This window comes from Saccharothrix sp. NRRL B-16348 (genome assembly GCF_001280085.1).
Taxonomy (GTDB): domain Bacteria; phylum Actinomycetota; class Actinomycetes; order Mycobacteriales; family Pseudonocardiaceae; genus Actinosynnema.
This window is the reverse complement of record NZ_LGED01000217.1, coordinates 1-207,994: the sequence shown is the minus strand read 5'-3', so window position 1 is coordinate 207,994 and position 207,994 is coordinate 1. Positions and strand designations below refer to the sequence as shown.

182 protein-coding genes, 3 tRNA genes and 3 pseudogenes are annotated in these 207,994 nt (G+C 72.7%); 92 read left to right on the top strand and 96 right to left on the bottom strand.

Going from position 1 to position 207,994, the window contains the following annotated elements:
* The first annotated feature begins 58 nt into the window (after positions 1-58).
* The gene (locus ADK67_RS29985; RefSeq protein ID WP_157620932.1) at positions 59-2,236 is read left to right on the top strand and encodes a transglutaminase domain-containing protein; all 2,178 of its coding nucleotides are present in this window, start codon (positions 59-61) and stop codon (positions 2,234-2,236) included.
* Positions 2,237-2,258: 22 nt separating this feature from the next.
* Here the strand turns inward: ADK67_RS29985 and ADK67_RS29980 are convergent, their stop codons facing one another.
* Positions 2,259-3,875, bottom strand: coding sequence for a serine/threonine-protein kinase (locus ADK67_RS29980; RefSeq protein WP_157620931.1), 1,617 nt, complete (start codon positions 3,873-3,875; stop codon positions 2,259-2,261).
* 139 nt (positions 3,876-4,014) lie between these two features.
* On the opposite strand from ADK67_RS29980, the gene ADK67_RS29975 reads away from it, so the two are divergent.
* Both ADK67_RS29975 and ADK67_RS29970 read left to right on the top strand, forming a co-directional pair.
* The gene (locus tag ADK67_RS29975) at positions 4,015-4,872 is read left to right on the top strand and encodes a universal stress protein (RefSeq protein WP_053719872.1); all 858 of its coding nucleotides are present in this window, start codon (positions 4,015-4,017) and stop codon (positions 4,870-4,872) included.
* Positions 4,873-4,979: 107 nt separating this feature from the next.
* Positions 4,980-6,218 (top strand): MFS transporter, encoded by a 1,239-nt coding sequence (locus ADK67_RS29970; RefSeq protein ID WP_053719871.1) that lies wholly within the window; start codon positions 4,980-4,982, stop codon positions 6,216-6,218.
* A gap of 29 nt (positions 6,219-6,247) precedes the next feature.
* On the opposite strand, the gene ADK67_RS29965 is transcribed toward ADK67_RS29970, so the two are convergent.
* Positions 6,248-7,333 carry a LacI family DNA-binding transcriptional regulator gene (locus tag ADK67_RS29965; RefSeq protein ID WP_053719870.1) on the bottom strand — a complete coding sequence of 362 codons (1,086 nt, stop codon included), beginning with the start codon at positions 7,331-7,333 and terminating at the stop codon, positions 6,248-6,250.
* Between the two features lie 275 nt (positions 7,334-7,608).
* Here ADK67_RS29965 and ADK67_RS29960 point away from each other — a divergent pair, with 275 nt between their 5' ends.
* Positions 7,609-10,335, top strand: a complete 2,727-nt coding sequence (locus tag ADK67_RS29960) for an exo-rhamnogalacturonan lyase family protein (RefSeq protein WP_231648415.1) — start codon at positions 7,609-7,611, stop codon at positions 10,333-10,335.
* 58 nt (positions 10,336-10,393) lie between these two features.
* Here the strand turns inward: ADK67_RS29960 and ADK67_RS29955 are convergent, their stop codons facing one another.
* The 3 genes from ADK67_RS29955 to ADK67_RS29945 are packed head-to-tail and all read right to left on the bottom strand — an operon-like array spanning position 10,394 to position 14,018.
* On the bottom strand, positions 10,394-12,037 hold the full coding sequence (locus tag ADK67_RS29955) for an extracellular solute-binding protein (RefSeq protein ID WP_053719868.1): 1,644 nt from the start codon (positions 12,035-12,037) through the stop codon (positions 10,394-10,396).
* A 56-nt stretch (positions 12,038-12,093) separates the two neighbouring features.
* Positions 12,094-12,981 carry a carbohydrate ABC transporter permease gene (locus tag ADK67_RS29950; protein WP_053719867.1) on the bottom strand — a complete coding sequence of 296 codons (888 nt, stop codon included), beginning with the start codon at positions 12,979-12,981 and terminating at the stop codon, positions 12,094-12,096.
* A complete protein-coding gene (locus ADK67_RS29945; RefSeq protein WP_231648414.1) occupies positions 12,978-14,018 on the bottom strand; it encodes an ABC transporter permease in 1,041 nt (346 codons plus the stop codon). The genes ADK67_RS29950 and ADK67_RS29945 overlap by 4 nt, the downstream gene beginning before the upstream one ends.
* Positions 14,019-14,212: 194 nt before the next feature.
* Between ADK67_RS29945 and ADK67_RS29940 the strand changes: the two genes are divergently transcribed.
* The 3 genes from ADK67_RS29940 to ADK67_RS29930 are packed head-to-tail and all read left to right on the top strand — an operon-like array spanning position 14,213 to position 17,936.
* On the top strand, positions 14,213-15,226 hold the full coding sequence (locus tag ADK67_RS29940; RefSeq protein ID WP_197289676.1) for a hydroxyacid dehydrogenase: 1,014 nt from the start codon (positions 14,213-14,215) through the stop codon (positions 15,224-15,226).
* 59 nt (positions 15,227-15,285) lie between these two features.
* A complete protein-coding gene (locus ADK67_RS29935) occupies positions 15,286-17,145 on the top strand; it encodes a DUF2264 domain-containing protein (RefSeq protein ID WP_053719865.1) in 1,860 nt (619 codons plus the stop codon).
* Complete coding sequence (locus ADK67_RS29930; protein WP_053719864.1) at positions 17,142-17,936, top strand: sugar phosphate isomerase/epimerase family protein; 795 nt, start codon at positions 17,142-17,144, stop codon at positions 17,934-17,936. The genes ADK67_RS29935 and ADK67_RS29930 overlap by 4 nt, the downstream gene beginning before the upstream one ends.
* 32 nt (positions 17,937-17,968) lie before the next feature.
* On the opposite strand, the gene ADK67_RS29925 is transcribed toward ADK67_RS29930, so the two are convergent.
* Positions 17,969-19,114, bottom strand: coding sequence for a glycerate kinase (locus ADK67_RS29925; protein WP_053719863.1), 1,146 nt, complete (start codon positions 19,112-19,114; stop codon positions 17,969-17,971).
* 153 nt (positions 19,115-19,267) lie between these two features.
* On the opposite strand from ADK67_RS29925, the gene ADK67_RS29920 reads away from it, so the two are divergent.
* Genes ADK67_RS29920 through ADK67_RS29905 form a run of 4 tightly spaced genes read left to right on the top strand, consistent with a single transcriptional unit; the run spans position 19,268 to position 23,149 of the window.
* On the top strand, positions 19,268-20,371 hold the full coding sequence (locus ADK67_RS29920) for a Gfo/Idh/MocA family protein (RefSeq protein WP_053719896.1): 1,104 nt from the start codon (positions 19,268-19,270) through the stop codon (positions 20,369-20,371).
* Positions 20,368-21,279: a PmoA family protein gene (locus ADK67_RS29915; RefSeq protein WP_053719862.1), complete on the top strand. Its 912-nt coding sequence runs from the start codon at positions 20,368-20,370 to the stop codon at positions 21,277-21,279. Before ADK67_RS29920 ends, ADK67_RS29915 begins: the two co-directional genes overlap by 4 nt.
* Positions 21,276-22,049 carry a cupin domain-containing protein gene (locus tag ADK67_RS29910; protein ID WP_063797762.1) on the top strand — a complete coding sequence of 258 codons (774 nt, stop codon included), beginning with the start codon at positions 21,276-21,278 and terminating at the stop codon, positions 22,047-22,049. Before ADK67_RS29915 ends, ADK67_RS29910 begins: the two co-directional genes overlap by 4 nt.
* Positions 22,046-23,149 carry a Gfo/Idh/MocA family protein gene (locus ADK67_RS29905; RefSeq protein ID WP_053719861.1) on the top strand — a complete coding sequence of 368 codons (1,104 nt, stop codon included), beginning with the start codon at positions 22,046-22,048 and terminating at the stop codon, positions 23,147-23,149. The genes ADK67_RS29910 and ADK67_RS29905 overlap by 4 nt, the downstream gene beginning before the upstream one ends.
* A gap of 3 nt (positions 23,150-23,152) precedes the next feature.
* Here the strand turns inward: ADK67_RS29905 and ADK67_RS29900 are convergent, their stop codons facing one another.
* The 3 genes from ADK67_RS29900 to ADK67_RS29885 all read right to left on the bottom strand — a co-directional run bounded on the left by ADK67_RS29900 (position 23,153) and on the right by ADK67_RS29885 (position 27,436).
* Positions 23,153-23,851, bottom strand: a complete 699-nt coding sequence (locus tag ADK67_RS29900) for a DUF5995 family protein (protein ID WP_053719860.1) — start codon at positions 23,849-23,851, stop codon at positions 23,153-23,155.
* A 180-nt stretch (positions 23,852-24,031) separates the two neighbouring features.
* Entirely contained in the window at positions 24,032-26,041 is a 2,010-nt protein-coding gene (locus tag ADK67_RS29895) for a hypothetical protein (RefSeq protein WP_053719859.1), read from the bottom strand.
* A gap of 300 nt (positions 26,042-26,341) precedes the next feature.
* A complete protein-coding gene (locus tag ADK67_RS29885) occupies positions 26,342-27,436 on the bottom strand; it encodes a WXG100 family type VII secretion target (protein ID WP_053719857.1) in 1,095 nt (364 codons plus the stop codon).
* Between the two features lie 218 nt (positions 27,437-27,654).
* Here ADK67_RS29885 and ADK67_RS29880 point away from each other — a divergent pair, with 218 nt between their 5' ends.
* A complete protein-coding gene (locus ADK67_RS29880) occupies positions 27,655-28,026 on the top strand; it encodes a helix-turn-helix domain-containing protein (RefSeq protein ID WP_053719856.1) in 372 nt (123 codons plus the stop codon).
* A 10-nt stretch (positions 28,027-28,036) separates the two neighbouring features.
* On the opposite strand, the gene ADK67_RS29875 is transcribed toward ADK67_RS29880, so the two are convergent.
* The 3 genes from ADK67_RS29875 to ADK67_RS29865 form a co-directional block, all read right to left on the bottom strand.
* Positions 28,037-28,627, bottom strand: a complete 591-nt coding sequence (locus ADK67_RS29875) for a ClpP family protease (RefSeq protein ID WP_053719855.1) — start codon at positions 28,625-28,627, stop codon at positions 28,037-28,039.
* The gene (locus ADK67_RS29870) at positions 28,624-29,250 is read right to left on the bottom strand and encodes a ClpP family protease (protein WP_053719895.1); all 627 of its coding nucleotides are present in this window, start codon (positions 29,248-29,250) and stop codon (positions 28,624-28,626) included. The genes ADK67_RS29875 and ADK67_RS29870 overlap by 4 nt, the downstream gene beginning before the upstream one ends.
* A gap of 80 nt (positions 29,251-29,330) precedes the next feature.
* Positions 29,331-29,864: an SUKH-4 family immunity protein gene (locus ADK67_RS29865; protein ID WP_197289675.1), complete on the bottom strand. Its 534-nt coding sequence runs from the start codon at positions 29,862-29,864 to the stop codon at positions 29,331-29,333.
* Between the two features lie 191 nt (positions 29,865-30,055).
* Here ADK67_RS29865 and ADK67_RS29860 point away from each other — a divergent pair, with 191 nt between their 5' ends.
* Positions 30,056-31,012: a DUF1152 domain-containing protein gene (locus ADK67_RS29860; RefSeq protein WP_053719853.1), complete on the top strand. Its 957-nt coding sequence runs from the start codon at positions 30,056-30,058 to the stop codon at positions 31,010-31,012.
* A gap of 30 nt (positions 31,013-31,042) precedes the next feature.
* Here ADK67_RS29860 and ADK67_RS29855 read toward each other — a convergent pair whose 3' ends face one another.
* Positions 31,043-31,459, bottom strand: coding sequence for a universal stress protein (locus ADK67_RS29855; protein ID WP_053719852.1), 417 nt, complete (start codon positions 31,457-31,459; stop codon positions 31,043-31,045).
* A 250-nt stretch (positions 31,460-31,709) separates the two neighbouring features.
* On the opposite strand from ADK67_RS29855, the gene ADK67_RS29850 reads away from it, so the two are divergent.
* The 7 genes and pseudogenes from ADK67_RS29850 (at position 31,710) to ADK67_RS29820 (ending at position 37,830) form a co-directional block, all read left to right on the top strand.
* Complete coding sequence (locus ADK67_RS29850; protein WP_053719851.1) at positions 31,710-32,432, top strand: response regulator transcription factor; 723 nt, start codon at positions 31,710-31,712, stop codon at positions 32,430-32,432.
* The gene (locus ADK67_RS29845; protein ID WP_053719850.1) at positions 32,429-33,697 is read left to right on the top strand and encodes a HAMP domain-containing sensor histidine kinase; all 1,269 of its coding nucleotides are present in this window, start codon (positions 32,429-32,431) and stop codon (positions 33,695-33,697) included. The genes ADK67_RS29850 and ADK67_RS29845 overlap by 4 nt, the downstream gene beginning before the upstream one ends.
* A gap of 101 nt (positions 33,698-33,798) precedes the next feature.
* Entirely contained in the window at positions 33,799-34,380 is a 582-nt protein-coding gene (locus tag ADK67_RS29840) for a carbonic anhydrase (RefSeq protein WP_053719849.1), read from the top strand.
* Between the two features lie 27 nt (positions 34,381-34,407).
* Positions 34,408-35,937 carry a SulP family inorganic anion transporter gene (locus tag ADK67_RS29835; protein WP_053719848.1) on the top strand — a complete coding sequence of 510 codons (1,530 nt, stop codon included), beginning with the start codon at positions 34,408-34,410 and terminating at the stop codon, positions 35,935-35,937.
* Between the two features lie 37 nt (positions 35,938-35,974).
* Positions 35,975-36,367, top strand: a pseudogene (locus ADK67_RS29830) (helix-turn-helix domain-containing protein); the annotation flags it as partial.
* Positions 36,368-36,475: 108 nt separating this feature from the next.
* Positions 36,476-37,075 (top strand): RNA polymerase sigma factor, encoded by a 600-nt coding sequence (locus ADK67_RS29825; RefSeq protein ID WP_053719894.1) that lies wholly within the window; start codon positions 36,476-36,478, stop codon positions 37,073-37,075.
* On the top strand, positions 37,072-37,830 hold the full coding sequence (locus ADK67_RS29820) for a hypothetical protein (RefSeq protein WP_053719847.1): 759 nt from the start codon (positions 37,072-37,074) through the stop codon (positions 37,828-37,830). Before ADK67_RS29825 ends, ADK67_RS29820 begins: the two co-directional genes overlap by 4 nt.
* 163 nt (positions 37,831-37,993) lie before the next feature.
* On the opposite strand, the gene ADK67_RS51355 is transcribed toward ADK67_RS29820, so the two are convergent.
* Together ADK67_RS51355 and ADK67_RS29815 are read right to left on the bottom strand one after the other, a co-directional pair.
* Positions 37,994-38,137 (bottom strand): hypothetical protein, encoded by a 144-nt coding sequence (locus ADK67_RS51355; protein ID WP_157620930.1) that lies wholly within the window; start codon positions 38,135-38,137, stop codon positions 37,994-37,996.
* Positions 38,138-38,325: 188 nt separating this feature from the next.
* Positions 38,326-39,186, bottom strand: a complete 861-nt coding sequence (locus ADK67_RS29815) for a LacI family DNA-binding transcriptional regulator (protein WP_197289674.1) — start codon at positions 39,184-39,186, stop codon at positions 38,326-38,328.
* 208 nt (positions 39,187-39,394) lie between these two features.
* On the opposite strand from ADK67_RS29815, the gene ADK67_RS29810 reads away from it, so the two are divergent.
* Complete coding sequence (locus ADK67_RS29810; protein ID WP_157620929.1) at positions 39,395-39,670, top strand: hypothetical protein; 276 nt, start codon at positions 39,395-39,397, stop codon at positions 39,668-39,670.
* Positions 39,671-39,809: 139 nt separating this feature from the next.
* Here the strand turns inward: ADK67_RS29810 and ADK67_RS29805 are convergent, their stop codons facing one another.
* Positions 39,810-41,309, bottom strand: coding sequence for an IMP dehydrogenase (locus tag ADK67_RS29805; protein WP_053719844.1), 1,500 nt, complete (start codon positions 41,307-41,309; stop codon positions 39,810-39,812).
* Positions 41,310-41,541: 232 nt separating this feature from the next.
* Here ADK67_RS29805 and ADK67_RS29800 point away from each other — a divergent pair, with 232 nt between their 5' ends.
* The gene (locus ADK67_RS29800; RefSeq protein ID WP_053719843.1) at positions 41,542-42,414 is read left to right on the top strand and encodes a hypothetical protein; all 873 of its coding nucleotides are present in this window, start codon (positions 41,542-41,544) and stop codon (positions 42,412-42,414) included.
* Between the two features lie 45 nt (positions 42,415-42,459).
* Here the strand turns inward: ADK67_RS29800 and ADK67_RS29795 are convergent, their stop codons facing one another.
* The 4 genes from ADK67_RS29795 to ADK67_RS29780 all read right to left on the bottom strand — a co-directional run bounded on the left by ADK67_RS29795 (position 42,460) and on the right by ADK67_RS29780 (position 45,814).
* The gene (locus ADK67_RS29795) at positions 42,460-43,569 is read right to left on the bottom strand and encodes a glycoside hydrolase family 53 protein (RefSeq protein WP_053719842.1); all 1,110 of its coding nucleotides are present in this window, start codon (positions 43,567-43,569) and stop codon (positions 42,460-42,462) included.
* Between the two features lie 163 nt (positions 43,570-43,732).
* Positions 43,733-44,080: a nuclear transport factor 2 family protein gene (locus tag ADK67_RS29790; RefSeq protein WP_053719841.1), complete on the bottom strand. Its 348-nt coding sequence runs from the start codon at positions 44,078-44,080 to the stop codon at positions 43,733-43,735.
* A gap of 1 nt (position 44,081) precedes the next feature.
* On the bottom strand, positions 44,082-44,792 hold the full coding sequence (locus ADK67_RS29785; protein WP_053719840.1) for an SDR family NAD(P)-dependent oxidoreductase: 711 nt from the start codon (positions 44,790-44,792) through the stop codon (positions 44,082-44,084).
* A gap of 98 nt (positions 44,793-44,890) precedes the next feature.
* Complete coding sequence (locus ADK67_RS29780; protein ID WP_053719839.1) at positions 44,891-45,814, bottom strand: LysR family transcriptional regulator; 924 nt, start codon at positions 45,812-45,814, stop codon at positions 44,891-44,893.
* A gap of 104 nt (positions 45,815-45,918) precedes the next feature.
* Between ADK67_RS29780 and ADK67_RS29775 the strand changes: the two genes are divergently transcribed.
* The 3 genes from ADK67_RS29775 to ADK67_RS29765 are packed head-to-tail and all read left to right on the top strand — an operon-like array spanning position 45,919 to position 47,553.
* The gene (locus ADK67_RS29775; protein WP_053719838.1) at positions 45,919-46,317 is read left to right on the top strand and encodes a hypothetical protein; all 399 of its coding nucleotides are present in this window, start codon (positions 45,919-45,921) and stop codon (positions 46,315-46,317) included.
* A gap of 39 nt (positions 46,318-46,356) precedes the next feature.
* The gene (locus tag ADK67_RS29770) at positions 46,357-47,193 is read left to right on the top strand and encodes a helix-turn-helix domain-containing protein (protein ID WP_053719837.1); all 837 of its coding nucleotides are present in this window, start codon (positions 46,357-46,359) and stop codon (positions 47,191-47,193) included.
* 48 nt (positions 47,194-47,241) lie between these two features.
* A complete protein-coding gene (locus ADK67_RS29765; protein ID WP_053719836.1) occupies positions 47,242-47,553 on the top strand; it encodes an antibiotic biosynthesis monooxygenase family protein in 312 nt (103 codons plus the stop codon).
* 6 nt (positions 47,554-47,559) lie between these two features.
* Here ADK67_RS29765 and ADK67_RS29760 read toward each other — a convergent pair whose 3' ends face one another.
* The 4 genes from ADK67_RS29760 to ADK67_RS29745 form a co-directional block, all read right to left on the bottom strand.
* Positions 47,560-48,231 (bottom strand): potassium channel family protein, encoded by a 672-nt coding sequence (locus ADK67_RS29760; protein ID WP_053719835.1) that lies wholly within the window; start codon positions 48,229-48,231, stop codon positions 47,560-47,562.
* Positions 48,224-49,666: a TrkH family potassium uptake protein gene (locus ADK67_RS29755; RefSeq protein ID WP_082404003.1), complete on the bottom strand. Its 1,443-nt coding sequence runs from the start codon at positions 49,664-49,666 to the stop codon at positions 48,224-48,226. The genes ADK67_RS29760 and ADK67_RS29755 overlap by 8 nt, the downstream gene beginning before the upstream one ends.
* Before the next feature lie 127 nt (positions 49,667-49,793).
* Positions 49,794-50,426 (bottom strand): choice-of-anchor M domain-containing protein, encoded by a 633-nt coding sequence (locus ADK67_RS29750; RefSeq protein WP_053719834.1) that lies wholly within the window; start codon positions 50,424-50,426, stop codon positions 49,794-49,796.
* Positions 50,423-51,073 (bottom strand): choice-of-anchor M domain-containing protein, encoded by a 651-nt coding sequence (locus tag ADK67_RS29745; protein ID WP_053719833.1) that lies wholly within the window; start codon positions 51,071-51,073, stop codon positions 50,423-50,425. The genes ADK67_RS29750 and ADK67_RS29745 overlap by 4 nt, the downstream gene beginning before the upstream one ends.
* Positions 51,074-51,265: 192 nt before the next feature.
* On the opposite strand from ADK67_RS29745, the gene ADK67_RS29740 reads away from it, so the two are divergent.
* From ADK67_RS29740 to ADK67_RS29710, 7 genes are read left to right on the top strand one after another with little or no spacing between them, the layout of a single operon-like run.
* Positions 51,266-52,792, top strand: coding sequence for an anchored repeat ABC transporter, substrate-binding protein (locus tag ADK67_RS29740; RefSeq protein WP_053719832.1), 1,527 nt, complete (start codon positions 51,266-51,268; stop codon positions 52,790-52,792).
* Positions 52,780-53,598 carry a TIGR03773 family transporter-associated surface protein gene (locus ADK67_RS29735; protein ID WP_053719831.1) on the top strand — a complete coding sequence of 273 codons (819 nt, stop codon included), beginning with the start codon at positions 52,780-52,782 and terminating at the stop codon, positions 53,596-53,598. Before ADK67_RS29740 ends, ADK67_RS29735 begins: the two co-directional genes overlap by 13 nt.
* A complete protein-coding gene (locus ADK67_RS29730) occupies positions 53,595-54,347 on the top strand; it encodes an anchored repeat-type ABC transporter ATP-binding subunit (RefSeq protein ID WP_053719830.1) in 753 nt (250 codons plus the stop codon). Before ADK67_RS29735 ends, ADK67_RS29730 begins: the two co-directional genes overlap by 4 nt.
* Positions 54,344-55,234, top strand: coding sequence for an anchored repeat-type ABC transporter permease subunit (locus ADK67_RS29725; protein WP_053719829.1), 891 nt, complete (start codon positions 54,344-54,346; stop codon positions 55,232-55,234). Before ADK67_RS29730 ends, ADK67_RS29725 begins: the two co-directional genes overlap by 4 nt.
* Positions 55,231-56,550 carry a choice-of-anchor M domain-containing protein gene (locus tag ADK67_RS29720; protein WP_053719828.1) on the top strand — a complete coding sequence of 440 codons (1,320 nt, stop codon included), beginning with the start codon at positions 55,231-55,233 and terminating at the stop codon, positions 56,548-56,550. Before ADK67_RS29725 ends, ADK67_RS29720 begins: the two co-directional genes overlap by 4 nt.
* Positions 56,547-58,154 (top strand): choice-of-anchor M domain-containing protein, encoded by a 1,608-nt coding sequence (locus ADK67_RS29715; protein ID WP_053719827.1) that lies wholly within the window; start codon positions 56,547-56,549, stop codon positions 58,152-58,154. The genes ADK67_RS29720 and ADK67_RS29715 overlap by 4 nt, the downstream gene beginning before the upstream one ends.
* The gene (locus ADK67_RS29710; protein ID WP_063797761.1) at positions 58,147-58,956 is read left to right on the top strand and encodes a class I SAM-dependent methyltransferase; all 810 of its coding nucleotides are present in this window, start codon (positions 58,147-58,149) and stop codon (positions 58,954-58,956) included. The genes ADK67_RS29715 and ADK67_RS29710 overlap by 8 nt, the downstream gene beginning before the upstream one ends.
* Before the next feature lie 50 nt (positions 58,957-59,006).
* On the opposite strand, the gene ADK67_RS29705 is transcribed toward ADK67_RS29710, so the two are convergent.
* From ADK67_RS29705 to ADK67_RS29685, 5 genes are read right to left on the bottom strand one after another with little or no spacing between them, the layout of a single operon-like run.
* Positions 59,007-60,650 carry an ABC transporter ATP-binding protein gene (locus ADK67_RS29705; RefSeq protein WP_053719825.1) on the bottom strand — a complete coding sequence of 548 codons (1,644 nt, stop codon included), beginning with the start codon at positions 60,648-60,650 and terminating at the stop codon, positions 59,007-59,009.
* Positions 60,647-62,299 carry an ABC transporter ATP-binding protein/permease gene (locus ADK67_RS29700; RefSeq protein WP_053719824.1) on the bottom strand — a complete coding sequence of 551 codons (1,653 nt, stop codon included), beginning with the start codon at positions 62,297-62,299 and terminating at the stop codon, positions 60,647-60,649. The genes ADK67_RS29705 and ADK67_RS29700 overlap by 4 nt, the downstream gene beginning before the upstream one ends.
* Complete coding sequence (locus ADK67_RS29695) at positions 62,296-63,294, bottom strand: ABC transporter substrate-binding protein (protein WP_053719823.1); 999 nt, start codon at positions 63,292-63,294, stop codon at positions 62,296-62,298. Before ADK67_RS29695 ends, ADK67_RS29700 begins: the two co-directional genes overlap by 4 nt.
* Positions 63,287-64,099, bottom strand: coding sequence for an ABC transporter ATP-binding protein (locus ADK67_RS29690; protein WP_053719822.1), 813 nt, complete (start codon positions 64,097-64,099; stop codon positions 63,287-63,289). The genes ADK67_RS29695 and ADK67_RS29690 overlap by 8 nt, the downstream gene beginning before the upstream one ends.
* Positions 64,096-65,208: a FecCD family ABC transporter permease gene (locus ADK67_RS29685; protein ID WP_082404019.1), complete on the bottom strand. Its 1,113-nt coding sequence runs from the start codon at positions 65,206-65,208 to the stop codon at positions 64,096-64,098. The genes ADK67_RS29690 and ADK67_RS29685 overlap by 4 nt, the downstream gene beginning before the upstream one ends.
* Positions 65,209-65,345: 137 nt before the next feature.
* Between ADK67_RS29685 and ADK67_RS29680 the strand changes: the two genes are divergently transcribed.
* Complete coding sequence (locus ADK67_RS29680) at positions 65,346-66,662, top strand: MFS transporter (RefSeq protein ID WP_442974203.1); 1,317 nt, start codon at positions 65,346-65,348, stop codon at positions 66,660-66,662.
* 58 nt (positions 66,663-66,720) lie between these two features.
* A complete protein-coding gene (locus ADK67_RS29675) occupies positions 66,721-67,392 on the top strand; it encodes a GntR family transcriptional regulator (protein ID WP_053719821.1) in 672 nt (223 codons plus the stop codon).
* 4 nt (positions 67,393-67,396) lie between these two features.
* On the opposite strand, the gene ADK67_RS29670 is transcribed toward ADK67_RS29675, so the two are convergent.
* A complete protein-coding gene (locus ADK67_RS29670; protein ID WP_053719820.1) occupies positions 67,397-68,020 on the bottom strand; it encodes a hypothetical protein in 624 nt (207 codons plus the stop codon).
* Positions 68,021-68,139: 119 nt separating this feature from the next.
* On the opposite strand from ADK67_RS29670, the gene ADK67_RS29665 reads away from it, so the two are divergent.
* A complete protein-coding gene (locus ADK67_RS29665; RefSeq protein WP_053719819.1) occupies positions 68,140-69,339 on the top strand; it encodes a cytochrome P450 family protein in 1,200 nt (399 codons plus the stop codon).
* Here ADK67_RS29665 and ADK67_RS29660 read toward each other — a convergent pair.
* Positions 69,326-70,426 carry a serine hydrolase domain-containing protein gene (locus tag ADK67_RS29660; RefSeq protein WP_053719818.1) on the bottom strand — a complete coding sequence of 367 codons (1,101 nt, stop codon included), beginning with the start codon at positions 70,424-70,426 and terminating at the stop codon, positions 69,326-69,328. The two genes, ADK67_RS29665 and ADK67_RS29660, sit on opposite strands and share 14 nt — an antisense overlap.
* Positions 70,427-70,565: 139 nt before the next feature.
* Between ADK67_RS29660 and ADK67_RS29655 the strand changes: the two genes are divergently transcribed.
* Positions 70,566-72,263, top strand: a complete 1,698-nt coding sequence (locus ADK67_RS29655) for a cholesterol oxidase substrate-binding domain-containing protein (protein WP_053719817.1) — start codon at positions 70,566-70,568, stop codon at positions 72,261-72,263.
* Between the two features lie 56 nt (positions 72,264-72,319).
* Positions 72,320-72,436, top strand: a tRNA-OTHER gene (locus ADK67_RS51350).
* Positions 72,437-72,480: 44 nt separating this feature from the next.
* Here ADK67_RS51350 and ADK67_RS29650 read toward each other — a convergent pair.
* The 4 genes from ADK67_RS29650 to ADK67_RS29635 all read right to left on the bottom strand — a co-directional run bounded on the left by ADK67_RS29650 (position 72,481) and on the right by ADK67_RS29635 (position 76,457).
* Positions 72,481-72,792 carry a hypothetical protein gene (locus ADK67_RS29650; protein WP_053719816.1) on the bottom strand — a complete coding sequence of 104 codons (312 nt, stop codon included), beginning with the start codon at positions 72,790-72,792 and terminating at the stop codon, positions 72,481-72,483.
* Positions 72,793-72,889: 97 nt separating this feature from the next.
* On the bottom strand, positions 72,890-74,971 hold the full coding sequence (locus ADK67_RS29645; protein ID WP_053719815.1) for a xanthine dehydrogenase family protein molybdopterin-binding subunit: 2,082 nt from the start codon (positions 74,969-74,971) through the stop codon (positions 72,890-72,892).
* Positions 74,968-75,957: an FAD binding domain-containing protein gene (locus ADK67_RS29640; RefSeq protein ID WP_053719814.1), complete on the bottom strand. Its 990-nt coding sequence runs from the start codon at positions 75,955-75,957 to the stop codon at positions 74,968-74,970. Before ADK67_RS29640 ends, ADK67_RS29645 begins: the two co-directional genes overlap by 4 nt.
* Positions 75,954-76,457: a 2Fe-2S iron-sulfur cluster-binding protein gene (locus ADK67_RS29635; protein WP_053719813.1), complete on the bottom strand. Its 504-nt coding sequence runs from the start codon at positions 76,455-76,457 to the stop codon at positions 75,954-75,956. Before ADK67_RS29635 ends, ADK67_RS29640 begins: the two co-directional genes overlap by 4 nt.
* Before the next feature lie 262 nt (positions 76,458-76,719).
* Between ADK67_RS29635 and ADK67_RS29630 the strand changes: the two genes are divergently transcribed.
* The gene (locus ADK67_RS29630) at positions 76,720-79,122 is read left to right on the top strand and encodes a glycoside hydrolase family 95 protein (RefSeq protein WP_082403998.1); all 2,403 of its coding nucleotides are present in this window, start codon (positions 76,720-76,722) and stop codon (positions 79,120-79,122) included.
* Positions 79,123-79,126: 4 nt separating this feature from the next.
* Here the strand turns inward: ADK67_RS29630 and ADK67_RS29625 are convergent, their stop codons facing one another.
* From ADK67_RS29625 to ADK67_RS29600, 6 genes are all read right to left on the bottom strand, one after another.
* Positions 79,127-79,699: a DinB family protein gene (locus ADK67_RS29625; protein ID WP_053719812.1), complete on the bottom strand. Its 573-nt coding sequence runs from the start codon at positions 79,697-79,699 to the stop codon at positions 79,127-79,129.
* Positions 79,700-79,798: 99 nt separating this feature from the next.
* Positions 79,799-80,209, bottom strand: a complete 411-nt coding sequence (locus ADK67_RS29620) for an Imm10 family immunity protein (protein WP_053719811.1) — start codon at positions 80,207-80,209, stop codon at positions 79,799-79,801.
* A 67-nt stretch (positions 80,210-80,276) separates the two neighbouring features.
* The gene (locus tag ADK67_RS29615; protein WP_053719810.1) at positions 80,277-81,695 is read right to left on the bottom strand and encodes a DHA2 family efflux MFS transporter permease subunit; all 1,419 of its coding nucleotides are present in this window, start codon (positions 81,693-81,695) and stop codon (positions 80,277-80,279) included.
* Positions 81,696-81,790: 95 nt separating this feature from the next.
* Positions 81,791-83,017, bottom strand: a complete 1,227-nt coding sequence (locus tag ADK67_RS29610) for a cytochrome P450 (RefSeq protein ID WP_053719809.1) — start codon at positions 83,015-83,017, stop codon at positions 81,791-81,793.
* 93 nt (positions 83,018-83,110) lie between these two features.
* Complete coding sequence (locus ADK67_RS29605) at positions 83,111-83,434, bottom strand: hypothetical protein (RefSeq protein WP_157620927.1); 324 nt, start codon at positions 83,432-83,434, stop codon at positions 83,111-83,113.
* Positions 83,435-83,626: 192 nt separating this feature from the next.
* A complete protein-coding gene (locus ADK67_RS29600) occupies positions 83,627-85,744 on the bottom strand; it encodes a cellulase family glycosylhydrolase (protein ID WP_269436043.1) in 2,118 nt (705 codons plus the stop codon).
* Positions 85,745-86,112: 368 nt separating this feature from the next.
* Here ADK67_RS29600 and ADK67_RS29595 point away from each other — a divergent pair, with 368 nt between their 5' ends.
* Positions 86,113-87,159 carry an ABC transporter substrate-binding protein gene (locus tag ADK67_RS29595; protein WP_053719806.1) on the top strand — a complete coding sequence of 349 codons (1,047 nt, stop codon included), beginning with the start codon at positions 86,113-86,115 and terminating at the stop codon, positions 87,157-87,159.
* Here ADK67_RS29595 and ADK67_RS29590 read toward each other — a convergent pair.
* The gene (locus tag ADK67_RS29590) at positions 87,156-87,635 is read right to left on the bottom strand and encodes an allene oxide cyclase barrel-like domain-containing protein (RefSeq protein WP_053719805.1); all 480 of its coding nucleotides are present in this window, start codon (positions 87,633-87,635) and stop codon (positions 87,156-87,158) included. The genes ADK67_RS29595 and ADK67_RS29590 overlap by 4 nt on opposite strands.
* A gap of 230 nt (positions 87,636-87,865) precedes the next feature.
* Between ADK67_RS29590 and ADK67_RS29585 the strand changes: the two genes are divergently transcribed.
* The 3 genes from ADK67_RS29585 (at position 87,866) to ADK67_RS29575 (ending at position 91,241) form a co-directional block, all read left to right on the top strand.
* Complete coding sequence (locus ADK67_RS29585; RefSeq protein ID WP_053719804.1) at positions 87,866-88,585, top strand: SDR family NAD(P)-dependent oxidoreductase; 720 nt, start codon at positions 87,866-87,868, stop codon at positions 88,583-88,585.
* Positions 88,586-89,239: 654 nt separating this feature from the next.
* Complete coding sequence (locus tag ADK67_RS29580; RefSeq protein WP_053719803.1) at positions 89,240-89,815, top strand: TIGR00730 family Rossman fold protein; 576 nt, start codon at positions 89,240-89,242, stop codon at positions 89,813-89,815.
* 76 nt (positions 89,816-89,891) lie between these two features.
* Positions 89,892-91,241, top strand: a complete 1,350-nt coding sequence (locus tag ADK67_RS29575) for a serine hydrolase domain-containing protein (RefSeq protein ID WP_053719802.1) — start codon at positions 89,892-89,894, stop codon at positions 91,239-91,241.
* 92 nt (positions 91,242-91,333) lie between these two features.
* Here the strand turns inward: ADK67_RS29575 and ADK67_RS29570 are convergent, their stop codons facing one another.
* Complete coding sequence (locus tag ADK67_RS29570) at positions 91,334-92,143, bottom strand: DUF3152 domain-containing protein (RefSeq protein WP_053719801.1); 810 nt, start codon at positions 92,141-92,143, stop codon at positions 91,334-91,336.
* A gap of 79 nt (positions 92,144-92,222) precedes the next feature.
* On the opposite strand from ADK67_RS29570, the gene ADK67_RS29565 reads away from it, so the two are divergent.
* Positions 92,223-92,888, top strand: a complete 666-nt coding sequence (locus ADK67_RS29565; protein ID WP_053719889.1) for a response regulator transcription factor — start codon at positions 92,223-92,225, stop codon at positions 92,886-92,888.
* A complete protein-coding gene (locus tag ADK67_RS29560) occupies positions 92,885-94,624 on the top strand; it encodes a sensor histidine kinase (protein ID WP_053719800.1) in 1,740 nt (579 codons plus the stop codon). Before ADK67_RS29565 ends, ADK67_RS29560 begins: the two co-directional genes overlap by 4 nt.
* 3 nt (positions 94,625-94,627) lie before the next feature.
* Here ADK67_RS29560 and ADK67_RS29555 read toward each other — a convergent pair whose 3' ends face one another.
* On the bottom strand, positions 94,628-95,284 hold the full coding sequence (locus ADK67_RS29555; protein WP_053719799.1) for a pentapeptide repeat-containing protein: 657 nt from the start codon (positions 95,282-95,284) through the stop codon (positions 94,628-94,630).
* 289 nt (positions 95,285-95,573) lie between these two features.
* Here ADK67_RS29555 and ADK67_RS29550 point away from each other — a divergent pair.
* The 3 genes from ADK67_RS29550 (at position 95,574) to ADK67_RS29540 (ending at position 96,242) form a co-directional block, all read left to right on the top strand.
* Positions 95,574-95,647: transfer RNA gene (locus ADK67_RS29550), tRNA-Leu, on the top strand.
* A 4-nt stretch (positions 95,648-95,651) separates the two neighbouring features.
* Positions 95,652-95,727: transfer RNA gene (locus ADK67_RS29545), tRNA-Leu, on the top strand.
* Between the two features lie 83 nt (positions 95,728-95,810).
* A complete protein-coding gene (locus ADK67_RS29540) occupies positions 95,811-96,242 on the top strand; it encodes a PPOX class F420-dependent oxidoreductase (protein ID WP_053719798.1) in 432 nt (143 codons plus the stop codon).
* A 59-nt stretch (positions 96,243-96,301) separates the two neighbouring features.
* Here the strand turns inward: ADK67_RS29540 and ADK67_RS29535 are convergent, their stop codons facing one another.
* Genes ADK67_RS29535 through ADK67_RS29525 form a run of 3 tightly spaced genes read right to left on the bottom strand, consistent with a single transcriptional unit; the run spans position 96,302 to position 101,245 of the window.
* Positions 96,302-96,889 (bottom strand): nitroreductase family protein, encoded by a 588-nt coding sequence (locus ADK67_RS29535; protein WP_053719797.1) that lies wholly within the window; start codon positions 96,887-96,889, stop codon positions 96,302-96,304.
* 25 nt (positions 96,890-96,914) lie between these two features.
* On the bottom strand, positions 96,915-99,584 hold the full coding sequence (locus ADK67_RS29530; RefSeq protein ID WP_053719796.1) for a poly(A) polymerase: 2,670 nt from the start codon (positions 99,582-99,584) through the stop codon (positions 96,915-96,917).
* A complete protein-coding gene (locus ADK67_RS29525; protein ID WP_053719795.1) occupies positions 99,584-101,245 on the bottom strand; it encodes an RNA ligase family protein in 1,662 nt (553 codons plus the stop codon). Before ADK67_RS29525 ends, ADK67_RS29530 begins: the two co-directional genes overlap by 1 nt.
* Before the next feature lie 189 nt (positions 101,246-101,434).
* On the opposite strand from ADK67_RS29525, the gene htpG reads away from it, so the two are divergent.
* Entirely contained in the window at positions 101,435-103,255 is a 1,821-nt protein-coding gene (gene htpG / locus ADK67_RS29520; protein WP_053719888.1) for a molecular chaperone HtpG, read from the top strand.
* 49 nt (positions 103,256-103,304) lie between these two features.
* On the opposite strand, the gene ADK67_RS29515 is transcribed toward htpG, so the two are convergent.
* Positions 103,305-104,192 (bottom strand): alpha/beta fold hydrolase, encoded by an 888-nt coding sequence (locus ADK67_RS29515; RefSeq protein ID WP_053719794.1) that lies wholly within the window; start codon positions 104,190-104,192, stop codon positions 103,305-103,307.
* 93 nt (positions 104,193-104,285) lie between these two features.
* Here ADK67_RS29515 and ADK67_RS29510 point away from each other — a divergent pair, with 93 nt between their 5' ends.
* The 6 genes from ADK67_RS29510 (at position 104,286) to ADK67_RS29485 (ending at position 110,425) form a co-directional block, all read left to right on the top strand.
* Complete coding sequence (locus tag ADK67_RS29510) at positions 104,286-105,143, top strand: helix-turn-helix transcriptional regulator (protein WP_053719793.1); 858 nt, start codon at positions 104,286-104,288, stop codon at positions 105,141-105,143.
* 165 nt (positions 105,144-105,308) lie between these two features.
* On the top strand, positions 105,309-106,220 hold the full coding sequence (locus ADK67_RS29505; protein WP_053719792.1) for an SDR family oxidoreductase: 912 nt from the start codon (positions 105,309-105,311) through the stop codon (positions 106,218-106,220).
* Between the two features lies 1 nt (position 106,221).
* Positions 106,222-107,115 carry an amidohydrolase family protein gene (locus ADK67_RS29500; protein WP_053719791.1) on the top strand — a complete coding sequence of 298 codons (894 nt, stop codon included), beginning with the start codon at positions 106,222-106,224 and terminating at the stop codon, positions 107,113-107,115.
* Complete coding sequence (locus ADK67_RS29495; RefSeq protein WP_053719790.1) at positions 107,112-107,570, top strand: MaoC family dehydratase; 459 nt, start codon at positions 107,112-107,114, stop codon at positions 107,568-107,570. The genes ADK67_RS29500 and ADK67_RS29495 overlap by 4 nt, the downstream gene beginning before the upstream one ends.
* Positions 107,571-107,580: 10 nt before the next feature.
* On the top strand, positions 107,581-108,885 hold the full coding sequence (locus tag ADK67_RS29490; RefSeq protein ID WP_053719789.1) for an MFS transporter: 1,305 nt from the start codon (positions 107,581-107,583) through the stop codon (positions 108,883-108,885).
* A gap of 13 nt (positions 108,886-108,898) precedes the next feature.
* On the top strand, positions 108,899-110,425 hold the full coding sequence (locus ADK67_RS29485) for an acyl-CoA synthetase (protein WP_053719788.1): 1,527 nt from the start codon (positions 108,899-108,901) through the stop codon (positions 110,423-110,425).
* 242 nt (positions 110,426-110,667) lie between these two features.
* On the opposite strand, the gene ADK67_RS29480 is transcribed toward ADK67_RS29485, so the two are convergent.
* Positions 110,668-111,450, bottom strand: a complete 783-nt coding sequence (locus ADK67_RS29480; RefSeq protein WP_053719787.1) for an IclR family transcriptional regulator — start codon at positions 111,448-111,450, stop codon at positions 110,668-110,670.
* A gap of 124 nt (positions 111,451-111,574) precedes the next feature.
* Between ADK67_RS29480 and ADK67_RS29475 the strand changes: the two genes are divergently transcribed.
* The 3 genes from ADK67_RS29475 to ADK67_RS55440 all read left to right on the top strand — a co-directional run bounded on the left by ADK67_RS29475 (position 111,575) and on the right by ADK67_RS55440 (position 114,767).
* Positions 111,575-112,744 carry a 4-hydroxybenzoate 3-monooxygenase gene (locus ADK67_RS29475; protein ID WP_053719786.1) on the top strand — a complete coding sequence of 390 codons (1,170 nt, stop codon included), beginning with the start codon at positions 111,575-111,577 and terminating at the stop codon, positions 112,742-112,744.
* A gap of 599 nt (positions 112,745-113,343) precedes the next feature.
* A complete protein-coding gene (locus tag ADK67_RS29470) occupies positions 113,344-114,372 on the top strand; it encodes an endo-1,4-beta-xylanase (protein WP_442974202.1) in 1,029 nt (342 codons plus the stop codon).
* Entirely contained in the window at positions 114,273-114,767 is a 495-nt protein-coding gene (locus ADK67_RS55440) for a cellulose binding domain-containing protein (protein ID WP_442974201.1), read from the top strand. The genes ADK67_RS29470 and ADK67_RS55440 overlap by 100 nt, the downstream gene beginning before the upstream one ends.
* Positions 114,768-114,892: 125 nt before the next feature.
* On the opposite strand, the gene ADK67_RS29465 is transcribed toward ADK67_RS55440, so the two are convergent.
* Positions 114,893-115,312, bottom strand: coding sequence for a hypothetical protein (locus ADK67_RS29465; RefSeq protein WP_053719785.1), 420 nt, complete (start codon positions 115,310-115,312; stop codon positions 114,893-114,895).
* 88 nt (positions 115,313-115,400) lie between these two features.
* Here ADK67_RS29465 and ADK67_RS29460 point away from each other — a divergent pair, with 88 nt between their 5' ends.
* The 4 genes from ADK67_RS29460 to ADK67_RS29445 all read left to right on the top strand — a co-directional run bounded on the left by ADK67_RS29460 (position 115,401) and on the right by ADK67_RS29445 (position 118,828).
* On the top strand, positions 115,401-115,733 hold the full coding sequence (locus tag ADK67_RS29460) for a PadR family transcriptional regulator (RefSeq protein ID WP_053719784.1): 333 nt from the start codon (positions 115,401-115,403) through the stop codon (positions 115,731-115,733).
* The gene (locus ADK67_RS51345; protein ID WP_053719783.1) at positions 115,730-116,386 is read left to right on the top strand and encodes a permease prefix domain 1-containing protein; all 657 of its coding nucleotides are present in this window, start codon (positions 115,730-115,732) and stop codon (positions 116,384-116,386) included. Before ADK67_RS29460 ends, ADK67_RS51345 begins: the two co-directional genes overlap by 4 nt.
* 173 nt (positions 116,387-116,559) lie before the next feature.
* Positions 116,560-117,966, top strand: coding sequence for a cellulase family glycosylhydrolase (locus tag ADK67_RS29450; protein ID WP_053719782.1), 1,407 nt, complete (start codon positions 116,560-116,562; stop codon positions 117,964-117,966).
* A gap of 157 nt (positions 117,967-118,123) precedes the next feature.
* A complete protein-coding gene (locus ADK67_RS29445; protein ID WP_053719781.1) occupies positions 118,124-118,828 on the top strand; it encodes a hypothetical protein in 705 nt (234 codons plus the stop codon).
* An 82-nt stretch (positions 118,829-118,910) separates the two neighbouring features.
* Here ADK67_RS29445 and ADK67_RS29440 read toward each other — a convergent pair whose 3' ends face one another.
* Positions 118,911-119,213 carry a SelT/SelW/SelH family protein gene (locus tag ADK67_RS29440; RefSeq protein ID WP_053719780.1) on the bottom strand — a complete coding sequence of 101 codons (303 nt, stop codon included), beginning with the start codon at positions 119,211-119,213 and terminating at the stop codon, positions 118,911-118,913.
* 746 nt (positions 119,214-119,959) lie between these two features.
* Between ADK67_RS29440 and ADK67_RS29435 the strand changes: the two genes are divergently transcribed.
* Genes ADK67_RS29435 through ADK67_RS52830 form a run of 5 tightly spaced genes read left to right on the top strand, consistent with a single transcriptional unit; the run spans position 119,960 to position 124,644 of the window.
* The gene (locus ADK67_RS29435; protein WP_197289672.1) at positions 119,960-120,493 is read left to right on the top strand and encodes a carbohydrate ABC transporter permease; all 534 of its coding nucleotides are present in this window, start codon (positions 119,960-119,962) and stop codon (positions 120,491-120,493) included.
* Entirely contained in the window at positions 120,486-121,334 is an 849-nt protein-coding gene (locus ADK67_RS29430; RefSeq protein ID WP_053719779.1) for a carbohydrate ABC transporter permease, read from the top strand. The genes ADK67_RS29435 and ADK67_RS29430 overlap by 8 nt, the downstream gene beginning before the upstream one ends.
* A gap of 10 nt (positions 121,335-121,344) precedes the next feature.
* Positions 121,345-122,619: an ABC transporter substrate-binding protein gene (locus tag ADK67_RS29425; protein ID WP_053719778.1), complete on the top strand. Its 1,275-nt coding sequence runs from the start codon at positions 121,345-121,347 to the stop codon at positions 122,617-122,619.
* A complete protein-coding gene (locus ADK67_RS52835) occupies positions 122,619-123,917 on the top strand; it encodes a hypothetical protein (protein ID WP_197289671.1) in 1,299 nt (432 codons plus the stop codon). The genes ADK67_RS29425 and ADK67_RS52835 overlap by 1 nt, the downstream gene beginning before the upstream one ends.
* Entirely contained in the window at positions 123,862-124,644 is a 783-nt protein-coding gene (locus ADK67_RS52830) for a hypothetical protein (RefSeq protein WP_197289670.1), read from the top strand. The genes ADK67_RS52835 and ADK67_RS52830 overlap by 56 nt, the downstream gene beginning before the upstream one ends.
* 140 nt (positions 124,645-124,784) lie before the next feature.
* On the opposite strand, the gene ADK67_RS51340 is transcribed toward ADK67_RS52830, so the two are convergent.
* Together ADK67_RS51340 and ADK67_RS29410 are read right to left on the bottom strand one after the other, a co-directional pair.
* Entirely contained in the window at positions 124,785-125,114 is a 330-nt protein-coding gene (locus ADK67_RS51340; RefSeq protein WP_053719777.1) for a hypothetical protein, read from the bottom strand.
* Positions 125,115-125,170: 56 nt separating this feature from the next.
* Entirely contained in the window at positions 125,171-128,047 is a 2,877-nt protein-coding gene (locus tag ADK67_RS29410; RefSeq protein ID WP_082403989.1) for an AAA family ATPase, read from the bottom strand.
* Here ADK67_RS29410 and ADK67_RS29405 point away from each other — a divergent pair.
* Positions 128,046-128,645, top strand: coding sequence for a phosphoribosylanthranilate isomerase (locus ADK67_RS29405; protein ID WP_053719775.1), 600 nt, complete (start codon positions 128,046-128,048; stop codon positions 128,643-128,645). The genes ADK67_RS29410 and ADK67_RS29405 overlap by 2 nt on opposite strands.
* A gap of 96 nt (positions 128,646-128,741) precedes the next feature.
* Positions 128,742-129,641 carry a homocysteine S-methyltransferase gene (gene mmuM, locus ADK67_RS29400; RefSeq protein WP_231648413.1) on the top strand — a complete coding sequence of 300 codons (900 nt, stop codon included), beginning with the start codon at positions 128,742-128,744 and terminating at the stop codon, positions 129,639-129,641.
* 3 nt (positions 129,642-129,644) lie between these two features.
* Here the strand turns inward: mmuM and ADK67_RS29395 are convergent, their stop codons facing one another.
* Positions 129,645-130,388 carry an SDR family oxidoreductase gene (locus ADK67_RS29395; RefSeq protein WP_053719773.1) on the bottom strand — a complete coding sequence of 248 codons (744 nt, stop codon included), beginning with the start codon at positions 130,386-130,388 and terminating at the stop codon, positions 129,645-129,647.
* Positions 130,389-130,573: 185 nt separating this feature from the next.
* Between ADK67_RS29395 and ADK67_RS29390 the strand changes: the two genes are divergently transcribed.
* The 3 genes from ADK67_RS29390 to ADK67_RS29380 all read left to right on the top strand — a co-directional run bounded on the left by ADK67_RS29390 (position 130,574) and on the right by ADK67_RS29380 (position 134,278).
* Positions 130,574-132,061 (top strand): beta-xylosidase, encoded by a 1,488-nt coding sequence (locus tag ADK67_RS29390; protein ID WP_053719772.1) that lies wholly within the window; start codon positions 130,574-130,576, stop codon positions 132,059-132,061.
* A 93-nt stretch (positions 132,062-132,154) separates the two neighbouring features.
* Positions 132,155-133,522, top strand: coding sequence for a hypothetical protein (locus ADK67_RS29385; protein WP_053719771.1), 1,368 nt, complete (start codon positions 132,155-132,157; stop codon positions 133,520-133,522).
* A gap of 72 nt (positions 133,523-133,594) precedes the next feature.
* On the top strand, positions 133,595-134,278 hold the full coding sequence (locus ADK67_RS29380) for a TetR family transcriptional regulator (RefSeq protein WP_082403987.1): 684 nt from the start codon (positions 133,595-133,597) through the stop codon (positions 134,276-134,278).
* Positions 134,279-134,318: 40 nt separating this feature from the next.
* On the opposite strand, the gene ADK67_RS29375 is transcribed toward ADK67_RS29380, so the two are convergent.
* The gene (locus ADK67_RS29375; protein ID WP_197289669.1) at positions 134,319-135,272 is read right to left on the bottom strand and encodes an alpha/beta fold hydrolase; all 954 of its coding nucleotides are present in this window, start codon (positions 135,270-135,272) and stop codon (positions 134,319-134,321) included.
* Positions 135,273-135,699: 427 nt separating this feature from the next.
* Here ADK67_RS29375 and ADK67_RS29370 point away from each other — a divergent pair, with 427 nt between their 5' ends.
* On the top strand, positions 135,700-137,082 hold the full coding sequence (locus tag ADK67_RS29370; RefSeq protein WP_053719770.1) for an MFS transporter: 1,383 nt from the start codon (positions 135,700-135,702) through the stop codon (positions 137,080-137,082).
* Between the two features lie 160 nt (positions 137,083-137,242).
* Entirely contained in the window at positions 137,243-137,968 is a 726-nt protein-coding gene (locus ADK67_RS29365) for an SDR family NAD(P)-dependent oxidoreductase (RefSeq protein WP_053719769.1), read from the top strand.
* 3 nt (positions 137,969-137,971) lie between these two features.
* On the opposite strand, the gene ADK67_RS29360 is transcribed toward ADK67_RS29365, so the two are convergent.
* Positions 137,972-139,219 carry a glycosyltransferase 87 family protein gene (locus ADK67_RS29360; RefSeq protein WP_053719768.1) on the bottom strand — a complete coding sequence of 416 codons (1,248 nt, stop codon included), beginning with the start codon at positions 139,217-139,219 and terminating at the stop codon, positions 137,972-137,974.
* Positions 139,220-139,479: 260 nt separating this feature from the next.
* On the opposite strand from ADK67_RS29360, the gene ADK67_RS29355 reads away from it, so the two are divergent.
* Genes ADK67_RS29355 through ADK67_RS29345 form a run of 3 tightly spaced genes read left to right on the top strand, consistent with a single transcriptional unit; the run spans position 139,480 to position 142,107 of the window.
* On the top strand, positions 139,480-140,694 hold the full coding sequence (locus ADK67_RS29355; RefSeq protein WP_053719767.1) for a cytochrome P450: 1,215 nt from the start codon (positions 139,480-139,482) through the stop codon (positions 140,692-140,694).
* 28 nt (positions 140,695-140,722) lie between these two features.
* On the top strand, positions 140,723-140,923 hold the full coding sequence (locus ADK67_RS29350; protein ID WP_053719766.1) for a ferredoxin: 201 nt from the start codon (positions 140,723-140,725) through the stop codon (positions 140,921-140,923).
* A complete protein-coding gene (locus ADK67_RS29345) occupies positions 140,920-142,107 on the top strand; it encodes an NAD(P)/FAD-dependent oxidoreductase (RefSeq protein ID WP_053719765.1) in 1,188 nt (395 codons plus the stop codon). The genes ADK67_RS29350 and ADK67_RS29345 overlap by 4 nt, the downstream gene beginning before the upstream one ends.
* Positions 142,108-142,213: 106 nt before the next feature.
* On the opposite strand, the gene ADK67_RS29340 is transcribed toward ADK67_RS29345, so the two are convergent.
* The 4 genes from ADK67_RS29340 to ADK67_RS29325 all read right to left on the bottom strand — a co-directional run bounded on the left by ADK67_RS29340 (position 142,214) and on the right by ADK67_RS29325 (position 146,194).
* Positions 142,214-142,846 carry a hypothetical protein gene (locus ADK67_RS29340; protein WP_053719764.1) on the bottom strand — a complete coding sequence of 211 codons (633 nt, stop codon included), beginning with the start codon at positions 142,844-142,846 and terminating at the stop codon, positions 142,214-142,216.
* A 246-nt stretch (positions 142,847-143,092) separates the two neighbouring features.
* Entirely contained in the window at positions 143,093-143,971 is an 879-nt protein-coding gene (locus tag ADK67_RS29335) for an alpha/beta hydrolase (RefSeq protein ID WP_053719763.1), read from the bottom strand.
* A gap of 330 nt (positions 143,972-144,301) precedes the next feature.
* Positions 144,302-144,877: a DUF6630 family protein gene (locus ADK67_RS29330; protein WP_063797760.1), complete on the bottom strand. Its 576-nt coding sequence runs from the start codon at positions 144,875-144,877 to the stop codon at positions 144,302-144,304.
* Positions 144,878-145,012: 135 nt separating this feature from the next.
* Positions 145,013-146,194: an SGNH/GDSL hydrolase family protein gene (locus ADK67_RS29325; protein WP_053719762.1), complete on the bottom strand. Its 1,182-nt coding sequence runs from the start codon at positions 146,192-146,194 to the stop codon at positions 145,013-145,015.
* A gap of 397 nt (positions 146,195-146,591) precedes the next feature.
* Between ADK67_RS29325 and ADK67_RS29320 the strand changes: the two genes are divergently transcribed.
* Entirely contained in the window at positions 146,592-147,755 is a 1,164-nt protein-coding gene (locus ADK67_RS29320) for a histidine phosphatase family protein (protein ID WP_197289668.1), read from the top strand.
* Positions 147,756-147,879: 124 nt separating this feature from the next.
* Here the strand turns inward: ADK67_RS29320 and ADK67_RS29315 are convergent, their stop codons facing one another.
* Entirely contained in the window at positions 147,880-148,395 is a 516-nt protein-coding gene (locus ADK67_RS29315; protein ID WP_157620925.1) for a hypothetical protein, read from the bottom strand.
* A 137-nt stretch (positions 148,396-148,532) separates the two neighbouring features.
* Here ADK67_RS29315 and ADK67_RS29310 point away from each other — a divergent pair, with 137 nt between their 5' ends.
* On the top strand, positions 148,533-149,366 hold the full coding sequence (locus ADK67_RS29310) for a peptidoglycan DD-metalloendopeptidase family protein (RefSeq protein ID WP_053719759.1): 834 nt from the start codon (positions 148,533-148,535) through the stop codon (positions 149,364-149,366).
* A 4-nt stretch (positions 149,367-149,370) separates the two neighbouring features.
* On the opposite strand, the gene ADK67_RS29305 is transcribed toward ADK67_RS29310, so the two are convergent.
* The gene (locus ADK67_RS29305; RefSeq protein WP_053719758.1) at positions 149,371-150,222 is read right to left on the bottom strand and encodes a LysR family transcriptional regulator; all 852 of its coding nucleotides are present in this window, start codon (positions 150,220-150,222) and stop codon (positions 149,371-149,373) included.
* An 85-nt stretch (positions 150,223-150,307) separates the two neighbouring features.
* Here ADK67_RS29305 and ADK67_RS29300 point away from each other — a divergent pair, with 85 nt between their 5' ends.
* A complete protein-coding gene (locus ADK67_RS29300; RefSeq protein ID WP_053719757.1) occupies positions 150,308-150,742 on the top strand; it encodes a cupin domain-containing protein in 435 nt (144 codons plus the stop codon).
* A gap of 39 nt (positions 150,743-150,781) precedes the next feature.
* Here ADK67_RS29300 and ADK67_RS29295 read toward each other — a convergent pair whose 3' ends face one another.
* The 10 genes and pseudogenes from ADK67_RS29295 to ADK67_RS53985 all read right to left on the bottom strand — a co-directional run.
* Positions 150,782-151,591 (bottom strand): NPP1 family protein, encoded by an 810-nt coding sequence (locus tag ADK67_RS29295; protein ID WP_231648412.1) that lies wholly within the window; start codon positions 151,589-151,591, stop codon positions 150,782-150,784.
* Positions 151,592-151,776: 185 nt separating this feature from the next.
* On the bottom strand, positions 151,777-152,271 hold the full coding sequence (locus ADK67_RS29290; RefSeq protein ID WP_157620923.1) for a hypothetical protein: 495 nt from the start codon (positions 152,269-152,271) through the stop codon (positions 151,777-151,779).
* A gap of 206 nt (positions 152,272-152,477) precedes the next feature.
* A complete protein-coding gene (locus ADK67_RS29285; RefSeq protein WP_231648411.1) occupies positions 152,478-153,935 on the bottom strand; it encodes a sensor histidine kinase in 1,458 nt (485 codons plus the stop codon).
* Positions 153,932-154,621 (bottom strand): response regulator transcription factor, encoded by a 690-nt coding sequence (locus ADK67_RS29280; protein ID WP_053719883.1) that lies wholly within the window; start codon positions 154,619-154,621, stop codon positions 153,932-153,934. The genes ADK67_RS29285 and ADK67_RS29280 overlap by 4 nt, the downstream gene beginning before the upstream one ends.
* Complete coding sequence (locus tag ADK67_RS52825; protein ID WP_231648410.1) at positions 154,618-155,817, bottom strand: streptophobe family protein; 1,200 nt, start codon at positions 155,815-155,817, stop codon at positions 154,618-154,620. Before ADK67_RS52825 ends, ADK67_RS29280 begins: the two co-directional genes overlap by 4 nt.
* Positions 155,817-156,611 (bottom strand): ABC transporter permease subunit, encoded by a 795-nt coding sequence (locus ADK67_RS29270; RefSeq protein ID WP_231648409.1) that lies wholly within the window; start codon positions 156,609-156,611, stop codon positions 155,817-155,819. The genes ADK67_RS52825 and ADK67_RS29270 overlap by 1 nt, the downstream gene beginning before the upstream one ends.
* Positions 156,608-157,516, bottom strand: coding sequence for an ABC transporter ATP-binding protein (locus ADK67_RS29265; protein ID WP_053719880.1), 909 nt, complete (start codon positions 157,514-157,516; stop codon positions 156,608-156,610). Before ADK67_RS29265 ends, ADK67_RS29270 begins: the two co-directional genes overlap by 4 nt.
* A gap of 172 nt (positions 157,517-157,688) precedes the next feature.
* Positions 157,689-159,524, bottom strand: coding sequence for an asparagine synthase (glutamine-hydrolyzing) (asnB, locus tag ADK67_RS29260; RefSeq protein ID WP_053719755.1), 1,836 nt, complete (start codon positions 159,522-159,524; stop codon positions 157,689-157,691).
* Between the two features lie 411 nt (positions 159,525-159,935).
* Positions 159,936-161,198: a cellulose binding domain-containing protein gene (locus tag ADK67_RS53990; protein ID WP_063797758.1), complete on the bottom strand. Its 1,263-nt coding sequence runs from the start codon at positions 161,196-161,198 to the stop codon at positions 159,936-159,938.
* 550 nt (positions 161,199-161,748) lie between these two features.
* Positions 161,749-162,903: pseudogene (locus tag ADK67_RS53985) on the bottom strand (glycosyl hydrolase 115 family protein); the annotation flags it as partial.
* Between ADK67_RS53985 and ADK67_RS52815 the strand changes: the two are divergent.
* Positions 162,851-163,216, top strand: a complete 366-nt coding sequence (locus ADK67_RS52815; protein ID WP_063797757.1) for a hypothetical protein — start codon at positions 162,851-162,853, stop codon at positions 163,214-163,216. The pseudogene ADK67_RS53985 and the gene ADK67_RS52815 sit on opposite strands and share 53 nt — an antisense overlap.
* A 109-nt stretch (positions 163,217-163,325) precedes the next feature.
* Here ADK67_RS52815 and ADK67_RS29250 read toward each other — a convergent pair whose 3' ends face one another.
* Positions 163,326-164,594, bottom strand: coding sequence for a glycoside hydrolase (locus ADK67_RS29250; protein ID WP_053719754.1), 1,269 nt, complete (start codon positions 164,592-164,594; stop codon positions 163,326-163,328).
* A 189-nt stretch (positions 164,595-164,783) separates the two neighbouring features.
* The gene (locus ADK67_RS29245) at positions 164,784-166,052 is read right to left on the bottom strand and encodes a LacI family DNA-binding transcriptional regulator (RefSeq protein ID WP_082403985.1); all 1,269 of its coding nucleotides are present in this window, start codon (positions 166,050-166,052) and stop codon (positions 164,784-164,786) included.
* A gap of 188 nt (positions 166,053-166,240) precedes the next feature.
* Here ADK67_RS29245 and ADK67_RS51330 point away from each other — a divergent pair, with 188 nt between their 5' ends.
* The 4 genes from ADK67_RS51330 (at position 166,241) to ADK67_RS52810 (ending at position 170,367) form a co-directional block, all read left to right on the top strand.
* Positions 166,241-167,560 (top strand): tachylectin-related carbohydrate-binding protein, encoded by a 1,320-nt coding sequence (locus tag ADK67_RS51330; protein ID WP_157620922.1) that lies wholly within the window; start codon positions 166,241-166,243, stop codon positions 167,558-167,560.
* Between the two features lie 56 nt (positions 167,561-167,616).
* The gene (locus tag ADK67_RS48320) at positions 167,617-168,846 is read left to right on the top strand and encodes a M23 family metallopeptidase (protein WP_231648408.1); all 1,230 of its coding nucleotides are present in this window, start codon (positions 167,617-167,619) and stop codon (positions 168,844-168,846) included.
* Between the two features lie 64 nt (positions 168,847-168,910).
* A complete protein-coding gene (locus tag ADK67_RS29230) occupies positions 168,911-169,882 on the top strand; it encodes a magnesium transporter CorA family protein (protein WP_231648407.1) in 972 nt (323 codons plus the stop codon).
* A gap of 41 nt (positions 169,883-169,923) precedes the next feature.
* Complete coding sequence (locus ADK67_RS52810) at positions 169,924-170,367, top strand: DUF4342 domain-containing protein (protein WP_063797756.1); 444 nt, start codon at positions 169,924-169,926, stop codon at positions 170,365-170,367.
* A 120-nt stretch (positions 170,368-170,487) separates the two neighbouring features.
* On the opposite strand, the gene ADK67_RS29220 is transcribed toward ADK67_RS52810, so the two are convergent.
* The 5 genes and pseudogenes from ADK67_RS29220 to ADK67_RS29200 all read right to left on the bottom strand — a co-directional run bounded on the left by ADK67_RS29220 (position 170,488) and on the right by ADK67_RS29200 (position 173,737).
* Complete coding sequence (locus ADK67_RS29220) at positions 170,488-171,333, bottom strand: hypothetical protein (protein ID WP_053719753.1); 846 nt, start codon at positions 171,331-171,333, stop codon at positions 170,488-170,490.
* 133 nt (positions 171,334-171,466) lie between these two features.
* A complete protein-coding gene (locus tag ADK67_RS29215; protein WP_053719752.1) occupies positions 171,467-172,228 on the bottom strand; it encodes a DUF899 domain-containing protein in 762 nt (253 codons plus the stop codon).
* Positions 172,229-172,350: 122 nt separating this feature from the next.
* A pseudogene (locus ADK67_RS29210) lies at positions 172,351-172,674 on the bottom strand (metalloregulator ArsR/SmtB family transcription factor); the annotation flags it as partial.
* Between the two features lie 5 nt (positions 172,675-172,679).
* Positions 172,680-173,111 (bottom strand): SRPBCC domain-containing protein, encoded by a 432-nt coding sequence (locus tag ADK67_RS29205; RefSeq protein WP_053719751.1) that lies wholly within the window; start codon positions 173,109-173,111, stop codon positions 172,680-172,682.
* A gap of 107 nt (positions 173,112-173,218) precedes the next feature.
* A complete protein-coding gene (locus ADK67_RS29200) occupies positions 173,219-173,737 on the bottom strand; it encodes a hypothetical protein (protein WP_053719750.1) in 519 nt (172 codons plus the stop codon).
* A gap of 199 nt (positions 173,738-173,936) precedes the next feature.
* On the opposite strand from ADK67_RS29200, the gene ADK67_RS29195 reads away from it, so the two are divergent.
* On the top strand, positions 173,937-174,956 hold the full coding sequence (locus ADK67_RS29195; RefSeq protein WP_053719749.1) for an ATP-grasp domain-containing protein: 1,020 nt from the start codon (positions 173,937-173,939) through the stop codon (positions 174,954-174,956).
* Here ADK67_RS29195 and ADK67_RS29190 read toward each other — a convergent pair.
* The 7 genes from ADK67_RS29190 to ADK67_RS51320 form a co-directional block, all read right to left on the bottom strand.
* Positions 174,926-176,461, bottom strand: coding sequence for a thiopeptide-type bacteriocin biosynthesis protein (locus ADK67_RS29190; RefSeq protein WP_053719748.1), 1,536 nt, complete (start codon positions 176,459-176,461; stop codon positions 174,926-174,928). The two genes, ADK67_RS29195 and ADK67_RS29190, sit on opposite strands and share 31 nt — an antisense overlap.
* Positions 176,458-177,567 (bottom strand): hypothetical protein, encoded by a 1,110-nt coding sequence (locus tag ADK67_RS29185; protein WP_053719747.1) that lies wholly within the window; start codon positions 177,565-177,567, stop codon positions 176,458-176,460. The genes ADK67_RS29190 and ADK67_RS29185 overlap by 4 nt, the downstream gene beginning before the upstream one ends.
* Entirely contained in the window at positions 177,564-179,234 is a 1,671-nt protein-coding gene (locus tag ADK67_RS29180) for a TOMM precursor leader peptide-binding protein (RefSeq protein ID WP_053719746.1), read from the bottom strand. The genes ADK67_RS29185 and ADK67_RS29180 overlap by 4 nt, the downstream gene beginning before the upstream one ends.
* Positions 179,234-180,835 (bottom strand): hypothetical protein, encoded by a 1,602-nt coding sequence (locus ADK67_RS29175; RefSeq protein WP_053719745.1) that lies wholly within the window; start codon positions 180,833-180,835, stop codon positions 179,234-179,236. The genes ADK67_RS29180 and ADK67_RS29175 overlap by 1 nt, the downstream gene beginning before the upstream one ends.
* Positions 180,832-181,908, bottom strand: coding sequence for a lantibiotic dehydratase C-terminal domain-containing protein (locus tag ADK67_RS29170; protein ID WP_053719744.1), 1,077 nt, complete (start codon positions 181,906-181,908; stop codon positions 180,832-180,834). The genes ADK67_RS29175 and ADK67_RS29170 overlap by 4 nt, the downstream gene beginning before the upstream one ends.
* Positions 181,905-184,319 (bottom strand): lantibiotic dehydratase, encoded by a 2,415-nt coding sequence (locus ADK67_RS29165; RefSeq protein ID WP_053719743.1) that lies wholly within the window; start codon positions 184,317-184,319, stop codon positions 181,905-181,907. Before ADK67_RS29165 ends, ADK67_RS29170 begins: the two co-directional genes overlap by 4 nt.
* 70 nt (positions 184,320-184,389) lie before the next feature.
* Positions 184,390-184,560 (bottom strand): thiazolylpeptide-type bacteriocin, encoded by a 171-nt coding sequence (locus ADK67_RS51320; RefSeq protein WP_157620921.1) that lies wholly within the window; start codon positions 184,558-184,560, stop codon positions 184,390-184,392.
* 411 nt (positions 184,561-184,971) lie between these two features.
* Here ADK67_RS51320 and ADK67_RS29160 point away from each other — a divergent pair, with 411 nt between their 5' ends.
* On the top strand, positions 184,972-185,664 hold the full coding sequence (locus ADK67_RS29160; protein WP_053719742.1) for an AfsR/SARP family transcriptional regulator: 693 nt from the start codon (positions 184,972-184,974) through the stop codon (positions 185,662-185,664).
* 73 nt (positions 185,665-185,737) lie between these two features.
* Here ADK67_RS29160 and ADK67_RS29155 read toward each other — a convergent pair whose 3' ends face one another.
* Positions 185,738-186,904, bottom strand: a complete 1,167-nt coding sequence (locus ADK67_RS29155; protein ID WP_231648406.1) for an ROK family transcriptional regulator — start codon at positions 186,902-186,904, stop codon at positions 185,738-185,740.
* A gap of 246 nt (positions 186,905-187,150) precedes the next feature.
* On the opposite strand from ADK67_RS29155, the gene ADK67_RS29150 reads away from it, so the two are divergent.
* Positions 187,151-188,482, top strand: coding sequence for a cellulase family glycosylhydrolase (locus ADK67_RS29150; RefSeq protein ID WP_053719741.1), 1,332 nt, complete (start codon positions 187,151-187,153; stop codon positions 188,480-188,482).
* Positions 188,483-188,530: 48 nt separating this feature from the next.
* Here the strand turns inward: ADK67_RS29150 and ADK67_RS29145 are convergent, their stop codons facing one another.
* Positions 188,531-189,364, bottom strand: coding sequence for an NYN domain-containing protein (locus ADK67_RS29145; protein ID WP_231648405.1), 834 nt, complete (start codon positions 189,362-189,364; stop codon positions 188,531-188,533).
* Between the two features lie 108 nt (positions 189,365-189,472).
* Here ADK67_RS29145 and ADK67_RS29140 point away from each other — a divergent pair, with 108 nt between their 5' ends.
* Together ADK67_RS29140 and ADK67_RS29135 are read left to right on the top strand one after the other, a co-directional pair.
* The gene (locus ADK67_RS29140; protein ID WP_053719739.1) at positions 189,473-189,907 is read left to right on the top strand and encodes a VOC family protein; all 435 of its coding nucleotides are present in this window, start codon (positions 189,473-189,475) and stop codon (positions 189,905-189,907) included.
* A 127-nt stretch (positions 189,908-190,034) separates the two neighbouring features.
* Entirely contained in the window at positions 190,035-190,430 is a 396-nt protein-coding gene (locus tag ADK67_RS29135) for a hypothetical protein (RefSeq protein ID WP_053719738.1), read from the top strand.
* Between the two features lie 57 nt (positions 190,431-190,487).
* Here ADK67_RS29135 and ADK67_RS29130 read toward each other — a convergent pair whose 3' ends face one another.
* Entirely contained in the window at positions 190,488-191,333 is an 846-nt protein-coding gene (locus ADK67_RS29130; RefSeq protein WP_053719737.1) for a DMT family transporter, read from the bottom strand.
* A gap of 114 nt (positions 191,334-191,447) precedes the next feature.
* Between ADK67_RS29130 and ADK67_RS29125 the strand changes: the two genes are divergently transcribed.
* Together ADK67_RS29125 and ADK67_RS29120 are read left to right on the top strand one after the other, a co-directional pair.
* Positions 191,448-192,338, top strand: coding sequence for a S1 family peptidase (locus ADK67_RS29125; RefSeq protein ID WP_082403975.1), 891 nt, complete (start codon positions 191,448-191,450; stop codon positions 192,336-192,338).
* A 104-nt stretch (positions 192,339-192,442) separates the two neighbouring features.
* Positions 192,443-194,692 (top strand): WD40/YVTN/BNR-like repeat-containing protein, encoded by a 2,250-nt coding sequence (locus ADK67_RS29120; RefSeq protein WP_053719735.1) that lies wholly within the window; start codon positions 192,443-192,445, stop codon positions 194,690-194,692.
* Between the two features lie 59 nt (positions 194,693-194,751).
* Here ADK67_RS29120 and ADK67_RS29115 read toward each other — a convergent pair whose 3' ends face one another.
* A complete protein-coding gene (locus tag ADK67_RS29115) occupies positions 194,752-195,813 on the bottom strand; it encodes a cellulose binding domain-containing protein (RefSeq protein ID WP_053719734.1) in 1,062 nt (353 codons plus the stop codon).
* 30 nt (positions 195,814-195,843) lie between these two features.
* Between ADK67_RS29115 and ADK67_RS51315 the strand changes: the two genes are divergently transcribed.
* A complete protein-coding gene (locus ADK67_RS51315; RefSeq protein ID WP_157620920.1) occupies positions 195,844-196,152 on the top strand; it encodes a hypothetical protein in 309 nt (102 codons plus the stop codon).
* A gap of 54 nt (positions 196,153-196,206) precedes the next feature.
* On the opposite strand, the gene ADK67_RS49475 is transcribed toward ADK67_RS51315, so the two are convergent.
* The 6 genes from ADK67_RS49475 to ADK67_RS29085 form a co-directional block, all read right to left on the bottom strand.
* On the bottom strand, positions 196,207-196,848 hold the full coding sequence (locus tag ADK67_RS49475; protein ID WP_053719733.1) for an SDR family NAD(P)-dependent oxidoreductase: 642 nt from the start codon (positions 196,846-196,848) through the stop codon (positions 196,207-196,209).
* Complete coding sequence (locus ADK67_RS52805) at positions 196,845-197,246, bottom strand: DUF6114 domain-containing protein (protein ID WP_053719732.1); 402 nt, start codon at positions 197,244-197,246, stop codon at positions 196,845-196,847. The genes ADK67_RS49475 and ADK67_RS52805 overlap by 4 nt, the downstream gene beginning before the upstream one ends.
* Complete coding sequence (locus ADK67_RS29100) at positions 197,243-197,827, bottom strand: DUF6230 family protein (RefSeq protein WP_157620918.1); 585 nt, start codon at positions 197,825-197,827, stop codon at positions 197,243-197,245. Before ADK67_RS29100 ends, ADK67_RS52805 begins: the two co-directional genes overlap by 4 nt.
* Before the next feature lie 119 nt (positions 197,828-197,946).
* On the bottom strand, positions 197,947-198,918 hold the full coding sequence (locus ADK67_RS29095) for an SDR family NAD(P)-dependent oxidoreductase (RefSeq protein WP_063797755.1): 972 nt from the start codon (positions 198,916-198,918) through the stop codon (positions 197,947-197,949).
* A complete protein-coding gene (locus ADK67_RS29090; protein WP_053719730.1) occupies positions 198,915-200,192 on the bottom strand; it encodes a cytochrome P450 in 1,278 nt (425 codons plus the stop codon). Before ADK67_RS29090 ends, ADK67_RS29095 begins: the two co-directional genes overlap by 4 nt.
* A complete protein-coding gene (locus ADK67_RS29085; protein WP_197289667.1) occupies positions 200,189-207,424 on the bottom strand; it encodes a type I polyketide synthase in 7,236 nt (2,411 codons plus the stop codon). The genes ADK67_RS29090 and ADK67_RS29085 overlap by 4 nt, the downstream gene beginning before the upstream one ends.
* Between the last annotated feature and the right edge of the window lie 570 nt (positions 207,425-207,994).

Genomic DNA, 207,994 nt, shown 5'->3' with positions numbered 1-207,994 from the left:
TGCCCGAGGTGTGGGTGTGAGTGGCCAGGGTGTGGGTGGGCGAGGTGTGGGTGCCCGCGTGGGCAGTGCGAGGGTGGGCAGTGCGCGGCTGAGCAGTGCCCGAGTGGCGTGGGCGGCGCTGCTGGTCGTGGTGGCCGCGCTGCACCTCGGCTCGGGGTGGCAGGGGTACACGGCTTCGCTGGTGTTCGCGGGCGCGGCGGTGGTGGCGTTCGCGTGCCTGCCGTTGTTGCGGTGGCAGCGGATGCCTGCCGGGCTGGTGGCGTTCTCGCTGGTGGCGCTGGCGCTGGTCGGCGGGTACTGGGTGGCGCGGGGCACGGCGATCGACGCCACCGACCCGCTGTCCGTGCTGCTGGACCTGGTGCCGCGGCTGCTGACCGCCGCACGCCCCGCGCCCGCCACGCCCGAGCTGGTGGCGCCGGGCGCGTTGCTGGTGTTCGGGGTGTCGTTGGTCGTGGTGCTGGCGGTGGCGGGGCGTGGGCGGTCGTTGTTGGCGCCCGTGGTGGGGGCGGCGGTGCTCTACACGTGCACGGCGTTGCTGACCGCGGGGCGGGCCGATCGGCACGGGGTGATCGCGGTGGGGTTGATCGCGCTCGTGGCGCTCGGCTGGCTGCTGGTGGACCGGTTGGAGGCCGGTGGTCGGGTGCTGCTCGGGTTGCCCGCCGTGCCGTTGGCGGTGGTCGCGGCGTTGGCGGTGGTGCTGCCGTCGGGTGACGCGTTCGAGCCGCGCGAGTTGGTGGAGCCGCCGGTGGCCGACCTCGGTGTGGCGAGCCCGTTGCCGCAGTTGGCGTCGTGGGCGAACCTGGGCGACACGGAGCTGTTCCGCGTGCGCGGGCCGGAGCGGGCGGTGCGGTTGGTGGCGTTGTCGGACTACTCGGGCGCGGCGTGGCGGGCGGCGTCGTTGTACGGGCCCATCGGCGCCGTGGCGGAGCCCGACCTGCCGCCGGGTGCGCGGGTGGACGAGGCCGAGGTGGAGATCACGGTCGGAGAGTTGGGTGGTCGTTGGTTGCCGACGGTGGGGCGGCCCACGGCGGTGACGTTGGACGGTGCGATGGTCGACCCCGACTCGGGTTCGTTGGTGCTGCGGCACGAGTTGACGCCCGGCTTGTCGTACCGGGTGCGGGGTGTCGTGGACGTGCCGGACGACACGGACCTGCTGGACGCCACCGTGCCGACGAACGCGGGCCGGTACCTGGAGCTGCCGGGGCTGCCGTACTCGTTGGCGGAGTACGCGCGGCAGATCGTGCAGAACGCGCGGTCGCCGTACGAGCAGGCCGTGGCCATCGAGCAGGTGGTGAAGCAGGGGCGCACGCCGGACGCGCAGGCGCCGGTCGGGTCGTCGTACGCGCGGCTGGAGCGGTTCCTGTTCGGCAATCCCGGTGAGCCCGGTGCGAACGCGGGCACGGCGGAGCAGTTCGCTTCGGCGTTCGCGGTGCTGGGGCGGGCGGTCGGGTTGCCGACCCGGGTGGTCGTCGGCTTCCAGCCCGCCGACGGTGGGGAGAGGGTAGTGCGCGGCAGTGACGCGACCGCGTGGCCCGAGGTGTACTTCGCCGGGTGGGGTTGGGTGCCGTTCGACCCGGTGTCGGGCGTGTCGTCGGGCGGTTCGAGCGCCGCGCAGAAGCGCGAGGTGCTGGATCGGTTGGCGTCGGTCACGGCCACGCCGACCAGCACGCCGCTGTCCGCCCCTCCACCGTTGGTGACGCCGTCGAGCGCTGTCGCGGCACCGGAGTCGGCCGGGTCGCGGAGGTGGATCGGGTACGTGGTGCTCGGCGGGGTGCCGGTGTTGATCCTGCTGGTGCTCGGGTTGGCCCGGCTGGTGCGGCGCAGACGCCTGCGTGCGGCCGGTGCGATCGGCGCGTGGGCTTATGTGCTGGACGGTTTGCTGCTGGCGGGTCGGACACCACCGGTCGACCGGACCGCGCCGGACACGGCGGCGGAGTTGGGGTCGGCGGCTGCGGTGGAGTTGGCCCGGCTGGCGGAGTACGAGGCCTTCGCGCCGAAGCCTGCGACGGTACGACCGCCGAGCCCGGTCCACGCGCCGTCGAGAGCGGCCTACTCGCCGCCGATCTCTGCCCAAGCACAGTCGAGGCCGGTCCACGCACAGCCAAGCGTGGGTCGGCACGACGGGACGTCGGCGTGGCGGTTGGCGCGGCAGGTGAGGGTCGGGATGCGGCAGGGGGTTCGTTGGTACCGCAGGATGTTCTGGGCGGTCGACCCGCGGCCCTTGTGGCGGCGCTAGCCGTCATGCACCGCGCAGCGCGCTAGCCGTTGCGCACGGCGCACGTGCGGGCTGACGCGCCGCGTTGCGTGGCCGGGTCGTCGAGACCGATCGCGAGCACCTGGAAGCAGTACTGCGGCGCCTTCGGCTCCAAGTCCTCCAGCACGTGTGACGTCGCACCGGCCGCCACCGTCACCAACGGCCGCGCGGACGGGCCCGTCACGTCGACCACGACGAACTGGGCGTTGCCCTCGCTCGGATCCGTCCAGAACAGCTCGATCCGGTCACCGTCGTCCTCCAGCCGCTTGAGCACCGGCGTGAACCGCGGATCGCCGCCCTCGGGCAGGCTGGCGGTCGTGGTGGTGGTCGCCAGAGACGTTGTGGTAGTCGTCGTCACCGTGGACGGCGGCGACGCGACCTGCTCCGACCGGCCCGGCAGGTTCAGCGCCACCCCGACGACCACGCCGACGAACACCGCGCTCACCCCGGCCAGCTTCCACGACCGACGTGGCCGGGACGGCGGCGGCTCCGGCGGCTCCGGCAGCTCCACCAACGGCGGCGGGGGCGGTGGCACGGGTGGGCGGGGCTCGGTGTTGTGCCGGACGGTCAGGTCGGCCAAGTCCTCGGTCCACGTCTTCACCGGCTCGGGTGTGACGGCGGCGACCGGTTCCGCCGCCTCGGTCACCGGCTTGGGGCCGAAGTCTGGCAGCTCGGTCGGGCCGTCCGGGTAGCGCTCCGGCACCTCGTGCCGCACCGTCGCCGTGTGATCCGGGTCCACTGTGGACTGGGGCGTCCACGTCGGCACCGCGGCCAGCGCCGCGCGCACGGCCGCCGCGTCCGGGAACCGCTCCTCCCGCGCCTTGCGCAGGCACCGCAGGATGATCGCCATCAGCTCGACCGGCACGTCCGGCCGCAGCAGCGACCTCGGCTGCGCCTCGCGCACCCGCCCGAGGTAGGCGAGCATGGTGTCCTCGCCGGGGTTGTCCGACGTGAACGGCGGCTGGCCGTCGAGCAGCGTGAACAGCGTGGAACCCAACGACCACACGTCGTCGGCCGCGGCGGGTGGTTGGCCGGCCACCATCTGCGGCGCGGCGTGCCGGTAGCTGACCAGCTGCAACGACGCCGTGTGCGCCGCGTCCGCGCCACGCGCGATGCCGAAGTCGGCCAGCACGTACGACGTGGGCAGCACCAGGATGTTCTGCGGCTTCACGTCCCGGTGCAGGATGCCTTGGCCGTGCGCGAACGACAGCGCGTCGGCCACCGCGATCCCGGCCGCGACGACCTCATGCACCGGCAGCGGCCCGCGCTGCTGCAGCCGGTCGTGCAGCGACCCGAGGTCGTAGTACTCCATCACGATGCACGGCCGCCCGCCGGTCACGCCGGTGTCCAGCACGGTCACGATGTGCGGGTGCTGGCGGCCGAGCCGGACGGTGATCTCCAGCTCGCGGTGGAACCGGCTGATCGTGTCCGGGTCGGTCACGTCCAGCACCTTCACCGCGACGTCACGGCCCAGCCCGTCCTGCGTGGCCCGGTACACCGTGCCCTCGCCGCCGTGCGCGACGAGCCGGAAGTCGCTGTAGCCGGGCAGGGCGACGGCCGGCGCCGCGCCGCCCGAACCGGCCGGGGGCGCCCAGGCCATCAGGTCGTCGGCGGGATCCACGGCGCCGATCGTATCCGTCGGGCACGACACCGGAAGACGTCCGGCGAACGGGGGTGCGGTACCGCTGTCGAAGTGCGGCCGGCTGCCCGGCGTCGGATGGTGTGGGTGTCGCTGACGTCGGCAGTGGAGGGAACCTGTGATGACTGGCCCGATCGTGGTCGGAGTGGACGGCTCGGAGTCGGCGCTGACGGCCGTCCGGTGGGCGGCGGAGGAAGCCGCACGGCACCGCGTGCCGCTCGAGCTGGTGCACGCCTACCTGCTGCCCAGGCGCGGCTACCCGGAGATGGTGTTGACGGCGCACGACGTGCGGGAGGCGTTCGAGGAGCAGGGCAGGCAGTGGCTGGAGGCGGCGGCCGCGAGCGTGCGCGACCTCGTGCCGGAGGTGGAGACGTCGGTGGTGGTCGACCAGCCCGCCGGCGCGATGATCACCGCTTCGCAGGGCGCCCGGCTCGTCGTGCTCGGCTCCCGGGGGTTGGGCGGGTTCCTCGGGATGGTCGTCGGGTCGGTGGCGGTGTCGGTCGCCGCGCACGGCCGGAGCCCGGTGGTCGTCGTCCGCGGCCCGTACCCGGCGACCGGCCCGGTCGTGCTCGGCGTGGACGGTTCCCCGGCGGGTGAGGCGGCGATCGGGTTCGCGTTCGAGGAGGCGTCGGCGCGGGACGCGACGCTCACCGCGCTGCTCGCGTGGACGCCGCTGCTCGCGGGCACCCCCTACGCCGACAAGGTGCGCGTCGACTGGGACGAGATGGAGGAACAGCAGCGGCAGTCGCTGGCCCAACGCCTGGCCGGGTGGCAGGAGAAGTTCCCGGACGTGGCGGTCGACCGGCGGGTGGTGCGCGAGCGTTCGACGAAAGCCCTGCTCGACGCGTCCCGTGACGCGCAGTTGCTGGTCGTCGGCAGCCGCGGTCGCGGTGGCTTCGCGGGCATGCTCCTCGGCTCCACCAGCCAGGCGCTGGTCCACCACGCGCCGTGCCCGCTGGCCGTCGTCCGGGCGGACTGACCCACCGCCTGACCCACCGCGCCCGCCGGCCGAGGTGATCTTCGGGCATGATCGGCACCGCGAGGTGATCGCCTCGGTCCGTACCGGCGACGCGGCGGGGGAGCGGAATGGTCGCAGTGCTCGGTGGTCTGCGGGGTAACCGGGACCTGGCGGTGCTGGTGGGCGGGTCCGGGGTGGCCGGCCTCGGCGCGCAGCTCACGCTGATCGGGTTCACCACCGAGCTGGCCGGGTCCGGCGCGTTCGCCGTGGCCGGGCTGTTCCTGGCGGTCGCGTTCGGCGCGGTCCTCGGCGCGCCGCTCGCCGGCTGGGCGGTCGACCGGTTCCCGCACCGGCTGCTGCTCGCCGTGGCGGTGTTCGCGCAGGTGTTGCTGCTGGTGGCGCTGCTGTTCGGGTATGCGCGGCTGCCCGTCCTGTACGGCCTGGTCGCGTTGCTCGGCGTGTGCGGCGGGGTCGCGCGGACGTGCGCGTCCGCCCTGATCCCGGTCGCCACCGGCGAGGACGGCGCGGCACGGGGCCTCGCGGCGTTGTCGTCGGCGAGGAACACCGGGTCCGTGGCCGGCATCGTGCTCGGCGGCGTGATCGCGGTCGGGCCGGGCGTCGAGTGGGCCGTGATGCTCGACGCGGTGTCGGCGTTCGCGCACCTCGCGCTGGTCGTGGTGTGGCTGCGGGCGGACCGCGACCCGAGGCAGGACGACGGCGGCGCGGCCACGCCGGGCGGCCAGTGGAGCGGCTGGGTGCTGCTGCGCAGCGACCGGCTGCTGCTGGGACGCGTCGTCGCGCATGCCGTGGTCGGCGTGGCCGTGGCGATCGCGCTGGTCAACCAGGTGTTCCTGGTCTTCGGCCCGATCGGCGGCAACGCGTTCACCTACAGCGCCATGCTCGCGTGCTGGACCGCGGGCCTGCTGCTCGGCGCGAACCTGACCCGCCGCGTCACCACCACACGCGCGCTGGTCGCCGCCTTCGCCGCCGCGAACCTGGTGCTGGCGTTGGCGCTGGCCGCACCCGCCCAGCTGCCGCACCTCGTGGTCAACGCGGTCGCTTGGCTGGTCGCCGGCGCGTGCGGCGCGGTGCAGAACGTGACGCTGAACGGCCTGGTGCAGGCACGGACGTCGGACGCGGTCCGGGGACGCGTCCTCGCCACCGTCGGCGCGATCACCGCCTGCTCGGGAGCGGTCGGCATCCTGGTGGCGGGCGCGGTCGTCGGCACGGTCGGCCCGCTGTCGGCGTTGACCGCGGCGTCGGGGTTCGCCCTGGTGGCCGCGTTGATGGCGGTGCTGGCGGTGCTCCGCGGAGACCACCTGCGCGCCTCCGTCGTCGCACCGGACCTCGACCGCGCGTCGGCCTGACGGACCGTCAGGGCAGGCACGACCGCCGGTTACGGTCGGGAGCCGGAGCGCACGACGGGGCGCACCGAGTCGCGCACGACGATGTGGGTGCCGAGCATGACCCGCTCGGGCGTGCCCGACTTGTCCCGCGCGCGTTGGAGGGCCATGCGCACCGCGGTGCGGCCCAGCTCCTCGTGCGGCACGTGGACGGTGGTGAGGCCGATGTCGGCCGCGGGCGGCAGGTCGTCGAAGCCCACCATGGAGATGTCCTCGGGGATGCGCAGGCCGTGCTCGCGCAACGCCTGGCGGGCGCCCGCGGCGATGAGGTCGTTGCCGGCGAAGACGGCGGTGAAGTCGGGTGGTCCGGCGGCGAGCCGCTCGCTGATCATCCGGTAGCCCTCGTGCCGCTCCATGCTGCCCTCGACCTCCAGCCCGGGGTCGTGGTCGACGTGGTGGTCGGCCAGGGCCTTGCGGTAGCCGGCGATGCGGCTCTCGGGGGTCGTGTAGTTGTCGCGCCTGCCCAGGAACAGGATGCGCTGGTGGCCCGCGGACAGCAGGTGGCTGGTGATGGCGTAGGCGCCGCCGGTGTTGTCGTACTCCACGACGAGGGCGGGCACGTCGGGCCCGAGCGGCGGGCGTCCGCACAGGACCAGTTGGGAGCCGGCGAGCGCCAGCGCGCGGGCGTACTCGGCCATGCGCGCGCGGTACGCCTCGTCCGCGACGACGTTGCCGACGAGGATCACGCACTCGGCGTGCTCCTCGCGCATGAGCTGGACCGTGGCGAGCTCGCGCTCGGGGTCGCTGCCGGTGGTGCCGACGATGCAGAGCTTGCCCTCGATCGCGGCCTGGGTCTGCACGCCTTGCGCGACGTGCGCGTAGTGCGGCGACACGACGGAGTTGACGATGATGGCGACGCTGCGGCTGCTCGCGCCCGCCAGCCCGCGCGCGTTGGCGTTGGCCACGTAGTCCAGCTCGCGCACCGCCCGCAGGACCCTGGTGCGCGTGGCGGGCGCGCCGGGGTAGGTGCCCGACAGGATCCGGGAGACGGTCGCGACGGACACCCCGGCGTGCGCGGCTACGTCACGGATCGTCGTCGGCCGCGGTCCTTCGTTGTCGGACGCCGCTCGCCGAACCATCCCGCCTCCGTCTGACGTCGTGCAACTCGCTGGTAAAACGCTTGCACGCGATGCTTCCGGCGGACTGTCCCGCTGTCAAATCGCATTCCGCCCGGAGCCGGCGCGGTCGTGGCGCCGTGCGGCGGTCCGTGGCGAGTCCTGCCTGTAACCGCATACCGGTCATCGCGGCTCTCTTGACAGGTATCGCAGCTCATGCTGGCATTACGACGCTGTAAACGTTTTCACTGCTCTCACCTTGCCCGGAGCCAACCCGCCCGAGTGGAGCACCCATGGCGATGATCTCCCGACGTAACCTCATCCTCAGCGCGGCCGCGGTCGGCGCCGCCGCGCAGGTCGGCCGCGCCGCGCCTGCCCACGCCGATCCCGTCGTCGGCCCGCGGCCCGAGACCGCGAGCGGCGCGCTGGACGACGGTGTGCCGCTCAGGTGGCTGGAAGGCGGCACGCCGCGGCAACTGGCCGCCGGGTCCACTTGGGGAGTGCCGTGGCCGAAAGGCACCGTGCCCAAGGGGCAGGCGTTCGCGTTGCGCACCACCGCGGGGCAAGAGGTGCCCGTGCAGACGTGGGCCACCGCGTACTGGCCGGACGGTTCGCTGAAGTGGACCGCGCACGCCATCGGCACGGAGGCGCCGCCCGCCGAGGCGTACGTGCTCACCGGTGGCACGCCCGCGGCACCCGCGGCGGCCGTGACCGTCAAGGACGGCCGCAACGAGGTCGAGGTGAGCACCGGCGTCATCCGGTGCGTGATCCCCAAGAAGGGCGACCACCTGGTCCGCACCCTGGCCAGGGGCGACCGCGAGATCGCCCGCGACGGCCGGTTGGTGTGCCTGCGGCAGGACGAGCCGGGCGGCGACGAGGGCGGCACGGCGAAGCCGGAGAAGTTCACCGGCCGCACGGAGAAGGTGACGGTCGAGCAGTCCGGTCCGGTCCGCGCCGTGGTCCGGATCGACGGTGGGCACCGGCACGGCAACCGGACGTGGCTGCCGTTCACCGTGCGCCTGTACTTCTACGCCGGCAGCGACGGCGTCCGCGCCGTGCACAGCTTCGTGTACGACGGCGACGAGAAGAAGGACTTCGTCCGCGGCCTGGGGATCCGGTTCGAGGTGCCGATGCGCGACGAGCCGCACAACCGGCACGTGCGCTTCGCCGGACCCGGTGGCGGCGTGCTGTCCGAGGCGGTGCGCGGCATCACCGGACTGCGCCGCGACCCCGGCGCGACGGTCCGCCGGGCACAGGTCGCCGGGCAGGCCACCCCGCCGGTGGCCACGTGGGACACCAGGGTCGGCTCCCGCCTGCACCTGATCCCGACCTTCGGCGACTACTCGTTGCGCCAGCCCACCGCCGACGGGTTCCAGCTCCGCAAGCGCACCAAGCCGGGCCACGGCTGGATCCCGGTCGACGCCGCCGGCCGGGCGGGCGGTCTCGGCTACGTCGGCGGACCCGGCGGCGGTTTCGCGTTCGGGATGCGCAACTTCTGGCAGCTGCACCCCACGCAGCTCGACATCCGCGGCGCGGCCGGCGAGACGGCCGAGGTCACCGTGTGGCTGTGGTCGCCCGACGCCGAGCCGATGGACCTGCGCTTCTACCACGACGGCATGGGCCAGGACACCTACCCGGAGCAGCTCGAAGGCCTGGAGATCACCTACGAGGACTACGAGCCGGGCTTCGGCACCCCCTACGGGATCGCGCGCACGACCGAGCTGGTGTTCTGGGCGCTGGGGTCGACGCCTGCCGCGGAGCGGATCGCCGAGCTGACCGACGCGGTGCGGACGCCGCCGCTGATCGTCGCGCCGCCCGCCCACCTGCACGCCGCCGGGGTGTTCGGCGACTGGTCGCCGGTCGACCGCTCGACCCCGGCGAAGGCGCGCGTCGAAGACCGGCTGGACCTCCTGTTCGAGTACCACAGCGGACAGGTCGAGCAGCGGTCCTGGTACGGCTTCTGGGACTACGGCGACATCATGCACAGCTACGACCCGGACCGGCACGTGTGGCGCTACGACGTCGGCGGCTACGCGTGGGACAACTCCGAGCTGTCCACCGACCTGTGGCTCTGGTACCACTACCTGCGCACCGGCCGGGCCGAGGCGTTCCGGTTCGCCGAGGCGATGACGCGGCACACCGGCGAGGTCGACGTCTACCACCTCGGGAAGTGGCGCGACCTCGGCACGCGGCACGGCGTGCAGCACTGGGCCGACAGCGCCAAGCAGGCCCGCATCAGCAACGCCGGCTACCGGCGCTTCCTCTACTTCCTCACCGCCGACGAGCGCACCGGCGACCTCATGCGCGACCTCGTGGACGCCGACCGGACGTTCCTGGCCCTCGACCCCATCCGCAAGATCCGCACGGGGCCGTACGAGCCCGATCCGCACGCCCTCGGCGTCAGCACCGGCACGGACTGGAGCGGTCTGGCGCTCGCCTGGTTGACCGAGTGGGAGCGCGGCGGCGACCCGATCGCCCGCGAGAAGCTGGTCAACGGGATGCGCAGCATCGCCGCGATGCCCAACGGGTTCGCGCGCGGCAGCGGCCTGTACGACCTGGACAACGGCACGTTCAAACCGACGGAGCCCGCGGTCAGCGTCGGCTCGCTCGGGTCCGTGTTCGGCCTGGTCGAGCTGTGCAGCGAGCTCATCTCCCTGACGGGTGACGAGGCGTTCACCCGGGCGTGGCTGCAGTACTGCCGCCTCTACAACGGCACCGCCGCCGAGCAGCAGGCGGAGACGGGGCAGTCGTGGGGCAGCCTGAACCTGCGCCAGGCACACTCCCGGCTCACCGCCTACGCCGCCGCCAAGCTCGGTGACGCGAAGCTCGCCGACCGGGCGTGGGCGGAGTTCGAGACGGGCCACGCGGGCTACCCCAAGAACCACGACTTCGGGTCCAGGCGGGTCGACGGTCCGCAGGTGCTCAAGCCGGTCGACGAGGCGAACCTCAGCACCAACGCCTCCGCGCAGTACGGCCTGGCCGCCATCCAGTGCCTCGCCCTGGTGGGTGACCGACTGCCCGCTTGACCGAAGAAGACTCCAGCCCCGACCGGCGCTGTCCGGTCGGGGCTGGAGCGTCAGCGCGTCACTGGTTCGCGGCGTGCTCCTTGGCCAGCTCCTCGGCGACCTGGTCGCCGCCCGCCTGCCGCCACTGCGCCACGACGTCCTTCCAGGCCGACGGCGGCTTGCGGCCGAACGTGATCGCCGCGATGCCGTCCCCGATGATCTGGCCGAGCTGGGCGCCCTTGCTCGCCTCGGTCGCCGAGCGGAGCCCGGTGGCGGGGTTGCGCACGCTGCGGGGCAGCGAGGCCTTCTGCCAGTCGTGGACCGCCTTGGCCGTGTCCGGGTAGCCGGGCAGGTAGAGGACCGCGGGCGCGGTGCCGATGTACTTGGTCGGCAGCAGCGAGTTGTTCTCCTGGTTGTACAGGTCGGTCGTCTTGATGCCGTCGGCGTCCTTCGTGAAGTGCTCGCCCTCCACGCCGTAGTTGGCCAGCTCGTACTCGGCGGAGCCGAACGGCGCGCTGAGGTAGTCGACCACGCGCAGCAGCAGCTTGATCCGCGCGGACTCGGCCTTCTTGAACGTGACGTAGCCGAAGATGCCCGGGCCTTGCCAGGGCGTGGCCTGTGCGCCGTACGGGCGGCCGAGGTCGAGGGCGAACCGGCCGTTGATCTTCTTCATGGTGGACAGGCTCACCGAGCCGAAGCCGTCGTTCATCGAGGCGACCGTGCCGTTGTGGAAGTAGCTCTGCATGTCGGTGGAGCTGACGGTGAGGCTGTCGGGGTAGTGCGTGCCCGCCTCGACCAGCTTGCGCATGACCTCCAGCGCCTGCTCGAACTGCGGCGTGGCCGTGGCCGGCGTGAACGCGCCGCCGTCCGCCGACCACGTGTTGGGCGCGCCGAGCGAGCCGGCGTGGTAGGTGATGCCGCCCAGGCCGCCGAACAGCGCCTTGAACCAGCCGACGCCCCACTTGCGGTCGCCGGTGAGCTGCTTCATGGCGTCGAGGTACTGCTCGGTCGTCCAGTCCTCGGGGATGCCCGCCGCGTCCATCGCCGACCGGTTGACGAACAGGCTGTTGGCCGGCATCGGGCGTTCCAGCGGGATGCCGTGCAGCTTGCCGCCGATGCGGCCCATGCCCTTCCAGGCGTAGGTGGGGATGTTGGCCAGGTTCGGGAACTCCTTGACCGCGTCGCCGCCGACGAACTCCGACAGGTCGGCGCACCGGGCCTGGACGAACTCGGCCGCGTGCGGCAGCGCCAGGTTCGAGAACATGATCAGGTCCGGCAGGTCGTCGCCCGACGCCATCAGCGTGGCCATCTTCTGCCCGTACTCGGGGTCGGGCACGACGATGACCTTCAGGTTGACGCCCAACGCCTGGTTGACCGCCTGCCAGTACCGGTTCTCGCCGACCGGCTTGGGCGGCGCGCCGTACGACACGACCATCACCGTGACGTCGGACCCGTCGCCGACGGGGTTGTCCACCGACCGCACGACCTTCTCGGGGTACTTCAGGAAGAGCGGCTGCACGCCGGAGTCGTCACCGGGGGCGTCCGGGGTCGGACCGGCGAACGGCACGTACGTCGGCCACGGGGCCAGGTCCTTGCCCGCGTTGGAGACGCCGCCCCCCGACGAGCCGCCGCCGCACGCCGTGAGGAAGGACGGTGCGGCGAGGCCGAGCGCGCCGACGCCCGCCAGCCGGAGCAGGGAACGGCGGTCGATGCGGTGGTCCATGACGAGGTTCCTCTCCCGGCGTGAAGCCGAAAGGAGTGGTTGCGGTGGAGGGGGGTTCAGGCCTTCAAGGCACCGGTGACGACACCCTTGACGAAGTAGCGCTGCAGGAACGGGTACACGCACACGATGGGCAGCGTCGCCAGCATCACGACGGCCATCTGCACGGATTGCGGCGACGTGGCCGCCAGCTCACCCGACGTCTCGGCGAGGGACGCCCCGCCGGTGACGTACTGGCGCAGGACGGTGCCGATCGGCCACTTGGCCTGGTCGTTGAAGTAGATGATCGCCTCGAAGAAGCGGTTCCAGTACGCGACCGCGTAGAACAGGCCGACGACGGCGATGACGGCCTTGGACAGCGGCAGCACGACCTGGCGCAGGATGCCCAGCTCGCTCGCGCCGTCGATGCGCGCGGCGTCGATCAGCTCCGACGGGATCGACTGGAAGAAGCCGCGCATCACGACCAGGTTGAACACGTTGACCAGGAACGGCAGGATCAGCGCGGCGTAGGAGTCGAACAGCCCGGCGCCCTGCACCACCAGGAACAGCGGCACCATGCCCGGCGGGAACAGGAACGTGAACAGCACCAGCAGCAGCAGCGGTTTGCCGCCGTACACCTGAGGCCTGCTCAACGTGTAGGCCAGGCCGATCGTGCAGACCAGGCTCAGCGCCGTGCCGACGATCGTGATGCCAGCGCTGACCAGCAGCGCGCGGCTGATGATCCCGCCCTGGAGGATCTCGGTGTAGGAGGCGAACGAGAACTCGTCCGGCCAGACCACCCAGCCGCCGTTGGCGATCACGTTCTGCGGGCTGGCCAGGCTCGTCGCCAGGACCGTCCACAGGGGGAAGACCACCAGCGCGACCACCACGGTCAGCGCCACGGCCTTGGCGGCGCGCACCGCGGGCGTGGGCCTGCCCATCCAGGCCGGGGCGTTCGTCCTGCTCATGCCTTGTAGACCCCCTGTTCGCCCAGCCGGTGGGCCACCTTGTTCGCCGCGTAGATCAGCGCCACGCCGATCACGCCCTTGAACAGCCCGACCGCCGCGGCGTAGCCGAAGTCGCCGCCCGCGAAGCCGGTGAAGTACACGAACGTCTCCAGCACCTCGCCGGTCTCCGGACCGACGGACTGGCGCTGCAGGAAGAACTGCTCGAACCCGATCGACAGGAACTCGCCCAGCCGCAGCACCAGCAGGAGCACGATCACCGGCCGGATCGCGGGCAGCGTCACGTGCCACAGCCGCCGCCACCAGCCCGCGCCGTCCAGCGCCGCGGCCTCGTACTGCTGCTCGTCCACTTGGGACAGCGCGGCCAGGAAGATGATCGTGGCCCAGCCGCACTCCTTCCACACCAGCTGCGCGATCACCAGCGGCCCGTACGCGTCGGGGTTGCCGATGATCGACACGCCGCCCACGCCCAGGTCCGACAGCCAGCCGTTCACCACGCCCGCGCCGCCGAGCATCTGCTGGAACAGCGCGACCACGATCACCCACGACAGGAAGTGCGGCAGGTACACCACGCTCTGCACGAACCGCCGCACGGTGTCGCCGACGACGCTGTTGAGCAGCAGCGCCAGCGCCAGCGGCGCGGGGAAGAAGAACACCAGCTGCAGCGCGGCGATGACCAGCGTGTTCTTCACCGCGTTCCAGAACAGCGGGTCCGTGAACATGCGCTCGAAGTGCGCCAGGCCCACCCACTCGCTGCCCGAGATGCCCAGGAACGGCACGTAGTCCTGGAACGCCAGCACGTTCCCGAACAGCGCGCCGTAGTGGAAGAACAGGAAGTACGCCAGACCGGGCGCCGCGAAGAGCAACAGCGCCCGGTCGGCCCTGATGCGGCGCAGGTGGCCGAGGCGCGGCCGACCGCCCTCCGGTCGGGCGCGTGCCGTCCCGGTCGGGGGACTGGCGCCACCGGTGCCGCCGCGGACCCGCGTCATGCTCACGTCGAACGCCTCTCTCGCGGTGCCGAGCCGAAACAGAATGTTCACGAACATAAAACGGTTACACCCGTACGTCAACGCCTTGTCTGTCCGGTGTGCCAAGGTGTATCCGCCTGTAGTCGCTCTTGGTCGGGCCGACCTGCGGGCATTGTGGCCGGCCGGCCTGGTGCGTAGAGTGACGTGTGGATGCAAACGTTTACATGGATCGGCCGCTGCCCGGCCCACTGATAGGAGCCCACTCCGTGTCACGGCGACCTGTCGCGGTCTTCGCCCTCGCCCCCTGGGCCCTCGCCGACGTCTTCCCGCCCGACCTCGTCACCCGGCTGCGGCAGCTGGTCGACCTCGACCCGGCGACGACGTTCACCTCGTTCGACGGGCCGGTCGCCGCCGCGGCCCTGGCGGAAGCGGACATCCTGATCACGGGGTGGGGCTGCCCGCGCATCGACGCCGGTGTGCTGGCCGCCGCGCCGGGGCTGCGTGCCGTCGTGCACGCCGCCGGCACGGTGAAGGCCTCCGTCGACCCCGTCGTGTTCGAACGCGGCGTGGTCGTCTCCTCCTCGGCCGAGGCCAACGCCGTCCCGGTGGCCGACTACACGATGGCCATGCTGGTGCTGGGCACCAAGCGGGCGTTCGGCCGCGCCCGGCGGTACGCGACCGCCGTCGAGGGCGCGCCCCGGGACTGGCTGCCCGGCGACGGCACCGGGCTGCACGACTGCACCGTCGGGGTCATCGGCGCGTCCCGGATCGGCCGCCTCGTGCTGCGGCGGCTGCGGGCGTTCGACGTCGAGGTCCTGCTCCACGACCCGCACGTGACCCGCGCGGAAGCCACGGGCCTCGGCGCGGAGCCGGTGGGGGTGGACGACCTCTGCCGGCGCAGCGACGTCGTCACGGTGCACGCGCCCGCCCTGCCCGAGACCCGGCACATGCTCGACGGCCGCCGGCTGGACCTCCTGCCCGAGGGCGCGCTCGTCATCAACACCGCGCGCGGGTCGCTGATCGACACCGAGGCGCTGACCAGGGCGTGCGCCACCGGGCGGATCTCGGCGATCCTCGACGTGACCGAACCGGAGCCGCTGCCGCCGGGGCACCCGCTGTTCGCCCTGCCCAACGTGCTGATCACCCCGCACCTGGCCGGCGCGCAGGGTCGTGAGCTGCGGCGCATCGGCGAGTTCGCGGTCGCCGAGGTCGGCCGGTTCGTCAAGGGCACGCCGCTGCTCGGGCGGGTGGAGCCCGAGCGCCTCCCGTACATCGCGTGACCGGGCCCGGTCCCGGACAGGATGCACCGTGACACAGTGAGCGGAAGGAGCGGAATCGCGTGAACCCCGTGGCCGACCTGGCGGAAGACCGACGGCTCAGCCCGCGCACCGGGTACGCCCGGGCGCACTGGGAGACCGCCGCCGACGCGTTGCTGGGCGCCGCGTGGCGGTGGGCGAGCCCCGGCGGCGCCCGGCTGGACCTGCCCGGACCGGCGTCGGGCAGCGGCGCGCGCAGCGACGGGTTGGAGGGGTTCGCCCGGACGATGCTCGCCGCCGCGTACCGGGTCGCGGGCGCGGGCGGCGACGACCCGCACGGTTGGCTCGCCCGGTACGCCGACGGCCTGGCCGCGGGCACCCGGACGCCGGGCGCGGACGACGCCGAGTCGTGGCCGGTGATCCGCGACCACCACGTGCAGGGCCAGCCCATGGTCGAGGCGGCGTCGGTCGCGCTCGCCCTGCGGGTGAGCAGGCCGTGGCTGTGGGACCGGCTGGACGACGCCGTGCGCGACCGCGTCGAAGCCTGGCTGCGCGACGCCCTGCACGCCCTGCCCGCACCGAACAACTGGTACCTGTTCCCGTACTCGGTGGCCGGGTTCCTGGACTCGGTGGGCCGGGGCGACGCCGACACCGCCCGCGCCCGGCAGCGCGCCCTGGACCTGCTGGAGGCGTGGTACCAGGGGCAGGGCTGGTACTCCGACGGCGACGGCCGGGCGTTCGACCACTACAACGGCTGGGCGCTGCACCTGTACCCGGTGCTCGACGCGCACCTGGCGGGCACGACCACCCCGCACGGCGAACGGCTGCGCGAACACCTCACCGGGTTCTCGCTGCTGTTCGGCGGGGACGGCGCGCCCATCCACCACGGCAGGTCGCTGACCTACCGGTTCGCCGCCGGCGCGGCCGTCGCCCTCGGCGCGGTCACCGGCCACACGCCGCTCGCGCCGGGCGTGTCACGGCGGCTGCTCAGCGGCTGCCTGCGCTACTTCCTCGACCGCGGCGCGGTGGACGACCGCGGCCTGCTCAGCCTCGGCTGGCACGGCCCGCACGCCGCGGTCGTGCAGCACTACTCCGGGCCGGCGTCGCCGTACTGGGCGTCGAAGGCGTTCGTGTGCCTGCTCGCCGGACCCGACGACCCGCTGTGGACCGAGGTCGAGCGGGACGCGCCCGTCGAGGAGCGCGACCACGTGCTCGGGCTGTCCGCGCCGGGCTTCCTCGTGCAGACCACGGCCGCCGACGGCATCGCCCGCCTGCACAACCACGGCAGCGACCACCTGCGGCCGCACCTGGCGGAGACCGCCGACGGCGACGACCCGCACTACGGCCGGTTCGCGTACTCGACCCGCACCGGCCCGACGTCCGCGGGCAACCCGGCCGACAACCACCTCGCCGTCCTGCACCGGGGGCTGCGCGGCGTCCGTCGCCGCATCCACCCGCTCGGCGCGGGCCACGGCGACGGCTGGGGCTGGGCCGCGTCGTGGCACCGGCCCGTGTTCCCCGGTGGCTCGCCGCTGCTGCCCGCGTTGCGCGTGGAGAGCGTCGTGGTCGCCCGCGGACCGCACGAGCTGCGGGTGCACCGCGTGGTCGGCGCGCCGCCGGGTGCCGGGGTGGAGCTGACCGGCTGGGCCGCGGGGCCGGACCTGTCGTCGGTGCTGCGCCCGCTGCACGGCTGGGAGTCGGCCGACGAGGTGGCCGCGCCGGGCGGCACCGCGTTCACCCCGTCGGCGCGCGTGCCGAGGCTGCGCGGGGCCGGCGCCGGGACTTCGGTCCACGTCGCGCTGGCGGTGCTCACCGATGGGCCGGTGGACCTGTCGGAGGTGGCGTCGGTGGTGGCCGCCGGTGTCGATGTGGTCGAGGTGCGGTGGTCGGACGGCCCGGTGACCAGGGTGTCGTTCGCGCCGTTGGAGGTGGTGCACGGGTGAGCGGGTGGCGGTTCGCGGTGAGCACGCTCGGCGCGCCCGGCGTGCCGGTGTCGGAGAGCGCGCGGGTGGCGGCCGAGCACGGCTGCCAGGGCCTGGAGGTCCGCGTGCACCCCGACGAGGAGGTCCACCTCGGGATGTCGCCCGTGCGGGTGGCGGAGGCGCGCGACCGGATCGCCGACGCCGGGTTGGAGGTCGCCTGCCTCGCGGGTTACCCGAAGGTGTGCCGGTCGGGGCCGGACGGACCGGTGGTCGACGAGCTGCGCGCCCTGGTGGAGCTGGCGGTGCTGCTCGGCGCGCCCTCGGTGCGGGTGTTCCCCGGTGGTGACCGGTCCGGTGACGACGGTCGGGCGTCGGACCGCATCGCCGCCGTGCTGCCCGACCTGCGCTCCGCCGGTGTCCGGCTGCTGGTGGAGACCCACGACTCCCACCCGACCGGTGAGGCGGCGCGGCGGCTGGTCGCGCCGTTCGGCGAGCCTGAGCGGGTGGCGGTGCTGTGGGACGCGGTGCACCCGTGGCGTGCGGGCGAGCCACCGGAACGCACCCGTGACGTGCTGGGGGAGTACCTCGGGTACTTCCAGGTCAAGGACGTGGCCGCCGACTCGCCGACCCCGGTCCCGCCGGGTGCGGGAGCCGTGCCGCTGGGGGAGTGCGGGCGGCTGTTGGGTGACTGGTCGGGGTGGGTGTCGCTGGAGTGGGAACGCGCCTGGTACCCCGACCTCGCCCCGCTGCCCGTGCCACTGCGTGCGGCGGCCGACTGGTACACCCGGTGGCGACCGGTCGAGCGGCGGTGATGCGCGGGGTGGTGGCCGAGGGTCGGCGGGCTTCACCCTGACGGCCGGTCGGCGGGGAACGCGGTGGCGATGCGTTCGCCCAGGCGTTCCAGCAGCGGTTCGGCGTGGGTCAGGCAGGTGGACACGTCGGGCTCCAGGTCGGTCAGCGCGAACGCGTCGGCGAACCCCGCGGCGGCCAGTTCGGCGTGGTCCAGGGCACAGCTCCCGGCGGCGGCGACGGCGGTCGCGCCCGCGCCCCGTGCCGCCGAGGCGACCCCGACCGGGGCTTTGCCGCGCAACGTCTGGTGGTCCAGCCTGCCCTCGCCGGTGACGACCAGCCGGGCACCGGGCAACCGGTTCGCCAAGCCGGTGAGCTCCAGCACCAGGTCGATACCGGGGCGCATCCGGGCACCAAGTGCCAGCAGGGCGAATCCCGACCCACCTGCGGCCCCCGCGCCCGGCACGGCGGCGGCAGCGACGTCCAGCAGGTCCGCCCAGCGGGCCAGGTCGGCGTCCAGGGAGGCGACCAGCGCGGCGTCCGCGCCCTTCTGCGGCCCGTACACCGCCGCCGCACCGTGCGGGCCGAGCAGCGGGTTGTCCACGTCGCTCGCCACCACCAGCTCCACCTCGCCCAGCCGGGGGTGCAGTCCCGCCCGGTCGACCGCGCGCACGGCACGCAGCGGCGAGGTCGTGGCGTCGAGGACGACCCCGTCCGCGTCGAGCAGGCGTGCGCCGAGACCGGCCAGCAGGCCAGTGCCGCCGTCGGTGGTGGCGCTGCCGCCCAGGCCGACCACGACCGTGGCGCAGCCCGCGTCCAACGCCGCCGCGATCACCGTCCCGACCCCGAACGTGGACGCCGCCGCCGCGCGGTCCGGGGTCGGCGGCACGTCCGCGACCAGGCCCAGGCCGGAGGTCTCGGCCAGTTCCACGACCGCGACCCCGTCACGGACCGCGTAACGCGCCACGACCGGACGGCCCAGCGGATCGGTCGCGCTCACCGGCACGGCGGTGAAACCGGCCGCGAGCAGGGCGTCGAGCGTCCCCTCGCCGCCATCGGCCACCGGGTACTCGTGCACGACCGCGCCGTGGCGGCGCATTCCCCGCGCGACGGCGGCCGTGGCCCGGCGTGCGGACAGCGAGCCCTTGAACGAGTCCAGTGCCACGACGACGTGGCCCGGCTGCGGCGGAAGTGTGGTCACCAGGGCATGGAAAGCGCTTTCCGATGGCGTGTCAAGCACCTCGGCCAGTCTTGACTGGAGATGACGCCGCCCTGAATACTCGACGGAAAGCGCTTTCCGGAGGGAGTTCGGGTGGACGAGGTCGTCATCGCGCTCAACGGCGTGACCGGCAGGATGGGGTACCGCCAGCACCTGGTCCGGTCCATCCTGGCGATCCGCGACCAGGGCGGGCTCGCGCTGCCGGACGGGCGGCGCGTGCAGGTCGAGCCCGTGCTGGTCGGTCGCAACGAGGGCAAGCTCCGGGACATCGCCGAGCGGCACGACGTGAAGCGGTGGAGCACCGACCTGGCCGCCGTGCTCGCCGACGACGAGGTGTCGGTCTACTTCGACGCCCAGCTGACCTCCGCCCGCGAGAGCGCGCTGGTCGCGGCGATCGACGCGGGCAAGCACGTCTACACCGAGAAGCCCGCCGCCACCACCGTGGAAGGCGCCCTCGCGCTGGCCCGCCGGGCGCGTGAGGCCGGGGTGACGGTCGGCGTCGTGCACGACAAGCTCTACCTGCCCGGCCTGCTGAAGCTGCGCCGCCTCGTCGAGTCCGGGTTCTTCGGGCGGGTGCTGTCGGTGCGCGGCGAGTTCGGCTACTGGGTGTTCGAGGGCGACCTGCAGCCCGCGCAGCGGCCGAGCTGGAACTACCGCGCCGAGGACGGCGGCGGCATCGCGGTGGACATGCTCTGCCACTGGAACTACGTGCTGGAGAACCTGTTCGGCCGGGTCCGGGCGGTGTCCGCCCGCGCGGTCACGCACGTGCCGCGGCGCTGGGACGAGTCCGGCGAGCCCTACGACGCCACCGCCGACGACGCGACCTACGCGACGTTCGAGCTGGACGGCGGCGTGATCGCGCACATCAACTCCTCGTGGTGCGTGCGCGTGCACCGTGACGAGCTGGTGGAGTTCCAGGTCGACGGCACCGAGGGCAGCGCGGTCGCGGGCCTGCGCCGCTGCGTCGCGCAGCACCGGGCGTCCACCCCCAAGCCGGTGTGGAACCCCGACCTGGCGGTCGCCGAGGACTTCCGCGCCGGGTGGTCCGAGGTGCCCGACAACGCCGAGTTCGACAACGGCTTCAAGGTCCAGTGGGAGGAGTTCCTGCGCGACGTGCTCGCGGGCCGCCCGCACGCGCACGACCTGCTGTCGGGCGCGCGGGGCATCAACCTCGCGCAGCTCGGCCTGGCCTCGTCCGAGCAGCGCCGCTGGGTCGACGTGCCGGAGCTGTCGCTGTGAGCGCCCTGGCCGTGCGGCACGACATCGGGTCCGCGCTGACGGTCCGCGCCGGTGACGTCGACCTCGCGCGTTACGTCTACGTGCCCGACACGCCGCTGTTGGAGTCGCCCAAGCCGTTCCTGCACCCGATCCGCACGCGGTCCGGGCGGGTGGTGAGCCTCTTCCGGCCGCACGACCACGTGTGGCACAAGGGCATCGCGTGGTCGTTGCCGAACGTCGGCGACGAGAACTTCTGGGGCGGCCCGACCTACGTCCACGGGCGGTCCTACGTGCAGTTGGACAACAACGGCACCCAGGCGCACCGGCGGCTGGTCGACGTCGGCGTGGAGGCGGAGACGGCGTACTTCACCCACGAGTTGGACTGGATCACCGAGTCCGGCGACACCGTGATCACGGAGCGTCGGACGATCGGCGCGGCCCTGCTGTCCGACGCGGCGTGGGCGTTGACGTTCGACACGACGATGACGAACACCTCCGGCCGGGAGATCGCGTTCGGCTCGCCGACCACGCGTGGTCGGGAGAACGCCGGGTACGGGGGCCTGTTCTGGCGCGGGCCGCGCTCGTTCACGGGCGGGACCGTCGTCACGCCCGACGGGCCGGGCGGCGACGAGGTGCGCGGCCGGCGTGCGGAGTGGATGGCCTTCGCGGGCCGGCACGACGGCGACGACGAGCAGTCGCTGGTGCTGATGGTCGACCACGAGGCCAACCCGCACCACCCGCCGCAGTGGTTCGCCCGGTCGGAGAACTTCGCGTGCCTGAACCCGGCGCCGTTCTTCAGCGAGGAACTCGTCGTCGCGGACGGGGAGACCGTGCGGTTCCGCTACGGCACCGGGATCGCCGACGGCGGCGCCGACGACGCCGCGGCACTGGCGGACTCGGTGCGCGGTGTGTTGGGTGAGTCGGTGTGAGCACGTTTCCCGGCGGGACGTCGTTGTCGTTCCTGGACGTCTACGACGACGCGGCGCCCGATGGTGTGGTGGGCGGCAGCCCGCACGTGCACCTGGCGTCGACCGAGTGCTACGTGGTCGTGGGCGGCACGGGCGAGCTGCACGCGGTGACCCTCGACGGCTGCCGCGAGATCCCGCTCGCCGCAGGTTCGGTGGTGTGGTTCACCCCCGGCACGATCCACCGCGCCGTCAACCACGGTGGTCTGCGGGTGGTCGTCGTGATGGGCAACGCGGGGCTGCCCGAGGCGGGTGACGCGGTGATGACGTTCCCGCCCGAGGTCGTCGCCGATCCGGACCGCTACCGGGCCGCCGCGACCTTGCCGGCCCGGGCGACGGAGGCTGACCGCGCCGCCGACGCCCGCCGACGCCGTGACCTGGCGGTGGAGGGCTTCACGCGGATCCGGGACGCGCTCCGGGACGGGGACCGGGGTCCGCTGCGCGAGTTCTACGCCGCCGCCGCGGCCTTGGTCCAGGGGCGGGCCGGCGCTTGGGCGGGGATCGTGCGCGACGGCCCGCTCGACCAGGCCGAGGCCACGCTCGCGATGGCGGGGGACGTGTCCCTGGGCGTGGCCCCGCACCTGGAACGGGCGGCGGTGTTCGAGGCGGGCGAGCCGGAGCGGGTGTTCGGCATGTGCGGACGTCTGCGCCCGGTCGACGTGGGCGCCGCCGTGTCGTGCGTCGCCGGAGCAGTCCCACCCGGAACCCCAGCGGACGAGGAGCATCTTTCGTGACCAGTGGCAGCTACACCTGCGCGATCGTCGGCACGGGCGCGATCGCCACCGCCCACGCCGAGGCGATCAGGCACCTCGACGGGCGGGCGCGGCTCGTCGGGGCGGTCGACCTCCTGCCCGACCGGGCCGCCGCGTTCGCCGCGACCTGGGACGTGCCCGCGTACCCGACCCTGGCCGACCTGCTCGACGCCCAACGACCCGACCTGGTGCACGTGTGCACGCCGCCGGGGACGCACCTGTCGCTGGCGCTGGAGTGCCTGGAGGCGGGCGCGGTGCCCGTGGTCGAGAAGCCGCCGGTGCTGTCGCTGGCCGGGCTCGACCGGCTGCGCGCGGCCGAGGCGGCGGCCGGCGTGCCGATGGCCACCGTGTTCCAGCACCGGTTCGGGTCCGGGGCGGTGCGGTTGCGGCGGCTGGTGGCGGAGGGCGCGCTGGGCCGGCCGCTGGTGGCGTCGGCGGACACGCTGTGGTTCCGCGACGACGACTACTTCGCCGTCCCGTGGCGGGGCAAGTGGGAGGTGGAGGGCGGCGGGCCGACCATGGGGCACGGCATCCACCAGTTCGACCTGCTGCTGTCGATCCTGGGCCAGTGGAGCAGCGTCACCGCGATCGCCGCGCGCCAGGCCCGGCCGACCGACACCGAGGACGTGTCCGCCGCGCTCGTGCGGTTCGACTCCGGCGCGGTGGCCACCGTGGTCAACTCGCTGGTGTCGCCACGCCAGACCAGCCGGCTGCGCTTCGACTTCGAGCGAGCCACCGTCGACCTGGAACACCTCTACGGGTACGACGACGCGAACTGGACGTTCACAGCCGCGCCCACCGCGCCCGACGCCGGCTCGGCGTGGGACAGCGGGCCGGCCGACACGCCGAGCGGCCACACCGCCCAGCTCGCCGCCGTGCTCGACGCCCTCGACACGGGCGGGACACCACCGGTGTCCACCGCCGACACCAGGGTGACCATGGAGTTCGTCGCCGCCGTCTACGCGTCGGCGTTCACCGGGCGCACCGTCGGCCAGGGCGAGATCACCGAGGGCCACCCGTTCTACGAGAGCATGGCCGGGACCGGCGCGCCCTGGCTGAGCACGGCGGGCGCGGACTTGTGACGGCTATGCCGGTGGCGGCACGACGGGGGTGAGCAGGCCCTCGCCGGCCACCGCCACTTCCGCGGCGAGCGTGGCCAGGGTGGTGTTGTAGAGCGGGGCGAGGTTGCGCTCGTCCCACAGGGTCAGGGCGGCGCCCCAGGAGACGTCCCGGCCGCGGGCGATGCTGAAACCGGACAGGACGTGCTTGAGCTGCTCCGCCTCGGCCGTGGGCAGCTTCAGCAGCTCGGGCTCGTACTCGGCGCGGACCTCGGCCTCCACCTTGGCCAGCAGCTCGTTGACCCGCAGGTAGTCGGCGTGCACCGGCTTGGTCCGGGGTGTGGTGCGGCGTTCCGCGCAGGTGGCGTTGACGGCCAGCGCCAGGTCGTGGTTGATGTGGGCGTTCATGCCCGCCAGCGCGAACTGGACGGGCCAGACGGTGCGGTTGTCCCGTGCGTCGAACAGCGGCTTCCACGGCACCGGCGCCGTCTTCGCGTCGACCGCCTTGAAGTACAGCCCGGCGAACAGCACGTCCATCCGCTCCAGGAACGCCGGGTCCTCGAAGAAGCCGTCGACGATGTTCTGACCGACCAGTTCCGTGACGCGCAGGTACATGCGGTTGAAGCAGGCCACGCCGTCGTGCGGGTCCAACGCCCGGTCGATCTCCCGCATCCGTTCGATGACCTGCTCGACCGAGGCCGGCACCTGCACGGGCGTGTGTGTCATCTCCCGATCGTCGCACCGGCCCGTCGCGCCACCAATGTCCACAACGGAGTTCAGCCCTTCACGACCGTTGAGTCACTCACTTCAGCGACCGCGGCCACGCAGTGCATCGGGTGGACGTTCGGAGAAGCGGGCGCGGGATGGGGGTGCTCCCGCGCCCGCGGGATCAGGAGGTCTGCGGGATCAGGCGGTCTTCGGGTGGATCTGGGTCTCCTTGCCGGTGAGGGCGTCGATCGCGAAGACCCGTTCGACCCTCGGATTGGCTTGGAGCGTCGGGAAGTCCGTCAGCTCCACCGGGTCGCCCTCGGCGCGGTTGGGGCCGACGAGGACGAAGACGTCGCCGTTGGCGCTGCGCGCCGGGCTGGCCGCGACGGTGTCCGACACCTGCCGCTCCGACTGCTCGTGCGGTCCGGTCGGCTCGGTGCGGCTGTCCAGGTTGGTCATGAACTCGGCGAGGTCCATGAGGGAGTGCCGCTGACCCTCGGCGTCGATGGTGTCGCCCGCCCAGAAGAAGGAACCTTCGCCCTTGGTGGCGATGATGTCGCGGATCTTCTCCTGCCAGCGCTCGCCCTCCTCCGCCGGGAGGTCGCGCAGGTCGAGGCAGGGCTTGTCGTCCACCGAGGTGATGGGGAACCCGTGCTGGTCGCGCTCGGTCCGGCCGTCGTCCTCGCCACCGTCACCCGCGCCGCCTCCACCGCCGCCGTGCTCGCCGCCTTCGCGGTCACGGCCTTCGCGGTCGCTGGCCTCGCGGTCACGACCCTCACGGTCGCGGGTCTCGCGATCGCCACCCTTGTGGTCGCCGTCTTCGCGGTCGCGGCCGGGGCGTTCGTTGTCGGGTAGGGGCGGCGCGGTGGGCTTGGACGCGTCGTCGCTCGGCGAGCCACCAGACGTGCCCGTGCCGGCGGGCGTGCCGAGGTCCGGGATCGTCGGCTGCTTGAACAGGTCTTTCGGCACTTCCGGGATGGAAGGCATCGGCGGAGGGGTCATGCCGCCGGACGGCGTCGTCGCGCTCGGAGTCGACGGCGAGGACCCACCGGCCGAACCGCCGCCTGTGCCACTGCCCGTGCTTCCGCCGATGCCGCTGCCCGTGCCGAGGTCCGGGATGGTGGGCTGCTTGAACAGGTCTTTCGGGACCTCCGGGATGGGAGGCGTCGGCGGCGGTGTGGTGTTCGCGGAGGGGGTGGTGCCGCCGGCCGGGGTCTTCGTGCCGGACGCCGACTCGCCGCCGGTCGTGGGCGTGGTCTTGAGGGCGTCCGCGAGGCTCGCCCCGCCACCGCCACCGCCACCGGAGCCGGTGGGGACGGGCGGCGGGTCGGGGATCTCGGGGAAGTCGGGAATCGGCGCGGGAGTCGGTGTCGTGGCCTGCGGTGCCGGGGTGGATGTCCGGGCGGCGGCGGCCTTGGTCTCCTCCGCCGAGCCGCCACCGCCACCGGAGCCGCTTGGCGTGCCTGCCGGGGCCGGCGGCATCGTCGGGGATCCGCCGGACGGTGCCGGAATGCCCGGCATCGGGGGCATCTGACCGGTGGGAATCCCGCCCGGCTGGCCGGTCGGCGCGCCACCGCCCTGGCCCGAGGGGCCACCGGCTTGACCTGAGGGGACACCGGCCTGGCCCGCGGACGCGTCCGGGCCGGTGTAGTTGGAGGCTTGCGTGGTGCCGTTGGCGCCGGGGATGTCCTGCGTCGGCGTGACCGGCGGCTGGGAGGGGTTGCCTCCGCCTCCGCCACCGCCGGTGGAACCGCCCGGGATGTCCTGTGTCGGGGTGACCGGCGGACCCTGGGTCGTCGGGGTGCCGTTGGGGCCGCCCGCCGGTGCGCCCTGAGGCGCGTCGGCGATCGCGGCGGGGTCGACCATGGCGAACTGCTCGACGCTGGCGCGGTCGGCTTCCAGGTGCGTCTGCGCGGTGGCCTTCAGCCCGTCGCCGACGAGTCCCAACGTCGAGGCGGCCTTGCCCGCCAGCTCGACCGACCTGCGGGTCGAGGCGTTGAACGCCTCCGCGGCGAACGTGCCGGCGGTGCCGAACGCGTTGCCCGCCAGGGTCTGGCCGGACAGCGCCGACGAGACCTCCTGGTAGCCGGTGCGCAGGTCGTCGGCCTGGTGCTGGAGCGTGTCCATCGCGGACTCGTCCATCGTGAAGCCGGAGCCGCCGCCGGGAGGGGGCGTGCTGATCGTGGTGGGTGTCAGGTTGGTGACCATGGCGTTGCCTCCGCGGAACGCAGGGAGTGGCAGGACGGGGGAGCTTCTCGACCGGGCGATCAGGGACCGCCCGCGCCTACTCGGTCTCCTCGACCCTGCGGACCGTCGACTCGCGGAGGGGCGCCTCCGCATAGGTCGCTCGCACCACCGATTCGGCCTGCACGTGGGTAGCTCGCATCACCGGTTGTTCTTGGACGACGTGCGCCTGGAGTGGTTCGGTCGCGCGTACGGCGCGCATCATCGGTTCGGCCTGGACGGCGTGCTGCGCCTGGAGTGGCTCCGTTGCGCGGACCGCACGCATCATCGGTTCGGCTGCGACGGCGTGCTGTGCTTGGAGTGGTTCGCACGCATCATCGGTTCGGCTGCGACGGCGTGCTGTGCTTGGAGTGGTTCGGTTGCGCGGACGGCGCGCATCATCGGTTCCGCTTGGACGGCGTGCTGTGCCTGGACCGTCTCCTCCATCCGCGCGTAGCGGACCGGCTCGTCGGGCAGCCGGCCGGTGAGCCGCTCGGCCGCCACGAAGCCCGTGGGCCGCAGCGCTTCCGACTCCTCGGCGGCCACCAAGCGGCCCCGCTCCGTGGGGCGCAACGCCTGTGCGGTCGGTTGCCCCGCGACCTCGCCCTCGCGCAGAATCCGCTTGGACGCCATGCGGGCCGTCGCGGTGGCCGTCTCCCCGCCCGCCGCGGCCTCGAACCGCTCCCAGCCCCGGCCGACCTCGTCGGAGATGTCGTCGAGCTGCTTGACCCGGTCGACCTGGCGGGTCAGCGCCGCGTTGAGGTCGTCCATCTTGGCCGCGATGCTCGTGCCGAGCTGGGTCGCGCTGTCCACCACGGAGCCCAGGAACATCGCGATGGACGCGCCGAACGTGATCGGGGCGAACACGTAGGCGGTGATCGCGCCCGGCACCAGCGAGTCGGAGTACTGGCCGAGGGTGTGCAGCAACGCCTCGCGCAGCGCCTGCACCATCGCGCCGCTGTTCTCGATGACGACGCCCTTCACGGCCACCGCGCCGGCCAGCGAGTCCAACTCCTCACCGAGGGTGTCCATGCTGGTCTGGTAGGCCTCCTGCGCGCTGCCGGTCCACCCCTGCGGCTTGGCCAGCGTGTCGCGCTGCGTCGCGGCCAGCTCGCGCATCCGCTCGGCGGTGGAGCGGATCGCGTCCACGGTGGCCTGCACGCTCTGCGGGTCGCCCTCCAGCTGGTCGATCGGCTCACGCAGGAACGTCACGTAGTCGACCGCCCAACCCGCCACGCCCTGCAGGCTCGCGAACGGGTCGGCGGGGAACTGGCCACCGGTCGGCCTGCCCACCACGGAGGCGGGCTCGGCCTCCGCCTCCTTGCCGATCGCCTCGATCCGCTGGTCGACGTCGGCCCTGCCTGCGGTTCGCCTGAGCATGGTACGCGTGGGGGCCACCGCGGCGGTGCCTGTTGTCATGAGCCGGACCTTCCTCGAAACGCTGGGGTTCGAGCCGTGACGGATCTTCGGGGGTGACTCCGGCAGTCAAGTGACGGCCGCCAACGTCGCGCCAACGTTGTGCTAACGATCAACGCCCGCCGTGTCCGCCGGGAGCGGAACCGCTGCCCTGAGCGCCGGACCTGCGTCACGATGGCGTCATGGCGGACATCCTCCCTTTCCACCAGAAGCGCACGCCGGATCGCGAACCGGAACCGCTGTGGCGTGACGTGCTCGGCCGGAGCCTGCGGGCGGCACGGGAGGAGCGGGGCAGCCGCCTCGTCGACATCGCGGAGCGGGCGGGCATCTCGCCCCAGTACCTCTCGGAGATCGAACGCGGCCGCAAGGAGCCCTCCAGCGAGATGATCGCCGCCGTCACCGGGGCGCTCGGCGTCGACCTGGTCGACCTGCTCGCCGACATCGCGGGCGACGTCCGCCGTCGCCGCGGCACGAGCCCGGTGGTCGGGCAGCGCCGCGGCACGGGCCCCGCGGTCGGGCGACGCCCGGCAGGACCCGTGCTCATGGCCGCCTGAGACCGCGTGCTCAGGCCCGGTGCTCGAGGACCCGGTCCGCGAGCCCGTAGGCGACGGCGTCCGCCGCGTCGAACACCCGGTCGCGGTCGGTGTCGTGCCGCAGTTCCGCGACCTCGCGGCCGGTGTGCAGCGAGAGGATCGCTTCGAGCTGCGCGCGCACCCGCACCACCTCGTCGGCCTGCAGGATGAGGTCCGGGATGGCGCCGCGGCCCTGCGCGGCGGGCTGGTGCAGCACCACCCTGGTGTGGGGCAGCACGAAGCGGTGCCCGGCGGCGCCCGCGGCCAGCAGCACCGCGCCGGTCGCGACGGCCTGGCCGACGCACGTCGTCGACACCGGCGCCTTGATGTAGCGGATGGTGTCGTACAGCGCGAGCATCGCGGACGGGTCGCCGCCCTCGTTGTTGATGTACAGGTTGATCTCGCGGTCCGGGTTGTCCGCTTCCAGGTACAGCAACTGGGCGATCAGCGCGTTGGCCACGCCGGAGTCGATCGCGGTGCCGAGGTAGACGATCCGCTCGGACAGCAGGTGCGAGTAGACGTCCATGATCCGCTCGCCGCCCAGGCCGCGGGTGATGACGTTGGGGATGGTGTACGTGCTCATGCGCGGATCCCTGCCCTCGAACCGAGCCCCAGCTCGTGCGTGCGGACGGGCACGACCTGGTCGAGGCGCTCGACGACCTGGTCGATGAAGCCGTAGTCGAGCGCCTGCGCGGTGGTGAACCAGCGGTCGTGCAGGGAGTCGGTGAAGATCCGGTCGATCGGCTGGCCGGTGTCCTCGGCGATGAGCCCGAGCACGGTGTCGCGGGTGTGCCGCAGGTCGTCCGCCTGCACCTGCACCTCGACGGCCGATCCGCCGATCCCCGCCGAGCCCTGGTGCATCAGGATGCGGGCGTGGGGGAGGGCGAAGCGCTTGCCCGGCGTGCCCGCGGAGAGCAGGAACTGCCCCGCGCTGCACGCCAGTCCCAACGCGAGCGTGGCCACGTCGCACGGCACGAGCCGCATCACGTCGCGGATCGCGAGCATCGCCGGCACCGAGCCGCCCGGCGAGTGGATCCACAGCGCGATGTCCTTCACGGGGTCGTCCGCGGCGAGGGAGAGGAGCTGGGTGGCCAGCACCGTCCCGTTGTCGTCGTCGAGCGGACCGTCGAGGACCAGCACGCGTTGGCTGAAGAACCGGTCCCGGAGTCGGTGGTCGAACAAGGGTTGCCTGCTGTTGTCGGTCATGCTCCCGACCATGCCGACGTGGCGGTGCGGTCCGCCGGGTTCGCTGCTGTGGGCAGATCAGCCCTCGGCAGTCGGCGACGTCAGTACAGCCACCGGTCCAGGGTCGCCGGCCAGAAGTGCGTGCGGTGATCGCCGACGTCGCCGTGCGCGGGCGGGTCGAGGTGGGTGATCCGGTCCGCCAGGGCGGCCAGCTCGGCGAGTGCCAGTTCCTCCATCGCCTCGTCCTCGTCCCAGTGCCGGATCGCCGTCGAACCGGCCAGCCAGGCGCCGACCAGGTGGAGCGAGCACAGCCAGTGGTCGATCGAGGAGTTGACCAGCCTCGTGCCGTCCGCCTCGGTCAGCTCCAGCACCCGCCCGGTGTCCGGTTCGGCGGCGTAGGTCGAGCCCGACGCGTGTCCCGCGAGGCGGTACAGAGCCGGTTCCGCCCTGAACGACACGACGTCGACGACGTCTTCGAGCAACGGCACGCCGGACGAGACCAGCGTCGCCTTCTGCGGTGCGGGGAGTCGCCAGGCGGCCACCTCCGACTCGGCGGCGCGAACGACCCGTCCCGCTCCGGCCCAGGCTTCGAGCGCGGTGAAGTCCGGCGGAGTCGGAAGATCACTTGCGGTCACGCCCGCCGAGGCTAGCCCAAGCCCGGCGCGGCCTTGCCCGATGACTACCGGACTTGTGGACTCGCGGTGGCGCGGGATCACGGCGCTTGAGGACTCGCCCGGCACGTGCGAAGTCACCGGGGCTTGCGGACTTGCCTTGGCCGTGCGGAATTCACCCCCGGCCCGCGGGGTGCCCTGCCTATGATCACCGGGTGTTCTCCTTGGCCGAGCCCCCGCTGTTCAGCCGGTTGAAGTCCGCGTCGAGCGTGCTGGTCGCGGGTGCGGGCGGTGGGTTCGACGTGTACGCGGGGCTGCCGTTGGCGTTCTCGTTGCGCGCATTGGGTAAGCGGGTGCACCTGGCGAACCTCTCGTTCAGCCAGTTGGACCAGCTCGACCTCGAGGACTGGGTGGCGCCCGACGTGGCGGCGGTCCGGCCGGGCAGCGCGGGCAGCGACGACTACTTCCCCGAGCGCACCCTGGCCCGGTGGCTGGCCGGGCACGACCTGACGTCGGTCGTGCACGCCTTCCCGCGCACCGGGGTGCGGCCGTTGACGGCGGCCTACCGGACGTTGGTCGAACGGTTGGGCGTGGACGCGGTCGTGCTGGTCGACGGCGGCACGGACATCCTGATGCGCGGTGACGAGTCCGGCCTCGGCACGCCCGAGGAGGACATGACCAGCCTCGCCGCGGTCGCCGCGCTCGACGGCGTGGAGCGACTGGTGGTGTGCCTGGGTTTCGGCATCGACTCCTACCACGGTGTGTGCCACGCGCACGTGCTGGAGAACCTGGCCGCGCTGGACCGGGCCGGCGGTTACCTGGGCGCGCTGTCCATCCCGTCCGCGTCCGACGAGGCGCGGGCTTACCTGGACGCCGTCGCGCACGCCCAAGCCGCCACCCCGCTGCGGCCGAGCATCGTGAACGGGCAGATCGCGGCGGCGTTGCGCGGCGAGTTCGGCGACGTGCAGGTCACCACGCGCACCGCGGGCAGCGAGCTGTTCGTCAACCCGTTGATGGGCGTGTACTTCGCGGTCGACCTGCCCACGCTCGCCGCGTCCGTCGGCTACCCGGCCCGGATCCGGGACACCACGACCATGCTCGACGTGGCACTGGTGATCGAAGAGCACCGCGAAGAGGTCACGCGCCGGGCGCGGCGCACGTTCCCGCACTGAGGCCGCCGGCACGCCCCGAGGACCGCGCGGTCAGGCCGCTTGCTCCGTGCCGACCGGCACCACGACGACCGGGCACGTCGCGTGCTCCAGGCAGTGTCTGATCACCGACCCGAGGATCGTCATCCCTCCCCGGACGTACCCGTGGCGGCCGAGCACCAGGCTATCGGCTTCCTCGGCGAGTTCCACGAGCGTCGGGCCGGGTTCGCCGTCCAGCACCGACTGCTCGACGCGCACGCTCGGGATCGGCCCCATCCGCGTGACGGTGTCGTCCATCCGACGCAGCCGGACGGTGTGGAAGAGGTCCGTGCCGCCCGTGGGCGTGCGAATGCCGCACACCGACACCGCGACCACCACCCCGCCTTCCCGCGCGTGACGTACCGCCCACCTCAGAGCCGCGGCGCCGGCCGCCGAGTTGTCCAAGCCGACGACGATCCGACTGGCCTCCATCACGCCTCCTCGCAAACGATGCCTTTGCCCGAATAGTCGGACCGCGACTTGTTTGTCGTCAACCCATTACCGGCGATTTTTAAGGTTGTTTTAATAGAAAGAACAATCGGCGGAGGAACCCGAACGGAGCCAGTGCCGGCCAGGTCGTTCGACGGGTGTTCGACGGTGGTTTGCCCGATTCCGGTGTTTCCCGGCACGATGGGGCGCCGCATCGTGCCGCCGCCCCCGGAGCGAAGAGACGGAGAGGCCGATGAATTCGCGTCACGGCAGGTCGACGTTCGGATCCGCACCCTCGGCGCTGGTGGTGGAGGACGATCCGGACCTGTCGACCAGGCTGGTCCAGGCGCTGCGCGGTGCGGGCTACCGACCGCAGGGCGTGTTCACCGCGCTGGAAGCCCTGCGGGTCGTCGCCCACGACGAACCCGACATCGTGCTGCTCGACCTCGGCCTGCCCGACGTCGACGGCGCGGACGCCCTGCGCATGATGCGCGGCGCGAGCAACGTGCCCGTCGTGATCGCGACCGCGCGCCGTGACGAGCTGCGCGTGGTGCAGTTGCTCAACGCCGGTGCGGACGACTACCTGGTCAAGCCGTTCTCGGTGCCGCTGCTGGTCGCCCGGATGGGCGCGGTGCTGCGGCGCGTGCGCGGATCGGGCGACCCCGGGCCGCGCGTCGTCTCCGTCGGGGCGCTGCGGATCGACCTCGGGCTGCGGCAGGTGCACGTCGACGGCAGACCGGTGGCGCTCAACCGCAAGGAGTTCGACGTCCTGAAGTACCTGGCCGAGCACCGCGACCGGGTGGTGCCGCGCGCGGAACTGGTCGCCGCCGTGTGGGGCCGGGACCACTCCGGCCGCGAGCAGAGCGTCGACGTCCACGTGTCGTGGCTGCGGCGCAAGCTCGGCGAGAGCGCCGCCGCCCCGCGCCACCTGGTGACCGTGCGCGGCGTCGGGTTCCGCCTGGTCGACCACGCATGAGACGGTCCCTGGTGCTCGTGGCGCTGGCGTGCGCGTCCGCCATCCTGGTCGCGGTCCTCGTGCCGCTGGCCGTCGTCACGCGGGAGGTCGCACGCCGCACGGCTCTCGCCGACGCCGAGCGTTCCGTGACGGCCGTGGTCGGCGTCATCGCGAGCGCCGACGGGCGGAGCGCCCTGGCACGGGGGTTGGCCGAGGTCGTCGCGGTCTCCGGGCACGCGGTGTCGGTGCACACGCCCGACGGGCCGGTGGGTTTCCCGCAGGCGCGCCCACCGCAGGCCGACGCCGCGCGGAACGGGCCGCTCGTGGAACCCGCGGCGGACGGCGTCGTGCTGCTCCGACCGGTGCGGCTGGGCGAGGAGACGTTCGTGGCGGAGGTGTTCCTGCCCGACGAACGGCTGGAGCGCGGTGTGGGCCGGGCGTGGGCCGTGCTGGCCGCGGTCGTCGTCATCATGGTCACGGGTGCGGTGGTGATGGTGGACCGGCTCGCGGTCGGGCTCGTCGGCTCGGTGCGGCGCCTCGCGACCGCGGCACACCGCTTCGGGCAGGGTGACCTGGTGGAGCGCATCGAACCGACCGGCCCTCCGGAGCTGGTCGACGTCGCGCTCACGTTCAACCGCATGGCCCAGCGCATCACCGCGCTGCTCGCCGCCGAGCGGTCCCGTGCCGCGGACCTGTCGCACCGGCTCCGCACTCCGCTGACGGCGTTGCGGATCGACGCGGAGAAGCTCCGCGGCCCCGACGCCGACCGGGTGCTGCGCGCGGCCCGCCACCTCGACGCGGAACTCGACCGGATGATCCGCGACGCCTCCCGCCCCGCCGCACCCGCGGCCGACGGCACGTCGTGCGACCTCGTGGCCGTGGTCGTCGAACGGACCGCGTTCTGGGCGCCGTTGGCGGAGGACGAGGAACGGCGGTGCTCGGTCCACTGCCCGGCCGACCCGGTGCCGGTGCCGGTGCCGGCCGAGCGCGAGGACGTCGCCGCCGTGGTGGACCTCCTCATCGGCAACGTGTTCCGGCACACCCCGCCGGGCACGGCGTTCAAGGTGACCGTGCACGCGGACGGGCACCGGGTGACGCTCGTCGTGGACGACGCGGGGCCGGGCTTCCCCGACCCGTCGGCCGCGGCACGGCCGTCGAGCGGCTCCACCGGGCTGGGCCTGGACATCGCGCGGCGGGTCGTCGAGGCCACCGGGGGAGTGCTGCGCCTGCGCCGGTCGCCGCTGGGCGGCGCCCAGGTCGTGCTGGCGTTCGCCCGCGCGTCTTAAAACGACCGTAAAACGGCCCGATATCCGCCTTCTCCGTATTCCCGCGGTCACGGTCGGCGGCCATCGTCGGAATCACCCTCCCGACGAAAGGCGGCGCAGACGTGATCGACATCGACGTCACCACGTTCCAACGCACCTGGGGTGGTCGCCTCGCGGCGTTCGCCCAGGGTCAGTGGCCCACCGTGCTGTTCGTGTCCTGTTCGGACTCGCGGGTGGTGCCGAACCTCATCACCGGCGCCGGACCCGGCGAGCTGTTCGAGTACCGCACCGCGGGCAACGTCATCGCCCCTTACACGACGGACCAACCGTGTTCGGCGAGCGCGACCGTCGAGTACGCGGTGGAGGTGCTGGGCGTGCGCGACATCGTCGTCTGCGGCCACTCCTACTGCGGTGCGGTGGGCGCGGCCGTGCGCGGCGACGACCTCACACTCGTCCCCGCCGTGCGCCAGTGGTTGCACGGCAACGTCATCGGTCGGGACTCGGTGTCGGACGAGGAAGCGAACGACCCGGCGTTGACCGGCGCGGTGACCCGCCACCTGGCCACCCAGTTGGCGAACCTGAACGCCTACCCGGAGGTGAGCCGCCGAGTCGCGGACGGGCGCCTCCGCGTGCACGGGTGGTTCTACGAGGTGGACACGGGCGAGGTCAGGCAGCTGCGCGATGGCTCCCTGGTCCAGCTCTGAACCGCCACCACGTCCCGGAGACCCACCATGGCCCTCAAGATTCCCGTCGAACCGTCCAAACCCCAGCCGGCCGACCTCGTAGGGCGCTACCGGTCGGACGTGCTGGCCTCGCTCGTCGTGTTCCTCGTCGCCCTGCCGCTGTGCATCGGCATCGCGGTGGCCTCCGGGGTCGCCCCCGAGGCCGCGATCATCACCGCCATCGTCGGCGGGCTCGTGACCGGCGTGATGCCGGGCAGCTCGCTCCAGGTCAGCGGACCGGCGGCCGGGCTCGCGGTGCTCGTGTTCGACGCCGTGCAGACCCACGGGACCGCGACCCTCGGCATGATCGTGCTCGGCTCGGGCGTGCTGCAGATCCTCATGGGACTGGCCCGGGTCGGGAAGTGGTTCCAGGCCATGGCGTCGTCGGTGGTCGCGGGGATGCTGGCGGGCATCGGCCTGCTGATCCTCCTCGGCCAGGCCTACGTGCTCGCCGACCGCCAGGCGCCGGGCGACGCGGTGCACAACCTCATCGGCCTTCCCGCGCTGCTGCAAGGGGTCTCCGGCGATCCGGCCGCACGCGGCGCGTTGCTGCTCGGGGTCTGCGGGCTGGTCGTGATCGCGTTCTGGGGACGCGCGCCGAAGGCGCTGCGCGTGGTGCCGGGCCCGCTCGCCGCGGTGCTGGTGGTGGCGGCGCTGGCCGCGATCTTCCACGCCGACGTGCGCATGCTCTCCGTCGGCGCACTGCTCGACGCGGTGCACCTGCCGACCGCCGAGTCGGCCGGCGCGTTGACCTCGCCCGCCGTGCTCGGCACCGCGCTGGTCTTCGCGTTGATCGGGTCGGCGGAGGGCCTGTTCGGCGCGACGGCCGTCGACCGCATGCACAGCGGCCCGAAGACCCAGTACAACAAGGAACTCATCGCCCAGGGCACGGGCAACGTCGTCTCCGGCTTCCTCGGCGGGATCCCGCTCACCGCCGTGGTCGTGCGCAGCGCGGCCAACGTCCACGCGGGCGCGCGCACCAAGCTGTCCCGGGTGCTGCACGGCGTGTGGATCCTGGCGTTCGCCGTGCTCGCGCCCGGTGTACTGCGACTGGTGCCGGTCACGGTGCTCGCGGCGATCCTGGTGTTCAGCGGCTGGAAGCTGATCGACCCGCGCCAGGTGCCGCGGCTGTGGCGGCACGACCGGGGCGAGGCCGCGGTGCTGATCGTCACGACGTGCGCGATCCTCGCCACGGACCTGTTGGAAGGCGTGGTCATCGGCCTGGTCGCGGCGCTGTTCAAGCTGGCGTGGCAGCTGTCGCGGCTGACCGCGGCCCGCCGGGTCGGGCCCGGTGGCGGTGTCGAGCTGGTGTTCGGCGGCAGCGCGACGTTCCTGACCGTGCCGAAGCTCCAGACCGCGCTCGACGGCGTGCGCGGCGACGTGGTCCACCTGGACCTGACCTCCCTGGCCCACCTCGACCGGACCTGCCACGGCGTGGTGGACGACTGGGCACGGCAGCGTGGGAAGGAGGGTGCGAAGGTCACGACCGCACTGCCGCCGGGAGCACGTGAGCACCTGCGAGGCGATGGCGCTCATTGAGCCATTTTCATCGTGATGTCGCAGGTCACGGCGCAGGCTGGACGGCTGGGCCGACCACACCCGCGTTCGCTTGGGCGACCTGATCCGCGCCGAGCGCGTGCGACGTCGGTCCCGGTGGCGGCGGCTGGAGCCCGGCCGCCAGGCGTTGCTCGTGCTCGCGCACCTGCGCAACGGCGACACCCGCGCCCGCCTTGCCGTCGGGTTCGGCATCTCCTGCAGCACCGCCTGGCGCTACGTCCGTGAAGCGGTGGACCTGCTCGCCGCCCTGGCCGACGACCTCCACGCCGCCGGTTAACGCGCCGCCCGCCTCGCCTACGCGATCCTGGACGGCACCCCGGTCCCGATCGACCGGGTCGCCGACCAGAAGCCGTACTACTCCGGCAAGCACCATCGCCACCGCGTCAACGTGCCCCCGCCCGCTGAACCGTCATCGGTTGCGGCGGCAGCGGTAGGTCTCACGTCGCCCGAGCGGTCGGGGGACACGGTTCGGTGCTGGATGATGCAACGCCGGGTGCGGGATCGGTCACCTCATCATGTGATGACAAGTTCGAGACGAGGTCGGGGGGCGGTGCCGGTGACCGACGCGGACGGCCGTTCCGATGCCGAGTTGTGGATACTCGCGGCGGCCGGTGACCGGGACGCGTTCGGGGCGCTGTTCGAACGGCATGTCGCTGCCGTGTGGAACCACGCCTACCGGTTGACGGCGTCCTGGGCGAAGGCCGAGGACCTCACGTCCAGCACCTTCCTGCTGGCCTGGCGCAAATGTCCGGAGCTGCGCCTGGTGCGCGACAGCGCACTGCCGTGGCTGTTCGCGGTGGCCGGGAACCTGGCCAGGACCGAGTTCCGCAGCTCGACGCGGTTCCTGCGGGCCGTGCGGCGGCTGCCCGGTGACGGTGCCGAGGCCGATCACGCGGACGCGGTGGCGAGCCGGGTCGACGACGGTCGCCGAATGCCCCGGCTGCTCGACGCCGTCCGTGAACTGCCGAAGGCTGAACGGCAGGCGGTGGAGTTGTGCCTGCTCGGCGAGTTGTCCACGACCGACGCCGCGGCGCTGCTCGGGGTCGCCGAGCCGAGTGTCCGGTCCCGCCTTTCCCGCGCCCGATCGCGGCTGCGCACGTTGTTGGAGGAGACATCATGAACGACCTCGACCTGCCACCTCGTGCTCCGCTTCCCGTCGAGGTCCGGGACCGGATCCGCACCACGGTGGTTGCCGGGATGGCCGAGTCACCGCGGCCCAGTCGGAACCGGTGGTACGTGCCACTGGCGGCCGCGGCCGGCGTCGTCGCACTGGCCGTCGCCGCGGTGGTCGTGGTGACCCCGACCGGGGACGACCGGGCCGCCACACCGCCGCCGAGCGCAACGCCCTCCGACATCGACAAGTTCGTCGACGGCTGCGTCGCGCACGCCAACCGCGCATACCCCGCGGGTGAGCAGCCCTGGACAGCCGCGGCCTTCGCCGCGGAAGGCGGGGTGGGCGCGTTGACGATTCGCAACCAGGACCAGTCCGTGGTGTGCGAGGGCGTCCCCGGCCCGAACGGTGCCCTGAAAGTGGGACCTCTGATCCGCATGGGTCAGATCGAGCCATCGGACGTGCCAGACCTGTGGCTGATTCCCTTCTCGAACACTGGCATGCAGCCGCCCGTCTACCCGCTGATCCTCGGCGGGGTGGTGTCCGGACAAGCGAGCGGCATGACCCTGACCCTCAGCGACGGGAGCTCCGTCGAGGCTGATGTCACGGACGAGACCGCGATGGCCCTGGTTCGGTGGAACCGCCACTCCACGACGGAATTGTGGGAGAAGGGGTCGTCGAACGAGGTGATGAAGGAGCTGATCGTCTCCGTCCGGGTCGTCGACGCGGACGGCGTCGTGCTCTACGAGGGTCCGCCCGCCTAGATCAGCACCAGTGGAACCCGGACCCGGCTCACGTTCGGGTTCGGGTTCCTACTGTGCGGACGTACAGCGCGGCGGCCAACGCTCCGCACACCTCGCGCGGACCAGCGCGCCCTCCTTCTCCCCGCCGAAGGCGTAGACACGAAAGTCAAGTTGCTCAACCCTTTCATCGTGGTTGGCGGCGGGTCTCGCGGCCGGGCTCCGGTCGACGCCACCGGGACCGACGTCGCACGCGCTCGGCGCGGATCAGGTCGCCCAGGCGGACGCGGGTGTGGTCGGACAGCGGAATCGCGACAGGGTAGGACAGCACGGCGAGGCTCCCTGTCGGGGCATCGGATCTTGGTCGACTGCTGTCTTACCCGGAGCCTCGCCCTTCCCGTACCCAGCCGTCCAGCCTGCGCCATGACCTGCGACATCACGATGAAATGGCTCAATGAGCGCCGCTCACCCGGCAACCCGCGGGGCGCGCCTGGACACGGTGCGCCCCGCGGGCGCGCGTCAGGCCGGTCGGCGGGCCGGTGCGGTGGTGCCCCGGGACTCCAGGTGCGGCACGACCAGGCGGTCGCGGGTGTGGCCGCTCAGCACGGCCGCGGCGGCGGCGCGGCCCAGGGTGGCCGGTGGCGCCGACACCGCGGTCACTGGGCGGGACCGCGGGATGCCCAGGGCGATCACCGAGACGTCGTGCGGCACGCGCAGGCCGCGCCGGTCCAGGTCGGCCAGCGCGACGTCCAGCGCCGCGCCGTCGGCCGCCACCACCGCGGTGGGCCGTTCCCCGCTTTCGAAGGCCCGCGCCAGGTCCGACGGCTCGGCGCACGGGTGCACGACCCCGCCACGCCTGCCCAGCACCTCGGTGACGGTGCGGTGGAAGTCGTCCGGCGGCGTGCGGTGGACGAGGGCCACGGTGCGGTGCCCCAGGTTCGCCAGGTGTCGCGCGCAGCCCGCGCCCGCCGCGACCCGGTCCACGTCCACGCGGCACAGGTGCGGCGTCCCGTCCCCCGGCCCGACCCGGACCACCGGGACGTCGCCGGCCGGCGACGGCGCGGGGGAGACCGCCACCACCGCGCCCACGTGCCGCGGCCTAGTCCCGAGGCAGATCAGCACGTCCGTGCCGCGCTCCCGGCCGATCGCCATGACGCCCGCCAGGAACCCGCCCGCCCAGGTCTCGTCCAGGCCCGCAGGCAGCGCCACCCCCAGCACGCGGGTGCGCCGCAGCCGGCCCGCCCGGTAGCCCAGCGCCTCCATGCTCCGCTCGACCCGTGCCCGCGTGGGCTCGGAGATCGGCCGCTTGCCGCTGAGCGCGTAGGAGACGGTGCTGACGGCCACCCCGGCGTGCCTGGCGACGTCGACGAGCGTGACCACGACGGCCCTCCTCGATCCCGGGCCGTCCCGGTTCACGATGGTGAACAAAAGCTGCCGGCCTGACAATTCCTCGAATGGAGGCGTCGCCTCACGACATTAGCCCAAGTGGTCCGGCCGGCCCAACTACGGTGCGAATTCGATCAGGCCACTGCTACGGTGTGAAGTCCGGTGCGCCACGGGAATTCTCAGGTGGGAGGTGACCGCGTCGATGCGGTTCGTCTGGCTCTGGGCCGTCGTCACGTGCCTGGCCGTCACCGTGTCCCTGGCCGGTCTGTCGTCCCTGGTCGAAGCGGAGTCCGGTACCGCCCCGCTGGTCACGGTCGGCACCGCGGAAAACCCGCCGACCAGCGCGACGAGCAGCGCGACGACCACCGCGCCGACGCCGGTGACGACTGCTCCGATCGCCGATCCGCCGCCGGATCCTCCGCCGCTTCCCCGCGGCGGCGGCCGGGCCGGCGGAGGTGATGACGATGACGACGACTGAGCCTCGTCGAATCCGGGCGCGACCGCCCCGCCGGCAAATGTGACTGTTATTCGCGCGGCGCGGGCGGGCGTCCGGGAGGGTGAATATTTCTGATTTCAACCACTATTCCGGACGCCCGCCCTTGGCTCCCGCCGTCGACTCAGCCCAGGGTGGTGTCGGCGTTGTCGCGCACGGCGACCGCGGCGGCGTTCTCCTGGTAGCTCTGCTCCGACACCAGCGTCACGCGCGCGGTGGACTGGAAGACCGGGATGGTCGCCGCGCCGCAGGACGCCATCGTGGCCTTGATCTTGGCCACGGTCAGCGCGAGGGCATCGCCGAGGTCGCCCACGTACGGCACGTAGCCGTCGACGCCCTCCTCGAAGTGCAGCTTGTCCTCGCCCTGGTCGTAGCGCTGCCAGTTGCGGGCCCGGCTGGAGCCCTCGCCCCAGTACTCCTTGAACACCGACCCGCCGATGCGCACCTTCTTGCCCGGCGACTGGTCGAACCGCGCGAAGTAGCGGCCCATCATCACGAAGTCCGCGCCCATCGCCAGGGCCAGGGCCATGTGGTAGTCGTGCAGCAGACCGCCGTCGGAGCAGATCGGCACGTACTCGCCGGTGCGCCGCGCGTAGGCGTCACGTGCCTCGGCGACGTCCATGACCGCGCTGGCCTGGCCGCGGCCGATGCCCTTCTGGTCGCGGGTGATGCAGATCGAGCCGCCGCCGATGCCCACCTTGACGAAGTCCGCGCCCGCGTCGGCCAGGAACCGGAACGCCTCGCCGTCCACGACGTTGCCGCCGCCGATCGGCACCTCCGGGAACTCGCGCTTGACCCACCGCAGCGCCTCGGCCTGCCAGTCGCTGTAACCGTCCGACGAGTCCAGGCACAGCACGTCCACGCCGGCGGCGACCAGCGCGGGCACGCGGTCGCGGTAGTCGTGCGTGTTCACGCCCGCGCCGACCCGGAACCGCTTGGCCGCGTCCACCACCGCGCCGGGGAACTGCTTGTGGTCGGCGTAGTCCGAGCGGAACACCAGGTGCTGCAGGTGCCCCGCGCCGTCCACGACCGGCAGGCAGTCGATGCGCTCCTCCCACAGCAGCGTGTTGGCCTCGGAGAGGGTGATGCCCTCCTTGCCGCAGGTGAGGGCGTCCGCGGTGCGCATCCGGTCGGCGACCGGGAGGTCGAGGTCGTGCCGGTCGGAGTGGAAGTCGCGGGACGTGACCAGACCCACGAACCGGCCGTGCGGCGTGCCGTCCTCGGTGACGGCCGCGGTCTTGTGGCCGGTGGCCTCCATCAGGCCGGCGAGGTGCCGGAGCGGGTCGGTCGGGCGGACCGTCGTGTCGCTGACCACGAAGCCCGCCTTGAAGTTCTTCACGAACCGCACCGCGTCCGCCTGGTGCTCGACGGACTGGTTGTGGTGCAGGAAGCTCAAGCCACCCGATCGGGCCAGGGCCACCGCCAACCGCGGCGAGCTGACCGCCTGCATGATCGCCGACGTGAACGGCACGGACAGCCGGATCGTCGACGATCCGCCGACGGCGTGCCGCACGAGGGGTGTGCCGAGGTCGACCTTCGCCGGTGTGCACTCCGCGGTGGTTCGGTTGGGCAGCAACAAGAACTCGTTGAACGTCCGCGACACTCCGGGCACGATCTCGACCACGGGCAGGCTCTCCGAATCGTTGTGCCGGGAATCCCCGGCTCCACCATGTGGTCGCAGCCTCCCACACCGTGACGGGCACGCCGTGTCGCGACAGCGCCGTCGGCCGCCTATGCTGGGCGGATCCCGCCGCGCCGTACCCGCCTGTCGTGCCGCGTGCACCACCACCCGCGACCCGGACCGGCCCTCTCGTTCCCCTCACGGGGTACGCACCACTACCGAGGATCGAAAACACGTGACATTGCCCTACGGGTCCGACGACGACCACGCCGCCGACCGCTTCGTCAACAACGCGCTGCGCAGCCGTGACGACGAGACCTGGCGACTCCTGGCCTCCGACGCCTACGTCGAGCAGACCGACCGGGTGCTGCGGGCGATGCTCGACCGGATCGCGGCGACGCGCGTGCACCGCACGGCCGAGCGCGCCACCGCGCGGGCGCGGGCGCTCGACGGGGAGATCAGCCAGGCCGAGTACCAGCGTGACGCGGCCGAGGACGCCAACCGCGCCACGAAGACCGCCCACTTCGAGACGTTGGTGCGCGAGCACCACCGGCTGATCGCGGCCGCGGCGCGGCGGCTGCGCGGCGACGACGTCCGCGACGAGCTGACGGACCTCGTGCTCGCCCTGGGTTCGGCCGTCGACGCGCACCGGGCGGCCGTGCTCGCCGGCGGTGCCGAGCCGACCGCCGCCGACCGGGCGCTGTGGGCACGGCTGGCCGCGCTCGACGTGCCGGGCACGTCGGACGGCGAGGGGCGCACGTCGGTCGAGGAGCTGGTCCAGCGGCACTCGACGCGGCAGGACGACTTCGGGCGCGTGCTGGCCGGGATCATCCTGGACGTGGCGGGCGACGAGCCGTCGGTGCCGCGCGCCGCGCTGCTGACCGCGTGGAAGAGGGAGGTCGCGCCGATGCTGGCGGTCGAGCAGAAGACCGAGTTCGCGGCCAAGGGCAAGGGCTCGCTGGTGACCGAGAAGCTCCGCAAGACGATGGGCCACCTGGAGCGCAAGGGCCTGGTCAAGCGCTCCGGCACGCCGGACGAGCAGCGGCTCGACGTGCTCGACCGGCGTGGCCTGGAGGAACTGGCGGACGGGACCGCCGACCCGGAGTGATCGGGCCGGGGGACCGCCGGTGCGACGGTCCCCCGACCGGTCAGGTCACGGGGTCCAGCGGATCCCGGGGTTGAGCCGACCGCTCCAGTCGAAGGTCGCCATGTTGTCCCAGCCGTTGCCGCTGCCGTTGATGTCGGCCGGGTCCCAGCCGTTGCCGGGCACCGCGTACCAGGTGGGCTCCCAGTAGAAGACGCCGATGGCGCCCGCGTTGCGCGCGGTGTTCTGGACGTGGGTGAAGTTCTTCGCCTGGCCCGCCCACGTCAGCGGGTAGTCCGTGCAGCCGGACGTGATGGAGTTGCCGGTGCCGTCGGCGTTGCCGGTGGTGAAGGGATAGGCCGTCTCCGCGAGCACCACGTCCTTGCCGTAGCGGGACCGCACGTCGGAGATGACGTTGTAGAGGTTGGCGAGCGTGCCGTGCCACATGCAGTAGTACGACAGCGCCGTGATGTCCCACGCCACGCCCTTGGCCCTGATGCCGTCGTAGAACCAGCGGGCGTGGTCGAGGCTGTCGGCGTTCGCCGTGTGGATCATGACCTTGGTGCCGCTGTTGCACGCCTTCGTGGCGTTGTAGCCGGCCTTCAGCAGCAGGCTGAGGTTGGTGAAGTCGTTGTTGACGACCTTGCCCTCGTTCCAGAGCATGCCGACGTTGATCTCGTTGCCGATCTGCACGCTGTCCGGCGTGGTGCCCTGGGACTTGAGGCTGGTGCACACGTCGTGGGTGTAGTTGTAGACGTCGGTCTGCAACTGGCCGATGCCGTGCCCCGACCAGGCGGCCGGCTTGTACTGCTTGCCGGGGTCGGCCCACGTGTCGGAGTAGTGGAAGTCGACCAGCAGCTTGAGGCCCTTGGCCTTGACGGTCTTGGCGTAGGCCAGCACCTTCGCCTTGTTGTTGTAGCCGCTGCGCGGGTTGTTCCAGACGCGCAGGCGGACGTAGTTGACGCCCGCGCCCTTGAGGATGTCGAGCGGATCCCGCGCGACGCCGGCCGCGTCGTAGTACTTCGCGCCGAGGTCCAGGGCGCGTTGCGCGGTCGAGACGTCGGCTCCGAGCATGCTCAGCGACCCTGCCGCGGAGACGGCCGGGGTGAGCGTGGCCAGCGGGAGCACGGCGGTCGCCAGAGCGAGGGCGGCCTTGGCCGCCCGGGTGGGTCCGGACATCCGATCTCCTTTGATCGAGGGTGCGGTGCGGCGGCGGGCTGTGCACGTGCACAACATGAAAGCGCAGATCGGTGACCAGCTCAAGCCTTCTCGAATCTGTCCGGCTGGGAACGTGCACAGCGCACGGCCCGCTCGCGTGGGCGGGCGGGCCGTGCCGGTTGCCTCAGGCGGGCTTGGCCACCTGGTAGTGGGTGATCAGACCGTTCCGCACGACCACGCCGAGGTGCACCCGCAGCGTGGGCCGGTCGACGAACGAGAAGTCCACTTCGAGGTAGCCGAGCACCAGGTCGTCGGCGAGGTCGCGGGTCTCGAGGACCCGGTACTCCGCCGTCAGCCCGAGCGGCTGGGAGGCGTAGTACTCGGCCACCGCCGCGCGGCCGACGCCGTACGGGCGCAGACCTTGGAAGATCGCGTCCTCGGTGAAGTTCGCGGCCACGCGTTCGGGCTCGTGCGCGTCCACGGCGTCCTTCCACCGGTCCATGACGTCCCGCAGGACTTCGTCGGCGGTCATGTCAGTGTCCCGCGCTCTGGCCGCCGTCGACGTGCAGCACCTCGCCGGTGACGAAACCGGCCTGTTCCAGGAAGGTGATCGCGTCGACGACCTCGTCGATCTCGCCGAGGCGGCCGACGGGGTGCAGCGCGGCGAGGAAGTCGTGCGTCTCCGGCGCGTGCATGGGCGTGCGGATGACGCCGAGCGCGACGGCGTTGACCCGGATGCCCCTGGTCGCGTACTCGATCGCGAGCGACTTGGTGACGGCGGTCAGACCGCCCTTGGTCAGCGCCGCCAGCGCCGCCGGCACCCGGGACAGCGCGTGGTCGACCAGGCTGGTGGACAGGTTGACCACGTGGCCGGCCGTGCCCTGCGCCAGCATCGCCGCCACCGCGCTGCGGGTGATCTCGAAGAACCCCCGCAGGTTGGTGCCCGCGACGGTGGCGAAGTCCTCGTCGGTGTAGTCGGTGAACGGCTTGGCGACGAACACGCCCGCGTTGTTCACCAGCGTGTCGACCCGGCCGAACCGCGCCAGTGCCTCCTCGACGACGCGGGCGCCGTCGCCCGGCTGCGACAGGTCGGCTCGCACGGTCAGCACCTCGGGGTCGTCCGACGGGTCGATCGACCGGGATGTCGCCACGACGGCGTGGCCGAGCTTGCGGTAGGCGGGCACGAGGGCCGCGCCGATGCCCTGGGACGCGCCGGTGATGATCGCGACGTGCTGCGTGTTCATGTCGGAGACCCGCTTTCAGGAGTGGGGTGGACCTGCTCCCTGATCGTGCGCGCGGGCGGTTTTCCTTGCCACGACTTGTTTTCTCCCTCGTGAGAGGCTCAGCCTCCCAGCGCCCGGTGCGGGTCGTCCGCGGGCAGCCACACGCCTTCCCGGTGCAGGCCGAGGTCGCCCACGTCACGCGTGACCGCCTCGGCGACGGCCGTCACGGCGGCGCGGACTTCGTCGTCGCGGTGGACGAGCGACCACGTCCACATCACCTCCGGCGCGATCACCGGCCGGTGGACCAGGTCCGGCGGCAGCGGCGTGGTCTGGCCCTTGGGCGAGTTGAGCACCGGAGTGGTGCACGCCCGCACGTGGTCGAAGAACGCCGGACCCGTGATCGCGCCGTTGTGGATGCGCACCACGCGGGCGCCGGTGTCCCGGGCGAACTCCTCGGCGAACTCGTTCCAGGACGACCACGACGTGACGTCGTCGTCCACGAGCACCGCGATGTCCGCGGCCCGCACCGGACCGCTGTCCGAGCCGGTCGACACGGCGTAGAGCCGGTCCGCGCCGAGCAGCCGCGCGGTCAGCCCGTGGCGGGCGAGGTCGGCGGTCCGCACCCAGCACACGGCCAGGTCGAGGCTGCCGTCGGCGACCCGCGCCGCCTGCGCGTGCGACGGCACGACCCACGTGTCCACGTAGAGCTGCGCGACCCCGGCCGTGCGCGCGCCCAGGTCCGGTGGCAGCCAGTTGACGTAGCCGAGGCGCACCGGCTCGGCGCCGGACAGCTGCCGCGCCCGGCGACGCAGCTCGTCGGCCCGGTCGAGCAGCGCACGTGCCTCGGGGAGCAGCGCGGCGCCGGTCGCGGTGAGCGCGACCGTACGGCGGTCACGGGCGAACAGGGGCACGCCCAGGTCGCGTTCGAGCGCCTTGATCTGCTGCGACAGCGACGGTCCCGCGATCAGCAACCGGGCCGCCGCGCGGCCGAAGTGCAGTTCCTCGGCGACCGCGACGAAGTACCGGAGCTGCCGTAGTTCCACGAGACCGCATCCTAGGAGCCGGACGGCTCGCACGAGAGCCGGCGCGCTCCGGAACCGTCGCGTTCCGGACCGCTCGGGGGATCGGGTGTGGGTAGGGTCCGGCCATGGTGCCGGTACTGCTCGTGGTGGGCGCGTTGGGGATGCCGGTGACCGGGCTGCTCGTCCGGCCGGACGTGCGCGGGGCGCGGCACGGCAACGAGATGTTCGTCGAGCTCGGCCGGTTCGGCTGGTACGGCTACCTGGTGCTGTCCGTCGTCGCGCTGGCGGTCGGGCTGGTCGGCGTCCGGTCCGGCACGCCACGCGGACGCGGGCTCGGCGTCGGTGCGACCACCGCCCTGCTGACCCTCACCGTCGTGTTCGGGACGATCCACGTGTTCGTCGTCGCGAACGGCATGTTCCACGGCCACGGCAAACCGTGGGCCACCGTGGTGGCCGCGCTCGCCGGGCTGGCCGCCGTGACCGCGCTGGGCTTCGCCCGGGTGCGCCTGCGGCGTGCCGGCTGAGCCCGCACGCGGCGGGCGAACCCGCCTACGCTCGGCGGTATGGCGCGCACGACACGGCGGCTGGCCGCGGGGAGCGGCTTCGCCGTCGACGACCTGCTGATCCTCGAACGCACCCCGGCGTGGTCGTCGCCGGAGGCGGTGCCCGACCTCCGGTTGGTCTTCGTGCGGCGCGGGACGTTCCGGGTGCGGTCGCCGGGCTGGGAAGGACTCGTGGACCCGCTCGTGGCCTACGTCCGGCCTTCCGGCGTGGAGCAGCGCATCGCCCACCGGCCCGACACCGAGGACGCGTGCACGGTGATCAGCCTCGACGGGCCGCCGGCCGCCGACGTGCTGCCGGCCGCGCCGTCGACCGGGCCGCTGGCCACGAGCCCGGCGGTCGACCTCGCGCACCGCACGCTGCTCGCCCGTGCCCGGCACGGCGCCGACGAGTTCGAACTGGCCGACCGCGTGCTGACCCTGGCGGATGGGCTGCTCGCGCACCGGGAACACCCTCGCGGCGGGTCCCCGGCACACCGGCGGCTGGCCGACGCGGCCCGCGAACGGCTGACCGCCGACCCGGCCGGGCCGACGTTCGGTGTCCTCGCCGCCGAACTGGGTGTGTCCCGCCCGCACCTGTCCCGCGTGTTCCGCGCCGTCACGGGCACGAGCCTCACCGCGTTCCGCACCAGGGTCCGGGTGCGCGCCGCGCTGGACGCCATCGACTCGGGCCAGGCGAACCTGGCCCACCTGGCCGCCGAACTCGGCTTCGCCGACCACGCCCACCTCACCCGCACCCTGCGCGCCGAGCTGGGCAGCCCGCCCAGCCGCGTCCGCGCCGTCCTGCGCGGCGGTGATCACCCACGTTCAAGCCCGCCGGGCGGATCGCGCGCAGTCTGACGTCGGCCCGACGACCCGTCGGTCCGACGACCAGGAGGAGATGACCGCGTGATCGCCCGACTCTGGAGCGCCCGGACGGCACACCGCCACAACGCCGACACCTACCAGGACCTGTTCCCCGTCGACGCCCTGGCGGCGGTGCCCGGTTTCCGCGGCGCCTACCTCCTGCGGCGCGACCACGACACCGGCGTCGAGTTCGTCGCCCTCACGCTGTTCGAGTCCCTGGCCGCGGTCCGCGGCTTCGCGGGCGACGCCTACCGCACGGCCAACGTCTCACCGGCCGCCCGCGAGGTGCTGGACGACGTGGACGCCCACGTCCGCCACTTCACCGTCGTCCTCGCACCGGACGGCACGCGCTGACGCCGGTCAGGTGAGGTCGGCGAACGTCTCCACCTGGTTCGTGCGGCCGGCGACGATGAGGATGTCGCCGTCCTGGACGACGGTGTCGGCGGTGGCGTAGGTGAAGTCGTGGCCGGGTCGTTTGATCGCGACCACGGTGACGCCGTGGTGGGTGCGCAGCCTGCTCTGCCCCAGCGGGACGCCGATGGCCTGGGCGGGCGCGGCGGTCTTCACCATCGCGTAGTCGTCCTCGAACTCGATGTAGTCCAGCATCCGGCCGGTGACGAGGTGGGCGACGCGTTCGCCCATGTCGTGCTCGGGCAGGACGACGTGGTGTGCGCCGACGCGGTGGAGGATGCGGCCGTGCTGGCGGCTGGTGGCCTTGGCCCAGATGTGGGGTACGGCGAAGTCGACCAGCAGCGCGGTGGTGAGGATGCTGGCCTCCAGGTCGGTGCCGATGGCCACGACGGCGCGCCGGAAGTCGGGCACGCCGAGCTGCCGCAACGCGGTCTCGTCGGTGGTGTCGGCGACGGCGGTGTGGGTGAGGTCGTCGGCGTAGCGCTGCACGATCGCGGGTCGGGAGTCGATGCCCAGCACCTGCGAGCCGTGCGCGACCAGTTCGCGCGCGAGCGAGCCGCCGAAGCGGCCCAGGCCGATGACGACGACGCGTCCGGTGCGGGGTGAGCTGTCGCTAGCCAACGATGGGTCGCTCCTCCGGTAGTTCGTAGCGGCGGGCGCGTTCGCGCAGGGCGAGCGCCGCGGCGAGGGTGATCGGGCCGAGCCGTCCGATGAACATCAGGACTGCCAGCAGCACCTGTCCCGCGGGTGGGATGGCGGCGGTGATGCCGGTGGACATGCCGACCGTGCCGAACGCGGAGATGGTCTCGAACAGCACCGCGTCCAGCGGGAAACCGGTGATCAGCAGCAGGGCGAACGTCGAGGCGGCGACCGCGCCCACGCCGAGCAGCGCCACCGTGAGGGCCTGGCGCTGCACCTCGGCGGACAGCCGCCTGCCCAGCACGTGCACGCTGGGCTCGCCGCGGATCTCCGCCGCGATGACGAACGCCAGCAGCGCGAACGTGGTCACCTTGATCCCGCCCGCGGTGCCCGCGCTGCCGCCGCCGATGAACATCAGGAAATCCGTGACCAGCAACGACGCCGGTGTCAGCTGCGCGACGTCGAGCGAGTTGAACCCGGCCGTGCGCGGGTTGACCCCGTGGAACGCGCCGACGAGCAGCTTGCCGGGCACCCCGAGCGGACCGAGCGTGGCCGGGTTGGACCACTCGATCGCGGTGATCGCGACGACGCCGAACACCAGCAGGGCGGCATAGGTCATCAACGTGACGCGGGCGTGCAGGGTCCAGCGGCGCAGCCTGCCCCGCAGCCGGCGGCCCAGCTCGAACAGCACCGGGAACCCCAGGCCGCCGGTGATGATCGCCAGCATCACCGGCACCGTGATCCACGGGTCGGTGGCGTACGGGGTCATGCTCGTCGCGTAGAGGGCGAAGCCCGCGTTGTTGAACGCCGAGACGCCGTGGAAAACCCCTTCGTACACCGCACGTCCCCACGACAGGTCGTAGCCGGTGGCGAACCGCAGGGTCAGCACGATCGCGGTCACCGCCTCGGCCGCGAGGCTGATCGCGATGACCCGCCGCACGACGCCGCGGACCTCGCCCAACCCGCCCGCCTTGGTCTCCGCCTGCGCGGTCAGCTGCAGCCGCAACCCCATCCGGCGGGCCACCAGCATCCCGAGCAGCGTGGCCAGCGTCATGATGCCGAGCCCGCCGGCCTGGATCAGGCCGAGCAGCACCACCTCGCCGAACGGCGACCAGTGCGTCGCGGTGTCCACCACCACCAGGCCGGTCACGCACACCGCCGAGGTCGCGGTGAACAACGCGGTCACCACACCCGCCGACGCGCCCGACTCGGTGGCCGCGGGCAGCGTCAGCAGCACCGTGCCCAGCAGCACGGCCGCGCCGAACCCGAGCACCACCGACCGCGCCGGGTGACCCAGGCCCGCGGGCGCCCGTCGTCGAGGCGCGAGCCACGTCGTGCGCACGGTCCACCCCGTCCAGCCGGTGGCGGTGCGCTTCGCCGCACCGCCCGAACACGTGCACACGATCACACCGGACATCGCGCCGTCCCGCTCGTTGACGCTTCTTTAACGCGTCCTTGACGCCGACTGAGCCGCAGCTCACCGCGCGACCGCCACCGCCGCCACCCGTCCGACCGGGCGGCGGCGATGGTCGGTGAGGGCGGTATCAGGGCTGGACGGTGAAGGTGTAGCTCTTCAGCCCGGTGGTCACGGCACCGCCCGCGGTCTTGGTGGCGGTGACCTCGAAGGCCACGGTGTAGGTGCCCGCCGCCTCGAACGCCCAGTTGGCGTGCGCGTGGGTGTTGACCGCGACGGTCCGGCTGTCGGGCAGGCCGTTGCCGCTGTCGAACCAGACGGTCGGCGTGCCGAGGCTCGTGGTGTAGACGCTGACGTGCGCCGGACCGGTGACCGACACGAGCTTGGCGGTCACGCTGTTGTTCAGCAGCACGCCGGACGGCACGCCCTGGGTGTTGATCCCGGGCCACACGATGCCGGCGACCTGGGCCTGCGGGAGCACCCACACCGTCGAGCCGGGCGTGCCGAGGAACGAGTACGCGGCGTTGTTCGGCACGGTGGTCTTGCTCGCGGGCACGACGTCGAGCACGACGGTGGCCGGGTCGCGGTCGACGGCGGGGGTGACCGTGGCGTCGTGGAGGTCCAGCGTCAACGCGCTGCCGGTCCAGTCGACGTCGAGGACGTCGACGTGGCCCTGGGAGATGGTGGCGGCGTGCGCGGTGCCGGGCAGGAGCAGCGCGACGGTCGCGGCGAAAGCGGTCGCGGCGATGGCTCGGGTTCTCATGCGTTCACCTTGAATCGGTAGAGGGCGGGTGCGGAGGTGACCTTCTGGCCGGTGGCGGCGAGGACGCCGCTGACCCGGACGACGACGGCGTAGGCGCCGGCGGCCTCGAAGGCCCAACTGGCGTGCTGGTGGTTGGCCGCGGTGACGGCGACCGTGTCGGGCAGGCCGTTGCCGCTGTCCACGAGGACGGTGGGCGCGCCGAAGGCGTCGGTGGTGAAGACGCTGAACCCGGCGGGGCCGTAGACCCACTCGAACCGCAGGCTCAGGGCGTCGTCGACGAAGACACCGGGCTCGACCTCCTCGGTGCCGATCCCGGGCCACAGCAACGCCGGGTCCTCGACCTCGGGCAGCACCCAGACCGGGCTGCCCGCCGTGCCGAGGAACGAGTAGGCCGGGTCGGCGGGCACGGTGGTGCGGGCCGCGGACTTGGCGACGATCTTCACGTCGGAGGGCGCGTACTCGACGTCGTTGGTCTCGTCGTGGACGTGGATGTCGAGCTTGCCGTCCTCGAACGCGATGCCGATGACGTCGACGTGCCCGCTGTCGAGGACCACCGCGGTGGAGGACGCGGTGGCCGGTGCGACGACGGCGCCCAAGAGGGCCGCCACCGCCAAGGGCAGCAGAGCGAGGCGTGCAGAGGTGCGCACGGTGGAGTGCTCCGTTCGTGGGGTTGATGGCCCGATCGGGCCTCGACCGCAGTGTTGCAGACGATAATCGTTGCCGTTAGGGCTGAACGGTCGTCGGCGAGCTGGGCCGGCCGGTCTATTGAAAACGGTTGTCGTTCGTATTAGGTTCGCGGTGCCACGCCGGTCGACCGGCGTCCGTCTGGAGGAAATCCCATGCACGTGCGTGCGTTCACGCGCGCCATCGCGGCGGTCTCGGTCGCTCTGCTGACCGCTTGCTCGACCGCCGGCGGTGACGCGGCGGACGGGGTGTCGGTGGTCACGACCACCGAGATCCTGGCCGACCTCGTGCGCAACGTCGGCGGCGAGCGCGTCCAGGTCGACTCGATCGTGCCGCCCGGCGGCGACCCGCACTCCTACGAGCCGGTGCCCGCCGACGCCAAGAAGGTGACGCGGGCCGACGTCACGTTCACCAACCACCTCCTGCTGGAGGAGCAGCGCCTGATCAAGGCGATCGACGCCAACGTGCGGGAGGGCACGCCCAACGTCTCGCTGGCCGAGGTGTCGGAAACGTATGGCGCGCACGTGATCCCGCTGGTGGAGAACATCGGCTTGGACGTGCTCTGGCTCGGCCTGCGGGTGCGCGGTGACGGCAAGGACAAGGGCGCCACCCGGTCCTCGGAGGTGCGCCTGGCGGCGACCGCGCTGGACGGGCCCGGCGAGCTGGTGCTGTACCTGACCGAGGCGCTGGGCAAACCGGTGGTGCACTTCAACTCGGCGGACGACCTCTCCGACGCCGACGCGACGACGCTGCCGCCGGCCGCGCACACGCACCTCAACTGGGCGTTCACCCAGCCGGGGATCTACCGGCTGACGCTCGCCGCGACCCTGCTCAACGGCGGCACGAACGCGCCGATCCCGTTGGGGGAGAGCACGTTCACGTTCGCGGTGGGCGTCGACCCGACCGGTGTGGCGGGCACCGTACTGAACGAGGGGCACACCGACCTGACCGTCGACCTCGACACCGGCGAGCTCTACACGCTCAACGACGCGGCGGGCGGCGCGAACCAGGGACAGGTCGTCCCGGCGGCCGACGCGGTGATCGAGGTGCCCAACAAGGCCATCGCCACCATCCCGGACGACCCGCGGTTCGCGTTCCTCGGCGCTCCCGGCGGCTCGGTGCACCAACTGCCGCAGGCCGTGCTGGGCAAGCACGTGCACGGCGAGATCGACCCGCACCTGTGGCAGGACGTGCGCAACGCCCGTGCCTACGTCGAGGTCGTCCGGGACACGTTGCGCACCGCCGACCCGGACGGCGCCGAGGTCTACGACCGCAACGCCCGCGCGTACCTCGACCGGCTCGACGAGCTGGACGGCCACGTGCGCGAGACCGTCGCCCGAGTGTCGCCCGAGCACCGGCACCTGGTCACCACGCACGACGGCTTCGGCTACTTCGCCGCCGCCTACGGGCTGACCGTCGCGGGCTTCGTGGTGCCCAACCCGGCGCAGGAACCGAGCGTGGAGGACGTGCGCAAGTTGTCGGAGACGGTGCGGAACCTGAAGGTGCCGGCGGTGTTCATGGAGCCCAACCTCGCGCAGCGCGCGTCGGTGCTGAGCCAGGTCGCCCGGGACCAGGCGGTCGACGTGTGCCTGCTGTACGGGGACGCGTTCGACGACAAGGTGCGGAACTACGTGGACATGATGCGGCACAACGCCGACGAGGTGACCCGATGCCTCGTCTGACGCGCTGGTTCGCTCTCCTCGCCGTGCTCGCGGTCGTCCAGCCGTTCGCCGTCGCGCACGCCGCCGAGCAGGTGGTCGTCTCGGCTGGCCATGTCGACCTCGGGCCGCGCTTCGTCGACGGCCGGTGGACCGTGCAGCTGCGTGACGACACCGGCGACGCGCCAACGTGGCGTGACCTGTCCGAGGTGGTGCTGCACGTGAACGACACGGCCCGCACCACCGTGCCGGACGACCCGGCGTACGACTTCCTCGGCGACGGCGGCTCGCCGATCTGGGTGTTGCCGCAGGTGGAGCAGGCCGGCGTGGTGTGGCCGGGCTGGAACACCCAGGACCCGGACGTGACCGCGGCGGTCGAGCGCGAGGTCACCTGGCGCCTGCACGACGTGCGCGGCCCCGGCCGGTTCGTGCTGTTCCTCAGCGGCAACTTCGGCGCGCCGACCACCCTCTTCACCAGCGCCGACGCGACGCCGCAGGAAACCGGCATCGAGGTGGGCACCCACGTGCACGGCAACTGGGTCTTCAGCGCGCCGGGCACCTACCTGCTCGACCTGGAGATGACAGCGTCTACAAAGGACAGAGCGCAGGTGGCCGACCGGAAGGTGTTGCGCGTGCACGTCGGCGGCGACACCGACCCGCGGACCGCCTTCGACGTGGCGGTCGCCGAGCCGGCGCCGGCGCCCGAGCCGCGTGCGGAACCGGAACCGGCGAGCGACCGCACGTGGCTGTGGGTCGGCCTGGGCGGCGGCGCGCTGCTCGTGGTGGTCGTCGTGGCCGTGGCCCTGCGTCGGCGAGGGGAACAGCGATGAACGAGCCGGTCCTGCACATCCGCGGCCTCGCCGTGCACCTGGGCGGACGCGAGGTGCTGTCCTCAGTGGACTTCGACCTCCGCGCGGGGGAGCTGGTCGGGCTGATCGGCCCGAACGGCGCGGGCAAGACGACGTTGCTGCGCACCGCGTTGGGCCTGCTGCCGCCGCACGAGGGCACGGTCACCGTGCACGGCCGCACCGCCCGGCAGGCCCAGGGCTCCGTCGGCTACGTGCCGCAGCGCCACGAGTTCGCCTGGGACTTCCCGATCTCGGTCGCGAAGGCGGTCGCCACCGGGCGCACCCACCTGACCGGCCTGCTCGGGCGACGCACCGCGCGGGACCGGGCCGCCGTCGACGACGCGATCACCCGCGTGGGCATGGACGACCTGCGGTCACGGCCCGTCGGCGAGCTGTCCGGCGGCCAGCGGCAACGCGTCCTCGTCGCCCGCGCGTTGGCGCTGCGCCCGCGGGTGCTGCTGCTGGACGAGCCGTTCACCGGCATCGACGCGCCGACCCAGGAGCTGCTGAGCCGGCTGCTCACCGACCTGCGGGACGAAGGGGTCGCGGTGCTCATGACCACCCACGACCTGGCCGCCGCGACCACGTTGTGCTCGAGGTTGTGCCTGCTCAACCGCACGGTCGTGGCCGACGGCGAGCCGGCCGCGCTCGCCGACACCGACATCTGGCTGCGCACCTTCGGCCTGGACCGGGCCGAGCAGCTGCTCCGTTCCCTGGGGGTGACCCGATGACCGCGGTCCTCGACGCGCTGGCCGCGCCGTGGGAGTACGACTTCTGGCGGCGCGCCCTGCTGGTGGCGCTGCTGTCCGGCCTCGTGTGCGGTGTCGTCGGCGGGCACGTCGTGCTGCGCGGCATGGCGTTCATCGGCGACGCGGTCGCGCACGCGGTGTTCCCCGGCATCGCGGTCGCCTTCGTGCTCGGCACCAACCTGGTGGTCGGCGGCGCGGTCGCGGGTGTGCTCACCGCACTGCTCATCGCGGTGGTCGCGCAGAACCGCAGGCTCAAGGAGGACTCGGTCATCGGGATCTTCTTCGCCGCGGCGTTCGGCCTGGGCATCGTCATCCTCAGCGCCGCGCCGGGTTACGGCGGGTCGCTGGAGTCGTTCCTGTTCGGGTCGATCCTCGGGATCAGCGACGGCGACGTGGTGTCGGTGGCGGTGATCGGCGCGATCCTGCTGTTGGCCACCGCGCTGCTCAACGGCAGGCTGGTCGCGGCGAGCCTGGACCGCGAGCAGGCCCGCGCGGTGGGCCTGCCCGTGTTCTGGCTGGACATCGCGCTGTACGTGATGGTGACGCTCGCGATCGTGATCTCCCTGCAGGCGGTCGGCAACGTGCTCGTGCTGGCGCTGCTCGTGACACCCGCCGCCGCGGCCCGCCTGCTCACCGACCGGCTGGGCGTGATGATGCTGCTCGCGCCGGCGATCGGCGCCGGTGGCAGCGTGCTCGGCCTGTACCTGTCCTACGCGTTCGACCTGGCGGCGGGCGGGCTCATCGTGCTCACCCTCACCGGAGTCTTCGTGCTGTGCTGGCTGTTCGCCCCGCGGCACGGCCTGCTCACCCGTCCGCGTGGCCGCGGGCCGGCGGCGGCGTCCCGAGTCCAGGTGGAGGTGTCGTCGTGATCGCGGTCCGTTCCCTGGCGGTGAGCGGGGTGGCCGGCGTGCTGCTCGTGCTCGCCGCGCCCGCGTTCGCCGCGCCCGGGCCGGCGGCGGTCGTGGTGAGCGTGCGTGACGGCTCGCTGGACCTCGCGGCGGGCGTCGACACCGTCACGGCGGTGGACGGGCGGGTCGGCGTGCGGTGGGACACCACGGCGGTCACGCCCGGCGCCGTCTTCGGTGACGTGGTGCGGTTGCGCGCGGTCGTGCTCGACGGTCCCGGTAAGACCGGCGAGGAGCCGGTGACGGTGCCGGTGGCGGCCGAAGGGGTCGCGGACTGGGAGTTCACCGCGCCGGGTCGGCACACCGTGCGGCTCGACGCGGACGCCTACCTGCTCGACGGCAGCCCGGTGCACGCCGAGCGCGTGTACGCGGTGGAGGTCGGCGAGCCCGCCCTCCCGTCCGAGCGCCGTGCGGTCGAGGCCGCCGTCGTGCCGGAGGCACCTCAGGCCGGACGTGCGACGCCGGAAGCCGCACCGGAAGCCGCGCCGCAGGTCGTGCCGGAGTTCGCCGCACAGGGGCAGCCGCCCACCGCGACCGGACGGGTCACGCTCGACCGCGGGCACGTCGACGCCTTGGCGCCCCGGCTGCTCGGCGACGGGCTGAGCGTGCACGTGAAGGACGGCAGCACGGTCGGCGCGGTGACGTGGCGTGAACCGGCCGACGTCGAGTTCCGGATCACCGACGCCGCGCGCACCGCGTTGCCCGCGATCCCCGCGCTGTCCTTCCTCGGCGCGGCCGGCGCGCCGATCCACCTGCTGCCCCAACAGGAGCAGCCGGGCATCCTCTGGATCGGCTGGTCCACCGAGGAACTGCGGCCGGCGGACGTCACCGGACCGGTCACCTGGACGCTCACGGCGGTGGACGGCCCCGGCCCGTTCGGCTTGTTCACCACCGGCTCGTTCGGCGCGCCCTCGCTGATCTTCAACAGCACCGACGGGCTGCCCGACACGCACACCGTCGCGCTCGGCACGCACGCGCACGCCAACTGGGCGTTCGGCAAGCCCGGCCGCTACCGGCTGGACTTCACCGTGTCGGCCACCCGGACCGACGGCCGCCCGCTCACCGACACCGAGAGCTACACGTTCGTCGTCGGCGACGCCGGCGCGACCGGCAACCCGGACACCCCCGACCCGACCCCGGACGGCAGGCGGTCGACCCAGCTCGCCTCGACCGGCCCCGCCGAAGCACCGGCCGCCACCGCGCTGGCCTTGGCGCTGCTCGCCACGGGCGCCCTCGTGCTCGTCGTCACCCGCCGCCGACCGGCCAAGGAGTCGTCTTGACCACGCACCACCGCCGCGGCCTGGCGCTCGCCGCCGCGGCTCTGACCCTGCTCGTCGGCGCGTCGATCGTGCCGGCCTCGGCCCAGGACGCCACGACCGTGGTCGACCAGGGCCACGTCGACCTGGTGGCCGGTTCGATCGTGGACGGCGAGCTGGTGATCCGGGTCAAGGACGGCACGGTCGACCCGCCCGTGCTGCGTGATCCGGCCGCGGTGGTCACCCACGTCAAGCCCGAGGCCCGCACGCAGGTGCCGGAGCCGCCGGAGTACGCGTTCCTCGGTCCGGCGGGCAGCGACATCTGGATCAGCCCCGAGGTGCAGGACCCCAACCTGGTGTGGCTCGGCTGGAACACCGAGTCCCTGACCGCGGACCAGGTCGCACCCGACTCGGTGCGCTGGTCGCTCGAAGCGATCGGCGGCGACGCGCCCGGCAGCGGGGCGCCGGGTGCGGTGACCGTGTTCCAGAGCGGGTCCTTCGGCGAGCCGCTGCCGCGCGTCTTCGACACCGCCAACCCGCTGCCGCAGCAGCACCAGGTGGCGCTCGGCACGCACGCGCACGCCAACTGGACGTTCACCGCCGAGGGCGTCTACCGGCTCACGTTCGCCCTCGAAGCCACCACGACGGCCGGTGCGCCGTTGCGCGCCACCGCGACCTACGCCATCGCGGTAGGCGAGGTGGACCCCACGACCGTGACTCCGGGCACGGGCGAAACCACCACGACGACCACCCCGACGACAACCACCACCACCACGACCACCACCACATCGACCACTACGGCGACGACCACCACCAGCGCGCCGACGCCGTGCGTGGTCCTGGATGACGGGCACGTCGACCTCATCGCACCCGGGCTGGAGGACGGCGTCCTGCGCACCCGTGTCAAGGACGGCACCGCGGGCCCGGACAAGGCCGTCTGGCGCGAGCCCGCCGACGTGGTCGTCCACCTCGTTCCCCAGGCCCGCAACACCATCCCCGCCGATCCCGCCTACGCGTTCCTGGGCGACGCCGGCCAGCCGGTGTGGCTGATCCCGCAGACGCAGATCCCCGGCATCGTCTGGGCAGGCTGGAACACCGAGTCGCTGCGCCCCGAGCACGGCGACGTCACCATCACGCTGTCCGCCGTGGACGGGCCCGGCCGGCTCGCGGTGTTCCTGACCGGGCTCACTCCGACCGTGCTGGTGAACTCCGCCGACGGCCTGCCCGACGCGCTGACCGTCGCGCCGGGCACCCACGCGCACGCCAACTGGGCGTTCACCCGGGAGGGTATCTACCGGATCACGGTCGAGGTCGCCGTGACGCCCGCCGGCGGGCAGCGCGTCGTGGACACCGACGAGTACGCCGTCGCGGTGGGCGACGTCGACCCGACCACCGCCCTCGGCCGCGACTGCACGGCTCCCACCGACACCACCTCGCCGACCACGACCAGCCCGACCGGCACCGTGCCGCCGACCACGACCACCGCGGCGGCCTCGGGCGGCTCGCGGCTCGCCAACACTGGCGCCGGATCGCTGGGTACTGTGTCGGCGGTCGGCGTTCTGCTGCTCACGGGTGGCGCGGCGCTGTCGCTGCTCACCCGATCCCGACGGCGAGGACTGGATGGCTGAGTCGATTCCCCCGGTGGTCCAGGCGTTCGACCACGGCAGTGCCGAGTTCGCCGAGTGGACGCCCCTGCTGTGGGACCCGGTCGGCGCCGCGACCGTCGAGACCGTGCCGCCGCGACCGGGTGAACGGGTGCTCGACGTGTGCTGCGGATCGGGTTCGTCGGCCATCCCGGCGGCACGGGCGGTCGGCGTCGAAGGGCTGGTCGACGCCGTGGACCTCGCGCGGGAACTGCTCGACCAGGGCTCCGAGCGTGCAGAGGGGTTGCCGCAGCTACGTTTCCACCACGCCGACGCGACCCGGTGGGCGCCGGCCGACGGGCTGCCGTACGACCGGGTGCAGTGCGTCTTCGGCATCTTCTTCCTGCCGGACATGGACGCGGCCGCGGGGCACCTGGTCGGCCTGCTCCGCCCGGGCGGCACGTTCGCCGTGACCACGTGGCGGCAGGGCAGCGTGGACGACGTGGTCGGCCCGCTGGTCCAGGCGCTGACCGAGGAGACCGGGCGGACGTTCGACCGGCCGCCGTCGGCCCGGCAGGCCGCCCGCGTGGACACCGACGTGAAGCTCGCCGGGTGGTTGAGCGGCATCGGGTTGGGCGAGGTCGCCGTGCGCCTGGTGGAGCGGGACGTCCCGATCACGCCGGACTCGGCGTGGCGGTTCGTCATGGGCTCGGGCATCCGCGCCGCGCTCGACGGGCTGGACGCACCGGCCGTGGCCGCCGTCCACGCCCGCTACCGCACGCTGATGGCCTCGACCACCGTGCTCCGCGCGCGGGCACTCGTGGGAAGCGGCGTACGGATCGGGTGATTCGCCCGTCCCTCGGGTCGCCGCGGTGTTGGCGGGTACCAGCACACGGATCAGCTGACGCACCGCCCGTCCCTCAGCTCGACCGTCCGGTCGCAGCGGGCGAGGGTGGTGGGGCGGTGGGCGATGACGAGGACCGCGACGTCGTCGCCGGTCGAGGCGAGAGCGGCGGTGATGGCCTCGTCGGCGTCGGCGTCCAGGTTGGCGGTCGCCTCGTCCAGGATGAGCACGCGCGGGTCGACCAGCAGCGCCCTGGCCACGGCGACCCGCGCCCGCTGACCGCCGGACAGCCCGGCGCCGGACTCGCCGACGGCGGTGTCGAGCCCGGCGGGGAGACCGGCGCCGGGGTCGAGGATCCCCGCCCGGCGCGCCGCCCGCTCGACGTCGCGGTCATCGGCGTCGGGGCGGCCGAGCCGGATGTTGGTCGCGATCGTCCCCGCGAGCAGGCCGGGGTCCTGGGGCACGGCGCTGATCGCATTCCGCAGGTCGTCGTCGGCCAGGTCGGCGAGGTCGACGCCGTCGAGGGTGACGCGCCCGCTGTCGGGGTCCCACATCCGGACGGCCAGCAGCGCGCAGGTGGTCTTCCCCGCGCCGGACGGGCCGGTGAGCGCGACCCGCTCGCCCGGCCGGACGGTGAACGACACCTCCCGCAACGCGGGCGGCCCGTCGCCGTAGCGGAACGTCACGCGGTCGAACACGAGACCGGCCGCGCGATCCGGCAGGCGCCGCGGCGCCGAGGCCGCGGGGACCGCCGGGCGCCGGTCGAGGACGTCGACGATGCGCGTGCCCGCCGCGCGCAGCGTGCCGAGGTTGCGCAGCAGGTCGGAGATCTGCGCGACGGGACCGAGCGCGGCGGTGGCCAGCACCATCGCGACCGGTGCGAGCACGCGGCCCACGGCGTCGAGGTTCACCGCGCAGACCGCGAGGGCGCCGATCGCGCTGAGGGACAGGGCGGCGTCCGTGACCGCGCGTTCGGCGCCCGTCCGGGAGCCGATCCGCGCCTGCACGGCGGTCAGCACGTCGGTGTGCCGGTCGAGCGCGGCGGTTCGGCGGCCCAGCGCACCGGCGGCGCTGAGTTCGTCCAGCCCGCGCACGGTGTCGACCAGTTCGGCGTTGAGCACGGCGGCGGCCTCGGTCAGCTCGGCGCCCTGCCGGGCGCCCATCCGCCCGAACAGCCAGGGCAGCGCCGCGGTCACGGCGACGAACGGCACCCACACCAGCAGCAGCCACGGTGTGACGAGCAGCGACAGCGTGGTGGTGGCCCCGACGAGCACGACGGACGTGAGCGCCTGGGCCGCGGTGTGGGCGTAGAGCCATTCGAGGCGGTCGACGTCGGCGAAGGCGACCGAGGCGAGGTCGCCGCTGCGGCGTGGTGCGCGGCGGTCGGGCAGGCTCACCCGGAGCCGGTCGAACACGCGGGCGCGCAGCGCGCCGATCAGCCGGTAGGCCAGGTCGTGCGAGACCCACGACTCGCGCCACGTCATCACCGCGGTCAGCACCGCGACACCGGCGAGGACGACGGCCGCGGGCGCCAGTGGCGCGGCGCCGGTCGCGGCCGTCCGGCCGGCGAGCCACGTGCCGGCCACCGCGATGGTCAGCGCGCCGAGCTGCACGACCGCGTTGGCCGCGATGGTCCAGCCGAACGTCGCCCGCTGCTCGGCGATGACCGGGAGGAGGCGTCGGAGCGGGCCGCTCATCGCGCCACCGTGCCGGCGACGCGGCCGGACTCGATGGTGACGATCGTGTCGGCGCCGCGCAGGGCGCTCTCGCGGTGCGCGATCACGATCCGGGTCGTGCCGGGGCAGTGCTCGGCGAGCCGGGTGAGGACGCGTTCCTCCGTGTCGACGTCCAGCGCGGAGGTCGCCTCGTCCAGCAGGAGCACGGGTGTCGCGGCGAGCACGGCCCTGGCGATGGCGAGCCGTTGCCGCTGGCCGCCGGAGAGCCGGGCGCCGTTCTCGGTGAGTTCCGTGTCGAAGCCGCGGGGGAGTGCCTCGATGAAGTCGAGGGCGTCCGCGACGTGGGCCGCGGCACGCACCTCCTCAGGCGTGGCGTCGGGCCGGGCGAGGCGCAGGTTCTCCGCCACGGTCCCGTGGAACAGGTGGGTGTGCTGGCCGACGACCCCGATGCTCGCGCGCAGCGCGGCGAGCGTGTAGTCGGTGATCGGGGTGCCGTCGAGCTCGATCGTCCCGTGCCGCGGGTCGGCGTGCCGGACGACGAGCCGGGCGAGCGTGCTCTTGCCCGCGCCCGAAGGGCCGACGATCCCGGTGATGCCCCCCGGTGGGCACACGAAGCTGACGTCGTCGACACCCGCCCCGTTCGGGTACCGGAAGCCGACGTGCCGCAGCACGAGCCCCGCTCCCGGACGTGCGGGCTCGGCGCGCGTGCCCGTGTCCGCGACGGCCGGGCTCGCGGTGAGGATCTCGTCGATGCCCTCGACCGCGCCGAGCCCCTGGTAGCCGACGTGCCAGTGGGCGGACAGGTCGAGCACCGGCCGGAAGCACTCCCTGGCGCACAACAGGAACAGCAACACCGACGCGGCGGGCGCGCCACCGCCGAGGACACCGGCGCAGGCGACGACGATCGTGGCGACGGTGCCCAGGTGCAGTGCGAGCGCGCTGACGGCGGACTCCACGAGCGAGACCCGCAGCTGCGTCATCGTGGAGCCGTGCAGCTCCTCGCCGCGTGCGGCGAGCGCGTCACCGGTCCGCTTGCCCGCGCCGAACACCCGCAGCACGCCGATCGCCTGCGTCGCCTCCAGGTAGTCCGCGGCCAGCTTCTCGTAGGCGCGCCAACGGGTTCGTCCCGTCCGGAGCAGCCGGGCGTCCCAGCCACGGGGCACCACCACGGCGCACGTCACCGACACGGCGAGGACCGCGGCGGCCGGGACGGAGACGGTGAACAGCCACCCGGTGACGGCCGCCGGCACGACGCAGGTCACGAGCAGCTGGGGCAGGTAGCGGCTGTAGTAGGCGTCGAGGGCCTCGACACCGTCCACGACGGTGTGCGTGATCGCGCCGGACCGCTCGCCCTGCGCCCACGCCGGCCCGAGCGAGGCGATGCGGCGCAACAACTCGCCGCGCAACCGGGTGCGGATCGCGATGCCGAACCGGGCGGCGGCCACTTCCCGCAGCCACAGCAGGGCCGACCGCACCGCGACGACGCCGACCAGGGCGCCGAGCAGCGGCGCCACGACGGCACCGTCCCCGCCGACGAGATCGGCGAGGACGGCCGCGGTCAGCACGGCTCCGGCGACGTGGCACGCCGACACCAGCGCCGACACCAGGGCCAGCAGCGCGATCGGCCCGACGACGACGCCCGCCAACTGCAGGAGCCTGCGGTGGATCACGGGGTGAAGGCGTCCGGGTGCAGCCGCTCCGCGATCTCCCGGACCACGGAGACGTTCCCGAGGGTGCCCGGGTAGGTGTCGGCGGCGTCGATCGCGATCAGCCGCCGTTCGCGCACGGCGGTCATGTCCGGGAACGTGCGGTTCAGGAAGTCCACGGTCGCCTGCTCGTGCTCGGACCCGTTGACCGCGAACACGATCGCGTCGGGGTTCGCGGCGGCGAGCGCCTCGGGGGTGATCTGCGCGGCGAAGAACTTCGCGAACTGCGGGTCCCGGGGCGAGAACACGTTGTCGCCGCCCGCCCGGCGGATGATGTCGTACTCGATGCCCGCGCCGATCGCCGTCACGGTGGCGCCTTCCAGGTACACCTGGGCGACGGTGGGCTTCGCGCGGCTCGCGACGGCGGTGTCCACCGCGGCCAGGTCGGCCTTGCCCTTCTCGATCAGCGGCGCGGCCCGGTCGGGCGCGGCGAAGACCTTGCCGAGGTTCTCCAGGTCGGTGAAGACGTCCTCGACCGTGCCGCTCATCCGCCGGTCGGCGCACCCGCCCGTGGCGACGTACGCCGTGACACCGGCCTGCTGGAGCTGATCGAGGCTCGCGAAGCCCTGCTCGGCGGTGAACTCGTACATGGTCGGGGAGAACACGAAGTCCGGCCGCGCGTTCAGCAGCTGCTCCCGGCTCGGCGGCCCGGACTCGCTCAGCACCGGCACGGCGGCGGCGAGGCCCGCCACGTCGTCGGACAGGGGCGCGGTGGCCGTCTGCGCCTGGCCGACGAGCGCGTCCGCCAGACCCAACCGCAGCAGCAGTTCGGTCTGCGACGGGCTCAGCCCGACCGCCGCCTTCGGCGCGCCGGGGACGGTGACGTCCCGGCCGCAGTTGGTGATCGTGACGGCCTGGCCGGCGTCGGTGGCCTGCGTCTGCGGGGTGACCGCGGAGCCGCAGCCGGCGACCAGCGCGGCGCTGACGCCGAGGGCGGCCAGGGACAGTGTGCTACGCATGGATCTCATCTCTGTGCTCGGTGGGACCGCCGGGCTCGCGGCCCGGGTGGTCGAAGACCAGGACGGGACGACCGGTGCGCGGGTGCGTGAGCCGGTCGACGGCGACCCGGAACACGTCCTCGACCACCTGTGGCGTGAGCGCCTCGGCCGGCGTGCCCGCGGCGACGAGGCGGCCACCGTCGAGCACGGCGATGTCGTCGCAGTGGGTGGCGGCGAGGTTGAGGTCGTGCAGCGCCGCGATGATCGTGCGGTCCAGGTCGGTCGCGATCCGCATGAGTTCGAGCTGGAAGGCGATGTCGAGGTGGTTGGTCGGCTCGTCCAGCACGAGGACCGGGGTGTCCGCGGCGAGCGCGCGGGCCAGCATCACCCGCTGCCGCTGCCCTCCGGACAGCCTGCCGATGGGCCGGTCGGCGACGTCGGCCGCGCCGACCCGCTCCAGCGCCGTCCACGCCAGGTCGAGGTCGGCGTCGGTGTCGCGGCCGAACCCGCGCTGGAACGGCACCCTGGCCAGCAGCACGGCGTCCAGCACGGTCAGGTCGAACTCGGTCGACGTCTCCTGGGTCATCACCGCGACCGACCGCGCGACCTCCCGCCGGCCGGTGCGCCACACGTCCCGCTCGTCCAGCAGCACCCGGCCCGACGACGGCGCGACGGCCCGGTAGAGCGTGCGGAGCAGCGTCGACTTGCCGCTGCCGTTGGGGCCGACGAGGCCGAGGAACCGGCCGGGACGGATCTCGACGTCCACGTCCCGCAGCACGTCCCGGCCGCCGAGGGTGACGCTGACGTGGTCGAAGCGCACCCTCATCGGTCGAGTCCCGCCTGCGCCGCCGTGTCGCGGCGCATCAGCCACAGGAAGAACGGCGCGCCCACGACCGCGGTGAGGATGCCGATCGGCACCTCGGCGGGTGCGGCGACCGTGCGCGACAGCAGGTCGGCGAGCATCAGGAACGCCGCGCCGCCGAGCACCGCCACCGGCAGCATCCGCCGGTGGTCGGCGCCGACCAGGATGCGCGCCACGTGCGGGATCACCAGGCCGACGAAGCCGATGCCCCCGCTCACCGACACGATCGACCCGGTCAGCAGGGCCGCGGTGACCAGCAGGACGCCGCGCTGCCGGTTCACGTCCACCCCCAGCGCGGTCGCGGACTCGTCACCGGTCAGCAACGCGTTCATCGCCCGCGTCCGGAACCCGACGACGGCGCACGCCACCGCGAACGCCACCGCCGGCACCGCCAGGGAGCCCATCGACGCGGCGGACACGCTGCCGAGCAGGAAGAACAGGACGCTGAACACGTTCTGGGCCTCGGTCGTCAGCGTCAGGTAGCTCGTGACCGCGCTGAACAGGGAACCGAGGGCGACGCCGGACAGGATCATCCTGGTCGGCGACAGCACGCTGCGGTGCCGGGCGGTCAGCGCGACGCACGCGCCGGCCACCAGGGCCCCGGCGAACGCCGCCGCGCCGAGCGGCAGACCGCCGACGGCGGCCGAGCCGAGCGTGATGACCAGGACCGCGCCGACACCCGCACCGGAGGACACGCCGAGCAGGTAGGGCTCGGCCAGCGGGTTGCGCACGATCACCTGCATGATCGCGCCGGCCAGTGCCAGCCCGGCGCCCGCCAGCCCGGCCAGCAACGCGCGGGGCAGCCGGAACTGCCACACCGCCTGGTCCTGCAGCACGGTCAGGCTGCCGTCCGACATCCACGGCACGTTCGGCGCCAGGTGCCCGATGACGATCCGCGCCGCGTCCGCGACCCCGACCTCGACCGTGCCGACCGAGCCGGAGACGACCACCAGCACCGGGATCGCGAGACCGAGGACCGCGACCGTCAGACGCTGCGTCAGCCGGGACCGACGGGTGAACGACCTCCGGTCACGATCGACCGACGACGCGGGCGACCGCGGGCGAACAACCATGAGCAAGCCGATCACTGTGCGGCGGGGGACCGCGCGAGCGTAACCGCACCTGATAACCGTTATCAACAGTGACGCCGGTCATGATCGGACCGCGGGTTGACGAACGGTGCCGCACGGCCTTGGATTTGATCATGTCGATGGGATCAACCGCCGTGGGCGACCGGGTGCTCGCCAAGGTCGCCGTCCGGATCCTCCCGTTCCTGGCGCTGCTCTACTTCGTCAACTACCTGGACCGCGTCAACATCGGGTTCGCCGGCCCGAACGGGATGAACGAGGAGCTCGGGCTCAGCGCGACGGCGTTCGGGTTCGCCTCCGGCATCTTCTTCCTCGGCTACCTGATCCTGGAGGTGCCGAGCAACCTCGCGCTGCACCGGTTCGGCGCGCGTCGCTGGATGGCCCGGATCATGATCAGCTGGGGCGTGGTGGCCACCGTGATGGCCTTCGTGCCCAACTCGACCGCCCTGGTGGTCCTGCGGTTCCTGCTCGGCGTCGCGGAGGCCGGGTTCTTCCCGGGGATCATCCTCTACCTGACGTACTGGTTCCCGGCCGCGCAGCGCGCGAAGGCGGTCGCGTTGTTCATGGTGGCGGTGCCGATCTCCTCGGCGATCGGGTCCACTGTGTCCAGTCTGCTCATCGCGCACGGCGACGGTGTGTTCGGGCTGTCCGGCTGGCGGTTCATGTTCCTGGTCGAGGGCATCCCGGCGATCCTGCTCGCGGTCGTCACCTGGTTCTACCTGACCGACCGGCCGGAGCGGGCGACCTGGCTGGCCGAGGACGAGCGCCGCTGGCTCGCCGCGGAACTGGACGCCGAGCGTCGCGCCACGGAGGCCGAGCACCACTGGCCGTTGCGCAAGGCGTTGCTGCACCCGCGGATCCTCGGGCTGGCGTTCGTCTACTTCGCCATCGCCTACGGCCTGTACGCGCTGGGTTTCTTCCTGCCGACCATCATCGCCGGGTTCGGCCAGCAGTTCGGGACGAAGCTGACCGTGCTGCAGGCCGGCCTGGTGACCGCCGTGCCCTACGTGGTCGCGGCGACCGTGATGGTGTTCTGGGCGCGTCACGGCGACCGCGTGAACGAGCGGAAGTGGCACGTGGCGCTGCCGATGCTGCTCGGCGGGTGCGCCATCCCCGTGGCGCTCTACCTGGGCGACCCGTACGCCGCGATGGTGGCGGTCACGGTCTGCGCGGTCGGCGTGTGCTGCGCGCTGCCGACGTTCTGGGCGCTGCCGTCGAACTTCCTGTCCGGCACGGCCGCGGCGGGCGGCATCGCGCTGATCAACTCGCTCGGCAACACCAGCGGGTTCGCCGCGCCGTACATCACCGGCTGGCTCCGCGACCTCACCGGCACGCAACGCGCCGGCATGTGGCTGGTCGGCGCCTGCATGGTCGCCGGCGCCCTCCTCGCCCTCGCGCTGGGCGCCAAGCCGAAGGACGCGGTCGCCCGGACCCCGTGACGGGGGGAAGTTATACGCTATAACCCGGCGAGCCTCGCAGATCCGGGAGTGGTGACCGATGGCCGACCCGACCGGGCCGTACGAGACGAAGAGCGAGTACGCGTACCGCGAGCTGCGCCGGAAGATCCTCAGCGGCGAGCTCGCGCCCGGCTCTGGCCTCAACCAGTTCACGCTGGCCAAGACCATCGGGATCAGCACGACGCCGCTGCGGGAGGCGCTCAAGCGGCTGAAGGGCGAAGGCCTGGTCGAGCTGGACGCGCACCGCGACGCCAGGGTCACGCCGCTGCAGGCGGAGGAGGCCCGTGACCTGCTCGAGCTGCGGCGCGCGCTCGACCCGCTCGCCGTCGCCCTGGCGGCCGAACGGCGGACCGACGCGGACGTCGCGGCGATCCGCGAGGCGGCGGAAGGGCTGCGCGCGCTGCCGGGCAACCCCGACCACGAAGACCTGGTGGCCCACCGCCGCTTCCACGCGGCCCTGTACCGGGCGTCGCACAACGCGCTGCTGATCGACGCCCTGGACGGCTTGTGGGACAAGGCCGACCGCTACCGCAGGCTGGCGCTGGAGGTCGACCGCGGTGACGCGGCACGGGCGCGGACGGACCGCGAGCACCGTGCGCTGGTCGACCTGGTGGTGGCCGGCGACGCCGAGGGCGCGTCGGCCGTGATGCGCGAGCACATCGACACGAGCCTCGGCGCGCAGGCCGCGTGGCGGCTGGGCGAGGACCGGTGACCGGTCAGGCGGGCGTCGCGTCGCCGCACAGGAACGCGTAGAGGGCGTCACCCGTCGGCAGGGGTTGGTCGGGCTCGTGCCGCACCACCCACAGGCACGCGTCGTCGGCCATGCCGTACCGGTCGAAGTTCTCGCCCTGCGCGAGGACCACCAGGCGGTCGCCCACCCGCCAGGCGGCGTGGTGCCATTCGTCGTCGTGCGTGCCGACGACGTGCGGCTCGCCGAGCCTGGCGGTCAACCGCGCCACGGCCTCGTCGTGGCGCGCGTCGAACTCGGCACGCGTGGCGAGCGCGTCGGCCGACCACGGCGCGCCCCCGGCGGACACGAGTTCGCGGACGTCCTCGTCCTCGGGGTCGTGCTCGTCGAGGTAGGTGGCGAACGCGAGGAAGAACCCGATCACCTCGTCCGGGTCGAACCGCATCGCCACGCTCACCCACCGGTGGTCGTCCACGTCGAACCGGTACTCGGCCGCGCCGTAGACCTCCTCCGCCAACGACCGCCCCTCGGGCAACGGCCACCCCGCCGCCACCCACGCGTCGTCCAACTCCGCCCGCGTCCACGACGAGCCCGCCAACGCCACGACGCCGTCGATCGTCCGGTCGTCCAGGGGAAGCCACACCAATGCCATGCGCGGGAACCTAGGACGTGACAGCCGGCCGCACGCGGCCATTGCCCAACTGGGCACGTCCGCTGCACAACCCGCACAGCGCCTTGTACCCAAAGTGATCATGCGGTAACGATGGGCACATGGGAACCTACGTGCTGGACCCCACCGGCCGCGACATCCAGGCCGAAGCGGCGGCGTTGCGCACCCGCGGCCCGGCGACCCGGGTCGCCTTACCGGGCGGGGTGGAGGCCTGGTCGATCGGTGACCTGGACCTGCTGCGCCGCCTGCTCGCCGATCCGCGCGTGTCCAAGGACGCCCGCCGCCACTGGCCCGCCCTGGCGGGCGTCCCGCAGGACTGGCCGCTGTACCTCTGGGTCGCGGCGCACAACATGTTCACCGCCTACGGCACCGAGCACCGCCGGCTGCGGAAGCTGATCTCGAAGGCGTTCACGGCCCGCCGGACCGAGTCGCTGCGCCCGCAGGTGGAGCAGATCGCGGCCGACCTGATCGACCGGCTCGCCGCCGGACCGGACCTGGTCGACGTGCGCGCCGGTTTCGCCTACCCCCTGCCGATCGAGGTCATCTGCCGACTGATGGGCGTCCCCGACGACGCGCGCACCGAGCTGCACCGGATCGTCGACAGCCTCTTCGCCACCACGACGACGCCCGAGGAGGCGGTCGCCAACCAGGTCCGGCTCTACGAGATCCTGAACGACCTGGTCGCCGCCAAGCGGGCCACGCCGGGCGACGACCTGACCAGCGGTCTGATCGCGGCCCGCGAGGAGGACGGCAGCCGGCTCACCGAGGCCGAGCTGGCCGACACGCTCATCCTGATGATCTCCGCCGGCCACGAGACCACGGTCAACCTCCTCGACCACGCCATCGCCGCGCTGCTCACCCACCCCGACCAGCTCCGCCTGGTCACCTCCGGCGAACGCACGTGGACCGACGTGATCGAGGAGACGCTGAGGTGGCAGGCGCCGGTGGCGAACCTGCCGCTGCGCTACGCCGTCGAGGACCTCGACGTGGACGGCGTCACGATCCGCCAAGGCGAGGCGATCCTCGCGGGCTACGCGTCGGCGGGCCGCGATCCGGCGCACCACGGCGACACGGCCACGGAGTTCGACATCACGCGCGCGGACAAGACGCACCTGTCGTTCGGCCACGGCGTCCACCACTGCCTGGGCGCGCCGCTGGCCCGCATCGAGGCCGAGGTGGCGTTGCCGGCGCTGTTCGGCAGCTTCCCGGACCTGGCGTTGGCCGTGCCCGCGACCGAGTTGGAACCCGTCCACTCGTTCATCTCCAACGGCCACCGCAGCCTGCCGGTCAGGCTGCGGTAGCGAGCCCCTCGTAGGCGGCGAGCACGATGCCGAGGCCGCGGCTGTCGCCCAGCGCGCCCTGCTCCAGCATCTGGTTCATCGTGTACGCCACCGTCATCCGGGTGTCCAGGTCGACGACCACGACGGAGCCGCCCCACCCGCCCCACGAGCACGTCCGCCCCTCGACCCGGTAGCCGAGGCCGTACCGGATCGGCACGTCCAGGTAGTGGTCCACGCCCCGGAACTGCTCCTCCAGCACGCGACGGCACCCGGCCTCGGACAGCAGCCGCACGCCGCCGACCGCGCCGCCGGACGCCAGCACCGACTGCACCAGGCCGACCGAGCGCGCGTTGCCGTGCCCGCCCGCGGACGGGATCTCGGCCCGGCGCCACGCGGCGGTGTTGGCGTCTTGCGCCACGATGGCCGGGTTGGGCTCCTCACCGGACAGCCCCGGCGCCACGGTGGACTTGCCCGGCGGCGGGATCACGGGCGCGACGCGGTGGTCGTGCTCGATGGGCAGGCCGATGTGGAAGTCGGCGCCGAGCGGCCCGGCCACCTCCTCGGCGAAGAACGCGCCGAGGCCGCGGCCGGTGACCCGGCGGATCACCTCGCCGACCAGGAAACCCTGCGTCAACGGGTGGTAGCAGCCGACCGTCCCCGGTTCCCACCGGGCGGGCTGCGCGGCCAGCCGCGCCGTCGCGTCGTCCCAGTCGAACAGCTCCGGCACGGTGATCGGCTCGGTCCACGTCGGCAGGCCGGCGGTGTAGCCGAGCACGTGCCGCACCCGCACGCCGCCCTTGCCCGCCGCGGCGAACTCCGGCCAGTACTCGGCGACCGGCGCGTCCAGGTCGAGCACGCCCCGGTCGGCGAGGATCAGCGCGCACAGCGCCACCATCGTCTTGGTGGTGGACCAGACGTTGACGATCGTGTCGCGCTCCCACGGCGTGGTGCGGGCCGCGTCGACGTGACCGCCCCACAGGTCGACCACCGGCTCGCCGTCCACGTACACCGCGACCGACGCGCCGACGTCGTCCTGGTCCAGTGACGCGGCGAGGGTGTCGCGCACCTTGTCGAACCGGTCGTCGCACGTCCCACGGATCTCCGCCACCGACGGAACGTAACGTCAACCGACCGCGCCGGGCGACCGGATTGTTGCCCAACCGCACGGTGATAGGGCCGCTGCGCTGTTCGGCCCAACCTCCGCTCGGCGACGCGCGACGCGTCACAGGCGCGCTTATGGTCGGTTCATGAGCCACTTCGGCGATGCCCTGTCCCGCCGCCGCTTCCTCGGAGCCTCGGCCGTCGCGTGGTTACCGATCGGCGCGTTGTTGCCGGGCGAGGTCGCGGGTGACCCGCCGCCCGCGTTCCCGGCGGGCGTCGACCTGTACCGGCAGGCCTACCAGAACTGGGCCGGCGAGATCCGCACCGACGACCTGTGGACGTGCTCGCCGCGCACACCGGCCGACGTGGTGCTCCTCGCGAACTGGGCGCACAGCCAGGGCTTCACGTTGCGGCCACGGGGTTTCCGGCATGGGTGGTCGCCGCTCACCGTCACCGCGGACACCACCGGGGCGGACCGCGTCGTGCTGGTCGACACCACCCGGCACCTCACGGCCATGACCGTGCTGCCGGACGCGGTGCGGGTGCAGACCGGCGCGTCGATGGACGACCTGCTGGCGTTCCTGGAGGACGCGGGCCTGGGAGTGACCAACACCCCCGCGCCGGGTGACCTGAGCGTCGGCGGCGTGCTCGCGATCAACGGCCACGGCACGTCCGTCCCGGCCGTCGGCGAGACCCGGCCGCCGGGCCACACCTACGGCTCGCTCAGCAACATGATCATCTCGCTGACCGCCGTCGTGTGGGACGGCGGGGAGTACCGGTTGCGCACGTTCCGCCGCGACGAGCCGGAGTGCGCCGCGCTGCTGACCCACGTGGGCCGCGCGTTCCTGACCGAGGTGACGCTGCGCGTGGGCGCGAACCAGAACCTGCGCTGCGTCAGCCGCGCCGACATCCCCACCAGCGAGCTGTTCGCGCCGCCGGGCAGCGGGGCGACGCGCACGTTCGCGAGCTTCCTCGACCAGGCCGGCCGGGTGGAGGCGATCTGGTTCGTCTTCACCGACCGCCCGTGGCTCAAGACGTGGAGCGTCGCGCCGACCAAGCCGCCGACCTCGCGCCACGTGGTCGCGCCGTACAACTACCTGTTCTCCGACAACGTGCCCAAGCCGGTGTCCGACCTCGCCGACCTGCTGATCACCGGCGCGTGGGCGCTCACCCCGACGTTCGGCCAGTTGCAGTACACGACCGCGGCCACCGGGCTGACCGCGACCCTCACGACCGACCTGTGGGGCGCGTCGAAGAACCTGCTGCTCTACGTCAAGCCGACCACCCTGCGCGAGACCGCGAACGGGTACGCGGTGCTGACCAGCCGCGCCGAGGTGCAGCGGGTGGTCAGCGACTTCGCCGCGTTCTACGAAGACCTGCTGCTGTCCTACAAGAGGCGCGGGCTGTTCCCGGTCACCGGCCAGGTCGAGATCCGCGTCGGCGGGCTGGACGACCCGGCGCACGTGGGCGTGCCCGGCGCGCAGGTGCCGGCGCTGTCGGCCGTGCGGCCACGCGAGGACCACCCGGAGTGGGACGTCGCGGTGTGGTTCGACGTGCTGACGTTCCCGACCGCGCCGGGCGCGGCGGCGTTCTACCGCGAGCTGGAGCAGTTCTTCTTCACCCGGTACAGCGGCGCGTACGCGTCGACCCGCGCCGAGTGGTCCAAGGGCTGGGCTTACACGGACGAGGCGGCCTGGGCGGACCACACGATGCTCACGTCCACCGTGCCCGACACCTACCGCCAGGGCCCGAACGCGAGCTGGGACGCGGCCCGCGCCACCCTCAACGCCTTCGACCCGCACCGCGTGTTCAGCAACCCGTTCCTGGACGTGCTGCTGCCCTGACACCGAGGCCCGTGCGTACCCTCACCGCAGCGGGATCGCGCGGTCCCGCAGGCTGCGGCGCTGTGGCAGAGCGGCCCAATGCGATCGGCGTGGTGGAGGTCCCCGCCACGCCGAGTGATGGAGGAGAGCGGACCTGCTCCCACCGTCCGCGGGTTCGAATCCCGTCGGCGCCGCAGCCGACCCTTCCCGGCCGTCCCGTTCCGCAGCCCCGAGTCCGCTACCGGGAGACCTTGTCCAGTTCCTTGCGCACGGCGTTCAGCTGCGCGCGGTTGAGCTTCCCGGTGATGGTCCAGGTGTGGACGACGTCCGCGGCCCTGACGACGCTCACGTGGTCGAGCCGGACCCAGTAGACGCCCACCGAGGTCTCCACCTCGACGGCCCGGGCGCGGTCCGCCGGCTTGGGCCTGGTCGGGTCGATCCGGGCGATCCGCACGGCCTCCTCACCGTCCAGGGTCAGACCGGTCTCGAGGACGGCGGACTTCCGGTGCTGGTACTTCATGATCGTTCCGACGACGTGCTTCGTTGCCATCCGGTGAGCCTCCGAACGAAGGGAAGCTCGCACCGTAGGCATGACACCGGCCGGCGGGCGAGGGCCGAACGGTCCAACTCGTCACCGTTCGGAGGCGTCAGAGGAAGTGGTCCAGCGTCACGGGCAGGTCGCGGACGCGGACGCCGGTCGCGTGGTGTGCCGCGTTCACGATGGCGGCGGCGGTGCCGACGATGCCGATCTCGCCGATGCCCTTGGTGCCCATGGGGTTGGTGTGCGGGTCGTGCTCCTCGACCCAGTGCGCCTCCACGTGCGGCACGTCGCTGTTGGTCGCGATGTGGTACTCGGCGAAGTCGTGGTTGACCACGTGCCCGAACCGCTCGTCCGGCACGCTGTGCTCGTGCAGCGCCATGGACAGGCCCATGGTCATGCCGCCGACGAGCTGCGACCTGGCCAGGCGCGGGTTGACCACCCGGCCGACCGCGAACACGCCGAGCAGCCTGGGCACCCGCACCTCGCCGGTGTCGACGTGCACCCGGACCTCGGCGAACTGCGCGCCGAACGCGTGCATCGCGTACGTGTCGCCCGCGTCGTTGCCCGGCATCTCCGCGCCGGCCTCGTCGCCCTCGGCGGGGTCGTCGCCGAACTCCTCGCGGAACGCCTCGGCTGCCGCGACCACGGTCGAGCCCCACGACGTGATGCCGGACGAGCCGCCCGCGACCGACGCCTTGGGCGACGCCGTGTCGCCGATCCGCAGCTCCACGTCGGCGAAGTCGACCCCGAGCGCGTCGGCGGCGACCTGGGCGAGCGACGTCCACGTGCCGGTGCCGAGGTCGGCCGCGCCGATCCGGACCAGGTAGCGCCTCGGGCCCGTGCAGCGGATCGTGGCGGCCGAACCCGGCGTCCGGTTCACCGGGTAGGTCGACGCCGCCACCCCCGTGCCGACGAACCACCCCGACTCCACCCGGGCGCGCGGTGTCGGGTCGCGGTGCTCCCAGCCGAACCGGCGGGCGCCCTCGCGCAGGCAGGCGACCAGGTTGCGGCTGGAGAACGGCTTGCCCGACTCCGGCTCCACGTCCGGCTCGTTGCGGACGCGGAACTCCACCGGGTCGATGCCGCAGGCGTTCGCCAGCTCGTCCATCGCCACCTCGGGCCCGAACATGCCGGGGCACTCGCCGGGCGCGCGCATCCACGACGGCACCGGGACGTCCAGCGCGGCCAGCCGGTGGGTGGTGCGGCGGTTCGGCGCGGCGTACATCATGCGGGCGGGCACGGCGGTCTGCTCGGCGAACTCCTTGATCCGGGAGGTCTGGGAGACGGCGTCGACCTCCAGGGACGCCAGCCGCCCGGCCGCGTCGCAGCCGAGCCGGACCCGCTGGATCGTGGGCGTCCGGTAGCCGACGAGGGAGAACATCTGCTGCCGGGTGAGCGCGAGCTTGACCGGTGTGCCGGGCACCGCGCGTGCGGCCATCGCGGCGATGACCGTGTGGACGTGCGGCGTGCCTTTGGAGCCGAAGCCGCCGCCGACGTGCGGCGCGATGACGTGCACCCGTTCGGGGTCGAGGCCGAAGACCTTCGCCATCGCCTCACGCGTGGTGTGCACGCCCTGCGTGGACTCGTACAGGGCCAGGTCGCCGTCCAGCCACAGGGCCGTGGTGGTGTGCGGCTCCATCGGGTTGTTGTTGTACCAGGCCGTGGTGTAGGTCTGGTCGAGCGTGAACGGCGAGTGGGCGAGGGCCGTCGCGACATCGCCCCGCGACGTGTCGGTCTCCGCGCCGGTGTTCACCTTCTCCGGCGCGTACAGGTCGTCGCGGTCGGTCCCCAGGTGCGCGTCGTGCGGTTGCCGGTCGATCTCGACGCGGACGAGCGCCGCCGCTTCCCGCGCGACCTCCCGGGTGCTCGCGATCACCGCCGCGACGACCTGACCGCGGAAAGCCACGTCGTGCGACTGGAACGCCGCCAGCTCGGCGTCCTCTGTGGACGCCAGGCGCGGCGCGTCGTCCGGCGTCAGCACGGCGAGCACGCCGTCCACGGCCCGCGCGGCGCTCACGTCCACACCGGTCACCACACCGCGGGCGGCTTCGGCCTGCACCAGGTGCGCGTACGCGGGGTCGACCACGTGCTGGTCGCCCGCGTACCGCGCGGTGCCGGTGACCTTGGCCGGCCCGTCGACCCGACGTGGCGACTGACCGAGCACGCGGGTGCGCAGCAGGTCCGTCATCGTTCCTCCCGGCTCAGCTCGCGCAGCGCGGACACCGCGAGGTTGCGGGTCAGCGGCACCTTGAACCCGTTGCCCTCCAACGGCGCCGCGCCCGCGAGTTCCGCGTCGATCGCCCGCCGGAAGACCTCCTCGTCGGCCGGTGAGCCGAGCAGCACGTCCTCCGCCCGCCGTGCCCGCCACGGCTTGTGCGCGACACCGCCGAGCGCGATCCGCGCGTCCCGCACCACGCCGTCCTCCACCCGCAGCACGGCCGCGACGGACACCAGCGCGAACGCGAACGACGCCCGGTCGCGCACCTTCCGGTACTGCGACCGCGTGCCCGGTGGCAACGGCGGCAGGTCCACCGACGTGATCAGGTCCGACGGGGACAGCACGGTGTCGCGGTGCGGCTCCTCGCCGGGCAGCCGGTGCAGCTCGACCAGCGGGACCACCCGCCGCCCCGCCGGGCCGAGCACGGCCACCTGGGCGTCGAGCGCGGCCATCGCCACCGCCATGTCCGACGGGTGCGTGGCCACGCAGTGCGCGGACGCGCCCAGGATGGCGTGGTGCCGCGTGTAGCCGCCGATCGCCGAGCACCCCGTGCCCGGCTCACGCTTGTTGCACGGCGTGGTGAGGTCCTGGAAGTACACGCACCGGGTCCGCTGGAGCAGGTTCCCGCCGGTCGTGGCGAGGTTCCGGATCTGCCCGGACGCGCCGGACAGCAGGGCGCGCGCCAGCACCGGGTAGTCCCGCCGGACCACCGGGTGCGCGGCGAGGTCGGCGTTGCGCACGGTCGCGCCGATCCGCAGCCCGCCGTCCGGCAGTTCGGCCACGGTGTCCAGCGGCAGCCGGCTGATGTCCACCAGCACGTCGGGCGCGGCGAGGCCGAGCTTCATGTGGTCGACCAGGTTGGTCCCACCGGCGAGGAACGCGACGCCGGGCCACCCGGTCGCGGCGGCGACGGCGCCCTCGGGGTCGGGCGCGCGCCGGTAGTCGAACGGCATCACCGCGCGCCGTCCCGCACCGCGTCCACGATGGCGACGTACGCGCCGCACCGGCAGAGGTTGCCGCTCATCCGCTCGCGGATCTCGTCGTCGGTCAGCTCCACCGGCCCGGTCAGGTCCTCGGTGACCACGCTCGGGTGACCGGCCGCCGCCTCGTCCAGCACCCCGATCGCCGAGCACACCTGCCCCGGCGTGCAGAAACCGCACTGCAACGCGTCCCGTTCGAGGAACGCCTCCTGCACGGGGTGCAGCCGCTCGCCGTCCGCGAGCCCCTCGGCCGTGGTGACCTCCGTCCCGTCGTGCGCCACCGCGAACGTCAGGCACGTGATCGCCCGCCGCCCGTCGAGCAGCACGGTGCACGCGCCGCACTGGCCGTGGTCGCAGCCCTTCTTGGGCGCGTTCGCCCCGATCCCGTCGCGCAACGCGTCCAGCAACGTCGTCCTGGTGTCCACGCGCAACCGCCTGCGCCGCCCGTCCACGCGCAGTTCGATCTCACCGTCCACGGCCCGGCTCCTCCGACTCGGCGTCCCCTTGGGCTTCCCGTCGCTTGGCGAGGGAAACGCGTCACCACCGACCGCAGACCCATCCGATGTATCGCGAACCTGGCATGCGTCGCTGTCACGGTGTGTAGTGATCGAAGCCGTCCCACTACGGAAAGCCGGGCGTGGCCTCACGGTAGGGTTCCGATAGCTCGGATGTCTTGTTATCGTCGCCACCGTCCGCGACCGCCGCCCGCGGGTACCGCCGTTCGGTCGTGGAGGACGCATGAAACGGGCACGCAGGAGTGTGGCAGCGGTCGTCGTCGCGGGTCTGGCCTTCGGCGTCGCCGCGCCCGACGAGGATGAGGCGGTAGCCGCGGTGGACCATCGGACGCTCACGCTCTGGTACGACGAGCCGGCCGCCGACTGGGAGCGCGAGTCGCTGCCCATCGGCAGCGGCGCGCTCGGCGGAGGCGTGTTCGGCACCGTGGCCCGGGAACGGATCCAGCTCAACGAGAAGACGTTGTGGACCGGTGGCCCCGGCTCGGCGCAGGGCTACGACTTCGGCAACTGGACCGACCCGCGGCCGGACGCGCTCGCCGGTGTCCAGGAGCTGATCGAGCGTGATCAGCGGGTCGCGCCGGACACGGTCGCGGCGGCGCTGGGCCAGTCGCGGCGCGGTTTCGGCGCCTACCAGCCGTTCGGGGAGCTCGGCCTGGCGCTCACCGACCCGCCCGCCGAGGTCACGGACTACCGGCGTGCCCTCGACCTGTCCCGCGCGGTCGCCTCCGTGTCGTACAAGGCGGACGGCGTGCGGTACACCCGCGAGTACTTCGCCACCGGGGCCGACGGCGTGCTCGTCGCCCGGCTCTCCGCCGACCGGCCCGGCCGGATCGGGTTCACCGCCGCGATCACCGCACCGGACAACCGGTCGAAGCGGATGACCGCGCACGGCGGCCGGGCCACGTTCACCGGCGCGCTGCACGACAACGGCCTGCGGTTCGAGTCGCAGCTCCAGCTGCTCAACCGGGGCGGCACGCGCACCGACAACGCCGACGGCTCGCTCACCGTGGCCGGCGCCGACAGCGTGGTGCTGGTGTTCGCCGCGGGCACCGACTACGCCGAGGACTACCCGACTTACCGCGGCACGGACCCGCACGAACGCGTCCAGCGGACCGTCGACGCCGCGTCCGCGAAGGGCTGGCACCGGCTCCTGGACGCCCACCTGCGCGACTACCGCGCGTTGTTCGACCGGGTGCGGCTGGACATCGGGCAGCAGCCGGTCGACGTGCCGACCGACGAGCTCCTGCGCGGGTACGCCACCGCGCCGGCGCCGGCCAGGCGGGCGCTGGAAGCCCTCTACTTCCAGTACGGCCGCTACCTGCTGATCGCGTCGTCACGGCCCGGCTCCCTGCCCGCGAACCTGCAAGGCGTGTGGAACAACTCGGTGACGCCGCCGTGGAACGCCGACTACCACGTGAACATCAACCTGCAGATGAACTACTGGCCCGCCGAGACGACGAACCTCGCCGAGACCACCGGGCCGCTGTTCGACTTCGTGGACGAACTGCGCGAGCCGGGTGAGGTCACGGCCCGGCAGATGCACGGCGGTCGCGGGTGGGTCGTCAACAACGAGACCAACCCGTTCGGGTTCACCGGTGTGCACGACTGGGCGACGGCGTTCTGGTTCCCGGAAGCGGGCGCGTGGCTGGCGCAGCACTACTTCGAGCACTACCTGTTCACCGGCGACCGCCGGTTCCTGCGCGAGCGGGCGTACCCGGTGCTGAAGGGGCTCGCCCAGTTCTGGCTCGACGGGCTGAAGGTGGACCCGCGCGACGGCAGGCTCGTCGTCACGCCCAGCTACTCGCCCGAGCACGGCGACTTCTCCGCGGGCGCGGCGATGTCGCAGCAGATCGTCCGGCAGCTGTTCGCCAACGTCGTCTCCACCGCCGACGTCGTGGGCGACACCGCGTTCGGTGCCGAGGTGCGCAAGGCGCTCGACCGGCTCGACCCCGGCACGCGGATCGGCTCGTGGGGCCAGCTGCAGGAGTGGAAGGAGGACTGGGACGACCCCGCCAACACCCACCGGCACGTCTCGCACCTGTTCGCGCTGTTCCCCGGCAACGGGATCAGCCCGCTCAAGACCCCGGACCTCGCCACCGCCGCGCGGACCTCGCTGACCGCGCGCGGCGACGGCGGCACCGGGTGGAGCAAGGCCTGGAAGATCAACTTCTGGGCGCGGCTCCTCGACGGCGACCACGCGCACAGGATGCTGGCCGAGCAGCTGATCGGCAGCACCACCGCGAACCTCTGGGACACCCACCCGCCGTTCCAGATCGACGGCAACTTCGGCGCGACGTCCGGCGTGGCGGAAATGCTGCTGCAGAGCCAGGACGGCGTGGTGCACGTGCTGCCCGCCCTGCCCGGCGACTGGCCTGCCGGCTCGTACGCGGGCCTGCGCGCCCGCGGTGACGTCACGGTCGACGTCCGGTGGTCCGACGGCGTGGCCCGGGAGATCGCCCTGACCACCGGCCAGGACGGCCCCGTCACGGCCCGCAGCACCCTCTTCGGCGCCGCCCACGACCTCGTGGACGCCCGAACGGGCCGCCAGGTGCCTGCCCGCGCGGACGGCGACTCGATCACCTTCACCGCCCGTGCGGGACACCGCTACGTGGCCACGGCCCGGTGACGCCCTACTGACCCACCCGGCCGTCGACGCGCTCGCGGATGAGGTCGGCGTGGCCGTTGTGCCGGGCGTACTCCTCGATCATGTGCACCAGGACGTCGCGCAACGGGATCGGGGCGTGCTCCGGGTTGCCGGAGCCGAGGACGTCCAGGTCCGGCGCCTCGGCCACGAACCGCTCGGCGAAGGCCACCTCGGCCCGCCACGTGGCCCACGCGTCCTCCACCACCTCGGGATCGGCCGTCGCCTCACCGAACGCGACGGCCGCGGAGGTGTAGTGCGGCGTGACGTCCTCAGCCGCCATCACCCGCCGGAACCAGTACTGCTCGACCTCCGCCAGGTGCCGCACGAGCCCGAGCAGCGACAGGTCCGACGGCGGCACCGAGCGTCGCGCCAAGTCCTCCGCGGCCAACCCGGAGCACTTCAACTCCAACGTCAGCCGCTGGTTGCGCAGGTGCCGGACGAGGGTCGACCGTTCGCCGGCGTACGGCCCGCCGACCTCGCGCGGGTCGGCCTCGGGCTCGGCCCACATGTCCGACCAGCCGAACGTCCGCTCGGGAAGGGCCCCGCCGTCCTCCGTCATCGACCGATCCTCACCGGCCCGGCGCGAGCGGCGCAATCGAATATCGATCCCGTGCCCGGCTGAGCACAGGACCGCGCCGCCACGAGCCGCGGCGGACGCTCAGATGGCGACGCGCACCGGCCGTGCGTCTTCGCGCCCGTACGCCAGCACACGGGCGAGCACCTCCCGGAACCGGGCGATGTCCTCGGCCGGCGCTTCGAGGACCGCCTCGATCTCGGCGTCCTCCAGGCGCAGCGCGTCCAGCGACGAGGGGTCGAGCGACACCCGGAGCACGTCGTCGGTCAGCACCGCCTCCCGCACGCAGCCGTAGGCGGTGCCCTGGTCGGCCGTGACCACGCAGTGGGTGTCGAGCCCGAGCGACACGTCCTGCTCGTCGGGCTCCGCGCCGTCGCACATGAAGAGGAGGACGAAGCCGCTGCCGTCCGGACCCTCCGCGACACCGGCCTCGATGAAGTAGCCGTCAGGGTCGATCTCCACGCCGACCGCGCGGGCGACGAACCGGTAGCTCATGGCGACGTTCTACCAGTGCGCCGACACCGGCCGCAGGCCGTTCGGCACCGATCTCACCGTCACCTCGCTACGAGGCCTGGCCGCTGACGGTCTCCACCTCGGCGCGCGGTCGGGTTGTTTTCGGGAGCAGCGCGGCGAAGACCACGCCCAGCAAGGTCAGGCCCGCGGCGACGGCGATCGCCGGCCGGAAGCCGTCGGTGAACGAGGACGCCGAGGCGTACGTGCCCGAGGCGCTGAAGGCGGCGGCCAGGATGGCGATGCCGAAGGCCGCGCCCAGTTGCCGCATGGTGCTGAACGCGCCCGACGCCTTGCCGATGTCACCCGCCGCGCCGGAGCTGACCACCGCCTTGGTCACCGCCGGGATCGCCAGGGCGAAGCCGATGCCGCCCAGCGCCATGGGCCCGACGAGCGACAGGTACCCGGCGTCGTGGGTCGACACGAGGGCCAGCCACGCCAGGCCGAGCGACTGCGACGTCAGACCGGCCAGGACGAGCGGGCGTTCGCCGAGCCGGTCGGCGAGCGCGCCCGCCCGCGGCGCGATCAGGAACGGCGCCAGGCCCCACGGGAGCAGGCGCAGGCCCGCCTCCAGCGGATCGTGGCCGAGCGCGACCTGGAGGTACTGGGCGATGAAGAAGATCGCGCCGGTCAGCGAGCCGTTGAGGAGGAAGATGACGGCGTTGCCCGCGGCGAACGCGCGCGACCGGAACAGGCGCACGGGCAGCATCGGCGTGGCGGCACGGGTCTGCCGCAGCACGAACAGCCCCGCGAACACCGCGCCGCCCACGAGCGCGCCGACGACCTCCGCGCTGCCCCACCCCGCGGCCTCGGCGCGGACCAAACCCCAGACCAGGCCCACCGCGGCGACGCTGAACAGCAGCAGGCCGGGCAGGTCGATCGCGGCGCCCGCGCCGAAGCTCTCCTTCACGCGGGCCAGCACCAGCGGGATGGCCACGAGACCGATCGGGACGTTGAGCCAGAAGATCGACTCCCAGGCCAGGCCCTGGGTGAGCACGCCGCCGACGACCGGGCCGAGCAGCGCCGCCAGGCCCGTGACGCCGCCGTAGATGCCGAGCGCCCAGCCGCGGCGCCGCGGCGGGAACGTGGCGTTCAGCAGGCCGAGCGCGAGCGGCATCACGATGGCCGCGCCGACGCCCTGGACGGTGCGCGCGGCGATCAGCGCCCCGGCCGACGGCGCCAGCGCGCAGGCCGCCGAGGCCAGCGAGAACAACCCGAGCCCGCCCGCGAACAGCCGCCGCCGGCCGAACCGGTCACCCAGGGACGCACCCGTCATCAGCAGGACGGCGAAGCTCAGCGTGTACGCGTTGATGGTCCACTCGAGGTCCGCCATGGACGCGCCGAGGTCACGCTGGATCGCGGTGAGCGCGGTCGCGACGGCCAGCAGGTCGAGCACCACCATGAAGGAGCCGACCGAGGCCAGCGCCAGCACCCACCGCTCTCCCGCGCCCACGGACCGGTCCTCTGCCACTGGCGGCTCCTGTCCGACGGCACGGCACTCCGGCACCCGAGCATGTCGACCGGTCGCCCCGGAAGTCTTCTTCCCGGGTGCGGTCCTCCGGGCGCTTACCCGGCCGTCTCCGTCCACGTGACCGGCAGCTCGTGCACGCCGTAGATGTTCATGTCGGTCTTGAGCTTCACCTCGTCGGCGGGTACGGCGAGCCGCAGGGTCGGGAAGCGGCGCAGCAGCCCGCCGAACCCGGCGCGCATCTCGATGCGGGCCAGTTGCTGGCCGAGGCACTGGTGGATGCCGTGGCCGAACGACAGGTGACCCCGCGCGTTGCGGTGGACGTCCAGCGCGTCGGGGTTCTCGAAGCGCCGCGGGTCGTGGTTGGCGGCCAGCAGCGAGACGACGACGGTCGAGCCCTCGGGGATCGTCTCACCGCCGAGCTCGATGTCCTCCGTGGCGTAGCGGTAGAAGATGTCGGCGACGGACAGGTAGCGCATGAGCTCCTCGACGGCGCCGGGCAGCAGCTCCGGGTCGGCGTGCAGGGCCGCCAGCTGCTCGGGGTGTTCCAGGAGCGCGAACGTGCCGAGCGACAGCATGTTCGCGGTGGTCTCGTGGCCCGCGAGCAGCAACAGGAACGCGATGCCGGTCAGCTCCTCCACGGTGAGGTCGTCGTGCCGGGCCAGGTCGGACAGCAGGTCCTCGCCGGGCTCGGCGCGCTTGCGCGTGACCAGGTCGGCCAGGTAGGCGTTCATCGCGCCGAACGCGGCCATCTTCTCGTCGAGCACCACGTCCTTCTCCAGGAACTTGGAGGAGTTGACCTGGAAGTTCTCCCGGTCCGCGTAGGGCACGCCGAGCAGCTCGCAGATCACCAGCGACGGCACCGGCAGCGCGAACGCCGTCACCAGGTCGACCGGCTGGGGGAGGCCCGCCAGCTCGTCCAGCTGCCGCTCGACGATGTCGGCGATGTGCTCTTCGAGCTGCTTCATGCGCTTGACGGTGAAGGCGCCGGTGAGCATGCGCCGCAGCCGGGTGTGGTCCGGCGGGTCCATGCTGATGAACAGGCCCGGCAGCTGCGGTGACGGCTCGGTCGCCGCGGGCATGCCGGGCGTCTCGTACGGCACGTGGACGATGCCGATGTCCTGGCGCGAGCTGAACCGGGTGTCGGCCATGAGCTTGCGGACCTCGTCGTAGCCGGTGACCAGCCAGCCCTCGTGACCGTCCGGGAAGATCATCGGGCTGACCGGGCGGCCTTCGCGCAGCTCGGTGATCCGGCGGGGCGGGTCGAAGGGGCCCGCGTCGCGCTCCATGGGCAGGCCGTGCGGGACGGGAACCTGGCGACTCATCGGAAGTTCCTCTCGTGGTGGGTGTCGCGACCACGATCACCGACCCGCCGGACACCGCGCTGACACCGGTCTGACACGGCTCTGACACCGGTGTTAGCCGGTCGAACCCCACTGCGAGAGGGCGACGAGGACCACCGCCAGGACCGCGAGGACGATCACGAAGCCGAGCGTGCCCGCGAGCACCAGCCCGGTGCCGACCGAGTTCCAGGGCGGACGCAGGAACTTGAACACGCACCCCAGCACGATCGAGCCGACCGCGACCCCGATGAACGCGTACGCGTACTCCCCACCACGCCAGCCCGCGTCCGCGAAGTACTGCCCCCGGAACGCGACCATCACCGCCACCTGGAGCGCGAACGGCACCAGGAAACCCGCGAACGCCACTCCGGGCCGTTTCCGCTGCTCGACCTCGATCACGCGGCCAGTCTCGCCGACCACCCGGCGCCGCGCATGAGTACGACTACTCGTGCGTCGACACCGCGGACGAGGGCACTGGACCGTCACGACGATCTTGCCCGCGTGCGTGCCCTCCTCAGCGACCAGCCCTGAACCGCGAACCGGCGGCCCGGAGCGGGTGTGCTCCGGGCCGCCGGCTGTCGTGCGCGACGGTCAGGCGGTGGAGCCGGTGACCGACGTGCCGGACTTGGTGACGTAGTAGGTCACCTTGGCGCCGCTCCAGTAGTGGAACGTCAGCGTCACCCGCGAGCCGTCCGTGACCTCGGCGAAGAACTCCGGCTTCAACGTCGTGGTGTTCGCGGTGTAGTTCGGCGCGAACGTGACGTCGAACTCCTTGAAGGAGGTCCAGTTGTGCGGTCCGGCGTTGCTGCCGTCCGCGTACTTGGCCTCCATCGTGGCCAACTGGTCGCCGCGGAACTGGGTCGGGACGGCGAACGCGCTCGTCGTCCCGGTCGCGTTCGACAGCACCGGCGTGTCGTAGGTGACCAGGTTGATCCGCCACGGCACACCCGCCGAGAACCGGGCCGACAGCGTCGCGTTCGTGCCGTACGCCCGCGAACCGCTCAACCGGGTGATCGCCGCCGCCGTGATGGTCAGCTGGTCGCCGCTGACCGTGTAGTCCGTGCCCCGCACCAGGTCGGTGCCGCCCTGGCTCAGCCCGACGAACGACGTGCCGTTCAGGTTGAGCGTCAGCGACTTGGCGGTGATCGCCGACGCCTTGGCGCTGAACACCTGGTCGGACGACGCCGTGCCGGACCGGGTCGTCCAGCTCGACTTGAGCTGCGCGGTCAGCTCCGGGTCGCTCCACTGGAACGACGTGCGGCCGAAGTGCTGGCCGTTGTCCCACAGCATGGTGGTGATCTTCTTCGTGCGGGCGTAGTGCCCGAGGAACTCGAAGAACTTCAGCTTCTCGCCCTGCTGGATGGTGCCCGTGTGCCGGTCGAAGCCCAGCAGCCCGTACTCGCCCAGGATGACCGGGATGCCGCGCGCCACGAACGCGTTGGCCACCCGGTCGAACGAGTCGGTCAGGTCCTTCTGCACGGCGGCGTCGAACTTCGTCCCGCCCGCGACGTTCACGCTGAAGGGCCAGTAGCCGTAGAAGTGGAACGTGGCGATGAGGTTCGGGTCGTTCAACGCGTTGAACGTGGCCACCAGCTCGTCGACCCGCGCCTGCTCCGACGACGTGTGCAGGGTCGGCAGCACGAGCAGGCGGGTGGCGTTGTTGCCGCCCGAGGCGCGCACGATCCGGTGGAACGACTTGTTGAGCTCGTCCAGCAGCTGCGCGTTCTGCGCGTCACCCGAGCTGTTGGCGAACTGCGGCTCGTTGACGCTCTCCAGCATCAGCTTCGGCGAGACGTCCCGGAACGCGGTCGCGATCTGCGTCCACGCCGCGTTGTAGCGGTTCAGCACGTTCGTGCGGTCCGTCGGCATGGCGTTGATCCACTGCCACGAGTCGTGGTGAATGTTGATCATCACGTAGAAGCCGTCGGCCAACGCCCAGTTCACGACCTCCTTGACGCGCGCCAGGTACGCCGCCTCGATGGTGTAACCGGGCGCGCCGCCCTGGTGCGCGCTCCACGTGACCGGGATGCGGATGCTCTTGAAACCCTGCGCCCGCACGTTGTCCAGCAGCGCCTCGGTGATGCGCGGGTTGCCCCACGACGTCTCGTCGGCGCCGGTGGCGTCCAGCGAGTTGCCCAGGTTCCAGCCCGGCTGCATGTCCGCGACCCTCGCCATGGCGTCGCCCGCCGGCGTGGTCGTGGTCGTCGTGGTGGTCGTGCTGGTGGTCGTGGTGGTGCTGGTGCTCGTGCTCGTGCTGGTGGTCGTCGTCGTGTCACCGGTGCAGGTGACGCCGTTGAGCGCGAACGACGACGGCGCCGGGTTCGAGCCCGTCCACGAGCCGTTGAAGCCGAACGAGACCGAGCCGCCGGTCGCGATGTTCGGGTTGTAGCCGACGTTGGTCGCGGTGACCTGGCTGCCCGACGCCGTGACGGCCGCGTTCCACGCCTGGGTGACCGTCTGGCCGGCCGGGAACGCCCACGTGAGCCGCCACCCGCCGGTGATCGGGTCACCCAGGTTGGTGATGTTGACGTTGCCGGTGAAGCCGCCCTGCCACTGGCTCGGCACCGAGTACACGACCCGGCAGCCCGCCGCCGCCTGGGCGTCGGTCACCGCGACAACACCCATGCCCGCGAGCAACGAGGCCATTCCGGTGGCCAGCAGGCCAACCCGCCAACGGATTTTTTTCAGCTTGTCGCGCATATCGGCCATGACGCTCCTCGTAATCGCGTGCGGCAGCGGGAGGGGTGGGAACCGAACACGCGCGGGCGGTGAAGCCGGCCGCAGTGGGAATCCGGATGCGCCGGTCGGTGCCCGGCGCACCCGCACGCCACGACCGTGGGACCGGGCGCGGCGGGCGTGTTCCAGCGCTGCCTCGTCATGATGTTGACGGTAACGGATGGGTGACGCAAGGGTTTCGACGGGAATCGACCGGCGGTGTCTCCGTCAATTCGGAATCGCCACCGGAAGTCGACATCATTCGACGCCGAAGCGGCCCGTCGTTCGACGAATCCGTCGAATTCATTCGACATCCGGGGATCGCCCGATCGTGGCACCGGCGTCGTCGATAGGTTGCCGCCGTGCCACGCCCGAAGATCGGGGTCGTCCTCGCGGCGACCGGACGCCTCGCGCCGCTCGGCGCGCCGTTGGAGTACGTCGCCACCGGCCTGCCGTGGCCCGCCGAGGTGGTGGTGCGGGACAGCGGCTCGACGCCCGAGGGCGCCCGCGCGGCGACCCGGTCGCTCGTCGAGTCCGGCGTGCGGATCGTGGTGACGTTGGGCGGCACGACGACGTTGCCAGCGGTGGTGGACGCCTGCGCCGAGCACGAGGTGCCGTCCGTGTCCACGACGTTGCCCTGGCAGGTGTTCGACGCCGGTCGGCGGCCGGGACCGGCGTTCCACTTCTGCTGGGGCCTGGACGACATCGCCGCCGTGTTCGCCGACCTGTGGGAGCACCTCGGCCCGGCGCGGACCGTCGGCTGCGTGTGGAACGACGGCCCGCAGGGCGCCGCGCTGCGGCGGTGGTTCGCGCCCGTCGCCGCCGCCCGCGGGCACCACCTGGTCGACCTGCCGTACCGGGAGTCGAGCGGCGTCGTGCCCGCCGTCGGCGACGTCGAGGTGGTGACCAGCGCCGCGACCGCCGCCGACCTGGCCGCCGTCGTGCGCGCGCGGCGGCCCCGGCTGGTGACGTGCTCGCGGTGGCTGACCTACCCGTTCGGCGTGGCCCGGCACGGCCTGGAGCGGGTCGCGACGATCGTGTCGTGGACGCCCGAGCACGAGCACGTCGGGCGCGACGGGCGGACGCCACGCGACCTCGCGCGCGCCTACGAGGACGCCACCGGCTCGACGTGGCTGCAACCGCTCGGGCTCGCGCACGCGTTGTTCGAGGTGGCCGTGCACGCGGCGGGGGAGGCGGACTCGCCCGCCGCGGTCGCCGACGTGCTGGCGTCGACGCGGTTGACGACGATCGCCGGCGTGCTCGACTGGACCGTCGGCCCCGTGCCCGGCGTGGCCACGGTCCCGTTGGCGGGCGGGCAGTGGCGCGACGGCCCGTCACTGGCGGTCGTGGACAACCGCCGCGCACCGCTCGTCCCGGTGTCCGGTGACCTGGTGTTCTCGCGGCGCTAGTCGGTGACGATCGTGAAGACGAACTTGTAGCCGACCTCCGACGAACTCGACCGCGTCACCTTGCCCTCGCCGCGCACGTTGGCGTAGGAGCCCGTGCCGCCGGTGACGGCGACGGACGTGTCCTCGAAGCCCGCCGCGATCGACTTGTACTTGCGGAGGCCGGAGAGGTGCAGTTCGCCGTCGGGCAGCCGGAATGTGGACGTGCAGTGCGTGGTGACCTCCGGCGGCACGGCCACCGAAACGGCGAGCACGCCGCAATGCGAATAGCCGTCCCCGATCTTGGCGGAGCCGTCGGCTTGCAGGAGTTCCCCGCCGGAGACGAACCCGAGACCGACGGTGGGCGCGACGGGCGCCGACATGAGCGTCCGTTTCGTCAGCACTTCCACGGTCGCTTCCCGGGTTTCCCCGGCGTGAACCTGGTCGGCGCCAACGAGACCGCCTACGAGCGCGAGGACCAGCCACGGGTTGACCTGCACGACGACACCTCCGGGTAGCGTGGCGAAACCGTCTTTCCGCCGGAAGGTAGTTCGGCGCCGGCGGTCACGGACGGTCAACTCCACGTTCGGCTGAAAAATGAGCGACGAACGTGTGACAACACTTCACCCGCCCGTGGCTGATCACAACCGTGAAACCGATCACGAATGTGAACAATCATTGGGCCGACGAGCGGATCGACCCCCGCGAATTCCGCTGATAGGAACCAGGCATGACGAGAACAGCAGTCGTGACCGGTGGCGGGACGGGCATCGGCAAGGCGGTGGCCGCCGAATTGGTCAAGCAGGGCCTGGACGTCGTGGTCACCGGCAGGCGCGCCGACGTCCTCGCCTCCGCCGCTGCGGAAGTCGGCGCCCGGGCAGTCGTGTTCGACGCCGCCGACCCCGACCAGGTGCGGGACGCGCTGGCCGAGCTGCCGGACCGCGTCGACGTGCTGGTGAACAACGCGGGCGGCAACATGGCCCGCCGCCGTCCCGCGCCGGAGGGTCTGGCGGACGTGCGCGACCTGTGGCTGGCGAACTTCGAGTCCAACGTGCTCACCGCCGTCCTGGTCACCACCGCCCTGGAACCGCGCCTGGCCGACGACGCCAGGGTGGTCACCATCGGCTCCATCGCGGCCCGCCGCGGCTCGGGCAGCTACGGCGCGGCCAAGGCGGCGATCGAAGCGTGGACCGCGGACCTGGCGTTCGCACTGGGCGGTCGTGGCATCACGGTCAACGTCGTGTCGCCCGGCGTCACCGAGGAGACCGAGTTCTTCGGCGGCACCCTGTCCGAGGAGCGGCGCAAGAAGCTGGTGGGCAACCCCGCCAACGGCCGCACGGGCCGCCCCTCCGACATCGCCGCCACCGTCACGTTCCTGACCTCCCCGGAAGCGGGCCACCTCACGGGCCAGGTCATCGGCGTCAACGGCGGCGCAGGCCTCGGCCGCTGACCCAACCACCCACGGCGCAAACCTCGGCCGCTGACACCACCTCCCTCACCTGCCCACCCGTGTCCGCCGCCGGGCCGGCCGTTTTATCCGGCTAACGTGAGTAATGCGGTTTGGGTTGTCCCAGGTTGCACTCTTCGCCCGGCCGAGTGACACACCAAAGCCAACGAACCCCCAACCGACGACCCCTGGCCGCTCAACCCAACGGCCACACAACGGACCGGCAACCGCCCACCGAAACCCTCACCCACCCGGCCGCACAACGAACCCGCAACCGCCCCACTCAGAACCTCACCCAACGGCCGCACCGCGGACCCGCCACACCACCGCAGAGGCCCGATTTGACATGGGTTCGGGTGCTTTAGGCTGGTCGAAGCCGGGCAGGCTTGGCGGACGCTCTTCCCGCCAGGAAGCCGGGCAGGCTTGGCGGACGCTCTTCCCGCCAGGCCTGCCCGGCTTTGGCCTGCCTGGAGTGCCCGTAAGGGCCCCATGTCAAATCGAGCCGAACCCGAGCGACACCACCGAACGGAACTCAACCACCGACACCGAACCGAACCACCGACACCGAACCGAACCACCGACACCGAACCGAACCACCGACACCGAACCGAACCGAACCGAACCACCGACCCGACCAGCCTCACCTACCGTGTCCCCATGCGGGTGTGCGTGTTCTGCGGCTCCTCCAACGGACGGCTCCGGCACGTCGACGTGGCCCGACGAGTAGGTCGCACCCTGGCCGAACGGGGCATCGACATCGTCTACGGCGGCGGCCGGGTCGGCACGATGGGTGCGCTGGCCGACGGAGCGCTCGCCGCGGGCGGGTCGGTGATCGGGGTGATCCCGCGCAGCCTCGTCGACTGGGAAGTGGCGCACGAGAATCTCACGGAACTGCACGTCGTGGAATCCATGCACGAGCGCAAGGCGTTGATGGCGCAGCTGGCCGACGCGTTCGTGACCCTGCCCGGCGGCGCGGGCACGCTGGAAGAGCTGTTCGAGGTGTGGACGTGGGCCCAGCTCGGCCTGCACACCAAGCCGGTCGCGCTGCTCGACGTGGACGGCTACTTCACGCACTTGATCAGGATGGTCGACCACATGGTGGAGGAAGGGTTCCTCAAGCCGCCGTATCGGGACATGCTGCTGGTGGACCACGACCTCGACCGACTCCTCACCCGGTGTGGCGATTACCGGACCCCGGACTACACGTGGACCGACGACAAACCCCTGCCATAGATCAAGGAAATCGGTACGGTGTGGGTTAACGCGAAGGGTTTTCGCAAAGTTTCGCGCCATCCGGGGGGAGCGGGCGATGGACATCAACCACTGGCAGGGACGGTTGGCGGAGCTGTGCCAGGCGCACCAAGTGCCAGGCGCGTCGTTGGCGGTCTTGGCCGACGGCGAGATTCACGAGTGCGCGACCGGCGTGCTGCACCGCGGCACCGGCGTCGAGGCCACCACGGACTCGTTGTTCCAGATCGGCTCGATCACGAAGCTCTACACCGCCACCTTGATCATGCAGCTGGTCGCCGAGGGCGCGCTCGACCTGGACGCGCCGGTGGTCTCCGTGCTGCCCGAGTTCGCCGTGGCCGACGCCGTGGCGACCAAGACCGTGACGCCACGCCAACTGCTGTCGCACACCAGCGGCATCGACGGGGACTTCTTCCACGACACCGGACGCGGTGACGACTGCGTGGCCGCCTACGTCGCGGCGTGCGCGGGGCTCGGCCAGAACCACCCGCCGGGCGTCACGATGTCCTACTGCAACAGCGGGTTCACCGTGCTCGGCCGGATCATCGAGGTGTTGACCGGCCAGGTCTGGGACGTCGCCCTGCGCGAGCGCCTGCTCGACCCGCTCGGCGCGCACAGCACGATGACGCTGGCCGAGGACGTGCTGAGGTTCCGCTCGGCGCTCGGCCACCTCGGTGAACCCGGCGAGGAGCCCGTGCCCGCACCCGTGTGGGGACTGGCGCGGTCCGCCGGCCCGGCCGGGACGATCAACGCCACCGCGGCCGACGTCGTCCGGTTCGCCCGACTGCACCTCGACGGCGGCCGGACACCGGACGGCACCGTGGTCCTGCCCGCCGAGCACGTGGCCGCCATGCAGCGGCCGTTCGTGCAGCTGCCCGCGACCCACGCGCACCACATGTGCTGGGGCCTCGGGTGGATCGCCTACGACTGGCCGGGTGGCCGGGTGATCGGGCACGACGGCGCGACGGTCGGGCAGAAGGCGTTCCTGCGGGTCGTGCCGGACGCCGGGGTGGCGGTCGCGCTGCTCACCAACGGCGGCGTGCCCGCCGAGGTCTACCAGCGGCTGTTCAGCGAACTGCTGACCGAGACCACCGGCGTCACCGTGCCGGACTTCGAACCGCCCGCCGAGCCGCCCGAGGTGGACGTCACCCGGTACGTCGGCTCGTACGTGCGCGAGGGCTACGACGTGGAGGTCACCGAGCAGGACGGCGTGCTGCACCTGCGCGGCGAGAGCATCGGCGAGCTCGCCGCGATCAACGCGGTGACCACCGCGGTGCTCGTGCCGGTGGAGGAGGGCCTGTTCGCCGCACGGCGCAACGAGCACGAGCCGTGGGCTCCGGTGGTTTTCTACACGCTGCCGGACGGCTCGCCCTACCTGCACTTCAGCATGCGCGCCGCACCGAAGGGCTAACAGTCCGCCCGCACCAAAGAACCCGAGCCGCACCAAAGAATCGGCCCGCACCAAGGAACCCGGGCCGCACCCAGGACCCCAACGACCAAGACCTACGGGAACGGCCACCCGTTCGGCCGGCAGACCTTGCCGTCCGTCGGGATGGCCACCCCCTGGGGCACGCCCGCGATGATGGCGGCGACCTCGTCGTTCGACGTGCTGAACGTCTGCTGCATCATCACGGGCGCGAACCCGCCGTGCGCCGCGCAGGGCCGGTGCCCTTCGCCCAGCGCGTGCCCGACCTCGTGGTTGACCATGTACCGGCGGTAGGAGGTCAGGTCGCCGTCGAACGCGACCGCCCCGCGCACCCACCGCGCCGCGCTGAGGTGCACCAGGCCGCCGTTGCGGCACGACACGTCCACCGGGATCTCGTACCCGCACACCGCCCGGGCGGTGTTCTGCGAGGTCAGCCGGATCCGGATGGCCGCCGGTCCGGTCACCCGCTGGAACGCGACGTCACCGCGAGCCGTCCAGCCGCGCGGGTCGGACAGCGTCGCCTGCACGAAGTCCGCGAACCCCGGCTCGTCGTGGACCACACCGTCCTCGACCTCCACCGCGTACGTGCGCACGACACCCGTCCCGACCACCGGCGACGACCCCGGCACGACGTGGAACGTCCCGTGACCGCCGGTCGGGATCGGGCCGCCGTCGGGCAGGTCCGAGCTGGACGCGTAGACCTTCCTGGAGCTGGTGGTGGTCACCGCGGTCGTCGCCGTCGCCCGAACCGAAGCCGTCGTGGTCCGGTGCGTGGTCGTGACAGTCGTGACAGCCGATTGGGCGGTGGGGCGTTCGCCCGCGAACTGGACGCACGTCAACACCAGGGCGGTGACGGCACAGGCGAGCAGGACCACGCGGACGTTCATGTCCCCAAGATCGCGACGAACTGTGAAGAACCTGTTGTCGTCCTGCTCGATGGCCGTGAAGGTGGGCATACTCGCGGTCGTGTGCGCCCACATCCTCGTCGCCGAGGACAACCCCCACCAGGCCGAGCTCGTCCGCCGCTACCTGGAGCACGACGGGCACTCGGTGGTGGTCGTGCACGACGGCCGGTCGGCGATCGACGAGGCGCGCCGGCGCGACCCGGACCTGCTGGTGCTGGACGTGATGATGCCCGCGGTGGACGGGCTGGACGTGGTGCGCGTGCTGCGCGCCGACTCCGACGTGCCGATCGTGCTGCTCACCGCCCGGTCGGCGGAGGACGACGTGCTGCTCGGGTTCGACCTCGGCGCGGACGACTACGTGACCAAGCCGTTCCGGCCGCGCCAGCTCGTCGCCCGCGTCCGCACGATCCTGCGCCGCGCCGGCCGGGCCCGCGCCACGAACGCCGCCGTGCTCAAGGTCGGCGACATCGTGGTCGACCCGCTCCGGCACGAGGTGACGCTGGCCGGCGAGCCGGTCGCGCTGACGCCGATGGAGTTCCGGTTGCTGTCGACGCTGGCCGCCCAGCCGCACCGGGTGTTCACCCGCGGCCAACTGCTCCAGGACGGCTTCACCACCGAGCGGACGGTGGACGTGCACGTGGTGAAGCTGCGCCGCAAGATCGAGCACGACCCGCGCCGGCCGCGTCGGCTCCTGACCGTCTACGGGATCGGCTACAAGCTGGTATGAGCCTGCTCTTCCGCTTCTTCGCGGTGTCCTTGCTGATCGCGGGCACGTCCATCGCGGTCACCGCCTGGCTCGCCACCCAGGCCACCACCGGCAGCATCCGGCAGGAGCAGGGCGAGGCGCTGGCCACCGACGCGTCGATCTACGACCGGCTGCTCGGGTACGCGGCGGAGCACCCCGACTGGACGGGCGTGCGGTCCACGGTGGACGCGCTCGCGCGGGAGACCGGCCGGCGGATCGCGCTGACCGCGTGGGACCGCACGCCGATCGCGGACTCCGGTGACGCGGGCTCGCCGCAGCTGCCGGTGAACCCGACCGTCGTCGTGGACCCGTTGAACGTGAACCCGGTGCTCAAGCCCGGTGCCGTGGACGAGATCGACCCGCGTGCGGTGGGGCCGTTCAAGCTCACCCGGGAGGAGCGCGCCCACCTGCGCGAACGGGCCGAAGCCGCCGCCGCGTGCGACGGGCGGACCGTCCTGGTGCAGCCGAACGGCCGTCCGGTCCTGACGCGGGACAAGCCGCAGACGGTGATCGAAGACTGCGACTTCGACGATGTGCTGCACGGGCCGACCGAGACGGAGAACACCGCGGGCCACCGGCTGATCGAGCTGGTCGCGGACTGCCTGGGGAGCATGCCGGGCCTCAAGCCGTTCCCGCTGCCGTGGATGACACCGGACCTGCCCGAGTGGTACCGCCCGCCCCAGCTGACGGCGTCCGCCCAGGAGACGGCGTGCCTGGCCGCCGCCCGGCGGGAACAGCTCGCACCGCACGTCGCGCCCGCCGCCCTGCTGTTCCTGACCGAGCCGACGGGCGCCCGGCCGGCGACCGTCGACCTGTCCACGGCGGGCGTCACGCGCATCGCGTGGACGGCGCTGGGCATCCTCGCCCTGGCCGGGCTCGCGTCCTGGCTGACGGCCAACCACCTGGTCCGGCCGATCCGCGCGCTCACCGCGGCGACGCAGCGGATGGGCGCGGGCGACCGGGAGGTGCGGGTGACCGCGGCCAGGGGCGAGATCGGCGAGCTGGCCAGGTCGTTCAACGCGATGTCGGCCAAGCTCGCCGACACCGAGCGGCAGCGCCAGGCGCTGGTCGGCGACGTCGCGCACGAGCTGCGGACGCCGTTGAGCAACGTGACCGGGTGGCTGGAGGCGGCCCAGGACGGCGTCGCGGCGACCGACCAGCGGCTGGTGGCGCTGCTGGCGGAGGAATCCCTGGTGCTGCAACGGCTCGTGGACGACCTGCACGACCTGGCGCAGGCCGACGCGGGCACGTTGCGCCTGCACCCGGAGCCGATCGACGCGGCCGAGGTGGTCGAGCAGGTGGTGGCCGCGCACGCCAACGGCGACGTCACCGTCACCGCGCGGACCGAGGGCGAGCTGTTCCTGGTCGCCGACCCCGTGCGGCTGCGGCAGGCGGTGGAGAACCTGGTCACCAACGCGATCCGCTACACGCCGGCGGGCGGCACGGTGTCCGTCGAGGCCCACCTCGACCGCGGTGTGGTGATCGAGGTGGCCGACACCGGCGTGGGCATCGCGCCGGACGACCTGCCGCACGTGTTCGAGCGGTTCTGGCGGGCCGACAAGTCGCGCAGCCGCAGCACCGGCGGCAGCGGGCTCGGCCTCGCCATCACCCGGCACCTGGTGGAGGCGCACGGCGGCACGGTGACCGTCGCCGCCGAACCCGGCGTGGGCGCGACGTTCCGGATCACGCTGCCCGTGGTCACGCCGCCCGCGCCGTGATCGTCAGCTGTCCTTGACGGTGATGCCGAGCGTGTGGGCGAACGCCGGCGCGAGGTCGAGGGCCTGGGTGAAGGTGATCGTCGCGCCGCGCAGCGAGGCGAAACCGTTGCGGATGCCCAACTCGGCGGCGTCGCGGAGGTCCACCTTCTTCAGCTTCACGCCCTCGAACCGGAGGTCTTCGAGCGTCGAGCCGGGGAACGTGACGTCGGTGAGCTCGGCTTCGGTGAAGTCCACGTCCCGCAGGACGCAGTTGACGAACGCGACCTCGCGCAGTGACGCGCCGCGCAGGTTGACGGAGACGAGCTTGCAGCCGAAGAACGTGACGCGGCTCAGCCCGGCCTCGAACATCGCCACCCCGGCGAACGCGCTGTTCACGACTTCCGCGTCGAGCCACCCGGTCTCGGCCAGGTCGGTGCCGATGACCTGCACACCGTGCAGCCACACGTCGTTGAACCGCGACCGCCGCAGCGAGCCGTCGGTGAACCGGACGGTGGACAGCGCCGACTCGCTGAACCGCGTGTTGCCCGCCGCGAGGTCGGGGAACTCCTGGTCGGCGATGTGGACGACGTTGTAGTCCCCGCCCGACTCCAGTTGCCCGCCGTCGTGGTCTTCCAGGTAGGCGGCGAACGGCAGGTCCGCGAGTGCCCGTGGTTCCGACATACGGGGATCGTAGTCGTGGCCGCACGACCACGTACACTCCGCACGTCAGTCCTTTATGGACAAATCGTGGCGCGACAAATGCGTTGCGTTCCCTGGTGAGTCCCGTGCAGACTGGTCCCACACCACAGCGGAAGGGCGGGAGTCATGACGGACGTGCGGCAGTGCGAACTCCTGCTCCTGCTCGGCTGTGCGGACTCCCCGCCGTGACCTGAACGCGTCCGGCATGCGGGAGCCGCCCATCGGGAGACCGATCCGGGCGGCTTCGTCGTTTCACCGAGCCGATTCGCTCGCGGTTCTAGCCCAAGTGGTAGAGGCGTCTGGTTGAGGGCCAGTCCAGTCGGGGTTCGAATCCCCGGAACCGCACCGAGCCCCTGTAGCCCAACGGAAGAGGCAACGCGCTCAGAACGCGTCCGGTCCAGGTTCGAATCCTGGTAGGGGCACCACGATCGCTCACGGCGAGCTGATTCACCGGAAAGAGTGGAGAAAGTCGGGAATACCCGGCCGTTGATCCCGGGTTGGTGCGGGCATGACCGACACCACATTCGACCCTCGCACGTTGCTGGCCAAGAGCAAGCTCGGCGTGCTCGCCACGATCAAGGCCGACGGCCGACCGCAGTTGTCGCCGGTCCTGCCGTCGTACGACAAGGCCGCCGACGTCATCAAGGTGGCCACCGGCGCCGGGACCGCCAAGATCGCCAACCTGCGCCGCGACCCGCGGGTCTCGCTCGAGGTGACCAGCGAGGACGGTGGCGCGTGGGCCACGGCCGAGGGCACGGCGACGATCATCGGCCCGGGCGCCGACCCGAACGGCCCCGAGGTGGAGGCGCTGGTGGAGTACTACCGCGCCGCCGCCGGCGAGCACCCCGACTGGGACGAGTACCGGACGGTCATGGTGTCGGACCGGCGCGTGCTCGTGACGATCGAGATCGACAAGGTGTACGGCGAGAAGGTCAACTGACCGCGGCCGTGCGGTTCCCGGGGTCGACGCCCGGGAACCGCACGCCGGCGCTGACCCGCCTACCACCGCCCGAAGTGCACGGCGTCCTCGAACGGCCGGCGCTTGCGGGTCCACGGTGACGCGCCCGCCGAGACGTCCTCCTCGGCGCCGTGCCCGATCGCGATGGCGCCGATCGGCACGTGGTCCGCGGGCACGCCGAACTCCTCGCGCACCCGGTCGAAGTCCTCCTCGGCGATGCCGAAGTACACCGCGCCGAGCCCTTCGTCGACCGCGGTCTGCAGGATCAGCAGCACGGCCATCCCGGTGTCGATGTACCAGAACGGCACCGGCCAGTGGTCCTCGCTGCGATCGGTCCACCCCTTGTCCGGCTCGGCGTACCGGTCCAGGTAGGCGTCCTTCACCGCGAACGCGACCACGAGCACCGGCGCGGTCTTGGCCGTGTCGTTGGTCCACAGCTGCTGGACGGACTCGTGGAAGGCCGCCGTCTCCTCGCCGCGCAGCACGAGGAACGCCTGACCCTGCGAGTACCCGGCCGACGGGCCGCGCAGCGCGTTGCGCATGATCCGCCGCACGCTCTCGTCCGACACCGGCTCGTCGGTGAACTTTCGCACCATCCGCCTGCGTCGGACCACGTCCTGGAACTCCACGAAACCCCCTCCGGTCGGCGTGGGCTCAGCGCAGGGTCGGGACGTCGCCGTTGCCCGCCCGGACGACCTCGACACCGCGCAGCCCGGTCCTCCACGAGGCAACCACATCGGCGAGCACGGCGGGAGACACCGGGCGCTTGCCCAACCCGATCGCGTAGCGCACCGCGTCCGGCGTGCGTTCGACCGGCCGTGGCCACGCGTGCGCGTCCGGCGTGCCGGCCAGCTCCAACGCGGTGAGCAACGCCCGCAGCCGGCCGCGCACCGGGCCGACCAGGTCGTGCGGCACGGTGACCAGCGCCCACGCCGCGTGCGCGCGGTGCGCGTCGGGTGGCGCGGACAGCCCGGGAGCACCGGCTTCGACGATCTCCCACGCCCGGTACAGCTCGGCCGTCAGCAGGTCCCGGAACCCCGGGCCGACCTGCTCGGTGCACGAGCGGACGGGCGCGGTCGGCGTCATGATCGTCATCGGCGCGCCGGTGCGTTCGGGTGACGTCACCAGCCCGATCGGGTCACGCCAGTCCCACGCCGCCCAGGTCGCGAAGAACCCGGCGAGCAGGTCCGGCCCGGCCCACTCGCGCACGGTCCGCGCCGCGAGCACCGACCACGCCAGCCCCGGCACACCCCCGAACGGCGCCGAGTCCAGCCCACGGGCCCGTGCCCACGCCTTGACCGCACGCGCGAGCCGCGCGAAGTCCTCGTGCCGCCCACCGACCGCCGCCCGCACCGCCTCCGCGTCCTCGACCGCGCTCAGCGCCACCCCGTCTCCGGCGGCCACCGCGAGGTCCACGCCGAGCCCGTCCACGACCAGGCGGAAGCCTGGCGAGCGGGCGCCGACCACGGGCCGGACGGCCACCCCGGGCAGCGCGGTGGCCACCCGTTCGGCGACCGTCGCCGGCTCGGCGACCTCGGCGACCAGGTCGAGGTCCGCGTCGGGCAACCCGCACCCCATCCGCCGCGAGCCGACGACGTGCACCACGTCCAAGGCGGCTGACAACGCACGGGTGACGCGCTCGGCCACCGCGTCCAGCGACGGTCCCGGCGGGGTGGTGGGCTCCTCGAACCACCGCACCTCGCCGGTGCCCAGTGCCACCGCCGCGCGGGGCAGCATCGGGCCGTCACCGCGCCTGGACAGGACCACCACCTCGTCCACCCGACCCGACCACGCACCGATCCGCTCCGCCGCCTGCCGTGCCCCGGTCCGCCCAGCCGCCTCCCGCGACCCGCCGACCGTCAGGTGCGGGGTGAAGTCGTCCCTGGTCCGGCAAGCGGGGAACGGTAGGCGCACCGCGTCGTGCAGCGCGGTCCACGGCGTGACACCGGCGGCGGCCGGGTCGAGCCACACCACGCCCGGCCCGAAGTCGCGCACGCCGTCCACCAGCACCGGGAACGGGGGCACGGCGGCGACCGCCTCGGACAGCAGCGGCACGGCGCGGTCGAAGTCGGCTTCCGGGACGAACCCGAACAGCAGCGTCACGTGCGGCGGCCACCGGTCGGCCCGGTGGTCGTGCTCCCGCCGCACCCGCTCGACCTCCTCCCACGGCCCCGGCAGCCACACCACGGCGGTCCGCGGCGTCGGCGGCGAGTCGAGCACGTCGGCGGCCACGGAAGGCGCGACGGCCGCCAGCCGCGCCAGCACCCCGTAGTGGTCGGAGGCGAACAGGCCGTCGACGGGCCGGTCACCGACCAGGTCCGCCCCGACGCACCGCGACCCGCCGCGCACGAACACCCGGTCCAGCCGCGACCGCCGCCCGGACAGCGAGGACACCGCGGCCAGCGGGTTCACCACCGGGTCGAACGTCGGCGGCTCGTCGTCACGCGCCTCCAGCCACGCGTCGCGCATCCCGAGCGCGGCGGCCGGCCGCCGTCCACCGTCGTTGAAGTCGCCGACCAGCACCACGTCGCCCTCCACCCCGGCGAACGCCTCCGCGACCCGCCCGAGCTGCGCGCGCCGCTTGGCCGGCCCGTTCGCGGTGTGGTCGCTGGTCAGGTGGGTGGCCGCGACGACGAGCGGCCCGCCGCCGGTCTCGACCACGATCGCGCTGACGGCCTTGTGCGCGCCCAGCGGGAACCGCGCGGCCTCCAGCACCGGCAACCGGCTCAATACCACCAGGCCCGTGCGGTCGACGTCCGGTCCGGTCGGGTCGACGTCGAGCGTGTAGTGCGCGCGCACCCACGGCTGGGCGATGAGCGCCGCGAGCAGGTCGGGTTCGACCTCCTGCAACGCGATGACGTCCGCGTCGGCCGCCGCCAGTTCGCCGAACAGCAGGGGACGGCGGCGGGCTGTGTCGATGCGGTCGCTGTCGTAGCGGTCCCACAGGACGTTCCAGGTCAAGACCGTGGTGAACGGCCGCGGCACCGTGGGCAGCGGCTCGGCGGGTACCCAGCCGTGCAGCGGATCCCAGGCGTGCGGGGTGCTCGCGGTGAACAGCGGCGCACGCAGCCGGCGCGGCGCCCGCACCCGGCCCGCCGCCGACTCGCCCACGCGGTCCAGCCCGGTCGCCCGGTCCCACACCACCTCGCCGTCCGCCTCCACGAACAGCACGCGGTGCCACGGCACCTCGCCTCCCGGCGTGAACGACGGCAACGCGACCCGCTTGGGCCGCGCCCCGCGCTGCTGCACGCCGAGCACGAACCGCGCCGGGTCGAACCGCGGGTCCCAGCGGACCTGGTGGTAGACCTCCTCGCTGGTGCGCATCACGCCTCCCCGGCGGCGTCCGCGGACTCCACCGCGCCGTCCGCGCCGAGGTACCAGGTCCGGTGGGCGTGCCACGGGTAGGGCGGGCTGAACCGGCGGACCTGCGCGTCGAGCACCGCGGCCGGCACGGCGTGCGCCCGCGTCCCGTTGCGCCGGGCGACCTCCCGCTCGTCGACCAACACGACCGCGTGCGTCACCATCGCATCGTGCCGCCGTGCGACCGCGTGCACCACAGCGCGCTGCTGCTCGACCAGCGAAGTCGCGTCCCACACCACGGTCCGGTGCGCGCGCAGCGCGGCGTCGAGCCGGTCGAGGCCCGCCCGCAGCACCTTGGCGTTGGCCCGCTGGTCCGCCCGATCACCCGCCTCCTCGCGCAGGTCGTCCAACGACACGCGGACGTCCACGTCCGGCAACCCGGCGGCGAACGTCGACTTGCCGCTGCCCGACAACCCCACCAGGTGCACGAGCACCGGGAAGTCGCCGGACCGCCACCGCCACGTCGCGGCGACGGCCTCCTCCACGTCCAGCACCCGCCCGGCCCGGATGCTCGCGTCACGCGCCTCGGCCCAGCACCGCTGCGCCGCCACCCCCGACAGCCGCAACCCCGCGCGCAGCCGGTCGAACGACCCGACGTCCTCCGCGTGCAAGGCGGACCAGGCCACGTGGTCCCGCTCCTCCCTGCCGGTCGCGACGGCGGCCGACACGGCGTGCAGCACGTCGAGGTCGACCGCGGTCGACAGGCGCAGCAACCCGGCCCGCCGCGCCTCGTCGGGGAACGGCCGGTGCGGCAGCCGGTGCAGCCCGACCAGGTCGCCGACGCGCCGCGCCACACCCACCCCGACCGGACCGGCCAACAGCGACATCACCCGACCGCGCCGGACCCGGTGCAGCGCCGCCGCCAGCACGCCCGCCAGCCGGGCGTCCCCGGTCACGGGCGTGGCCGCGACCTCCTCGGCCGGCTCCACCTCGCCGTCGACCCCGACCGCTCCGAGCAGCGCGGACACGTCGAACGGCGCACCCGACCGCACGTCCCACAGCACGGACCCGGGCCCGAGCCCGTTCTCCACGACCGGCGCCGTCATCCAGTGCGTGTCGGTCCGCACGTGGTGCGCGCGCACCCACTTCGCCACCCGCCGCCCGAACCCGTCCCGCTCGAACCCCTCGACGGTCCGCACGACGAACCCCTCCTGCCGCGCCGTGTCGACGCGCAGCCGGCGCAACGCCCGCTCGTCGAACACCCCGCGCCACAGCACCGGGGGCACGGGCACGCCCAGGTCGCGCAGGAACCGCACCGTCCGGTCCCAGTCGAGGCAGCGGTCGCCGTCCCACACGGAGAACCCGTAGAACCAGCTCTCCAGGTCGTCGTACCCGATCGAGTGACGTGCGTAGACGTTCTCGCCGCAGATCCGCCACCCGGCGGGCAGCCGCGCCCCGATCCGCCCCTGGAGCCCCTTGACCCACGACCGGGACGGGTGGTGCGCCGAATCGAGCGACCGCGCGTGCACCCCGTCCGCGTACAGGGTGGTGTTCTCCCCGTCGAGCTTCTCGGTGACCACCACCTCACGGCCCCGCAGCGCGTCCAGGTCGGCGACCCGCACGTCGTCCGCCGACGCGCCGGGCGACCACGGCAGGTGCGGCGTGCGCGGGTACGGCGTGCGCATGACCCCTCCCACCACTGGATTCCGGGGATGAACGATAGAGAGGCCCACCCCGGTGATCGACCGGTTTTCGGTAGCGCGCCGGCCGGTCGGCGCGACTGGATACGATGACGGGTCGTCGGAGGTCGGAGAGAAAGGACGAACGTGGAAACGCTCGAGTTCCAGTCGGAGGCGCGTCAGCTCCTGCGGCTGATGATCCACTCGGTCTACTCGAACAAGGACACGTTCCTGCGCGAGCTGGTGTCCAACGCCTCGGACGCGCTGGACAAGCTCAGGCTGGAGACGTTCCGGGACAAGGACCTGGTCGCGGACACGTCGGACCTCCACGTCGCCATCGAGGTGGACCGGGAGGCGCGCACGCTCACCATCCGCGACAACGGCATCGGCATGACCCGCGAGGACGTGATCGGGCTCATCGGCACGATCGCCAAGTCCGGCACCGCCGAGTTCCTGCAGAAGCTGAAGGAGTCGAAGGACTCCGCCGCCTCGCAGGACCTCATCGGCCAGTTCGGCATCGGCTTCTACTCCTCGTTCATGGTCGCCGACAAGGTCACGCTGGTGACCAGGCACCCGCGCGCGGAGGGCGTCCGGTGGGAGTCCACCGGCGAGGGCACCTACACGATCGAGGACGTCGACGACGCGCCGCAGGGCACGTCCGTCACCCTGCACCTCAAGCCGGCCGACCCCGAGGACCACCTCGCCGACTACACGTCGACCGCGAAGATCACCGAGATCGTCAAGAAGTACGCCGACTTCATCACCTGGCCCATCAGGATGGCGAAGGAGGACGGCGCCGAGCCGGCCACGATCAACTCGCGCAAGGCGCTGTGGGCGCGGCCCGCCTCCGAGGTCACCGAGGACGAGTACGCCGAGTTCTACCGGCACGTCAGCCACGACTGGAACAAGCCGCTCGAGACGATCCGCATGCACGGCGAGGGCGTGTTCGAGTACCAGGCGCTGCTGTTCATCCCGTCCCAGGCGCCGCTCGACCTGTTCATGCGCGAGCGCAAGCGGGGCGTGCAGCTCTACGTCAAGCGCGTCTTCATCATGGACGACTGCGAAGAGCTGATGCCGGAGTACCTCCGGTTCGTCAAGGGCGTGGTGGACGCCCAGGACCTGTCGCTCAACGTGTCCCGCGAACTGCTCCAGCACGACCGCCAGATCCAGCAGGTGCGCCGCCGGCTGGTGAAGAAGGTGCTGTCGACCGTCAAGGGCATGATGACCGGCAAGCCCGAGGCGTACGAGACGTTCTGGCGCGAGTTCGGCGGCGCGGTCAAGGAAGGCCTGCTCGCCGACCCCGACAACCGCGACGCGATCCTCGACATCGCCTCGTTCGCCTCCACGGCCGACGCGGAGAAGCCGACCACGCTCGCCGGCTACGTCGAGCGGATGAAGGACGACCAGCGGCACATCTACTACATGACCGGCGACTCGCGGGCCACCGTGGAGAACTCGCCGCACCTGGAAGCGCTGCGGGCCAAGGGCTTCGAGGTGCTGATCCTCACCGACCCGATCGACGAGATGTGGGTCGACGCGGTGCCGGGGTACCGGGAGAAGACGTTCCAGTCGATCGCCAAGGGGCAGGTCGACCTGGAGACCGACGAGGAGAAGGCGCAGGCGGAGGAGCGGCAGAAGGACTTCGCCGACTTCCTGACGTGGATGACGACCACCCTGGCCGACAAGGTCAAGGAGGTGCGGCTGTCGTCGCGGCTCACCACGTCGGCCGCGTGCGTGGTCGGCGACGCGCACGACCTGACCCCGACCCTGGAGAAGATGTACCGGGCGATGGGCCAGGAGTTGCCGCCGGTCAAGCGGATCCTGGAGCTGAACCCCGACCACGCCCTGGTGTCCGGCCTGCACAAGGCCTTCGCCGACCGCGGCGGCGACGACGCGTCGCTCGCCGAGTCGGCCGAGCTGCTCCACGGCATGGCGCTGCTCGCCGAGGGCGGCGACCTGCCCGACCCGTCCCGCTTCGTCCGGCTGATGTCGGAACACCTGGAGCGCGCTCTCTGACGTGCCGCGCCGGTGGCGGTCACGCGGTGGCCGCCACCGGCGCGCGGGCTCATCCGGGTCGAGCGGCCGTGCGCCGGACGAAGTCCAGCACCCGTCCGACGACGTGGGCGCGGTCCTCCGGGCGCAGCGTCACGTCGTGGCCCGCGTCCGGCAGGGTGTCGACGTCGGCGCGGGGCAGCAGCGCCCGGAGGCGGTCGGCGGCGGCGACCGAGTCCTGCACGGTGCCGCGTGCGCCGAAGACGGCCAGCACGGGCACCCGCACCGACCGGATCTCGTCGTCGGTGGGACGCGCCTGGAACGGCACCCGCGGCCGGTAGGTGCGGATCGCGGTGAGCACCAGCCGCGCGTCCGGCCGGTGCGCGACGTCCGCGCCGGCGGACCGCCGCAGGAAGCGCCGCCACAGCCACTCCTGGTCGAGCACGCCCGCGACCAGGCCGAACAGGACCACGGACCGGCGGAACGGCGCGGTCACCGTGGTCGGGTCGAGCACGCCGACCGACGCGATCCGGTCCGGCGCGTGGATGGCCTGGTTGAGCGCGTGCCACCCGCCGGTGGAGGCGCCGACCAGGTGCACGTCGGTGAGCCCCAGGCGGTCGAGCACGTCGTCGAGGCACCGCGCGCGGTCCGGGAGGTCCTGGAACGGCGCGGTGTGCACGCTCCGGCCCGCCTCGCCCAGGGTGTCGACGGTGTACACCGGGTGGTGCGCCGCGAGCGCCGGGATCAGGTGCGCGTAGCACGCCGACGTGGCCATGAGACCCGGCAGCAGCACGATCGGTGGCGCGTCGCCGAGGCCGAACCGGTAGACCCGGGTGGTGCCGTGCCGGGTCTCGACGTCGAGCACGCCGTCCGGTGTCGGGCACTCGGCCATCGCCCGGTCGTACGCGGCGAAGTACCGCGCCCGGGCCTCCGGATTCCTGAACTCGCCAATCCCTGACATGAGCGATCCCCTTCCGTGCGAAGGAGATCGACCCTAAGGACCGCGCCGCCGGTCGTCTTGGAAGAAAGTAAGGTGGCCGGCGGGGGAGGGCCGATGGCCGAGTGGTCGCTGGTGGTGCCGCGCCGGGACGTCGTGCGGACGCCGGCCGAACGCGTCTTCGGCCGACCCGACCCGAGGCTGGCCGGCCACGTGCTGACCTACGCCGCGCACGACTACCGGCGGATGGACCTGACGCCCTGGCGGGTGGCGCCGCTCGGCGTGGTGGTGGTGTCCGTCGAGCTCGAAGCGCCGCCGGTCCGCCGCGCCACCGCGCCGGACCCCGAGGCGGGCCGGGACGTGCCGACGTCACCGGTCCTGGGGCTGCGGGACCGGCCGTGGACGGTGGAGCAGGCGGGGCCGTCGCGGGGGATCACCATCGCGATGACCCCCGCCGGCGCCTACGCGTTGTTCGGCCTGCCCCTGCGGGAGTTGGCCAACACCGCCGTCGGGCTGGACGACCTGCTCGGCGCGGGGGCGCACCTGCTGGCCGAGCGGATCGCCGGGGCTCCCGACTGGACGGCCCGGTTCCGGCTCCTGGACGACTACCTGGCCGCACGGGTGCGACACGGCCCCGTCCTGGCCAGGCAGGTGCACGGCGCGTGGCACCGGTTGACCGAGACGGCCGGTCGCCTGCGCGTCGAAGCGCTCGCCGACGAGGTGGGCTGGACCCGCCAACACCTCGGCACCCGGTTCCGCGAGCAGATCGGCCTGACACCCAAGACCTTCGCCCGGGTCGCGCGGCTCCACCACGCCGCGTCGCTGCTGACGGCGGCGTCACCGCCCGCGTGGGCGGACGTCGCGCGCACGTGCGGCTACGCCGACCAGGCCCACCTCAACCGCGACTTCCGCACGCTCACCGGCTGCACGCCCACCGAGTTCCTCACCGACACGGCCTCCCGCGCCACGCGGTGAACCGGAAGCCGGACCTCTCGAAGACCCGCCTGCCCGTCCCTGTCGCGGGCGGGTGAAACGCCGTAAGCCTTCCCGGTGGACATCCCGCCGGTGAGGACCGACGCCGGGAAACGATATTGGGCAGACTCTGGACGGCCGTCACGAAAGTGCCGTAACTTCGCCGTCATGGAACTGCGAGGGAAGGTCGCCGTGGTCACCGGCAGTGGCCGTGGTCTGGGCCGGGCGTACGCGGAAGCCTTGGCACGAGCGGGCGCGGCGGTCGTGGTCAACGACGTGGACGCCGACGCGGCGGCCGCGGCCGTGAAGACGATCGAGGCGGAGGGCGGGCGCGCGGTCGCCGTGGTCGCGCCGGTCGGTCCGACCGCGACCGCCGACCGGCTGGTCACGACCGCCGTCGACGAGTTCGGCGGGCTCGACGTCATGGTCACCAACGCGGGCATCCTGCGCGACCGGGTGCTCTGGAAGATGTCCGACGAGGACTTCGACGCGGTGGTCGACGTGCACCTGCGCGGCACGTTCACCTGCGCCCGCGCGGCGGCCGTCCGGATGCGGGAGCAGGGCCGGGGCGGCAGCCTGGTGCTGATCTCGTCGCCCGCCGGCCAGCGCGGCAACTTCGGACAGACCAACTACGCGGCGGCGAAGGCGGGCATCGTCGCCATGGCCCGCACGTGGGCGATGGAGCTGGCCCGCGCGGAGATCGCGGTCAACGCCGTGGTGCCGGTCGCCGCGACCGAGATGACCCGGACCATCCCGGCGTTCGCGCCCGTCATCGAGGAGGCCGAGCGCACCGGCGCGCCGTTCCCGGACTGGCTGCGCAAGGACGAGGGCCTCGGCACGGTCGAGGACGTCGCGTCGTTGATCGTCTTCCTGGCCTCCGACGCGGCACGGCGGATCACGGGCCAGGCCATCGGCATCGGCGGCGACCGGCTCGCCCTCTGGGCGCACCCGCACGAGAAGGCGGTGGCGCTCGCCGACGGCGGGTGGACCGCGGACGCCATCGCCGAGTCGTGGGCGACCGGTGTCGGCGCGGAACCGGAGACCTACGGCATCCCCGCCCCGAACCCGCCGGCGGTCTGACGTGGACCTCGCCTTGGACGACCTCGTGGCCATCGACGTCCACACCCACGCCGAGGTGTCGAAGGACGGCCACTCGTCGTTGAGCCCCGAGCTGCTGGCCGCGTCCGAGAAGTACTTCGGGGCGCACGGCCACCGGCAGCCCACGATCGACGAGACCGCCGCGCACTACCGGGAACGGCGGATGGCGGCGGTGGTCTTCACGGTCGACGCCGAGCACGCCACCGGCCACCCGCGCATCCCGAACGAGGAGGTCGCGGAGAACTGCGCCGAGCACCCCGACGTGCTGATCCCGTTCGCGAGCGTCGACCCGTGGAAGGGCCGGGCGGGCGCGCGGGAGGTGCGCAGGCTGGTCGAGCGGCACGGCGTGCGCGGCTTCAAGTTCCACCCCAGCCTCCAGGGCTTCGCGCCGAACGACCCGATGGCGTACCCGTTGTACGAGGTCATCGAGGAACTCGGCGTGCCCGCGCTGTTCCACACCGGGCAGACCGGGATCGGCGCGGGCGTGCCCGGTGGCGGTGGAATCCGCCTGAAGCACTCCAACCCCATGCTGGTGGACGACGTGGCCGTCGACTTCCCGGAGCTGCGGATCGTCCTGGCGCACCCCTCGTTCCCCTGGCAGGACGAGGCCTTGGCGGTGGCCACGCACAAGCCGCACGTGTACATCGACCTGTCCGGGTGGTCGCCCAAGTACTTCCCGCCGCAGCTCGTCCGCTACGCCAACTCGCTGCTGCAGGACAAGGTGCTGTTCGGCTCGGACTACCCGGTGATCACACCGGACCGCTGGCTGGCCGACTTCGAGGCGCTCGACCTCAAGCCCGCCGTCCGGCCCAAGATCCTCAAGCTCAACGCGGCCAGGCTGCTCGGCCTCGACACCACGGACTCGGAGCGCACATGACCACCACCGCGAACGGCCCGGCGGAACTCCTCGCGCTGGCCGGGCAGGACCTCGGGCACACCGGGTGGCGTGAGATCACCCAGGACCGGGTCGACACCTTCGCCGACGCCGCCGACGACCACCAGTGGATCCACGTCGACCCGGAACGGGCGGCCACCGGGCCGTTCGGCACGACCATCGCGCACGGCTACCTCACGTTGTCGCTGATCATCCCCATGTTCGGGGAGCTGCTGGCCATCGACGGCGTCCGGATGAGCGTCAACTACGGGCTGGAGAAGGTGCGCTTCCCCAACCCGGTGCGCGTCGGCGACAAGATCAGGCTCGCGGGCCGCGTCGTCTCGGCGGACGAGGTCGCGGACGGCGGCGTCCAGCTGGTGCTGGACTTCACCGTCGAGATCGACGGCACGGAAAAGCCGGCGTGCGTCGCGCGCGCCGTGTACCGGCACTACCCCTGAGGGGGCCACCATGTCGACCACGCAGAACGCACCCAACGTCCAACTCCGCCGCGCCGTCGCGTCGAGCTTCCTCGGCAGCGTGATCGAGTACTACGACTTCCTGCTCTACGCCACGGCGTCCGCGGTGGTGTTCAACAAGGTCTTCTTCTCGTCCCTCGACCCGGTCGTGGCGACCATCGCGAGCTTCGGCACGTTCGCCACCGGCTACCTGGCCCGCCCGCTCGGCGGGGTCCTGTTCGGGCACTTCGGCGACCTGTTGGGCCGCAAGCGGATGCTCGTGCTGACCATGACGTTGATGGGCGTGGCCAGCTTCCTCATCGGACTGCTGCCCACCTACGCCCAGGTGGGCGGGCTCGCGCCGGTCGGCCTGGTCGTCCTGCGCGTGGTGCAGGGCATCGCGGTCGGCGGCGAGTGGGGCGGCGCGGTGCTGATGTCCGCCGAGCACGCCACCCGCAGGCGCGGGCTGTGGGCCGGGTTCACCAACGCGGGCGCGCCGTGCGGGATGGTGCTGTCGACGTTGGCGCTGACGGCGACCGCCGCCCTGGTGGGTGAGCGGGCGTTCCTGGAGTGGGGCTGGCGGATCCCGTTCCTGATCAGCATCGTGCTGCTCGGCGTCGGGCTGTTCGTGCGGCACCGGGTCGAGGAGACGCCGGCGTTCCAGGCGGTGCGGGAGGCGGGCGTCAAGCGGCGCGTGCCGGTGGTGGAGGTGCTGCGCGACCACCCGCGCGTGCTGCTGCTGGGCATCGGCGTGGGGCTGGCCGCGTTCGTCTCGCAGTCGACGTTGACGACGTTCGTGCTGGCGCACGGGGTGGCGGCCGGTCACGCGCGGCAGACCGTGCTCAACGCGCTCACGCTGTCCTCCGCCTGCGCCGTCGTGGGCATCCTCGGGTGGGCGGCCGCGTCGGACCGGTTCGGTCGGCGGCCGGTCGTGGTGGCGGGCGCCATCGCGATGGCGGTGTACTCGTTCGTGCTGTTCCCCTTGGTGGACAGCGGTGACACGGTGTTGCTGACCGTCGCGCTGGTGCTGGGCCAGGCGGTGATCCACCCGATGATGTACGGGCCGCTCGCGGCTCTCTACAGCGAGCTGTTCAGCACGGAGAACCGCTACACGGGCGCGTCGCTCGGCTACCAGATCGCGGGGCTCGGCGCGGGTGTCGCGCCGCTGCTGTTCGCCGGGATCCAGCGGTCGACCGGCGGACAGGGGCTGACGCTCATCTCGGCCACCATCGCCGGGTTCTGCCTGCTCACCGTCGTGTGCGTGCTGGCGTTGAAGGAGACCGGCACGCGTGATCTCAAGTCGGTCGCCGTTTCCTGACAGGAGGGCCGAAGTGCGGAACTCGGGGCTCGGGAGCTGGCCGTACCGGCGGGCGCGGATGTCGCCGGGACGGGTCGCGGTGGTCCACTCCGGACAGCTGACGTACGCGGAGCTGGCCGTGCGCGTGACGCGCTTGGCGCACCGGTTGCGCGCGGCGGGCGTGGGGCCGGGGGACAGGGTCGCCTACCTGGGGCCCAACCACCCGTCGTTCGTCGAGACGATGTTCGCCGCGCACGTGCTCGGCGCGATCTTCGTGCCGGTGAACTTCCGCCTCACCGCGCCCGAGGTGCGGTACGTGCTGGCGGACTCGGAGCCGTCGGTGCTGGTGCACGGGCCGGGGTTCGCGGACGTCGTGCGCTCGGCGTTCTCCGGTGCGGTCGTCGCGGTGGATTCGAGGTACGAGGAGTGGCTGGCTGCCGGTTCTGACGAGCCGATCGACGAGGCCGTGGCGGCCGAGGACGTCGCCCTCATCCTCTACACGTCCGGCACGACGGGTCGCCCGAAGGGTGCGATGCTCACGCACGCCAACCTGATCTGGAACACCTACAACCTGCTGGTGGGCGTGGACGTCACCAGTACCGAGTGCACGCTGGTGTCCGCGCCGCTGTTCCACGTCGCCGCGCTCGCGCAGACGTTGCTGCCCACGTTCATCAAGGGCGGCACGGCGGTGATCACCTCGTCGTGGGACGTCGATCGGGTGTACGACCTCATCGAGCGTGAGCGGGTCACGCTGACGTTCGGCGTGGCCACCATGTATGCCGACCTGGCTGCGTCACCGCGTTGGGCGACCGCCGACCTGTCGTCGTTGCGGCACCTGCTGTGCGGCGGCGCGTCCGTGCCCGACTCACTCATCCGCGCCTACCAGGAGCGGGGACTGACGTTCTGCCAGGGCTACGGCCTCACCGAGACCGCGCCCGGTGCGACGTTCCTGGAGGCGGGGGAGAGCGTCCGCAAGGTCGGGTCGGCGGGGGTGCCCGTGTTCTTCGGCGAGGTCCGGGTCGCGCGTGCCGAAGGGGTGGACGCCGCGGTTGACGAGCCGGGCGAGGTGCAGGTCCGCGGGCCGAACGTCACTCCCGGCTACTGGCGCGACCCCGGCGCGACGGCCGCCGCGTTCCTGCCGGACGGGTGGTTCCGCACCGGCGACATCGGGCGGTTCGACGGCGACGGCCACCTGCACGTGGTGGACCGGCTGAAGGACATGTTCATCTCCGGCGGCGAGAACGTCTACCCGGCCGAGGTGGAGAACGCGCTGGTCGAACACCCGGCCGTGGTGGAAGCCGCCGTCGTCGGCGTGCCGGACCCGCGGTGGGGCGAGGTCGGCCGGGCGTTCGTGCGGTACGCCGCCGGCGGCGGGCCGACGCGGGAGGAGCTGCGCGAGTTCCTGCTCGCCCGCCTGGCCAAGTACAAGGTGCCGGTGCACGTCGACGTGGTCGAACGCCTGCCGCGCACCGGCTCGGGCAAGGTCCGCAAGGCCGACCTGCGCGCACTCCCCCTCCCCACCCCCGACCCCGACCGCTCACCCCACGCATCCCGAACGTAGAACTCACACACCCCGAACGTAGGACTCTCGCCCCCTGAACGTAGGACTCACGCACCCTGAGCGTTCGACACGCCCAACCTGAACGTTCGACACGCGCGTTCTGAACGTAGGACACGCGCGTTCTGAACGTAGGACACGCGCGAGAGTCCTACGTTCGCGTCGCGCGTGTCGTACCTTCAGGTCGCGCGTGTCCTACGTTCGGAACGACCGTGTCCTACGTTCAGGTTGGGTGAGTTCAACGCTCAGGTTGGGCGGACGGCGCGGTGGGGTGCGGTGTCCAGCCGTCGTGCGATCGCGTCCGCCGCGGCACGCAGGTCCGGCACCAGGCGGTGCAGGTCGGTGCGGACCGAGCGGACCACGATGCCCAGGGCGCCGGCCGGCTCGTGGCCGTCCGCCGGGATGGCGACGGCGACCGAGCACGAGCCGAGCGTCATCTCCTCGTTGGTCAGCGCGTACCCGCGTTCGGCCGTCGCACGCAGCTCGCGCGCCAGCCGTGCCCCCTCGGTGATCGTGTACCGCGTGCAGCGGCGCAGGGGGCGTTCGAGGTAGCCGCGCACGAACTCCGGGTCGGCGCGCGCGAGCAGGGCCTTGCCGACGCCGGTCGAGTGCAACGGCAGCCGTGCGCCGGTGCGGGAGATGATGGGCACCGAGCGGTGACCGGAGAGCTTCTCCACGTACAGCGCGTCGAAGCCGTCGTGCACGGCGAGGTGGATGTTCTCGCGCGTCGCCTCGTAGAGGTCCTGCATGAACGGCAGCGCGACCTCCCGCAGCCGACCGGCCACCGGCGCCAGCGTCGCCGCCTCCCACAGCCGCAGGCCGATGTTGTAGTGCCCGTCCGCGTCACGTTCCAGCGCGCCCCACGTGACCAGTTCGCCCGCCAGCCGGTGGGCCGTCGCCAACGGCAGGTCGGCGCGCCGCGCCAGCTCGGTCAGCTTCAGCCGCGGCTGCTCGGCGTCGAACACGCCCAGCAGCGCCAGCGCCCGCCCGGCCATCGATCGCCGGTGCCCGTCGCGGTTGACCGCCATGCTGGTTCTCCTTCGAACGCCGGGCACCGAACGTAACCGCGAGGCCGCACCGGAATCACCGCCACTTTCACCCAGTGGAAGTCGATCCTTGGCGAACGGTCGCGCGTCGCCCTTGGGTTGACCCATGCGAACGAGAGTTGGAATCGTCGGGGCCGGCCCGGCCGGCCTGGTGCTGTCCCACTTGCTGGCCGAACGCGGGATCGACTCCGTGGTCGTCGAGACGCGCGGCCGTGCGGCGATCGAGCAGACGATCCGCGCCGGTGTCCTGGAACAGGGCACGGTGGAGCTGCTGACCGCGATGGGCGTCGGCGCGCGTGCGCTGGCCGAGGGCGCGCGGCACGAGGGGATCGAGCTGCGGTTCGGCGGCGAGGGCCACCGGATCGACTTCACCGGGCTCACCGGCCGGGCGGTCTGGCTCTACCCGCAGCACGAAGTGCTCAAGGACCTGATCGCGGCACGGCTCGCGGCCGGCGCCGACATCCGGTTCGAGGCGAGCGACGTGGCGCTGCACGGCATCACGTCCGACGAGCCGGTCCTCTCGTTCACCGACGCCGACGGCACGCCGGTGGAGCTGCGCTGCGACGTGATCGCCGGCTGCGACGGCTCCTCGGGCATCAGCAGGCGCGCCGTGCCCGACGGCGAGCGCACGGACTACTTCCGCGCCTACCCGTTCGGGTGGTTCGGCATCCTGGCGGAGGCCCCACCGTCCTCGAAGGAGCTGATCTACGCCCACTCCGAGCGCGGGTTCGCGCTGATCAGCACGCGGACGCCCCAGGTGCAGCGGATGTACTTCCAGTGCGACCCCGACGAACGGGCCGACGACTGGAGCGACGACCGGATCTGGGCCGAGCTGAACGCCCGGGTCGCGGGCAACGGGTTCAGCCTGGCGGAGGGCCGCATCTTCGACCGGGGCGTGATCCCGATGCGCAGCTACGTGTGCGAGCCGATGCGGCACGGCCGGTTGTTCCTGGCCGGCGACGCCGCGCACGTCGTGCCGCCCACCGGCGCGAAAGGACTCAACCTCGCGGTGGCCGACGTCGTCGTGCTCGCCCGCGCGCTGGCCGACCACTTCGCCACCGGGTCCACCGAGTCGCTGGACGCCTACGGACCGACCGCGGCCCGGCGCGTGTGGCGGGCGCAGCACTTCTCGTGGTGGATGACGTCGATGCTGCACACCGACCCGGCCGGTTCGCCGTTCGACGTCAAGCGGCAGCTCGGCGAGCTGGAACTGGTCACCTCCAGCACGGCCGCCGCCACGCACCTCGCCGAGGCGTACACGGGCTGGCCGCTGTAGCCCTGCCCGTGAACGACCGTGTCATGCCCCTGAACGAGTCGGCCCAGGTGCGATCGGCGTAATCCACCTGCCGGTAATCGGACCAGGCGGACCGATAAAGTTGCGAATCTTCTTTCGAACAGTTTCGAACCCTGCCGAATATTGCCCAGGGCGTCATCGAACGGTGGTCGGTATCGGTTCAGGGGCAGCACGATATGCCGTCTCAACAGGGGTTTCGCGGTCTCGGGCCGACTTGTGTCGGGCTGTTTCGCTGGCGCCCACCCGGCCGCCTACCTGCGAGACTGTTGCACAGGGGCCTGCGCGGGGTCGCAAGGTTGCCGTGTTTCAGTGCTTGCCAGACCTATCTGTTTCGGTTAATACTTCTAAAAGTTTCAGGCTGGCTGCGGTCGGGTGCCGCCCCCGACGGTTTCCGCCTGCGCTGCGCACGCTCTCTGGAGGACCGACTCAACGAACTGTCGTTGGCGTGGAGGAATCCCGTGGCACCGGGCCCTCCCTCGCCAAGTGTGCGGATCCGGATCACCCCGCCCCGGCGGTCCGGGTCGCCCGAGCAACCCAACCACCACCTGCCGAACCCGCAGGTGCTCCCAGAAGGTGCAAACATGAAGCTGACATCGAGGTCAGTGTTGCGAGCGGCACTCGTGTCGACGTTGGTAACCGCCACCACGGGTGCCGCGGTGCTCCTGGCGACGTCGGCCAGCGCCGGGACCACTCTCGGCGCCTCCGCGGCCGAGTCGGGCCGCTACTTCGGCACGGCCGTCGCCGCGGGCAGGATGGGCGACTCCACGTACATGGGGATCCTGAACCGTGAGTTCAACATGGTGACGGCCGAGAACGAAATGAAGATGGACGCCACTGAACCGCAGCAGAACCGGTTCAGCTACACCAACGGCGACCGGATCGTGAACCACGCGCGCAGTCAGGGCATGCGGGTGCGCGGCCACGCCCTGGCGTGGCACTCGCAGCAGCCGGGTTGGATGCAGAGCATGTCGGGCAGCGCGCTGCGGTCGGCGTTGCTCAACCACGTCACGCAGGTGGCCACCTACTACCGGGGCAAGATCTACGCCTGGGACGTGGTGAACGAGGCGTTCCAGGACGGCAGTTCGGGTGCGCGTCGTGACTCGAACCTGCAGCGGACGGGCAACGACTGGATCGAGGCCTCGTTCCGGGCGGCGCGTGCGGCGGACCCGGGCGCCAAGCTCTGCTACAACGACTACAACACCGACGACTGGACGCACGCGAAGACCCAGGCCGTCTACCGGATGGTGCAGGACTTCAAGCAGCGCGGCGTGCCGATCGACTGCGTCGGGTTGCAGTCGCACTTCAACAGCCAGAGCCCGGTGCCCGGTAACTACCAGACCACGCTGCAGAACTTCGCCAACCTGGGCGTGGACGTGCAGATCACCGAGCTGGACATCGAGGGCTCCGGCTCCGCGCAGGCGTCCAACTACGAGCGCGTCGTGAAGGCGTGCCTCGCGGTCGCCCGTTGCACCGGCATCACGGTGTGGGGCATCCGGGACACCGACTCACGGTGTGGGGCATCCGGGACACCGACTCGTGGCGCGCCTCGGGCACCCCGCTGCTGTTCGACGGCTCCGGCAACAAGAAGGCCGCCTACACCTCCACGCTGAACGCCCTCAACAGCGGCGGCACCACCGTGCCCACGTCGACGACGACGTCGACGACGGACCCGACCGGCCCCACCACGACGACCACGACCACGGTTCCCGGCCCGGGTGGCTGCACCGCTTCGGTGTCGCTGAACTCCTGGAACGGTGGTTTCGTCGCCACGGTGAAGGTCACCGCCGGATCCTCGGCGATCAACGGGTGGACGGTCACGACCAACCTGCCGTCCGGCGTGTCGGTGACCAACGCGTGGAGCGCCGACCGCTCCGGCAACAGCGGCACCGTCCAGTGGCGCAACGTCAGCTACAACGGCAACGTGGCGGCCGGGATGTCGACCGAGTTCGGCTTCCAGGGCACCGGTTCGGCGTCGGGCATCACGCCGACCTGCTCCGCCGGCTGATCAGCTGATCAGGTAGTGCGCCGCCTGGTGCGGGGACTCTCTTCCGTCCCCGCACCAGGCGGTCGGCGTGTTCCGGAACCGCGAGCACCGCGGTCCGTCCACTCCGGAGTTCCGGCGCGGCACCGTCACGCCCCCGTCGTCGAGCCGGGGCGCACGATCATCAGCACGACCACGACCGCCCACAGCAGGTTGAACACGCCGGTCGTCATGGCCAGCCGCTTCGCCGCGCCGGTCGCGCCGTCGAGCACCCGCCGCTGCGCGGGCAGGATCGCCAACGCCAGCAGGCCCGCCGCGACCGCCGTCAGCGCCACGGACACCAGCAGCCACGCGTCACCGAGCACGCCGAGGCTCGCGCCGGTGGCGACGCCGAAGACCGGCACGGTGATCCCGATCACGGTGTACGTGCGACAGATCCGGTGCAGAAACGCGGCGATCTTGTCGGGCGACTCCCGCGCGAACCGGGGGAACAGCGAGGCGGCCACGGCGATCGGCCCGACGGCGAGGATCGCGGCGATGACGTGGACCGAGAGCAGGAACTTGGTCACCAGGGCTCCATGGGTACGTAGGCAGCCAACGTATGTCGGCTGCCAATAGGTACCACACCTACCTAGCCGTTGTGTAGGCTGCCAACCCATGAAGGCGGACGCGGTGCGCGGGCACCTGGACGCGATGCTGCTCGCGGTGCTCGAACCGAGGCCGCTGCACGGCTACGCGGTCATCACCGCGGTCCAGCGGCGCAGCGGCGGCGCGCTCGAACTGCGCACCGGCACCGTCTACCCGGCGTTGAACCGGCTGGAACGGCTGGGGTTGCTGCGCAGCCGCTGGCAACCCGTCGCCGACCGTCCCCGGCGCTGCTACGAGCTCACCGACGCGGGTCGGCGCCACCTGGTGGACGCGCGGTCGACGTGGCGGGACTTCACCGCCACGATCGGTGCCGTGCTCTCGTCGGCGAGGCACGCCACGTGAGCGCGGTGCGCGACGTCGACCCGGTCGAGAACTACCTCGCGACGCTGACCACGGCCCTGCACGGCCCGGCGCGGGCGAAGGCCGCGATGATGCGCGAGGTGCGCGACGGGCTGGACGACGCGGTGGAGGCGCAGACCCGCTTCGGCGTGCCCCGAGTCCAAGCGGCCCGCCGCGCGGTGCGCGACTTCGGCGCGGCGGACGAGATCGCGCCGTCGTTCCAGCGCGAGCTGACCATCGCCCAGACCCGCCGCACCGCCCGCGTCGCCGCCGTCACCGCGCCGGTCCTGGTGGTGTGCCAACTCCTCGTGCACACCGCCGCCGTCGACTGGCGGCTGGGCGCGCTCGCCGTGCACCTGGCCGCGCTGGCGACCGCCGCCGGCCTGCTCGCCGTGACGGCGCTGGTGGCCACCGGTCCGCTCACGCGGATGCTGCCCACGCCGCACCGCTTGCCGTTGGCCGTGGCGTGGACGGCGACCGCCGCCGCCGTGGGCATGGCGCTCGCCGCCGTCGCGCTGGGCGTCACCTCGGCGTTGTCGACGGACTGGCCGGTGACCGCGCTCGCCGGCGTGCTGGCCACCGCGTCGCACGGGGTGGTCGCCGCATCGGCCCGCGAGTGCCGTCGGTGCGTGCGCGCGGGGGGAGGGGCGCGTTGACCAGGCGCGTCGGGTGGTCGCCACCTGGTCGAACGGTGATCGATCGACACGCAGGGTCACCGCGAAATGTCAGGGTGTGAGACGGGCTCTGTACGGGCGCGCGCCTCCCGGTGTACGTTCCCGGCGGGTCTGGGAGCGCTCCCAGACATCCTTCGAAGACGAGGAGGGGCTCAGTGAAGCGCTCCACCGCAGTTCTCGCGGCTTGCGCGGTGGCCCTCGGCTCAGCGGCGACGATGTTGCCGAACGCCGTGGCCGCCGCCCAGGGCTGCAAGGTCGACTACACCGTCACCAGCCAGTGGTCCGGCGGGTTCCAGGCCGGCGTCAAGGTCACCAACCTCGGCGACCCCATCAGCGGGTGGTCGCTGACCGTCGCGTTCCCGAACAGCACCCAGCGGGTCACCCAGGGCTGGAACGCCACCTGGACCCAGTCGGGCTCCACGGCGACCGCGACCAACGTCGACTGGAACCGGACGCTGTCGACCGGCGCGTCGACCGACCTCGGTTTCGTCGGCTCGTACTCGGGCAGCAACCCGACTCCCACGTCGTTCGCGCTCAACGGCGTCGCCTGCACCGGTTCGACCACGTCGACGTCCACCACGTCGTCCACCACCACGACGACGACCACGACGCCGCCGGTCGGCCGCAACCCGGTCGAGATCAACGGCCAGCTGCGGGTGTGCGGCGTCAACCTGTGCAACCAGTACAACCGCCCGGTCCAGCTGCGCGGCATGAGCACGCACGGCATCCAGTGGTTCGACAAGTGCTACAACAACAACTCGTTGGACGCGCTGGCGAACGACTGGAAGTCCGACCTGTTCCGCATCGCGATGTACGTGCAGGAGCAGGGCTACGAGACCAACCCGTCCGCGTTCACCAACCGCGTGAACAGCCTGGTCGACATGGCCGAGGCGCGCGGGATGTACGCGATGATCGACTTCCACATCCTCACGCCGGGTGACCCGAACTTCAACCTGCAGCGGGCCAAGACCTTCTTCGCCGCGGTCGCGCAGCGCAACGCGAACAAGAAGAACGTGATCTACGAGATCGCGAACGAGCCGAACGGCGTGAGCTGGGCGTCGATCAAGAGCTACGCCGAGCAGGTCATCCCGGTGATCCGCGCCGCCGACCCGGACGCCGTCGTCATCGTCGGCACCCGCGCCTGGTCGTCGCTCGGCGTGTCGGAGGGCTCCAACGAGACCGAGGTCATCAACAACCCGGTCAACGCCACGAACATCATGTACGCGTTCCACTTCTACGCCGCGAGCCACAAGGACAACTACCGCGCCGCGGTCAGCCGCGCCGCGTCGCGGCTGCCGCTGTTCGTGACGGAGTTCGGCAGCGTGCTGGCCACGGGCGGCGGCACCTTCGACCGCGCGAGCACCACCGCGTGGCTGGACCTGCTCGACCAGCTCAAGATCGGTTACGCGAACTGGACCTACTCGGACGCGAACGAGAGCAGCGCGGCGTTGCGCCCGGGCACCTGCAACGGCGGTGACTACTCCAGCAGCGGTGTGCTCACCGAGTCCGGGGCGTTGCTGAAGAGCCGGATCAGCACGCCGGACAACTTCCCGACCAGCTGACGCACTCTCCACACAGGACGGGGCCTCGCATTCGTGCGCGGGGCCCCGTCCTTCTTGTCGCACGATCGGGTGACCCGGCCGGAGAAGGGACCGGAATTGTCGGTGCCCGTCGTTAGCTTGCCGATCGGGGGTACGAACCGATCAGGGGGAGCGAGTCATGGCACCGGGTTTCTACACCGACGGTAAGGGCCGCGTCAGGCCGATCACCGACAAGAAGGTCGGTCCGGGGACGGTCGTGGCGGCCGGGGTGCTGGTGTTGGGCCTGGTGGGCTCCGCGGGCGCGGCCGGCGGGGGAGGACTGCTGGGGTCGAGCGCGGGCAGTTCGGCCGGGTCGTCCAGCGTGGCGGCGCGCAAGGTGGACGGGCAGAAGGCGGCGAAGCGGGGCGACCGCGACGGCGCGTGGCAGCGGATGGGGATGCGACGGCTCGACGACCGGGTGCGGCGGCAGGTGGAGTGCCTGTCCGCCTCGCACGGCGAGGTCCGGGAGTTCTTCACGCACACGCCATGCACGTCGCTGGACCGGATGGTGATCGCGGTGGGCGACGGTGCGGGCAACAACGCCGTCGTGTCAGTGGCGTGGGTCGGCTTCCGGACCACGCGTGACCTGCGTGCGTTCAAGCGGATCGAGGACCGCCAGGGCAGCGGCGACATCCACCCGCTCGGCGCGTCGTTGCTCGGCCTGGCCGACATCACGTTCACCGGCCACAACTACGGCACCGACATCGACCGCACCACGATCACCATCGCCGAAGCCGAACCCGCGGCCGGTCACCTCGACGCGGCGACGTTGGACGCCTTGGCCGAGGTAGCCGCCTACTTACCGCGCCCTGACCTGGTGCGCCCTGACCCGGTGCGCCCCTGACGTGCTGCGGCCCGGGACTGCGCGGGCCGCGGGCCTGTTGCGGTGCTGGCCTGCTGTGGCGCGGGGCCTGCTGCGGCGGGGGCTACTCCGGGGATGCCTTGCGGTGGCGGTCGGTGTGGCCCAGGTCGCGGTCGGGGGCGATTCGGTCGCGCACCAGTTGCTTGAGGACGGCCAGGTCGGGGAAGCCGTCCTGCGCCTTGCGGGACCACAGCGTCTCGCCGTCGAGCCGGACGTCGAACACACCGCCCGTGCCGGGGACGAGGGCGACTTCGCCCAGCTCGGTGGTGAACGTGGTCAACAGCTCCTGCGCGGTCCACCCGGCGCGCAGCAACCACCGGCACTGCGTGCAGTACTCGATCTCCAGGCGGGGCTCTCGTGCGGTCACCGGCCCAGTATCCCGAGGAGGGTGGCGGATCGACGGTTGGCGGTGACGGCGATCACGGCGCGGTTGCGGGATAACCGCCTGTCCCGGGCGATACCGGGAAGGTGTAGTCGTGCACGCTGTAAACCTGTTCGCGAAAGGAGCCGCGAAAACCGGAAAATCAGCCGCAGCGGGCCGCGATCGACCTCCCACGGGTGGACGATCCGGGGCAGGGCAAATCACCCGCCGACGTCACTGCGGCCCTTTTTCCTAAGGTTGCGCAAATTGTCGAAGTTGTTCAAGGGAATGCGTTGTCGATGGTAGACAGGAGTGCGGAAAGAAAGCGGTTTCCCCGACTGCGGCGCCGGGCGGGTCCGGTGCGCGACGTCACCGAGGAGGGCGCGTGGCCGAGTCCCGGACCAAGGGTGGTCTGCGCCGCCGTGACGGTCGGGCGGCCTACGCGTTCCTGGCGCCGTGGATCGTCGGGATGGTCACGATCACGATCGGCCCGATCCTGGCCTCGCTCTACCTGTCGTTCACGAACTACTCGCTGCTGCGCCCGCCGAAGTGGACGGGCCTCGCCAACTACACCCGGATGTTCGGCGACGAACGGCTGCTGAACTCGCTCGGCGTGACGTTCCGGTACGTGTTCGTCTCCGTGCCGCTGCAGTTGGCCGTGGCGCTGGGCCTGGCGCTGCTGCTCAACCGGGGGCTGCGGCCTGGCGTTCTACCGGTCGGTCTACTACCTGCCGTCGTTGCTGGCGGGCAGCGTGTCGATCGCGATCCTGTGGCGGCAGATGTTCGGCACCGACGGCCTGGTCAACGACCTGCTCGCCCTGGTCGGCGTGGAGGGCGTCGGCTGGATCGCGCACCCCGACTTCGCGCTGGGCACCCTCGTGCTGCTCAACGTGTGGACGTTCGGCGCGCCGATGGTGATCTTCCTGGCCGGGCTGCGGCAGGTGCCGACCACGTACTACGAGGCGGCCACAGTGGACGGGGCGGGCCGGTGGGCGCGGTTCCGGCACGTCACGGTGCCGCTGCTGACCCCGATCATCTTCTTCAACCTGGTGCTGCAGCTGATCGGCGCGTTCCAGACGTTCACCCAGGCGTTCGTGGTCAGCGGCGGCACGGGCGGTCCGTCGGACGAGACGCTGTTCTACACGCTGTACCTGTACCAGCGCGGTTTCGGGGCGTTCCAGATGGGCTACGCCTCGGCGCTGGCCTGGTTGCTGCTGGTGATCATCGCGGCGTTGACCGCGGTGAACTTCCTGCTGGCCAAGCGATGGGTGTTCTACGGTGACTGACCCGTACGCGCGTGAACGCCGGCTGCCGGTGCCGCTGCGGCACGGCCTGCTGGTCGTGCTCGGCGTGGTGATGCTGTACCCGCTGCTGTGGCTGCTGTCGAGCTCGTTCAAGCCGACCGACACGATCTTCCGCGACCCGTCGCCGTGGCCGAGCGGGTTCTCCCTGGCCAACTACGTCGAGGGCTGGACCGCGCTGGGCGCCCCGTTCCAGCGCTACCTCGCCAACTCGGCGATCATCGCGGTCGCGTCGGTGGTCGGGAACCTGCTGTCGTGCTCGATGGCCGCGTACGCGTTCGCCCGGCTGGAGTTCCGCGGCAAGAAGGCCATGTTCGCGATGACGCTGGCCACGATCATGCTGCCGGTCCACGTGCTGATCGTGCCCCGGTACGTGCTGTTCTCCGAGCTGGGCTGGATCAACACCTACCTGCCGCTGGTCGTGCCGAAGTTCCTGGCCACCGACGCGTTCTTCATCTTCCTGATGGTGCAGTTCATCCGGTCGCTGCCGACAGAGCTGGACGAGGCGGCCCGCATCGACGGCTGCGGCCACTGGCGGATCTTCTGGCGGATCGTCATGCCGCTGTGCACGCCCGCCCTGGCCACCACGGCGGTGTTCACGTTCATCTGGACCTGGAACGACTTCTTCAGCCAGCTGATCTTCCTGACCGACCAGGACCTGCACACCGTCCCGGTGGCGCTGCGCACCTTCGTGGACGGCCAGGGCCGCAGCTCGTGGGGCCCGCTGTTCGCCATGTCGGTGGTCGGGCTGGCGCCGGTCTTCGGCTTCTTCCTGGCCGGGCAGCGCTACCTGACCCAGGGGATCGCGACGACGGGCATCAAGTGAGGAGACGGTCATGACGAAGCTCGTGCTGTGCCTGGTCGGCGTGGCGGCGCTGGCGTTGTCGGGCTGCTCGTCCGGTCCGGGCGACGCCGGGGGACCGGTCGAGCTGCGGTTCTCGTGGTGGGGCAACGAACAGCGCGCCCGGGCCACGGAGCAGGCGATCGACGCCTTCGAGGCCGCGAACCCGGGCATCGCGGTGAAGGGCGAGCACGCCGACTTCACCGCCTACTTCGACCGGATCGCGACCCAGGTCGCGGCGGACGACGCGCCGGACGTGATCACGATGGGCGGCGTGTACCCGCGCGAGTACGGCGGCCGCGGCGCGCTGCTCGACCTGGCCGAGGTGAGCGGCTCGCTGGACCTCGGCTCGCTGGACGGGCCCGCGGTGGCCAACGGCAGGTTCGACGGCGTCCAATACGGCGTGCCGACCGGCGTGAACACGTACGGGGTCGTGGCCAACCCGGCGGTCTTCCAGGCCGCCGGCGTGCCGCTGCCCGACGACGACCGGTGGACGTGGGCGGACTTCGAGCGGATCGCGGGCGAACTCGCCGACAAGGCGCCCGAGGGCACGGTCGGCGTGGAGGACCCGACCGCGCCGGAGACGTTGGAGATCTTCTCCAAGCAGCGCGGCGAAGGGCTCTACACTCCCGACGGCGAGGTCGGCGTCAGCACCGGAAGCGTCGAGGAGTGGTTCCGGATGACGACCCGGCTGCGTGCCGCCGGCAGCACCCCGCCGGCGACCGTGACGATCGAGCAGGCGGCGCTGTCCGCGCCCGAGCAGACCCTGATGGGCCGTGGTGTCGCCGGGATGCGGTTCGACTGGAGCAACCGGCTGACCGCGCTGCGCACCGCGTCCGCCGAGCCGCTGGTGATGCTGCGCGCGCCGGGCGAGACGGCGGCCGAACGGCCGGGCATGTGGTTGCAGGCGTCGCAGCTCTACACGGTCAACGCCGCCACCGAGCACCCCGAGGCGGCGGCGAAGCTGGTCTCGTTCCTGGTCGACGGCCCGGCGGCGGGCGCGGCCATCGGCACGGACCGGGGCATCCCGGCGAACAGGACGGTCCGCGAGGGCATCGCCGGCTCGCTCGACGAGCACCAGCAGGTGGAGGTGGCGTTCATCGACGAGGTGAGCGGCAAGGTCACCGACGAGCTGGTGCAGGGTCCCGTGGGCTCCACGGACACGCTGCAGATCCTCCAGCGGGTCAACTCGGACGTGCTGTTCGACCGGATCGGCCCGCCGGACGCGGCACGGCGGTTCGTGGACGAGGTCACCGCGGCGATCGGCTGATGGCGAAGGTCGACCGCCGGGCGCTGGTGGACCGGTACGCCGTCGAGGTGACCGAGGTCGACCCGCGGTCGCCGCTGTCGGTGGGCAACGGCGAGCTGTGCGGCACGGTCGACGTGACCGGGTTGCAGACGTTCCCGCGGCTGTACGCGGCCGACGGCGGCACGCTGCTCGGCACGATGGCGCAGTGGGGCTGGCACAGCGCGCCGGCGCCCGGGCACGTCCCGGACCTCGCCGACAGCGTCCGCTCCTACGACACGCCACGCGGGCGGGTGCCGTACGTCGACCTCGCCGACCTGGACGCGGCCACGCCCGGCCAGCGGTGGCTGCGCGCGAACCCGCACCGGCTGGACCTGGCCCGGATCGGGCTGGCGCTCGGCCGGAGGTCACCCGATCCGGACGACCTGGGCGAGCCGCGGCAACGGCTCGACCTGTGGACCGGGACGATCACCAGCGCGTTCCTGCTGGCCGGGATGCCGGTGCGGGTGACCACGTGCTGCCACCCGGACGTCGACGCGCTCGCGGTGCGGGTGGCGTCACCGGGGCTCGCGGGCGGTGGGCTCGCCGTCCGGATCGCGTTCCCGTACGGCTCGGAGTCGTGGCACGACGCCGCCGACTGGGAGAGCCCTGATCGGCACGAGAGCGCGCTGCACGTGCTCGCGGACGGCGCGCGGATCGACCGGCGGCTCGACGCGACGCGGTTCCCGGTGCGCGTCCACGTCGACGGGGGCGCGACGGTGCGGCGGACCGGGCCGCACGAGTTCGTCGTGGCGACCGGCGGTGACGTGCTGGAACTCGGGGTGCGGTTCGGGGTGGGCGGGCCGGTGGCGTTCACCGAGGCGTTGACCGCGAGTGAGCGCTGGTGGCCGCGGTTCTGGTCGTCCGGCGGCGTGGTCGAGCTCGACTCCAGCGAGGACGAGCGCGCGCCGGAGCTGCAGCGGCGGATCGTGCTGTCGCAGTACCTCACCGCGATCCAGTGCGCGGGGTCGCTGCCGCCGGCCGAGACGGGGCTGACGACGAACAGCTGGCGCGGCCGGTTCCACTTGGAGACGCACTGGTGGCACGGCGCGCACTTCCCGTTGTGGGGGGAGGGCTTCGCTGCTGGCCAGGAGCCTCGACTGGTACTCGCGGAACCTGGGTGTCGCCCGTGCCGCGGCCCGTGGTCAGGGGTACCGGGGTGCGCGGTGGCCGAAGCAGGTCGGGCCGGACGGGCGGGAGAGCCCCAGTCCGATCGGGACGTTCCTGGTGTGGCAGCAGCCGCACCTGATCCACCTGGCCGAGCTGGTGCGCCGGTCGGGTGATCGGGGTGCGGTGGCGCGGTACGGCGAGTGCGTGCTGGAGACGGCGGCGTTCATGGCGGACTTCGCGGTGGCGACGGAGGACGGCTACGCGCTCGGGCCGCCGCTCGTGCCGGCGCAGGAGTCGTACTACCGCGACCGGGCCGCGGTCGCGAACCCGACGTTCGAGCTGGCGTACTGGGCGTGGGCGTTGCGGGTCGCGCAGCGGTGGCGGGCGTGGCTGGGGTTGGCGGAGGACCCGTCGTGGACGGCCGTGGCGGACGGGCTGGTGCCGCCGACCGTGCGCGACGGCCGGTACGCCGCGATCGGCACGCCGCCGTGGACCGTGCGCGAGGACCACCCGTCGATGCTGTACGCGCTGGGTTTCGTCCCGGAGACCGGTGTGGTCGACCACGCGATCATGCGGGCCACGCTGCACGACGTGCTGTCGGACTGGGACTGGCCGGGCACGTGGGGCTGGGACTACCCGGCGATGGCCATGACCGCGACCCGCTTGGGCGACCCCCGGACCGCGGTGGACGTGCTGCTCAGCGACACGCCGAAGAACGGCTACCTGCGCAACGGGCACAACCGGCAGTCCGACTGGCTGCCGGTGTACCTGCCGGGCAACGGCGGGCTGCTCGCCGCGGTCGCCCTGATGGCCGCGGGCTGGGACGGGGGCCCGCCGACCCCGGGCTTCCCCGCCGACCGCTGGACGGTGCGGCACGAAGGCCTGGTCCCGGCGCCGTGAGGGTGGCGCGGGGCCGGTGCCAGCCCCCAGGTGTGACACCGGCCCCGTTCGGCGGAGAGCGGGCGAGGAGTCCCGGTCTCCGCCGGTCATCGCCGGTGGTGGCGGGGCTCCCCCGAGCACCGCTACCACCGGCTGGACCGTCAGCCGGGTTGGACCGGCTCGACGCCGGGCATCCCGGTGGCCCGGTCGAGCGGCACGGCGGAGGCCTCGACGATCCGCTCGAAGGACACCCCGGCCCGGTCGAAGACCCGCTCCAGCGCTTCGGCGTCGTCGGCCGCGAACACGCCGAAGTAGCTGTCGTCACCGGGAACGGCGAGGCAGCACCGCACGGTGACGGGCGGCGCGCACAGGTCGGCGGCGGCGCGCACCGCGGCCATCGCGGCGGCGACCTCGCGCGGGTTCGCCGCGTGCAGGTAGCACTCGGCCAGGAAGAGCCTGGTCGGCGGCCGATCGACTCCGACTGCGGTCATGCCGCAACCCTCGTCCCCACAGCCGGCCGGCGAATCGGGGAGCGACCCCACAGTTGCTACCCCTGGCGCAGGAACTCCAGCCGGGCCAGCTCGCGGCGCGTGCGCACGCCGGTCTTGCGGTAGATGCGGGTCAGGTGCGCCTCGACGGTCTTCTCGGTCACGTACGCCGCGCCCGCGACCTCCCGGTTGCTCAACCCGGCCGCCACCAGCCGCGCGATCCGCAGCTCCGTGGCGGTCAGCTCGTGCTCGTCGCCGCGGCGCAGCCCGAGCCGGGCCAGTTCCGCGTCGACCTCCTCCACCCACGACGGCGCGCCCAGCCCGTCGAACGCGCGCCGTGCCGCCAGCAACGCCTCCCGCGCGGCGAGCTTCAGCCGCCGCCGCCGCAACACCCGGCCGCGCACCAGGTCCGTGCGCGCCAGCTCGAACGGCATCGGCAACCGGTCCAGCGCCTCGGCCGCCGTCGCCAACGCCTCCTCCGCGCCCTCCGGATCACCCCACGCCATCCGCACGAGCGCGCGCGACCTGGCCGCGACCACCGTGATCCACGGTCGGGGCGCGCGGTCACGCCGCTCCTCCAGCTCGACCAGCAGCCGGGTCGCCTCGGCGTGCTCGCCCAGTTCGACCACCGCCTCCACCAGGTCGCCGTACAGCGTGCTGATCGGGAAGTCGGCCATGCCCACCTCCGCGCACAACGCCATCGCCGCCGTCAGGTGCCCGCGCGCCGCGCCCGGCTCGTGCCGGGAGAGCTCGACGAAACCCAGCACCGCCCGCTGGTGCACCGCGACCCACGGGTCGCCCAGCTCCGTGGCCACGTCCAGCCCGCGCGTGGCCGTGTCGTGCGCCTGCCGCCACCGGCCGCGGTGCGCGTCCACCAACGCGCGGGTGTACAGCGCGTAGGCGAACCACGGCCGCTGCCCCGACTGCTCCGCCGCCTCGACGGCCTCCACCGCCCGCTGCCCGGCCCGCGCCCAGTCGCCGAGCCACACGTCCAACTCGGCCAGGTGCACCAGTTCCTGCATGGCCACCGCCTCGTCCTCGCGCGCGACCTCCTCGCGGTGCGCCTCCTCGATCAGCGCACGTCCCCGCACCGGGTCCAGGTACTTCGCCAGCACGCGCCGGGTGTTGCGGGCCGACCGCGCCTCACGGGTCTGGTTCGTCGGCGACACCAGGGCCGCGCCGCGCTCGACGTCGTCGGTGAACAGCCCCACCCCGGCCAGCAGCCGGTAGTAGGCGCCGGCGACCAGGACGCACGCCAGCAGGTCGGTGGGCACGTCGTCCTCGTGGCCGGTGATGGCCTCCAGCGCCTGCTCGGTGTTGCGGCACCGCAGCCGCGTGTCGTGCTGGCAGAACAACGACCGGCGCAGGTACGCGGTGGCCCGCAGCACCGGGTCGTCGCCGACCTGCGCCAACGCCTGGTCGGTCAACGCGGTCGCCTGGACCGGGCCGTCCTCGAAGAACACCACGTACGCCAGGTCGATCAGCACCGCCGCCCGCTCCGGACCCGCCGGGACGTCCTCGACGTCGACCGACTCCAGCAGCTTCCGCGCGCCCGACGCGTCACCGGCGAGGTACCGGCACATCACCGCCGAGGTCAGCAGGACGGCCCGGTGCCGCGGGTCGGACGCGTGCGCCCCGGCCAGCTCCCACAGCCGGGCCGCGGCGTTGGGCGCGTTGCGGGCCTGGGCGTCGCGCGCGGCCTCGCCCAGCGCGTCGGCGACCGCGGGGTCCGGGCCGTCGGTGCTCAACGCGAGGTGCAGCGCGCGGGTCTCCGGGTCGTCCACGACCTCGGCGAGCCTGCGGTGGACCCGCCTGCGCCTGCTCCCGGACGCGGCGGAGAGCAACGTCGAGCTCAGCAACGGGTGGGTGAACCGGATCGCGCCCGACACGATCTCGACCACGCCGTGCTCCTCGGCATCGACCAGCGCGCTCTCGGCCCGGCCCGGGTCGTCCGACGCCCGGCGCACCAGGTCGACGGTCGGCTGCGACAACGCCGCCGCGCACAGCAAGGCGTCCCGGCTGTGGTCGGGCAGCACGGCGAGCCGGTCGGCGAGCAGGTCCCCGACCGCGCGCGTCGTGGTCAGCGGCAGGCCGAACGCGCCGATCTCGCCGGGATCGGGCAACGCGCGGGCGATCTCCAGGGCGTAGAACGGGTTGCCGCCGCTGGCCTGCCGGAGGCGGATCAGCGTCGGCCGCGGCAACGGCGTGCCGAGGTGCGAGCGGACCAGCCGGTGCAGGGCGCCGAGGCTCAACCCGGACAGCCGCAGGTGCGCCAGGTCCTCCCGCCCGGCCAGGCCGAGCGGGACGTCGCCGTCGGCCGAGCGGACCGACACCACGACCGCCACGTGCTCGTCGGCCAGTCGGCGCGCCACGTACTCCAGGACGGCGGCGGTGGGCTCGTCCAGCCACTGCGCGTCGTCCACGGCCAGCACCACCGGCGCGGTCGCCGCCATCGCCCGCACGACGTTGAGCACGGCCACGTGCACCGCGCGCGGATCGCCCGGCCCGTCCTCGGCGTCACGGCGCAGCAGCGCGACGTCCAGCGCCGTGCGCTGCGGGCCGGGTAATCGGGCGATCACCCCGTCGTCCACGTGTTCCACCAGGTCGATCAGCCCGCCGTAGGACAGCCGCGCCTCCGCCGCCGCGGGCCGGCAGGACAGCACGGCGTACCCGCGCCGTTCCGCGTCCCGCAGCACGTGCTCCCACAGCGAGGTCTTGCCGATGCCCGCCTCACCGGACACGACCAGGCACGCGGCGCCCGTCCGGGCCCGGTCGAGCACCCCGGCCGCCACCGCCGCCTCGGGCTCCCGCCCGATCAGTTCCCGCCCGGCCTGCCGCACGCGCGCGCCACCTTCCCGCCGCGGGGGCCGCGGCGCCGCACCCACTATCACCACGCGGTCCGGGCACGGGAAGCCCACCGCTACTGTCTGCGGCATGTACGTGAAGTTGTGCGGGCTGCGCACACCGGCCGACGTCGCCGCCGCCGTGGACGCGGGGGCCGACGCGGTCGGTTTCGTGCTCAGCGCGAGCGTCCGGCAGGTCGATCCCGAGACCGCGCGACGGCTGGTGCGCGAGGTGCCGCCGCACGTGCTGTCGATCGGCGTGTTCAGCGGGGTGGCGGCGGCGGACGTGCGCCGGCTCGCCGAGGAGTCCGGCGTCGGCGCGGTGCAGCTGCACGGCGACTACCCGCGGGCCGCGTTCGACGAGGTGGCCGCGGCCGGGGTGCCGCTGGTCCGGGCGGTCGCGCTGACGGCGGACACCGACGTGCGGGTCGGCGCGTACGGCGAGCAGATGCTGCTGCTGGACTCGCCGCGGGCGGGCTCGGGCCACCGGTGGGACCTCGCCGCGCTCGACGGCGCCCGGCCCGACGGCCGCTGGCTGCTGGCGGGCGGCCTGGGCGTGGACAACGTCGCCGAGGCCGTCGCGCAGGCCCGGCCGTGGGGCGTGGACGTGTCGAGCGGCATCGAGGCGAGCCGCGGGATCAAGGACCACGGGCTCATGCGGGAGTTCGTCGCCGCCGCGCGTGCCGCCTGACGCCCGCCCGACCGCCCACCGGCCGACCGCCCGCCCGCCCAACCGCCCGCTGGCCGCGAACAGGTGGACGAGTGTCGAGTCTGTAGGGTCGTGGACGTGTCCGAAGAACGGCTGTCCGACGTGCTGGCCCGCCGGGTGGTGGTGCTGGACGGTGGCCTGTCGACCGCGCTCACGGCCGCCGGGCACGACCTGTCCGACTCGCTCTGGTCGGCCCGCCTGCTGCTCACCGACCCCGACGCGATCACGGCCGCCCACCTCGCCTACTACCGGGCCGGCGCCGAGGTCGCGATCACGTCCAGCTACCAGGCCACGTTCGAGGGCTTCGGCCGGCGTGGGCTCACCGAGGCGGACACGACCGGCCTGCTGCGCGACAGCGTGACCCTCGCCCGCCGTGCCGCGTCCGAAGTGGACGGACCGCGGTGGGTGGCGGCGTCGGTCGGCCCGTACGGCGCGATGCTCGCCGACGGCTCGGAGTACCGCGGCCGGTACGGCTTGGCGCCGGGCGCGCTGGAGTCGTTCCACCGGCCCCGGATCGAGGTGCTGGCCGAGGCGGGCGCCGACGTGCTCGCGGTCGAGACGATCCCCGACGTCGAGGAGGCGGAGGCGGTGCTCCGGGTGGTCGCCGGGTCGGGCGTCCCGCTGTGGCTGTCGTACAGCGCGCGGGGCACGCGCACGTGCGCCGGTCAGCCGTTGGCCGAGGCGTTCGAGGTCGCGCGGGACGTGGCCGAGGTGGTCGCCGTGGGCGTCAACTGCTGCGACCCGGCCGACGTGGACGAGGCCGTGGCGATCGCCCGGACGGTGACGGGCAAGCCGGTCGTGGTGTACCCGAACAGCGGCGAGAGCTGGGACGCCACCACCCGGAGCTGGACCGGCGCACCGGCCTTCGAGCCCGCGCGCGTGGCCGGCTGGGTGGCGGGCGGCGCGCGGCTGGTCGGCGGCTGCTGCCAGGTCGGCCCGGGGACGATCCGGGACCTGGCGGACGCGGTGAAGGGCTGACCGTCAGCCGCGTCCGATGAACGGCATGGTGGTCGCCATGACCGTCATGAACTGCACGTTGGCCTCCAGCGGCAGGCCGACCATGTAGCGGACCGCGTCGGCGACGTGCGCCACGTCCATGGTCGGCTCGGCGGCGATCGAGTCGTCGGCCTGCCGGACGCCCTCGGACATCCGCTCGGTCAACGGGGTCGCGGCGTTGCCGATGTCGATCTGGCCGCAGGCGATGCGGTGGCGACGGCCCTCCAGCGAGATCGACTTCGTCAGCCCGGTGATGGCGTGCTTGCTCGCGTTGTAGGCGATGGCGTCGGGGCGCGGGGTGTGGGCGGAGATGGAGCCGTTGTTGACGATCCGGCCGCCCTGCGGGTCCTGCTCGCGCATCACCCGGAACGCGGCGCGGGCGCACAGGAACGCGCCGGTCAGGTTCGTGTCGACCACCTTGGACCACTGTTCGACGGTGAAGTCCTCCAACGGCGTCGCGGGCACGTTCGTCCCGGCGTTGTTGAACAGCACGTCCACCCGCCCCCACCGCTCGCGCACGGTGGCGAAGAGGGCGTCGACGGACGCCTCCACGGTGACGTCCGTCGGCACGACGAGGACGTGCCCGGCGGGCGCCAGGTCGGCGGTCTCGGTCAGCGCGTCCGCACGTCGTCCGGCGAGCGCGACCCGGTGCCCGGCGTCGAGCAGCGCGCGGGCGACGACGCGCCCCACACCCGAACCGGCGCCCGTCACCACCGAAACCGGGGCCATGGCGTTCTCCCTCCAGCGGATCTCCCAGCGGACGTCGACCCGGCCGGTCGACCTCCCCTGTCTACCTGATCGGACCTGCGGCGACGGTGCCGAGACCGGGCGCGACAGCGGAGCCGTCGTGCCGCAGACGGTCGGTGACATCGTTTCTCACCCGTATGGATTAGTTGACCACTAGACTGGGTGGTGTGTCCCCGCGTCGACCGCTTTCCGTGCTGCTGGCTGCCTGCGTGCTCGTGGGCACCGTCACAGGATGCGAGAACTCGGTCGAAAGCGGCTCGATGAGCCTCGCCCCGACGCGGACGGCCACGTCGTCGTCATCGGCGCCGGCGCCGCCCCCGCAGAAGCTCGTGCTCGCGGTGGACAAGCCGCGGCAGAGCCCCGGCGTCGTGGTGGCCGGCGGCGCGGACGCGCCGTACAACTACGCGCCTTCCGTGCTCCGCGAGGGCGGCCGGATCCGGGCGTGGTGGTGCAGTCAGCTGGGCAGCGCGCAGCCGGGCGGCGATGACATCCTGTACAGCGAGGGGCCGACGCTGGACGCCGCGTTCAGCGCGGCGGCCCCCGTCTTCTCCGGCAGCCACAGCGGGTTCGACGCGATGCACGTGTGCGACCCGTCGGTGATCCACGTCGGTGGCACCTACTACATGTATTACACGGCCGCCTCGCGGGACAACCACGCCAACGGCAGCGCCGTCGGTGTCGCGACCAGCCCGGACGGCGTGGTGTGGACCCGCGCGAACAACGGTCAGCCGATCATCGTGCCGTCCAACGACGTCCTCCGCGAGAACACCTACGGCGCGGGCCAGCAGTCCGCCGTGCACGTCGACGGCTGGTTCTACCTGATGTTCACCGACACCACGGGCCGCGGCGCGCAGCCGAACGGCGCCGGCCAGTTCGTGCTCCGCTCCCGGGACCCCCTGTTCGGCAAGGGCGTCCAGGCGCTGGGCGACGGGGGGATGGCGCCGGTGGCCTCGACGAACCGGCCACGCGCCCGTTCGGTGGTCGAGGCGTTCAGCGCGGACTGGATGTGGATCGACGCCGTGTCGGCGTTCGCGATCGCCCACGAGACCGACGCGGGCACCACGGTCACGTTCTGGGACAAGGACTTCACCCGTCACCCGTTCGACCCGGTGCTGATCCCCGGCGTGTGGCGCGAGGGGCCGGGGCTGGTGCGCACCGCCGAGGGCCACGCGCCGATCGACCCCGCCGACCCGTGCGGCCGGGTGTCCCTGGACGTGCTGCGCGCGACCGCGATCGGCGCCGCGGGCGCGCCGACGGACATCAGGCACTTCGGCCTCGACGCGGTCGGCCTGCGGGGCTGCGCCACGACGGCCGAGGTCGGCGCGCTGAACGGCTACACCGTGCCGTCGCCGGAGAACACGGCCGACGTGGTGGTCGGCGACAAGGTGGTCCGCTTCGAACGCCGTTCGGTGGCGGTGAAGTTCTCCCGCGGCGTGCTGGCGGAACGGCCGGCGGTGGTGGACTCGCTGCCGGTCGCGGTCCGCGTGCCCGCGGGGGCGCAGGCGGTGCGCGCCCCGGACGGCGAGGTCGGGCTGGTGCTGGACGACAAGCTGTGGATCGTCGACTCGGCCGAGGTGGCGGCGCTGAACTCGTCCCCGGTCAAGGACGTGACCGCGGGGCAGTGGGCCCGCTACGAGCGCGGCCGGTTCTCGTAGCCGGATCCACCGGCGGGCACCGCCGCACGACCGCTGACGGCGGACGGGTATTTTCCCGCTACCCGGTTCACGGTGCAGGGGGAGGGCCGCTGGATGACGGTGACCGACGAGGCTGGGCCGAGAACCGGCGGGCCGGGGCTGCGCGCGCTGGCCGACGGCCTGCTGCCCCCGCCGCCCGCACCTCCGGCGTCACGGGGGCGGACCGCGGCGGGCTACCTGCTCGCGTTCGCCGCCGCGCTCGCGTTCCTGCTCCTCACCCCGGCCGGGTGGGCCCGGCTCGACCACCTGTGGGCCGAGGACGGCGCGCGGTTCATGGTGGACGCGGTCACGTTGCCCGCGTTCTCGAACCTGGTCGATCCCTACGGCGGCTACCTGCACGCGCTGCCCCGGCTGGTGGCCGAACTGGTCGCGCTGCTCCCGCTGGAGTGGACCGCCGCGGGTTTCGCGGTCTCCGCCGCCGTGCTGCGCGCCGTGGTCGCACTGATCTCCTTCGCGGCCTCCGGCGCGTACCTGCGCTCGCTGCCGCTGCGGGTCGCGCTCGCGGCGCTGGTGGTCGTGCTGCCGGCCGGCAACTCCGAGCCGTTGAACAACATGGCGAACCTGCACTGGTTCCTGCTCTACGGGGTGTTCTGGGCACTGTTGTGGCGCAACGCCCCACGTGTGCCGGTCACGCTGTTCGTGTTCCTCGCGGCCGTGTCGAGCCCGCTGGTGCTCGTGTTGCTGCCCATCGCGTTGCTGCGGCTCGCGTTGCCGCGCAAGGAGCTGCCCGTCGCGTTCCTCGCGGGGGCGCTGGCGCAGGGCGTGACGATGCTGTTCGCCGAGCGGCTCGCGTACTCGCACGACGCGGTCGACCCGGTGCAGGTGGCGCTCGCGACCCTGCTGCGGGTGCCGGTGGTGGCGTTCACCGGGTCGGAGCAGGTCGCCCGGTTCTACCCGGAGCACGGGAACCTGCCGATCCTGGCCGCGCTCGTGCTCGCCGCGGCGCCGGTCGTGGCGGGCCTGCGGTGGGGTGACCGGGCGGGCAGGCTGCTGGTGCTGCTCGGCGTCGGGCTCGGCGCGCTGGTCATGGTCGTGTCCTTGACCGCCAACTGGAGCGCGGTCCTGCAGGCTCAGCAGCCGACGGTGGTGATGGCCGGGCAGCGCTACAGCGTCGCGCCGTGCCTGTTCCTGTTCGCCGCGATCGCGGTCGGTCTCGACGCCGTGCCCGCCCGGCGGTGGGAGCGCCTGGCGGTGGTCGCCGGCCGGTCGGTGATCGGGCTCGTCGTGCTCGCGAGCGTGCTGCTGCACCTCCGCTCGGACCGGGTGGTGCTGAACGGGGTCCCGTGGGACGAGAGCGTCGCGCGGGCACGTGTGCAGTGCGTCGAGGGCGGCCCGGTCGGCCGCCTGGAGCACGAGCCGACGGACTGGTTCTTCGAGGTGCCGTGCCGGTACGTCGTGGACGGTGCCCGCACCCGGCCGTGACCGGTCGGGGTGACCCCGCGGTACCTGCGCGAACGCCCGACCAGCGCTGATCCGGCCGCGTGACGGGGTACGGTGTGGACCGTGGTGGCGGACGTCGGCAGGACCCCCCGGGCGGAGCAGGTCGGAGCTACGCGGCAGCAGATCCTCACCACGGCGGAGCGGCTGTTCGCCGAGCAGGGCCTGTACGCGGTGTCGAACCGGCAGATCAGCGCCGCCGCCGGGCAGGGCAACAACACCGCGGTCGGCTACCACTTCGGCGCCAAGGCCGACCTCATCCGGGCGATCATGCTCCGGCACACGTCCCGGATCGAGTCGTTGCGGCAGGACGCGGTGGCCGCCGTCGCCGGGTCGCGGGACGTGCGGGACTGGGTGGCCTGCCTGGTCCGCCCGGTGACCACCTACCTGGCCTCGTCGGGCGACCCGACCTGGTTCGCCCGGTTCAGCGCGCAGGTCATGACCGACCCCGCGTTCCGGGTGATCATGGCGGAGGAGGCGCTGACCGAGGCCTCGCTGCGGCACGTGGTGGACAACCTGATCGCGCTGCTGCCCGACATGCCCGCCGACGTGCGCGAGGACCGTGCCGACATGGTGCGGCACCTCATCGTGCACGTGTGCGCCGAGCGCGAGCGCGCCCTGGCCGAAGGCGCCGCGACGTCGAGGTCGACGTGGGACGAGACGGCGAACGGCCTGATCGACGCGATCACCGGGCTGTGGACGGCCCCGTACACCGCCGAGCCGGGCCCGCCGGGTCCGTGATCGACCGGACACCGGCGGTCCCGCCCGGCGGGGTCCGGGCTCAGGCGAAGAACTGGGTGAGGTGGTCGATGACGGTCTGCGGCGATTCCTCGACCAGGTAGTGGCCCGAGTCGGGCACGACGACGACCCGCACGTCCGTCGCCTGGGTGGGCAGCGTGGCCCGCATCTGCGCGGCGAAGGCGCCGTCGGCGAGGTTCGACACCATGCCCAGGATCGGCGCGCGCACCCGGTCGTAGCCGGCGAGGTCGACCACGTCCTGCCCGAACGTGCCGTACCAGGCGTTGCCGCCCCGGATGTTGTCCGGGTCGTCGTAGTGGTGCGCGTACACGGCGCGGGCCAACTCGTCGACGGCGTCGCGGTTCACCAGGAAGTTGTCGAAGATCCAGTCGACGAGCAGCCGCGAGCGCCCCGCGAGGAGCTGCTCGGGCAGCTCGGTGACGTGGTTGAACGCGAACCACCAGGGGTGGTACAGCTGTCCGGGCAGGGGCACCATGCGCAGCTCGTACACCGACTCGTCGGGGTGGAGGATGTCGAGCATGGCGACGCGGTCGGTGGCCTCGGGGTGGTTGGCCGCGAAGCTGAACGCGATCTGGGCGCCGATGTCGTGGCCCGCGATGTCGACCCGGTCGTAGCCGAAGGCCCGCACCAGGCCGAGGACCACGTTGGCCATGCTCTTCTTGTCGTAGCCGCCGGCCGGCTTGGCGGAGGTGCCCATGCCCGGCAGGTCGGCGGTGATGACGCGGTGCCCGGCGGCGGCGAGCGCGGGCATGATTTTGCGGAACTCCCACCACGTCTCGGGCCAGCCGGGCAGCAGGATCAGCGGCTTGCCCCGGCCGCCCGCGACGTAGTGCAGGCGGACACCGTTCACGGTGAGGTGGTCGCTGTGGAAATCGCCGCCCAACGACCGGGCCAGTTCGGCGTCGGTGGGAACGGCGGTTCCCGCCACGCCCGCGTCGGTCGTCGTCGAGATCACCAGATCATTGTTCCTCGTCACGTCGTGTTCCTCTTCCCAACGTTCGAGCACGCCGTCGTGCCAACGCGGTCTGCGGAAATGGGTGTGTTCCGGACAGCGTGGGTGAACGTCTCTGTGGAGGGGCGGTGAACCCCATCATGGATTACGGAACCGGCCGGTACATCTTCGAGGTTGCCTTTGCCCGGGAATGGCATCGCGGGCCACCGCGGGACCTGCCGCGGACCGGGGGAGTGGCACTGTCGCGTTATTCGACCTGTGTGCGAATCCGGGCCGTTCCGGCACAAGTCATCCAGCGAACATGAGTGTTGCTCATTACTTGCACTGGTTCTCTCGATGTGCAACCATCCGGTTGCGTTCAATGTCGACCGTCACAGCGGATCGGGACACCCGATCCGCGGCGCGCGTGCGTGTTCTTGAGTCTTGAGTTCTTGAGAAGGGGACCACTTTTTTGACTGTCGACACCACCACCTCGCCGGTCCGGTTCACCGGCCGGGAGCGGTTGATCCTGTTAGTCCTGCTCGGCGCCGGTTTCATGCTGTCCGTCGATTTCTCCATCCTCAACGTCGCGCTGCCCCAGGTCGGCGAGGGCGTCGGGATGGAACTGACGGCGCTGCCGTGGATCGCTTCCGCCTATGCCCTGCCCGCCGCCGGTTTCACCCTCCTGTTCGGGCGGTTGGCCGACCTGTTCGGCAGGCGCCGGCTGCTCCTCGGCGGCATGGTGCTGCTGACCGGCGCGTCGCTGCTCGGCGGCCTCGCGACCAACCCCGAGATGCTGCTGGGCGCACGCGCGCTCCAGGGCCTGTCCACCGCCATGACCATCCCGGCGGCGCTGTCCCTGCTGACCACGACGTTCAAGGAGGGCGCGCGCCGCGACCGCGTCCTGGGCCTGAACGGCGCGCTGCTGTCCGGCGGCTTCACCGTCGGCGCGCTCGTCGGCGGCGCCATGGTCAGCCTGCTGGACTGGCGTGCGGCGTTCTTCATCAACATTCCCGTCGCCGTGCTGATCCTGGTGGCGGCGCCGCTGCTGATCAGCGAGAGCAAGACGCCTGAGCGGGTGAAGCTGGACGTGCCCGGCGCGGTCACCGTGACGGGTGGTCTGCTGGCCGTGGTCTACGCGGTCGTCGAGCGCAGCCTCGTCGCGGCGGTCGTCGGCGTCGCGCTGCTGGCCGCGTTCTGGATGATCGAACTGCGCGCCGCCGCGCCGCTGACGCCGGTGCGCATCCTCAAGCGCCCCACCGTGAAGTGGGGCAACTACGCCGGCCTGGTGATCCTCGCCATGGAGACGGCGATGATCTTCCTGATGACGCTGTACCTGCAGCACGTCCTCGGGCTCGGCCCGCTCGTCACCGGCCTGGTCTTCGGCGTGCCGGGGCTGGCGGCGGTGCTCGCGGGCCCGGTCGCCGGGCGGTTCATCGGCCGGTACGGCTACCGCAAGGTGCTCGCCGGCGGCATGACCGTGCAGGTCCTGGCGACGCTGCCGCTGGTGTTCGTCGGCTCCGACCGCGTCGGCCTGGCCATCCTGATCCCGGCGTTGTTCATCGGCTTCTTCGGCCACGTGGCGTCCATCGTCGCCTACACGGTGACCGGCACGTCCGGCCTGCCGAACGACGAGCAGGGCCTGGCCACCGGCCTCACCTCGATGACGCAGCAGGTCGCGATCACGATCGGCATCCCGGTCCTGAGCGCCGTCGCCGCCACGCAGAGCACCGAACTGGCCGGCATCCACCTGGCGCTGACGGTCAACGTCGTCTTCACGGTCATCAGCATCGTGCTGATCTGGTTCGGTCTGCGCCCGCGCGTCGACGCGCCGTCCCCGGCGGTGGTGGGGTAGCGCGTCCGGCATTTCCGCCGCACATTTCCGTGGCACGGGGAATTGTCGTCAAGCGGCACTGGCGGGGCAATTCGCGAGTAGTGCTCGGGTAGGTCTGGACCATAGCGTGGAATGGGAGGCACATTTCGGTCCGACGTCCAGTGGCACGTGAGGGGAAAGCATGATCATCACCGGCAAGTCGCTCCTGGTGACCGGCGCCAACCGCGGTATCGGGAAGGCGTTGGTCGAGGAGGCGCTGAAACGGGGTGCCGCGCGGGTCTACGCCGGCACCCGCGGACCCATGTCACACCCGGATGAACGCGTGGTGCCGGTGACGTTGGACGTGACCGACGCCGCGCACATCCGCGCGGCCGTCGAGCAGGTCGATTCCCTCGACATCCTCATCAACAACGCCGGCGTCCTGGAGTTCGACGACCTGACGGATCGGGACCTGCTCGACCGGATGCTCGCGGTCAACTTCTACGGCGTGCGCGACGTGACCATGGCGTTCCTGCCGAAGGTGGTCGAGGCGGGCGGCGCCATCGCGAGCAACATCTCGGTGAACGGTTTCGTCGCGCTGCCGCTCAGCGTCTCGTATTCGATTTCGAAAGCGGCCGTGCTCGCCATGACGCAGTCGCTGCGCGCCATCCTGGCGTCCCGCGGGGTGGCCGTGCACTCGATCCTCACCGGTCCGGTGGACACGGACATGACCGCGAACCTGGACATCGCCGAAAAGGCCTCTCCGGAGCTGGTGGCGCGCAACATCCTCGACGGGATCGAGAAGGGCGAGGAGGACATCTTCCCCGACCCGTTGTCGCAGGGCCTGGCCGACGACTGGCGCGCCGGTCTGCACAAGACGCTCGAACGCCAGTTCGCGGCGGTCTACGAGGACGCGCGGCGGGGTTAGCGCTCAGAACGCCGGCGCGCGGTCCCGGCGCCGCAGGGCGGCGGCGAGCGCGACGAGGAACACGAGGCCGGCGACCACCGTCAGGCTGTTGAGGACCACGACGGTGGTCAGCATCCCGGCCGTCACGACGCCCGCGGAAGTCTGGGTCGGCGCGATCAGCGCGATCAGGAACGTCAGCACGCCGGAGGCGGTCAGCACCAGCCACGTCAGCGTGACGCCCCACGTGTGCGCCGCGCTCCGCCGCCAGGCCCACCACAGCCAGACGGCGAGGCCGGGAGCGGCCCACACCCAGTGGAACGGCCAGGAGACGGGCGACACCAGCAGGCCGGTCAGCGCGCAGGTGAAGACGCCGACCGCCTCCAGGCCGCGCCGGCTCGACCACGCCGAGATCGCGAGCCCGGCGACGCCGACCGGGACCGCCAGTGCCAGCCAGAACCACTGCGTGCTCAGCACCCCGGGCAGGTGGGCGAGCACGCCGCGGATCGACTGGTTGAACGGCGCCGCGCCCGGCGTCATCATCCGCCCGATGTCCACCACGAGCCCGCCCGCCCAGCGGCCCGACGGGCCCGGCAGCACGAGGAACCCGACGAGCACGGTGCCCGCGAACGCCGCCGTGGCCACCACGGCCGCGCGCACGCGCCGGGTGAACAGCAGGTACGCGATGAAGATCAGCGGGAGCAGCTTGATCCCCGCCGCCACCCCGATGGCGACGCCCTGGAAGCGCCCGGTCCGGCGGGTCAGGTCGACGACGATCAAGAGCATGAGCAGGACGTTGATCTGCCCGACGGTGAAGTTCAGCATCACCGGGGCCAGGGGCAGCGCGGCCACCGTGGCCAGGAGGGTGAACCTCGCCCGCCGGTCCCGCGACCCCGGCTCCGCCACCAGCCCGAGCGCCAGCCAGATCGCCGCTTCGAGCGCGAGCACGGTGACGAAGGTCCAGCCGGCGAACGCGACCGGGACGCTCGCCAGGCCCAGCACCGCCAGCACCAGCGCGGCGAACGGCGGGTAGGTGAAGGGGTAGCCCTCCACGGTCGCGACGTCGTAGGGCGAGATCCCGTCCAGCACCGCCGAGCCGGCCACGTGGTAGACCCGGAAGTCCGGCCCGATCAGCCACAGCGGGTCGCGTTGCGCGATGGCGGCGACGAGGGCCGCCGTCACGGCCGCCGCGATCGCGAGCGCGGCCACCACGATCCCGGACGGGAGGCGGTTCGACGCCGTCGTGGGGTGCTCCGGAACCTCGGTCCTCGTCATGGGGGCGATTCCTCACGTCGGCGGACGACCGCTGTGCCACCACGGGATCGCGATCGGCCGCCCGACCCGTCGAGGGCGGGCGATTCCACCTCCGTGGTCTACTCCATTCCTCTCTACCGGGTCCGGATCCGCGCGGCCTACCGCTGACCGGGCGACCGCGGACCGTGCCGCAGTGCGGTCGACCGGTCACGTTGCGTCGCGGCACGATCGCCGGCAGTCTTAAGTCAGTTGATTGACTCAAGCCTGAGGAGGCGGTTGCCGTGGCGCTCGGAGACACCGACCACGTGCTGGACTACCCCATCCCGAGTCCGGCCGCGCTGGAGCCGCCCGCGGAGTGGGCCGAGCTGCGGCAGGGGTGCCCGGTCGCCCACGTGCGGCTGCCCAGCGGCGACCGCGCGTCCCTGCTGACCCGCTACGACGACGTCAAGCAGGTGCTCGCCGACCCGAGGTTCACCCGCAACCTCGACGCGCCGGACGCCGCCCGCATCGCGGCCAACGAGTCCGGCGGCGTGTTCAACAGCGGCCTCGGCAACGCCCTGCCCGAGGAGTACCACCAGCAGTGGCGGCGCATGGTCGGCAAGTGGTTCACCGCCAAGCGCATGACGGCCCTGCGGCCGGGCATCGAGGCGATGGCCGAGCACCTGGTCGACGAGATGGTGGCCGGCGGCGCGCCCGCCGACCTCAAGGCGGCGCTCGGGTTCCCGCTGCCGGTGTGGGTCATCTGCGACATGCTCGGCGTGCCGGAGAGCGACCGCGACAAGTTCGCCTACTGGTCCAACACCCTGCTCAGCCTCACCCGCTACACGCAGGCCGAGATCGACGCCGCGCAGGCCGAGTTCGCCGCCTACATGAGCGCCCACATCGCCGCCACCAGGGCGAACCCGGGCGACGACCTGATCAGCGAACTGATCACCGCCGCCGTCGACGCCGGGCACGTCATGCCGGCCGAGGCGCTGCTGGCCACCTCGCAGGGACTGCTGGTCGCCGGGCACGAGACGACCGCCAACATGATCGGCAAGATGGTCGGGATGCTCCTGTCCGACCGGACCCGCTGGGAAGCGCTGCTCGCCGACCCCACCCTGGTGCGCACGGCGGTGGAGGAGGCGTTGCGCGCCGACGCCAACCCCGGGTTCGGCATCCCGCGCTACATCACCGAGGACGCCGAGATCGGCGGCACCGTGATCCCGCGCGGCACGACCGTGGTGTGCAACCTGGCCGCCGCCAACCGGGACGAGGACGTCTTCGCCGACGCCGCCGAACTCGACCTGGCCCGCACCCCGAACACGCACCTGGCGTTCGGCGCGGGCGCGCACTCGTGCCTGGGGCAGTCGTTGGCCCGCACCGAGCTGCAAGCCGTCCTGGACGTGCTGCTGCGCCGCCTGCCCACGCTGGAACTGGCCGTGCCCGCCGCCGAGCTGGAACGCGTCGACGGCCTGGTCGTCGGCGGCCTGCAGGAACTGCCCGTCCGCTGGTGACGGCCCACCAACCGAAGGAGCGCGACCGATGAAGGTCTCCGTCGACGAGGACAAGTGCTGCGGGGCGGGCTCGTGCGTGCTGGCCGCGCCCGACGTGTTCGACCAGCGGGACGAGGACGGCGTGGTGGTGCTGCTCGACCCAGAACCCGCCGAGCACCTGCACGCCGCCGTCCGCGAGGCCGCCGACGTGTGCCCGGCCGCGGCGATCCTGCTGGGGGACCGGGCGTGACGGCCGTGTCCGACGTGCTCGTCGTCGGAGCCTCGGCCGCCGGTCTGGCCACCGCCGAAGCGTTGCGCCGCAAGGGTTTCACCGGCGGGCTGACCCTGCTCGGCGACGAGGCGCACCCGCCCTACGACCGGCCGCCGCTGTCCAAGCAGGTCCTCTCCGGCGCGTGGGAACCGGAACGCGCCCGGCTGCGCGGCCAGGACGTGCTCGACGAGCTGGGCGCGACGTTCGTGCTCGGCGACCCGGCGGCGTCCCTCGACCTGGCCACCCGCGGCGTCCGCACCGCCTCGGGGACCGTGCTGCGGGCCGACGCCGTCGTCGTCGCCACCGGCGTGCGGCCGCGAACCCTGCCCGACCAGGCCGGGTTACGCGGTGTGCACGTGCTGCGCACCGTGGGCGACGCGGTGGCGCTGCGGGCCGACCTGCGCGCCGCCGAACGGCTCGTGGTCGTGGGCGACGGCGTCCTCGGCGCGGAAGTCGCCGCCACGGCACGCGGCCTCGGCCTGGACGTCACCCTCGCCGGACCTCAGCCCGCGCCTCTGGCCGCCCAACTGGGACCGCTCGCGTCCGGCCTGCTCTCCGACCTGCACGCCGAGCACGGCGTCCGGCTGCGCCTCGGCGCCGCGGTGCTCGGCCTGACCGGGGAGGCCGGACGGGTCACCGGAGTGCGGCTGGACACCGGCGACGTGCTGCCCGCCGACGTCGTCGTGGTCGCGCTCGGCGCCGTCCCCAACACCGACTGGCTGGTCGACAGCGGCCTCCTGCTCGACAACGGTGTGGTGTGCGACGCGGGGTGCCGTGCCGCGGACGGCGTCTACGCGGTCGGCGACGTGGCGCGGTGGCACCACGAACACCTGGGCGCCCTGCTGCGCCTGGAGAACCGGACCAACGCCGCCGAGCAGGCCGCGGTCGTCGCCGACAACATCCTGGGCGCGAACCGCTCCTACACGCCGGTGCCGTACTTCTGGACCGACCAGTTCGACGCACGGATCCAGGTCTTCGGCACGCTGCCCGCCGACGCGGAAGTGTCCATCGTGGACGGCGACGTCACGGCGCGCCGGTTCGTCGCGCTCCACCGGCAGGCGGGCGAACCCGTCGGCGTCTTCGGCTGGAACATGCCCAAACAAGCACGCCAACTCCGACAACGCCTGCTCGGCCAAGTGCTGGCCCCAGGAGGCCGACCATGACGCCTGCCCGACCTGCGGCTCGCCGTCGACTTCGAGCGAACCCCGGTCAAGCGCGACGGGTTCGGGTACGGCGTCTACGAACTGCCCGTGAGCTGGTGAGCCGACGTCACTTCGACCAGGTGATGGGGGACTTGTCGTAGCCCTCGCCGTTGGCGTAGGCGGCGGCCGCGACCGCGGCGCCCTCGCGGGCTCCCTGCAGCACGCACGTCTCGTACTTCGCGCCCGCCGTGGTGAAGTCCTTCTTCGCCGTCTCCGACTCGCACTGCTTGGTGTCGCCGCTGATGATCACACCGGTGCCCTTGCCGTCCGCGCCGAGCGCCCGCAGGCTCAGGGAGCTGTAGGACAGGTCCGTGCCGCCGACGTTCTCCACGGTGACCCGGATGTAGAACGGCGTGATGCCCTTGGCCTTCTCGCCGAACGCGGCCAGGTCGGCGTTGGCGCCCTGGTCGATCGCGGTGACGGTGATGGCGATCGTGCCGTTCTTGTCCGTGCCGTACTTGAACGGGATCACCGCGCGTTCGCCGATCTTGAGCTCGGTGCCGGGCGCGGTGACGTCACCGACGGGCGCGTCTTCGGCGGTGGTGGTGGCGGCGGAGCTCTTCGTGGCGGCGCTCGACGTGGTCTCGGTCGAAGCGCCGGTGGTGGCGGGCGCGGCGGTGCCCGTGGTGGCGTCACCGCAGGCCGACAGCAGGAGCGCGAGCGCGCCCACGGAAGCGACCAGCGTGCGATTGACCTGCATGAACGAATCTCCTCGGTGCTGAACGGGGCCGGCGCGTGCGCGCGGGAAGGGTCGCGACCGGAATGGCCTCGACCGCAGGGCCCGACCGTAGCCGCACTCGGGTCAACGCACTGTGGTCCGTTCGCACCACAAGCCGTGGACGCTGCCCGCCGCGAATCGAAGCGGCGGGCAGCGTGGCGTGCCGGGGCGGTGCGGCGATCAGGCGGCGTGGCGTTCGGGCAGGGTGGCGTGGCGTTCCGCGGCAGGTCAGGCCAGGTTCTGCCGCATCACGTCCCACTCCGTGGCGCACAAGCCGCAGTTCGGGCCGACGAACTGGGCCTTGCTCGCCTGGTCGCCCTTGAGGTGCCACTTCAGCCAGTGCCCGCCGACCCGGCCGAACTCGCCGCCGTTCGGCTGGTCGAACGTGCCGAAGTGCCCGACGTCGAGGTTGCCCATGAACGCGGGCAGCCCGGCGGGCAGCCGTCGCCAGTCGTCCATCGCGTTCTCGTAGGCGATGTCGGTCGGTCCGCCGATGAAGTAGGCGATCGGCACGCGCAGCCGTTGCAACAGGTAGTTCTGCGAGTCGTCGAGCAGGCCGCTGTTCCACAGCACCGTCGTGGTCAGCCGCGGGTCGGCGGCCACCTCGTAGGTCTCGATGCCGCCGCACGACTGGCCCATCACGGCGATCTTGGTCGTGTCGAGCCGGCCGTAGTACTTGCCGGTGCGACGCGAGTTCTCCGCGATGGCCCAGTCGATGGAGTCGACGAGCATGTCGGAGTCGGTCGATCCGCTGCCACCCGGCCGGCCGTTCGCGATGACCAGGAAACCGTGGGAGGCCCACTCGGTCAGGATGTTCCGGAACCACGTCCCGTCCGCGCGGCACGCGCCGTTGCCCCAGGCCACGATGGGCAGCTTGACGCCGGCCGGCAGGGTGTCGGGCCGGTAGATCGTGTGGTTGGTCAACCGGAAGGTCGTCTCGTAGCCCGCCGGGTACGGGCCCGATCCGCCCAGGATCGCCGGCGGTGCCCCTGGCCCGTTCACAGCTCCGGCTCCGGTTTCGCTTGCCGCGCCGACCGCACCGGTGGTCGTCGCGGTCAGCACGCCGGCCAAGGCGAGGACGGTGAGAATCGCACTGCGCAATCGCATGGGTTCCTCCATGGGTGGCGTAGGTGGGATCTGGTGCGACGCAGTCCGGAATCTGGCGCACGGAACCAGCCCACGGCCAGCGACGACGTGAGGGACCGGCGAAACCACCGATGCCCCACCGCCACCACCTGCGGCGAGGCGAGGCCGTTGTACGCCACTACGCAGGTGGTCGCACCCATCCGGCGCGACGACCCCGCGCGCCATCCCCACGCATCACTCGACCGGGCGAAGAATGCAACCTATGACAACCCAAACCGCATTACTCACGTTAGCCGGATAAAACGGCCGGCCCGGCGGCGGACACGGGTGGGCAGGTGAGGGCAGGTGGTCTCAGCGGGTGGGTTCAGCGCCCGGTTCAGCGGTCGGTTCGGGCGCTGCGGTGGGTGGCTGGACATCGGGCACGCCGAGGATGCTCGCGGTGCAGCCCGCTGCGGTGGCCAGGTCGCGCAGCGCGGGCGCGTCGGCGTTGGGCAGCAGGACGAGCGGGTAGCAGTCGGACTCGATGTCGAGCACGGCGAGGGTGGTGCCGCAGGCGCGCAGCTCGACGCCCGCTCGCTCCAGGAAGTCGTAGGTGGGCAGGTCGTCGACGTCGACGAGCCAGGTCCACGCCGCCGGGTCGGTCGGGCTGGAGCGCAGCTGCCGCAGTTGGGCGGCGATCTCGTCCGCGGCCTCCTTCCAGTCCACCTCCGCCAGCAGGTCGTGGTCGGTGAGGGCGTCGACCAGAGCGATCCACGCCAACTCGGGGATGGCCTCGTCGATGCTGCGGTCGTCGAGCCGGTCGGCGTGCGCCCGCAGGTAGCCGTCGGGGTCGTCGTGGGCGCTCGTGACGCGCGCGGCCACGTCCGGGACGTCGGGGGCCAGCAGGGTGGCCAGCGCGAGCAGCGCGTCCCGAACTGTTGACGACACGGTCGACCTCCCCGGTTTCGCGGAGCGGTGATCGTAGCAACCGGTTCGATCGGCTCGATCGGCACCGGGTCGGGGTCACGGCCGAGTACAGTCCACTGAGGACAGAAATGCGGAAGTCGTTGCCATGGAAGGTGGTCAGGTGTCGCGCGACGTGGCGATCGCGGTCAGGGTCATGCGGGCCGGGCCGGCGTCGGGGGTGTTGTGGCAGGAGAAGTCGCCGGTGGCCTTCTGGTGCATCAGGCGCAGGCACGTGCCCAGCGCGCGTTGCCCGTAGTGGTTGGGGTGCATGCTCTCCTGGCGGTCGCCCTGCGACGAGTAGCCGGTGACGACCCACCGCACCCACTCCGCCACCGTGCCGGGGAGGGGGTTGGCGTGGGAATTGGCCGAGGTCGCCTGGCGGGAACGCTTGGCGCACACCTCGCGGCCGTCGAAGGAGGCCCGCAGGTCCAGGAACCGCACGGCCCGGTTGGCGGCCACCCGCTTGAGCTGCCCCGCGATCGTGGGCACGAGTTGCTTGCGCGCCCAGTCGGCGTCGGTGTTCCACACCGGGCAGCCGCCCTCCGCCCACCGCGGCCCGTCCTCGGCGATCCGGAAGTCGGCGGCGACGGGCAGCGGGGACGGGTAGGACTGGAGGACGAACTGGTAGGTGCCCGCGCCCTGGGCCGCGTTCAGCACGTCCTTGATCGCCTTGATCGTGGCGCCGACGTCCGCGCGGAACTGCTCGAGCTTCTCGGTGATCACCGGATCCCACTTCGGCGCGCACTTGTAGGCCGAGGGGGAGAGGTAGCCCTTGACGCAGTCGCCGATGATGTCCCCGAACCCGAGGTCGTTGCCGCCGACGGAGAGCACGACCAGGTTCACCTGGTACTCGCGGACGGTGGCGCGCAGCAGTTCGACCTGGTTGGGCTGGTTGCGGGCGGCGTCGCCGTTGCGCACGTCGAGCGTGGTCGCGCCGGAGCACGCCAGGTTGATCGCCGTGACGTCGGCGATGGCGGCGCTGAGGATCTCGGCCGACGTCGAGCGGTGGCACATGTTGGCGCTCGTGTGGGTGTCGCCGTAGACCCGTTGCGGGTCCGTGGTGCAGCCGCTCGTGTCGCACTGGGTGGCGAGGTCCGTGCCCCACTTGTCGCCGGAGTTCTCCAGCGCGTTGCCGCGCCACCGGCCGGCCTCGCCGGAGATGTAGCTGTCGCCGAGCGAGACGACCGCGGCAGGCTTCGCGGCTTCGGCGGTGGCTTCGGTGGCGGTCGTCAGGGCGGCGCTCGTCAGGACCGCCGCGGCGACGGTGACGGCGACCCGGCTGCGGACGGCACGGGACATCGGCCTCAACTCCTCGGTGCGGTCAGGCAACGGTAGGAGGCCGAGCCGCCGGGAAGAACGGCGTGGGAACCGGAGAACCCGATGGTGCGGTGAGGTAGCCCTGGCCAGGTGAACGCCCTGCGCGGACGGTCACCGGCTTTCGACGCCGGACAGCACGCCCGTCACCCTGGCCGCGAACTACGCGGCACTGATGGCCGACGGAGGCCGTTCGACCACGCGGGAGTGGACGGGCGCGTCGCAGTGGGAGCGGTGGCGGCGCACGGCCGGGTGGCGGCCGATCCTCGCCGAACTCGTCGCCGACGATTTCGCCACTGCGCTAGGTTTGATGGGAGTCCGCTGCCGGCCCGCGCGTCGGCGTGGCTCCCATTTCACTGACAACGCGAAGACAGGTGATGGTGTGGGCCGGCAATTCGCTGTGCTGATCCGTGGCCTGCCGGGCACGGGGAAGACGACGACAGCGGCTTTGCTGCGGGACGCGCTGCCCCCTTCGGTGCGGGTGTCGAACGATTCCGTCCGGTACATGGCGCACCCGCGCGACTTCACCGCCTTCACCCTGGAGGCGTCCGAACTGGCGTGCCTCGACCTCGCTTTGTCCTATTGCGACAGCGGGTTCCTGCCGATCGTGGACGGTGTGTTCGAGGACGTCGACTTCCTGGCCGGCCAGGCGTTGCGCTTCGAACGGCGCGGTTACCAGCTCATCACGATCTCGCTGGCCGCCGAAGTGGACGACCTGCTGCACCGCAACCTGCTCCGCGACCCGCTCCAGCGGATGGACGAGGCCCGGATCCACCAGCTGCACTCGGCGTTCCGGCCGGTCGGCGTGTCGCTGGGCATCTGCGGGAAGCTGCCCGAGGAAGTCTGCGACGACGTGCTCGACATCATCGAGCTGGAACGGACCGACGGGCCGTCGACCGAGGTCGGCGACCACGAGGTCGACGTGCTGTTCCTCCGCCACGGAGCGACCGACCACCCGCACGAGGTGTACCCGGACCCGTTCGAGATGGGTCTTTCCGCGCACGGTCGGGCCGAGGCGAGGGCCGCGGGCGCGGCGGTCCGGCGGTTCGCGCCCGACGTCGTGTTCAGCTCGGACTTCGCCCGGGCCTGGGAGACCGCCCAGCTCGCGACCGCCGGGCTGGACGTGACGGTCGAACGCGTCGAGGCGCTGCGGGAACGCGTTTTCCTCGGCTTGGTCGGAAAATCCTTCGACGACATCAGGGGTGCTCTCGGACCGCGGGCCGAGGGAATTCTGAACGGCAACAGCGACCTGGTGGAAATCGCGCCCGACGAGTCGTACGAAGCGGCGCGGGCACGGGTGCTGTCGTTCTTCGACAAACTGCCCGCGCTCTACGGCGGCAAGCGCGTCCTGGTGATCGGCCACGGCGGACCGCATTCGTGGCTGGTGGCACGGGCCGTCGGCGGAGACCTGAAGGGCGTGCGGCGGCTGAGGTGGGACACCGGTTGTTTCAGCCGGTTCACGCTGTCGGCCGAGCAGACCCGACTGGAGGCGATGAACGTGCCGCCGAGCTCGGTGGTTCCCGGCCGGCGACTCGGCGCCGTTTGACACGTTTCGGTCCGCGACGACCGGACCGTGCGCGACCTGCTGGTGTCGGTCTCGCCGCCGGTGCCGCGCCGCGCCGCGCGGGCGGTCGACGCGGCCGAGCCGGTCCTGGTCGGGCGGACGACCGTCAGGTCCGGTGGATGGTGAGGGTGGTCGGGCCGGTCACGGTCGACACCCCGCCGGCCAGGCACTGGGCGATGTTCGGCGTCACCAGGGTGATCAGCTGCACCGCGCCGGCGGGCGCGAAACCGCCGGACGTGATCACGCCGGTGTTGGTGACCACGACCTGACCGGCCACGGCGCTGGACGTGACGTTGTACTGGAACTCGCTGGGCGCCACCGTCCCGCCCCAGGTGAACGTGCGCAGCGCCGACCCGGAGTCGAACAGCACGAGGCAGGACGCGGTGAGGGTGAACGTCTCCTGGTAGGTCGCGGTCACCGCGCCCGGGTTCGTGCACGTGGGGTAGCTGCCGCTGACGGTGATCGTGACCGGCCGCGAGGTCAGCGTGAGCGGCGGATCGAAGGTGGTGACCTCCGTGCCGACGCACGTCTGCTCCACGGTCGCGGCGTGGGCGGGCACGGCGGACAGGCCGGCGGCCAGCACCGCCACCAGGGCGCAGTGGACGAGTCGTGACAGTCTCATGGTCGGACCTTCGCCACGACCGCGCCGCCGTTAGCCGGTCCGGGCGCGCACCACCCGCTCGCCGGGACCCGCCCACCCGAATGGCCGTCGGTCGAACACACGATGTCGGTGCGCCGCGCCGTCCCTACGTTCGGGTGATGACCAACGACTGGATCGGCAGGCGGGCCCTGTTGCGCGGGACGGTGGCGGCCGGCGTCATCACGGCGGTCGGTGCGGGCACGGCGGCGGGCACGGCGAGCGCCGCCGTTCCGGGCTTCTACCACCCGTTCAGCGGCTACCGGATCACCGGCACCTGGCAGGACCACCTGAACAGCGGCTCGCTCGGCGGCATCGACTACGGGATGGCCGTCGGCACCGGACTGCCCGCGGCGGGCGGCGGCGTGGTGACCAACATCCCGAACAACGGCACGGGCGGCCACACCGTCACCATCCAGCACGACAACGGCTACCGCACCCAGTACCTGCACCTGTCGCAGTTCCTGCTCGCCAACGGCACGCGGGTCGGCATGGGCGGTGTCGTCGGGCTGTCCGGCGGCGCGGTCGGCGCACCGGGCTCGGGCTCCTCCACCGGACCGCACCTGCACTGGCACATGATCAACCCGAGCGGCACGCGCATCAACCCGTTGACCTACCTCGGCAGCGGCACCGGGCTGCCCAAGACGACCACCGAGCAGGACGGCGTGCCCGGTCCGGTCATGTGGCAGCGTGCGCAGAACTGGCTGCGCATCGAGCAGGGGTACACCGGCCCGATCGACGGCGCGCCGGGCGTGAACACGTATGCGGCGTTGCAGCGGGCGATGCGGGCCTACGGCTACACGGGCCCGATCGACGGCGTGCCCGGCGTGAACACGTGGGCGGCGGTGCAGCGGTTGGCGGCCCGGTGGGGTTACGCGGGTCCGATCGACGGCGTGATGGGCCCGAACTCGTGGCGCGGCTTCGCCCTTTTCCTCAACCAGGACAAGTATGACTGACCCGTCATCCCGCGAACGCGGCGACGAGTCGGCGGCTCACCGGCGACGGTGCGGCGGGCAGCACGAGCGAGGTCGTGAGGACCGGGTCGGCGAGCCGGCGGAACGTGATGCCCGGCGCGGGCGGGAGGTCCGTCACCCGGTAGACCACCGTCCACGACGGCGGTCCCGAGGCGATGTCCGCCAGGGTCCGCTGGAGCGTGGTGAACGGCGGCCCGGCCGGCGGCAAGCGGTCCACCGCGCGGAGCGCCCCCGTGATCAGGTCGTGGAACGGCGGGTTGTCCTCGCGGGGCGCCAGCCGCAGCGGCAGGTCGGCGAAGTCGGCGAGGCCCGGTCGCTCGTCGTCCGCCAGGGCGGTGGGCAGCGCCACGTACAGCGGATCGGTCCACACCGGCACGACCGCCAGCCCCGGCGCGTCGGTCGCCGCCCGCACCAGGGCCGCGTCGAGCCGCCCGTCCCGCACGGCCGCCAGCCGCCGCGCGGGCGTCGACTGGTCCAGCCGCACCCGGAGCCCGGAGGCGTCCAGCCTGGCCAACGCGCGGTAGAGGCGGTCGCCGGGGCCGTTGAGCGTGCCGAACCGCACCACGCCCTCCGCGCCGGACGCCACCCGCGCGGCCACCTCGCGGGTGCGCCGCACGGCCGCGAGCACCGCCCGTGCCTCGGGCAGCAGGCGTTCACCCGCCGCGGACAGCCGCGCCTGCCGACCGGTCCGGTCGAACAGGGTCACGCCCAGTTCCCGCTCCAGCCGCTTGACCTGCTGGCTCACCGCCGACTGCACGATGTGCAGCCGCTGCGCCGCCCGCCCGAACCCGCCTTCGTCGACGACCGCCAGGAAGGCCTCCAGCTGTCGGAACTCCACGCGCCCTCGATCCATCACGTCCGGTGATCCCCGCCATCGTCAACCGCTCCTGGTTCGCGCGTTGTTCCCGCGCTTGACTCGGCGCATGTCGACGATCACCGTCATCCCCGCCGACACCGCCGAGGTCGTGGCCCTGTCCGGCGACAGCGCGTTCCGACTCCTGGCCGACGGCGGCGCGTTCGGCGTCAACCGGCTCACCCTCGACGTGGGCGAGGACGGCGCGAAACCCCACTTCCACGCACGGTCCAGCGAGCTGTTCTACGTGCTCGACGGCGTGCTGGAGTTCCGGCACGAGCGGACGACCACAGTGGACCGCGGCGGGCTGGTCGTCGTGCCGCCGGGCGTGCCGCACGCGTTCGGCGCGGCGCCGGGCAGGCACGCCGACCTGCTCGTCGTCCTCACGCCCGGAGTCGAGCGGTTCGGCTACTTCCGCCACCTGGGCCGCATCGCGCGCGGCCTGGACACGTTCGACGCCCTGCGGTCGCACCAGGACCGCTACGACGTCCACTTCACCGGGTGACGGGAACCCCGCGCCATCGCACGGGGTTCCCGTGCCGGGTCAGGCGTTCGGATCGAACGGGATGCCGCTCGGCTTCGCCTGGGCCAGGTTGTAGGCGAACGCGCCGTCCTTGATGGCCAGGCTCGCGCTGCCGAAGTTCGCGTTCACCAGGATGTCGCGGACGCCGGCGGGGAAGCGGTCCCAGCTGACCAGGTCCGGGTACTGCCACGTGCCGTAGTGGTTCTCCGGCTGCTCGCCCGCGCCCGCGAGGCGGAAGCAGTGCGTGCTCAGGCCGTCCTTGTGGTAGACGATCTTGGGGTGAGTGCCCTCCCAGGCGACCTGGGACCGCGGGTAGGTCGAGTACTTGCCGTGCGCGGACGTGGAGACGTACTGCGCCTGGTCGCCGCTGACCCACACGATGACGTGCTCGATGTCGTGGCGGTGGCCGCAGCAGTCCCAGCCGGCCACCGCCTGGTCCTTCTCGAAGTACAGGTCGTAGAGGTAGGCGCACCAGTTGTTGTTGCACTTGGAGCGGGAGTACGAGTTCGTGTTGTCCAGGTCGGACTGGTCGCGGCACTGCCCGTTGAGGGCGCCGGAGTTCTTCAGTCCGGTGGCCACCGCGCCGGACGGCGAGATCGCCGGCGTCGGGTAGCAGCCGTCGGTGTCGTAGTCGAACGCCGGCTGCCACTTGCCGTCGTCGGCGGTGTGGTTCGCGGGCAGGGCCTGCGGTGGGTCGGCCCACGCGGCTCCGGGCACGAGCACCGCGAGCAGAGCCGCGCCCACCAGCGCGCCCAGCAGTCTCACGGTGGCCCGCTTGGCGCGGGGAGCGGTGCGGGACGGGTACGTCATCCGGGCGGTCACGACGACCATGCCCTCCATCCGGTGTCGAGTGGCACGGCGGCGGAGTGGCCGGTGTTCGCGGAGATCATCGGCCGGCACCGAGGTTCCCGGCCGGGGCGTGACGTCGTCAACCCGCCGATGGTCGCGCCCGGGCGAACAGGTGGCGAACACCGGGGGACCGGGTGGCGGAGGTCCCGCCAACCGGTCCACGGGCCTCAGTTGAACGGGTTGTCGTAGAACGCGCCGCGGGAGACCGGCGTGGCGGTCGAGCCCGAGAAGTGGAGCCCTTCGTAGACCAGCCCGATGTTCCGCACGACCCCGGCGTACGGGACATCGACGTTGACCACGCCGGACTGGCCGTGCCCGCCGCCGCAGACCTCCGGCCGGTAGCCGTCCTCGCGGGAGTACCACTGGTGGAAGGCGCCGTTGACGTTGACCGTGAGCTTCGTGCTCGTGTAGCTGGACTGGCGGCACAGCGTCAGGTCCAGCCGGTAGAGCGAGTTGCCGTCGTCGAACCGGACCGAGCCGACCAGTCGGCCGACCAGCGTGGTGTAACCGCCCGAGTAGCCCCTGAGCTGGATGTCCACGGGGTGGGCGGGACCGTAGGCCGCCTGCGCGGGTGTGGCCGTCAACGAGGCGCCGAGGAGCACGGCGAGCGTGAGGCCGGCGAGGTGGGTCAGACGTCTTCGTAAGCCGCTGCTGCTGGGCATGTGCGCACTCCTTTGTGAACGGGGCGCCGCCGCGCTCACCTCTGCGATCGCGGCGGGTGGTGGCTTGAGCAGGGTGAACGCCGAACCGGCCCGCTCGCCAGCCGCGACCGTGAAGTTGGCCTGTTCGCGGCAGCGGCGTACCCCCGCCGAGAGTCGCCGGGTTCGCGCGACCGGACCGGGTTGCGCAACGTTGCGCGAGGTCCGGTTCAGTCCTGGCCCTGCAGCGGCAGGGTCAGTCGGAAGCGGGCGCCGTCGCCGAGGGCCGTGGCGAGGTCGATGTCGCCGTCGTGCGCGCGGGCGAGGGAGCGGGCGATGGCCAGGCCCAGCCCGGCGTTCGCGCCGCCCGTGCGGTTGCGGGAGTGGTCGGCGCGGTAGAAGCGGTCGAAGACGCGGGCGGCGTGCTCGGCGGTCAGGCCGGGGCCCTCGTCGGCGACTTCCAGCACGGCGCGGCCGTTCGCGGTGCCGACGCCGATGCGGACGGCGGTGCCCGGCGGGGTGTAGGTGGCGGCGTTGCCGACCAGGTTGGCGACCACCTGGCGGAGGCGGTCCTCGTCGGCGTGCACCGGCGCCGGGCCGGGCGGTCCGACGCCGTCCGGGCCGGTGAGCTCGACCGTCCGGGACGGGTCCAGGGCGCGCAGGTCGTGCCGGGCGTCGTTGGCGAGGGTGCGCAGGTCCATCGGGGCGCGGTCGAGTTGGCTCTCGGGCGCCTCGTCGAGCTGGGCGAGCAGCAGCAGGTCCTCGGTGAGGGCGGTGAGCCGGGTGGCCTCGCGGTCGATCCGGCGCATCGCCTCGTCCACGTCGGCGCGCTCGGGCATCGCGCCCATCCGGTACAGCTCCGTCGAGCCCTTGATGCCGAACAGCGGCGTGCGCAGCTCGTGGCTGACGTCCGACAGGAACGTGCGCATGCGGGTCTCCACCGCGGCCCGGTCGGCGAAGGCCTGTTCGAGCTGGCCGAGCATGGTGTTGAGCGACGCCGCCAAGTGCCCCACCTCCGTGGTCGGCCCGGCGAGGACGGGCACGCGCCGGGTGAGGTCGCCGTCGGCGATGGCGGCGGCGGTGTGCTCGATCCGGCGCAGCGGTCGCAGCCCGCGGCCGAGCGCGAACCAGCCGACCGCCGTCAGCAGCACGAGCAGCACGGCGCCGCTGACCAGGCTGGTGGTCCGGAGCCGGGCGATGGTGGCGTCGGCCTCGGCGAGCGGCGCGGCGGCGATCACCGTGCCGCCCCACCCGGTGGTCGGCCGTGCGACGGCGCGCCACCGCGTCGAACCGGCGGCCGCCCGCAGGTCGACGGCGGCACCGCCGGTCGGGACGGTGCGCAGCTCGTCGCGCGAGGGCAGCGTGGCGCTGTCCAGCCGGCTGGAGTGGACGCCGCGCACCACCTCGCCGTCCCCGTCCAGGTACACCAGGTAGGGCGTGCCGACCAGGTCGAGGGCCGGGTCGAGGAGGTCGGCGCGGGTGTCCACGGCGTCGGGCGGCCCGGCGGTCGACACGCCGGAGACGAGCGCGGCGAACGAGCGCAGCTGGTCGTCGATCCGGGCGAGCTGGTAGCGCTCCAGCTGGTCGGCGACGACCGCGCCGACGAGGCCCAACCCGGCCAGCAGCAGGCCCGCGGTGAGCAGCAGCAGCCTGGCGCGCAAGGAGAACCGGCCCAGCACGTGCCTCACCCCGTCGGCTCCCGCAGCACGTAGCCGACGCCGTGCACGGTGTGGATCAGCTTCGGCTCCTCGGCGTCGACCTTGCGCCGCAGGTACGAGATGTAGGTGTCGACGATGCCCGCGTCGCCGCCGAAGTCGTAGCGCCACACCCGGTCGAGGATCTGGGTCTTGGACACCACGCGCCCGGCGTTCTCCATCAGGTAGTGCAGGAGCCGGAACTCGGTGGGCGAGACGCGGACGGGCCGCCCCGCCCGCGTCACCTGGTGCCCCTCGGCGTCGAGCGCGAGCGCGCCCACGGTCAGCACGCCCGCGTGCCGTCCCGACGTGCGGCGCAGGATCGCGCGGATCCGGGCGATCAGCTCCTCCAGGTCGAACGGCTTGGTCACGTAGTCGTCCGCGCCCAGGGACAGCCCGGTGATCTTGTCTGCCTGGCGGTCGCGGGCGGTGAGGAAGAGGACGGGCACCGGCCCGCGGTGGCCCTCCGCGCGCCGCTCGCGCAACCGCCGGACCACCTCGAACCCGTCCACGTCCGGCAGCATCACGTCGAGCAGCACGAGGTCGGGCGGCTCCGCGGTGGCCGCGGCGAGCGCCTCGGCGCCGGTCGCCGCGGACGCCACCCGGAACCCGGCGAACCTCAGCGTCGCGGACAGCAGTTCGCGCACGGTGTCCTCGTCGTCCACCACCAGCAGCGTCATCGCCCGACCCGGTCCGTCCACGCCGGCCAGGGTACGGACGTCAACCTGAGGACACCGTCGACGAGGAGGCTGCCCGCGAAACCCGCTACGGCGCCGCCCACGATGCCCAGCCCGAGGGCGACCAGCGGGTCCGCCGCCAACCGCGCGTCCAGGAGGGGGAGCGAGAACCCGAACGCGCCGACGCCGAGCTCCACCGACACCCGTGACAGCAGCGCCGACACGCCCAGCGCCACTCCCACCGCGGGCGCGAGCCACGTCGCGGCGCGCACGGCACGGCGCAGCGGCGTGCCGCGCCGACCACCGGACCGGGCGACGACGACGCCGATGCCCAGCAGCACGACCGCCGCCACCCACGTGAGCGGCCCGCCCGGGGCGGGAGGCGCCACCGCGTCCAGGACGCACGAGAGCGCGCCGTCCGAGCTCAACGCCCACGGCACGCCGAGCCCGAGCGACAGCACGCCGGACACCAGGAGCGGCAGCACGAGCAGGACGCCACCGGCCGCCGCGGCCCCGGCGAACACCCACGCGGCGAGCAGGCACACGACGGTGATCCCGGCCGCCGTCCACAGCACGCCCCGCACGGCCACCCGGAACCGCGCCACCAGCCAGCACACCCCGACGACCGCCAGCACCCAGCCCAGCGCACCCGCCGCGGTGGGCCAGACCGGCACGGAGAACCCGACGCCGAGCGCGTCGCCGGACCCGCCCCGGCTGAACGGCGCCGCCGCCGGCATCCCACAGACGGGCGCCCCGGACCCGCCGCCGGTCGTGCCACCCGGCAACGTCACCGTCCCCCGAGCCGACCACGCCACCGCGGCCAGCCCCGCCGGGAACACCACGGCCGCCGCCGCACCTCGGGTCGGCAACCAGTCCGAACCACGCGGCCCGTCCTGGCGCGACTCGTCCCGGCGACGCAGCAGCAGCCACCCGAGCACCACCGCGCCGACCAGCGACACACCCAACGGCATCACCGCCACGCCACCCCGCACGGCGAACGGCAGGTCACCCGCCGGGACCGCGCTGAACTCCGCCGAGCCACCCACGGCCAGCGCGACCACGGCCGCCGTCAGCCCGCCGAGCCCGCCGATCCGGTCGGCGTCGAGCAGGAGCAGCCCGACCGCCGTCACCCCCGCCATGGCGGCCAACGCCGCGACCGCCGCCACCACGCCCCGGCCCACCTCCCGCAGCGCGCCCATCACACGTCCCGGCGGCGGAAGACGACGAACGCGGCGGCCAGCACGGCGGCGACACCGAGGCACATCCCGCCCAGGTTCAGCCACGGGTGCGGGTAGGCCGGGTCCGGCACGGTCGCGAACACCGCGACGGCGCCCTTGCTCGGCCAGAAGTCGAACAGGCCTTGGAGCCACGACGGGAACAGCCCCGACAGCGCGGGCACCAGGAACACGATCCCCACCAGCGTGGCGAGCGCGCCCGCCGTGGCACGCATGATCGTGCCGAGACCGATCGCCAGCAGCGTGATCGCCGCCAGGTAGAGACCACTGCCCGCCACGGCGGAGAGCACACCGGGATCGCCGAGGTCCGCGTTCGGCACGCCCTGCCCCGCGAGGAGCGACTGGCCCAACAGGAAAGCGGCGAACATCAGCGACTGGCCGGCCACCACGGCCACGGCGGTGGCCACCGCCACCTTGGCCGCCAGCAGCCGGTGCCGGTGGGGCGTGGCGGCCAGCGACGTCCGCACCAGACCGGTCGCGTACTCGGAGGTGACGACCAGGATGCCCAGCACGCCGATGATCAGCTGGGCGACGATGTACGTGGTCAGGCTGAGCTCGGTCGGGTCCCACGCCTGCCGTTCCGCGGCGGTCGCGCTCGCGTACTGCCCGCCCGCCGCGCTCATCGAGAGGAACCCGATGCCGAGCCCGACCGCGAACAGGCAGGCCAGCGCGTACCAGGTGGAACGCAGGCTGCGGAACTTGACCCACTCCGCGTGGAGGGTGTGGCCGAACCGCACCCTGGTCACGAGCCCGCTCACGCCGTCGCCCCCTGGTACTCGACGCTGTCCTTGGTCAGCTCCATGAAGGCGTCCTCGAGCGAGGGCCGCCGCGGTGTGAGTTCGCTGAGCGCGATGCCGTGGTAGGCCGCGAGCTTGCCGATCTCCTCGCTCGTCAGGCCGGAGACGACCAGCGCGGCTTCCGTGCCTTCCCGCACGGTGGCGCCGGACGCGGTCAGCCGGAGCGCGAACTCGGCGGGCTCGGACGTGCGGACGAGCACGGTGCCCTCGCCGCTGCCGCGCAGGAACTCGCCCATGCCCGTGTCGGCGATGAGCCTGCCCCGGCCGATGACGACCAGGTGGTCGGCGGTCTGCGCCATCTCGCTCATGAGGTGGCTGGAGACGAGCACCGCGCGGCCCTCGCGGGCCAGGGACCGCATGAAGTCGCGGATCCAGCGGATGCCCTCGGGGTCGAGGCCGTTCACCGGCTCGTCGAAGATCAGCACCCGCGGGTCGCCGAGCAGCGCCGCCGCGATGCCGAGCCGCTGCCGCATGCCGAGCGAGAACCCGCCCGCCCGCTTGCCCGCCACGCCTTCCAGCCCGGTCCGGGCGAGCACCTCGCCGACCCGGCGCCGCGGCAGGCCGTTGCTCACGGCGAGTGCCAGCAGGTGGTCGTACGCCTTCCGGGCGCCGTGCACGGCGCCCGCGTCGAGCAGCGCGCCGACCTCGGTCAGCGGCACGGGCAGGTCGCGGTAGCGGCGTCCGCCGACCGTGACGGAACCGCTCGTCGGCGCGGCCAGCCCCAGGATCACCTTCATGGTCGTCGACTTGCCCGCGCCGTTCGGCCCGAGGAACCCGGTCACCTGCCCGGCCTCGACCGTGAACGACAGGTCGTCCACGACGGTGTCGGACCCGTACCGCTTGGTCAGGCCCCTTACCTCGATCATCGTCATGGGACCGAGCCTGGCCCGCCGGTCTGGCCGAATCCTGGGCACTCCTGGGAGAACCCTGGGAATCCGGGGCCCCGGTCGTGCGCCGCGCGCCGTTGCGCCGACGCACGCACAGGGAACACCCAGACCCCGGGTCGTCGCCGCGCCGACGACCCGGACGGGTCCGGTGTTACGAGAGCGCGAGCCGCGGGTTGTTGACGTCCATCCACACGCCGAAGTCGATGGCCCGCTCCATCCCGAGCCGGGTCGTGCGCTGGACGCCGGCCGCTTCCTGGCCGCTCGCGTCCTCCAGCCAGCCCCGGTTCACCAGCTCCCACACGCCGTGGTCCCGGCGGGACAGCAGCTCCTTGCACTGCAGCTGCAACTGCCGCACGTAGTACGGGTCCTGAGTGGACGGGTACGGGCTCTTCACCCGCCAGGCGACCGACTCGGGCAGCATGTGCTTGACGGCGCCGCGCAGCAGGCTCTTCTCCCGGCCGTCGTAGTGCTTGAACGCCCACGGCGCGTTGTAGACGTACTCGACGAGCCGGTGGTCGCAGAACGGCACCCGCACCTCGAGCCCGACCGCCATGCTCAACCGGTCCTTGCGGTCGAGCAGGAACCGCAGGAACCGGGTCAGGTGCAGGTTGATCATGACCCGCATGCGGTACTCGTGGTCGTCCTCGCCGTCACCCCGCGCCACGCCGTCGACCGCGGCGTCGTACTGGTCGCGCCGGAACTCCTCCAGCTTGAGCCCGTCCAGCACCGACTGGTTCAGGCCGTGGCCGTCCTTGTCGAGCGGACCGATGCTGAACGCGATCCACGGGAACGCGCGGGCCCGCTGGACCTCGGGGCTGTGCATGTGCCGGTACCCGCCGAAGATCTCGTCGGCCGACTCGCCGGACAGGGCCACGGTCGACCGCGTCCGGATCTCCTTGAACAGCAGGTACAGCGACAAGTCCATGTCCCCGAGGGTGATCGGCACGTCCCGCGCGGTCAGCACGGCCCGGCGCACCTCGGGGTCGGCCAGCGTCTTCGGGTCGAGCACGAGGTCGGCGTGCTCGGAGCCGACGTGGTCCGCCACGTCGTGCACGAACTGGGTGTCCGCGGTGTCGTGGAACTCGTTCGGCGTGAAGTTCTCGGCCTGCCCCATGAAGTCGACCGCGAACGTCCGCACCCGCTCCTCGCCCATGTGCGCCGCCGCCAGCGCGGTGAGCGTGCTGGAGTCGAGGCCGCCGGACAGCAGCAGGCAGCGCGGCACGTCCGCGACGAGCTGCCGCCGCACGGCGTCGTCCAGCAGCTCGCGGACCTTGCCGATGGTGGTGTCCAGGTCGTCCTCGTGCGTGCGAGTCTCCAGCTTCCAGTAGGTGCGCTCCCGCACGCCGTCGACGTCGACCGTGACGACCGTGCCCGGCTCGACCTGCCGCATGCCCGCCCAGATCGCGTGGCCGGGCGTGAACGCGAACGCCAGCGACTCCCGCAGCCCGTCGGTGTCGACCACCCGCTCGGCGATCGGGTTGGCCAGGATCGCCTTGGGCTCCGAGCCGAACAGCAGCCCGTCGGCCGTGCGGTAGTAGTAGAGCGGCTTGATGCCGAGCCGGTCGCGGATCATGACCAGCTTGCGGTCCCTCCCGTCCCAGATCGCGAACGCGTACATGCCGTTGAGCCGGTCGGCCAGCGCCGCGCCCCAGCGTAAGTACCCCCGCAGCACCACCTCTGTGTCGCTCGACGTGGTGAACCGCTCGCCCAGCGCGGTCAACTCGTCGCGCAGTTCGACGAAGTTGTAGGCCTCGCCGCTGTAGACCATCGACACCTCGCCGTTCGGCGTCCGCACCGACATCGGCTGGGCGCCGCCGGGCAGGTCGATCACGGCCAGCCGCCGGTGGCCGAGGGCGGCGTGCCGCTCGACCCACGTGCCGGAGGCGTCCGGACCGCGGCAGGCCATCGTCTGCGTCATCCCTGCGAGTGTCTCCCGTTCACTGGTGAGGTCGCGGTCGAACGAGACCCAGCCGGTGATTCCACACATTTCGTGTGCCTCCCTGTGGTGTTCCGCAGCTTCGGTCATCCCACGGTTCACCCAAGCGGCCACGGTGGTGTGGTCGGCTGCCTTTACGACGTATTCCGCAGCGCCCCGAATGCGCTGTCCGCCATCACGAAGACGGTGGCGCACCAGAGGATGCTCGGGTGGCCAGCTCGTCAGCGGTCGTCCACTGCCCCAGTCCGGCCACCACGCGAGCTATTACCCAACACTACATAATTTCACGAATACAAGCTCGTGTGCGCGCCGATGACGTTTCGACGCGGATGTCGGAATTCTAAGTCGCCTTGACTATTCTTCTCCCGCTCTTCGGTGGTTTGGCTGCTGTCCCGGGGGCATCGCGGTTGGCTCGAACGGCGGACCTCGCCGCGACGCCCCCGGTGAGCAGTCGCGCGGTGATCAGCGCGTGGCGCAGGTCGGCGTCATGCCGGTGCCGACCCCCGTGCCCTGGAAGCCGAACTCGGTGGACTGCCCGGCGGCGACACGGCTGTTGTAGCCGACGTCGGTCCACCGGACGGCGCCGGTGTCGCGGTCGCGTCGGGCGTTCCAGGCGTTGGTGACGGTCGCTCCCGGCGGGAGGGTGAGCGCCACGACCCAGCCGTCGATGTCCGACGACCCGGCGGTGACCTTCACGGTGGCGGTGAAGCCGCCGTTCCACGAGTTGAGGGACACCGACGCGGCGCACCCGGCCGGACCGCCCGGCGTCGTGGTCGTCGTGCCGGTGGTCGTGGTGGTCGGTGTGGTGGTGGTCGTCGGGTCGTCGGGGGAGACCCGGCGGCTTTCCGGCGGCCCGAGGTAGCTGTCCCTCAGCCCGCCGGTGTCGATCACGAGCTTCTGCAGCACGGCGGTGGGGTCGACGGCCCAGAACTTCAGCGTGTGCACGCCGGGGGACGAGACGGTGAACGTGGTCGACGTGCGGTTGACGGCTTCCAGGGCGTTCATCTCCCAGCCCTTGTTCATGGCCGTGTCGTCGGACCCGGTCGCCGTCGTGGTGTTCACCATTCTCGGCGCCTGGTCGTCGAGCGACACCGCGTACTCGACACCGGCGCCGGGCCGGACGTTGTTGCGGGGCGACAGGTGGGCCCACACGGTGACCGGACCGGTCGTGGTGAGGTTGACCTGGTACTCCAGCCGTGCGCCCGCACCGCCCGGTGTCTGGTCGGCGGCGGTCACCGGGCTGGGTTGCATCCCCGATCCGGTGCGACCGATGTCGGGCAGGCGCGACCACGACACGCCGCCGCCGTCGACGGCCTTCGTGTAGTGGTCGGCCTCGATGGACACGTGGCCGTTCGCCTCCACGAACCCGTTCACCGGGACGGTGGCCGGCTTGTCCACCACCGCCTGCACGGTGACGGTGCGGCCCGCGCCGGTGACGGTGATCGGCACCGCCGTCCTCCCCGTGGGCGCCTTGGCCCAGTCGACTTGGAGCGTGACGCGGGTCTGCTTGGTCACGGTGCCGCCGGCGGGCGTCGCGGTCAGCCACGGCACCGAAGGCCTGACCTGGTAGGTGAACGAACTGGTGCCCCGGTTGAACACCTCGACGTGCTGGGCGGGTGCGGTCTGGTACGGGCTGAACACCGGCAGCACCGGCTGCTCGGTGGCGTTGGGCCACCAGTTCAGCGAGCCGTCGATCGCGACGCCCATCGACGCCGCCGACGGCACGGTGACGCGTTGCAGGGCCGGGTAGAGCTGGTCCGGCTCCGGCGGTTCCTGCCAGCTCGCGTTGTTGCCGTAGCGGGCCTTGTCGCCGTAGCCGAACTTGGTCTGGGTCTGCCAGCCCGTCCACTTCCCGCCGGCGAGGGTGGTGTTGTAGCGACATGGCCACGTCGTCGGCCAGCCGTGCCTCGGCGGTCGCGGCGAGGTCGTTGGTGGCCGCCCGTCCTTGTGACGCGTACCAGCGGTTGAGGAACTGCGCCTTCCGCAGTGCGTACAGGTTCGCGGTCGCTTTCACCGCGTAGAGCACGAGCTGGTGGTAGGCGTCCTGGTCGGCGGCGGGCAACGTGCGGCCCACCGCCTGGGCCTTGGCCGCCAACGACTCCCACTCCGCCGTCACCCGGTCCAGCTCGCCGTAGTTCTCGATGCTGTACGGGGTCATCGCGTCGTCGGTCGTGATCGCGCCGGTGGCGCCGCGGGTGTAGCGGCGGTTGGTCGCCTCGGGCTTGCGCCGCGCTTGGAGCTGCCCGTACGTGTGCAGCACCTCGGCGATCACGGGCGCGGCCTGGTCGCCGAAGTTCTGGGCGGCGTACTCCCGGGTCCAGTCCTCGATGCCGTCGGCGGGGATCGCGTCGGGGTTCCAGGCGTAGTCGAGGAAGAACTGGGTCGGCGCCTCCTCGTTCTTCAGGTCGCCGACGTTGACCACCCAGAGCCGGTCGATGCCGTACTGGTAGGACAGGTTCAGCTGCTCGCGGGTGTTGGCCAGGTTGATCGTGTCGACCCACTTGTAGTTGCGGCCGCCGCCGACGTAGTCGAAGTGGTAGTACAGGCCGTAACCGCCCGCGCGTGGGGCCAACGCCGGGTCGGGCACCTTGCGCATGTTGCCCCAGTTGTCGTCCGCGAACACGACCGTGACGTCGTCCGGCGGGCGCAGGCCGCGGTCCCAGTAGCGCTGGACTTCCTTGTACAGCGTGAAAACCTGCGGAATCCGGTCGAGCGGGGTGCTGCTCTCGCGGTCCAGGATCCGGCGTTGGCTCGCGATGATGTCCCGCATCAGCTCGACACCGTCGCCGTCGGGCAGGCTGGTGTCGCCTTCACCGCGCATCCCGAGGGTCACGACGCCTTCGAACTTCTCCTGCTCCATGCGCTTGACGCCGTCGGCCCAGTAGTCCTGCACGGCGGTCGCGTTGCGCACGAAGCTCCACTCGCCGTTGCCGCCGTAACGGGTGGGGTTGCGCTTCCACTCCTCGATGCCGCGCATCATCGGCGCCTCGTGCGAGGTGCCCATCACCACGCCGTAACGGGTGGCGGTGGCGTGGTTCTGCGGATCGTCCTCGGCGAACGCCCGACCCCACACCGCGGGCCACAGGTAGTTGGCCTTGAGCCGGAGCATGGCCTCGAAGACCTTCTCGTAGTACAGGCGGTTCAGCCCGCCTGCCTGGCCCGGCGCCAGCCCCGGGCCGAACGTGGCGCGTGCCCACCGGCCGGTGGAAGGGTTCTCGTCGTTGATGAACACACCCCGGTACTTCACCGCCGGCGTGCCTTGCGTGTGACTGCCCGGCCGCACGTACAGCGCGCTGTGCTTGCGTGCGGGCACGTCGTCGAAGTAGTGCCACGGCGACACACCGATCCGGCGCGACACGTCGTAGGCGCCGAAGATCGTGCCGCGCTGGTCGCTGCCCGCGATCACCAACGCCCGCGCCACGCCGGCCATCGGGTTCTCGACCACCTGCTGCAACGACGTTTCCCACTTGCCGCGGATCCGGTCGACGTCGAGCTTCCCGGCGGACACCAGCCCGTCGATCAGCGTGCTGCGGCCGAGCGTGCCGACCAGCACCACCTCGCCGGACGTCGGCGTGCCCGTGGAGACGGCCGGCCGCACACCGGTCACCCGCTCGACGTCGTCACGCAGGTCGTTCACCACCCGCACCACGCCGGCGTGGTCGCCACCGCTGACGAACAACGGCGCCGCCTTGCCGTTCGCGGCGAGCGTGAACCCGCCGTCCACCGGGGCGAACGAGACGTAATCGCCCTCGGCGGCCGACGCGTCCGGCGCGCGGGCCGTCATCACGACGACCGGCACCACCGCCGCCGTGACCACCAGGCCGAGGAACGCGGACACCACTGGCGAGCGGCTCATGAGCGGACCTCGTAGGTGATCAAAGAGCGGGCGGGGACGGTGGAGGTGAAGGAGCCGTCGGTGTTGCGGAAGGCGGCGACCTTCACGTCGGTGTTGGCGGCGGTGGCGGAGACCCTGGTCGCGCCGGGTCGGATGTAGCGGCTGTAGTTGGCCAGCGCCCACAGGCGCTTCGAGGTCTGGAACGAGTCGCCGTTGAGCCGGATCAACGGCGAGTTGGCGGTGCTGTTGGCCGCGCCCCACCAGTGCAGGAACGCGCTGACGTTCGCCGCCGTCAAGGCGGTCATGGTGCGGTCGGCCCAGGTGTAGCCGGAGCCGGCCGACCCGTCGTCCCACGCGGTGGTGAACGGGTCGAAGTTCGCCCACTCGGTCATCCAGGTCGGCTTGGCGCGCTGGGTGAACGGTGTGGTGGGCGGCGAGCTGTAGCCGTGCCCGCTGGCCACGTCCAGGGCCGAGAACGCGGCACTGTCGCCCGCGATGGTGTTCACCATGCCGTTGCCGTGGTTCCAGCCCATCGCGTCGCAGCACACGATCTTGACGTCGAGGCCGTTGGCGCGCAGCCGGCCGTCCAGGACCTTGACGAAGTCCGCGGCCTGCGCCCCGTTGACGATCATGCTGGAGTAGGTGGTCTTCAGCTCGGGTTCGTTCACGAAGCCGAGGTGCGTGATCGGCACCCCGGAGTCGCGGTTGAGCTGCACGTACTTGACGAGGTAGTCGGCGTACGCCTGCCGCCAGTCGTTGGCGCAGCTCGTGCCGGGCATCCCGCACAAGGTGCCGCCGTTGGCCTCGTCGCCGTTGGTCTTCATGTAGCCGGGCGCGCTCCACGCGTCGGCGTAGATCGTCCGCACGCCGTAGGCCATGGCTTCCTTGGACAACCACACCTGACCGCGGTCGGTGCCGTCCCACCGCCAGGTCGGCGTGGTGCTGGGGCTGCTGGGTTTCGTCGGCGCGATCGTGTTGGCCGCGCCGGAGTCGATCAGGTTGCGCAGGATGCTGAAGCCCGCGCCCCGGTTCCGGTCGAACAGCAGGTCCAGCACCTGGCGCTGGTTGGCCGCCGACAGGCCCAGCGCGCCACCGAGCACCTTGGCCTGGCCGAACGCCTGGGAGAAGCCGAAACCGTCGACGCGCTGGTACGTGGTCGCGGTGTTCACCGTGACGGCCGTGGCCGCCGAGGCCGTCGGCGCGCCGGCCAGGGTCACGCCCGCCGTCGCGATCAGTGCCGCGGCGACGGCGGGCAGCCGTCGCCGTTGGAAGATCGTCTGGAACATCGTCGTCCCTCCGAGTCGCTCCCGCCTGGTGCGGAAGCTAGGAGTGCGGAGGGGAGGACGGCAACCACGGCGACAGCCCGGCAACGCGGGGGTGGAAGGACGAGTCCGCAGGTCGAAAGCTTTCGATCAGTTGTGGAAACGCTTCGTTACTTCACTCGTTCGGCGCAGCCGGCATTTCGGTATGTGGACTCACTTCGGCGGCGCGGTGCTGTCCCGGACGATGAGGGTGGTGGCCAGCTCGACCCGGGTCTGACCGGGTGTCCGGCCCGCGGCCAGGGTCAGCACCAGGTCGGCGGCGGCGGCGCCCATCTCGACCATCGGCTGCCGCACGGTGGTCATCGGCGGCCCGCACCAGCGGACGGCCGGGATGTCGTCGAAGCCGATCACGCTGAGGTCGTCGGGGATGCGCAGGCCTGCCTGCCGGGCGGCCTCGTAGACGCCGAGCGCCTGCAGGTCGTTGCCGCACAGCACGGCGGTGGGCGGGTCGGGCAGCCGCAGCAGCTCCTGGGCGTGGTTGAACCCCTCCTCGAAGGCGAACCACTGCCCGATGCGCACCAGCCGCTCGTCCAGCGGCACGCCGTGCTCGGCCATCGCCGCCCGGATGCCGCCGAGCCTGGCCCGCGCGCACATCCGCTCGGCTGGACCGGCGATGACGGCGACGCGGCGGTGGCCGAGGGAGAGCAGGTGCCGGGCCGCCGCGATGCCGCCGCTCCAGTTGGCCGCGCCCACCGACGGCACCGAGTGCTCCGGCTCGCCCGTCGGGTCCAGGGCCACCAGCGGGATGCCGCTGGTGGCCAGCAGGCCGTGCTGCTCGCTGGTGAAGCCGAGGTGCACGACGACCACGCCGTACGGCTGGCGTGACAGCAGGTCGTGCGCCCAGGTCCGGCCGGTCGCCGACTGGCGCGCGGCGTCGGTGAAGCCGACGGCCAGCCGGTGCGCGCCCGCGACCCGCTCCACGCCGTGCATGACCTCGACCGCCAGGTAGCTCTGCATGCCGAAGAAGACGACCTCGATGCTCGGCGACCGCACCACCGCCTCCGGCCGCCGGTAGCCGTGCTCGCGCAACGCCGTCTCGACCCGCCGCCGGGTCGTCGGCGCCACCCCGGGACGCCCGTTGAGCACCTTCGACACCGTCGGCGCGGACACGCCGGCCAGCCGTGCGACCGCCGCGACCGTCAGCTCGCCCCTCTTGCGCCCGCGTGGCCGCGCGCCCGTGAGCGCGGCCGGCCGCCGCTCCTCGGTCCGCGGGTGGCGCAACGCCTCCACCTCGTCGAGCAGCCGGGTGCGGACCGCCTCCGCCTCCCGGTCGGCGCCGGGCCCGGCGGGCACCGTCTCGGTCAGGTACCGGCGCTTCCCCGAGGCGGGGTCGACCCCGGCGTAGACCCGCACCCGCAACGACCCGCTCGGCAGCCGTTCGATCTCGCCACGCGCCTGCCGCCGTGCACCGGGAGTTCCCATGGAGCCATCATACCGAAAAGGTAGCTCCACGGCGACCGGCAATTAGCTCCACGGAACCGGCTCTCGGGCCGGGCCGTTCGACCCTGCGCCGGCCCGCTCGCCCGCTCCATGCGCCGGATTAGCGACTTGTTAGAGCGTCCTGTGAGGGTCCCGCTCGCAAGGTGGGACTCATGGGGAGAGGACGCACGATGCCCGGAACCATCACCAGAGCGGTGACCGCCGTGTTCGTCGCCGCCGTCGCCACCGCGACGATCACCGTCACGGCCGCGCACGCCGAGACCGCGCACACCGGGACGGTAACGGTCGCCTCGACGATCGGCGGGCAGATCACCAGGACCGAGGTGCTCGCCAGGGCCACCGACTGGTACCACCGCCGCCACGACGCCGACCTGACCTACGACCAGGGCGCCAAGGCCTGGGACGTCGGCCGCACGCGCCAGTACCGCCGCGATTGCTCGGGCTACGTCGGCATGGCGTGGCACCTCGGCTACGACCCGAACACCGACGGCCTGGACGAGTCGAGCCTCACCGTGCCGATCTCGCGGGCCGACCTGCGCCCCGGCGACCTGCTCAACGACCGCGTGAACGACGACGGCGGGCGCTACCCGTACCACGCCATCCTCTTCGGTGGTTGGGAGAACGCGGCCAAGACGTCGTTCTGGTACTACAGCTTCGGCTCCACGCCGATCGACAAGGTCACCGGCGCGTCGTTCGGCCAGTCGTCGCTCTCGGGCCACCCGACGTCGCACTACCGGGCGCTGCGCTACCGCAAGATCGTGGACGACAGCGTCTCCGGCACCGCGTCCGTCTACGGCGTCCTGGCCGACGGCCGCCTCACCTACACCGCGATCGACGCAGCCAACGGCACCCGCACGCACGGCGCGGTGGCGTCCGGCGCGTCGTTGGGCTTCGTGCCGAAGGCCATGGCCACGTTGAACTTCAACACCGTGCTGGTCACGTCGTCCGGTGGTCAGCTCTACCGGGTGGACGTGATCACGAACAACACGTCGTTGACGTTCAACGCGCCGGTGCCGCTGGGTGGTGGCTGGACGCACGACCTGTTGGCCTACGACGGTCGCGGGAGTCTGTACGGCATCGCGGCGGGTGCGCTGCGCCGGTACACGATCACGGCGAACAAACCGGGCGCGGGCGACATCACCAGCGACGGCCTGATCGACACCGGTTTCACGCTCAAGACCCTGACCGCGACCGGTCCCGACTGGTTGCTCGGCACGACCAGCGGCGGCGAGCTGCTGTCCTACCGGATCCGCGGCGCGGGCGACTGGACGCGCTATGAGCTGAAGTCCTCGACGTGGCAGGTGTTCACCGACCTGGTCTCGCCCGGCGGCGGCGTCTACTTCGGACACAACGCCGACGGCGGGCTCTACCACTACGTCGACGACAACCCGTACGACGGCAGCGGCGCGGACCTGCGCGGGCTCGACGCCGTGGACGCGCAGGGCTGGTCGCAGGTGCTGCTGTCCGCCCAACCGGGCACCGTCGCCTGACCGAAGGAGGATGCGGACATGAAGGTGCGGAGGGGATCGTCACGGCGGTCGTGGTGGTGGCCGCGAGCATGGCGGTGACCGTGCCCGCCCAGGCCGCGGCGCCGTTGTTCCAGCTGCCGTTCCCGTGCGGCCAGACGTGGCGGGGCGACTCGGACGGCAGCAGCGCCCACGAGTCGTGGGAGATCGACTTCAACCGCGGCTCCGGCGCGGACGACCTCGGCGACCCGGTCGTCGCGGCGGCGGCCGGCACCGTGCGGGCGGCGGCGCACCAGGGTTCGGCCAACGGCTACGGCAACCTGGTGAAGATCGAGCACAGCGGCGGCTACTTCACCTACTACGCCCACCTGAACACGATGGCGGTCCGGGAGGGCCAGAGCGTGGCGCAGGGCGCGACCATCGGCTCGGTGGGCGACACCAGCCGTCCGGGCAACAACATCAGCCCGCACCTGCACTACGAGGTCCGGCTCGGGACCGGCTACCCGGGCAACATCCAGCCCGCGTACTTCGACGGGGTGCGGTTCGGCTACCCGGACCAGACGTTGACGTCCCGCAACTGCGGCGGAGGCGTGGCGGGCACGGCGTCCATCTACGGCGCGACGTCCGACGGCCGCATCACGTACACGGCCGTCAACGCGGCCACGGGCGACCGGACGCACGGCGCGGTCGTGTCCGGCGCGTCCTTGGGCTTCGTGCCGAAGGCGATGGCCACGTTGAACTTCAATACCGTGCTGGTCACGTCGTCCGGTGGTCAGCTCTACCGGGTGGACGTGATCACGAACAACACGTCGTTGACGTTCAACGCGCCGGTGCCGCTGGGTGGCGGCTGGACGCACGACCTGCTGGCCTACGACGGCCGCGGGAGCCTGTACGGCATCGCCGACGGTGCGCTGCGCCGGTACACGGTCTCGGCCAACAAGCCGGGCGCGGGCGACATCACCAGCGACGGCCTGATCGACACCGGTTTCACGCTCAAGACCCTGACCGCGACCGGCGCGGACTGGTTGCTCGGCATGACGAGCGGCGGCGAGCTGCTGTCGTACCGGATCCGGGGTGCGGGCGACTGGAGCAGGTACGAGCTGCGGTCGAGCACGTGGCAGGTCTTCCGGCACCTCCTGTCTGCCGGTGGCGGTGTCTACTTCGGACACAACGCCGAGGGCGGGCTGCTGCGCTACACCGACGCGAACCCGTACGACGGCAGCGGTGCGGACGTGCGCGGCCCGGACACCGTGGACGCGCAGGGCTGGAGCCAGGTCCTGCTGTCCGCGCAACCCGGCACGGTCGCCTGATCGCGCGTTCCCGGCCGCGGCCCTCGCGCCGCGGCCGGGAACGTCCGTCGCTACTGTGGGTCACGTGCCACGAAACCGCCTGTACCGCGACGGCACGCTCGCGGAGGAGGACTTCCCGCTCGCCGACGTGCCCCGGCTGCTGCGTGACGAGAGCGCCGTCGTCTGGCTCGACCTGTGCGGCCCGTCCGAGTCGGACCTGGCGGTCATAGCGGACGAACTGGGCCTGCACGCCATGTCCGTGGAAGACGCCCTGGAGCACCACGAGCGGCCCAAGCTGCACCAGTACGACACGCACCTGCTGGTGAACGCGTACGCGGTGACCCTGGACGAGGCGTCGGGCCGGTTGGCGACGGCGGAGCTGTCGGCGTTCGTGACGCCGCGGGCGTTGGTCACGGTCCGCAACGACGACCGGTTCGACCTGGACGCCCTGACCAGCCGGTGGGACGAGTCGTCGAGCCTGGCCGGCAGCGGGGTGGGTTTCCTGCTGCACGGGCTGCTGGACGTCGTGGTGGACAGCCACTTCGACGCCGTGCAGGCGCTGGACGACCACGTCGAAACCCTGGAGGACCTGGTGTTCGCCGAACGGCCGGACGACACCGACACGCAGCGGCGGGCGTTGGCGATGCGGAGGTCGCTGGTGACGCTGCGCCGGGTGGTGCTGCCGATGCGCGACGTGCTCAGCGGCCTGATGCGCCGCGACCACGCCGTGGTGGACAGCCGGATGACGCCGTACTACCAGGACGTCTACGACCACGTGCTGCGCGCGTCGGAGTGGACGGAGTCGTTGCGGGACATGGTCGCGACCATCCGCGACACCCAGCTCAACCTCCAGGGCAACCGGCTGAACCTGATCATGAAGAAGGTGACCGGCTGGGCCGCGATCATCGCCGTGCCGACCGCCGTGACCGGCTTCTACGGTCAGAACGTGCCCTATCCGGGCTTCAACGAGGTGTGGGGCTTCTGGGTCTCCACGATCGCCGTGCTGCTGCTGTCCGTCGGGCTGTACGGGCTGTTCAAGCGACGCGACTGGATCTGACCGACCGGCACACGGCAGGATGGCCGGTGAAGGGGGTAGACATGACGGAGCAGGGTGATCGTCAGACGCCGGGTGTCGAGGCGTTGACGGAGAAGATCAGGCAGCTCGTGCACGAGGGGAACACGCGCCGGGTGGTGGTGCGCAACGGCAAGGGCGAGCCGGTGCTGGACATCCCGGTGACGGCGGGCGTGGTGGCCGCGGTGGCCGCGCCGGTGGTGACGGCCGTGGCGGCGTTCGCCGCGCTCGCGGGGCCTTGGTCGGTGGGCGTGGAGCGCCCGGAGGCCGCCGCCCCGACCGAACCCGAGCCGGACACCACCCCACCGGTCGACGCCGACACCGACACGGGCGCTGATGCGGACACCGCCGCCGACGCCGGCGCTGATGCAGGCACGGACGCCGACACCGATGCCAGCGCCGACACGGACGCCGGCGCTGACACCGATGCCGGTGCCAACACCGGCAACACGCGGTCCGCGGAGGGCTGAGAGCCGATCCCTGGCGGGCCCGCGACCTCGCCGCCGGCGCGGCGATGCAGCCGCGTCGGCGGCGGGCGCGCGGGAATACCGTGACGGTTTACCGGAATCGATGTTTCTGCGGTATTCCCGTCACCGGTCCACGCAGACGACCCGCCCGATCGCGTACCACTCGTGCGCGAAACCGTCGTCGTCCTCCCAGACGTCCAGCTCGTACCACGACGTGCCGGTGGCCCAGATGTTCGGCAGCACCTGCCCGGCGGGCGTCACGCCGGCCGCGCCGATGAACGACCAGCCCGCCGACAGCCGCCGCTGGTCCGAGTCGCACCGCACGTCGAACCACTTGTCCCACTGGTTCACCGGCGACGTCGCCGTGCGCAACTCCTGGCCGGGCAACGGGTCCGAGCACACCGCGTAGGTCGTCAGCCGCCAGGTGCCGCCGTAGCCGTCCGGGTCCTCCATGCCGGTCACCGCGACGCTCGTCAGGTCCGGCGCCTGCGCGACCTGGTTGACGTGCACCTGGCCGGCGCCCTGCGTGTTCCACCCGGACGCGAGGAGCTTCTTGCCCGCCGGGCACGTCGCGCGCACCTGCTTGTTGGCCGACGTGGCGTCCGATGAGGACTGGACGACGGTGTGGCCAGGCACGGGCAGCGCGCACATCGCCTCGACGATCAGGCTCCACTCGGCGTCGGTGCCGTCCTGGTCCTCCTGGGCGAGCGCGACGACGGACGTCGCCGACGGGATCAACGCGGTGATCAGCACGTCACGTCTGGCGCCGCGGGCGTAGGCGAACGCGCCGATCAGCTGCTTGCCCGCCGGGCAGGACGCGGAGTTGACCCGGCTGACGTACGACGAGGGGCCGGCGGGCGAGGACAGGACCAGTTCGTCGCCGGGGATGGCGGCGGACGCCGGTGGCGCGACGACCACTACGGCGGTGACCGCGGCCAGGAGGGCGGTCAGGGTGCGGCGGAACGGCATGGCGACCTCACGGGGTGAGCGGGACGGCTACACCGTGCGAGACGCCCCACCACGCCCGTGGTTGCCGTGCCGGGCCGCGCGGAACGATCCGGTGCGCGAGGACCGGATCGTTCCGCGCGGCGCTCGGCCGCCGTCAGTGGCAGCAGTCGCCTTGGGTCGCACCCACCCCGACGGAGGCGGCGAGGGCCTCGGCCTCGGCATTGGCCCGCCAAGCCTTCGACGGGCCCGAGTCGGTGTACGAGTCGTGCCAGTTCCACCACGTGTACGCCGGGGTCTGGGGGTAGCCCTCGGGCGAGTCCTCCCACTCCTCCTGCCTGCCGAGCGCCGTGATGTCGAGGTAGCTGAACGTGCTGCCCAACGCCTCGTCGCCGCGTTCGTTGACGAAGTAAGTGCGGAACACGCGGTCGCCCTCGCGGATGAAGGCGTTCGTGCCGTGCCACTCCTTCACGCCGAAGTCTTCGTCGAAGTCGTCGAGCATGGTGACCCAGGGCATCCGCCAGCCCATCCGCGCCTTCAACCGCTCGATGTCGGCCTGCGGCGCGCGCGAGGCGAGCACGAGGGTGGTGTTGCGGGCGTTGAGGTGGGCGACGTGCCCGACCTGGTCGGCCGTCACGAGCGAGCAGCCGGGGCACGCGTGGTCGGGCCAGCCGAACACGCCGGGCTCGTAGAACGCGCGGTAGACGATCAGCTGCCGGCGGCCCTCGAACAGGTCGAGCAGGCTCATCCGGCCGTGCTGCGTGTCGAACGCGTACTCCTTCTCCACCTCCAGCCACGGCATCCGCCGACGTGCGGCGGCCATCGCGTCCTTCGCCCGTGTCAGCTCCTTCTCCTTCACCAGCAGTTCCTGGCGAGCTTCCTCCCACGCGGACGCGGAAACGATCGGAGGGGTCTTCATCGTGGGTGTCCACCTTCCCAGTTCAGGTTGACGCGCACGGCCCGGCCCACCGTCGAGGCGGGCGGTCCGTGATCAGCCGCGGTTGTTTCGGATTCAGCTGGGACCGCGGTGGGGACGTTGCGGTCGAGGTGATCTTTCAGCGCGCTGAGCGGTCCGTCCCAGTCACGTGCCAGCGACGCCAGGTACTGCTGTGCCACCTGCATGGGTGCGGAGCGGAGGCGGAACCGCACCCGGCGCCGTTCGCCGGGTTCCGCCAGCACCAGGCCCACCTCGGTGAGCAGGCTGAGGTGCTTCGCGATCGCCTGCCTGGTGACGGGCAGGCGATCGGCCAGGTCCGTGGCCGTGGCCGGGCCGCCCGCCGCCAGCGCAGCCAGGATCGCGCGCCGGGTCGGATCGGCCAAGGCGCTGAAGACCTGTTCGGCGACCGCTTCGACGTCGGGCGGCATCGAGGTCAGGCGGATCCGAGGTGGTCGACCAGCTCTCCCAACTCGCTCTCCCAACCGTGGGCGTGCGCGTCGTAACCCTTGCCGTGCCCGTCCTCGGGCAGTTGCGCGAACCCGCTCTCCACGACCTTGAGCCGTGTGCCCGCGCCGACCTCTTCCAGGGTGAACTCGACGTACGTGCGCCGCGGGTCGTTCGCGGGCATGCCGTAGACCGGCCAGGTGAAGGCGAACACCGTCGGCTCCTCCACCCGCTCCACCCGCAGTTCGATCGTCGGCCCGTCGAACCAGGACATCCGGGCGGTGCCGCCCGGACGCAGGTCGATCGTCGCCTCGTCACCGAACCACGTGCCTAATCCCTCGGCCGTGGTGAGCGCCGCCCAGACCTTGGTCGGGGGTTGAGCGATCTCCACGACCCGCTCGATGCGATCAGGAAAACCCATGACGGCCTCTCGCGAATAAGCAACCTTACGATTGCCGAGCGTATCGCAACCAATTGGTTGCGTCCACGTGGGCGAGCGGTCTCGATCGGGTGGTCCAGAGCGGGTTCCTAGAGGCCCACGGTGAGGGCGCCGACCAGGGACAGCTGGGAGACGCCGGTGGTGGCGCAGCTGATCGGGTCGGGGTTCAGCGCGGTGAGCTGCATCTTCGCCGGTTCGGTCGCGAACGTGCCGTGGTTGATCGAGCCGAGCAGCACGATGACGATGTTCGCGCCGACCCGGCTGGACGTCCGGTTGTACGAGTAGGTGCTCGGCGTGACGGCGGGGTCGGTCCACGTGAAGACCCGCGTGCCCGCGCCCTGGTAGAACAGCGCGGTGCAGGTGTAGTTCGGCAGCGTGGCGGTCTCGGTGTAGGAGCCGGTGGCCGCGGCGCCGTTGGTGCAGTTGAAGAGTTGGCCCTTGACGGTGACGCCCACCGTCTTCGGGGTGTTGGTCACCGGTTCGCTGAAGGCGACGACTTCGTTGACCAGGCAGACCTGCTCGTCGGCCGCGTGCGCCGTCGACGTCATGCCGGACAACGTCGCGGTCACGGCCAGGCAGGCGGCGGCAGCGGCCTTGCTCGCGTTCATCCGGGACCTCCGGTGCGTCGACGGCGGGACATAGGGGTCATCGGCGAGCCTGCGCGTCCCGTTATCAGCTGATCACCGGATGTCACCCGTCTGGGCGACGGGGGCTGCCGCGTGGTGATCGCCATTCTTTCGAGTGATATCGCGGCCCGGGGCGCATGGCGGGCGGGCGGCGTGCCACTCCACACCCGGAGGTGGCGCCATGGTCCGGGTGGGCACGTTCCTGCCTGCGCGTCCGGCCGACGGCGCGCCCGGCAACGGCGGCGTCATCCCGCCCGACGACCACGCCACGCTGATGGGGCTGCTGTCGGAGCTGCCCGACGTGGAGTTCGCGCACGGGCTGGACTTCCGCGACTCCCACATCCGCCAAGGCCGCGTGCACTGCGGCGACGTGTGCCTGAACGACCTGGACCTCTACCTCTGGTACGTCGACTTCGCGCGCAAACCCGGCAGCTACGACCTGGACGCGCTGCTCACGCTGAAGCGCGACACCGCCGTCGTGCCGGACCCCGAGCGGATCGCCGTCGCGTTCGACAAGCACTGGGCGTCCCTGACGCTCGCGCGCGCCGGTGTCCCCGTGCCGGACAGCGTGCTGGTCAGCCAACGCAACCTGGACGCGGCGGCGCCGGTGATCGAGGAGTGGGGGCACGCCGTGCTCAAACCGCGGCGCGGCTGCTTCGGCTGGGGCGTGCTGTTCATCGACAACTTCACCACGCTCAGGGACGTCGTCGGCTACATCGACTCCGAGACCACCGAAGGACGGGTCCGGGGCGTGCCGTCGTCGGGACCGGCTCGCAGCTACCTGCTGGAGCGCTTCTACCCCAACAGCCCGGACGACTGGTTGGGCGTCACCGTCGCGGGCGGGGAAGTGGTGTACGGCTTCCGCAAGAGCCCCGACCGCCACGTGCGGTGGAACGACTTCGCCTGGAAGGTCTACGACGCGGAACGGGGCGGCGGCGCGGTCGAACACCGGGACGTGCCCGCCACGCACGCCGAACTGGCGCTCCGGGCGCAACGGGCGTTCGGCCTGCCGCTGCTCGGCCTGGACTTCATCCGCCACGACGGCGACCTCGTCGTCGTGGACGTCAACACCGGTCCCGCGCTCTACCCCGACCTCTTCCGGGCGGCGGGCCGGTCGCTGCCGCACGAGCTGCACCGCGTCCTCACCGCCGCGATCGACCGGACCACCGGTCAGCCGGCCGCGGCCAGCGGCATCAGGTAGACCAGCGCGTCGTCCACGCCGTCCAGGCACAGCACGTCGTGCGCCATGTCGTCGTAGAAGCCGCCGATCATGCCCAGCGCCAGCCCCGACGACGCGGCGACGAGCGCGAGGTTCTGCGCCAGGTGCCCCGCCTCCGTGAACGCCAACCGCAGCGCCCGCAGGCCGTAAGCCCGGCGCAACGCGCCGACCCGCGCGTAGAGCGCCAGCACGGCGGGTGTCGTGGCCGGATCGACCCGGCCCTCCCCGTCGCCGAACCACATGGAGCTCGCCCGCACGTCGTCCACCGGCGGCGCGGGCGCGACGTGGACCAGCGTCCGCCGCGCCTCGTCCACTTCGTACACACCCGGCTCCAGCCCGGTCACCCGCAACGCCACCACCCGCAGCCGGGCGCTGTGCCGCCCGCCCGCGCTCGGGTACGGCCTGCGCCCGTCCGGCAGCGCGCCTTGCGCGGTCCACAGCAGGGTCGCCAACTGCCCGGCGTCGAGCGACCCGGCCAGCTCCGCGCCCCGTGACGTGTGCCGGGTCAGCAGCGCGTCGGCCAGGCCGCCGGTGACGGGCGCGACCTCGGGCAGCGGCACGTCCGGCCACCACGGGAGCGTGGTCGGCGGCGCGACCCCGACCTTGAGCGGACCCTGGTCCGGCACGCCCGAGTGGAACCGGCTCGCCGCCAGGTAGCGCCGGTCGGGCGCGGTCGCGCCGTCCTCGTGGAACGGGGTCGGCCCGTCCGGCGCCTCCGCCGTCATCGCCACCAGCCGGCAGACCGTGCGCTCCTCCTCCGGGTCGAGACCCAGCCGGTTGCACAGCATGTGCAGCTGCGAGGCCCAGACGTACCGCGGCAGGTCCGCCGCCCGCACCCGGTCCGCCCAGTACGCCACCGCGCCCGTGGCGCTGGTTTCGAGCCGGTCCCAGCGCGCGGCGAGCTGGGCCGCGCGTGCCTCGTGCAGCTTGCGCGCGGCGACGTGGGAGCCGAGCGCGGGTGGCGCGACGGGCTCGTGCGCCTGCCGCCACCCCGTGGCCAGGGAACGCAGCCACGACGCGGCCTCGACCCGGTCCAGCTTCAGCGCGGTCGTCGTGGCCATCACCAGCTCCACCGCCGCGGTGAACTTCGCGCTCGCCGACCGCAGCACGGCGACCGCCACCTCCGTGCTGCGGCAGAACACGTCCTCGGCCACCGGCAACGCCTCCGGCCCGCCGTAGCGCGCCACCTCCGGCTCGTACGGCGTCTCCCGGACGTCGCCGTGCGGCAGCCAGTCGGCGGACCCGGCCGTCACCGGGTGTTCGGCCTCCGCCACCAGCGAGCGCAACCGGGCGGCCAGGTCGACGGTCGCGTCACGCGCCCGGACGCGCAGGTGCGGGCCGCCCTCCCAGTACCGGACGTAGAACCAGTCGGCGATCCGTCCCGCCGCGCGGTGCCCGTCCAGTTCGGGCGCGAGGACGTCGGCGATGAACGCGTCGACGTCCTCGACCGCCCACGACAGCCGCACGTGCAGGCTGGTCCACGTCATCGCGTCTCCAGTGGGGTGAGGTCGTAGGTGAAGCCCGTGCCGCCACGGGAACGCCCGGCGAGCAGCAGGTAGAGCAGCGAGTGCGAGGCGGGCGCGCCGACGACGGCCTCCAGCGGACCGTCGTCGGTGCTGCGCGCCGGCCGGCAGAACGCGCCCGCGCCGGCCGCGGCCGTGGACACGTGCTGCGCCACCGCACCGGCCGCGCGCAGCAGGGCGCGGTAGCCGTCCGGACCGTCGGACGCCACCGCGGCGGCCGGGTCGCCGGTCGTCACCAGCGCGAGGTTCATGGAGGCGACGTGGATCGTGCCGGGCGGGTGCCCGAACACCGGCCGCAACCCGGCCACCGCCGGCCCGGGCGACACCAGCCGCAGCCCGCCGGCCACGGCGTACCAGCCGTCGGCGACGCCCTCGACGTTGCGCACGGCCAACCGGTGCCGCAGGTCGTCACGCACGGGCGACCCCGACGGCGGGTGGTTGACGGCCTCGACCACGGCGTCCAGCACGCTCGCGGGCAGCGGTCGGGGATCGGCCGCGATGCCGCGCGGACCCACCCCCGAACTGCGCGGTGTGACGGGAGCCTGGTCGCGCGGAGGAGCGGGGGCCCCGTCGAACGTCACGGTGACCGTCAGCCCCGAGACGCGCGCCACCAGACCGAGCCGTGCCGCGTGCTCGACCAGCGCCGCCGCGACGTGGCCCACCTCCAGCTCGGTGAGCACGTCGCCGAACTCGCGGTAGCCGGGGGAGAGGCGGTCACGCCTGCGGACCAGCTCGATCCGCACCGGCCCGTCGACCACCGGCGTGCCGTCGCCGACCAGCGCCCGCCGCACCGGGTCGAGCACCCACCGCCCGGCCAGCACCAGGTCGACGGTGGCCGCGGCCCGTGCCGACGGGTACGCCCGGTGGTCGTTGTACTGGTTCCACGGCTCCCACCGCAGCGGTGTCGCCACGTCGGTCAGCAGACGTGCCAACGCCGCGCCGAACCGTCCCCGCAACGCCGTCAGCGGCACGCGCGGCCCTTCGGGAGCCGCCGTGCGCGGCGACGCCCCGGGCTCGACCACCCGCCCCGGCCCATGGGTGTACGCGGCGAGCAACGCGTCGGCGTTCACGGGAACGGGTGGGGCAGCGGGGTGCCGGCGAGGCGCAGCCGCGGTAGGCCGCGCGTGCGCCGGTTCGGCTCGCCGAACGTCATCGGCACGGCGCCGGGCACGATCACCTTCGCCGAGTGCAGGCCGAGCCGGTCGCGCACCACCGGGTCGCTCTGGTCGACCGCGATCACCTCCAGGTCCAACGCCGCCCACTCGCGCACGTAGTGCTCCAGCAACGCGTCCAGGTCGTCGCGCGGCACGTCGGGCACGCGCAGGTCGACCTCCGGGCCGGGCACCAGGAAGTCGTGCCGCTCGGCGGCTTCCGCCAGGCCGTTGACGTTGACGTGGTCGTCCATGGTCCGGATCAGCCGCGGTTCGCGCAGCAGTCGCCGCAGCCGTTCCGGGTCGTAGTCGCCGGGTTCGACGCGGTAGCGCTTCGCGCCCGCCTCGACGTCCATCGCCACCTCGGCCGCCGCCGACCGCATCGCCGCGTCCGGATCGAGCCCGGCGCCCGCGGCGTAGAACGCGTGGGGCTCCCTCGGAGAACGCGCCAGGGACAGCACCGACGGCACGCCGAGGTCGTTGGTGGCGTCGTAGAGCTCCAGCCGGTAGCCGAGCTGCTCCAGCCGGTCCGCGATGTGCGCGGTGACGTCGTCGCGCACCCGCAGGCTCCGCAACGGCGTCCGCTGGTACCAGGCCATCAGGAACGCGTCCCGCTCGGCGACCTCGAACATCCCGTACAGCACGGCTTCGGTGAGGCTGTTGCCGGTGCCGCACCCGTTGGACGTCTCGTCGACGAACCGCGTGCCGTCGCCGTGACCCCAGTAGGCCACGTGCTCCGGCACCGCGACCGGCCTCCCGTGCGTGTACGACCAACCGTGCACCCACCGGGTCCGCACGTCCGGGTGGTACGGCACGACGTGCGGCGACTCGTGGTCGGGCAGGCCGAGGCGGGTGGGGTCGAGCGCGCGGTCGCCCAGCTCGGCGTACGACGCCTCCAGGACCGTGGTGACGCGCCGGGGCTGCAGGCCCGCGTGCCGTTCCACCGCTTCGTACAGCGCGACCCGCTCGGCCTCGGCGTAGTCGGCGGTGCGGCCGAACCCGGCCTGCCCACCGCCCAATTCGGCGCTCACCGCCGCCACGGTCAGGTCGCCGATGCGGTGCATCCCGCCGACCGGGCCGTGCCTGAGGTCGAACAGCTCGCGCCTGAGGGCGTCGCCCCCGGTGAGCGGGTTCGGGCCCCGCAACGTGCCCGGCACCACCGGAACGGGCCCGCGCACCACCGTTTCCGGGCCGTCCTCGGGCAACGGGCCGCACGTCGCGCAGCCACCGGACCGTGGCCGGACCCGGTGCTCGCCGACGGTCGCCAGATCGGTCCGCAACGCCAACACCTTGTCGCGGTGCGCCTCCGGGTCGGCCAGCACGCGCTCGACCAGCACCGCGATCAACGGCCGCAACGCCGAGGACGCCGAGCCACCCAACCGCATCCGCCGGTCGTCGCGCGGCACGGACGGGCCGAGCGTGGCCAGCCGCGCTTCCTCGGCACAGCCCACGCAGACACCGCCCGACACCGGACCGATCAGCACCAGCGCGCCGTCGAACCGCACCGGCAGCACGGGACCGTCCACACCGATCGCGTCCAGGTCACCGATCGTGTAGTCGCGAAGTTCCACCACCCGCACGTTCATCAGCCCTCCACCGCGAACGCCACCACACCGGCCGCCTCCAGCACCGGGCCGAGGTGCACCGGCTTGACATCGGCCGCGAGCGCCCGCAGGTCGTCCTGGAACGCCTCTTCGCCGTCACGGAGCCCGTACGGCCAGTGCCAGTCCCGCGTGGTCCACGGCGCGGCTGCGCCATCGGGCTCGGGGAACGGGGCGGCGCCGCAGAGCACGACGGGCTGTGCCGGTGCGGCCCCCGCATCGGCTCCGGCCTGTGCCTTGCCATCGGCCCCCGCGGCCCTCGCGGCGGTTTCGGCCTGGGTCCTTCCGGCGGCGGCCATCGCGGCGAAGGCGACGGCGTCCGCCGGTTCCGACTCGACCGCCCAGGACAGCTCCTCACCGCCCGCCCGCACCACCGCACGCACCACGCGCGGACCCAGCCTGGTCACCTCGACCTCGGCCGGCAGGGCGAACCGCAGCGTCACCGCCTTCCACCAACGCCGGGCGGTCGGGTCGGCGGCCCACTCGTCCTCGGCGACCGGTGTGCCGTGCAGCGGCCGGACGGCGGTGCGCAAGGCCAGCCCGAGCGCGTGCACCCGGTCCGCGCCGAGCACCACACCGTCCGGTGCGAGCGCACGCGCGGCGCGGAGCAGGGCGTCGAGCCGGGCGGCGTGCTCGGTGGCGCCGAAACCCACCACGTCACCGGCCGCGGCCAGCTTGACCGGCAACTGCGGCAGCTCACCGGGCAACGGGGTGGGCACCGGCCCCAACTCCCGATCACCCAACACCTCCAGCACCGCGCCGCCCGGCTCCCGCGGCCGGACCGCCGACAGCCACGGGTGGTACTCGGCGTGCAGCGGGTCGACCCGCGCGACCAGAACGGCTTGGTGCGGCGGCCCGGCCGGCGGCACGTCGCTCCACATGTCCACCACCTCGGTGGACGGGTCGGGCAAACCGCCCAACGCGCACACGAGCCGGTGCGCCGCGGCCGACCCGACCAACGCGGCCAGCACCTCCGGCGGAGCACCCGGCGCGCCGGCCAACCGTTCCGCCACCGCCACCGCGTCGGCCGCCACGTCCACGACCGAACCCGGCGCGACCACGAAACCGACATCGGCAGCACACCCGGCGGCGACCGCGTGCGGACCCACGACCACGAGCAGACCGGCACCCGGCCGCACCGGCGCAACGTCCACTCCCGCGGCGACGAGCGCACGGTGGGCGTGAGCGGCCAAGGCGCCCTCACCGGTCACGGTTACCGTCGCCGACCGGAGCCGCCGCCACGCCTCGACCGGTGACGCCGCAACGGATTCCAGCCAGCTCGCGATGTCCTCCGGCGGCGCGGTGCCACCCCACTCGGCGGGCACCTCCACCAGCATGTCGTGCTCGTGCAACTGGCCGATGAGCAGCTCCAACGCCCGCGCCACGGCCGGCGGCGCGTTCTCCGGCACCGCCAACTGCGCGGGCGGCACGCCGTCGGCCAGCGGACCGGCCAAGCGCTCCCAGATCGTCCACAGCCCCTTGCCGCCGTCGAGGGAGAAGCTGGAACGCCACCCCCGCACGTGCAGGCCGGTCGCGGTGGGCGTCGCGTGCACGATCGGCCGCAGCCGCAGCAAGTTCCCGCTCATCGGGCCACCTTCGTCATCTGTGCCACGTGGTCGGACCAGTCGATCCCGGTGATCCGCTGCACGGCCCGCACGACCAGGTCGGCCGCCAGGTACCGCTCGACCGGCGTCACGTCGCACACCGCCAGCAGTTGGTAGAGCATGTTCGTCCCGAACCGGTAGACGGTCACGGGCCGCTGGTAGTCGGGGTGGTCGAAGTCGACCTCCCGCAACCGGGTGTGGTAGTCGCTGATCCGGTCGGTGTGGTCGCGGTGCCAGCGCCGGATCGCCTCGTCCTCGCCCAGTTCCAGCGCGCGCTCGCCGAGGTGCGCCGAGTACGCGGTGGGCAGTTCGCCGCGGTCGAACACCTCCTCGGCCAACGCCCGTGCGCCGTCCGTCCACGCCACCCACGGTGTCGCGACCGAGCCGTCGGCCACCCCGCGCACGGTCTCCACGACCTGCTCGGCGTTGCGCTCCCACACGCCGTCGAACCGGTCGCGCAGCACGCCTCCGGGATCGCTGTGCAACAGGAAGCTCTCCAGGTGCGACAGGAACGAGTGGTAGCCGTTGACCAGGCCCGCCGGGAACCGGCTCGCGTGCGCCGTCATCGCGACCATGGCCAGCCGCACGCGCGACTGGCTCGTGCCGTCCACGGCGACGGCGTCGCGGATCGCGGGCACGCCGAGCCGCAGGCACCGGGTGCGCAGGTCGACCAGCACGTCGGTGACCAGCAGTTGGCGCAGGGCCGTGAGGTCCGTCGGTTCGACGACCACGGTGTTGTCCGGGTGGATCGGCTCGTACGGCGGCGGCACGAGTTCCGCGATCCCGTTCTGCTTGGCCTGCGCGAGCAGCACCGCGTGATCCAAGTCCACTGTGGACGGCCGGGTGGCGAGGTGGGCGCGCAGCCGTGACGCGACCAGTTCGGCGGCCTCGTCCGGCCCATCCAGCCGCACGCGCACGTGCGGCCCGTGCAACCAGTGCCGCTCGACGTGCCCGGTCGCGCCGGAGCGCTCCGCCTCCGCGAGCGCGGGCAGCACGGCTTCGCGGAGCAACGGCGCCTTCACCGGGTTGTGGTAGTAGCAGACGACGTCGGTCACGAGGCCCTCCAGTACGTTTCCGCGATCAGTTCGACCACCCGGTCGCCGCCGACGCCGGGCACGGGCAGCGCCTCGGCCAGCCGCACGCCGTCCGGGAACCGCGCCAGCAGGCGCGGCAGGCAGCGCAGGTGCAGCGGGTCGCCCAGGTCGGCGTACTGCGGTTTGCCCGCCGTGAGCGCGTGCCGGTAGGCGTCGGCCGACATCGGCGCCCGGTCCGGTCCGACGAAGACGTGCTCCGGCAACCCGTGCCGGGCGCGCAACCGGGCCACGTCGAGCGCGGCCCGTTCCTCCGCGCCGATCACCGGCGGGACGGCGAAGTCCCAGGAACGGCGCGCCAGCACGACGTCCCCGTACGTCAGCCGGCCGCGGACCGTCACGCCGTCGTCCGTGGTGGCCGCGCGCAGCCCGTCGAGGTCGACCCACCCGGAGGTGAGGTCCGAGTACAGCGCCACCTGCCGGTCCGGCAGGGCCACCGGGATCAGGAAGCCCAGGTACAGCACGTCGAGCGGGACACCGCGGTGCGTCACCCGGACCTCGTCGGCCACGGGGTCGTGCCGCACGTCCAGCTCGTCCGCCACGAGATCGGCCCACCGGGCGTCCTCGCCGACCTCGCGCGCGTCGAGCATCGGGTGCAGGTTGGCGTTGAAGCCCCGCACCGGCCGGAACTGCACGGGGTCGGTGGTGTGGCGGCGCACCTGGCGGGTCACCGCGTCGCGCGCGCCGGGCAGCAGGTCGAGGAAGCGGCTGGTGAACTTGCCGAACCCGGCGTAGACGCGGTTGACCACGAGCCGGCCGTCGTGGGTCGGCTGGGCGAAGAAGCCGTACGAGCCGGTGCGCCGGGTCGCCCACGCGGGCAGCAGGTCGGCGGCGGAGGCCAGCACGTCGTCGGTGACCACGCCGTCGTGCACCTGCCCGGCCAGCTTGTCGCGGGTCTCGACGACCGCGCGGACGTCGGGGTCGTCCACGGCGTCGGGGACCATGGAGTCCTGCCAGGCCCGCGACAGCGGCGCGGAGCAGTCCGCCAGGGACGCCACACCGCCCTCGCCGAACCGCTCGACGAACCTGGTCCGGATCAGCCGGCGCAGCAGCACGTGCTGGTCGAACGCCACCAGCAGCGGGGTCAGGCGGGTCAACGCGGGCGTGGCGCCCGGCGGCACGGGCACCGGCTCGGGCAGCACCACGTCCTCGACCACCGGCGTCACGCCGGTCAGGTCGGCACCGACCCGCTCGCCCAGGTCGCGCCAGCCGGCGGAGAGCTCCGCGAGCACGGCCGCGCGGTCCGGCGGCCCGGCGGTGGCGAACGCGGCGGTGGTGGCGGCCAGCGCGGTCAGCCGGCGGGCGGTGTCGCCGTCGGCCGGCGCCAGCCAGGAGGCCAGCGAGCCCACCGCGTCAGGGTCCTGCGGGTCGATCGGGGACACCGGCACCAGCAGGCCCAGGTCCAGGGTCTTCGCCACGAACCCGCGGGCCGTGCGGTCCGCGTCCGGCGTGGTCAGCTTCGCCGCCAGCGCCGCGGCGATCCGGTCCAGGGGCAACCCGGCCGGCCCGGCCTCGCGCACGACCTCGGCCACGAACCGCAGCGGTCGGGTCGCCGCGATGTCCACCTCTTCCTCCCGCACCACCGCCGCGCGCCCGACACCGTCGGCGGGGATGTCCCGGCGGAACAGCAGGCGCCCGTCGCGTTCCCGCAACGCCGGCGCGAGCCGGTGCGGCAGCCTCGGGCCCAGCGCGTCGACCAACCTCGTCACGAGCAGTCGGTGCACGGCCGGGTGCGACACCGGCTCCGCCGCCGGCCACGGCCCTTCACCCCACACGCCCCAGCCGACGTGCGTGTACCAGGACAGCGGGCTGGTCTTGGACGTCGCGCGCAACGCGTAGCGCAGCACGGTCGGCTCCGCCTTGCGCGCCTTGCGGTCGGGCTCGCCACGGCCCCGCGCCGTGCGGTCCAGGCCGTGCAACAGGTCCGGGCCGGTCAGCACGCTCGCGCGGCGCAGCGCGTCGGTCGCGCACACCTCGGCGAGCCACGCGCGTGACGCGGCCAGGTCGTGCGGCCACGCCGCCAGCGCCGCGTCCACCGCCCGTGCCAGCTCCTCGTGCGCCGCCAGCCACCGCGCCAGCAGCGGCACCCGTTCGGGCAACGTGCCCCACTCCGCCGGACGCGGGACGCGGCCGTTGTGCACGTCGCGGCGCAACGGCAGCACCACCGCGCGGTGGAACGCGGGGGAGTGGCCGTCGGCGCTGTCGTGCAGGGCGTCGGCGAGGTCCGGTGCCAGCGCGGCGATCCGGGTCTCGGCCGCGACGACCGCCGCCAGGCCCGCCCGGAAGTCCGACGGGACCGGCCGGGGGTGCGGCAGCGCGGCCACTCGGACCAACGCGTACGGCGCGAGTTCGGTGGTGGTGCGGTCAGTGGCCATCCGGTGCTCCCCGTGGTGTGGGCCGGGAGCGCCCGCGCGCGGACGCCCCCGGCTCCGGCTCGACTCGGCCCTACACCGGCAGCGTCGGCAGCTGCGGCTGCTGACAGCAGCAGCACGAGGTGCTGCTGCACGAGCACGCCGCCGCCGAGGCGCCGGTCTCCGGCAGCGCGACGGCGTCGCGCATCGCGGTGACGGCCAGGTCGCCGAGGTCGAGTTCCGAGTCGTCGAAGGTCAGGTCCATCGGGTCACGTCCTTTCTGGAGGGGTGCGGCGGCGCCGGTCGGCGTGCCGCGTCGGTCGACTCCCGTTCGGGACTGGTCCCGGCCCCGCCGACCGGAGCGCCGCGCGCGTGGCGTTGCGGTACTCCGAATCGGGATCCGGCGAGGTCATCGGGCGCCTCTCCGCGGAACGGGCGTCGGGCCGCACGCTTTCACCTGCCGGTATACGTCCGGTATGCGTTGCGGCAGCCGGTGGATCAGGCGGGTCGGCCTCCCGTCGCGCACCCGCGGGCACGACCTACCGTGTGCGGTGACTGATAGGGGTTCGACGTGGGGAGATCCGGGGTGTCGACTAGTTCGACGTCGCGTGTGCGGGAAATCGACATCAGGCTGTTAGCCGGGCCCGCGGTGAGCGGGCCGGAGAGGACCGGGGTCGTGCCCGGCGGGGTGAAGTCGCGGACGTTGTTGGCCGCGCTGGCGTTGGACGCGGGTTCGGCCGTGTCCACCGAACGCCTGATGGACTACTTGTGGGAACGGGAGCCGCCGCGCAGCGCGCTCAAGAACCTCCAGCTGTACGCGTCACGGCTGCGCCGTTGCCTGGACGCCGCGAACGCGGGCCTGTCGCGCCTGCTGGTCCACGTCGGCCACGGCTACCGGCTGGACGTGCCACCCGAGGCGGTGGACGTGCTGAGCGCGGGCGGGCTGCTCCGCTGCGGCGTGGACTGCCTGCGACGCGGTGATCCGCACGCCGCCGTGACGTCGTTGACCGCCGCGTTGTCGGGGTGGCCGGTCGACGGGCTGGTCGGGCTGGTGCCGTCGGGTCCGGCGACGGCGGTGGCCGCGTTGTGGCGGGAACGCCGGATCGCCGCCGTGGAACACCTGGCGACCGCGAAGGTCGCGCTCGGCGCGTGGGAGGAGGCGGCCGACATCCTGGCGCCGCACGCGTCCGCCCACCCGACCCGGGAGTCGTTGCAGGTGCTGCTGATGCGCGCGTTGGCCCACTTGGGCGACCGCGTGGGCGCGATCGACACCTACCGCCGGCTGTGGCGGGTGCTGGACGCGGACCTGGGCATCAGGCCGGGCCGTGAGGCGCGCGCGGTGTTCGAGGGGTTGCTGAGCAACGCCTGACACCTCCGATGGGGTGCCCGTCGACGCTCGACGCGTTCGAAGGGTTGCCGGCCGACCCTTTCGGAGGCAGCGGTCAGCGCCGGCGGTTGCCCTGGGGCCACTCGGTGATGGCGCCGGTGATCGTCTCCTTGATCGCGAGCGCGGCGCCGGACCTGGCCCACTCGCTGAAGTCGAACGGCCGCACGTCCAGCTCGATCAGGTCGGGGTCGTCCTCGTAGGTGTCCTCGATCCCGTCGTGCACCAACGGGGACGACACCTCGTACAGCGGCAGGCCTTCCCCGGTGAGCAGCACCTTCTGCGGGTCGATGACGTTGGCGACGGTGCCGATGAGCACGCCGAGCGCGTAACCGGCCTCGTCGAACACCTGCCGGGCCTGCGGGTCGCCGGCGCGGACGCGGTCCAGCGCCTCGGCGTAGCTCGGGTTGCCGGTCAGCCGCTGCAGCACGACGTGCGTCATGAGGTAGCTGGAGATGCAGCCGCGCCGGCCGCAGCCGCACTGCGGGCCCTTCGCGTCGACCAGGGTGTGGCTGAAGTGGGGCGGCAGGCCGTGCGAGCCCGCCACGAGCCCGCCGCCCACGATCAGCCCGGTGCCGACGCCCGCGCCGACGGTGATCACCGCCAACGACCGCAGGCCGGCGCCGGGCCCGAACCAGTGCTCGGCGGCGGTGAGCGCCTGCACGTCGTTGTCCACCGCGGTGGGCACGCGGGTCGCGCCGGTCACCGCCGCCTTGAGCGGCACGTCGGTCCAGCGCAGGAACTCGTCGCGGGCCACCAGGCCGTCGAGCACGACCCCGCCCAGCGTCACGCCGATGCCGGTGACGCCCGGGAACCGGCGCGCGACGTCGGCGATCTGGGCGACCACCTCGTCCGGGTCGCGGGAGCGCAGCGGCTCCTCGGCCGTCGCGATGGGGGTGGCGGTCAGGTCGGTGACGGCGGCGAAGAGCCGGTCGGCGGTCAGCTTCACGCCGAGGAAGCGGTGGGCCGCGCCGCGCACGTGCAGCATCTCCGACGGGCGGCCGGCCGAGGCGCGCGGTCTCGTGTCGCCCTCGACCAGCAAACCCTGCGCCACCAACGACTTGGCGACGCGAGTGAGGGTCGGCCGGGACAGCCGCAGGCGGGCGGCGATCTCCGCCCGGGACAGCGGGCCGTGGATCAGCACCTCCAGCAGGACGTCGCGCGCGGCCTCGGGCAGCTTCGGCCAGGAGGAGGCGATGAGGCGGGTGGCGGCATCGGAGATCACCGCTTGAACATAGCGGCGACCTGGGATCGCTCCCAGCCGTCGAACCATCGGATGATTACCCACCGCGATGTTGCGCAACTCGGATCTTGACGGCCGGACGCCCTTGACCGTAGCGTGGGCGCATAAGTTCCGCCCAGAAACTAATCGTGCGCCAAGTTGGGCGTCACTGAGCGCGAACTTTGCTGGGAGCGCTCCCAGATCCATCGGAGCGGTAGGGACGTCGACTCAATGAGGTGTCGAGGAGCCATGAGAAGCAGAATCGCCATGATCGCAGCCGCGCTGCTCGTCGTCGCGGGCTTCGGGCTGACGGTGTTGCCGCAGGCGCAGGCCGCGGTGGGCCTGCACGTCAGCGGCACGAAGATCGTCGAGGCCAACGGGCAGCCGTTCGTGATGCGCGGCGTCAACCACCCGCACGTCTGGTACACCGGTCGGACCGACTCGTTCGCCGACGTGAAGGCGTTGGGCGCCAACACGGTCCGGGTCGTGCTCGGCACCGGCAAGCGCTGGGGTCCGTCCAACGACGTGCCGGCCGTGATCGACCTGTGCAAGCGGAACCGGATGATCTGCGTGCTGGAGGTGCACGACACCACCGGGTACGGCGAGGAAGCCGCCGCGGCGTCGCTGGACGAGGCCGCGGACTACTGGATCAGCCAGAAGAACGCCCTGGTGGGCCAAGAGGACTACGTCGTCATCAACATCGGCAACGAGCCGATCGGGAACGTCGACGCCGCCCAGTGGACCGGCGCGACCGCCGGCGCGATCAAGAAGCTGCGCGCCAACGGCTTCCAGCACCTGCTCATGGTCGATGCGCCGAACTGGGGCCAGGACTGGCAGCACGTGATGCGGGACAACGCCCAGGCGGTGCTCGACGCCGACAGCGCGCGCAACACCGTGCTGTCCATCCACATGTACTCGGTGTACAACACCGCCGCCACCATCACCGACTACCTCGACCGCGTCCAGGCCAAGGGCTGGCCGCTGGTCATCGGCGAATTCGGCTGGAAGTTCGCCTCCGGCGAGGTGGACCACGACACGATCCTGAGCGAGTCGGAGAAGCGGGGCCTGGGCTACCTGGCCTGGTCGTGGAGCGGCAACTCCGACCCGATCCTGGACATGGCCACCGAGTTCGACCCGGCCCGGCTCACCACCTGGGGTGAGCGCATCTTCAACGGCGCCAACGGCATCAAGGCCACCGCAAAGGAAGCCTCCATCTTCGGCGGCACCCAGCCGACGAGCACGACCACCACCACCACGACCACCACCACGCCCGGCGGCGGGCTCGCCTGCACCGCCAGGTACACGGTCACCAACCAGTGGCCGGGCGGCTTCCAGGGCGAGGTCAGGGTCACGGCGGGCACGTCGGCGATCAAGGGCTGGACCGTCACCTGGACGTTCGCCGACGGGCAGACCGTCAACCACGCCTGGAACGCCTCCGTCACCAGCAGCGGATCGACCGTCACCGCCCGCAACGCGAGCTACAACGGCAACCTCGGCGCGGGCGCCAGCGCCTCGTTCGGGTTCACGGGCTCGTCGGGCAGCGCGAACAACGCCCCGACGGCGTCCTGCACCGCGAGCTGACCGGCTCCACCGGTGCGCGGACGTGCCGGCGTCCGCGCACCGGTGGTCTCACTCGAACCGGATCGACTCCGCCCGGGGGTACTTCCGGCCGGGCGACGGCACCGGCGATCCGGTGAACGACACCGGTGTGCCGATGGGCAGCATGGCGAGGCCGGTGGGCAGGTCGTCGCGGGAGGCGTACCACGAGGCGCCGCGGCTGTCGGTGATGAAACCGTGCGGCTGCCCGGGCTTCCACCCGGTCACGGTGCCGCGCCGGCGGCCGCGCGGCGCGCCGGCGGGCGAGGCCACGACCTCGTTGGACCGCACGAACGGTCGGCTCAACGGGTAGCCGAGGCGGTCGGCGGGCGCGAACAGGTCGTCGAACACGGGCGTCAGGGTCGCCGCGGCCCTCAGCGGCGCCGCCGTGCGCGGTGTCCAGGCGGGCTGCGGCTCAGGGGCCGACCGGTCGTCCGCGACCGGCACCACCACCCCGATGCCGCGACCCGTCAGCCGGGTGGCCAGCGGCGTGAAGTCGGCGTCACCGGTGATCAGCACGACCCACTGCAACGGCACGCTCGTCGCGAGCTCCCACGCCTCCAGTGCGAAGTGGACGTCGACGCCCTTCTCCTTGCCGCCGTGCAGCGGCAGGTCGTGCCGGATGACCCCGGCGGCGGCCAAGGCCGCGTCGAACGACGCCGCCGGAGTCTCGATGCGCCCGCGCACGTAGTGCGCCTCGTGCACCACGCAGTCGTCGAGGGCGGTGCCCGTCTTGGTGTGGAGGTACCAGCGCACGGCGTCGTGCAGGCCGCTCAGCGAGATCCGCGCCGAACGCGGATGCGCGGTGGCGTAGAAGTCGCTCAGGTAAGCGAACCACGTCCCGTCGTAGAACACCCCGATGCGCACGATCTCCCCTGCTGTTCGCCGTCACCAGAAGGGATACACCATGACCGTGACCACGCCCGGACCAGGGCTTGGGTCTCGGCGGGCGGCACGCGCCACTATGGTGGGGTCATGGTGTCGGTCAAACAGGTCCAGGTCACCTTCGACTGCGCGGAACCCGAGCGCGTCGCCCGTTTCTGGTGCGAGGTGCTGGGTTACGTCGTGCCTCCACCGCCGGCGGGATTCGCCACTTGGGACGATTACGACCGCTCGTTGCCCGCTGAGCGCCGGGGTTCGGCGTTCGCCTGCGTCGATCCCACGGGTGTGGGCCCGCGGCTGTTCTTCCAGCGCGTCCCCGAGGGCAAGGTCGTCAAGAACCGGGTGCACCTCGACGTGCGGGCCGGCACCGGGCTCGTGGGTGAGGAGCGCCTCGCCGCGCTGGAGGCCGAGTGCGCGCGCCTGGTGGCGCTCGGCGCGACCCGCGTGCAACTGCTGGCCGCCGATGGCGTCGAGGAGTCGTGCATCGCGATGCAGGACGTCGAGGGCAACGAGTTCTGCCTGGACTGAGCGGCCGCGGCCGTTTCGCACGTTCCCGGCATTGCGTCGTCCGCCGGCTCACCGCCCGCCGCAGGTGTGCCGGCCCGGCGGAGTGGGCACTCGGACGGGCGGTAGCCCCGACTCCCAGGAGGCCCTGGTGTCCCTCGCCCGATCGACCCGATTAGCGGCCCTGCTGACCGTCCTGCTCCTGACCCCTACCACCGTCGCCGCGGCCACCCCCGCCCCGGCCGCCGCGCAGACCTTCGAGCTCAGGTACCACCCCGGCGACACGTCACCCGAGCACGGACCGAACTCGTTCGTGATCACCGTCGGCGACTGCCCGCCGCTGCGGCACATCGACTACCAGTGGGGATCCACCCGCGGGAAGATCTCCGCGCCGTGCGGTGAGACGACGATCTCCTCCCTGGCACCGCTGGGCGTCACCGAGCACCCGCTCCAGTGGCGCACCTGCTCGACCACCCTGTGGCGCTACCCGCCACGCCTGCACACCGTCTGCGGCGACTACCACCACGACGTGGTGCTCACCGACTGACCGCGCCACCCGGTGGACCCGCACGCCCCGACCTCGCGGGTCCACCGGGATCCGAGGTCACTGCGACGTGGGCGCGTGGTCGGTCGGTTCGCCCGCCAGGCGGCGGCGGTGGAAGCGGGCGATGGCGGTGATGCCCGTCAGCGACACGACGGCGCTCGTCACCAAGGCGATCACCGTGCCGCGGCCCGCGTCCGGGGTCTCGTCCAGCAGCACCATGCCGATCCACGCCGCGACGATCGGGTTCACCACCGTCTGGCCCGCCACCACGAGGTCCGCCGGGCCGCTCGCGTACCCCAGCTGGATCAGCGCCGCGCCGACCAGGAACGCCACCGCCAGCCCGGTGAACGACACCCACGGTATCCGCGGCAGCGAGGTCGTCACGTCCCGCACCAGCACGGCGACCAGCCCGTACGCCGCGCCCGCGCCGGCGGCGAGCGCGAGGGCACGTGCCGTCCCGCTGCGGAACGCGCCGAGGACGACGAACACGCACACCACGGCGGCCACCACCTGACCCGCCCGCAACGCCGACGCCGGCGCCACGTCCGTCGTCACGGCGGACCGCGCGGCGATCGCGACGAACGTGCCCACCCCGCCCGTCGCCGCCATCACGGCCACCGCGAACCCCCGGGTCACGTGCCGGACGCCGATCGCCGCGATGATCGGCAACGACATGACGGCGAGCGGCGCCACGACCGTCACGGGAGCCAGCGCCAGGGCGAGGATCTGCAGCACCGCGGCGACGAACAGCACCGCGAACCCGAGGAGCCACCGCCGGCTGCGCACCAGCCGGGTGAACCGGCGCACGGTGAGGTCGCCGACGTCCCGGACGCCCGCGTGCTGGAGCGCGGCGCCGACCGCGCTCAGCACCGCACCCGTCAGCGCGCACAGGATCGCGATCCCCACCTGACCAGAGTAGGTCCCGCCCGACGCCACGCGCGGTCACCGAAGCCCACTAACGGTCGCTATCCAGGGCGCTCCCGCTGCCGTTACCGTCGCGATCCTGGGAGGGGAGCGACCATGACCTTCGCCGCTGTCGCACGCCGAGCGGGTGTGGCCGTGCTGGCGGCCGGTCTCGCGTTCGCCACGGCCGGGCCGGTGTCCGGCGAGCCCGTCGGCCCCGCGGTGGCCAAGGAGCGGTTGGACCGCGGCGCGGCGGCACGTCCCGGCACGGTCACCGGCTGGTTCGTCGACGAAGCGGCGCAGACCGTGGTGGTCTCGGTGCACGGCGCCGCGACGGGTGTCGCCGAGTGGGCGCGCGGGCTCGGCGCCGGCGCGGTCACCGTCGAGCACGTCGCCGAGGCGCCCCGCCCGGTGTGGGACCTCGTTGGCGGGCAACCGATCCACAGCGGCGGCACGCGGTGCACGTTGGGCTTCAACGCCCGTTCGGGCGCGACCCGCTACATCCTGTCCGCCGGCCACTGCGTCGGCGCGGGCAGCGAGTGGCACGGCGTCGGCGGCTACATCGGCCCGAGCGCCGGCTCGTCGTTCCCGGGCAACGACTACGGGCTGATCCGCGTCGTCTCGACCGCCGCGGTGTCCACGCCGCTGGTCGACCGCCACAGCAGCGGGCCGGACGTCACGATCAGCGGTTTCACCACCCCGCCCGTCGGCTCGTCCCTCTGCTACTCCAGCCCGGCCGCGGGGTGGCGGTGCGGCAGCGTCACCGGGATCAACCAGACCGTCTGCTACCCGCAGGGCTGCGTCAACCAGCTCATCCGCGCCACCGCGTGCCCGGAGCCGGGCGCGTCCGGCGCGCCGGCCGTCACCAACCCCGGATCGGGCACGGCGGTCCGCGCGGTCGGCTTGGTCTCCGGCGGGTCCGGCAACTGCTCCACCGGCGGGACGACGTGGGTCCAGCCGATCGCCGAGCCGCTGTCGGCCTACGGGCTCACCCTGTTCACCGGCTGATCGGGTCGCTGTCAAGAACGACCCTCGATCGTCGGTGTCGGCCCGGCCACCACGTCCCCTAGCGTGCGCGACGCCATGCCGACGTCCACGTCTGGGGGTTCCCGATGAGAGCACGCCGTCTGCTGGTCCTCGCCGGCGCGCTGATGCTGCTCGCGCCCGTGCCGGCACTCGCCGCCGACCCACTCGCCGACCCACCCGGCACCGGGCAGCCGGGCGAGTACCGCCCGGTCCGGGGCCCGTCCGCACCCGCCGAGCACCGGTTCCTCCAGAAAGCCGTCCGCGGCGACACCATCCCGCGGCACGCGCACGAACTCGCCGCCGCGCAGGCCGACCGGATCCCGGCGGCGGGCGCGCCGTGGCGGTCGATCGGTCCGACGAACATCGGCGGCCGGATCGTCAGCCTGGCGCTGGACCCGCACCGGGCCGACACCGTCTACGCCGCCGCCGCGAGCGGTGGGCTGTGGCGGTCCACCGACGCCGGCCGCACGTTCGCCCCGGCGTGGCCGGACAACGCCACCCAGGCCATGGGCGCGGTCGCGGCGGCGGGTGACGGCACGCTGTACGTCGGCACCGGCGAGCCCAACCCGGGCGGCGGCAGCGTGACCTACGAGGGCACCGGCGTCTACCGCTCCACCGATGGTGGCACGACCTGGCGCAACGTCGGCCTGCGCGACTCGGGCGCCATCGGCGGCATCGCGATCGACCGGGCGAACCCCGACCGGCTGTTCGTCGCCGCCAACGGCTCGCTCTACAGCGCGGGCGGCGACCGGGGCGTGTACCTGTCCGCCGACGGCGGCGGCAGTTGGCAGCGCGTGCTCGACGTGCCGAACGAGTTCACCGGCGCGGTCGACGTGCAGATCGACCCCGCCGACCCCCGGCGCGTGTACGCCGTGCTGTGGGACCACCGGCGCACCCCGGTGAAGCGGACCTACGGCGGCGAGGGCTCGGGCGTCCACCGGTCGGTCGACGGCGGCCTGACCTGGCAGCGGCTCGGCGGCGGGCTGCCGCCGGCCGGTCCCGACGTCGGCCGGATCGGCCTCGGCGTCTCGGCGTCCGAACCGGGCAGGCTGTACGCCATCGTCAACAGCACCGCCGGTCCCTTCGCCGGCTTCTACACCTCGGCCGACGCCGGTGACAGCTGGACGCGGCAGCCCGAGCCGGACGTGCTGAAGTCCTCGCAGTCGACCTTCGGCTGGTGGTTCGGCAAGGTGTGGGTCGACCCCGGCGACTCCCGGCACGTGCACGTCGCCGGCGTCCCGCTGCTGACCTCCAAGGACGGCGGCGAGACCTGGACCGCGGACGCCGACTCGATCCACGTCGACCACCACGCCATGGTCTGGGACCCGCGCCACCCGGCCCGGGTCTACCTGGGCAACGACGGCGGCGTGTACCGGTCGGACGCGGACGGCGACGGCGGCTGGGTCAAGGCCGAGCACGAGCCGTGGACGCAGTTCTACAGCGTGGCGATCAGCCCGCAGGACGTCACGCGCGTGTCCGGCGGCACCCAGGACAACGGCTCGCTGCGGTCGTGGGGCGGGCCGGCGTTCAACGAGTACCTCGGCGGCGACGGCGAGGAGAACATCATCAACCCGCGGGACAAGGAGAACGTCTTCGCCTGCTACCAGTACGGCAACTGCTTCCGGTCCACCGACGGCGGCACGACGATGGCGTTCTTCACCCCGGCCACCACCGCGGACCGGCGCAACTGGTTCACCCCCGTGCAGTTCGACCCGTCGGACCCGGCCGTCCTGTACTACGGCGGCAACCGGCTCAACCGGTCCGTCGACAACGGGGTGACCTGGACGCCGATCAGCCCGGACCTGACCGGCGGACCGGGCCAGGACACCTACCCGTACGGCACCATCACCACGGTCGCCGCCGCGCCGTCGGACCCGCGCACGATCTGGGCCGGCACCGACGACGGCCGGGTGTGGCTCACCCGCGACCTGGGCGCCACCTGGGCGAAGGTGCTCGACGGGCAGCCGTGGGTGACCCGGATCGCGGTGTCCGAGCGCGACCCCGCCACGGCGTACGTGACGCTGTCCGGCTACCGCTCGGGCTCCGCGCAGCCCCACGTGCTGGCGACCCGTTCGGCGGGCGCCCGGTGGACCGACATCTCGGGCAACCTGCCGTCGGCCCCGGTGAACGACGTCGTGCTCGGCCGCGCCGGGCAGCTCTACGTGGCCACGGACCAGGGCGTGTTCGTCGGCAACGCGCTCGCCACCGGGCACTGGCTCCGGCTCGGCCACGGCATGCCTCGGGTCGCCGTGGACGACATCGAGTACGACGGCCGCAACCACCGGCTCGTGGCGGCCACCTTCGGCCGCGGGATCTACGAGACCGTCGTCCCCTGACCACCCGCGGGTTCGGACACCGCCGGGTCGGCATGACGCGGCGGTGTCCGAACCAGGGGTCACGGGCTGACGCAGCTCAGCTCGCTCGGCGGGTTGGCGTTAGGGCCGTTGGCCACGTAGCCGAACGTGGTCGACGCGCTGCTGCCCAGCGAGCCGTTGTACGGCGCGTTCCGCACCGACACGGCTCCGCTGGTGCCGGTGTTCACGCCGCCCCAGAGGTTGTTGACGGTGTGGCCGGACGGGAGGGTGAGGCGGACCGTCCACCCGTTGAGCGACGAGGTGGAGGTGTTGGCCACCTTCACCTCGGCCTGGTAGCCGCCGCCCCACGAGTTGACCACGCGGTAGGTCGCGGTGCACGCCCCGCCACCGGGCTGGCTCGTAGTGGTGGTCGTCGTGGTCGTAGTGCTGGTGGTGGTTGTTGTTGTCGTGGGGTCGTCGATGCTGCCCGGGACGGACAGCAGCGCGTTGTACCAAGCGGTCGCCATCTTCGAGTAGCCGCCCGCGTTGGGGTGCACGCCGTCGGCGAGGTCGGCGGTGGTCAGCGCGCGGTACATGTCGACCAGGTGCACCTTCTTGCCCGCGTTCACCTTGCTCTGCACCATCGGGGGGATCGTGGCGTTGAACGCCCGGACGGTCGCGTCGCCGGACGACAGGGGCACGATCGTCGCGACGAACAGCTCCGCGCTCGGCGCCAGCGAGGTGATGCGGTCGACCAGGTTCGAGAGCCGCTGGGGCGCGCCGCCCGGGTCGCCGCCGTACATGTCGTTCGTGCCGATGTGCAGCAGGATGGTGCGCGGCGTGTAGGTGCGCAGCCAGTTGGTGATGTTGCTGTCGATCTGGGCGATGGTCCAGCCCGAGTGGCCTTCGTGGTTGCGGTCGCCGAGGCTGCTCGGGCCGTTCGTCATCGACCCGACGAAGTCGACCGTGCGGCCACCGGCGACGAGCTTCTGCCACAGGTCGACGCGGTAGCCGCCGGGCACGTTGAAGCCGTCGGTGATCGAGTCGCCGAGCGGCATGACCTTCACGCCGCTGTCGGCCTGTGCGGTGCCGACGGCGATCACCGCGGCGGCCACCAGAGTCAGCGCGGCCGTCGCGCTCGCGAGCAGGTGCCTTCGTTTCATGGACCGGACCTCCGGACAAGGGTGAACTCGGTGGGTGTGACGGCGGCGTGGTGCGCGGCGATCTCGACTCTCACCGGGCAGAAACGTTCAGGAGTGTCCGTCGGAACATTTCCGTTTGGCAAGGCAATCGAGACGCGGCCACGACCGGTGGCGGTGCGTCGCGTGCGGCCGATTGCCGGTGCGCCCGCGACCGCCACCCGACTCGACCGGCACGCGGCCGATCACCCGGACCGGCTCGGTGAACTGCGCGATCGTCCGGCTGCCCGCGCCACCGGACCGCCGCGACCGACCGACGGCGGCACGGTCGCGCGTCCACGTGCGCTGAGCTGTTCGGGCTAGCCGCGGGCGCTCGACCGCGCCGCGAGGTCGACGTCTCGTTTCGGGAGTTTCAGCTCAATGGCCGATGGGACTCGTCGACTTGAGCCACCAGGGCGCGATCTGCCGCGGCCGCCGGGTGATGGCGTCGCAGATGAGCGTGATCGGGTCCGCGCCGACGAGTCCGGTGTAGACGCTCGTGGTGGTGACGCCGCGGTCGCGGGCTTTCAGGGCCAGACCCCGGAACCAGGTGTCGAACGCGGCCTTCGACGCGCGGTGGCCGCCCCAGCGGGCGGGCAGGGGCAGGCGGAGGTGCGCGGGGGAGACGTTGATCAGGTGGGCCGAGCCGCCGGTCCGCAGCGCGGGCAGCAGGCCGCGGATGAGGGTCGTCGGGCCGAGGTAGTGGGTGTTGATCGTGTGCTCGAAGTTCCGGCACGACGCCCGGCGCGGCGGCGTGCCCGCGGTGTGGATCACGATGTCGAGGCGGTCGTGCTCGTCGAGCAGCCGTTGCGCCAGCACCCGCATGGCGGCGGGCGTGGCCGGGTCGGCCCGGTAGACCGACACCTCCCCGGCCGGCCGGTGCCCGGGGTGGGTGGCGACGAGGACCCGCGCGCCCGCACGGGTCAGGTGACGTGCCGCGGCGTCGGTGACACCGCAGGACGTGCCGGTGAGCAGGATCGTCTTGCCTGCCACGGCGTGCCGGAGCCGGGCGTCGTTCACGCGGGACCTTCCGCGGGTGACTCGAGCCGGTGCGCACCGCGCGGCGCGTCGCCGTCGGGCACCCACGCCAGCGCCAGCGCGCCACCGACGACCGCGAGCAGGAAGCCGACCAGGAACCCGCCGAGGTTGGCCCCGACGAGGCTGAGCAGGCCGGCGACGAGGGCCGCCACGCCGGCGAAGTGCCTGCGGGCCGGGTCGAACAGCAGGGTCGCGCCCGCGACGACCAGCACGCCGCCGAGCAGCCAGCTCCCCGGCGCGCCCGCGCCGGCGAAGCGCAGCGCGCCGGGCGCGGTGCCGACCACGACGACCAGCTCCAGGCCGGCGGCGGTGGTGAGCACGCCGGCGACGAACGGGCAGGACCGCCGGAAGCGGGTGAAGCGGGTGAAGCCGCCGCTCACCGGCCCTGTCCGTCCGGAGTGGACGAACAGCCCTCGTCGCCCGCGTGGTAGCTCAGGTCGAGGTCGGTCACCGTGAACGTGCCGGCGGTGACGGCGCCCGCGCTGATCTTGAGGTTGGTGAGCGTGGTCTCGCCTGCCTGGTACCCCGGCGTGCCGTCCGCGTCCGCCAGCGGCCCGACCAGGAGCTGGCTCACGTCCAGGCCGCCGGTGATGCCGCGCACCTCCAGCACCAGGTCGGTCGTGCGAACGTGCGGCGACCGCAGCACCGTCGTCACGCGGCCCACCACCGGCAGGTCGGCCGTCACCGACTGGCACAGCCCGGACAACTCGGCGGCGGGCAGGGTCGCCAGCAGGGTGGGCAGCCCGGGATCACCCGCCGACGCGCCGGGCACGATGCGCAACCCGTCGGACCGCACTTGGTCCACGGTGACGGTGAAAGGACTGCCGCTGGTGAACGACACCCCCACCACGCCCTCGGCGATGCCACCCAGGACCATGCCGCCTGCCACCGCCGTCGGCACGAGCACCGCGGCCAACCGCCGCCAACTCGTGCGACCTGTCGGACGAACACGCTGTTCCATCGACACTCCTCGGCTTGCGCCTGTTGTGGGCCGGGACACCGCGGTCCGCAGCCATGATCCGCGCCGGCTCGGATGACCGGCCATTCCCCGGTCGCGTGACCGGTCCTCACTCCGCGTGGTCACGGTTCCTCGGACAGGTCGGGACGGGCCGCGGGCACCCGTCCGGGAGGTGACCGGTGCTCGGCCTGGGCGGGAAGTCCAGGTCTCGGCCAGTCCGCGGCCGCACCGGCGGCGCGCACCGCGGCGGGCGTGTCCCGGCCACGGCGGTACCACCACGCGAGGACGGCGCGCAGCGGGCGGGACACCAACGCCGCGCCCACTTCGGCCGGCAGGCACCACCACGGACCCAGGCTGTGCCGCCGCGTGCACACCGCCGCGCACACCGTGTGCGCCGCGTCCCGCACGTCCAGCACCGGAATCCGGCGCGCGGCCAGCAACGGCGCGCTCATCCGGGTGTCCACCAGCCCCAGGTAGACCGGCACGACCCGGATGCCGTCACCGGCGACCTCCGGCGCCAGCGCGCGCAGCCACACGTCGAACGCCGCCTTGGACGCCTGGTAGCCGCCCCACCGGGGGAACGGCGGCATCCGGGCGGCGAACGTGGACACCGACACGATCCGGCCGCGGCCGGCCGCGCGCATGGCGGGCAGCAGTTCGAGCGTCAACCGCAGCGGTCCGAGGTAGTTGACGTCGGTGAGCCGCCGGAAGTCGTGGAACCGCTGCGCGGACAGCTCGACCGAGCGGCGGATCGACTTGCCCGCGTTGTTGACCAGCACGTCGACCGGCCCGTGGTCGGCGAGCACCCGTTCGGCGACCTCGCGCACGGCGGTGAAGTCGGCCAGGTCGACCGGGTAGGCGTCGGCCCGCCCGCCGTCGGCCCGGATCTCCGCGACCAGCTCGTCCAGCAGGTGCGCCGAGCGGGCCAGGACGAGCACCGTCGCGCCCGCGTCGGCCAGCATCCGCGCGGTCTGCCTGCCGACGCCGTGCGAGGCGCCGGTGACCACCACGACCCGGTCCCGCACCGCCCGGCGCAACCGGGCCGGGCGCACCCGCGACCGGGAGAAGAGCAGCCGCCCGACCGCGCGGCTCATGCGAACCGCAGCGCGTGGTGGTCGGCGGTCCGGGGCAGCGGCGCGTCCGGGGTCAACCGGACACCGCCGACCTGCCGCAGTCCCTGGTCGAGCAACGCGGACAGCAGGGTGGCGCTGGTGAACAGCACCACGTGCTGCCCCGGGCACTCGGCCGGACCCCGGCTGAACGGCGCGAGCGCCCAGTCCTCCGCCGCCCGCCCGTCCAGCCACACCTCGGGCTCGAACCGGTCGGCGTAGGGCAGCCTGCTGTCGTCGCGGTGGAAGTAGGAGCTGTAGTAGACGACCGCGGTACCCACCGGCACGGTGCTGCCGTCGGACCAGGTCGTGCGCCGGGTCGTGTCGCGCAGGATGGCCAGGGTCGTCGGCCACAGCCGCAACGACTCCCGCACGCACGCGCGCAGGTAGTCGTGGTCGGTGCGGCTCTTCTCCGGGTGCCCCGCCAGCAGGCCGAGGGCCAGGTAGGTGGCGATCGGCGCGGCGTCGAAGGCGAACAGCCAGTGCTGCGCCTGCGCCTGCGGCAGGGTCCGCGCGGTCCGGGGCGCGTCGGCGACGCACGCGGCCAGCCCTCCGGACCCTTCGTCGAGGTAGCCGAGCACCCGCTCCCACAACTGCTCGCGCACCGCGTGGCGCCGCGGGCGCAGCCGGAACCAGTTGGCGTCGGCGCGCAAGCCGTTGAGCAGGGCGGTGAGCCGCTCGTCGTCCTCGGCGACGTCGCCGAGCACGACCCGCCGCACGATGCGCCGGTACGTGCGCACGAACTCGTCCCAGGTCAGCTCCGCACCACGCCCGGTCGTGCGGCTGATCAGCGTGGCTGCCTCGGCGCGGATGACGGCGTCGAATTCCGGGCACAGCCGGTGGTCGGTCCCGGGGTAGTCGAGCACGGACTCGTTGAAGCGGCGGCGGTCCTGCCGGACCAGGCCCCGCGAGAGCAGCACCGCCCCCGGCTCGAAGTGGCCGAGGGCGGCGACCTTGTCCCGGCTGGCGGCGGTGAGCGAGACCGTGGTCTGCTCCAGCGCCTGCCGGGCGTCCCGCGGCGACAGCAGCAGCAACACCCGGCGGTGCAACACCTTGACCAGCAACGGTCCCGTGCCGTGCTTGCCGCGCAACCGGCGCAGCAGCCGGCACGCCCAGTCGTTGGTGTCCCACCGGGCGGCCAGCCCCACCATGCGCCGCCGCCGCAGGATCGGGCCCTGGGCGAACGTCGGCACGAACACCAGCGCGCCGAGCGCGACCGTGTCCACGAGCGAGGCCCGCGCCGGCCGGCGTGCGGTCACGAGGAGACCCTCTCGGGTCGGCGCAGGCCGAGTCGCAGGTGGATCAGCTCGGTGATGCCGGCGACCGTGCCACCGGTCCGGGCCAGTTCCAGGGGCGGCACCTCGACGTCGAACCGGCGGCGGGCGGAGACCAGCAGCTCGGCCGCCATCAGCGAGTCCATGCCGTAGTGGTCGATGCGGCGGTGGTGGTCGATCGCGGCGGGATCCATCCGCAGCACCTCGCCGAGCAGCACGGTGACCTGGTCGGCGATGGTGTCCATGGCCTCCTCCGGCGCCATCTCGCCGAGCCGGCGGATCAGCTCGTCCTTGCGCTCACCGCCGACCACGTCGGAGTCCCGGACCAGCGTGCCGAACCGCGGGGTGCGCAGGGTCGGCAGCAGCGTGCCCAACCTCGGCCAGTTGAACCGGCCGACGCAGGCCACCGGCTGCCCGGCCGCCAGCAGGTCACCGGCCGCGTCCAGCGCGTCCGCCGGCGCCATCGGATCCAGGCCGACCGCGGACATCGCGGACTCGTACTTGTTGCGCGCCACGTAACCGGTCTCGCCGATGGCGCCCCACGCGATCGCGGTGCCCGGCAGGCCGAGGGCGCGGCGTCGGCGCGCCAGGGCCTCCAGGAACAGGTTGCCCGCGACGTAGGGCGCCTGCTGGAGGTTGCCGACGAGCGCGGCGCCCGACGAGAAGAGCAGGAACAGGTCCAGGTCGAGCTCCCTGGTCAGCTCGTCGAGCACGACCGCGCCGCCGAGCTTCGGGCTGAGCACCGCGTGGAAGCGCTCGTCGTCCAGGTCGGTGAACGGCGCGTCGTCCAGGTGCATCGCGGCGTGCACGACCCCGCGCAGCGGCCGGTCCAGCCCGGTGATGATCCGCCGCATGGCCTCCGGGTCGGCGGCGTCGGCGGCGTGCGCCGTGGCGTGCACGCCACGTGCGGCGAGGTCGGCGAGCAGTTCCGGCGCCTCCGGCGAGTCGATCCCACGTCGACCGACGAGGGCCAGGCGCCGGGCGCCGCACTCGGCCAACCACCGCGCGGTGGCCGCGCCGAACCCGCCGAGGCCGCCGGTGACCAGGTAGGTGCCGCCGGGGTCGAGGGCGGGCGCCGCCGACGTGCCTTCGACCAGCAGCGGTTCGGCGCCGGGGTCGAACGACACCACGACCTTGCCGACGTGCCACGAGTGCTGCAGCTGCCGGAACGCCTCGCCGATCCGCCCGGCGGGGAAGACCGTGTGCGGCAACGGGTGGAAGGCGTGGCCGTCCACGTTCTCCGAGAGCAGCCGTTCGACGAACGCCGGTTCGGTCGTCAGCGCGGACAGGTCGACGCCGAAGAAGGCCAGGTTGTTGACGAAGGGGCGCAGCGGGAGGTCGTTGTCCTCGTACATGTCGCGCTTGCCCAGCTCGACGAACCGGCCGCCGGGGCGCAGCAGCTCCAGGCCGCGGACGATCGCGGGACCGGCCAGCGAGTTGAGCACGACGTCCACCCCGCGCCCGCCCGTGATCCGGCGGACCTCGTCGGCGAAGTCGAGGCTGCGCGAGTCCAGCACGTGCTCCACGCCGAGGGAACGCAGCAGGGCGCGCTTGGCGGGCGTGCCGACGGTGGCGATCACCGTCGCGCCGCGGGCCCGGGCGTACTGGAGCGCGGCCAGCCCGACACCGCCCGCGCCGCCGTGCACCAGCACCGTCTCGCCCGCCTCCAACCGGGCCAGCGCGCCGAGGCCGTAGACGACGGTGCCGACCACCACGGGCAGGGTCGCGGCCTCGGTGCAGGCCATCGACTCGGGGATCGGCATCAACGCCTGCGCCGGGACCACGACCTCCGAGGCGAGCGAGCCCGGCGCGAGCCCGGCCACCCGGTCGCCGACGGCGAACCGGGTCACCCCGGCGCCGACCGCCGTCACCACGCCCGCGCACTCCAGGCCGGGCGCGTGCAGGCCGGTGAACTCGTAGCTCTCCGCCGGCAGGAACCCGTTGGCCTGCATGATGTCCCGGTAGTTCAGCGCGGCGGCCCGCACCGCCACCCGCACCTGGCCGGGCCCCGGTTCGGGGCGTTCGACCGCGCGCCAGCCGAGTTCGTAGGACAAGCCGGGCGAACGCACCTCCAGCTGGTACGCGGCGGGATCGGGGACCGTGCCGGGCAGGTCGACCTCGCGTGGCGTGAACCGGCCGTTGGGGGTGAGCGCGATCTCGTCCTCGGCGCTCGGCGTGAGCAGCTCCTTGGCCAGCCGCGCCGCCGGGTCGCCCGTGCGGTCGAGGGAGACGCGGCGCACGGCCAGGTCGGGGCACTCGTTGGCGAGCACCCGTGCCACGCCCCAGACCGCCGCGTCACCGGGTGCTTCGACGTCGGTCGGGAGCGCGCCACAAGGCCGGGTCACCAGCCAGACCGCGCCCGTGCCGGGTTGCCCGGCGATCGACCTCAGCAGCGCCGCGCACCGGGTGGTCCGTTCCAGGAGCGGGGTGCGCGGTTCGCCGAGGACCAGCACGGGATCCGTGCCGTCCGGCGTCCACTCCGCGGCCGGGACGACCTGCGGCTCGGGACACCCGGCGGCGTGCAGCAGCCGCGCGGTCCGCTCGGCCAGCGGTGTTTCGGCGGCGGTCTCGACGAGCAGCGTCCAGCGCGACCCCGGGTCACCCGCCGGCAGCGCGGGCAGGCCGCGCTCGGTGTGCGGTGCCGTCGCCATCAGCACCGAGTAGTCCCGGTGCAGCCGCGCGGTCTCGGCGCCGGTCTGCACCACGTCGGTGAAACCCGTGCGGCGCAACAGCTCCGGCCACCGGTCGCGGTCGAGCAGCACGGTGTCCGGCCGCAGCTCCCGGTCTTCGGCGTGCCAGAAGCTGTCCAGCATGCCGAAGATCGACGCGAGGCCGACGGGGTTGTGCGCCTCGGACGCGATCAGCCGGCCGCCGGGCGCCAGGAGAGCCGCGACGTTCGCCAGCGCCCGGGTGAGGTCTTTGGCCGTGTGCAGGGCGTTGGCGGCGAGCACGACGTCGAACGCGCCCTCGGCGAACCCCTGCTCGGCGACCGGGCGGTCCAGGTCGAAGGTGGCGTACTCCACCCAGTCGTGGTCCGCGAACCGCTGTTCGGCCCGGCTGGTGAAGTACACCGACACGTCGGTGAACGTGTAGTGGGTGCGGTCGGCGGGCAGCACGGGCAGCACCGCGGAGGTCAGCCCGCCGGTGCCCGCGCCGACCTCCAGGACCCGCAGCGGCCGATCCGCCGGCCAGTGCCGGACCACGTGCCGCAGCAACTCCTGGACCACCAGGTTGTGGAACCGGCAGACCTGCCCGAGGTCGAAGAACTGGGCCAGCAGCCGCTGGTTCTCCTCGGTGGCCAGCTGCTCCATCGGGTCCAGCTCGCCGCGGAGCAACCCGGTGGCCTCCCGGTTGAGGACGAGGCCGACCAGGACCTCGGTGACGGACGCCGGAGCCTCCGCCAGGACCTCGCGCACGAGCCCGTCGGCGTCCGGGACGGTCTCGGTGAGCCGCCACCGTCCCGGCCCCACCTCCCGAACCACGCCCTCGGCCGCACACGCCGGCAGCAACAGGTCCACGTACCGGCGGTGCTCGGCGCGCAGTCCCGCCGCCACCAGGTCGTCGACGGAGAACTCCACCTCGCCCGGCAGGAACTCGGGCACGCCCTCGGCGAACCGGTACGCGACGAGCCGGTCGTTCGCCTCGACGACCCGGGCCATGCCCGCTTCGAAGGTCTCCCGCAGCTCCCCGATCCTGGGTCGTGCGGCGGCCAGCAGCTCGTCCGCGCCGGGCAGCGGGCTCGGCGGCGCGGGTTCGTCGTGGTGCGGCGCCGCCCGCAGCACCGTGTGGCCGCGCCAGACGCCGGCCCGTTCCGCACTGCCGATCCGGCGCATCCGGGCGCCTTCGACCTCGACGGTCACCGTGCCGTCGGCGTCGAGCACGGTGATGTCCCAACAGGCCTCGGTGGAGGTGAGCATCCGCTCGCGGACGTGCACCAGGCCCTCGTTCGCCGGGGTGCGCCACACCCGCACGGTGTCGAACGCGGCGGGCAGGAAGGCGTGCCGCCGGAGCTTGCGGGCGATCAGCGCCGCCCCGGCCTGGAGCGCGCCGTCGAGCACCACAGGGTGGAGCACGAAGTCGTCCGCCGGCCCGTCGTGCCGGTAGGAGGCCAGCACCCGGCCGTCGCCGACGAGCAGTTCGGCGAGCACCCGGAACGCGGGGCCGTAGCTGAGGCCGAGCCCGTCCAGCTCGGCGTACTGGTCGGGGCCGTCGATGCGGCGGGTCAACCCGGCGCGCAAGGCCTCGGGGTCCTGCGGCGGGGGCGCCTGGCCGATCAGTTGGCGCACCCGGGCCCGGACGTGCGCGCGGGGATCGGGATCGGAGCCGTCGGTGCTGGTGATCGTCACGGTGCCGGCGCGTGGTTCGACCGAGACCTGGGTGTGCACGCTCGCCGCGTCCGGCCAGGGCACGACCAGGGGACGGCTGATCTCCAGGTGCCGCACCTCGACCGGGTGGCCGAGGGCCTGGTTCCCCGCCGAGAGCGCCATCTCCACGAAACCCGCGGCGGGCATCACCACGGAGCCGGCCAGCCGGTGGTCGACCAGCCACGGCACCAGCACCGGTTCGACCGGGCCGTGCCACAGCGGCTGCGGCGACGGCAGGCGTTCGCCGAGCATGCGGTGGTGGACCAGGCCGTCGCCGCTGGTGCGCAGCCAGTGCTCGGGAGTGCCCTTCCAGTGCCGTTCCCGTTGCCAGGGGTAGGCGGGCAGGTCGGTGACGCGGCCGCGCGCCGGGAAGTAGCGGTCCCGGTCGACCCGGCCGCCCGCGGCGAGCACGGTGGCCACGGCGGTGCGGGTGGCGGCCGGGCCGTCGGCGTCGCGGTGCAGGGTCGGCACGACCGCGGTCGGGGTCTGCGGGCGTGCGGCGGCGAGCTTGCGCAGGTAGCCGCGCAGCACCGGGTGCGGGCCGATCTCGACCAGCACGTCGACGCCGTCGGCGAGCACGTGGGTGACGGCGTCGGCGAAGCGGACCGGCTCGCGGACGTTGCGCCACCAGTAGTCCGCGTCCAGCTCGGCGCCGTCGATCACGGCGCCGGTGACGGTGGAGACGAGGGGGATCGTGGTGGCGGACGGGGTCAGGCCGGACAGCGCGGCGCGCAGGGGTTCCCGGACCTCGTCCATCGCCGCGGTGTGGAAGGCGTAGTCCAAGCCGAGGTCGGCGCAGGCGACGTCGTGGGCCTGGAGGTCCGCGACCAGGGCCGCGACGGCGTCGGCGGTGCCCGCGACGGTGACGTCCTTGGGCGTGTTGATCCCGGCGATCTCCGCCTCCGGGTGCAGCCGGCGCAGCTCGTCGGCCGACAGCGGCACCGCGGCCATCCGGCCACCGGCGGTCGGCGCCTGCGCCCGGCTGCGCTCGGCGATCACCCAGGCGGCCTGGTCCAGCGGCAGCGCACCGGCGGCCCAGGCGGCGGCGACCTCGCCGACGCTGTGGCCGAGCGCGGCCGAGGGCACGATGCCGTTGGCGCGCAAGACCTCGGTCATGCCGACCTGGACGGCGAACAGCAGCGGCTGGGAGACCTCGGTGGCCGCCAGCTCGGCCGCGGTGACCGTGCCGAGCCGGTCCAGCACGGACCAGCCGAGGTACGCGGTCAGCGCGGTGTCCACCTGCTCCACGGCGACCCGGAAGTCCTTGTCGGACAACATGTCCGCGCCCATCCCGGCCCACTGCGAGGCGTTGCCGGAGTAGACGAACCCGATCCGGTCCTCGCCGACGGCCTCGACCGGCGTCGCGTCGGGCAGCAGGCGGGCGGCTTCCTCCGGGCCGGTGGCGAGCACGGCCCGGCGGTACCGGTGGTGACCGCGGCGCACGCACGTCGTGTAGGCGAGGTCGTAGAAGTCCCCGGTCCGGCCCAGGTGCTCGACGAGGTCGGCGGTGGCCTGCTCCAGCGCCTCCGGTGAGCTCGCCGACACCAGCACCGGACGCGGCTCGTCGCCCTGCGGCTCGACCGGTTCCGGCGCGGGCGGCGAGGCCAGCACGACGTGGGCGTTGGCGCCGCCGAAGCCGAAGGAGTTGACGCCGACCACGATCGGGTCCGAGCCGGGGATCGGCCGCGGCGCGGTGGCCACCGCGAGGTTGAGGCCGGTGAAGTCGATGTCCGGGTTGGGCGGGTCGGCGTGCAGCGACGGTGGGATCAGGCGGTGCCGCAGCACCAGCACGGCCTTGAGCAGGCCGACGATGCCGGAGGCGGGTTCGAGGTGGCCGACGTTGGTCTTGACCGACCCGATCGGCAGCGGGCCGGCGGTGCGGTGGCGTCCCAGCGCCCGGCCGATCGCGGTGCACTCGATCGGGTCCCCCACGGGGGTGCCGGTGCCGTGCGCCTCGAAGTAGGCGATGTCGTCCGGGTGCAGCCCCGCCCTGTCGTACACCGCGCGGAGCAGCTCCTCCTGGCTGCCGCCGTTGGGCAGGGACATCCCGATGGTGCGGCCGTCGCTGTTGGTGCCGTGGGCGAGCACCACGGCGTGGATCCGGTCGCCGTCGGCCCTGGCGTCCGCCAGCCGCTTGAGCACGACCAGCCCGCCGCCCTCGGCGCGCACGAAGCCGTCCGCGTCGGCGGAGAACGCCGAGCAGCGGCCCTTCCTCGACAGCATCGACGCCTGCGAGAACCCCACGTAGTGGTACGGGCTGACCAGCGCGTTCACCCCGCCGCACAGCACCGTCCGGCTCGTGCCGTCCAGCAGCGCCCGGCAGGCCTGGTCGAACGCCACCAGCGAGGACGAGCAGGCGGTGTCCACGGCCATGCTCGGCCCGTGCAGGTCGAGGCAGTAGGAGATGCGGTTCGCGGCGATCGAGGACGCGGCGCCGGACATGGTGTACGCGTTGATCCCGCGCGTGTCCACCATCTGCAGGCCGCCGTAGGCGTTGTCGGAGATGCCGATGAACACCGCCGTGTCGCTGCCCGCGACGGCTGCGCGCGCGATCCCGGCGTCGTCCAGCGCCTCGGCAGCCAGCTCCAGCAGCAACCGGTGCTGCGGATCCATCTGACCGGCCTCCTTCGGCGAGATGCCGAAGTGCGCCGCGTCGAACCCCGCGAGGTCGTCCAGGTACCCGCCGGCCGTGGTGTAGCCCTTGCCCGGCCGCGGCAGGTCCCGGTCGGTGAACCGGTCGAGGTCGAACCGGTCCCCGGGCGCCTCTCCGATCAGGTCCAGGCCCTCGACCAACGCCCGCCACAGCCCGCCGAGGTCGTCGATGCCGCCGGGCAACCGACAGGCGGCGCCCACGATGGCGACGGAATGGTCCTCGTGATCGTTCCCAGTGTGCACGCCTCACCCTTCGCCGACGCCGGACCGGTCGGCCCCAGCCTTGCCGGCCGCCACGCGGCCCCGCCAACGCAGAGCGGCAGGTTCACCCGGACCGGTGTTCGACACCGACGGGCTTTTCGTCCGCCGAGCCGTCCACCCCGGACTGTGGGCCGGGCGTGCCGCGCCCGGATCCGGCGCACCCGACCGGGCGACCGCCGGTGGTGTGGGTGAGGCGCGGCCCGCCGGTCACGCGGTCGGCTCCGCCGGTGCGGAGCCCGCCCACGCCGGGATCGCGACGGGGGAGCGGTCGGCCTCGGCGCGCGGCCGACCGACCGGAGGAGTTCACGGCCGAGACCGCGCCCGGGTGACGACGCCCGCATCCCCGCCGACCTGCCGACGCACCCGGCGGACGACCAGCCGACACCGCGGTGATCGGCGGGTGCAGGATGGGTGATGGTGGGCCGTGGAGCGCGGTCGAGCCGAACCCAGACCACCGGTCCGCGCACGCCGCCGCGCCGACCCTGACCCGCGACCCGCGACCCGCCCCCC

What these genes read in the sequence shown, in the direction of transcription:
- ADK67_RS29880 (WP_053719856.1), top strand. Translation starts at nt 27,655, where the DNA reads ATGGCGGACATCCTCCCTTTCCACCAGAAGCGCACGCCGGATCGCGAA.
- ADK67_RS29540 (WP_053719798.1), top strand. Translation starts at nt 95,811, where the DNA reads ATGACCGACACCACATTCGACCCTCGCACGTTGCTGGCCAAGAGCAAG.
- ADK67_RS29480 (WP_053719787.1), bottom strand. Translation starts at nt 111,450, where the DNA reads ATGGCGGTCAACCGCGACGGGCACCGGCGATCGATGGCCGGGCGGGCG.
- ADK67_RS29730 (WP_053719830.1), top strand. Translation starts at nt 53,595, where the DNA reads ATGAACGAGCCGGTCCTGCACATCCGCGGCCTCGCCGTGCACCTGGGC.
- ADK67_RS29250 (WP_053719754.1), bottom strand. Translation starts at nt 164,594, where the DNA reads ATGTTCCAGACGATCTTCCAACGGCGACGGCTGCCCGCCGTCGCCGCG.
- ADK67_RS29295 (WP_231648412.1), bottom strand. Translation starts at nt 151,591, where the DNA reads ATGGTCGTCGTGACCGCCCGGATGACGTACCCGTCCCGCACCGCTCCC.
- ADK67_RS29365 (WP_053719769.1), top strand. Translation starts at nt 137,243, where the DNA reads ATGATCATCACCGGCAAGTCGCTCCTGGTGACCGGCGCCAACCGCGGT.
- ADK67_RS29770 (WP_053719837.1), top strand. Translation starts at nt 46,357, where the DNA reads ATGGCGCGCACGACACGGCGGCTGGCCGCGGGGAGCGGCTTCGCCGTC.
- ADK67_RS29300 (WP_053719757.1), top strand. Translation starts at nt 150,308, where the DNA reads ATGTCGACGATCACCGTCATCCCCGCCGACACCGCCGAGGTCGTGGCC.
- ADK67_RS29875 (WP_053719855.1), bottom strand. Translation starts at nt 28,627, where the DNA reads ATGAGCACGTACACCATCCCCAACGTCATCACCCGCGGCCTGGGCGGC.
- ADK67_RS29215 (WP_053719752.1), bottom strand. Translation starts at nt 172,228, where the DNA reads ATGAAGACCCCTCCGATCGTTTCCGCGTCCGCGTGGGAGGAAGCTCGC.
- ADK67_RS29405 (WP_053719775.1), top strand. Translation starts at nt 128,046, where the DNA reads ATGTACGTGAAGTTGTGCGGGCTGCGCACACCGGCCGACGTCGCCGCC.
- ADK67_RS29885 (WP_053719857.1), bottom strand. Translation starts at nt 27,436, where the DNA reads ATGCTCAGGCGAACCGCAGGCAGGGCCGACGTCGACCAGCGGATCGAG.
- ADK67_RS29855 (WP_053719852.1), bottom strand. Translation starts at nt 31,459, where the DNA reads ATGGAGGCCAGTCGGATCGTCGTCGGCTTGGACAACTCGGCGGCCGGC.
- ADK67_RS29625 (WP_053719812.1), bottom strand. Translation starts at nt 79,699, where the DNA reads ATGACGGAGGACGGCGGGGCCCTTCCCGAGCGGACGTTCGGCTGGTCG.
- ADK67_RS29510 (WP_053719793.1), top strand. Translation starts at nt 104,286, where the DNA reads ATGGCCGAGTGGTCGCTGGTGGTGCCGCGCCGGGACGTCGTGCGGACG.
- ADK67_RS29180 (WP_053719746.1), bottom strand. Translation starts at nt 179,234, where the DNA reads ATGAACGTGCGGGTGGTGGAACTTCGCGACTACACGATCGGTGACCTG.
- ADK67_RS51340 (WP_053719777.1), bottom strand. Translation starts at nt 125,114, where the DNA reads ATGACCGCAGTCGGAGTCGATCGGCCGCCGACCAGGCTCTTCCTGGCC.
- ADK67_RS29340 (WP_053719764.1), bottom strand. Translation starts at nt 142,846, where the DNA reads ATGCAGGTCAATCGCACGCTGGTCGCTTCCGTGGGCGCGCTCGCGCTC.
- ADK67_RS29100 (WP_157620918.1), bottom strand. Translation starts at nt 197,827, where the DNA reads ATGGAACAGCGTGTTCGTCCGACAGGTCGCACGAGTTGGCGGCGGTTG.
- ADK67_RS29335 (WP_053719763.1), bottom strand. Translation starts at nt 143,971, where the DNA reads ATGCGATTGCGCAGTGCGATTCTCACCGTCCTCGCCTTGGCCGGCGTG.
- htpG (WP_053719888.1), top strand. Translation starts at nt 101,435, where the DNA reads ATGATCCACTCGGTCTACTCGAACAAGGACACGTTCCTGCGCGAGCTG.
- ADK67_RS29570 (WP_053719801.1), bottom strand. Translation starts at nt 92,143, where the DNA reads ATGAACGTCCGCGTGGTCCTGCTCGCCTGTGCCGTCACCGCCCTGGTG.
- ADK67_RS29410 (WP_082403989.1), bottom strand. Translation starts at nt 128,047, where the DNA reads ATGCCGCAGACAGTAGCGGTGGGCTTCCCGTGCCCGGACCGCGTGGTG.
- ADK67_RS29360 (WP_053719768.1), bottom strand. Translation starts at nt 139,219, where the DNA reads ATGACGAGGACCGAGGTTCCGGAGCACCCCACGACGGCGTCGAACCGC.
- ADK67_RS29315 (WP_157620925.1), bottom strand. Translation starts at nt 148,395, where the DNA reads ATGAGACTGTCACGACTCGTCCACTGCGCCCTGGTGGCGGTGCTGGCC.
- ADK67_RS29290 (WP_157620923.1), bottom strand. Translation starts at nt 152,271, where the DNA reads ATGCCCAGCAGCAGCGGCTTACGAAGACGTCTGACCCACCTCGCCGGC.
- ADK67_RS29530 (WP_053719796.1), bottom strand. Translation starts at nt 99,584, where the DNA reads ATGCGCACCAGCGAGGAGGTCTACCACCAGGTCCGCTGGGACCCGCGG.
- ADK67_RS29645 (WP_053719815.1), bottom strand. Translation starts at nt 74,971, where the DNA reads ATGACGGACCTGCTGCGCACCCGCGTGCTCGGTCAGTCGCCACGTCGG.
- ADK67_RS29920 (WP_053719896.1), top strand. Translation starts at nt 19,268, where the DNA reads ATGGGGTACCGCCAGCACCTGGTCCGGTCCATCCTGGCGATCCGCGAC.
- ADK67_RS29790 (WP_053719841.1), bottom strand. Translation starts at nt 44,080, where the DNA reads ATGACCGCCGACGAAGTCCTGCGGGACGTCATGGACCGGTGGAAGGAC.
- ADK67_RS51330 (WP_157620922.1), top strand. Translation starts at nt 166,241, where the DNA reads ATGCCCGGAACCATCACCAGAGCGGTGACCGCCGTGTTCGTCGCCGCC.
- ADK67_RS29690 (WP_053719822.1), bottom strand. Translation starts at nt 64,099, where the DNA reads ATGAGGGTGCGCTTCGACCACGTCAGCGTCACCCTCGGCGGCCGGGAC.
- ADK67_RS29630 (WP_082403998.1), top strand. Translation starts at nt 76,720, where the DNA reads ATGAAACGGGCACGCAGGAGTGTGGCAGCGGTCGTCGTCGCGGGTCTG.
- ADK67_RS29475 (WP_053719786.1), top strand. Translation starts at nt 111,575, where the DNA reads ATGCGAACGAGAGTTGGAATCGTCGGGGCCGGCCCGGCCGGCCTGGTG.
- ADK67_RS29205 (WP_053719751.1), bottom strand. Translation starts at nt 173,111, where the DNA reads ATGGGTTTTCCTGATCGCATCGAGCGGGTCGTGGAGATCGCTCAACCC.
- ADK67_RS29560 (WP_053719800.1), top strand. Translation starts at nt 92,885, where the DNA reads ATGAGCCTGCTCTTCCGCTTCTTCGCGGTGTCCTTGCTGATCGCGGGC.
- ADK67_RS29280 (WP_053719883.1), bottom strand. Translation starts at nt 154,621, where the DNA reads ATGACGCTGCTGGTGGTGGACGACGAGGACACCGTGCGCGAACTGCTG.
- ADK67_RS29705 (WP_053719825.1), bottom strand. Translation starts at nt 60,650, where the DNA reads ATGAGCGGCCCGCTCCGACGCCTCCTCCCGGTCATCGCCGAGCAGCGG.
- ADK67_RS29175 (WP_053719745.1), bottom strand. Translation starts at nt 180,835, where the DNA reads ATGAGCGGGAACTTGCTGCGGCTGCGGCCGATCGTGCACGCGACGCCC.
- ADK67_RS29165 (WP_053719743.1), bottom strand. Translation starts at nt 184,319, where the DNA reads ATGGCCACTGACCGCACCACCACCGAACTCGCGCCGTACGCGTTGGTC.
- ADK67_RS29610 (WP_053719809.1), bottom strand. Translation starts at nt 83,017, where the DNA reads ATGAGTCGCCAGGTTCCCGTCCCGCACGGCCTGCCCATGGAGCGCGAC.
- ADK67_RS29810 (WP_157620929.1), top strand. Translation starts at nt 39,395, where the DNA reads ATGCGGTTCGTCTGGCTCTGGGCCGTCGTCACGTGCCTGGCCGTCACC.
- ADK67_RS29850 (WP_053719851.1), top strand. Translation starts at nt 31,710, where the DNA reads ATGAATTCGCGTCACGGCAGGTCGACGTTCGGATCCGCACCCTCGGCG.
- ADK67_RS29195 (WP_053719749.1), top strand. Translation starts at nt 173,937, where the DNA reads ATGGTCCGGGTGGGCACGTTCCTGCCTGCGCGTCCGGCCGACGGCGCG.
- ADK67_RS29665 (WP_053719819.1), top strand. Translation starts at nt 68,140, where the DNA reads ATGGGAACCTACGTGCTGGACCCCACCGGCCGCGACATCCAGGCCGAA.
- ADK67_RS29585 (WP_053719804.1), top strand. Translation starts at nt 87,866, where the DNA reads ATGACGAGAACAGCAGTCGTGACCGGTGGCGGGACGGGCATCGGCAAG.
- ADK67_RS29125 (WP_082403975.1), top strand. Translation starts at nt 191,448, where the DNA reads ATGACCTTCGCCGCTGTCGCACGCCGAGCGGGTGTGGCCGTGCTGGCG.
- ADK67_RS29795 (WP_053719842.1), bottom strand. Translation starts at nt 43,569, where the DNA reads ATGTCCGGACCCACCCGGGCGGCCAAGGCCGCCCTCGCTCTGGCGACC.
- ADK67_RS29950 (WP_053719867.1), bottom strand. Translation starts at nt 12,981, where the DNA reads ATGAGCAGGACGAACGCCCCGGCCTGGATGGGCAGGCCCACGCCCGCG.
- ADK67_RS29575 (WP_053719802.1), top strand. Translation starts at nt 89,892, where the DNA reads ATGGACATCAACCACTGGCAGGGACGGTTGGCGGAGCTGTGCCAGGCG.
- ADK67_RS29970 (WP_053719871.1), top strand. Translation starts at nt 4,980, where the DNA reads ATGGTCGCAGTGCTCGGTGGTCTGCGGGGTAACCGGGACCTGGCGGTG.
- ADK67_RS29725 (WP_053719829.1), top strand. Translation starts at nt 54,344, where the DNA reads ATGACCGCGGTCCTCGACGCGCTGGCCGCGCCGTGGGAGTACGACTTC.
- ADK67_RS29685 (WP_082404019.1), bottom strand. Translation starts at nt 65,208, where the DNA reads ATGGTTGTTCGCCCGCGGTCGCCCGCGTCGTCGGTCGATCGTGACCGG.
- ADK67_RS29975 (WP_053719872.1), top strand. Translation starts at nt 4,015, where the DNA reads ATGACTGGCCCGATCGTGGTCGGAGTGGACGGCTCGGAGTCGGCGCTG.
- ADK67_RS29490 (WP_053719789.1), top strand. Translation starts at nt 107,581, where the DNA reads ATGTCGACCACGCAGAACGCACCCAACGTCCAACTCCGCCGCGCCGTC.
- ADK67_RS29265 (WP_053719880.1), bottom strand. Translation starts at nt 157,516, where the DNA reads ATGATCGAGGTAAGGGGCCTGACCAAGCGGTACGGGTCCGACACCGTC.
- ADK67_RS29895 (WP_053719859.1), bottom strand. Translation starts at nt 26,041, where the DNA reads ATGGTCACCAACCTGACACCCACCACGATCAGCACGCCCCCTCCCGGC.
- ADK67_RS29620 (WP_053719811.1), bottom strand. Translation starts at nt 80,209, where the DNA reads ATGAGCTACCGGTTCGTCGCCCGCGCGGTCGGCGTGGAGATCGACCCT.
- ADK67_RS29955 (WP_053719868.1), bottom strand. Translation starts at nt 12,037, where the DNA reads ATGGACCACCGCATCGACCGCCGTTCCCTGCTCCGGCTGGCGGGCGTC.
- ADK67_RS29140 (WP_053719739.1), top strand. Translation starts at nt 189,473, where the DNA reads ATGGTGTCGGTCAAACAGGTCCAGGTCACCTTCGACTGCGCGGAACCC.
- ADK67_RS29460 (WP_053719784.1), top strand. Translation starts at nt 115,401, where the DNA reads ATGAAGGCGGACGCGGTGCGCGGGCACCTGGACGCGATGCTGCTCGCG.
- ADK67_RS29505 (WP_053719792.1), top strand. Translation starts at nt 105,309, where the DNA reads ATGGAACTGCGAGGGAAGGTCGCCGTGGTCACCGGCAGTGGCCGTGGT.
- ADK67_RS29515 (WP_053719794.1), bottom strand. Translation starts at nt 104,192, where the DNA reads ATGTCAGGGATTGGCGAGTTCAGGAATCCGGAGGCCCGGGCGCGGTAC.
- ADK67_RS29710 (WP_063797761.1), top strand. Translation starts at nt 58,147, where the DNA reads ATGGCTGAGTCGATTCCCCCGGTGGTCCAGGCGTTCGACCACGGCAGT.
- ADK67_RS29655 (WP_053719817.1), top strand. Translation starts at nt 70,566, where the DNA reads ATGAGCCACTTCGGCGATGCCCTGTCCCGCCGCCGCTTCCTCGGAGCC.
- ADK67_RS29350 (WP_053719766.1), top strand. Translation starts at nt 140,723, where the DNA reads ATGAAGGTCTCCGTCGACGAGGACAAGTGCTGCGGGGCGGGCTCGTGC.
- ADK67_RS29580 (WP_053719803.1), top strand. Translation starts at nt 89,240, where the DNA reads ATGCGGGTGTGCGTGTTCTGCGGCTCCTCCAACGGACGGCTCCGGCAC.
- ADK67_RS29445 (WP_053719781.1), top strand. Translation starts at nt 118,124, where the DNA reads ATGGCACCGGGTTTCTACACCGACGGTAAGGGCCGCGTCAGGCCGATC.
- ADK67_RS29555 (WP_053719799.1), bottom strand. Translation starts at nt 95,284, where the DNA reads ATGTCGGAACCACGGGCACTCGCGGACCTGCCGTTCGCCGCCTACCTG.
- ADK67_RS29825 (WP_053719894.1), top strand. Translation starts at nt 36,476, where the DNA reads ATGACAAGTTCGAGACGAGGTCGGGGGGCGGTGCCGGTGACCGACGCG.
- ADK67_RS29115 (WP_053719734.1), bottom strand. Translation starts at nt 195,813, where the DNA reads ATGAAACGAAGGCACCTGCTCGCGAGCGCGACGGCCGCGCTGACTCTG.
- ADK67_RS29695 (WP_053719823.1), bottom strand. Translation starts at nt 63,294, where the DNA reads ATGCGTAGCACACTGTCCCTGGCCGCCCTCGGCGTCAGCGCCGCGCTG.
- ADK67_RS29845 (WP_053719850.1), top strand. Translation starts at nt 32,429, where the DNA reads ATGAGACGGTCCCTGGTGCTCGTGGCGCTGGCGTGCGCGTCCGCCATC.
- ADK67_RS29735 (WP_053719831.1), top strand. Translation starts at nt 52,780, where the DNA reads ATGCCTCGTCTGACGCGCTGGTTCGCTCTCCTCGCCGTGCTCGCGGTC.
- ADK67_RS29900 (WP_053719860.1), bottom strand. Translation starts at nt 23,851, where the DNA reads ATGACACACACGCCCGTGCAGGTGCCGGCCTCGGTCGAGCAGGTCATC.
- ADK67_RS29495 (WP_053719790.1), top strand. Translation starts at nt 107,112, where the DNA reads ATGACCACCACCGCGAACGGCCCGGCGGAACTCCTCGCGCTGGCCGGG.
- ADK67_RS29820 (WP_053719847.1), top strand. Translation starts at nt 37,072, where the DNA reads ATGAACGACCTCGACCTGCCACCTCGTGCTCCGCTTCCCGTCGAGGTC.
- ADK67_RS29385 (WP_053719771.1), top strand. Translation starts at nt 132,155, where the DNA reads ATGACGGTGACCGACGAGGCTGGGCCGAGAACCGGCGGGCCGGGGCTG.
- ADK67_RS29310 (WP_053719759.1), top strand. Translation starts at nt 148,533, where the DNA reads ATGACCAACGACTGGATCGGCAGGCGGGCCCTGTTGCGCGGGACGGTG.
- ADK67_RS52825 (WP_231648410.1), bottom strand. Translation starts at nt 155,817, where the DNA reads ATGGGCGCGCTGCGGGAGGTGGGCCGGGGCGTGGTGGCGGCGGTCGCG.
- ADK67_RS29600 (WP_269436043.1), bottom strand. Translation starts at nt 85,744, where the DNA reads ATGGCCGATATGCGCGACAAGCTGAAAAAAATCCGTTGGCGGGTTGGC.
- ADK67_RS29785 (WP_053719840.1), bottom strand. Translation starts at nt 44,792, where the DNA reads ATGAACACGCAGCACGTCGCGATCATCACCGGCGCGTCCCAGGGCATC.
- ADK67_RS29150 (WP_053719741.1), top strand. Translation starts at nt 187,151, where the DNA reads ATGAGAAGCAGAATCGCCATGATCGCAGCCGCGCTGCTCGTCGTCGCG.
- ADK67_RS52835 (WP_197289671.1), top strand. Translation starts at nt 122,619, where the DNA reads ATGGCGAAGGTCGACCGCCGGGCGCTGGTGGACCGGTACGCCGTCGAG.
- ADK67_RS29775 (WP_053719838.1), top strand. Translation starts at nt 45,919, where the DNA reads ATGGTGCCGGTACTGCTCGTGGTGGGCGCGTTGGGGATGCCGGTGACC.
- ADK67_RS51320 (WP_157620921.1), bottom strand. Translation starts at nt 184,560, where the DNA reads ATGGACCTGACCTTCGACGACTCGGAACTCGACCTCGGCGACCTGGCC.
- ADK67_RS29965 (WP_053719870.1), bottom strand. Translation starts at nt 7,333, where the DNA reads ATGGTTCGGCGAGCGGCGTCCGACAACGAAGGACCGCGGCCGACGACG.
- ADK67_RS29245 (WP_082403985.1), bottom strand. Translation starts at nt 166,052, where the DNA reads ATGGGAACTCCCGGTGCACGGCGGCAGGCGCGTGGCGAGATCGAACGG.
- ADK67_RS29120 (WP_053719735.1), top strand. Translation starts at nt 192,443, where the DNA reads ATGAGAGCACGCCGTCTGCTGGTCCTCGCCGGCGCGCTGATGCTGCTC.
- ADK67_RS29675 (WP_053719821.1), top strand. Translation starts at nt 66,721, where the DNA reads ATGGCCGACCCGACCGGGCCGTACGAGACGAAGAGCGAGTACGCGTAC.
- ADK67_RS29680 (WP_442974203.1), top strand. Translation starts at nt 65,346, where the DNA reads ATGGGATCAACCGCCGTGGGCGACCGGGTGCTCGCCAAGGTCGCCGTC.
- ADK67_RS29190 (WP_053719748.1), bottom strand. Translation starts at nt 176,461, where the DNA reads ATGACGTGGACCAGCCTGCACGTGCGGCTGTCGTGGGCGGTCGAGGAC.
- ADK67_RS29750 (WP_053719834.1), bottom strand. Translation starts at nt 50,426, where the DNA reads ATGAGAACCCGAGCCATCGCCGCGACCGCTTTCGCCGCGACCGTCGCG.
- ADK67_RS29200 (WP_053719750.1), bottom strand. Translation starts at nt 173,737, where the DNA reads ATGAACGCGAGCAAGGCCGCTGCCGCCGCCTGCCTGGCCGTGACCGCG.
- ADK67_RS29425 (WP_053719778.1), top strand. Translation starts at nt 121,345, where the DNA reads ATGACGAAGCTCGTGCTGTGCCTGGTCGGCGTGGCGGCGCTGGCGTTG.
- ADK67_RS29835 (WP_053719848.1), top strand. Translation starts at nt 34,408, where the DNA reads ATGGCCCTCAAGATTCCCGTCGAACCGTCCAAACCCCAGCCGGCCGAC.
- ADK67_RS29220 (WP_053719753.1), bottom strand. Translation starts at nt 171,333, where the DNA reads ATGCCGTTCCGCCGCACCCTGACCGCCCTCCTGGCCGCGGTCACCGCC.
- asnB (WP_053719755.1), bottom strand. Translation starts at nt 159,524, where the DNA reads ATGTGTGGAATCACCGGCTGGGTCTCGTTCGACCGCGACCTCACCAGT.
- ADK67_RS52810 (WP_063797756.1), top strand. Translation starts at nt 169,924, where the DNA reads ATGACGGAGCAGGGTGATCGTCAGACGCCGGGTGTCGAGGCGTTGACG.
- ADK67_RS29740 (WP_053719832.1), top strand. Translation starts at nt 51,266, where the DNA reads ATGCACGTGCGTGCGTTCACGCGCGCCATCGCGGCGGTCTCGGTCGCT.
- ADK67_RS29395 (WP_053719773.1), bottom strand. Translation starts at nt 130,388, where the DNA reads ATGGCCCCGGTTTCGGTGGTGACGGGCGCCGGTTCGGGTGTGGGGCGC.
- ADK67_RS29470 (WP_442974202.1), top strand. Translation starts at nt 113,344, where the DNA reads ATGAAGCTGACATCGAGGTCAGTGTTGCGAGCGGCACTCGTGTCGACG.
- ADK67_RS29670 (WP_053719820.1), bottom strand. Translation starts at nt 68,020, where the DNA reads ATGGCATTGGTGTGGCTTCCCCTGGACGACCGGACGATCGACGGCGTC.
- ADK67_RS29755 (WP_082404003.1), bottom strand. Translation starts at nt 49,666, where the DNA reads ATGTCCGGTGTGATCGTGTGCACGTGTTCGGGCGGTGCGGCGAAGCGC.
- ADK67_RS29325 (WP_053719762.1), bottom strand. Translation starts at nt 146,194, where the DNA reads ATGTCCCGTGCCGTCCGCAGCCGGGTCGCCGTCACCGTCGCCGCGGCG.
- ADK67_RS29870 (WP_053719895.1), bottom strand. Translation starts at nt 29,250, where the DNA reads ATGACCGACAACAGCAGGCAACCCTTGTTCGACCACCGACTCCGGGAC.
- ADK67_RS29525 (WP_053719795.1), bottom strand. Translation starts at nt 101,245, where the DNA reads ATGCGCACGCCGTACCCGCGCACGCCGCACCTGCCGTGGTCGCCCGGC.
- ADK67_RS29650 (WP_053719816.1), bottom strand. Translation starts at nt 72,792, where the DNA reads ATGGCAACGAAGCACGTCGTCGGAACGATCATGAAGTACCAGCACCGG.
- ADK67_RS29095 (WP_063797755.1), bottom strand. Translation starts at nt 198,918, where the DNA reads ATGAGCCGCGCGGTCGGGCGGCTGCTCTTCTCCCGGTCGCGGGTGCGC.
- ADK67_RS29960 (WP_231648415.1), top strand. Translation starts at nt 7,609, where the DNA reads ATGATCTCCCGACGTAACCTCATCCTCAGCGCGGCCGCGGTCGGCGCC.